This window comes from Leucobacter sp. L43, from assembly GCF_016597785.1.
Taxonomy (GTDB): Bacteria; Actinomycetota; Actinomycetes; order Actinomycetales; family Microbacteriaceae; genus Leucobacter; species Leucobacter alluvii.
Genome location: NZ_JAENJG010000001.1, coordinates 1,029,596 through 1,260,281, shown reverse-complemented (window position 1 = coordinate 1,260,281; position 230,686 = coordinate 1,029,596). Strand labels below are relative to the sequence as shown.

The window sequence follows — 230,686 nt, the reverse complement described above, 5'->3', positions numbered from 1 at the left end:
GTGCGCGTGCAGCGCGGGTGGCGCGTTCCGGTCGCGATGCTCTCGGTGCTGCTCACCATCGTCCCCGCCGCTGGCGCCGCCTGGGCCGGAAACGCCGTCGGAGCCGGCCGCGGGCTCATTGGCGACCTCTTCCGCAGTGCACCGGCGGTCGCGCCGGTCGACGGCCGGTACAACATCCTGCTCCTCGGCACAGACGCCGGATCGGACCGCGAGGGCCTGCGTCCCGACAGCATCTCGCTCGTCAGCATCGACGCCGAGACCGGGCAGTCGATGATCGTCGGACTGCCGCGCGAGCTCAAGGACACCCCGTTCCCCGAGGATTCTCCTCTCGCCCCCGTCTATCCGGAGGGATACTGCGACGAGGTCAACAACTACGAGATCGTGGACGGCGGCGGCTACTACTGCTTCACCACCGGCAACCTCAACTCGCTCGTCACCGAACTCGAGGATTCGGGATCGCCGTCGTACGACGGCATGTACGCCGACGCCGTCTCCCAGGGATCGTCGCCCGGCATCGAGGCGACCAAGGACGCGGTCTCGGGGGCGACGGGACTCGAAGTGCAGTTCTACGTCCTCGTGAACATGGACGCGTTCGAGAGCCTCATCGACGCGCTTGGGGGCATCACCATCAACGTGCAGGAGCGCCTGCCGATCGGAGGCCAGGTCGACGAGATGACGGGCGAGCTGGTCGGCGTCGAAGGCTGGATCGAGCCGGGCGAGCAGCAGATGGACGGGTTCACGGCGCTCTGGTACGCCCGATCGCGGTACGGGTCGGCCGATGGCGACTACGCGCGGATGCAGCGGCAGCGCGAACTCCAATCGGCCATCCTCGCGCAGATGAATCCGCAGAACGTCCTCGCGCGATTCCAGGAGGTGCTCTCGGCGGGTTCGCAGCTCGTCGACACCGACATCCCTGACTCCATGCTCGGCCGATTCGTCGACCTCGCCGCCGACGCCCGCGGGTACGAGCCGGTCAACGTCGAGCTCGTTCCGCCCGCGATCGATCCAGAGGCCCCGGACTGGGCGACGGTGCAGCAGCTCATCGCCGATGGGATCGCCGCCTCGTCTCCGACCGAGGAAGAGGCGGGCTAGACTTGCCGGGTTTGCTCGAAACGCGAAGGAGACCGATCGCATGCGTGTGACCGCCGTGCTGGTGGCCTACAACCGGCGAGAACTGCTGCGGGAATCACTCGCCGCTCTCGCCGCGCAGAGCCGACCCGTCGACCGTCTCGTCGTGGTCGACAATGCGTCGGACGACGGATCGGTCGAGGTCGCCGCCGAGATGCTGGAGGCCTGGGGCGAGCGTGCGCGTCACATCGAGCTCACCGAGAACACGGGCGGCGCGGGAGGGTTCGCAACCGGGATCGCGGCTGCCGTCGTCGAGGACGATACCGACTGGGTCTGGGTCATGGACGACGACACCGTGCCAGGGCCGGATGCGCTCGCGGGAGCCCTCGAGACCTACGAGCGGTACCGCGCGTCCGGGCCGGACGACCTCGCCGTGATGGGCTCACGCGTCGTGTGGACCGACGGGGAAGACCACCCGATGAATACGCCGAAGCCGAAGATCCGCGCATCGGAAGCTGAGCGAATGCGGGCCGCGTCCGTCGACGCCATGGAGATCCGTTCCATCTCGTTCGTCTCGGCATTCCTGCGCGCCGCCCGCGTCCGCGAGCAGGGTCTGCCCATCGCCGACTACTTCCTGTGGAACGACGACTTCGAGTACTCGGCGCGCCTGCTGCGCGGCGCGCGCGGGCTGTATGTTCCGGCCTCGGTGGTCACGCATCGCACGGTGAAGCGGGGGTCGAGCGATCAGGATCCGGGTCCGCGGTTCTTCTACGAGGTGCGCAACAAGCTCTGGGTGTTCCGGCGGAGCCCGGCACTCTTCGGGTGGGAGAAGCTGCTGTACTCCGCCGCGACCGCGCGGCGCTGGTTCCGAACCTTCCGGGCGTCGCGCGATCGCGCGCAGCTGCGCGACTGCCTGCGGCGCGGGTGGAAGGCCGGGTGGCTCACCGCGCCGCGGTCGACGCGCGACGTGCTGCGCAACGCGGGGGTTCCCGTCGACGTGATGTACGAAGTCGAGAAGCTGTCGCGGTTGAACGACCGGTAGGTTTCAGCCGGTCCAGTTCGCGCCGCGTGTCAGAGCACCGTGATGTCGGTCGCGCGCCAACGTTCCCTGCGGTGTTCGAGGCGGATCGCCACGACGGTCGAGCGCGAGTCGGTGTGGAGCACGACGGTCGCCTCGATGATGTGGGGGAGCGGCGTGCTGAGATGCGCTCGGCCCGGCGTCGCCGTGCGCCGTCGACGGTCTCGCGTGAGGGCGTCGCGTTCCGCGCGGAGAGCTCGTCGCGCTTTCAGCGCAGCAGCGACTTCCGGAGTGATCCAGCCACCGAACTGCGCGACCGACCGCACCCCCTCGAGCACCTCGAAGGCGTACACCGCGAGACGCTGCACGAACGCGTCGGGAGGTGGATCGACCGGTGGACCGTCGAGCACCGCGCGATGACCGGGCACCCGTGACGGCGACGGGGAGCGTGCGGGAGGTGCCGCACCGAGCCCGCTCGCACTCGGCACGACATCCGGCACCGCGTGGAGGTGACCGCGCGCGTGGGCGCGCGGCTGCTGCGGAACCGCGCGCAGCGTACGGTCGTGCTGGGGCGTTGGAGCGGAGGCAGGCATGACGGGTCCCTTCGAACGGATCCGCGCGCCGCTCCCGTTGCGACTCACCCTCACTGCACTGCCGGATTCGAGATGATGTGGTCATCACCCTATGCACTGCGCCCTATGGGGTGTCAAGAACTCCCGGATGGCGGGAGACACCGCGCCCGTGCTTTCAGACGCGGATCTCGGAGTTCGCTCCCGGACGCGGTGCTCTAGTCTGGGGTCGTGGCCACACTGCGCAATCTTGCAACGAAGTATTCCTCCCTCGATGAAGAGGAGATCGAATGGCTCGAGCTGCTCACGCTCGATCTGCGCCTGCTCGCGGATCTCGCCCTCGGCGACGTGGTGCTCTGGGTGCCGACGAGTGACGAGAACTACCTCGCGATCGCCCACAGCAGGCCGGCAGGTTCGGTGACGCTCTTCTACCGCGACGTGATCGGCGATCTGCTGCGAGCCGACTGGCGCGAACTCGTGGACGAGGCGATGACCAGTACGAATCCGACGGTCTCCACGTCACCGGCCTGGTATGAAGAGAATCCGATGCGTCTTGCCGCGTACTCCGTGAGTCGCACCGATGCCGACGGAGAGGTGCAGGGTCCGTTCGCGGTCATCACCGTGCACACGAGCGTGGCCGATACGCAACCGGCCTCTCGCATCGGAGCCGCGTTCCGCGAGGTCGCGGCTGACCTGCTCGGCATGATCCAGAAGGGGATGTTCCCCGTTCCCGGGAGTTCCCGCGGAGGGGAGCAGGGCGCGCCGCGCGCGGCCGATGGGCTCGTGCGCATCAATCTCGACGGGGTCGCGACGTTCGCCAGCCCGAACACCCAGACCACGTTCTCGTCCCTCGGGTTCCGGGATGAGATCGAGGGCGAGAACTTCAGCGAAGTGGTCGCCGACATCGTGAAGGGGCAGTTCGACACCAACGAGTCGCTGCCGCTGATCGCGCAGGGCAAGATCGCGAAGCGCGTTGAGATCGACACGCACGGACATACGATCACATTGCGTTCGATACCGGTCTTCCGCGACGGAGCCCGCGTCGGCGGCATCGTGCTGACGCGCGACGTGACCGAGCTGCGCCAGCAGGCGCAGGAGCTCATCACGAAAGACGCGACGATTCGCGAGATCCATCACCGGGTCAAGAACAATCTGCAGACCGTCGCATCATTGCTCCGCGTGCAGGCCCGCCGCGCCAGGAGCGAAGAGGCGAAGCAGGTGCTCGGCCAGGCCATGCGCCGGGTCGCGGCAATCGCCGTCGTGCACGACACGCTGTCGACCGGGCTCTCGCAGATCGTCGACTTCGACAAGGTCTTCGACCGCGTGATCGGGCTCGCCGCAGAGGTGGCCAGCCTGCACAACACGACGGTGCACCCGCACAAGGAAGGGGAGTTCGGCGAGCTGCCCTCGGAGTACGCGACCCCTCTCGCCCTCGCGCTCACCGAGATCGTGACGAACGCCGTGGAGCACGGACTCGCAGGCCGCGAGGGCGAGGTCTTCGTCACCGCCCGGCGTACCGATGAGCAGCTCACGGTCGAAGTGGTCGATACGGGCACCGGGCTTCCCGGCGGCACGGTCGGCGACGGGCTGGGCACGCAGATCGTGCGCACGCTGATCGAAGGCGAACTCGGCGGGAGCATCACCTGGGGCCCGGACGCTGGCGGTGGCACCCGCGTCGCGATCCAGGTCCCGCTGCATTGGATCTCAACGCAGACGCGGGAGATCCCGCGGGTGCCAGCCTGATCCCTACCGCCGACGCCGGGTATCGCGACGGCCGCGGATCAGCACGGCGAAGCCGACACCGAGCAGCAGGACGCCCAGCCCGATAATCGTCGCGGTGATCCAGCCGGCCGCGTCCAGGCCGCCGCCGCCGAGCACCTGCTGCGAGATGTATCCGCAGAAGACCAGGATCAGCGCTCCCCAGACGATGGGCCCCGTCCGCGGGCTCGGCCGCGACGGTGCGCGATCGCCCGCAGCAGTGTTTCCGGCCGCGCGTTCGCCCGTCGGCGCCCCGAATGCGTCAGGCGTTTCGCGTGCGTCCGGTCGAGGTGCGGCGGGTGCGGCGGCTGAGCTCGGTGCGCTCGGTGCACCCGGGCCGGCAGATTCTCCCGGACCGCTCTCCGCGTCGGCGGGAGCCGCTGCGACGCCGCTCGCGGGCGGTGGCGTCAGCGGAATCCTGGCCGTCGTCTCATCATTCGTCCCGGGGCTCGTAGGTTCGACGCTCATGAGTTCATCTCCAGTTCCAGGGCTTCGAGCTCCTGTGCGATATCGGTGCGCTCGTCTTCCAGGCTCCGGCGCTCAGACGGGCTGAGGCCCGGTTCCGCGAGCTTCCAGTCGAGCACGTCGAGCTGGCCGTCGAGGCGGTCGGCCTCCTGCTCCAGACGCCGATCCGCGTCCGTGTCTGCAGGGGTATCGACCCCTGCGCGCTCGTTCTCATCCGCCCTCGCGGCATCCCGCCCGGCCGCACCGCCCGTGACGTCGACGTTGCCGGCGAGCAGCGTCACCGTGACGACTGGTGCCGCGTCCTCGTTGTCGGGCGTGACGTTCGATCGGATCTCCCGCGAGATGAAGGGCCCGCTCGTCACGACCTGGGTCGCTCGAGACGAGTCGAGGTCGTTGCGGCCGGATTCATCGATCCGTCCGGCGAGTACGCGCGCGTGCACGATGACCGGAGACGACGCAGGAAGCTCGATGGTGCTGCGACCCGCGAGCACCCACACCTCGAGATCATCGGCGCCGCCCGCTCTCGTCTCGATATCCCCGAGATCGACCGTGGTGTTGCCCGCGAGCACGACGGCACCGGTCTCCGCTCCGGTCACATGCAGATTGCCGAACGGCTGGAAGCGAATGCCCCAGGGGAGCACGACGGTGATGAGCAACGCCACCACACCGCAGAACGAGAGAAACCCGATCCACCCGGTGTACCGACCGCGTGTTCCGGCGACGATCAACGACAATGCCAGCACGGCGAGCGCCGCGATGAGGCCGGTGATGAGCGCGTCGGGAGCAACGCTCTCGATCGAGAGCGGACCGTGCACTGAGGTCGTCCACAGTGCCGCGAGTCCGCCCGCGAGCAGCGCGAGTGCCAGGGTGATCACCGTGTGAGCGGCTCCCAGCTGATGCGCGTCGTGGTGCTCCGCGTAGCGGGCGCTCCACGCCTCGGTCTGCTCGCCGACCTCTCGCCCCCACTTATCGGCAGCGGCGCCCGCGCGGCGACCCCAGTCAGCGGCGTCCCGTGCGACGCGGTCGGCGCTCTCGCTCGCCCGCGCGGCGAACGATGCAGCGGAATCGGCGGAGTCGTGCGGGGTGCGGGCGTACTCGCGGTCGGCAGCGCGATCCGCGTGATCCGGATCGGCCCCGGCCTCTCCTGACGCCGCGTCGTCGGCACCGGATGCGTGTTCGCCGTATTCTCGGCCGCGCTTGAGCACGATGCTCCGTACCCAGAAGAACCCGAGCACGAGGATCGCGATCCAGGACAGCCAGGCGGCTGTCGCAGTGACCCATCCGGGAATGCCGAGCGACCCCCAGACGCCCCAGCTCCACACGCTGAACAGCGGGTAGGCGTCTCCAGGGCTCACGAGGCCGAGAATGCCCGGAACGATGACGACTGCCGTGAGGATCACGGCGACGACGATCATCCCGGTCTCTGCTCGCCCCCGGATGATCTCCTCCACGTGGATGCGGCCGTTCGCGTCGGGCAGGAGGAGCCAGCCGATGAGGTAGAGCAGAACGCCAGGGCCTCCCAGCAGCGCGAGCACGATGAAGATGCCGCGCACGATGATGGGATCGATCCGAAGGCGATCTGCGATTCCGGCGGCGACGCCGGCGAACCACCGGTCGCTGCTGCGGGTGATGCCGAGACCGCGCAACCAGGTGAAGAAGCCCTGGCCCGCAGGCGGCCCTGCGGGGCCCGGTGTGGGAGGTGTGGTGTCCATGGTTCGAGTCTGGCTGAGACGGGAATGCTCGGCCATGGGGGATCACCCTGATCCTTCCCTGATCCCGAGACCCCGAGACCCCCACGCGTCGTGTGACCTGATTGGATGGGGGCATGGCCGATGCTCCTCTCACCCGCTCGCGCGATGACCGCGTGCTCATGGGCGTCTGCGGGGGACTCGGGGCGCATCTCGGCGTTTCGTCGCAGACGGTGCGCATTGCGATGCTCGTGCTGACCGCGCTGGGCGGAGCCGGGGCCGTGCTCTACCTGTGGCTCTTGGCCACTGTGCCGTGGAACGGCGACGATGCGGGCATCGTGCCGCTTCGACGGGCGCTGACCCCGCCTGCTGCTGCGACGTCCACTGCGTCTGCTGCTCCCGCCGCTGCTGCTGCTCCCGCCTCGGCTCCGGCAGCTGCAGCGACGCCGGCGGCCCCGTCGGCGACAGCGCCATCGGCACCTGCGACGCGCATGCCCGCGGCGCAGGTGCCTCCCATCGAACTCGGGGCGCCCGCAGCCGACACTGCGAACGAGCGCCGACCCCGCTGGCCCATCGCCGAATTGCTGCTCGGCACGTGTCTGTTGCTGGCGGGCGCCGGTCTCGTGCTCGAGCGACTCGGGGTGCAGCTGCGACTCGAGCTGTTGCTCCCCGCACTCGCCGTACTGGTGGGCGTCGGCCTCACCTGGTGGCAGATCGCAGATCGCGACCGCCCGGATCGCCATGCGCTGCCGCGAGCCCTCGGGGCACTCGCGCTCGTCGCCGTCGGTGTCCTCATGTTCTTCGTCACCGCCCGCGAGCCGAACACCTGGACTGTCATCGGTGCGGCACTCGCGGTGCTCGGAGGCGTCGCCCTTGCAGTGGCGCCCTGGCTGCTCCGCATCAATCGCGAGCTGATGAGCGAGCGCGCGGCCCGGGCTCGTGAGGCCGAGCGCTCCGACATCGCCGCGCACTTGCACGACTCGGTGCTGCAGACCCTCGCGCTGATCCAGCAGCGGTCGGAACCGGGCAGCGAGGTCGCCCGATTGGCGCGAGGCCAGGAGCGAGAATTGCGCGAGTGGCTGTTTCGTGCGGCCGATGGAGGCGCCCCGCAGCCTCGCGAGGCCGTCGACACCGAGCTCCGCGCGCACGCCGCAGCGCTCGAAGCCGATCATCCCGTGCGCTTCGAGGTCGTCTCAGTCGGCGCGGGCGAGGGGCTCGTCGCGCCGGCACCCATCGTCGCAGCGGCGCGCGAGGCGATGCTGAACGCCGCGCGTCACGCGGGCGGCGACGTCACCGTCTATCTCGAAGCGACGCAGGATCGGGTGACGATCGACATCACAGACCGCGGAGTCGGGCTCGACCCGAACGACCTTCCCGAGGGGCGAATGGGCGTGCGCGAGTCGATCCTCGGCAGAATGGAACGAGCCGGTGGGCAGGCTCGGATCGTGCGCGGTCCGGGCGGGGGAACCTCGGTACGGCTCGGGATTCCCCGGCAGACGCCGACCGAACCCGCGGGAACGACGCACCATGAGACCGCGCAGAACGAGGAGACCCGATGAATCGCGCACCGCACGAGATCCGCATCGTCATCGTCGACGACCATCAGATCTTCCGCACCGGTCTCCGAGCCGAACTCGGGGACGAGCTCGCGGTGGTCGGCGAAGCCGCGAACGTCGACGAGGCGGTCGCGGTGGTGACGGCGACCGTGCCCGACGTCGTGCTGCTCGACGTGCACCTGCCCGGCGGCGCCGGCGGTGGCGGGGCCGAGGTGCTGCAGCGTCTCGCGGGCAACCCTGCGACGCGCGGCATCCGTGTGCTGGCGCTGAGCGTCTCGGACGCGGCCGACGATGTCGTGCAGGTCATCCGCGCCGGCGCCAGGGGGTACCTGACGAAGACCGCATCCGGCGCCGAGGTGACGGCAGCGGTGGGGCGGGTGCACAGCGGAGACGCCGTGTTCTCGCCGCGGCTCGCGGGGTTCGTGCTCGATGCGTTCGGCACGGGCGGCGGGGAGACCGCGGCGCGAGACGATGAACTGGACCGACTCTCAGCGCGCGAGCAAGAGGTGATGCGCATGATCGCCCGCGGCTACGCCTACAAGGAGGTCGCAGCCGAGCTGTTCCTCTCGGTGAAGACGGTGGAGACGCACGTCTCGAACGTGCTGCGCAAACTCCAGCTCTCGAATCGGCACGAACTCACGGCGTGGGCGCTGTCACGGCGCTTGCTCTGAGGGAGCAGGCGAACTGAGTCCGCCGCCCTGCTACTGCCAGCCGGGCAACCACTGGTGCGCGCGCCAGAACCACTCGGCCATCGGCGCCCCGGACCAGACGGGGAGGAACAGGACGGCGAGAGCGATGCATGCGACCACATACAGGGCGACCGCGATCCGGATTCCGAGCAGAGTCTCGGGAGAGCCCCCGCCGGGGCCCTCGAACTCGCGCCCGTGCTCGCTCGCCGCCGTCACACCGCTCGCCGCCGCATGGCTCGCCGCCGCATGGCTCGCCGCGGCACGGCCGGCCGCGCTCGCCGCCGGATGCGGTTCACCCGCGCTCAGCCGAGGTCGCATGCGCACGCGGCAGAGCAGCGCGAGCCCCATCGCGAGGGCGATCGCCGAGAACGGCGTCAGCACCACGGCGTAGAACTGGAAGACCGCGGAACGCGACACGGTCAGCACCCACGGGAGCCACCCCGAGAGGTACCCGACGACGACGAACGCGCTCGCGGTCACCAGCGGGTCGGGCCCGCGGCGCGCGCGGAAGACGATGACGCAGACGAGTGCGATGAGCGCGATCGTGCCACCCCAGGTCACGAGCGGGTTCGGCAGGGGCGACACGACCGCTGCGCAGGCCGACCACGGGCAACCAGCATCAGAACCCCAGCGGGATTCGTACATCCCGGTCGGGCGAAGCGCGAGCGGCCACGTCAGCGGATGGGAGGCGTAGGGGTGCGGCGCGCTGAGCGACCGGTGCCAGTCGAGCATCTCGGCGTGATACTGCAGCAGCGCCGGCCACCATGCTTCTCCTGCGGTGCGGCTCCACCCGCCGGGATTCAGGATCCAGCCCGCCCAACTGGCGACGTACACGAGCGCGGCAGCGGGGAGGGCGACCAGCCCGGCGACGAAGGCCTGCCACGCAGCGCGCGGCACGGCGTGGCGTTCCCGTGCCCGGAGCCGGACGACGAGATCGCGCACGGTGATGAAGACGAGGAAGGCAGCGAGCGGGTACAGGCCGGACCATTTGATCGATGCCGCAGCGCCGAAGGCTCCCGCGGCCGCGAGCAGCCACGGGCGGCGCCAGAGCACCGGAACGCGGGGCGGCGGTGGACCGGAGCGGTCACGCTGATCCGGCGTCGTCGCCCGTGCCCCGGTCCATTCGATATCGCGCCAGACGCACAGCGCGCCGATCGCGACGGCGAGGGTGAGGAAGCCGTCGAGCAGACCCACTCGCGTGAGTACGACGTGCACTCCGTCGATCGCGAGGAGGAGACCCGCGGTGCATGCGACGACGACGCTCCGGGTGATGCGCCAGCCGAGGCGCATCGTGACCGCCACGGTGAGCACGCCGGCGAGCGCGACCGCACTTCGCCACCCCCAACCGGAACCGGGCCCGAATACGAGCACTCCGAGGCCGATGAGCCACTTGCCGAGCGGAGGGTGCACCGCGTTCGAGGGCTCGTCGGAGAAGCCGAGCGCACGCGACCCGCTCATGTCCGGTTCGTCATCGGGCCAGGTCGTCGGGTATCCGTGCGCGAGCTGGCTGATGGCATCCCGCACGTAGTACAACTCGTCGAAGACGAGCACCCCGGGACGGCCGAGAGCCCAGAACCTCAGCGCACCAGCGATCGCGAGCACCAGTGCCGGTGCGAGCCAGTGCAGCCAGCGGTTTCGCATCACGGCTCCAGCGTACGGCGCACCTCCGACGCGCGGCGCGCGGGCTACGATGGTGAGGTGATTACGCGGCTCAGCTCCTACTTTCTCAAGACCCTCCGAGAAGATCCCTCTGACGCCGAGGTGGCGAGCCACCGGCTGCTCGTGCGCGCGGGCTACATCCGGCGCCAGGCCCCGGGAATCTTCGGGTGGATGCCGCTCGGCTTGCGGGTGAAGGGCAAGCTCGAGCAGATCATCCGCGAGGAGATGGTCGCCGCCGGTGCGCACGAAGTGCATTTCCCCGGACTGCTGCCCCGCGAGCCATACGAAGCCTCCGGTCGGTGGGAGGAGTACGGAGACGCCCTCTTCCGCCTGCAGGATCGCCACGGCGCCGACTACCTGCTCGCACCGACGCACGAAGAGGTCTTCACCAACATGGTGAAGGACATCGTGACGTCGTACAAGGACCTGCCGCTGGCGCTCTTCCAGATTCAGGACAAGTACCGCGATGAGGCTCGGCCCCGCGCCGGCCTGCTGCGCGGCCGCGAGTTCACGATGAAGGACGCCTACTCGTTCGATGCGACCGACGAGGGGTTGCACGCGAGCTACGAGCGCCAGCGCGCCGCCTACGAGCGCATCTTCACCCGTCTCGGCCTCGAATACGCCATCGTCTCCGCCGATGCTGGTGCGATGGGCGGATCGCGCAGCGAAGAATTCCTCCTGCCGACGTCGATCGGCGAGGACACCTTCGTGCGCTCTGCCGGCGGGTACGCGGCGAATGTCGAGGCGTACTCCACCCCCGTTCCCGAGGCCATTCCGTTCGACGATGCGCCGTCGGCCGTCGTCTACGACTCGCCCGACACCCCGACGATCGACACCCTTGTCGCCCACACGAACGCGGTGCTGCCGCGCGAGGACGGGCGCGCATGGACCGCCGCCGACACGCTGAAGAACCTCGTGCTCGCAGTGACGCCCATCGGCGGCGAGCGCGAGATCGTCGTCGTCGGCATCCCCGGAGACCGCGACGCCGACATGAAGCGCGCGGAAGTCGCGTTCCCTGGCGCTGAGGTCGAGCCGGCGACGGCCGCGGATCTCGCCCGCCACCCCGGCCTCGTGAAGGGGTACATCGGGCCGGCGCGCATCGACGACCAGGGCGGGATCACCCCTGTGCTCGGCGCCGAGAGCGCTACGGGCCTGCGGTACCTCGTCGACCCGCGCGTCGTCGCGGGCACGACCTGGGTGACCGGGGCGAACGTCGAAGGCCAGCACGTCGCGCATCTCGTCTTCGGGCGGGATTTCGTTGCAGACGGCACGGTCGAGATCGCCGACGTGCGCGACGGCGACCCCGCTCCCGACGGATCAGGGCCGATCGAGACCGCTCGCGGCATGGAGATCGGTCACATCTTCCAGCTCGGCCGCAAATACGCTGAGGCACTCGGGCTGAAGGTGCTCGACGAGAACGGCAAACTCGTCACGGTGACCATGGGCTCGTACGGCATCGGAGTGACTCGCATCATGGCCATTCTCGCCGAACTGCACCACGACGATCGCGGGCTGATCTGGCCGGAAGCCGTCGCGCCGTTCAACGTGCACGTCGTCGCCACAGGCCGGGATGCGGCCGTATACGAGGTCGCCGAGTCGCTCGTCGAGACGCTCGATGCCGCCGGTGTCGAGGTCATCTTCGACGATCGCCCGAAGGTGTCGCCCGGCGTGAAGTTCGGCGACGCCGAATTGCTCGGGGTTCCTCGCGTGGTGGTCGTGGGCCGAGATGCGGCGGACGGTTTCGCCGAGGTGTGGGATCGGGCCGTCGGAACCAAGGAAAAGGTCGCGCTCTCGGACGTGCCCGGCCTCTTCGGCGTGCGCGTGTGATGTGAGGATCGCGGCCTTTGGTCGCGCAGGTGTGACGGGGCGTCGCTGCTGGTGCAGCGGCGCCCCGTTTTCCATATGGCCGCGCGGAGCCTATCGCCGAATCACCGCATCGCATCTCCGCTCATACCGGAGTGCTCGCCCTCCTATACCGCAGTTATCCACATTCATGCCGAGTGCTGTGCCCTCCCGTCTCGCGACTCCATACGGTGGAAGTCATCTCCCGGACACTTCGGGCGATGACCATCAGCACTGACGCGAGCCGGGGGGGATCGCGCGAGAGAAGGGATCCCCATGGCCAACATCAATGTGACCTACGGCGAGATGGAGCAGGCTGCTTCGCAGCTCGGCACCGGGCGCGACGAAATCACCGAGAAGCTTCGCGCACTGCAGATGCAGATCAACAATCTGGTCACCTCCGGTTTCGTCACCGACCAGGCGTCGGGCAAGTTCAACGCGGCCTACAACGACTACACGACGAGCGCGAACACGGTCGTGCAGAAGCTTTCCGAGATCCAGACCTTCCTCACGCAGACCGCGAACGCGATGCGCGAGATGGACGCCCAGATCGCCGCGAAGATCAACTGACGCCGTTCGGCGCGACTCGCAGCTCCGGTCGTGCTCCGGTTCGGCCGGGGAGCAATGGCACGCTGCGGGTCGCGCCGAGTCTCTGTGAAACGAGGGAATGACTATGCCTGACGGTCTGAAGATCTCCGACGCGGTGCTCGAAGCGGCAGCCTCACATCTCGTCGCTGCATCGCGTGTGATGGTCGACGGAAACCAATCGTTGCCGGCCGGTGCTCCCGCGACGATCACGGGAGCCGGCGAAGAGATAGCGCGATTCATCACCGGACTCTCGACCGGCCGACTCGCCCTCGCTGACGCTGCGAAGACCGCGAGCACCGGGGTCGCCGGCATCATGAGCGACAGCTCTGATCTGGACGCGCGTCTGGCGAGCGCTCTCTACACCGGATTCGCCGTGAGGGGGACCGGGCGGTGACGATCTACGTTCCAGTCGACGGTGCGACGTTGCTCGAGGGCACGCCCGTAGTCGGGTCAGTCGACGAGATCAACGCGATCGGCCGATTCGCGCAGGATGTCGCCTCGGATGCGATGCAGTACGCCGCGGACGTGCAGAACGCTCAGTTCACCCTCGGATCGGAGAAGAGCACTGCCCTGGCCACCCTCAGCACGAAGATCAACGAATTCCTGCTCCCGGGCGCCAACACGGTATTCCGGGCGGCGAGCGATGCGAAGAGCGCGTTCGACGCGTACGCGTCGGAGGTGGACCGGATTCATGACAGCGCAGATCGAACACGGCAGGGTCTGGACGATGCTCTCTCTGAGATTCATCAGTGCACCGTCCAGATCGAGAGCATCGCTGCGGTGATTCGCGTCGAGACGCCGTATGAGTGGTCTGTTGGGGCACCAGGCGTGATGCCCCAACCCCAGCTCGGAAGTCAGGCGCGAGACCTCGACGTCGACCAGCGGGAACTCGCCGTGCAGCACCTCCATTCGATGCACGAGCACGAATGGATGCGCGCCGCATCGATCTGGCAAGCCGCACTCGTGAGCATCCAAGACGCGAGAACAGCGTGGGCCTCCCTCATCGAAGAGCGCCGGAGCGCCGAAGGCCGTCTGATCGATGCGCTCGACCAGACGGCGATCGGGCAGCTCCTGAACGTGAGTTCCGACAGTGCGGAGGCACGCAGGTTCACGATTGCGGTGACGATATCGGGTGAGCTGTGGGGCGTCAGCGAGGACGTTCCGGAGACGAGAAAGTCTCATCCGCTGCTGACGAAGCTCCTCGGCACCGAATCGGGCGAGCGCACATGGGATCACCCGCCCGATCCTGAAACCGTCGCGGCGACTTGGGCGGCACTGGAGCCGGTGGAACGCGAGCGCCTGATCGATGAGGTGCCATGGGTCGTCGGCAATCTTCCCGGTCTCCCCTACGGAGTGCGCGATGCGGCGAACCGCAAGATGGTGGAGTTCTACCAGCAGCACCCGCAGGCGATGACCCCCGAGCAATTGCAGCTGCTGGCCGATATTCGAGACATTCTGAAGCGTGAGGAGCGTGAGATGGCTGGCGCCCCAGACGGAGTAGCGGTCCCCCCTATCCAGGTCGTCTCACTGGATATGACGGGCGAAGTGCCGAGGGCTGCTGTCGGTTACGGAGACCTCGACACTGCGTCGCATACGACCTGGCAGGTCGCGGGCATGAACAGCGACGCGCACCTCGCGCTCGAGGGATGGGACGAGGCGAGCCGCAACCTGAATAGCGCGCAGGACCAGGTATCTGGATTGTCGGGTTCCAATGCTGCGGTGGCGTGGCTCGGGTACGACACCCCGAATTCTCCGGAGACGGGCGACTTGGGCGTGCTCGCCGTGGATGCTGCCAGGGCCGGAGCCCCGCGTTTCGCCGCAGAACTCGAGGGCGCGCAGGCCGCACGGAGTTTGGGTGAATCCGGAATCCCGGCGGTGAACGTGCTCGCGCACTCCTACGGCACCACGCTGGCGACGTTCGCGCTGACGCTGATCAGCGAGGATCATCCGGTCGATTCGCTCACGATGCTCGGCTCCGCAGGTCTCGACACCGAGAAGGTCCCCACGTACGAAGCGTTACGTGTCAAAGAAATCAGGGCGGGGCAACAGGCGATCTTCACGACGCACGCGTCAGGCGATCAGCTGGCGCCGATAGGAGCGGGCCTTCCCGGCCGTGGGCAGCCGAACCCGAATGCGCGCGATCCCCTCCATCTGTACCTGCAGAGCCCCGTGTACGGCGGCGGTCTCTCGTTCTCCTCCGAGGGCGATCCGAGTCAGAACCTGAAGGGAACCGACGGGCACTCCACGGTCGGCGAGGGCGATGTGCGAGGCCTGATAGGGATGTCCGCCTCTGAGGGACACGGGTATCTCGATCTACAAACTCAGTCCTTGGACACCGTCGCGAAGATCACCACCGGGCTCATCGATCCGGGTCTGTGGCAGTCATTCACCCGCACGGAGGAGATGTGCGTCGAGGCCATCAGCGGGATCGACGGCACCGTGACGCCTATCCGAGTGACGTGCGAGGCCGAATGATGAAGCGGAGGAATAGATCACAGTTGTTCATTGTCGTCGCGGCATCCGTCGCCGCGGCCACGATGCTGTCGAGTTGTATGCAGGAGGTGCCGATCGTGTCGAACGAACCCGGGAACCCGACGACGAACATGACGTTGGAGGAGCAGCGGGACTGGGTGGGCGAGCAGTTCGACGCCGCAATCGCCGCGAGCGGGGTCGCGGACGGGTGGTTCAAGTCGCGCCCCACGATTCCATGGTCCAAGGCTGCAATAGACCGCGACGGGGTCTTGAACATGTCGTTCCCTCGCGACTGCGGATTAGGGGGTCGATTGATCGTCTCGTTGAAGAACCTGAGCGCCGACGATCCCATTGCCGCCGCTGCAAAGGTGCGCGCGTTCTGGGAGTCGGAGGGCTGGGCGGTGTCGAATATTCGCTCGTACGAGTCGGATCCGTATTTCCGCGCTGATGGCGAGGACGGGGCGCAGATGGCCTTCCAGGCTTCGCCGGAAGGCATGTCCCTGGAGGTTGTTACCGCCTGCTCGGTGAACAACACGGTGACCAATTGGCAGCTCCATAGCGAGACGGAGCAGGACTCCGAGAAACAACTCGAACACCCGAACAGCGGTGCCGAAGAATGATCGGCTCGCTCGGAGCCGATCACTCGCATGGACTCGCCAAGCCCACCAACACCAGCGGCGGCATGGACGCTGCTGCAGGAAGGACCCTTCACCATGACTGATTCCCAGGACACCGCGCAGAAGCCCACGCCCGCCTTCATCGGCGCATCGTGGTTGGCGCTCATGATCGGAATGCTGACGTACCTGATCGGTCTGTTCAACGCGCGCATGGAGCTCAACGAGAAGGGCTACTACTTCACGGTCCTCGTGTTCGGGCTCTTTGCAGCGGTGTCATTGCAGAAAACCGTTCGGGATCGTGCGGAGAAGCTGCCGGTGACCAATCTGTATTACGGGATCGCGTGGTGCGCCGTGGCGCTCGCCCTCGGCCTGCTCGCGATCGGGCTCTGGAACGCGGGCAGCATGACACTCAGCGAGAAGGGCTTCTACGGAATCGGCTTCGCGATGAGCCTGTTCGCATCCGTCGCCGTGCAGAAGAACGTGCGCGACCTCGCTCGCTTCCGTGGCGAAACGTCAGAACCCGGCGGTGATGAGGATACGGATGCTCCCCTGTACCGCTTCCAGAGCGCGCCCGTGGAGTGAGCGGACGCTGCACGAACAACCCACATGAAGCTGAAACTCACCCTCGCCGTGCCGAACCTCGGTCTTCACGACGTGACGCTCTCATGCGATGTGACGGCAACGGTCGGCGACGCGGCAAGAGCGCTCCTCAGAGCCGGTGTCTCCGGAGACGGACGACTCGCTCGCGCCGCGCAGGCCCGTCGCATACCGGTCACCCTGCGGGGCAGAGCCGGAGCATCCGAACCCGTGCTGCTCCTCGACCCGATGTCACCGCTCGGCGCCTCCGGGCTGCAATCGGGGTGGATCATCGAAGCCGTTCCCGAGTTCGGCAATCGCAGCGCCGAACGACGGCTCATCGACGTCGCCGCATACCTCGAAGTACTGACCGGCGTGCATGCCGGAGCGACCTACAGTTTGATCGCCGGCACGAACGCGGTGGGCCGCGACCCCAGCTCCCGCGTGCACCTCACTGACGCGAGCGTGTCGCGACGGCACGCCCAGGTCGAAATCGTCGCCGGCCGTACGACGAGCATCGTCGTGCACGATCTCGGGTCCGCCAACGGCGTGCTGCTCGGCGGACCCGAAGGAGAGGCGATCACGGAGTGCCGTGTCGATCGACCCCGCGAAATCACCCTCGGAGACGTCACGGTGCGGATCACGCCGGGACCGCCCGTGCCCGACACCCCGGGCTTCTCGCACCGCGTCATGCACGTCCGCGCTCCGCGCGTGGCCGCGGTGTTTCCAGCATCGCAGCGCGAACTCCCCGCCCCGCCGCGCCCCGCGGAACGGAATCGAATCCCGATGCTCGCGATGCTGGCGCCGATGATGATGGGTGGCGCCATGTACCTCGTGACCCAATCACCCATGAGCCTCATGATGGTCGCGTTCTCCCCGCTCATGATGATCGGATCGTGGTTCGACACCCGCGCAGGAAGCAAACGCAAGCAGAAGCGCGATCTCGCGAGGTTCGTGGAATCACTCGCCCTCGATCGCGCTGAACTCACCGATCTGAGAACACGCGAAATCGAGGTTCGCGCCTCCGAGACCCCCACGCTCGCCGAGATCGCTGATGCGGTGCAGTACCGCTCGGGCCTGCTCTGGACGCGCAGACCGGAGCACCGATCCTTCCTCGAGGTTCGTTTCGGCGACGGTGAGCTTCCCAGTCGCACCGAGATCGTACTGCCCGCGCGAGGCGAGACCGACCTCGTGCAGTGGGAGGCGCTTCAGCGCGTCGAAGCGGAGTTCGCTCACGTCGCACCCGTCCCGCTGCTCGAGCGTTTCGAGCGGTGCGGGTCGATCGGCGTGGTGGGAGAACCGATCTGGGCGGAGGGCATCGCCCGGTCTCTCATCATGCAGCTCGCCGGCCTCCACTCTCCGTCCGAACTGGTGCTCGCCTGCTTCGCATCGGCGCATCACGCGGGCGAGTGGGAATGGTTGAAATGGCTTCCGCATATCGACACCGTCACCAGTCCGATCCCCTCCTGGCAGCTGGCCGATGATTCCGCCAGTTCGGCGCGACTCATCACTGCTCTCGAAGGGCAGCTCGAATCCAGGCGGCAGGCGACGAACCGCCGCCGTACCGTGCGGTCGCATCTCGAGGAAGAGACGCGCAACGACGAGGACTCCGGCGTTGCAGTCGGCGACCTTCCGGTAGTTCCAGCAGTGGTCGTGCTCGTGCTCGACGCCGGGCTCATCGATCCCTCCCGCATCATCGCACTCGCGGAAGACGGCCCTGATCACGGAATGCACCTCATCTGGGTGGCCCCCTCCACGGACCGACTCCCCGCAGCATGCCGCACCTTCGTCGAGCTCAGCACCGCCGAAGGCCGGGTCAGCTTCGTGCGAACGGGCACCTCGATCCAGCTCCAACGCCTTGCACCGATGGAATCGCTGCAGGCACTCGAACTGGCGAGGCGCCTCGCTCCGGTAGAAGATGTGAGCGCACGTGCTCTGGATGAAAGCGACCTCCCGAAGACGGTGCAGCTGAGGGACTTGCACGGCACCGACCTGCTGGGCGGGGCAGAGCCAGTGGTGCGCGCATGGCACCAGTCCGGCAGTGTGTCCCGGAACTGGAAAACCGGGGACGAGCGCGAACCGATCTCCCTCGCCGCCGTCATCGGTCATAGCCCCGACGGCCCCGCCGTGATCGACCTGCGCACGCACGGGCCGCACGCGCTCGTCGGAGGAACCACCGGCGCCGGGAAATCGGAGTTCCTGCAAACGTGGATCATGAGCATGGCCGCCACGATCAGCCCGGATCGGCTCACGTTCCTGTTCGTCGATTACAAGGGCGGCGCCGCCTTCGCGGAATGCGTCGACCTTCCGCACACGGTCGGGCTCGTCACCGACCTCAGCCCGCACCTGGTGCGCAGAGCGCTCGCGTCGCTGAAGGCGGAACTCCACCATCGAGAGGAACTGCTCGCCGCGCATGGCGCCAAGGATCTGATCACCATGGAGCGACGTTCGGATCCTGCGGCACCGCCAGTGCTCGTCATCGTGATCGACGAGTTCGCCGCGCTCGCCGCAGACGTTCCCGAATTCGTGGACGGCGTCATAGACGTGGCCCAGCGCGGCCGTTCGCTCGGGCTACACCTCGTGATGGCGACCCAGCGGCCCGCGGGGGTCATCACCGACAATCTGCGCGCCAATACGAATCTGCGCATCGCGCTGCGCATGGCAGACGAATCGGACAGTACCGACGTGCTCGGCGTCTCCGATGCGGCCTTCTTCGCCGCCGAAACTCCCGGCCGCGGCGCATTCAAGGTCGGCCCAGGGCGTATCGCCCACTTCCAGACGGGATACCTCGGAGGGCGAGCCGCACACAGCGCTCCGGGATCCCGTGTCGAGCTTCGATCGCTGGGCTTCACGGAGGGGGATCCGTGGAACATCCCACCGGAACCCCAGCTTGTACCGCGCCGTCGCGCGAAGCCTCCACGGGATATCGAACAGCTCCGCGACGGCATCGTGGCGGCGGCGGTGAAGACCGGGGTGGCCGCGCCGCGCCGCCCGTGGCTCGACGCGCTTCCCGTGTCACTCGGACTCCAGTCAGTCCGACAGCAGGCGAATGATCTGCTCCAAGACATCGACGATGCGCCGATCATCGGCCTGCGCGACGAGCCAGCTTCTCAAGCTCAGCGTCCGGTCGCGATCGACTTCGAAGAGACGGGAAACGTGGCCTTCATCGGCGCGAGCGGCACCGGAAAATCTACAGCGCTCATCACGCTCGCGGCCTCGCTGAGCACCCGTGCCGACGACTTCCCGGTGCAGCTCTACGCCATCGACGCGGGCGGGGGAGCGCTCAAGGCGCTCGACGTGCTGCCCACCGTCGGCGCTGTAGCCCCACTCGCGGACTCGGAGCTCACTGCGCGCATACTGCGACACGTGCTCGGCCTGATCGGAGAGCGCGGCTCCCGCTACGCCTCAGCGCGGGCTGCCGGCCTGCGGGCCTTCCGCCGCACGCCGAACGGGAGAGATGAATCGCGGATCGTGCTTCTGGTCGATGGTGTCGCCGCCTTCCGGCAGGCGACCGAGACTCTCGGAGGGCCCACCTTCCCGATGCAGATGCTGGGCGACATCATGTCCGCTGGACGCTCGGTCGGGGTGCATGTCGTGCTGACCAGCGACCGGCCCGCAGCCATCCCGGCCGCGATGGCGTCCGCGGTGCAGCAGCAGTTCGTGCTCCGCCTCGCGGGTACGCACGATTACCAGCAGCTCGGTGTGAGCGCAGACGCGCTCGAGGGTGCGTCTGCGGGCCGCGCACTGATGGTGCGGTCGGACGACGAGATCCAGATCGCCCGCATCGGAGACGGAGACGGCCTGGGTGCGCAGGCGCACGGGCTCGAACGGCTCGCCGAACAGCTCAGAAGACTCGGGGTGCCGGAGGCCCCGCCGATCCGCAACGCGCCGACGCACATCGCTCTCTCGGCGCTCAGCGAGGACGCCGGTGGGCGACCGGTGTACGGCATCAACACCGATGATTTCGCACCGATCGGGATGCCTGCCACCGGCCTCGGCGTCATCGCAGGGCCTCCGGGCTCCGGCCTTTCGACGGCGGCTCGCGTCTGCGTGCAGGCGCTCCGACGGTGGGCCGACGCGCACGGGGAGGCTGTCGAACGAGTGCTGCTGACCTTCGCTTCAGACGGACTCAGAATACGAGGGAACTGGGAGCAGATCGGGTTCGGTGAAGAGGAGGTGAAGGATCGAGCGCGAGCGCTGACGGTCGCACTCGGAGGAAGACCGGCGGCTCGTAGAGCCGCAGCGGGAGGAATCGGTGCCGGGATCATCGGCGGCACCCTCGGCGATGGGTCGGCCGGTCGGCCCGATCCTGTATTCGAGGAACCCGTGCCGGTCTTCCCGCCGCCGGGAAAGCGCGGAATCATCGTGATCGAACGGCCGGCCGATGCGGAGGGCACCGAAGCGCTCCCCGAACTCATCGCGCTCGCGAAGGCCGCGCGGCGCTCGGACGTGCTCGTGCTGTTCGAGTTCGAGCAGGGCAGCGGGAGTGCGATTTGGGATCTGTTCAGCGCACTCAAGCAGCCGAACTGGGGGCTCGCGCTCCAGCCCGACGGTTCCGAGGGTCAGTCGCCGTTTCGGGAGTCCCTGGGTCGGGTCAAGCGTGCGGACTTTCCTGTGGGCCGAGGGCTGGCGATCGAATCGGGTCGCGTGCAACCGGTGCACGTCGCGTTACCGGATGACTGACGTGCGGCACGCCACCCGAAACGAGGTGAGGCACGTGGGGTATCCTGAGTGGTCCGCCTGCGCGCGGACCATATTTGAATAGACATCTCAATACCACAGGAGGCCACTCGTGAAGATCGAACTCGTCACGCTGCGTCAGATCGAGCGTGAGAAGGAAATCCCCTTCGACGAACTGATCGAGATCATCGAGCAAGCGATTCAGTCGGCATACCTGCGCCATGCGGAGAACCAGAAGCTCCCCGTTCCCCGCGAGAGCGATGTGCGCGTGACCCTCGACCGGAAGAGCGGCGAGATCTCCGTGCTCATCCCCGAACTCGACGACGAGGGCCAGGTCATCGGCGAGTCGTACGTGACCACTGATGAATTCGGCCGAGTCGCCTCGAGCGCTGCCAAGCAGGTCATCAATCAGCGTCTGCGCGACCTCACCGACGACGCAGTGCTCGGCACCTTCAAAGACAAGGAGGGCCAGATCGTCTCCGGTGTCGTGCAGCAGGGACCGAACCCTCGCATGGTGCACATCGACCTGGGCGAACTCGAGGCGATCCTCCCGCCAGAGGAGCAGATCCCCGGTGAGAGCTACGCGCACGGCACACGTCTGCGCGTGTACGTCACCAGCGTTTCGAAGGGCACAAAGGGGCCGCAGGTCATCGTCTCCCGCACCCACCCCGGACTCGTGCGCAAGCTTTTCGAACGGGAAGTGCCCGAGCTCGCCGAGGGGCTCGTCGAGATCGTGTCGCTGGCCCGCGAAGCCGGTCACCGCACCAAGGTGGCAGTCCGCGCGAAGCAGGCAGGAATCAACGCCAAGGGCACGTGCATCGGCGAACTCGGCAGCCGCGTGCGCGCCGTGATGAGCGAGCTCGGAGAAGAGAAGATCGACATCGTCGACTACTCGCCCGCGCTGCCGGCATTCGTCGCCAACGCGCTGTCGCCGGCGAAGGTGACCGACGTGTTCATGCTGAACGAATCGCTGAAGCAGGTGCGTGCGCTCGTTCCCGATTTCCAGCTCTCGCTCGCGATCGGCAAGGAAGGTCAGAACGCCCGCCTCGCCGCGAAGCTGACGGGCGCGAAGATCGACATCCAGCCGGATTCCATCATGAACGACTGAAACGGGATGTCGATCTTCGCGCATTCCGTGGAGTGGCGGAGCCCGACATGGAATGTCTGGATCTCAGACATCCAGTCGGCGCGGATCGCTTGGGCGGAAACGGGTCAGCGTTTCCGCGCGAGCCGCGGCGGGGCACTGCCCCGCATCATGAACGACTGACGCACGCGATTGATCGTGAGCGTCTGAGGCTCCCAGATGCGGCTTCGCCTGAGAGCGGCGCCGCATCTGGGAGAGCAGAAAGTAGGAAGCTGGTAAGATGGTTCCGGTTCGGACCTGTGTCGCGTGTCGCAAACGCGCCCCGCGCACAGAGATGCTGCGGGTGGTGGTGCGCGAAGGTCGACTTCTGGTCGACGATCGCGCGGTGCTTCCGGGGCGAGGAGCGTGGGTGCACCCCGTGTTCCAGTGTCTGGATCGTGCGGTGACGCGAGGAATCCTCCTCCGTGCACTGCGAGTGTCGGGGAAACCCGACGTAAGTCCCTTAGAGAACAGGCTGAAAACACTCATGGACAACTAATGAGCGGCTCACAATGAAGCCCGTCGGCTAATTAATGGTTCTCGCCTGTCTGGCGTGAACCCAGACAGGAGAAAAGTGGCAAACCCACGCGTACACGAGATCGCTGCGGAGATCGGTGTCGATAGCAAGGTCGTTCTGGCCAAGCTCAAAGATATGGGCGAGTTCGTCAAGGCGTCCTCGTCAAGCATTGCGCCCCCGGTGGCGCGCAAGGTCAAGGCTGCCCTCGAGGCAGACGGTGTGACCAAGGCCCAGGGTGACGGCGATGCGGCTGCGAAGCCCGCCGCCAAGAAGGCTGCCGGCGCCCCGAAGCCGGGCCCGAAGCCCGCCCCGAAGCCGGAGCCCGAGGCTCCTGCCCCGGCCGAGGCCGCCCCGGCGCAGCCGGCGGCAGAACCCGCATCCCCGGCTGCAGAAGCGCTGGCCGAGATGAAGCCGGGCGGGCAGAAGCCCGGTGCGGCGAAGTCCGCTGACGGGAAGCCGGGTGCGGCAAAGCCCGCCTCCGGGTCGAAGCCGGGTGGCCCCAAGCCGGGTGGCCCGCGTCCGGGCAACAACCCGTTCGCGTCCAGCCAGGGCATGGGCATCCCCCGTCCCCCGCGCCCGGGCAACAACCCGTTCGCCCCGAATCAGGGCATGGGTCGTCCCGGTGCCGGCGGTGCCGGGCGCCCGAACCCCGGAAACATTCCGCGCCCCGCTCCGCGCCCTCAGGGCGGCGGCGCAGGCGGCCCCGGCGGTCGTGCAGGCGGCCCCGGTCGTCCCGGCGGCGGTCGTCCCGGTGGCGGCGGTGGCGGTTTCAACCGTCCAGGCGGCGGCGGTGGCGCTCCCGGTGCAGGCGGCTTCGGCGCGCCGCGCCCGGCAGGCGGCTTCGCCGGCCGTGGCCGCGGCGGCCGCGGTGCAGGCACCGCTGGTGCGTTCGGCCGTGGCGGCTCCAAGAGCAAGGCGCGCAAGTCGAAGCGGGCGAAGCGGCAAGAGTTCGAGATGCGGGAGGCCCCGTCGCTCGGCGGTGTCAGCGTTCCCCGCGGTAACGGCAACACGCCGGTTCGTCTGCGTCGCGGTGCATCGCTCTCCGACTTCGCGGACAAGATCGACACGAATGCCTCGAACCTCATCACCGTCCTCTTCCACCTGGGAGAGATGGCAACGGCGACGGAGTCGCTCGATGAGGCCACGTTCCAGATCCTCGGTGACGAACTGGGGTACAAGATCCAGATCGTCTCTCCCGAGGACGAGGATCGCGAACTCCTCGAAGGGTTCGACATCGACATCGATGCCGAGCTCGAAGAAGAGGGCGACGACGTGCTGCAGGCTCGTCCGCCGGTCGTCACCGTCATGGGTCACGTCGATCACGGTAAGACCCGCCTGCTCGATGCGATCCGCAAGGCAGACGTCGGTGGCGGCGAGGCCGGTGGCATCACGCAGCACATCGGTGCGTACCAGGTGCACACCGAGCACGATGGCATCGAGCGCGCGCTGACCTTCATCGATACTCCGGGCCACGAGGCGTTCACCGCCATGCGTGCCCGTGGTGCGCAGGTCACCGACATCGCGATCCTCGTGGTCGCAGCTGACGACGGCATCATGCCGCAGACGATCGAGGCGTTGAACCACGCGCAGTCGGCGAACGTGCCGATCGTGGTCGCGGTCAACAAGATCGACAAGGAAGGCGCGAACCCGGAGAAGGTGCGTCAGCAGCTCACCGAGTTCGGTCTGCTCTCCGAAGAGTGGGGCGGCGACGTCATGTTCGTCGACGTGTCGGCGAAGAACAACGTCGGCATCAACGACCTGCTCGATGCGGTACTGCTCACGGCTGACGCAGGTCTGGACCTGCGTGCGAACCCGAACAAGGACGCACGCGGTGTCGCGATCGAGGCGAAGCTCGACAAGGGCCGCGGATCCGTCGCGACCGTGCTCATCCAGTCGGGTACGTTGCGCGTCGGTGACGCGATCGTCGCGGGTACGGCCTACGGCCGTGTTCGTGCGATGAGCGATGAGAACGGCGATCCCGTGCTCGAAGCCGTTCCCTCGCGTCCGGTGCAGGTGCAGGGTCTCTCGAGCGTTCCGCGCGCGGGTGACAACTTCATCGTCACCTCCGAGGATCGCACCGCCCGTCAGATCGCCGAGAAGCGCGAGGCTGCAGAGCGCAACGCGATGCTCGCCAAGGCACGCAAGCGCATCAGCCTCGAAGAGTTCACGAAGGCGCTCGAGGATGGCAAGGTCGAGTCGCTCAACCTCATCATCAAGGGTGACGTGTCGGGTGCCGTCGAGGCGCTCGAGGAATCGCTCATGAAGATCGAGGTCGACGATTCGGTCCAGCTCCGCATCCTGCACCGCGGTGTCGGTGCGATCACCGAGTCGGACGTGGATCTCGCCACGATCGACAACGCGATCGTCATCGGCTTCAACGTGCGCCCCGATGTCAAGGCTCGCGAGCGCGCAGCGCGCGAGGGCATCGACATCCGGTTCTACAACGTCATCTACAACGCGCTCGATGACATCGAGAACTCGCTCACGGGCATGCTCAAGCCGGAGTACGAAGAGGTCCGTTCGGGTGTCGCCGAGATCCGCGAGGTGTTCCGCTCCTCGAAGGTCGGCAACATCGCCGGTGTCATCGTGCGCAGTGGCACCATCACGCGCAACGCGAAGGCTCGCGTCATCCGCGAGGGCGTCGTCATCGCCGATGGCCTGGCCATCGAGTCGCTGCGTCGTTTCAAGGATGACGTCACCGAGGTGAAGACGGACTACGAGGCCGGTATCGGTCTCGGCAAGTTCAACGACATCCAGATCGGTGACGAGATCGAGACGACCGAGATGGTGGAGAAGCCGCGCGGCTAACACGCGGTGCTCGCCTGACAGGGGCGGGGAGGATCAGCTTCGGTTGATCCGCCCCGCCCCTGTTGCGTGCGCAGAACATGTTCTCGGCCCATGGGAGGAGCCCAGGCCGTCATGCTCCTCCTGGGGGCGGAGCGTCGCCGTGCAGGAGATCCGCGCTCGTGCGGGCCGGTTGCTGCAATCGGGCCCGGGGGAGCGCGGATCCCCTGCTCGAGCGATGAGCTACTGCTCGAGCGCGGCTATCCTGCTGAAGCGCGGATCTCCTGCGTGAGCCCGAGTACGGGGCCGCGCGTCAGCGAGCAGGTACGACGAAGGCCCGCGCCGCCGAAGCGGGCGCGGGCCTTCGAGACGGCCGCGAGCAGTTACACGCGGTCGAAGCGCCGACCCAGCGGGCTGGGCGGCAAGACCATGAAGACGAGCACGACCAGGCCGCCGACGTAGGGGATGAAGCTCAAGAAGTAGAACGGGCCGGCGAAGTTCGCATCGTGGAAGCGGCGCCAGCTGATGGCGATGCTCGGCACGAGCAAGGCGAGCCCGATCACGATGAGGAGCCCGAGGCCGACGAAGAGGAGCGTGAGCCCCAGGCCCGCCGCTGGCGCGACGGCGGCCGAACCGTATCCGTCGCCGAAGCCGTCGTCGTACGTGGAGGAATTGTCGCTCGCGACCGCGAGCATCACGACGCCGATGATGTAGAGCGCCAGCGGAATGAGCGTGACCAGGAAGCTGAACAGTGCGACCCACCAGTACTCGCTCCGGGATGCGCGCCCGCTGAAGCCGGCGTAATTCTTGAGGAAGCGGCGGATCGCCTGGCCGAAGGTCGCCCCGTAGAGCGGGCGACTGAGATCTTCAGGGTCGGTCGCGCCGTTGAACGGCTCGCCCGGGCCCGGGACGCCAGTCATGCCGGCTGCGTAGGCCGGAGCCGAGGCGTAGTGCGGCTGGGGCTGATTGGGGTACAGGGAGGCTGCGGGCGGGGCGTAGGGCGCCTGCGGCTGTTCGGGCTGCTGCGGGGCCTGGTACTGCGGTGCTCCGTACTGCGGCTGCTCGGGCTGCTGCGGCTGCTCGTACTGGGGGGCCTGGTACTGCGGAGGCGCGGTGTTCGGGGGTGTCGGCTGGTCGTCGGTCGGCGCGGAGCCCGGCACGGACTTGCCCGTATCGTGGCTCTCGGGCTGTTCCGGGTTCTCGGGGGTGGGCGGGTACGTCATGAAGACGCCTCCTCAACTGTTCGTCGCGTACGTCTGACTGCATCCATCGTAGGGGCATGCGTACGCATCGCCTGAGAGAAATCCGGCGGTAGTCTGGGTGCATGAGCAATCCACGGGCGGGAAAAGTCGCCGAGCGCATCCAGCAGATCATCGCACGGCGCCTCGAGAAGGGGCTCCGTGATCCGCGCCTCGGCTTCGTGACGATCACCGATGTGCGTGTCACGGGCGATCTGCAGCAGGCGAGCGTGTTCTACACGGTGTACGGCGACGAGCAGGAGCAGGTGGACACGGCGGCCGCGTTGAAGGCGGCGACGGGAATGCTGCGCACCGAGGTCGGCAAGCAGCTCGGCACGCGGTTGACCCCGGTGCTCGAGTTCATTCACGACGAACTCCCCGAAAGCGCCCAGCATCTCAACGAGCTTCTCGCGGAGGCCAAGCGACGGGACGATGAAGCCGCGGCGCTCGCAGCTCAGGCGCAGTACGCGGGTGAAGAGGACCCGTATGTGAAGCCGCGCGAGGACGACGACCGCTAGGGGCACTCCCTAGGGCAGGCGCGCCTTCCCGTCGAGCTCGATGACGAGGCCGTCGGCGAGGAGCGAGTCGTACGCGCGACGCGGTTGCTCCGGATCGCGGACGCCTCCCTCGGCTGCAGCGTCGAGCGCGGTCTCGCGGTCGACGGACGTGCTCGAGCGACGCAGCAGCGCCATGATCCGGCCCCGCACCTGGCGGTCGCTTCCGTCGAACTTCGCCTGCCTCGGTCGTTTCTCAGGTGCGTTGTCGGGGTAGCCGGCGCCTCGCCACTCGCACCATGCGGCCACGGGGCACTCGCCGCATCGCGGAGCCCGAGCGGTGCACACCGTTGCGCCGAGCTCCATCGCTGCCGCGTTGAACACGGCGGCCGACTCGCGAGACTCGGGCAGGAGCGCTTCCATATCGATGAGGTCGCCCGGTGCAGGCATGCCGGCGGCTGCACGGCCGTGCACGAGCCGCGCGATCACGCGCCTGGTATTGGTATCGACGACCGGGTGGCGTTCACCGTACGCGAAGGCGGCGACCGCGCGCGCGGTGTACGGGCCGATGCCGGTGAGCGCCAGCAGGTCGTCGACGTTCGACGGCACCGCATCGCCGTGCTGCTCGCTGATCTCGACGGCGGCACGATGCAGCCAGAGCGCGCGCCTGGGATACCCCAGGCGATCCCACGCCCGTACGGCTTCGCCCGGCTCGTCGGCGGCGAGCGCAGAGGGTGTCGGCCAGCGTTCGATCCAGGCGACCCAGCGGGGGAGCACGCGCTCCACCTGGGTCTGCTGCAGCATGAACTCGGAGACGAGGATCGCCCAGGGCGTCACGTCGGCGCCCCGCCAGGGCAGGTCTCGCGCTGCGCGCGCGAACCAGGCGCTCAGCGCCGCCGCGATCTCGGAGGCGACGTCTTCGGTCGGCTTCATCGGCTCCAGTGTAGGCCGCCTCTCGGATGCGGGGCGGCGGGAGGGCGCTGCCGCCGCCGGTAGGCTGAACGGGTGACGAACGACCCAGCCATTCTGCCCGCGCAGGGCGCCATTCTGCTCGTGGACAAGGCGGAGGGCTGGACGAGCCATGACGTCGTCGCGAAGTCTCGGCGTGCGCTCGGCACACGCAAGGTGGGGCACGCCGGCACCCTCGATCCCATGGCGACGGGCCTCCTCGTGCTGGGTGCGGGGCCGTCGACGCGCTTGCTGACGCATCTCGTCGGGCTCGACAAGACCTACCTCACGACGATTCGACTCGGGTACGCGACTGTGACCGATGATCGCGAGGGCGAGCGGATCAGCACCGCGGATGCGGGAGCCATGGGCGAGGTGACGCCCGAGCGCATCAGCGCCGCGGCGGCGGAGCTGACGGGGGACATCCTGCAGGCGCCGAGTGCAGTGAGCGCCATCAAGGTGAACGGGCAGCGCGCCTATGACCGGGTGCGCGCCGGCGAGGCGGTCGAATTGCAGCAGCGACCGGTCACCGTGCACGCCTTCGAACTGGGAGAAGCTCGTCACGGGGTCGACGACACCGGGGCGCCTGTCATCGACATCGACGCGACGGTACGGTGCTCGACCGGCACCTACATCCGAGCCCTCGCGCGGGATCTCGGAAAGGCACTCGGGGTCGGCGGTCATCTGACGATGCTGCGTCGCACGCGCGTCGGCCCGTTCGATGTCGCGGACGCTGTCGGCACGGAGGCGCTCGCGCAGGGCGGCGCACTGCCGCTCCTCGCTCCGACGTCGGTGGCCGCGTCGCTGTTCCCGCGCCTGGATCTCGGTGCTGAGCAGACGATCGACCTCGGCAACGGCAAGAAACTCGAGGTGGATCCCGCCGTCGTCCCCGACGCCTCCATCGCGGCGGCCGTGGGGCCCGATGAGCGTCTCGTGGGTCTGGTGCAGGTGAAGCGCGGTCGAGTGCGCGCCGTCACGAACTTCCCGGTGGAGACGGGAGGCGCTCCATGATCGCCTGGTACGGCGTCGCGGTCATCGTCGTCGCTCTCGCCGCCGCGGTGCTCTGCCTGGTGGAGGCGCTGCGCCGACGCGCGCCGAACGATTTCACGATGGGCGCCACGCTCCTCGTCGCTCTGGCGTTGATCGCGCAGGTCGTCGTGGCGATCGCGGCACCCGCCGCCGGCAACGCGCCCGCGGGGGATCCACTCGAGTTCTGGATGTATCTCATCGTCGCGCTGATGCTTCCGCTGGGGGCAGGATTCTGGGCCCTGGTCGATCGCACGCGCTGGGCGAACCTGGTGCTCGCCGTCGTGCATCTCTCGGTCGGCGTGATGACGTACCGGATGCTGGTGATCTGGGGCTGACCTCGGATGGCGGTTTCGCGTACAGTTGCGACTCGCTGGCGTGTCCTCCACCCTCAATGCGTGATTGAGGGTTTAGAATCCTCAGCTTGACTTGAGGGAATCACAACGGTGTAATTATGTGAGCGCGGTTGCGAGCACGAGCCGCTGAAGTCGAGGAAGGGACGGGATGTTGAGCGACACTTCGCACACGCCGGTACCCGGCAACTGGTTCGTGGACCCGGTCTTCCTCGGCACTCCCGGGATCCGGCGCGATGACGAAGAGGCACTGTCCTGGCAGACGGACGCCCTGTGCGCGCAGACCGACCCCGAGGCGTTCTTCCCCGAGAAAGGCGGATCGACGCGCGAAGCGAAGCGAATCTGCGAGGGCTGCGAAGTCCGGTCGGAGTGCCTCGAGTACGCGCTCGAGAACGACGAGCGCTTCGGCATCTGGGGCGGTCTCTCGGAGCGCGAGCGCCGCAAGCTCCGCCGAGAAGCGATCTGATCAGCGCCCGGCATGGCTCCGGGGCGCGCACATGATCCGCGCCTAGACTTGCCGAGTGATGCGCACCCGAGTAACCGCCATCCTGGTCGCCCAGCGGGGCGGCGATTGGCTCGACCAGACGATAGCCGGCATCGCCGGGCAAACGCTCGCGCCCGCGAACATCATCGCGGTCAACAACGGCGGCTCTGACGACGTTCGAGAGCAGTTGCTTGCGAGCCGCGCGGACCGCGTGGTCGGCCTCCCGTCGCGGCTGCCGTTCGGCGAGGCGGTCGCGCGCGCCGTGGAAGCAATGGCTCCGGCCTCCGATGAGGGCAATGCCGGCGTACGAGCGGACGCCCCCCTCACCCGGCAGGGGGAGGGGCAGCCGAAACTGCTGCCGGGGACGGCTCCGGATGAGTGGATCTGGCTGCTCAGCGAGGATTCGTGCCCCGAACCTGCAGCGCTCGAGCGGATCGTCAGCAGCGTGCAGCGCTCGCCATCGGTGGTCGTCGCCGGGCCGAAGCTGGTCGACTGGGATCATCCCGACCGCATCATCGAACTCGGCCAGAGTCTCACTCGATACGGCTCGCGGTGGACCCTCCGCCGCCAGGAGCTCGACCAGCAGCAGTACGACCACATGCAAGACGTGCTCGGCGTCGGACCCGTCGGCATGCTCGTGCGCCGCGACGTCTGGGACGAGCTCGGCGGCTTCGACCCCGCCCTTCCCGTGTACGACGACGGCCTGGATTTCTGCGTGCGCGCCCGCCTCGCCGGTCATCGCGTCGAGGTGGCCCCCGCGTCGCGCGTGCGATTCGCCCAGAGCGGTGTGGCAGGCCCGCGCATCGATCGCAGGCGCTCCGTGCTCCGTCACGCGCACCGCCAGGCGCGCACCGCGCATCTGCACCGCCGGATCGCCTACGCCTCGCCCGTCGTCGCGTTTCTCACCTGGTTGTGCCTGCCGGTATACGCGCTGCTGCGGGTGCTGTGGGCGTTGATCCGCGAGCAGCCAGGGTACATGGTCGGCGAGTTCGTGGCGGCCTTCGCCGTCTTCTTCCGACCGCACGCGATCCTCGCCTCCCGTCGCCGCATCGCAGCGCACTCGTCGGCAGGCTGGTCGGCCGTGCGGCAGCTGCGCATCGACCCGAAGAGCGTGCGCACCGCGCGCATGATCGACCGTGAAGCGATCCTCGCGTCCTCCGGGCGGCAGCGACGCGAGATGCACTTCATCTCGATGGGCGGGCTCGCAGTCCTCTCCGCGGCGGCGGTCGCCGCCGTCGTGCTGATGTGGTGGGCGTTCCCGCAGACGAGCCTCTTCGGGGGCGGTCTCGCTCCGCTGAGCCCGCTCGACCAGCTCTGGGCGAATACGCGCCCGATCGATGGGATTCCAGCCGATCCGTTCACCTGGGTGCTCGCGCTGATCGGGACGCTGACGTTCTGGAACCCGTCGCACGCGGTCGTGCTGCTGATGATCGTCTCGATCCCGCTCACAGCGCTCGGCGCTTGGATCTGGGCGGCTCAGCTCACCGAGTCGAAAGCGGGGCGAGCCCTCCTGAGTCTCGGGTTCGCGCTGAGCCCCGTGCTCCTGGGATCCATCGAAGCCGGCCGGCTGCAGACCCTCGTCCTCGCCGTCGTGCTCCCGTGGCTGCTGCTCGCGGCCTCCCGCTGCCGGGAGTCGTGGAGCTGGGCCGGAACGGCGTCACTGCTCGCCGCAGCCGCGCTGGCCTCCGCGCCGATCCTCATTCCCGCAGCGGTGATCATGCTGATTCTGGGGCTGTTCACGACCCTGCGCGGCGTCGCCCGCGTGCTGACGACCGCTCTCGTGCCGGCCATCCTCTTCGCGCCGAAGTTCTTCGCGAGCATCGTCTCGGGGCGCCCCCTCGACGTGCTCCTCGATCCGGGCATCAACTCTCCCTTCCAGCCGGGCACGACCTGGCATCTGCTGATCGGCTACCCCGAGTTCGGGCTCGAGGGCTGGGCCGGCATTCTCGACGGCATCGGCCTCGGCGGGCCTCCGGCCACGCTGCTCATCGGAGTACTGATGCTCCCGCTCGCGCTGCTCGCCCTGCTGGGCCTGTTCACCGGGCGCGTCGCCGTGACGCTGCTGCACTCGGCGCTCGGCGCGCTCGGGCTCGCGACGGCCGTCGCGGCAGGGCAGCTGCAGCTCACCGCGGCAGGAGGCTCGAGCATCGCTGTCTGGACGGGCTCCGGGCTCGCGCTGTACTGGATCGCGCTCCTCGGACTCGCAGCGGTCGGCGCGGCCGCACTGCGGCGCGGCGCGACTCCGGTCGTCGCCGTCGCTCTCGCCGCTGCGATCATCGCGGTGCTCCCGGTCTCAGCGCAGCTCGTGCTGAATCGCGTGCCCTTCGCTCCGGCGAGCTCCCAGATGCCGGCGCTGGTGCAGGCCGCGGGGGAGACGGACCCCGGAGTACGCACCCTCGTGATCACCGCGGAGGGCGATCATGCCGTCCGCGCCGAGCTCGTGACCGGGAGCGGCCTGCGTCTCGACGAGATCCGCACCGCGCTGACCACGCCGGAGGAGCGGGAAGCCGACCGCCAGGTCGCCGAACTCGTCGCAGGTCTCGCGAGCGTCGGCGGGCGCGACGTGACCGAAGCGCTGCAATCAGCGGGTGTCGGCTTCGTGCTGCTGCCCGTCGGCGGAGACGACGCGGAGCGCTCGGAGCTGCAGCGGGTGTTCGATCAGCATCAGGCGCTCGCGAACGCCGGACTCACCGATCAAGGACTGCTCTGGCGCGTTCAGCAGGCGCCGGGCCAGGATGCCGAAGTCGGCGACTCCGCAACTCGATTGGGAGGCACCTCGCTGAGCGGCACGACCGTCTGGGCGGTGCAGCTCGCGGTGCTGTTCGGCGTGATCCTGCTCGCGCTTCCCACCGCCGAAGTGACCTGGCGGCCCGAGAAGCGCAGGCGCCCATCGCGCCGGAAGAACCGCGCCACTCGTGCACGTTCGACCGCGGCGACCGAGGCGACCGCGCCCGTCGCGCCTGCCGACTCGCGGGCTGACACGGCCGACGCGCAGACGGACCCTGCGGAGCCCACAGCGGAGCCGACAGCGGAGCCGGCAGTGGACCGGACCGCTGATGCGCCCGGCGAGCGGACGACCGACGAGACGAACGGAGACGGACGATGACCGATCGTTCACGGCTACTGCGCGGCGGCGCCCGGGCGGTCACCGGTCTGCTGGTGACGGCGGCGGCCGTCGGCGGCGTCGTGCTCATGGGCAATGTTCCGCTGCCGTCGGTGGTGCACGAACCGCTCGCACTCACGGTCGATACGACGCAGGACACGGCGCGCACGCTTGCGTGCGCCGGGTCCTTCTCCGAACTCGGCGCCGACCCTGCGCGGCCGGGAGTCGCGATCCCCGTCGGCGAAGCCACGACCGCGGTATCCGGAGAAGCATCGGGCACTGCGACGCTCGCGCGCGGTGAGGGAACTGGCCTTCCGAGTGTCGTCTTCGCGCCGATGTCGCAGCCGCTCGCCGCGGCGCAGTTCCAGGCGATCGACACCGAGAATCTGCGGGGCGCAGCGGCGAGCAGCTGCGCGGAACCGAGCAATGAGCAGTGGATCATGGGCGGCGCTTCGTCGCTCGGCTTCTCGACGACGCTGAGTCTCGGGAACCCGGGCACGGTGCCGGCGACGGTTTCGATCGCCGTGTACGACGAGAACGGCGCAGTCGACTCGGTGCAGACGGCCGGAGTGATCGTCGCTCCAGGCACCCAGCAAACGGTGTCGCTCAACGGGTACGCGCCCGATCGCGAGCGGCTCGCCGTGCGCGTCGTGAGCACGGGAGCTCCGGTCACCGCGCACGTCGGGGTGGCGCAGAGCTCGGGCATCACCCCGTTCGGCGTCTCCGGGGCGACACCGCAGGTCGAACCGTCCACTTCGCTCGTCATCCCGGCGATCGAGAATGCGGACGGAGACGACCGCGGCCCGAACGATTCGGGTGAGGGGGACGCGTTCCCGTTCATCGTCCGCGCGCTCGCCCCGGGGGAGCTCGCCGGCACTGCATCAGTGCGCGTGCTCGACAAGAATGGGAAGAGCACCGAGGTCGGCGAGATCGAACTGGCGCCGAACGCGGTCGGAGAGCTGAGTGTCGGGACGCTGCCGGACGGTGCGAACGCGCTCGTCATCGACGCCGACGTTCCCATCATCGCGGGCGCTGCCGGTTCAGCCGACGATGCTGACACCCGGGAGCACGACTTCGAGTGGTTCGCTCCGGCTCCCGTCATCGCCGCCGACGCCGAGGTCGCCGCGCCCGTCGTGGCCGGTGGGCGTCTGGTCGTCGTGAATCCGGCGGACACTGAAGCAGAGATCACCATCGCGCGCGCGGATGGCAAGGGCAAGGACACGACCGAGACCGTCCGGCCGGGCGCAGCGGTCGTGCTGGATGCTCCGGCGAACGCCATCCTCACGAGTTCGGCCCCCGTCCATGCAGGCGTGCGGTACGTGTCCGATTCCGCGATCGCCGGGTACCCGATCCTCGCACCCGATCCGCGGGACGGCACGCTGACGGTCTACCCGCGCTAGCCGACGTAGACTGTGGGCATGTTCGGTCGTCGTCGTGCTCCTTCTCGGGATGCTCCCGCAATGCCGTCGAGGGCGCGGGCGTCGCGGCACGGGCGGCGTCCGATCCGATCCTCGCTCACGGGCCCGGCGCTCCCCGATCCCGAGGGTCGCTTCCGACGCTTCGAGGCCGATGCCCGCGCTGCCATCGCAGTCGTGCAGGGGTATCTCCCGGATGAGTTGCACGGGGTGCGATTCGGCTTCCAGACCGCGCCTACGAGCGATGGCGAGAGCCAGCTCCCGCTGCTCTACATGATCGACCGGCCGTCGAAGAGCATCGTGCTCTATCGGATGCCCATCCAGCGCGCGAAGACGCTGCACGTCGACGACGCCGAGCACCGGCGCGCGTTCCTCGAGTACTGCGTGTATCGCGCCGTCTGCGAGTATCTCGGCGCGGATCCGTGGGACTTGATTCCCGGTCGTTTCGAGCACTACTGACGTCGCCGCCATCGGTACGCCGAACCTCGCCACGAGGGCGGCCGCGCGATGCTCCGCGTATCCCGATGCTTTGCAGACATAATGGAGACCATGAGCGCGCGTATCTTGGTGGTAGACGACGACAGGGCTCTGGCGGAGATGCTGGGCATGGTGCTGCAGGCCGAAGGGTTCGTCACGGAGCACTCTGCCGACGGGGCCGATGCGGTCGAGAGATTCCGCGAGATGCGCCCCGACCTCGTGCTGCTCGACGTCATGCTGCCCGGACTCGACGGCATCGAAGTCGCGGAGAAGATTCGAGCCGAGTCGGGTACCCCGATCATCATGCTGACCGCTCGCACGGATACGCGGGACGTGGTGCGCGGCCTCGAGGCCGGGGCCGACGACTACGTCGTCAAACCGTTCAACCCGGCCGAACTCATCGCCCGCATCCGAGCCCGCCTGCGCGAGCCGCAGCAGGAGAGCGCGGAGTCGTTGCGGATCGGAGATCTGACGATCGATGTGTCGGCGCACGAGGTGCGCCGAGGATCCCAGTCCATCCCGCTGACGCCGCTCGAGTTCGATCTCCTCGCGATCCTGGCACGCAAGCCGCAGCAGGTGTTCACTCGCGAGGTGCTCCTCGAGAAGGTGTGGGGCTACCAGTACAAGGCCGACACCCGTCTGGTGAACGTCCATGTGCAGCGCCTGCGCGCGAAGATCGAGCAGGATCCCGATCACCCGACCATCGTCACCACTGTGCGGGGCGTCGGGTACCGGGCCGGCACGCCCGTCGAGTAGGAGCGCCATGACGCGCTCCCGCCGTTCCCGCCTCGTCACCGCGCTCCGGCGGATCCGAGTGCGCTGGTTGCGATTCTCCGAGCCGGTGCTCGGAGGATTCCGCGCACGCTGGCGGCGGTCGCTCATGGTGCGCACGATGACGGTGACCGGGCTCGTCACCGGGTTCATCGTGCTGACCGCCGGCCTGTTCATCCTCGGCAGCGTCGCGAGCGACCTCTATTCCTCCCGGCAGGAGCAGGCGCTGCAGGACTCGGCGCGCGCGACGCTCGCGGCGCAGCGCCAGATCGACGCCTCAGATGCGTCTGATCGTGGCGCCCTCTCGACGCTGGCCGCCTCGGTGCGGCGCACCGTGCGAGACACGACCTCGAGCCAGATGGTCTACCTGCGCAGGCAGGCCGGTCAGGAGGTGTTCGCCGACGCACCGCCGCCCTCGTTCACGAGCTCGCTGCTGCCGGAGGCGGTGACCCCGGAGCTCGCGCACGCCGTCGAAGCCGGCACCGCGGCCCAGTACTGGCAGGCCGTCACGTTCATCGAGGAGGATGGCTCGCCGTCGCCCGGCATCGTGGTCGGTTCGAGCGTCACCTTCCCCGCCGGAGCTGGCACCTACGATCTCTTCATCGGATACAACCTCGCCGACACGCAGGACACGCTCTCGTTCGTGCAGCGCACCCTCTTGATCACAGCCGCGGCGATGATGGCCTTCATCGGCATCCTGGTATGGATCATGTCCCGCATCGTCTTCCGGCCGATCCGCTCCGCCGCAGCCGCGAGCCGTCGTCTCGCGTCAGGTGAGAGCGACGCGCGGATGCCGTTGCAGAACGATGAGCACTTCGACGTGCTCTCGGAGGGCTTCAACGAGATGGCCGAGACGCTCCAGATGCGCATCGAGGAGCTCGACCAGCTCTCCGAAATGCAGCAGCGCTTCGTCTCGGACGTCTCCCACGAGCTGCGCACACCGCTGACGACCGTGCGCCTGGCGAGCCAGGTGCTCCAGAGCAGCACGCACGGCCTCGAGCCGGGTCAGCAGCGCGCAGTGGAGGTGCTCGGCGGTCAGATCGACCGGTTCGAGACGCTCCTCGAAGATCTGCTCGAGATCTCCCGCTACGACGCCGGCCGCGTCACACTCGAGACGGAGCCGACGAACCTCGTCACCCTGGCGACCGAGGTGGTCGAGGGGCTGCAGCCGCTGTCGGAGGGCATCATCGAGGTGCGCGCTCTGGGAGGCTATTCGCCGATCGATGTCGACGCCCGACGCATTCGGCGCATCGTCTCGAACCTCGTCGGCAACGCCATCGAGCACGGCGAGGGGCGGAGCATCGTGGTGTCCATCGACTCGAACGCTGCCGCGATCTCGCTGTCGGTGCGCGACTGGGGCATCGGTATGCGGGAGGAGGATCTCGCCCACGTCTTCGACCGCTTCTGGCGCGCCGATCCGTCCCGCAAGCGGACGCTCGGAGGCACGGGCCTGGGGCTCGCGATCGCACAGGAGGATGCCGCGGTGCACGGCGGCATCCTGGAGGCCTGGTCGCAGCTCGGTGTCGGAACGAACTTCAGGCTCACGCTGCCTCGTGGCGACAGCATCACGAGTTTCATGTCGCCGTTGCCGCTCGTCCCCGAAGACGTGACACCGGAGCAGACCGATCCGCAGGCCACGGGCGGTTGGCTCAGGCGCCCGGGCCGCCGCATCCGGAAGGAGGGTCGGAAGTGAGACGATTCCGCATACGGACGAGGGCCCTGGTGCTCGCGGCAGCCGCCGCAGCCTCGCTGGCGCTCACCTCCTGCACCGCCATCCCGAGCTCCGGCCCGGTGCAGGTCGGCGCCCAAGACCTTCAGCAGGCCGAGCAGCCGGTGCAGTTCAACGCGGCCGGGCCGGCTTCGGGATCCTCCCAGGAGGATGTCGTGCGCGGCTTCGTGCTCGCGGCGGTCTCGAGCGCCGACGATTACGGGACCGCGCGAGAGTTCCTCTCGCCGGATTACGCGAAGCAGTGGGATCCGTCGTCGAACGTCCTCGTCGACGATGGGAGCCGGCCGTACACGGAGAACGACGACGGCTCCGGCACGCTCGAGATCTCGGCTCTCGCAACCGTCGATGCCGAGGGCTTCATGCTGCCGGTCGAACCTGGTGCGAACACCGAGCTGCGGTTCGAGCTCGAACGCGTCGGCGGCGAGTGGCGGATCTCGTCGGCTCCGAACGGCATCATCCTCGATACGACGACCTTCACCACGATCTGGGCCCCGCATCAGCTGTACTTCGTCGGGCCGGGAGGCATCATGGTGCCGGAGACGCGCTGGTTCATGACGCGCTCCGCGCTGCCGACCGAGATCGTCAGCGCCCTCCTCGAAGGGCCCGGCGAGCGCATGTCAGGGGTGCTGCACAGCGGATTCCCCTCTGGCACGACGCTCGTGATGAACTCGGTGCCGATCGAGAACGGCAGAGCTCAGGTCGATCTCTCCGGGAACCTGCTCGAAGCCGGAACGACGGCGATGGCCGAGATTCGGCAGCAGCTGCGATTGAGCCTGCAGACGGTGCAGAGCGTCAACGGATACGACTTGTCGGCAGAGGGCACGCAGATCCGGTCGGAGGCCAGGAATGACGCCGTCGAACCGCGCCTGCTGAACGACGTCACCGACCCTGCGGTGCTCGTAGACGAGCAATTCGGGGCCATCGTCGCAGGTCAGTTCGTCGCCGCGCCGGGGTTCGCGACCTCGCTCAGCGACTACGAGCCGAGCGCGATCACGCTCAACCCGGAAGGGGACGCGGCAGCGATTCTCAACGCTCAGGGCGTGACGCGGGTGGACGCACTCGGCGTCGTTCCGATCGATGAGCGCGACGGGCTGCTCGATCCGATGTTCGACGCCTTCGACTTCATCTGGACCGTGCAGGCGTCGGCGCCTCAGACGCTCCGAGCGACGACCCGGGAGGGTTCGGTGATCGAGATCGCCGCTCCGTGGCTCGCCGGACGGACCCCGGTCGCCGTGCGCCTGTCTCCCGATGGCATGCGGATCGCGGCACTCGTGCGTGACGAGCAGGGGAGTCAGGTGCTGGTCGCCGGTGTGGAGCGGGACGCGGAAGGGCTGCCGGTGCGCACCACCGACGAGGCCGACGTTCACCTGTGGACGAGTGGTGCGCCCGTCGACCTCGACTGGGTGGGGCAGACACGGTTCGCGGTGCTCTCGAAGGCCGATTCGACGAGTCGCGTCACCATCGGCGGTATCGGACTCATCTCTGCGGAGCAGGGCGCCGTGCAGGGGGGTGTGCAGCTCGCCGGCGGCTCGGCCCGCTCGCAGTTGCGCGTGCTGAGTTCGAAGGGCGACCTGTATGCGTCGCAGGGGAGCGGATGGCAGCGGGCCGTGACGGGGATCGAGCTGCTCGCGAAGCACGGGTAGGGGAGGGCCGCGCCGCCGTCGCTCACAGATCTCTGGCAGAGCGGCGCGCACCGCGGTTCTCCACTGAATGTCCGTCTTCGCGGCATGCGGGAGACCGTCTCGGAATACTCGACGCATGCCCACTCTCCGCGCTCAGCACCTCCGCGAGCTGGTGCTCGATCTCGCGGCGCTCGTGTGGCCGACCGCCTGTGTGGGGTGCGGCGCAGAGGATCGCGATTGCTGCGACGTCTGTCTCGCAGCGCTGGGCGAGCTGCCCGCCGTGCACGAGCGGGAGCTCGATGGGGTGCCCTGTTTCGCGGGAGGCAGCTACGAAGGGCCGCTGCGCTCGGTGCTCGTGGCGTTCAAGCACGATGGGCGGGTGGGATTTCGCCGAGTACTCGGAGCGGTGCTGCTCGACCCCCTGCTCAGTGCGATCCGGTGCGCGGCTCGCACCGAGGGCGGTGGGCCATCGGCTCCGCTCATCGTCGCGATGCCATCGCGACCGAACGGGGTGCGCAAGCGGGGGTACCGACACCTCGAGATGCTCGTCACTGCAGCGCTTCGGGGCTCGCGCATTCCGTCGCTGCGCCTGCGCGCGCTCCGGACGACGCGGGGCAGGGTCGGGCAGGTCGGTCTCTCGGCCTCGGCACGAGAACGCAACGCGCGGCGCATCGCGGTGCGGCATTCGGCGCGACGCCTCGTTCGCGGGCGCCGCGTCGTGCTCGTCGACGACATCATCACAACCGGGGCGAGCATGCGCGCGGCACGGGAAGCGCTCGAGCACGCGGGCGCGAACGTCGTGGCGATGGTGGCGCTGTGCGTGGCCGGGCGACGCGATGCGCGAGGTGTTCCTGCGAAGTCGCGGGAGAATCCCTGATCCGGTGGAAACGCGTCGCGCGAGTGGAGTAGAGTTCGAGAAAGGCGTAACGGTGCGCCAGATGGCACACCCGCCCGAGTCTCCAGGGAGGTCACCATGGACGTGAACATCCGCGGCAAGAACGTCGGGATTACCGATCGTTTCGAAAGCTATGTCGAAGCGAAAACGGACAAAGTGGAGGGGCTGCTGCCCCGGGCCCAGGCGTTCGAAGTGAGAGTCTCTCGGCAGAGCGACCGGAGCCCTCAACACGGCGATCACGTCGAGATCACCCTCATCGGGCCGGGGCCCGTGATTCGCGCGGAGTCCGCCGGAGGCGACAAGTACTCGGCGTTCGACATCGCGTACGGGCGAGTGCTCGAACGCATCCGTCGCATGAAGGACAAGCGACAGGATCGCCGCGGCCGCGGCCGCACGTCACTGGCGGATGCTGCCGCCAACGACTTCGAGATGATCGATGTCACCCCAGCGCCCCTCGAAGTGCTCGAGGCCGTCGCGACCGGTGAAGTACCGGTCGTCGACTCCGGCGAGCAGGACTATTCGCCGGTGGTCATCCGCACCAAGGAGTTCCCCGCCGAGCGCATGGCCGTCGAAGACGCCGTCGATCGTATGGAGCTCGTCGGCCACGATTTCTTCCTCTTCATCGAGGAGGTCGGCGGCAATCCGAGCGTGGTCTACCGGCGCAAGGGGTGGAACTACGGAGTGATCTCGCTCTCCGAAGTCGAGTAGATCCACCGCGCCGCCAGCCGCCGGCTGGGCGGATGCAGCGCGCCGTTCTCGAACGGCGCGGACGCGTTCCGCTCAGTCGGCGGCGGTGCGTCTGCTTCGCGATCTCCATGACCATCGCACCACGTTGGCGAATGCCTCGAGCACGATGCCGAGCGACATCTTGGAACGGCCATCGACGCGCTCCACGAAGGTGATGGGAATCTCCGTGACGGGGCAGCCCATCCGCTCGAGCGTCCACGCGGTCTCGACCTGGAATCCGTACCCCTGCGAGTCGAGCGCCTCGAGATCGATCCGGCGGAGCCATTCGAGCTGAATGACTCGGAATCCGCTGGTGAGATCGCGCAGTCGCGAACCGAGCAGAGCGCGGGCGAACCATGTGCCGCCGCGGGAGATCCACCTGCGGTAGGCCGGCCAGTTGACGATCCGTCCGCCCTCCATCCAGCGCGTGCCGATCACGAGCCCGCCCCCAGCGCGTGAGGCCGCGACGAGCGCAGGCAGATCCTCCGCCCGATGCGATCCGTCGGCGTCCATCGCGACGACAGCGCGATACCCGTCGGAGAGCGCTGCAGCGAATCCGAGCACGTACGCGGTTCCCAGGCCGGATTTTCCAGCGCGGTGCCGAACGGAGACATGGGAATCGTCAGCAGCGAGCGCGTCGGCGATGGCGCCGGTCCCGTCCGGGCTCCCGTCGTCGACGATGAGGATGTCGGCCTCCGGAAGCGACCGCCGCACGCCGGCGACCACTGCGGCCAGCGAGTCCCGCTCGTTGTAGGTGGGGAGCACGACGAGCAGCTCAACCGCTGCAGGCGGCATGGCGTCCTTTCTCTGGTGATGAGCGACGCGAGCATCCGCACGCGGGGAGGCCGAGACGTATGGTTCCTCCATATTGGCATCTCCTCAGCCGGGAGTGAGCATGCAATTGCTAAGCTGAGGAGTTGTCACAATGTGGCAACGGCGGTGATCCCGAATCATGGGAAACCACACCGCGCCGAACGTACAGGAGAGACAACGTGGCGACAGTTCTCGAGAAGCTTCTTCGCGTCGGCGAAGGGCGCATCCTGAAGAAGCTCGAGCGGCAGGCGAAGCTCGTGGCGAATCTGGAAGGCACCTTCGCGGAGTTGAGCGATGAGGAGCTGCGCGAGGAGACCACGGAGTTCCGCGAGCGGCTCGAAAAGGGCGAGACGCTCGACGACCTGCTCCCCGAAGCATTCGCGGCGGTGCGCGAAGCTGCGAAGCGCACCATCGGTCTGAATCCCTTCCCGGTGCAGATCATGGGTGGAGCGAATCTCCACCACGGCAACATCTCCGAGATGAAGACCGGCGAGGGCAAGACCCTGGTGGCGACGATGCCCGCCTACCTCAACGCCATCGCGGGCAAGGGCGTGCACATCGTCACCGTGAACGACTACCTCGCGACGTACCAGAGCGAACTCATGGGCCGCGTGTTCCGCGCGCTCGGGCTCACGACCGGGTGCATCGTCTCGGGCCAGGACCCGGCGACGCGTCGCGAGCAGTACAACGCCGACGTGACGTACGGCACGAACAACGAATTCGGGTTCGACTACCTGCGCGACAACATGGCATCGGCCTCCTCGGAGCGCGTGCAGCGCGGGCACTTCTTCGCCATCATCGACGAGGTCGACTCGATCCTCATCGACGAGGCGCGCACGCCGCTCATCATCTCCGGTCCCGCCTCGGGCGAGGCCAACCGCTGGTTCGCCGAGTTCGCCCGGATCGCGCGGAAGCTCGAGCCGGGCGTCGACTTCGAGGTCGACGAGAAGAAGCGCACGGTCGGTGTACTCGAACCCGGTATCGAGAAGGTCGAGGATCACCTCGGCATCACGAACCTCTACGAGTCCGTGAACACACCGCTGATCTCGTTCCTGAACAATGCGATCAAGGCGAGTGCGCTGTTCACCCGCGACAAGGACTACGTCGTGCTGAACGGCGAGGTGCTCATCGTCGACGAGCACACCGGGCGCATCCTGGCGGGGCGCCGGTACAACGAGGGCATGCACCAGGCCATCGAGGCCAAAGAAGGCGTTCAGGTCAAGGCCGAGAACCAGATGCTCGCCACGGTGACGCTGCAGAACTACTTCCGTCTGTACGAGAAGCTCTCCGGCATGACCGGTACCGCCGAAACCGAGGCGAGCGAGTTCATGTCGACCTACGGCCTCGGCGTCGTGCCGATCCCGACCAACCGCTCGATGCAGCGCAAGGATCAACCGGACCTCGTCTACAAGAACGAGGAATCGAAGTTCGCGCAGGTCGTCGTCGATATCGCCGAGCGGTACGAGAAGGGCCAGCCGGTGCTCGTCGGCACGACGAGCGTCGAGAAGAGCGAGTACCTGTCGCGCCTCCTCGCGAAGGCCGGCGTGCGCCACGAGGTGCTGAACGCGAAGAACCACGCTCGCGAGGCCGCGATCATCGCCCAGGCGGGTCGCCTCGGGTCGGTGACCGTCGCCACGAACATGGCCGGTCGCGGCACCGACATCATGCTCGGCGGAAACGCCGAGTTCCTCGCAGTCCAGGAGATGGCGGCTCGCGGACTCTCCACCGAAGACGATCCCGATGCCTACGAGGCTGCGTGGGACGACGTGTTCGCAGCGGTCAAGGAGACCGTCAACGGCGAAGCCCAGAAGGTCATCGAGGTGGGAGGCCTGTACGTGCTCGGCACCGAGCGCCACGAGTCGCGCCGTATCGACAACCAGCTGCGCGGCCGCTCCGGCCGTCAGGGCGACCCAGGCGAGAGCCGCTTCTACCTCTCACTGGGCGACGATCTGATGCGGCTGTTCAACTCGGGCGCCGCTGCCGCGCTGATGAACCGCGACAGCTTCCCCGACGACCTCGCCATCGAGTCGAAGGTCGTCTCGCGCGCCATTCAGAGCGCTCAGAGCCAGGTCGAGCAGCGCAATGCGGAGATCCGCAAGAACGTGCTGAAATACGATGACGTGCTCGACCGCCAGCGCAAGGCGATCTACAGCGATCGTCAGCAGATCCTCGACGGCGAAGAGATCGAGCCGCGCATCGACACCTTCCGCCAGCAGACGATCGACGCGATCCTCGACTCGCACGGCCACGACGGCGACTGGGACTTCGACGCGCTCTTCAACGATCTGCGCCAGGTGTATCCGGTAGGACTCACGGTCGATGAGCTCGTCGCCGAGGCCGGAGGCGCCCGCCGCGTCGATCGCGCGTTCCTGCGCCGGGAGATTCTCTCCGACGCCGAGGTCGCGTACGCCAAGCGTGAAGAGACGCTCGGTGCGGAGGCCATGCGCGAGCTCGAACGCCGCGTCGTGCTCGCCACGATCGATCGCCGCTGGCGCGATCACCTCTACGAGATGGAATACCTCAAGGAGGGCATCGGACTGCGCGCGATGGCGCAGCGCGACCCGCTCGTGGAGTACCAGCGTGAAGGCTTCACCCTCTTCGAGGGCATGATGGGGCAGATCAAGGAGGAGTCCATGGGGCTGCTCTACAACCTCGAGGTCAAGGTTCGTCCGGCAGAGGGCCCGCAAGATCACGTCCATCTCGAAGGCGGTGGGCTCGAGGCCGAGCAGGCAACGGATCAGTCGAAGCTCAGCTACAGCGCACCCGACGAAGACGGGGCTCCCGCGGTCAGCGGAGCCGAGCCGCCGAAGAGCGCAGCAGGCAAGCCCGCCCAGCAGGGTCAGGCACGCGGCGCGTTCGGGCAGCAGTCCGGCAACGGGGCGACCAATCGCGCCGACCGCCGTTCCTCGAAGAACAAGTAAGGCGACCGTGCCTACCGATTTGACCCGTGATCCGCTCCGGCGGACCGACTGAGAGAACTTCCATGGCAAACGAGACGAATCCACGTCCCACGAAGAATGAGCGGCGCGCCCAGGCGCGCGTCGAGGCCGCCGCTGCGCGCGAGCAGGAGAAGAAGCGCGAGAAGCGGAACCGCCTCTTCCTGCAGGGCGGTATCGCCGTCGGCGTGATCGCCGTGCTCGCGATCATCGCGCTCGTGCTGACGCAGTCGATCAAACCGGCAGGCCCCGGCCCCGAGAACATGGCGTCGGGCGGCGCCGTCTTCGGCAAGGATCTGAAGGTCGTCACCGGCCCCGCTCTGCAGCCCGGTGACGAACGCGTCGCTCCCGAGGCGAACTTCGATGAGCTCCCGGTCGAGGTCACGGTCTACTCCGACTACATGTGCCCCTTCTGCGGTCAGTTCGAGCAGCAGTACGGCACGATGCTCGAGAACTACGTCGGTGCGGGTGATGTCGAGCTCACGGTGTACCCGCTCAACTTCCTCGACAACGCATCGCTCGGCTCGAAGTACTCCACCCGAGCGGCGAACCTGTTCGCCTGCGTCGTCGACCAGCAGCCCGACCACGCCTTCAAGCTGAACAACGCGCTGCTCAGCGCCGAGGTTCAGCCGGCTGAGAGCACCACCGGCCTCACGGACGCCCAGCTCATCGAGCAGGCGGAAGCCGCCGGTGCGGAAGCGACGACGGAGCTGCGCCAGTGCGTGAAGGATCGCACCTTCGCGAGCTTCATCTCCGCGAACTACAAGCAGGTCAGCGAAGTGGGCATGCAGGGCCTCGCAAAGGGAGCCCAGCTGCTCGGCGCCGACGGCGTCACGCCCCAGAATGCTGACGAGCCGCAACGACTGGTCAGCACGCCGACCGTGATCGTCAACGGTCAGCAGTGGAGTCAGAGTCGCGACGGCGATCTCGAGTCGTACCTGTTGAAGGTGAAGGGCGAGCTCGAGCAGAACGGTTCGTCGAACGACGCATCGGCTGACGACGAGTCGGCCGACTCCGAGTAAGATAGTCGGGGCGGTCGAGCAATCGTCCGCCCCCATGCCGCCTTAGCTCATCTGGTAGAGCAGCGCCCTTGTAAAGCGCAGGTGGTCGGTTCGAGTCCGACAGGCGGCTCCATTCGCTTCGCTCACTGCGCCGCGAGTCGGTTTGCGAACCGACTCCGATGTCGCAGGCTCCATCGGCTCGCCGCACGCAACGCCGACGCGTTGCCGTGGTGTGCGGCGAGCGAGTCCGACAGGCGGCTCCATTCGCTTCGCTCACTGCGCCGCGAGTCGGCTTGCGAACCGACTCCGATGTTGCAGGCTCCGTCGGCTCGATGGGGGTTCGGCGCAGGGGTGGGGATTCCGCGAGCGAGCCGGTCAGCCGGAGTAAGGTTGGGGGAGTGCCGCATTCCAAGTTCCCCATCTGGGCCGCCCTCCTCGGGTCGGGGCTCGCGGGCGTCCTCGTCGCCGTGCAATCGCGCATCAACGGCGGGTTGAGCCAAGAACTCGGCAACGGATACGTCACGGCTGCAGCGTCGTTCGGCTCCGGGCTCATCGTCATGTGCGTCGCGGTGCTCGCAACGCGTCGCGGCCGAACCGGCCTCACCCGGCTGCGCGGCGAGGTGCGCTCGGGCTCGCTCCCCGTGTGGACCCTCTTCGGCGGGGCCGGAGGCGCCTTCTTCGTGCTGGCGCAGGGGCTGATCGCCCCGACGATGGGACTCGCGCTGTTCACCGTTGGCATCGTCGCCGGCCAAGTGCTCGGCGGCCTGGTGCTGGATCGCGCCGGCTTGGGGCCGGGAGGCCGCATCGATCCGACGCCCATGCGGGTCACCGGCACCGTGCTGGCGATCGTCGCGGTCGCTCTGTCCGTCGGGTTCAGCGGGGTGCACGGCGCATGGCTGATCGTGTTCCCGGTGATCATCGGGGTGTGCGTCTCAGCGCAATCCATGGTGAACGGGCTCGTGCGGGCGGCCGCTCAGAGCGCGGTTGCCTCGACATTCGTGAACTTCGTCGTGGGCACGGCGATCCTCGCGATCATCGCGGCGGTGTCGGTAGCCATGAACGGATGGCCGACGAACTGGCCTTCAGCTCCCTACTTCTACCTGGGCGGCATCATCGGAACGCTGTTCATCGCCGTGGCCGCAATGCTCGTGCGCACTGCCGGGGTGCTGCTGCTCAGCATGTCGAACGTCGCGGGGCAACCGCTGGCCTCCGTCGCTTTCGAGGCGGGGGCGCCGCTCGCCGGAGGCCTGACGCAGGGCATGATCGCCGGGTCGGCTGTGGCGCTGCTCGCGGTCGTCGTCGCGGCGCTCCCCTCCCGGAGACGGGGGCTGCCGCACTAGCCCGGGCCGGAGAGGTGCCGCGATAGATCCAGAGGCTTACGGGGCTTCTCACCGCGGTCGCGCTCGGGGATGCCGCCGACGAGGAGCCAGCCGAGCAGATACTCCGGCTTCTGCACGCCGAGGGCCTTGCGCACGGCCTTGCTGCGGGTGTGCGTGCCACTCTTCCAGATGGATCCCCACCCGGACTCATGCAGGAGAAGTCCCAGGAAGTGCGTCACGCCGCTCGCCACAGCCTCCTGCTCCCACAACGGCACCTTGCTCGTGTTGCCGGGGCTGACCACGATGACGAGGACGAGCGGTGCTCGCGTCATCTTGGCGATGTGCTTGCCGCGATCCTCACCCGAAGCCTTCGCCAGACCTTTCGCGAGCTTCTTGCGGTCCTTGCCGCGCAGCTCGATGATGCGCCACGGCCGCATGCGGGAATGATCTGAGACGCTCGCCATGACGGCCACGTACTCCTCGAGCTCCTCACGGCTGGGCGCCGCGTCGGTCACCTTCGAATGGGACCGACGACGTTTGAGTGCGCGGTACGCCGGGCCGCCGTGCGCGGTCATGCGTCAGAGGGGCGTGCGCCGGGTTCGAAGCTCAACGAGAGCGAGTTCATGCAGTAGCGGTCGCCGGTCGGAGTGCCGAAGCCGTCGGGGAACACGTGCCCGAGGTGCGACCCGCACTGGGCGCAGCGCACTTCGGTGCGCACCATGCCGAGACTCGTGTCGTCGAGGAGTTCGACGGCACCGGGCCGTACGCTCTCGTAGAAGCTCGGCCAGCCGCAGCCCGAGTCGAACTTCGTGCCAGCGATGAACAGCTCGTTGCCGCAGGCACGGCACCGGTACAGGCCGTCTCGTTCTTCGTCCAGCAGCTCCCCGGTACCCGCGCGCTCCGTTCCCTGGTTGCGCAGCACGGCGTACTCCTCCGGTGCGAGTCGTTCGCGCCATTCGCTCTCGCTGAGCTGGAACGGGTAGTCGGCCGAATCGATGGGCTTGCTCATGGCGACCTCCGGTGTCGTGGATTGGCTCGCCCAGTGTACGCCGGTGGCGTGAGCAGCCGCAGGGTGCGGCGTTCGCCGGGCGCGAAGCCGCGTCGCGTACGTGTGCGGCACCTGGGAGCGCGCCGAATCAGAGGTGGGAGTTGCAAGGTCAGATGAAAATCGTCAGACTATTGCTGGTGCTGCAGGTTAGGGGAACCTCAGTTCAGTCCGATGAGCGGGCTGCTGCTCGCGCGGCGGCCGAATCCGAAGAGAAAAGGAGTGCAATCTTCATGACTGCACAGATGAAGTGGCGGCGCCTGCTCGCCACGGCGACGACGGGGCTGCTCGTCGCCAGCGGCCTGGCGATTGCGCCTGCCGTGGCCAACGCGGCTGACGAGGTTCCGACCGTGACTGTGTCGAAGACTGCTGACGTGAATCCGGAGGGTGAAACGGTGACGGTTTCGGGCTCGGGCTTCCTGCCGAGTGCGCCGGCCACTTCAGGCACGCGTCCACCGCTCGCGAATAAGTTCACCGGAACTTACGTGGCGTTCGGATATTTCGCGGAGACCTGGCAGCCCTCATTGGGAGCAGCCGGGAGTGCGCGGAAGACCTATGAGACGAAGTGGGCTGTCAACGCTGAGGACATGGAGACGATCGGCGGCGCGGATGCGGGTGCCATCGAGCTCAGGGCCGACGGCACATTCGAAACGCAACTGACGATCAAGCAGGAAGATGTTTCGGCTCTCGCCACCGGAGGCCGGTTCGGTGTGTATACCTACCCGGGCGGCGGCGCGAAGTATGCACCATTTGAAACGTACACGCCCGTTTCGTTTGCAGCTCCGGCCGCTACCCCGGTAGTCACCTCGAGTATTAACGGAGCTTCCGCTGAGACCGGTCTCTCGATTGCGGTCGAAGCGTCGGGGCTTCCGTCCGATGTGACGAGTGCGTACGCCGCCGTGATCGAAAAGGGGACTGCGGCTGCGCTCGAGGACCCGAGTAGCCCGACGATTGCGTTCGCGGTTCCGTTCCCCGCTGTTTCCAACGGAAGCTCGAGCTTTACGTTGAATGCTCCTACTGAGAAGCTCGACCGAAATAAGCAGTACGAAGTACTCGTCTGGAAGTTGCACTCTGCGGCCACTCCGGCGAACATCTACGCGCTCGGCGACATCTCGGTCTCGAGTGATCAGTGGGACGCGGTGTTCCCTGCTCAGCCCGAGGCCGTACCCACGGTGAAAGCGGCAGTCACGAGCGCCACGAAGGAGGGCCTGAAGGTCAAGTTCGACCTCGCCAATGTCGATTCGCCGGTCGGCGCTTACATCTCCGTGTTTGAGAATGGGCAGCTCAGTCAACTTGGTCAGGAGAGCATGGGAGTCGCGGCGGATTGGCTCACTGCATCGAAATTCACGAATAATGCCGCATCGGGTACGTTGACGCTGCCGAAAGCAAAGCTGGATCGGAAGAAGACTTATCAGTTCGCCGCATGGCAGGCTCACACGAATCCGACCGCCGACACCGTGTACGCCATGGGTACGTTGCGAGTGACCTCGGGTCAGTGGGACGCGGTCTTCCCCGTCACCACTCCGCCTACTCCAAAGCCAACACCTACCTTCACTGACGTAAAGAAGGGGGCGAAGTTCTACAAGGAAATCTCGTGGATGGCGTCGGAAGGAATCTCGACAGGCGTACGACAGCCGAACGGTACCTACCAGTACCAGCCGAAGAATAACGTTACCCGAGAGGCGATGGCGGCGTTCCTCTTCCGCCAGTATGGAGATTCGAGCTACAAGGCACCGAAGACCTCGTATTTCTCGGACATCAAGCCGGGTGACAAGTTCTATAAGGAGATCTCGTGGATGTACGCGAGTAAAACCTCGACGGGAGTGAAGCAGGCGAGTGGCAAGCCCGCTTACCTGGCGAAGGCGGGCATCACTCGTGAGGCAATGGCGGCGTTCATGTACCGCCTTGATAAGAACGCGAAGCCTGCGACTCCGAAGGCCTCCCCATTCACTGACGTGAAGGCCGGCGACAAGTTCTACAAGGAGATCGCCTGGATGTCGCAGAGTGGGCTTTCGACGGGTATCAAGCAGCCCAACGGCACGCGTACTTACGCGGCCAAGAGCAATGTGACGCGAGAGGCGATGGCGGCGTTCCTGTATCGCGCGGATCACTAACTCGTACCGGGTAACGAACGGGCGGGCATCGCATTCGCGGTGTCCGCCCGTTCGTGTCCTCCCGAAACTTGCATCATCTGACGTATGCAGGCAGACTGGATTTTGAACTTAGGTCACCCTCACCTCTGTCTGATGCATCCGTTTACACCGGATGCAGACGCCGCCTCCCTCGTCGTTGTTTCGTCCAAAGGATCTTTGTGTCTGCACGCACGCGCCTGCTCCAGGCCTCCACGATCGTGCTCGCTATTGCAGTGGCAATGGGGAGCCCTTTCGCCGCAACAGCTGCATCGGCAGAATCGGACGCGGAAATTCCTCCCGTGTCCGCGTCGGCAACAGGAAGACCCACGACGACCCTTGAGGAAGCAGAAGGCGATGCGGGGCGGCTCGGTTCGAGTGAGACCCCAGATGCCTCGGAGTCGCAAAGCTTGGGCGGTACAGCCAATGCGGAGGTTGGAAGCGAGTCCGATGCCGACGAGCCGGTCGCCGGCGCGTCGGACCCCATCGATGCTTCGTCCGCGGACCGTGACCCGGAGGCCGTCGCCTCTGACTCGGAGCCTGGTGTCGGGCCCGTCGAGGAATCGATGACGTTCGCTTCACTCGTATGGGAATTCGAGGGGGTTTCAGGGGACTTCGGTTGGAGCGCGACGTCCGACGGAAAGGTCGCAGGGTCCGGGAATCCGTCGCGCCTCGTCTGGAACGAGGGAGCTGGCTCTGTCACTGAATCGACAGGAGCATTCGACCTCGCATTCGTCGAGACCCAAGGCGTGCGTCTCGGGCAGCCTGAGCTGGGCTCCGAAGTTGACATTGAGCGCCTCCGAGTTGCATCGGGGGACGGCGCGACTGCGAAGTTGATTGTCGACCTTTCCTCACGTGCAGCATCGCAAGTAAAGGCGCATGACGTGGAGCTCGCAGAGTTTGCGGTGTCGCGCAGCGGTGGCGCAGAGACTAGGCGTTGGACGACGGAGATGGTGACACTGAGTGACGAGGGCGCAGCTGCACTCGGAAGCTCCTGGAGCCCGGGCGAATCACTGGGACGGTTCACTGTAGCCGACGCGCCGGTGCCGGTAGCCGATCCGGCGTCGCCCGTTGTCCCTGACGAAACACCCGCGGCGTCGCCCGAGCAAACCACGTTGGCACTCATGGTTGACCGCAGGTCAGTCGTCGAAGGAAGCTCTATCTCGCTCACCGCGACCTTGGACCCTGCGGAGGCCTTGGGTGACGTGCAGTTCGCGGTCGATGGCAAACCGCATGGTGATCCGCTCAGAATCGACCGGGGGATTGCGAAGCTGTCGACGAAGTTGCCCGTCGGTACGCACTCTGTAGAGGCATCATTCACGGCGACCGACGGTGAGAAATTCACAAATGCTCAGGCTCAAACGGTGCAGATCACTGTAACGCCGAAAATTGTCGACCTCGATATCACTTCTGCGCAACTCACCTGGGGCGTGAAGGCTTCGTTCCGCAACTACATCTATAACTATGGAAGTTTCAAGGGACGCAGCACGCTGCTGGGCGCTACGACGCAGCCCACGGCCAAGGGAGAATTCGTTTGGAACGGAGGCACCGGATCGGTGAAGTCCGACGCCTCTGCCGCAAAGGTCGCTCTTGGCGCGGCGAACGGAGTGCACTTCCAATCGCACCCCATGCCGGGCGGATACGCCCTTGACCTGCGTTTTACGAATCCGCAGATTGAGGTTTCAGAGAACGGCGCAGGCAAGCTCTACCTGGATGTCAAGAGCCGCAAGTTCGATGGCATGGATACGGTCAGCACCCAATTTTTCACACAGAAGAAGGTGCACGTTGCCGACATCCAGTTCCCTGCAGCGACGGTCTCGGGCAAGACGACGACCTGGAAAAATGCGCCAGTCACCCTCACGAAGGTTGGCGCAGCCGACGCATTTGGCGGTTTTTACCAGCCTGGGGACGCAGTGGACCCCGTCACCGTCTCGGTCAACACGGAGTCGGCGGTCACAGGAGTTGAGCCCACAGCGATTTCCCTCACGGCCTCGGACGGCAAGGTGAGCGAGGGTTCAGAAGTGACGCTCACGACACGGATAACGCCGCGCAATGTGGCCGGAGACGTGCGATTCTCATCCGGCGGTGCGCAGATCGGCACCGCAACGCCCGTTCGCGGAGGTGCGGCGTCAGCGCCGGTTCAGTTGCCCGTTGGAATCCACGCGGTGACCGCCACCTTCACGCCGAAGAGCAAGAAATATGGGCGATCGGTTTCTTCGCCATTACAGGTCACCGTGGTCAGTTCACCGAAGACGGCAACCACCCCGGGTGCCCCGGCGCCGACCGACGGCGCCGCGGCCGGATCCCTCTCGTGGAGCGTGTCGAACGCCTTCGCCGCGTACACGACGTGCACCAACAAGGAGGCGTACGGATACGCGCACTGCGCGAAGGGGAGCATCGAGACGAACGGCGTCGGCGCCGGCTACCTCTTCCCGCAGGCGGCGAGCTCGAGCTGGGATCGAGCGAGCCAGACCGGCACGGTGAGCTACAGCGGTTCGGTCGCCTTCACGGGCTACGGCATGACCATGTACAACGTCTCCAACCCCTCGATCACCGTCTCGGGCCCTGCGAGCGCGACTCTCAGCACCGGCAACTCGACGTCGTTCGGCTCCGGCACCTACCAGCTCGATCTCGCGAGCGGCAGCAAGTCGGTCGGTGCAGGCGGAGAGGTCACCTGGAGCAATGTGCCGGTTCTGGGCACGCTGAGCAGCGGGGGCGCCGGGGGCAGTGGCAGCCAGTCGATCGGGCTCGATCCCCTCACTTTCACCGTGGGCGCAGAGTCCCGGGTCAGCTTCGGCGCCACCGCGGCCGGCAGCGAGAAGAAGCAGTACACCGCAGCCGATACGCCCCCGGCGACGACCGGTGTGACCGTGCTCACCGACGCCGAGAAACTCACACCGGGCGGGCGCATCGAGATCGAGGCGTCGGGCTTCGACCCCGACGATGAGGGCGTGCTGGTCGTGCTCTACTCCGATCCGATCGTGCTCGACGATGCCGCGACCGCTGACAAGAACGGCGTCGTGCGCTGGTCGGGCACGCTCCCGAAGGACGTGCGCGGCACGCACACCATCACCATCCAGGGCAGCACGAATGCCGGCGCCGTCATCGACATCGTCGAGCCGAAGAAGAAGAAGTCGGCGCGTTCGGCTGACGTCGAAACCGAGGCGCTCTCCGGCGCAGTCGCCGAGGATCGCGTCACCTCAGCGGCGATCATTCCTGCCGGCGGCATGGCACTCTGGGAGTGGTGGGCGAGTGCGGCCGGGCTCGCAGCGATCGCTGCCTGCATGACGCTCCTCACGATTCGCCAGCGCCGTAACTCGGCCTAGCGATCCTCCCATTCCCGTCCCACCCCACGATCTCCAGGAGGTTCATCAGTGAACGCCCGAATCCGCCGCTCCGGCGCACTGCTCGCAGGCGCTGCGATCATCGGCGGGCTGCTGCTCGCTCCCACTGCGGCGCAGGCGCAGCAACCGGTTCGCGCCGAAGGCGAAGCAGGCGTGTGCGAGATCACGGGCGGCGAGCTGTCGTGGGGCGTCAAAGAGAGCTTCCGCGCGTACATCAGCGGCAGCATTGCGAACGGATCGTGGGAGGCGAGCGACGGTGCGACGTACGAGACGCCCCAGTTCACGTGGGGCGGTGGGACCGGCAGCATCGACACGGAGACGGGCGAGGGAAGCGTCTCATTCACGGGAACCGTGCATTTCACCGGCCATGACGGGGTGCTCGACCTGACCATCGCGAACCCGACCCTCGAATTCGAGGGCGACGGCAAAGCGGCTCTGCTGCTCGACGCGCGGAGCACCGACATGGAGGGCGAGGTCGCGATCGACACCCAGCAGGAGTGGGTCGGCGACGTGATCGTGCCGGATCAGCTGCCCATCTCCGACGACGCGCTCGTCGCTGACGCGCTCTCGACGACCCTCACGAACACGGGCGCCAAAGCGTTCGCGGGCTTCTACGAAGCGGGCGCAGAGCTCGATCCGGTCGATCTCGACCTGCAGTTCGCCGGCTGCGCAGATGCCGGTGCAGCCGGCGCCGACGCGGCTCCCTCCGATTCGGATGGGGCCTCCGAGGAGATCCTCCCCGCCCCCGACGCCGCCGAGACTGCCGCGCCCGCGGCGTCGCCCGCTGCGATCCCGTGGCTCCCGATCATCATCGGAGGCATCGCGATCCTGGTGATCGGAGTGACCGGAGGCATGCTGCTCGCAGGGCGCAAGGGCAAGGCGGCGACGACGCCGGCCCCGGATCCCGCGCAGCCGTCCGAGCCGGCATCCGACACGGGAGCTGACCATCGTCCTTCCGGGGAGACTCGGTGATGCGCCACCGCGTCGCCGCCGGCTTCGCGGCCCTCCTCGCAGGGGCTCTGCTGCTCGCCGGCTGTGCTGCTCCGTCGGATTCGACCGGCACTGATGCGCCCGCCGCGGCGTCGACGACACCGCTCGCCGAGCTCGCGACCCTCGAAGATCCCAAGGCCTACGTCGGCCCGTCGACGGCGGTGCTGCAGCACTCCACCATCGAGCCCGTGGCTGAGAATCCGGTGCAGTCGCTGCCGGCGACCGTACCCTCGTTCGCGACCGACGGCTCCAGCACGGATGTCACGGTCGAACGGGCCGACAAGGTGGTGGCGGCCGATCTCGGCGGCAACATCTCCGTGACGATCGCAGGGCTCGGATTCGCCGACAGCCTCGTCGGCGTCGACCAGTCGACCACGCTCGAGAGTCTGGCCGACCTTCCTCGCGTCACGAGCGGGGGACACACGGTGAACGCCGAGGCGATCATCGACCTGCATCCGGACGTCGTGGTGACCGACGGGTCTGTGGGTCCGCGAGACGTCATCGAGCAATTGCAGGATGTCGGCATCCAGGTCGTCTTCGTCGAGAACGACCCGTCGTTCGAGGGAGCCGAGGAGCTCGCCCGTCAAGTCGCCGCGATCTACGGCAGCCCCGAAGCCGGCGAGCAGCTGGCCGAGCGCATCGCGAGCGAAGTCGAGGCAAAGATCGCGGAGATCGCGGAGATCGCACCCGGCACCCCCGCCGACAAGCTGCGCATCGCATTCGTGTACCTTCGCGGATCGGCGGGCGTCTACTACCTCTTCGGCAAGGAATCAGGGGCCGATCAGCTCATCGAGGCGGTCGGCGGGGTCGACGTCGCCACCGACATGGGCTGGGACGGCATGAAACCGATGACCGACGAGGCGCTCGTAAAAGCGAACCCAGACCTCATTCTCGTCATGTCGCACGGCATCGAATCGGTCGGCGGCGTCGACGGGCTGCTCGAGGAGAAGCCCGCGATCGCCGTGACCACCGCCGGCGAGCACCGCCGCTTCGTCGACATGGAGGACGGCACGGTGCTCTCGTTCGGCCCGCGATCCGCCGAGATTCTCGACGCGCTCGCGCGCGCCATCTACGCGCCGGAAGGTCAGTAGCTGCCGCGCTCCGGCGCGGCGAACGCCGATACAATAGGTGATCGTGCCGGCCCCGGGGCCCCGGGTCGCAGCGGTACTCACCAGCGCAGAGAAAGCATCACGTGACGAACGCCACACCGAGTACCCTCGGCCGCCGCAGTGCAGGCCGCGGTGCCATCGTCATCACCGCTGCCGTGATCCTGGTGATCGTCGGCATCATCCTCTCGGCAGGGCTCGGTCAGCTCTCGATCGGGCCGACAGAGGTCGTCGGGTCGGTGCTGCGACGGATCGGCATCGCCAACTCCTGGGCTCCCACCGACGAGCTGCTGGACCGTACGCTGTGGCAGATCCGCTTCCCGCGCGTCATGATGTCCTTGCTCGTCGGCGCCGCACTGGCGGTCGCCGGCGCCGTCATGCAGGCGATCTTCGGGAACCCGCTCGCCGAGCCCGGTGTGGTCGGCGTCTCGTCAGGTGCGGCGCTCGGCGCATCGGCGTCGATCACGCTCGGCATCACCGCGTTCGGCGGGTGGACGATCGCGATCTTCGCCTTCCTCGGCGGCCTCGCAGCGACGTTCATCGTGTACCTGACGGCACGCGCGCAGGGTCGCACCGAGATCGTCACGCTGCTGCTCACCGGCGTTGCCATCAACGCGTTCGCCGGTGCAGGCCTCGCGCTGTTCACCTTCATCGGAGACACCGCCAGTCGCGAGCAGATCGTCTTCTGGCAGCTCGGCTCGCTCAACGGATCCAGGTGGAACGAAGTCGGTATCGTGGCGGTCGTCGCCGCGGTCGCCGCCTGCATCGCGATCCTGTTCGCCCAGCAATACGATCTCCTCTCGCTCGGGGACCGCACTGCAGCGCACCTCGGGGTGCGTGTCGAGCGACTGCGCATCGTGTCGATCGTGCTCGTCGCGCTGCTGACCGGCGTCGGCGTGGCCTTCGTCGGCGTCATCTCGTTCGTCGGCCTCGTCGTGCCCCACCTCATGCGCATGATCCTCGGTCCCGCGCACCGCCTGCTGCTCATCTGCTCACTGCTGGGCGGAGCCGTGCTGCTGATCTACGCCGATCTCCTGGCACGCACACTGGTCGACGGCGCGGATCTGCCCATCGGCATGCTGACATCGCTCGTCGGCGGTCCGTTCTTCTTCTGGCTCATCCGTCGCAACCGTCGTCGCTCGGGAGGCTGGGCATGAATGTCGAGGAGCCCGCCGTCTCGCAGCAAGCCGGCGCAGTCGCCCAGCAGGTGGACGGCGTGAGCTATCACGTCGGTTCCGTCCCGATCTTGACCGACGTCACGATGGCGGTGCGATACGGCGAAGTGCTCGCCCTCGTCGGCCCGAACGGTGCCGGGAAGTCGACCCTGCTCAGCGTGCTCTCTGGCGACATCGTTCCGTCGAGCGGTTCGGTGGCTCTCGACGGGCGGGGTCTCGGAAGCTGGCCGGCCCGCGACCTCGCACGTGCCCGCGCGGTACTGCTGCAGGCCAATCAGGTCGCGTTCTCGTTCACCGCTCAGCAGGTGATCGACATGGGGCGCGCACCCTGGATCGGGACACCGGACGCAGACGATGACGAACGAGCCATTCGCGATGCGACGACCGCGGCCGACGTCGGGCATCTGACCCAGCGCGGATTTCCGCATCTCTCCGGCGGTGAGAAAGCGCGAGTCTCTCTGGCGCGCGTGCTCGCCCAGGAGACACGGATCGTGCTCCTGGATGAGCCGACCGCAGCCCTCGACCTGAAGCACCAGGAGGCGGTGCTGCAGATCGCACGGGGGCTCGCCGAACGCGGCAGAGCCGTCATCGTCGTGCTGCACGATCTGTCGCTCGCCGGGGCGTACGCCGACGAAGTCGCCATCCTCGCCAATGGCGCGCTCGTCGCCCGCGGCGCCCCGGGGGAGGTGCTCACCGAAGCCCGCATCGCCGAGGTGTACGGGGCCCCCGTGCGCGTACTGCAGGATCCCGACACCGGGAGACCGATCGTCATTCCGCGACGAGAACGCTGATCCTGTCACCGTTCTGGCAGGTCTGCCACGGTAGTGTGGCAGAATCTCGCAGTGCGCAAGTTCTGCTGCATATCGGCGACATCTGAAGGGGTACCGCGTGGCGCGACCGACCGAAGCAGGGACGAAGAGTCCCTCGGCCCGTCAGTCATACCCCGAGGATCGATTCGACCGCGTGCATCACACGGGTCGGATCGGAGCGCACCGCGTCACCGCGCGCCCACGATACGTCTGGCAGTACCTGATCGCCGGTCTGCTCGGGTTCGCCCTGCTCACGACCGCCGGCATCCTCGCCGTGCAGAGCATCGGCGCCACCGGCAAGCTGCCGCTCGCCTCCTCCGGGGACTCCTCCGGTTCAGCGGCGCCGACCGTCAAGGCAGAGCTCGATCCCGAGGCGACGATCGCGATCCTCAATGGAACCCCGACGGAGAATCTCGCGGCGGCGCTCGACGCGATCGTCACGACCGAGCAGTGGGGCAAGATTCAGTTCTCGGGGAGCGCGGAGACGACCGATGTCGCGATCTCCGCCGTGTTCTACTCGAACCCCGACGATGCCGCCGCCGCCGCCGGCCTCGCCGAGAAGCTGGGCGGCGTCTCGACGTACACGTCGACCGAGTACGAATCGTACGGAGTGCGTCTGGTCGTGCTTCTGGGCGCGGACTACAAGGGACCGGGCCTCGAAGAGGCCGCTGAGATCACCGACGGCTCCGCCGATAACGCGACCGATGCCGATGCCGATGCCGACGGTGCACCGGAACCCGAGACGAATCCCGAGACGGGTCTGCAGATCAACCCGACGACGGGTCTCGACATCGACCCGGCGACCGGATGGGACATCGACCCGACGACGGGCTTCCCGATCGATCCGGCGACCGGTCTGCCCACCGACCCGGCGACGATCCCGCCGAGCGACCCCGCAGTGGGCGGCTCGATCTCGGGCTGACCTGCGGGGCGGGGACCATTCCCGCGTTGTTCGCTGCGCGCGAGCAGACACGCTTGCACTCGCCCGGTCAGAGTGCCAAAATGAGTGTTAGCAGTCGATCCGACTGAGTGCTAAACATTCGTGCGACGGCGCTATGCGTCGGCACGATGCTCACCACATCGAAACACCTCCGGAGGGGCAAATACATGGCAAAGATCATTGCGTTTAACGAGGAAGCGCGTCGTGGACTCGAGCGGGGTCTCAACACGCTCGCTGACGCTGTGAAGGTGACGCTCGGCCCCCGCGGCCGCAACGTCGTGCTGGAGAAGAAGTGGGGCGCCCCCACGATCACCAACGACGGCGTCTCCATCGCCAAGGAGATCGAACTCGACGATCCCTACGAGCGCATCGGCGCCGAGCTCGTCAAGGAGGTCGCGAAGAAGACCGACGACGTCGCAGGCGACGGCACGACGACCGCTACCGTGCTCGCACAGGCACTCGTGCGCGAGGGTCTGCGCAACGTCTCGGCCGGCAGCGATCCGATCGCGATCAAGAAGGGCATCGAGAAGGCCGTCGCGGCAGTGTCGGCCAAGCTCCTCGAGAACGCTCAGGAGATCGAGACCACCGACCAGATCGCGGCTACCGCATCGATCTCGGCAGCTGACGAGCAGATCGGTCAGCTCATCGCCGAGGCCATCGACAAGGTGGGCAAGGAAGGCGTCGTCACCGTCGAGGAGTCGAACACCTTCGGCACCGAGCTGGAACTCACCGAGGGCATGCGCTTCGACAAGGGCTACCTGTCTGCGTACTTCGTCACCGACACCGATCGCCAGGAAGCCGTGTTCGAGGATCCCTACATCCTCATCGTGAACAGCAAGGTCTCGAACATCAAGGACCTGCTCCCCGTCGTCGATCCGGTGATCCAGTCGGGCAAGCAGCTGCTCATCCTCGCCGAGGACGTCGAGGGCGAAGCTCTCGCAACCCTCGTGCTCAACAAGATCCGCGGCATCTTCAAGTCGGCGGCCGTCAAGGCTCCGGGCTTCGGCGATCGCCGCAAGGCGATGCTGCAGGACATCGCGATCCTCACCGGCGGCCAGGTCATCTCGGAAGAGGTCGGCCTCAAGCTCGAGAACGCGACCCTCGACATGCTGGGTACCGCTCGCAAGGTCATCATCACCAAGGACGAGACCACCATCGTCCAGGGCGGCGGCGACGACGAAGCCATTCAGGGTCGCGTCACGCAGATCCGTCGCGAGATCGAGAACACCGACAGCGACTACGATCGCGAGAAGCTGCAGGAGCGCCTCGCGAAGCTCGCGGGCGGCGTCGCCGTCATCAAGGCGGGCGCTGCGACCGAGGTCGAGCTCAAGGAGCGCAAGCACCGCATCGAAGACGCAGTGCGCAACGCGAAGGCTGCAGTCGACGAGGGCGTGCTCCCCGGCGGTGGCGTCGCGCTCATCCAGGCCGGCAAGGACGTCTTCGAGGGCCTCGAGCTCTCGGGTGACGAGGCTGTCGGCGCGAAGATCGTGCAGACCGCTATCGAGGCGCCGCTGCGTCAGATCGCGCTCAACGCAGGTCTCGAGCCGGGTGTTGTGGCGGATCGCGTCGCGAACCTGCCGATCGGTCACGGCCTGAACGCCGCAACCGGCGAGTACGGCGACCTGGTGGCCCAGGGCATCCTGGACCCGGCGAAGGTCACCCGCTCGGCACTGCAGAACGCAGCGTCGATCGCAGGGCTCTTCCTCACCACCGAGGCCGTCGTCGCCGACAAGCCGGAGCCGGCATCCGCCGCTCCCGCCGGCGATCCGACCGGTGGCATGGACTTCTAAGTCCTCAGCCTCCAACAGAGATACCCGAACAGGGGTCGCGTCTTCGGACGCGGCCCCTGTTCGCGTGTCGCGGGGGTCCGGTCACCAGCGGACGCATCTTGAAATCGCGCACTGCGCCACACGGAATCCACTGCGCGAGCGCAACAGAGATGTTGGGTGCGGCGATCGCTGCGCCACGGGGTCGGCACCGCGCAGGGCGTCATTCGCTCACAGGTGCTGTGGCTCTCGGTCATTTCGCCGTATTGCTTGCAGACGCGCTCCTCGAACGGGAGACCGATGCAGACAGCGACCACGATGGAGCTATGAGCATACGGACCGAACGTCATCGCGCCGGCGGTCCTGGGCAGAGCGGAGCCGGTACGGAGGATACGCTCCGCACCACTCGGGATCCATTGCTGGACGCGCGGCTGCTCGAGGCGCACGGCCGTAAGAGGCGGGCGACCGCACTAGGCGCACGTGGAAGCACCCGCGGCTGCGAGCGCGGAAGCGGGTCAGGTGAGACGCGGTACCGGGACCGTGTCGTCGGAGGCCTCCGCGCTTGGCAGATCGACCCGGAAGGTCGCCCCGCCGCCGGGCGTCTCATGCACGCTGACCGTGCCGCCGTGCGCGTCGACGATGGACTTCACGATGGCGAGGCCCAGGCCGGAACCGCCGGTCTCACGATTGCGGGAGGTGTCCGCGCGCCAGAAGCGGCCGAAGATCTTGTCCCGGATCTGCTCAGGAACGCCCTCGCCGTGGTCGACGATCTCGAAACGCGTGAACGACTTCGCACCGGGCGCAGGTTCGGGGCTGGAGACGACGAGCTCGATCGGGCCGCCGTCCGGTGTGTGCCGCATGGCATTGCCGAGCAGGTTGGTCATGAGCTGCCGCACCTTGTGCTCGTCACCGATGACCGCGGGCTCCGCGGGATCCGTGATCACGGCGACCTCGCGGTCAGGCGCTTGTGCCCGCGCATCGAGCGCCGCGTCGGTGGCGAGCTTGTTGAGCGGAAGCGTCGCAAGCGCGAGCGGCCGCCGTTCATCGAGGCGGGCGAGCGCCAGCAGATCCTCGACGAGCGAGGTCATGCGGATCGCCTCTTTCTCGATGCGCTCCATCGCCTGGGCGACGTTCTCCTCCTCCTGCAACGCACCCATCCGATAGAGCTCGGCGTACCCGCGCACCGAGACGAGCGGGGTGCGGAGTTCGTGGCTCGCATCCCCGATGAACCGGCGCATGCGCTCGATCGTGCGCGCCTGGTCTTCCAGTGACCCGTCGAGACGATCGAGCATGATGTTCAGCGACTGGCCCAGGTGCCCCACCTCGGTATGGGGACTCGAGATCATGATGCGCTTGGAATAATCGCCGCGTGCGATCTCGAGCGCCGTGCGCTCGACCTCCGCGAGTGGAAGGAAGGTGGCAGTGACGAGCAGTCGGGTGAGTGCGGCGCCGAGCAGGATGACGGCGATGCCGAACCCGGTGAAGATGATGATGTACTGCGCAACCGTCTGGGTGACCGGTGCCGTGGAAGAGGCGATGAGCAGCGTGCCAGCAGCCTGCCCCTCCTGATAGATCGGTTTGACGATCGCGTTCCATTTGACGCCGTCGGCAGCGCGCAGTCCGACGAGTGCGGACTCGTACTGCGACATGACGTCGTCGAGCGTGATGCCCGTGACCTGGGGCAGCGTTTTTCGATCTTGATCTCGCGTGTTGTCGCGAATCACGTTGCCGTCGGCGTCGAGCAACGCGACGTAGTACCCGCTGGGCGCCTGCGTAATGTCTTCGGGCGTCAGTCCGTTGAAGTTCGCGTAGGGGCGCAGCGCCGGCGTCGGATTCTCGCGGAGGCGTTCGAGCGCCTGCGTCTGATTCGCAGTGAGCATGGGGTGGAGCACAGCGAGGGTGCCGACGCCCGCCACGATGAGCCCGAGGAACAGGATGAAGACCGTGACGCCGGTGATCTTCGCCCGCAGCGAGACGTCGGCCCAACGCTCCGACCAGTTGGGCCGAGCCACGCTACTTGACTTCGGTCTTCAGCATGTACCCGAAGCCGCGCTTCGTCTGGATCAGCGACTCTTCGGTCAGCGGATCGAGCTTGCGTCGCAGGTACGAGATGTAGGACTCGACGATGCCGGCATCGCCGTTGAAGTCGTACTCCCAGACGTGGTCGAGGATCTGAGCCTTCGAGAGCACTCGGTTCGCGTTCTGCATGAGGTAGCGGAGCAGCTTGAACTCGGTGGGGGAGAGCTCGACCGACGCGCCCTGCACGGTCACTTCGTGCGTGTCCTGATCCATCGTGATGGGGCCGACGCTGAGCACCGAATCCTCGTCTTCCTGGATCGTGCGGCGCAGCACGGCCTTGATGCGGGCGATGATCTCGTCGAGGCTGAATGGCTTCGTGACGTAGTCGTCGCCGCCGACCGTGAGGCCTTCGACCTTGTCCTCCGTGTCATCCTTTGCGGTGAGGAAGATGATCGGCGCGGTGTAGCCCGCGGATCGCAGGCGCTTGGTCACGCTGAAGCCGTTCATGTCGGGCAGCATCACGTCGAGCACGATGAGGTCGGGTTCCTCCTCGAGCACCGCTGAGATCGTCTGCGCGCCGTTGCCGACCGCGCGAACGCCGAACCCGGCGAAGCGGAGGCTCGTGCTGAGCAGCTCGCGGATGCTGGGCTCGTCATCGACGATGAGAATCCGGGGTCCTTTTGGCTGAGTGTTCATGCACCCAGTCTCTGATGGTTTGCTATGAAGTGGCTGGAAATGTGGCGGGCTCTGCATGCGCCTCGCCTGCGAGTTCGCGCGTCCACGGCGGATTGGCACCAGCGCGAGAGGCGGTGATGCCCGCCGCTCGTGCGGCGAACTGCAGCGCGTGCTCGACGTCGTGCGGTGCGGGCGGATCACCCGCGAGCAGGGAAGCGGCGAGCGGACCGTCGAGCACGGCCGCGAGGAGCGCGGCCATGAACGAATCGCCTGCGCCGACCGTGTCGACCACCGCCACTCGATCCGCGGGGGCAGCGGCGCGGCTGTCGGCGAACCGTGCGATGCAACCGGCCGCACCACGCGTGACGACGGCGAGGGACGCGCCGAGAGCGACCATGCGTGCGAGCACTGCATCGAGGTCCTGCCCGGGGTAGAGCCATTCCGCATCTTCATCACTCATCTTCACGATGTGGCTCCGCGCGGCGAGGCCCTCGACCTGGTCGAGCGTCGCGCCGTGATCCTTCATGAGATCGGGGCGGATGTTCGGGTCGTAGCTGCGCAGCCGCGATCCTGGATCGTCGAATGCGGCCGCGACGGTGGCAGCGCCGGGTGTCAGCACCGCGCCGAGCGAGCCCGTGTGCACGAGGCCGATGCCGTCGAGCGGAGTCGTCGGGAGTTCCGAGTCGAGCACGAAGCGGTACTGCGCCTGCCCGGTGGCGTCGAGCGTCACCTCGGCACGAGAGGTCTCCGCGCCTGGTACGGGCTCGGCGAACGAGACGTCGGAGGCGCGCAGATGATCGGCGATCTGCGCGCCGTGCGCGTCGTCGCCGAACCGGGTGGCCAGCGTCGTGGCAACGCCGAGCCGGCTCAGGCCGACGGCGACGTTCAGAGGCGAACCCCCGGGAAACGCGGCGCCGTCGATGACGTCGACGAGCGCCTCGCCGAAGACGAGCGCGCGCGGCGCCCCGGTCGTCGCGTGCTTCACAGCGCGGTGTATCCGCCGTCGATGACGATCGACTGGGCGGTGAGGTAGGAGGACGCGTCGGATGCGAGGTAGGCGACGAGCCCATGCAGGTCACTGGGGTCGCCCATGCGGCCGATCGGAATGCGCGACGTCCACTCGGCGGCGAGCTCCGGGTTGCTCTCGGTGAACTGCTTCGTCATGTCGGAGAGGAAGTAGCCCGGGGAGATGGCGTTGACGCGAATACCTGCAGCGGCCCACTCCACGGCGAGCGACTTCGTGAGGTGGTCCACGGCGGCCTTCGACGTGTTGTACGCCGTCTGCTGCTGCGGCACGTTGACGATCTTCGCGGACATCGACGAGACGAGGATCGCAGAGCCCGCGAGTCCCTCGGCCAGGACCCGTCGCGCGAACTCCTGGGCCACGAAGAAGGTTCCGTCGACGTTGATCGACTGCACTCGGCGCCACTGTGCCGGGTCGATATCGACGGCGGCTTCGAGCAGGGTGATGCCGGCGGCCGTGAGCAGAATCTGGGGGGTGCCGACGGCAGCGCCGATCCGGTCGAACGCCGCGCTGATCTGCTCGGGGTCGGTGACGTCGGTGTGGATGCCGACTGCCTGCACGCCGAATCGCTCGCCGAGAGCGACAGCCGTCGCGTCGACGTCGGGGAGCACATCGAGCAGTGCGACATTCGCACCCTGCCCCGCGAGCGCCTCCGCGAGCGAGTAGCCGAGGCCGCGTCCGCCGCCGGTGACGACAGCTGTGCGGCCCTGCAGGTCTTCGAACTTCATGAATCGCTCCTTCGGTGCGGGTCGGTACGTGAGGCATCTGCGAGCAGTGCCTGGGCGGTGCTCGCATCGCATGCGAGCGAGTGGATGAGCCCGCTGCGGAGCGCCGCGCGCACCGCAACGAATTTCAGCGGCCCGCCGGCGACGGCGAGCACATGGGGGACGTTGCGGAGCCCCGGGGCGTCGATGCCGACGCTCCGTCCCACAGCATTCTCGACTACCGCACCGTCGATGTCGAGCAGTACGGCGCCGAGGTCGGCGCGCACGCCGGTGTCGAGGAGCGATTCGCGGATCCCGAGCTGCCCCGCGAGCATCGAGACCTGCGAATCCTCCGGATTCCAACTTCCGATGCCGACGACCGCGGTGGTGACCTCTGAGAATCGGGCGAACGTCTCGCGAGCAGCGGGCTCGTCGCGGAGCAGCTCGGCGGTCTCGTCACTGCGTGTCAGGAGCGGAGCGAGCAGCGCGTGCGGGGTGCCGCCGGATACCCTCGCGGCGTGCCGCACGAGTTCGACGCCGCTCTCCTGCAAACCTGCGGCGACGCCCTCCAACTGGACGACATCGACGGGCGGGAGCGACTGGAACGCCATCACCATCTGGCGCAAGGTGCGGCCTGCGGCCAGGCCGAGCACCTCGCCGGGCGTCATCACCTCTTCGACGAGTCGCGCCGCGGCGGTACCGAGACGCCGCTTCAACGTGTCCTCCGCGCCACCGGGTGCGTGTACAACAATTGCGTGTCGAAGTTGGAAGGCTGCGCGCAACTGAGCGGAGAGCCCGAGGTCGAGTTCGTCGGGTGAAGCGATCTCGAATCGCACGATTCCCCGTTCGCGCGCTTGCTCGAGCAGGCGCGCGACGGCAAACCGGGAAATTCCGAGCTCATCTGCGATTTCTATGCGAGACAAGCCATCGAGATAGTGCCGCGTTGCGACGAGGGCCATGCGGCGTTCGACCTCGCTCATGGGGCTCCTCCATCGGATTGGCGCAGTGGGACACAGAGACTGTAGCATCGCTCAAATGTGCGGGCATGTTTCTCAGATGTTACAACTCATGGTAAAAACCTATACGGGCCTCGAACGAAGCGCCCACATGCCGGGACGACGAGGAACCTCCGCTCGCCGTGGAGAGGGGTGAATGCAACATGAGTAACCAGCAGGCACACACGCGCGACTCCGCGCAGCACGTGCCGGCCACCGGGACGCTGCTCGAATGCACGAACATCGTCAAGGGCTTCGGAGGGATCCCCGTGCTCAGGGGAATCTCATTGAGCCTCGAGGCGGGAACCATCACCGCGCTCGCGGGCGAGAACGGCGCAGGCAAGTCCACGCTGATGAAGATCGCATCGGGTCAGTACCGCCCGGACGGCGGCACCGTCGAGGTCCAGGGCACCCCGCTTCCCGCGGGCAACGCTCAAGCGGCGCACCGACTCGGCGTCGCCATCGTGCCGCAGGAGCTCGCGTCGATCCTCGAGCTCACCGTGTACGAGAACCTCTTCATCGGACGCGAGCTGCGCGGACCGCTGGGGCTTCGCCGTGGCGCGATGATCGAGCAGGCCCGCGAGCAGCTCGCGGTCTTCGGGCTCACGATCGATCCGCGCAAGCGCATGGGCGACCTCGCCGTCGGCATCCGTCAGATCATCGAGATCGTCAAAGCCACCAACACCGGCGCGAACGTGATCCTGCTCGACGAGCCGTCGAGCGCGATCTCGGAGCGGGAGGTCGGCCGACTGCTCGAGGTCATGGGGCTGCTGCGCGACCGCGGCGTCGCGCTGCTGTTCACGACGCACAAGATGGAGGAGATTCGGGCCATCGCCGACCGCGTGATCGTGCTCCGCGACGGTGAGCTCGTCGAAGACCAGGCGCTCGCGAACCTGACCGACGACGACATTGTGACGGCGATGATCGGACGAGAGCTCGAAGACCTCTTCCCAGAGCGCGGTGTGCCGAGCGCTGACGTCGTGCTCGAGCTGGACGCGCTGCAGGTCACCGGCGCGAACGCCCCCATCTCGCTGCAGGTGCGCCGCGGCGAGATCGTCGGATTGGCCGGTTTGGTCGGCGCCGGACGCACGGAGCTCATGGAGACCGTGTTCGGCGTCCGCAAGTCGGAGAGCGGCGAGGTCAGGGTCCGCGGATCGCGCGTGAAGCCGGGCGAGCCAGCAGCCGCCATCACAGCGAAGATGGCGCTCGTGCCGGAGGATCGCAAGGGCTCGGGCGCTGTGCTCCCGATGTCGGTGCTCGACAACGGCACTCTGCCGGGCCTCGGCCAATTCTCCATCGCAGGGTTCCTGCGTCAGCGCGCTCGTCGCGAGCGGGTCGGCGAGGTCATGGATTCGGTGCGACTGCGCAGCCGCGATCTCGACCAGTCGCTCGAGACGCTCTCCGGCGGCAATCAGCAGAAGGTGGTGCTGGCCCGCTGGCTCACCGGGGATGTCGACGTGCTGCTGCTCGACGAGCCGACGCGCGGCGTCGACGTCGGAGCGCGAAGCGAGATCTACCGCATCATCGTCGAATTGGCCGCCAGCGGCATGGCCGTGCTCATGGCGTCGAGCGATATGCCCGAGATCCTCAGCCTCTCCCACCGTGCACTCGTGCTGCGAGAGGGTGCGGTGGCCGGTGAGCTCACCGCAGCCGACCTCTCCCGCGCCGAGGTGCAGGACCGAATCTTCCGCCTCGCCAGCGGACTCGAAGCCACGGAAGCGGACGCGGCTGCCGCTGAACCCGCAGACGCTCCTCGAAAGGACGCATGACATGTCGAATCCGACACAGACCGAAGTGATGCGGACGGTGTCCGAGAGCGGCGATCTCCGCCGCTTCTCGGGGCCCTGGTTCCGCGAACTGGCCATCCGCTACGCGATGGTCATCGTGATGCTGCTCATCATCGCCTTCTTCCTGTACCGCAGCGCGCGCTTCGGCACGGTGGACAATGTGACGACGATTCTGGTCGCGGCGGCGCCCTTCGCGCTGATCGCGCTCGGGCAGACGCTGGTGATCCTCACCGGCGGGATCGACCTGTCGGTCGGCAGCGTCATCGCCTTGAGCGCCATGGCCGCCGCCGTCGCGGCGAAGGAGATGCCCGACCAGATCTGGCTCGCGCCGATCGTCGCCGTGGCCGTCGGTTTCGCCGCGGGTTCGGTGAACGGCTTCGTCGTCTCGGTCATGAAGGTGCCGCCGTTCATCGCGACGCTCGGCATGCTCACGCTGGCCAGCGGCCTCGCCTTCGTGCTGGGCGACGGTGCGCCGATCAACGGTCTGCCCACCGAGTACGGTCAGTTCGCGAACACGCGCGTCTTCGGGCTCACCGTTCCCGTGATCCTCATGATCCTCATGATCATCGGATTCGGGCTGATGATGCGCCGCACCAGCTACGGCCTGCGCGTCTACGCAGTGGGCGGCAACCCGCTCGCCGCGCAGATCGCCGGCGTGAAGACCGGCCGGGTGCTCTACAGCGTGTACGCCATCAGCGGCGCGCTCGCCGGCCTCTCCGGCATCATGCTCTCCTCCCGCGTGATCAGCGGGTCGCCCAACCTCGGCCAGGGCTACGAACTCGACGCCATCGCCGCAGTCGTGATCGGCGGGGCGAGCCTCATGGGTGGCCGCGGCACCGTCTGGGGCACCGCGCTCGGCCTGCTGCTCATTCAGACCCTGAACAACGGTCTCGACATTCTGACCGTCCCCGCCTACTGGCAGGACGTGATCAAGGGCGTGCTGATCGTCGCCGCAGTCGCGGTCGACGTGTGGGCCAGCAAACGTCGACGATCTTGACCGTCGCCGCTCCCACGGGCGCGGCGAGATCCCCCAGTGCACGACTCTCCCCTCATCACTCACCATCGAAATGGAGTACCCCATGAAGTTCACCTCCCGAATGAACCGCGGATTCGCGGTTGCCGTGGCCGGCGCGGCAGTGCTGTCGCTCGCGGCTTGCGGTGCCGGCGATCCTGCAGCGCAGCAGGGCGCCGATGACAGCGGCAAGGAACGCGTCACCGTCGGCGTGAGCGTCTACGACATGTCCTCCTTCATCACCGAAGGCAAGGAAGGCATCGACCGCTACGCGGAAGACAACAACATCGAGATCCTGTGGAACGTCGCGAAGATGGACGTCTCGACGCAGGCGACCCAGGTCGATCAGTTCATCCAGGCCGGCGTGGACGCGATCATGGTCGTCCCCGTTCAGGCGGATACGCTGCAGCCGCAGGTGACCGCGGCGAGCGAGGCGGGGATCCCCTTCCTCGACGTCAATGCGACACTGAACAATGACGAGGTCGCCGGGAGCGTGCAGCCCGACGACGTCGCCGCTGGCGCGCAGGAAGCACAGATGATGATGGACGAGCTCGGAGGCAAGGGCAACGTCGTCATCCTGCAGGGCCCGCTGGGCGGCTCGGGCGAGATCAACCGCGGCGCCGGCATCGACCAGGTGCTCGAGGAGAACCCCGATGTGAGCGTGCTCGCGAAGGACACCGCGAACTGGAGCCGCGACGAGGCCGTCAACAAGATGAAGAACTGGATCTCCGCCTTCGGCGATGAGATCGACGGCGTCATCTCGCAGAACGACGACATGGGTCTCGGCGCCAAGCAGGCGCTGCGCGAGGCAGGCATGGACGACATTCCGGTCGTCGGCATCGACGGCATCGAGGATGGTCTCAACGCTGTGAAGAACGGCGACTTCATCGGCACCTCGCTGCAGAACGGCACGGTCCAGCTCGCGACCGGCGTTGCGGTGGCTGCTGCGATCGCACGCGATGAGGATGTCGACAACAACCTCGTCTACACCATGCCCCCCATCACGCAGGACAACGTCGAGGATGCTCTCGATCACGTCGTCAACGATCGCCCGGCCTTCCTCGACGGGCTGAGCGAACTGATCGCCGAGAACCTCAAGACCGGCGATATCGCGTACGAGGGTCTGCCCGGCCAGGAGTAGTCGGCGATCGAGCGGCGGCGGTTTCCTCCCGGGCAGGGGTGGAAGCCGCCGCCGTTCAGGTTGTGCGCGGCCCGGAGAGCAGCGACAGCGCCGAGGCGCGGTCGGTGATGAGGGTCGTCACGAACCCGGCGAGCAGCACGGCCCGGAGCGCGGCGTGCTTCTCGGCTCCACCCGCGACGACGACGATCTCGGGGATCGCGCGCAACTGATCGAAGGGGATCGCAATGGTGCGAGTATCGAGGGCCGAAACCCGGCCGCCCGAACCGTCGAAGAGCGACGCCGCGACGTCGGCGCGCACACCGCTCGCGATCAGACCGCCCGCATCGTCGTCGGAGATCGAATCCGCGAGCTGGGAGACGATGGGGCTCCAGCTGCCGACCGCGAGCACGGCGCGCGTCACCTCTCCCATGCGCGCCAGCGTCTCGGCGACGCCGGGCTGGCGGCAGAGCATGGCTGCGGCTTCGGCGTCGGACGCCACGAGCGGAACGTACAGCGATGCGGGCTCGCCTCCCGATATCGCACTGACGGTGCGCACCAGATCTCCAGCCGTTTCACCTGGAGGGCCCGCGAGCCCGGTCAGCTGGACGACATCGCACTGCGGGAGCGCGCGGAGGTGCTCGGGAATCGCGGCGAGCGTTCGACCGCTCGCGAACCCCAGCACCTCTCCGGCTTGGACCTGCGTCTCGAGGTACTCGGCTGCGGCGCGGCCGAGAGCGGCGCGGAGCGCGCGCGGGTCGGCGTCGGCGTCGGGCATCGTGACGCACCGGACGTCGCGGAGCCCGTACCGTCGGCGCAGTTCGGCGACGTCGTCGCGGCTGAGCGCTTGCGGTGCGCCGACGCTGATGCGCAGCACGCCGAGGTCGCGGGCCTCGGCGATGAGCCGGGCGACGCGGAAGCGGGACATGCCGGTTCGCGCGGCCAGCTCCACCATCGGAACGTCGTTGATGAAGTGCTCTCGGGCGACGTGCGCCATCTCGACCAGCCTGTTGGGACCGGGTTCCATGGTCGTCTCCTCTCGATGGGTCATCATCTCACACCGGATGATTCCGGGGCGCGCACTGCGTCGAGCCGGAAGTCGCTTCGCATCGCGCAAGACGATAGAATAAATGCAACAAATGAGAGATCAGGTCAATCATATGAGCGCAACCGCCGCCGACCTCGTGCATCACGCACGAGAGTCGATTCTTCGCGAGTCTCAAGCACTGGCGAATCTCGCCGAGCAGATCGACGACAGCTTCGCCGACGTGGTCTCGGCCGTGCAGCGCTGCACCGGCAAAGTCGTGACCACGGGCGCCGGCACGTCGGGCATCATGGCCGAGCGCCTCGCTCACCTGCTGTCGGTCTCCGGGACGCCGGCGTTCTACCTCCCCTCGCAAGACGCACTCCACGGAGGCATGGGAGCCGTGACCTCGGACGACCTCGTGATCGCCTTCTCGAAGGGCGGGCAGTCAGTCGAACTCACCCAGCTCGTCGAGCGCCTCGTCGAGCGCGGAACCGACGTCGTCGCGGTGACCGAGCGACCCGACTCGCCCTTCGCCGCGGCCGCGACGCGCGTCGTCCACCTCACCACAGATCCGGTCGACGCCGACGCAGGCGGCCTGATCGCACTCGGCAGCACACTCGTGGCCGGAGCGTGGGGAGACGCCCTCACCGTCACGCTCATGGGCCTGCGCGGCTTCAGCTGGGAAGAGGTCGTGCAGATCCACCCGGCCGGGATCGTCGGCCAGCAGCGCGACCTGCCGGATACGATCGAGGCGCCGACGCGGGGAGGCGCCGCATGATCGCCGTCGTCTGCGGCGTCGATACGTCGACGCAGTCGTGCAAGGTGGAGTTCTTCGCGCTCGACGACGGGCGCCGGATCGCGGGAGCCACTGCCGCGCATCCGCCGGTCGCGCCGCCGCGCAGCGAGCAGAATCCCCATGCCTGGTGGAATGCGTTCGTCGGCGCATTCCGCGCTGCGCTCGCGCAAGCGGGCGACGTGAGCGTTCGCGCGATCTCCGTCGCGGGGCAGTGCCACGGCATGGTGCCGCTCGACGCGCACGGCGAGGTGATTCGCGACGCGAAGCTCTGGAACGACACGACGACCGACGGCGAGCTGCGCCGGCTCACCGAGCGCATCGGTGCGGATCGCCTGATCGCGTCCACCGGATCGCTCCCGACCGCCGCATTCACGCTGAGCAAGATCGCGTGGTTCGCCGATCACGAGCCGGAGAACTTCTCGAGACTCGCGACCATCCTGCTGCCGCACGACTATCTCACGTACCGGCTCACCGGGGCGTTCGCGACCGACCGCTCCGAAGCATCGGGCACCGGGTACTTCGACCCGTCGGCGAACCGCTATCTGCTCGATCACCTCGCGCTCATCGACGAGTCGCGCGACTGGGCGGCGATGCTGCCCGAGGTGCTCCCGCCCGACGGCGTGGCCGGCACCACGACCTCGGCGGCCATGACCGAGCTCGGCATCGCAGAGCCGGCACTCGTCTCCGCCGGCGGCGGCGACCAGCACGCCTCGGCCCTGGGCCTCGGGATCGCGGAGGGAGACGCCGTCTTCGCGTTCGGCACCTCCGGGGTGGTGTTCTCGACCACACCAGAGCCCGTGCGCGATGCGCGAGGATTCGTGAACGGCGTCGCGAACCTCACGGGCGGCTTCCTGCCGCTCGTCTGCACGCTCAACGGAGCGAAGGTGATCGACACGTTCGCGAGACTCATGGGAGCGAACCACGACGAACTCTCCGCCCTCGCATTGCAGGCGGGGAGCGATGGGCCGGTGCTCGCGGCGTTCCTCGATGGGGAGCGCACGCCCAACCGGCCGCTGGCCTCCGGCCTGCTCGCCGACCTCACCACCGAGACGAGCCGTGAGCAACTGGCACGTGCGGCGTACGAAGGCGTGGTGTTCGGTCTCGTCGCCGGGCTATCCCACTTCGAGCGCTGCGAGGTGCGCACCGACGGCGAAGTGATCGCCATCGGCGGCGCCGCCCGTTCCGCCGCGACACGGCAGATCCTCGCCGATGCGCTCGGCAAACCGGTGCATCTCGTCGACGCACCGGAGGCGGTCGCGCGCGGAGCGGCCGTGCAGGCCGCCGCGGTGCTGAGCGAGACGCCCATCATGGAGCTCGCGGAGCACTGGAAGCCGGCCCGGCGGGTCGCGGCCGAGCCCGCCAGAGTCTCGACCGAGCGCTTCGCGCGGTACGCCGAGGTCGCAGCGATCGACACGCTCGACCGGAGCCGCGGATGAGCGCGGTGCAGTTCGCGGAGCCCTCGTCCGCTGCCGCCCCGCCCCATGCTGCATGGATCACCGATGTGCCGGAAGGATCGGTGTACGGCAGCCTGTACGCCGCGCCTGCGCCGGATCGGGAAGCCGTCGCCGACCGATTCGCGGCGATCGGCCTGCCGATTCATCTCGATGTGATTCTCGATCGCGAAGACACCGGGGAGCTGGTGCATCGAGGGATCGTCGCAGCCGAACTGCGAGACCTCGGCGCGCGGCATCCTGATTCGCTGCTCGAGGTCCACCTGATCGTGCTCGCGGGAGCGCGAGGCCGCGCCGTCGACGGGTACGACCCCGAGCTGCGCGACGAGATCGCCGCCGTACTCGAGGCCGCCGCCTCGGTCGGTGCGCAGCGCGCCGCAGTGCCCGCCGGCGTGGCAGCGGACGCCTCCCTGACCGAGGCGTTCCGCGCCGCCGGCGGAGAGGTCTGGACGGTGCTCGAACCGGGGGACGACCCGGCGAGTCTCGACGCCGGCACTGCCGGCGCCCTGATCATGCTCATCGAGCCCGGCACGCGGGAGCCCGCGCGCCCCGAACTGCTCGAACGCATTCCGCAGCTCGCTCCGGCGGTGCAGGTGAGTGTCGACGGAGGCGTCGATGCCGTCATCGCGCTCCGCGCGATCGAGCTCGGAGCCCATCACGTCATCGTCGGCCGCGCCCTGCTCGGCCGCGCACACACCCAAGCAGTACGAGGAGAACAGTCATGACTCACCCTGAGATCCCGGAGCGGATGCGCGCCAGCGTGCTCCTCGGCACGCGAGAGCTCACGATCGAAGAGCGCCCGGTGCCGGTGCCCGCCGCCGACGAGGTACTCGTTCGCGTCGGCGCCGTCGGCGTGTGCGGTTCAGATGTGCACTACTTCCGCGAGGGGCGGATCGGAGACTTTGTCGTCGAGGCTCCGCTCGTGCTCGGGCACGAGGTCGGCGGCGTCGTCGTCGCCGTCGGCGAGAACGTCGATCCGGCCCGCGTCGGCCACCGGGTCGCGATCGAGCCGCAGCGGCCATGCGGGCGCTGCCGCGAATGCCGCATCGGCGCCTACAACCTCTGCCCCGACATGGAGTTCTACGCGACGCCCCCGATCGACGGCGCCTTCGCGGAGTTCGTGACCATCCAGTCGGCCTTCGCGCACGACGTGCCCGACAACGTGACCGACGAGGCGGCCGCCCTGCTCGAGCCGCTGTCGGTCGCGATCACCTCGGTGCGCAAAGCCGGCATCGTCCCCGGCTCGACCGTGCTCATCGCCGGAGCCGGCCCCATCGGCATCATCACCGCTCAGACGGCACGCGCATTCGGCGCCGGCGAAGTGATCGTCTCCGATCTCGTCGAGGCGCGCCGCGACCGCGCACTGCAGTACGGTGCGACCCGCGTCATCGACCCGCGCACGCAGAACCCCGCGGATCTCGATGTGCCGATCGACGCCTTCATCGATGCGAGCGGCGCGGCACCCGCCGTGCAGTCCGGCATCCGCGCCGTGCGTCCTGCCGGGACCGCCGTGCTCGTCGGCCTCGGCAACCCGGAGATGACGCTGCCCGTCGAAGACATCCAGAACCGCGAGATCACCGTCACCGGGATCTTCCGCTACACCGAGACCTGGCCGGTCGCGATCCAGCTCGTCTCGAACGGCCAGGTCGATCTCGACTCGCTCGTCACCGGGCAATTCGGTCTCGACGAGGTCGAGCAGGCACTCGAGAGCGACACCGACCCGGACAGCCTGAAATCGGTCGTCTACCCGGGTCGCTGATCAGCCACCACCTCTCGCGACGATCCGTCGCTTCCTCGCACGACGTACCAACATGAAAAGGACACGAAACATGACTTCGTTCAGCCTCGAGGGCAAAACGGCCCTCGTCACCGGCGGTAACCAGGGTCTCGGCAAGGCATTCGCCTTCGGGCTCGCCGAGGCCGGCGCACGCGTCGCGATCGTCGGCCGCAGCGCCGAGCGAAACGCGCAGGTCGTCGCCGAAGCCGCGGATCGCGGGATCGAGTTCGTCGCCATCACCGCGGACATCACCGACGACGCGCAGATCACCCGTATGGTCGAAGAGGCCAAGTCGGGTCTCGGCCGCATCGACATCCTCGTCAACAACGCTGGCACCTGCTTCCACGGCGAATCGTGGAGCGTCACCGACGAGCAATGGGACGCGGTGTGGGACCTCAACGTGCGCGCCCTCTGGAAAGCGAGCGTCGCGGTCGGCGAGCACATGCGCGAGATCGGTGGCGGATCGCAGGTGAACATCGGCTCGATGTCGGGATTGATCGTCAACCGTCCGCAGTGGCAGCCGGCGTACAACGCCTCGAAGGCTGCAGTGCACCACCTCACCAAGTCGCTCGCCGTCGAGTGGGCTCCCCTGAACATCCGAGTGAACGCGGTTGCGCCCGGCTACGTCAAGACGGAGATGGCTCCCGTCGACAACCCCGAGTTCCAGCGCTACTGGATCGAGGATGCCCCGCAGCAGCGCTTCGCCCTGCCCGAGGAGATCGCGCCGAGCGTGGTCTTCCTCGCGAGCGACGCCGCCTCGTTCATCACCGGCTCGGTCCTCGTGGCCGACGGCGGATACACGGCAGTCTGATGAGCGACGTGCAGGACGCCGTCCGTCGCATCGTCGTCAATGCGGCCGATGACATCCGTGTCGAGCAGATTCCGGCGCCCGCCTCGGGTGCCGGCGAGGTGCTCGTGCGCTCGACCATCGTCGGCATCTGCGGGTCGGACGTGCACGCGGCGCACGGCCGACACCCGTTCATGTCCCTGCCGTTCTGGCCGGGGCACGAGGTGATCGGCGTCGTCGAGGCCGCTGGACCCGAGGCGCCGGCGGATCTCGTGAACCGCCGCGTCGTCATCGAGCCGAACCTCGCCTGCGGGGAGTGCACGCCGTGCCAGCGGGGTCGGTACAACATCTGCGCGACGCTCGACGTCTTCGGCTGCCAGACCCCTGGCGGCATGACGGATCGCTTCACCATCGCCGCAGATCGCGTCATCGCGCTGCCCGACGACCTGAGCGACCGAGAGGCTGCGCTCATCGAGCCGCTCGCGACTCCCGTGCACGCGGTGCGCCGCGCAGGGGATCTCACGGGCGCTCGCGTCGTGGTGCTCGGGGCCGGCCCCATCGGCTTGTTCGTGACGATCGCCGCGCTGCACGCGGGAGCTGAACGCGTCGTCGTCGCCGATCTGCTCGAGTCGAAGCGCGCCCGCGCGGAGCGTCTCGGCGCTTCCGGCAGCTTCGATTCGAGCGCCCCCGATGCCGCCGAAGCCGCGATTCGCGAGCTCGGCGGCAAGGCGGACGTCGTGTTCGACTGCGTCTCGCGGGAGGCCACCGTGCGCCTCGCGATCGAGATGCTCGAGAAGGGCGGCACCATCATGACCGTCGGCGTGCCCTCCGGGCCCACCACGATCGACCTCGAGCTGATCCAGGATCGCGAGATCGCACTGCTCGGGAACCTGATGTACGTGCGGGAGGACGTGGAGGCCGCCATCGCGCTGCTGCGCGAGCGTCGCCTGCCCCTCGACGAGCTCATCACGGGAGTCTTCCCGCTCGACCAGGCGCAGCAGGCGTTCGACGCGTCGAACGATCCCGAGCAGGTGAAGGTGCTGGTGGAGGTGTAGTACGTCGCTCCTCCCTGTGGGTCGGGGTCGGTATGCGGGGTCGTACCTGGATGCCGACCCCGATCCGCGTTGGAGGGCTGGCGGCTCAGCTCGCGTCGCGGGCGCCGGATCGCAGACCGTGCGTCAGGCTGTGCGTCACCGGCAGTCGCGCGAAGAGCGTTGCCTGGAGCGCATGGTAGAGGTCGGGCTTGCCGCTCCACGTGCCGTCCGCTGGCGCCCCATCGGCGTCGAGCTCGTGGATCCAGCTGCCGTCGGCCTCGATGTGGTGGGCCGCCGCGTACTCCCAGAACCGGGCGTACCACTTCGCGTAGGACGCGTCGCCGGTGGCGCGGAAGAGCGCCGCCGACGTGCCGATGGCCTCGGCGATCACCCAGTGGAAGCGGTGGTCGTTCAACACGTTGCCCGCCCAGTCGGTGCTGAACGCGAACCCCCCGCGATCCTCGTCCCAGGCATCGGCGACCGCGCGGCCGAACAGGCTGCGCGATGCATCGATCAACCAGGTGTCGGGCGAACCGGTGGCTTCGCGCTGCGCGGCCTCGAGCGCGATGAGCAGGCGCGCCCACTCGAGCCAGTGGCCGACGGTCGCGCCGTACGGCCTGAAGTGGCTGTCGGGGGAGTCGGCGCCGTACTCGGGATCGGGCGTCCAATCCTCCAGGTAGTGCTCCGGCAGACGCCACTCGTTGCTCGCGGTCACGTCGCCGATGAGGCGTCGCGCGATGGCCGTCGATCGTTCGACATGGCGGGGATCGCCGTCAGCCTCGTACGCGAGCAGGCCAGCTTCGACGAGGTGCATGTTGGGATTGGCGCCGCGGTAGGGGTCGAGCACGGTGAACTCGCGGTTCCACGTGTCCGCGTACATGCGCGCCTCCGGCTCCCACCAGCGCTCGAGTGCTCTGAGCGCGTCGGCGTAGAGATCGTCGGCCTCGAAACCCGCGAGTTTCGCCGAAGCTGCGGCCAGCAGGACGAATGCGTGCCCGTAGCTCTCCTTCGCGTCGGAATTCGTCGCAGGATCGGCCGCGCCGACGGTGACGAACCAGCCGCCGTGCTCGGCGTCGCGCAGCGCGCCGGAGCGGAGAAAGGCGAGCCCGTGCTCGACGCGCTCGGCCTGACCGGGGAACCCGAGCAAGTGCCCGAGTACCGCGCAGTAGGTGTAGCGGCCGGCGATCCAGAGCTGGGCGCCCTGGGACGCGACGGGAGCGCCGGAATCGTCGAGCCAGGAGAAGCCGCCATCCGGGTCGAGCGCGGGCTCTGCGAATGCGAGCAGCCGATCGGTCTGGGCGTCCAGCCACGCCTGGTGGGCGTCGGTGTCGATGGAGAAGCGAGTGTCGGTCATGCGCTGCCTTTCGAAACGGCACTGCGCCGGGGTGCGGAGGAAGATCCTGCCGCATCCCGGCGCAGCTCAGTGCGGGGATATCGCGAGTGCTACTTGTACTCTTCGACGATCTCGAGCAGGTTCGGCACGTTCTGGTACGAATCCGCTGCATTCTCCTGCGTGACGATCACGGGATCGAGCAGGTAGGCGGGCACGACCTTCGAGCCGTTGTCGTACTGGTCGGTGTCGTTCACATCGACCTCTTCGCCCTGCTGCAGCTGACCGATCATCTTGATGGTCTGCTCGACGAGCAGCGCCGTGTCCTTATTGATGGTCGAGTACTGCTTGCCCTCCATGATCGAGCGAACCGACTCGACCTCCGAGTCCTGGCCGGTCACGACGGGCAGTGGCTTGCCCGCCTGCTCGACCGAGGTCAGCACGGCGCGCGCGAGCGTGTCGTTCGGGGAGAGGACGCCGTCGAGGTCGGTGTCGCTGTAGGCGGAGGTCAGGATCGTGTCCATGCGGCTCTGAGCGTTCTCGGCCTTCCACCCGGCGGTCGCGGTCTGCTGGATGTCGGTCTGGCCCGATCCCACGACGAGGGTGCCGTCGTCGATCTTCGGCTGCAGCACGTCCATGGCGCCGTTGAAGAAGACCGCGGAGTTCGCGTCGTCGGTCGATCCGGAGAACAGCTCGACGTTGTACGGAGCATCGTGGTCGGTGCGCTCCTCGAGCCCGTCGAGCAGCGCCTGGCCCTGCAACTGGCCGACCTTGAAGTTGTCGAACGCGACGTAGTAGTCGAGTGCCTCGGTGTTCTCGATGAGGCGGTCGTACGCGATGACCGTTGCGCCTGCGTCCTTCGCGGCCTGCACCTGGGTGGCGAGCTGCTTGCCGTCCTTCGCGCCGATGACGATGACCTTCGCACCGCCCGTGACCATTGCCTGGATCTGGTTCTGCTGCTCGGCGACGGTGTTCGAGGCGGGCGCGTACTGCACGTCGGCCTTGTACCCGGCGTCTTCGAGACCGTCCGTGAAGAGCTTGCCGGCGAGCACCCAGTTCTCGCTGGTCTTGTCGGGAAGCGCGACGCCGATGGTGGCGCCCTCTTCGAACCCGGTTGACGTGGCGCCGGCGTCGGAGCCGCCCGAGCCACCCGCGTCGCCGCCGCGCTCCGAGGAGCATCCGGTGAGCGCCAGGGCGGCCGCGGCCAGCAGAGCGCCCGTGGAGAGGAGGATTCTCTTATTCATGGATTCCATTCACTTTCTGTGATCGTCGAACTCTCGTCAGCGAGAGCCGGGTTCCTTCGTCGCGCTGTCGTCGGCGGCGGGAGGGGTTGGGGAGGAGGAGCTGCGCGGGCCCGGTGCGGGCGGGGCGGCCGGGGGAGCCTCCATGGCGCGGGCGCCGATGGGGGTGGTGTCGATACCTGCGAACTCACCGGGCGGATTGCGCCGTTTTGTGAGGAACCCGAGTACCGATGGGCGGCCCTGCTGCTTGTTGTACGCGTCGATGCCGACGGCGACGAGCAGCACTGCACCCTTCACCATCTGCACGGTGTCGGCGCCGAAGCTGAGCAGTTGCATGCCGTTGTTGAGGAATGCCATCACGAGGCCGCCGATGATCGACCCGATCACGGTGCCGATGCCACCGGAGACCGCCGCCCCGCCGATGAAGACCGCGGCGATCGCGTCGAGCTCCCAACCGTTCCCGTCCTGCGGGCCGGAGGCCTGCGAGCGGGCGACGAAGATCATGCCGGCGACCGCGGCGAGCACCGACATGTTCATCATCACGAAGAAATCGACGCGACGATCCTTCACGCCCGAGAGCTTCGCGGCCTGGCGGTTGCCGCCGACCGCGTAGATGTGGCGGCCGAACACCGTGTGGTTCGTCACGAACGAGTAGAGGATGACGAGCGCCAGCAGGATGATGCCGGAGACCGGGAAGCTCGTGCCGGGCCGACCGCTGCCGAACAGCAGTGCGGCCCCGAGAATCACCGCGCAGAGCAGCACGACCTTCACGACGCTCACCCAAAGCGGTGCGCGCTCAGATCCCATCTTCTTCTGCTGGCGGCGCGTGCGCCACTCGAAGAACACGAGCCATGCGGCGGCCAGCACGCCGAGGATGAGCGTCGGCACGTTGTAGGGGATCGGGATCCCCGCGATCTCGGGCAGGTACCCAGCGCCGATGGTCACGAACTCCTTGGGAACGGGAACCGAGATGGAGTCGCCGATCCATTGGTTCGCGCCGCGGAAGAAGAGCATGCCCGCGAGCGTCACGATGAATGCGGGAACCCCGACGTAGGCGACCCAGAGACCCTGCCATGCACCGACGAGGGCGCCGAGGCCGATGCCGAGAATGATGGCCGCCCACCACGGGAAATTCCATTCCGCCATCGATTTCGCGACGACGATGCCGACGAAGGCCGCGACCGAGCCGACCGACAGATCGATGTGACCCATGATGATCACCATCACCATGCCGATCGCGAGGATCAGGATGTAGGAGTACTGCTGCATCACGTTGATCACGTTGCCGGGCGACAACGTCAACCCATCGGAGAAGATCTGGAAGATGAGGATGATGGCGATCAGGCTGCCGAGGATGCCGAACTGGCGGAGCGTCGATTGCCCGCCGCCGAACATTCCGCGGATGTCTGAGAACCGGAAGCCGTGCTTCTCCGTGGTCTTCGTGTCGGTCGAGGTCATGCGTGCGCCTTCTCGTTCAGCGACGTCATGCTGCGCATGAGCGTCTCGGGTGTGGCCTGGTCGGCCGGGATGCAGTCGGTGATGCGGCCTTCGAACACGGTGTAGATGCGGTCGCAGATGCCGAGCAGCTCGGGGAGCTCGCTCGAGATCACGATCACTCCCTTGCCGGCGTTCGCCAGCTCGTTGATGATCGAGTAGATCTCGTACTTCGCGCCGACATCGATACCGCGCGTCGGCTCGTCGAGGATGAGCAGATCGGGGTCGGTGAACATCCACTTGGCCAGCACCACCTTCTGCTGGTTGCCGCCCGAGAGGCTCGAGACCCCGTTGTTGACGTCGGGCGTCTTGATGCGCAGCGACTTGCGGTACTGCTCCGCGACGGTGCGCTCCTCCCGAGCGTCGACCATGCCGCGATGCGTGATCTTCGAGAGCTTGGCCGAGACCACCGACCGCTTGATCGAGTCGAGGAGGTTGAGGCCGAGCGACTTGCGATCCTCGCTCACGTAGGCGATGCCGTGGCGGATCGCGGCCGGCACATCGGGGACGTCGATCTGGGCGCCGTCTTTCGTGATCGTCCCCGAGAGGAACCTGCCGTAGGAGCGGCCGAAGATGCTCATGGCGAGCTCCGTGCGCCCCGCGCCCATGAGGCCGGCGATGCCGACGACCTCTCCGCGGCGCACGTTGAGGCTCGACCCCTTCACGACGTATCGCTCCGGCACCGTCGGGTGCTGCACGACCCAGTCGCGCACCTCGAAGAAGACGTCACCGGGGTTCGGCGTGCGGTCGGGGTAGCGGTGCTCGAGGGAGCGGCCGACCATGCCGTGGATGATGCGATCCTCATTGATCGTGCCGTGCTGCACGTCGAGCGTCTCGACGACCCGGCCGTCACGGATGATCGTGATGTCATCGGCGATCTGCTCGATCTCATTGAGCTTGTGGCTGATGATGATCGACGCGATGCCGCGATCCCTGAGGCCTCGGATGAGCCCGAGCAGGTGCTCGGAATCGGTGTCGTTGAGGGCTGCGGTCGGCTCGTCGAGAATTAGCAGTCGCACGTTCTTGTTCAGCGCCTTGGCGATCTCGATGAGCTGCTGCTTGCCGACGCCGAGGGCCTTGATGGGCGTATCGGGATCCTCTCGCAGTCCGACGCGTTCGAGCAGCTCGACCGTGCGCGTGCGAGCGGAGCGCCAGTCGATGCCGACCCCGCGGCGAAGTTCGTTGCCGAGGAAGATGTTCTCCGTGATGGAGAGCTCGGGGATCAGGGCGAGCTCCTGATGGATGATGACGATGCCGGCTTCTTCGCTCGCGCGGATGTCGCGGAAGCGCATCTCCCGCCCCTCGACGATGATGTCGCCGGTGTAGGTGCCATGCGGGTAGACGCCGGAGAGCACCTTCATGAGCGTCGACTTGCCGGCGCCGTTCTCGCCGCAGATCGCGTGAATGGTGGCCGGCCGCACCGTGAGCGACACGTCGGAGAGCGCCTTCACGCCCGGAAAGACCTTCGTGATGTCGTGCATCTGCAGCACGGGAGCCGGCTCTGCCTGCGTCGTCGCTGGTTCCACTTGATTGACCTCGCTGTCATCCATCTCGCCACTCGTGTGACCGTTCACATCGTGGAACATGTTACGCCGCGTGTCAAGCCGTTGTCGGCTGATTACAGAATCGTTACCGTCGCATTGCGGGGGAGGTTGTGGATTCCCGCACGATCAATTCAGGGCTCAGCAGTTCGAACTCCGGATCGGGCTGCTGCTCGATGGATGCGAGCAGGTGCATCACGGCCCGGCGGCCGAGTTCCGCGAAGTCCACGCGCACCGTGGAGAGCGTCGGCCAGGTGTGCGCGGCGACGGGGATGTCGTCGAACCCGATCACGCAGACGTCGTCAGGCACGCGCACCCCGGCATCGCGGAATCCGTGCATCAGACCGATCGCCATCAGGTCGTTGGCGGCGAAGATCGCGGTGAAGTCGCGCCTCCCCGACAGTTCGCGACCCGCGAAGTACCCGAAGTCGGCGGTCCAGTCGCCCCGGATCGGCGGCAGCGTCGACAGATCGGCCTCGAACATCGCATCCAAGTACCCGTGCATGCGCGATTCTGCTTCGATCCAGTCCTGCGGGCCGGCGATGTGCAGGATGTCCTGATGCCCGAGCGCGACCAGATGCTGCACCGCCATGCTCGCCCCCAGCCGCTGGTCCGATGCGATGCTCTCGGCCGTGCCGCCCGCTCCCGTGTGCAACGAAGCGACCGGAACCCGCACTCCGAGCCCGCCGATGACGTTGAACACGCGCACCTGGGGGGCGAGTACGATGATGCCGGCCACTTGTTCGTGATCGAACTGGCGCACCGCCTCGCCGATCGCCTCCGGCGAGGCGTCCGGAAGGTTGAGCGTGCTGATCGAGAAGCCGCGCTCCCGAGCGACGCGCTCGATCGCGACGATCGCCGACGTGGTGCCGTACTCGCCGATCGTCGCGGAGAGGATGCCGAGGACATTGGGACGCGACGAGGCGAGCGCCCTCGCGGCCTGGTTCGGGCGGTAGTCGAGGGTCTGGATCGCCGAGAGCACCCGCTGACGCGTGTCGTCCCGGATGCTCGGGTGATCGTTGAGCACCCGAGAGACGGTCTGATAGGAGACGGCGGCGAGGCGCGCGACGTCGCGGATGCTTGCCGGTTTGGCCCTCGCCTCTCCGTCTCCGGACATCAGGGCCTCCGCGGTGAAACTCGAATGTGTACGTTCACATTAGTGTACGCGCGGGCTCGCCCTCACAGCTGATCTGCGTCGAGAATCGTGTACGCGTACCCCTGCTCAGCCAGGAACCGCTGGCGGTTCTGCGCGAAATCCTGATCGACGGTGTCACGGGTGATCAGCGTGTAGAACGACGCCGTGGCCCCGTTCGCCTTGGGGCGCAGCAGACGCCCCAAGCGCTGCGCCTCCTCCTGGCGGGAACCGAACGATCCCGAGATCTGAATCGCGACCGAGGCATCGGGGAGATCCACCGAGAAGTTCGCGACCTTCGACACGACGAGGATCTTCTCCTCCCCGTCGCGGAAGGCCTGGAACAGGCGTGCTCGCTCATCGACGGGAGTCTGCCCGGTGATCAGGGGTGCGCCGAGCGCCTCCGACATCGACTCGAGCTGATCGATGTACTGCCCGATCACGAGCACGCTCTCGCCGGGATGACGGTCGATGATGCGGCGCGCAACGGGCTGCTTGATGAGCGCGCTAGACGCGATGCGGTAGCGATCCTGATCCTCGGCCACCGCGTAGTCCATGCGCTCCGCCTCGCCGAAGTCGACGCGCACCTCGAAGCACTCCGCAGGCGCGATGAACCCCTGCGCCTCGATGTCCTTCCAGGCGGCGTCATACCGCTTGGGGCCGATCAGGCTGAACACATCGCCCTCGCGGCCGTCCTCGCGCACGAGCGTCGCAGTGAGCCCGAGACGGCGGCGCGCTTGCAGATCCGCGGTGAGCTTGAAGACCGGCGCGGGCAGCAGATGCACCTCGTCGTAGACGATGACGCCCCAGTCCTCCGCGTCGAGCAGGGACAGATGCGCGTACTCGCCTTTCCTGCGGCTCGTGAGGATCTGGTACGTCGCGATGGTGACGGGCTTCACCTCTTTCACCTGCCCCGAGTACTCGCCGATCTCATCCTCGGTGAGCGTGGTGCGACGCAGCAGCTCGTCCCGCCACTGCCGCGCCGATACCGCATTCGTGACCAGGATCAGCGTCTTCGCGCCGACCGCCGCCATCGACGCCGCGCCGACGATCGTCTTGCCCGCCCCGCAGGGCAGCACCACGACGCCCGAACCCCCGCGCTGGAAGGCCTCGACCGCCTTCGCCTGGTAGTCGCGCAACTGCCAGCCGTCCTCTGCCAGCGAGATGTTGTAGGGCTCACCGGGGCGGTAGCCGGCGAGATCCTCCGCCGGCCATCCTCGGGCGACCAGCTGCTGCTTCAGCTCTCCGCGCGCCCACGCCTCCACCGGGAACGTGTGCTCGTCGATGCGGTTGCCGAGGAGCGGGGCGATCTTCTTGGCGCTCGCGACCTCGCGGAGCACCATCGGATCCTCCGAACGGAGCACGAGTTGCGCGGGTGCCGCCTCCTCGACGGCAGCCGCTGCCGCATCGCCCGCGGGAGTCTCCGCGGCGTCGCCCGCGACCTTCGCGCGCTCGATCGTGAGTCGCCCATAGCGGCGCATCGTGTCGGCGATCTCGTTGGCGACACCGCTCGGCACCGGGAACTTGGCGTACTGGTTCAGCGTCTCGAGGATCTCGTCGGACGAGTGCCCGGCTGCCCGCGCATTCCACAGCCCGAGCCGGGTGACCCGGTAGGTGTGGATGTGCTCCGGGGCGCGCTCCAGCTCGGCGAAGACCGCGAGCGCGTGCCGCGCGTCTTCGGCATCGGGATGGGCGACTTCGAGGAGTACGGTGTGGTCGCTCTGCACGATGAGGGGGCCGAGAGTCATAACCAGCAAGTCTACCGCGCATCGCTGGGCCGCCGGGGCCGCGGGCGCTGGTCGGGCGGTCGCGCTAGCGGATACCCACGTAGAAGCGGGTCTCGTCACTGCGGTGCAGTGCGCGGTAATGCTCGAAAGGCTCGCCTTCCGCGTCCCAGGCGATCGATTCGATCGACAGCACGGGTTCGCCCGGCGGCAACTGGAGGAGTTCCGCATCGGTGTCATTCGGGACGACGGCGGCGATCCATCGATCAGCGCCGTTCGGGTGTACGCCGAAGTGACGTCGAAGATGGTCGTAGAGTGATTGGTTCTCCAAGTTGGCGCGGGCGAGATTGGGGAAGCGATCCAGGGGCAGCGTGGTGTCGACGAGCAGCCACGGCGTCGTGTCGACCAATCGGATGCGACGCAGTCGGAGCACCCGGTCGCCTTCGGAGATGCGCAGAGCATCGGCCTCGGCGGCGCTCGCCGCAGCGGTTCGGGAATCGATGACTTTGGTGGTGATGAGGCGGCCGGTCGCCTCCAGGTCGGCGGAGGAGCCGGTCATCGAACCGATGAACTTCAGGTCGGGGCGGCGCGGGGCGACGAAGGATCCCCGGGCGCGCACCTTGTAGATGAGCCCTGCGCGCACGAGGTCGGCGAGCGCCTCTCGCACGACCGTGCGCGAGACCAGGTAGCGATCGATGAGCTCGTTCTCAGAGGGAAGCGCCTGATCGGGCAGGAGACGCCCCGACTCGATCTCGTCGCGGAGTCTGCGCGAGAGCTGTTGCCAGAGCGGCGCGTCGGCGGAGCGATCGAGCGCCGTGAAGCGTGGCCGCTGCTGCATGGGACTCCTCTGGATGGTCGGGTTCTTCGAGCGTACCGTCTGGTCTGATCTCGGCGGAGTTGACAGCTTCCGGGCGCCTCCGTAATCTAATCACTACCAACTTGTCATTACGAGTTGGTTACGACCACATTGCGGATGGCGCGAGCCATCCGAGGTGCCGGGAGTCGCGGTAGAACCGACGCGATCGCAACGAAGCGAAACAGGAGACACAGACAATGAAGTTCACAACCAGACGCCGGCACGTCGGTGTATTCACCGCACTCGTCGCCACCGCACTCGCGCTCTCAGGGTGCGCGGGCCCAGGAGCCGCGGAAGATCAGAACGGTGATGGCGCCGAACCTGAAGGACTCAGCGTCGCACTGTCGAACGGGTTCGTCAACGGATGGCGCCTCACGCTCATCGACAAATTCGAATCCGAAGCAGAGAAGCTCAAGACCACCGGTGTGGTGTCGGAGTACTCGGTGGTCAACGCACCCGGCGAGAACAGCGCCACCGAGCAGGCGTCGCAGATTCGCAGCCTCATGCTGCAGAACCCCGACGTGCTCATGGTGATCCCCGCATCGTCGACCGCCTTGGTCCCGGTCATCGAGGAGGCGTGCTCGGCGGGGATCAACGTCGTCATCCTCGACGCCGACATGGACACGAGCTGCGGTGTCGTCGTGCGCAACGACTACGGACAGTGGGGCGAGGACTCGTTGATGCCGGCGCTCGAAGCGATCGACGGAGCAGGCGACATCATCGTCAACCGAGGCGTGATCGGATCGCAGCCAGAAGAGCAGTTCCACGAGCGGCAGATGGAGATCCTCGCGGAGTACCCCGACGTCGAGGTCGCCGCAGAGGTCAACGGATTCTGCGATTCGGCGACCGCGCAGAAGGAGATCGTGGGGATCCTGGGGTCGATGCCGGATATCGCTGCAGTGCCGGGATGCATCGGCGGAATGGGTGTCGTGCAGGCCTTCGAATCAGCCGGACGCGAGGCGCCCGTCGTGGTCTTCGACACCGATGGCAAATCGCTGTCGTTCTGGAAGGAACGGGGCATCGACAACGGATCCTTCGCCGCCCTCACGGATCCCGGTCAGGTCGTCGCCGCGATGTACGTCGCGCTCGCAAAGGAGCGCGGTGAGGAAGTCCCTGAAGACGTCGTGCTGCCGTTGGTGCAGGTGACGCAGGACAACCTCGACTACTGGGTCGACGCCCTCTCCGCCGATGAATACGCGGCGAATGCCTGGGACGAGGAGTCGACCGGTGCGGCGATCACGGCACTGCTGGCCGGAGAACCTGCGGAAGCTCCGGCCCTGCCATGAGCGCCGAAGATCGAGCTGGACGGAGGCGAGACCGGTGACCATGCTCCAGCAGACGGCCAGACCAGTCCCGGCGTACGGGAAGACGCTCGTGAAAGCGACTGGCCTCTCCAAGCGCTACGGCAGCACCCACGCACTCAGCAGCGTCGATGTCTCCGTCGCCGCGGGCGAGATTCTCGGCCTGGTCGGCCACAACGGAGCGGGCAAGAGCACGCTCATGCGCGCCCTCGCCGGGCGTGAGGCCGCCGATGCCGGGCAGATCGACTGGCACGGGGGAGGTCCGTGGAATCAGCGGACTGCGGAGCGCAATGGAGTGCGCATGGTGTACCAAGAACTCGCACTGTGCCCCGACCTCACGATCAGTGAGAACATCGCTCTCTCGAGCCCGACCGCGACGGGCTTGCGCTGGCGTGCCCGAGCGGAGCGCGTGCTCGTCGAGACCCTCGACCACGTGTTCCCCGATCACGGGATCAACATCATGCGGCTCGCCGGCGACCTTCCCATGCCGCAACGCCAGATGGTGGAGATCGCGCGCGCGCTCTGCACGCCCAATCTCACCCTGCTCATCCTCGACGAGCCGACCGAATCACTGAGCCTCGATGCGACCAGGCAGATGTACCGCGCTTTGCGCGAGCTTGCGGCGCGAGGAGTGGGGATGGTGCTCATCTCCCACCGAATGCAGGAGGTTCTGGAGCACACCGATCGCATCGCCGTGATGCGCGACGGCCGCGTCGTCGAGATCGTCGAGACGGGCGACACCAGCGAAGAACGGCTGCTCGTCGCGATGGGCGGCGAGGTACGAGCCGACACGGCGACGATGCACCGGATCGAAGACGCCGACTCCGGTGGTGCTTTCACTCGCCGGGAAGTTGCTGCCACCCAAGCGTTCGAGCTTCCGTTCTCCGTCGCCAGCGGCGAGATCGTCGGTCTCGCCGGTCTCGCCGGGCATGGGCAGGAGCGCCTGCTCCACCGCCTGTGGTCGGGAGGGCGGGGCATCGCCGTCGCAGCGCGCCGCGCCTATGTCCCCGGAGATCGGCAGTCGAGCGGAGTCTTCCCGCTGTGGTCTGTGGCCGAGAACGTGACGATATCGGCCACTCGCGAACTCTCGACATTCGGCGTGATCTCAGCCGCTGAGCGGAAGTCCGTCGCAGAGGACTGGGTGCAGCGGCTGCACGTGAAGGGCGGCTCCCGCGCTTCGATCACCGCGCTGTCCGGCGGCAATCAGCAAAAGGTGCTGGTCGCACGAGCCTTTGCGAGCGATGCACCGCTCGTGCTCCTCGATGACCCGTTCCGCGGAGTCGACGTCAAGACGAAGAACGAGCTCTATGCGCTCATGAGAGTGGAAGCTTCCCGCGGACGCTCGATCGTCTGGTATTCGACGGAGAACGGTGAGATGGCCCACTGCGATCGGGTCTACGTCTTCCGGTCGGGCGCGATCGTCAGCGAGATCACGGACACCGAGATCACCGAGGAACGCATCATCGCCGATTCCTTCGGTGCAGATCCCCGCAGCTCAGAGGAGCAGAGATGACTCAGACGACGGTACTCGTGCCATCGAGCAAGGAACGGCTGCGCGCGGGCGCCAGGAACGGGTCGCCGGCGCTGCTCGCCCTCGTTGCCCTCGTCGGCATCTTCATTCTCACCGTGGTGCTGCAACCCGGCGTACTCAGCGTGCCCGGCCTCACGCTGACGCTCATGTCGTCGGTGCCGCTCGTCTTCGCGGCCCAGGCCCAGATGATCATCATGAGTGTCGGTGACATCGATCTGGGCGTCGGATACCTCGTCGGTCTCGTCACCGTCATCGCCGCGAGATTGCTGACCGAGCATCCGGTGCTCGCGGTGCTCTCGGTGCTCGCCGTCTTCGCGGTCTACGCCGTGATCGCCGCTGTCGTGCAGCGTCGGGGCGTGCCGTCGATCATCGTCACACTCGGCATGTCGTTCGTGTGGCTCGGCATCGGTCTCTCCCTCAGCCCGACGCCGGGCGGCACCACTCCGGGATGGCTCGCCGCGCTCTCCCAGTGGCGGCCGAGCTGGATACCCGCGCCCGTGCTATTCATCGTCGTGGCGACGCTGCTCGGCTGGGTGCTCACCCGGCGCGCGAAGTTCGGAACGCGGATCCGAGCCCTCGGATCCCAGGCGGCGACCCTCGAGAAGGCCGGCGTCTCCCTGGTCGCTACACGCGTGCTCGCCTATGTGCTCGCCGCCGTGATGATGGTGTTCGCCGGCCTGCTGCTCGCCTCGCAAACGTGGTCAGGCGACATCAACGCGGCCAGCGAGTTCACGCTCATGACGATCGCGGCAGTGATTCTGGGCGGGGGATCGTTCTCGGGAGGCCGAGCGCTCCCCATCGGCACCACGCTCGGCGCCATCACCCTCGGAATGATCACCGTGCTGCTCAGTCTGATCAATCTTCCTTCCAGCCTGCAGTCGGCGGCTCAGGGAGCCATCGTGCTCGCCGTGCTCGCCGGCCGCATCATCACGGAGAGGCTCGCCCGATGAATCTGCGCCTGACCCGACGCGTCCCTGCGACCGGCACTGCAACCGCTGGTGAGCGCAAGAGCCCGGTGCTCCGATGGCCCGCCTGGGGATGGTCGCTCATCGGAGTGCTCGTGGTCTGGGGGATCATCATGAGCGTGCGACCGGGAGCGCCGCTCGATCCGATGATGCAGGCGCTCTCCCTCGCCCCGTTCCTCGTGCTCGTGGCGCTCGGGCAGATGCTCGTGATCACGCTCGGACCGGGCAACATCGACGTCTCGGTCGGAACGATCATCTCGATGAGTTCCTACGTGTCCGTGGCGATCGGTGCGACAGCCGGACCGCTCGCGGGAGTCGCGGCCGCCGGTGCTGCCGGGATCGCGGCCGGTGCGGTCAGCGTCATCGCGATCCTACTGCTGCGAGTCCCGCCGATCATCGCGACGCTGGCGACCAGCTTGATCGTGACGAGCGCGACCCTGCTCCTCGCGGACGCGGCCAGGGGCGGCGCCGATGCATCGCTGCGCGCGTTCGTCAACGCGAAGGCGCTCGGAGTGCCGGTACTCGCCATGATCGTCGTCGGCTTCTCCGCATTCATCTGGTTTCTGCTGCGCCGCACACGCCTCGGTCTCTCGGTGATCGCCGTCGGGCAGAGCGCCCGTGCCGCTGAACGCGCCGGGTTGCCCGCGCGTCTCGTCACCGCGGCGGCGTATCTGCTGAGTGCCGGCCTCGCGGGCACCGTCGGCGGACTCCTCGCGGCGTTCATCTCACCGAGCACCGTACTCGGCACCTCGTACATGCTCGACTCGATCGCCGTCGTCGTGATCGGCGGCACGCTCATCGCCGGCGGTCGGCCCGTGGTCATCGGCACCTGGACCGGAGCACTGTTCTTCGTGCTGCTCTCCGGGCTGCTCAACCTCGTCGGCTGGTCCGTCGGTGCCCAGAACGTGCTCAAGGGGGTACTCGTCGTACTGGTCGTCGTGATCGCTTCGACCGCGACAGGAACCGCCCGCTCGACGACACGACGGTTCGCGGCGAGTCTCTCGGGCAACCGATCCGCGGAACCCCTCTCCGTCCCTGCTGATACCACCCATTCCGGCTCCGAGCGCGATCTCGTTGCTGACACGACCGACCATTCACCACAGAAGGAGAAACTCCATGGCTGATCTCGACGACCTCCGCGAAGGCACTGACTACTCGGCGGGCGCTCCGGTCCCGGCGGGCTTCCATCTCAAGGGCCTGGCCGGGCAGGACTGGGGAATGCGGGCCCGCCTCTCCCGGGTGTTCGATCCGAGGGACGGCAAAACCGTCATGCTGGCGTTCGACCACGGGTACTTCCAGGGCCCGACATCGGGTTTGGAACGTCTCGACCGTTCCATCCTGCCTCTCGTGCCGCAGGCCGACGCCCTGATGTGCACGCGCGGAGCCTTGCGGACGACGATCCCGGCGGAGAGCGGAAAGGGCGTGGTGCTCCGCGCTTCGGGCGGCCCGAGCGTGCTCAAAGATCTGTCGGACGAACAGATCGCGGTGTCCATCGATGACGCTGTCAGGCTGGATGCAGCCGCGCTCGCCGTGCAGGTGTTCGTCGGTGGAGAGCACGAGACGCAGTCCATCAAGAATCTCACGACGCTCGTGGACCAGGGACAGGCGACGGGGATACCGGTGCTCGCCGTGACCGCGGTCGGCCGAGACATGGTGCGAGATGCGCGCTACTTCAGACTCTCGACCCGGATCGCCGCCGAACTCGGCGCCGCATTCGTGAAGACCTACTACGTCGAGGAGGGCTTCGAGACGATCACGAGCGCATGCCCGGTTCCCATCGTCATCGCCGGTGGCAAGAAGGTCGAGGAGCAGGAGGCGCTGCGCATCGCCTACCGCGCAATGCAGGAGGGCGCCGCCGGCGTCGACATGGGCCGCAACGTCTTCCAGTCCGAGCATCCCGCCGCGATGCTCTCAGCGGTGCGCGGCGTCGTGCACGACGGGATGACCGACGCCGAGGCATTCGAACTCTTCCAGACACTCGCACACTGACACCGGTTCCCGAGCGCTCAGCGCTGGGAACCGCGAAAGGGAACTCATGCCCGTCCTCCGAAGCTCCGCCGCACCCGCCGCCGCCGATGTCGTCGTCGTCGGAGCCGGTATCAACGGTCTCGCCATCACCCGGGAGATCGCTCGCCGCGGTCTCCGAGTCGTCATGATCGATCAGGACGACATCGCGGCCCGCACGTCCGCGATCTCAACGCGACTCATTCACGGCGGTCTCAAGTATCTCGAGCGACTCGAGATTCCTCTGGTATTCGAATCGATTCGCGAACGGAACATTCTGCTCCGCACCGCCCCGCACCTGGTGCACCCCTACCCGATGCTCATCCCGTTCTCACGGGGGGCATCGCGACCGGGATGGCTGCTGTCGTGCGGCTTGATACTGCACGATGTCCTCTCAGTGGGCAAGCGGCTGCCGCCGAACCGGATCGTCCTCTCCAAGCGAATGCGCCGCGACTGGCCGACAGTCGCGGCAGGCGGTGTGCGGTGGGGCGGACTCTTCCAGGACGCGCATGTGCCCGTCACCGAGCGATTCGCGGTCGAACTCGCGATCGACGCCTACCGGCACGGAGCGGTGATCCTCACCCACACCCCCGTCCTGTCGTTGCTGCACGGGAAAGACGAAATCGCCGGGGTCGTCTATCGAGACCGTGAGACTTCGCAGGAGCGGCAGCTGAGTGCTCCGCTCGTCATCAACTGCGCCGGGCCGTGGGTCGACGATGTGCTGGCGTTGGAGGGGAATCACCAGCGACGCATCGGGCCGACCAAGGGGAGCCACCTCGTGGTGGATCGCTTTCCCGCTGCGCCGCAGACGTGCATCTTCTTCGAGTCACCGGACGACCAGCGGCCCATGTTCGTACTGCCATGGCGCGACGGAAAGTTCATGATCGGCACCACCGACCTGCCGTTCTCCGGCGACCTCGATGACATCGTCGTCGACGACGATGAGATCGATTACCTGCTGCGCGCCGTCAATACGCTGATCCCCGACGCGGAGCTCAGCCCCGCCGACGTGCTCTGGTCGTACTCCGGTGTCCGTCCGCTTCCGTTCTCCGGAGGGACGGCGGACCCGGCCTCGGTCACCCGAGACAGCGACGTCACCGTGCACGACGGTTCGGCGCGAGGGCTGATGAGTGTGATCGGCGGGAAGTACACCACGCATCGGGCGCTCGGGGAGCAGGTGCTGCGCCGCGTCGAATCGGCGTTCGGCATGCGCCACCGTCCGTCCGGCACCAAGACGGCCATGCTCCCCGGAGTCCCTCCGAACGGCGCGGAGCGCCTCCGGGCAGGGCTGACTGCGCGCACCGCGCTCCCCGCGACGGCGATTGCACGCCTCACCGATGTCTACGGGGCAATGGCGTGGGAGGTGGCCGCAATCGCAGAGGCCGATCCGGTACTCGCACGATGCATCGACCCATTGAGCGGCGCCATCGCAGCGGAGGTCGTCTATGCGGTACAGGAGGAAGGCGCATTCACATTGGAGGATGTGCTCCTGCGCCGCACCACGATCGCACTGAATGCGGATGTCGGCATGGGCGCCGCTGGCGCGGCCGCCGAGGTGCTCGTCGAACACGCAGGTTGGGCGCCGGAACGAGCCGCTCGCGAACTGGACGACTATCTTCGGTCAATGCAGCGGTTCTCCCCGCGAGGCAGACGCCTGGGCGCGCCCAGCAGAGAACACGTCGAGTAGGAAGCGGTCGGGTCAATGAAGATCTGCGTAGTGGGTATCGATGTCGGATTGACGACGGCGAAAGCAGCGGCATTCGACGATGCGGGGAATGAGATCTGCACCTTCGCCGCCCCGAACCCCAGGGTCGCCGTGTCGCGCGAGCGCCAGGAGATCGACATGGAGGCGCTATGGGAGGTGGTGTCCGGCGTGCTGCGTCAGTTGAACGCCCACCTCTCGGCAGCGGGGTGGAGCGTCGCGGCGGTCGGCGCGACGGGGCACGGCAATGGCCTGTATCTCGCTGACGACGATCTGCGCCCAGTTCGTGCGGCGATCGCTTCGACCGACAGTCGGGCAGGACGAATCGTCGCCAGCCTCGACTCCGATGAAGTGGAACAGTGTCGTCGCCTCACAGGGTCGATACCCTGGACCGGGCAGCTGGGGGTGCTGGTGCGCTGGTTGCACGAGCACGAACCCGAGTCGCTCGAACGTGCGGCGTGGGCCTTCAGCTGCAAGGACTGGCTCACGGCCTCCCTCACCGGCGCGCCGAGTGCGGACCTGTCTGACGCGTCGGGCTGCGGTTTGGTGAATCTGAGCTCCCGCGTCTACGAGCCCGCAGTGTTCGACATGCTGGGACTACCCGCCTCGCTCTGGCGCCTGCTTCCCGAACCTCGCCCCTCCGACGAGGTCGTCGGAGCGGTCACGGCACGGGCGGCCGAGATCACCGGTCTGCCGGAGGGAATTCCCGTGGTCGCCGGATGCATGGACTGCGTTGCGAGCCCGATCGGAGCCGGCTCATCAGATCCGGGCGACGTCACCGTCATCGTGGGCACCTGGGCGATCAACGCGGTCGTCGTCCCCGCGACGAGCGAGCCACCCGATGTCACGATCAACGCCTTGCTGCCCGATCCTGACTACATGCTCGCCATGGAGGTCGCCCCTACCTCCGCTGCGAGCGTCGAATGGGCCGCGCAGTTGCTGGGCGCGCGGAGTGCTGCGCCGGTGACTCCACGGGAGTTGCTCGACGCAGCGGGAGAGGTGCCTGCGCTCGCCGACGGCATTCTCTTCCTCCCCTTCGTACACGGCGCGCCGGAGCATCTCGGAGCGTCGGGTACCTTGCTCGGGTGCAAAGGAAGCCACGGCTTCCCCCATGTCGCTCGAGCCGTAGCCGAGGGCATCACGCAGTATCACCGCGTGCAGCTCGAGAAGGTCCTCAGGTGCGGGGCCAGCGTCTCCGAGCGGCCGTGGACGCTCGCCGGAGGCGGAGCGAAGAACCCGCGATGGGCTCAGATGTTCGCCGATGTCGTCGGCAGGCCGATGCGCCGTCAGCTCGACACGGAGCTCGGAGCGCGTGGAGTCGCCCAACTCGCAGCGCGCGCGATCGGCGTCGATCCGGATCGCTGGCGAAGCGAGCACGACCATCGCCTCGTCGTGCACCCCGGCGCGGATCGTTCCGCTTACGAGCAGCAGGGCAAGACGTTCGACCGGGTGCTCCGGGCGATGAGTGGGGTCTGGGAGGCCGCAGCATGACAGAGGAACAACGTGATCTCGACGACATCGTCCGTGTGAGCCGAGCATTGGGGAGTGACCCGGCGTTCGTGCTGCACGGGGGAGGGAACACATCCATCAAGACGGTTGGAGCCGATGTCACTGGGGCGATGATCGAGCTGCTGCTGGTCAAGGGCAGCGGTTGGGACCTTGCGACCATCGAGGGGCCGGGCTTTGCACGATTGCGCCGCGATCGCCTGCACCAGCTGCTGCAACTGCCGGTGCTCGATGATGCTTCGATGGTGAATGAGCTGCGCCAGGCCGCACTCGACGCCGATTCCCCGACGGCGTCCATCGAAGCCCTGCTGCACGCCCACCTCCCCGCACGAGTCGTCCTCCATTCGCATGCCGACGCCATCGTCGCGCTCACCGATCGCGACGTCGTGGAGGGGGAGGTCGCCGCCGCACTGGGCCACGGCGTGCTGGTGCTGCCGTACGTCAAGCCGGGGTTCGAGCTCGCCCGTCTCGTCGCCGACAGCGACCTCACCGGAATCGACGCGATCGTGCTGAGCAAGCACGGGCTCTTCACGTTCGCGGACGACTCCGACGCAGCCCTCGAACGCCACCGCTCACTCGTCGCCCGCGCAGCGGCCGCGCTCGGCGTCGACCGCTGGGGCGAACGCGGATCGCGGCGCGGACGCGCAGGCGCGGTCGCCGACGTCGTCTCGCTCCGCAGCGCCATCTCGCGTGCTGCCGGACGCCCGCTGCTCCTGCAGCAGATCGACTCGGAGCGCGCCGCATCATTCTGCAGTCGCCCGGATCTCTTGGAGGCCGCGTCCCGTGGGACTGCGACGCCGGAACACGTCATCTACACGAAGCGCACGCCCCTCGTGGGGCGCGATGTCGCCGCGTACAGTGCTGCGTATCGGGAGTACTTCTCCCGCCATCGGGATCGTGCGGAGCGCTCGGTGACCGAGCTGGACCCCGCCCCCCGCGTCGTCCTCGATCCGGTACTCGGACTGCTGGCCGCCGGTGAGACCGCGCGGGACGTCAGCGTCGTCAGCGATATCGTGCTCCATACGATGGACGTCGTCGATGCGGCCGACGGGCGGGGAGGATTTCAGTCGCTCTCCGAGTCCGAGAGCTTCGACATCGAGTACTGGACGCTCGAGCAGGCGAAGCTCGCGAAGCGACGGCGCCTCCCACTGAGCGGTGAAGTGGCGCTCGTCACCGGTGCTGCCTCCGGAATCGGGCGTGCTGTCGCGAATGCGCTGCTCGCCTCGGGCGCGTCGGTCGTTGGAATCGATATCGCGGAGGAATGGGAGCTCGACGGGTCGCATGAATCCTGGCGGGCCGTGAGCGGTGACGTGCGCGACCCCGAAGTGATCGATTCGGCAGTCGAACTTGCGAGCCGGGATTTCGGAGGCATCGACATCGTGGTCGCCGCAGCAGGCATCTTTCCGCCGAGCGCGCCGATAGCGCAGCTGCAAGACGAGGTGTGGGATCGGGCGCTCGCGATCAACGCCACGGCTGTTGCGCGCCTGTTCCGTGCCGCGCACCCCGCTCTCGCTGCCGCACCTCGGGGCGGTCGCGCAGTACTCATCTCGACCAAGAACGTCGCAGCGCCCGGTCCGGGAGCGGCAGCGTACTCGGCGAGCAAGGCAGCCGCGGCGCAGTTTGCGCGCGTCGCGGCGCTCGAGTGGGCCGAGGACGGCATACGCGTGAATCAGGTCGCTCCAGATGCCGTCTTCGACACGGCGATATGGACGCCGGAACTGCTGCGAGCCCGCGCTGAGCAGTACGGGCTCAGCGAAGCGGAGTACCGCACACGGAATCTCCTCCAGCTGGAGGTGACCAGCGCCATGGTGGCCGACGCGGTCCTGAGCTGCTGCCAGGGAATGAACGCGACGACGGGAGCCGTCATCAGCGTGGACGGGGGAAACGATCGGGTGATCTGAGCAGTCCGTTCGGTCTCAGACAACAGCGCAGGCGAGCATCAGGCCGGGGCGCCGGTTCAGGTCGGTTCGACGGCCGTGATCATGTTCACGGGCAGCGTGCGTTCGACACCCGCTGCTTGATCCGCGGCGCGCAGACGCCCGGCATTGACCGAGACCGGGAGCAACGTGAACGTGCGCACCTCTCCGCGCGCCTCCGCCGTCACGCGCACGGGGCTGCGGTCGCGGATCGCGAGCTCGAGTCGCCTGGTGAAGTCACCCGTGCCCGGCTCGGAGCGCGCAGCGGTGAAGACGCGCTCGACCAGTGCGTCGAACGGGGCCGTCGGTCCCTCGCCAGCACCCGCCCGCCGGCTCGCGGTCGCTCCCGCCGCCTCGGACGCGGTCGCACCAGCCTGGATGGCGCCGACTTCCGCGGGTTCTGCATCTCGCAGTGCTGCCACCTGCGAAGACGCGTGATACCGGGCATCGGCGAGCGCGGCGAGCACATGGTCAGCACTCAGGCGGGAGTACAGCACCGTGTCGGACGCGCGCGAGCGCTGCAGCTGGAGGTGCTGCAGCGCACGATCCACGGAGATCGTGGCGGCGACGTCCGCCCGCGCGAAGGAGAGGCGCGTGCGTCCCTCGTCACCCGCGTACTCGCCGACGACGATGCCGCCGACGCGCTCGCCCAACGAGTCGAGCAGGTACTCGAGGGGTTGAGGGATGCCCGTGAGCGAGATGCGGGTGAACGCCTCCCGTGCGGTGGCCGGCGAGAGGCCCCGCTCGTACGCCTCGGCGATCGACGCCTCGCTGATCCGCCGGGTCGAGGCGACGCCGATGTGCTCGGGGCGAGCGAGCGCTGCGAGCACCGCTTCGTCCTTCGGCGGCAGCGGGCCGGGTACGACCACGCTCAGGTCGGGTTGCACGTAGACGCCCGTCGCCGTCTCTGGCATTGCGCGCGCAATGTCGGAGGTGACGACTTCTCCGACGAGGAGTGCGTCGGCAACCTTCGTGAAGCGCCCTTCGACCGTCAAGCCCAGGTATTCGGCTCCGCGCACGAAATCGTCCACCGCCGTGAGATCGGTCGCGGGTAACAGGGGGTACCGCGTCGGCACCCCTGCCGCGAGCGCGCGCAGATCGATCTCCGCCTGGTCTGCTCGGTTCCATTCGGTGCGCAGCGTCGAGGGCATGCTGCAACCGGCGGCATGCGCGAGGGAGAGCCATCGTTCGACATGCGAGCTGTGCAACCATGCGCTCGAGGCGGCGGCGGTGATCAGCAGGTGGTCGTCGGTGAGCGCGGTGACCAGCCCCGCCCGCATGAGCGCGGCGAGTGCGAGCGACACCTCGTCGGGTTCGACCCCGGTCGATTCCGCCAGCTGCTTGACCGTCGCGACGGCGATGCTCCCCGAGCGGTTCAACTTGCCGGGGCGGTCGCGCAGGGTGCGCAGACACTCCGCGGCCTGCCCGACGGCCGTGAGCGCCGAGGTGAACCAGGCGCTGGTGTCGACGTCGCTGCTGATATCGCCAGGAAAGGGGTCGGATGAGAGCGAGTCGATCACCACGTGCGCTGCGTCGAGCGCGTCGCTGAGTGCAGCGGCGACTTCGGGCAGACTGACGGCGGATCCGCCATCGCGACCGAGCAGGCCCATTCCGGACAGCTCGGAGACGAGTGCGGCATCGGCGCCAGTCGGATCGCGCACCGCTGCGAGGCTCGCGCGATCGAGCGGAGCCAGAGCTCGCGCGATCGACTCCGTCTTCAGGAGATCGGAGGCGAGCCCGATGGGATCGGTGATGCCCGCGGGTGCGTGCGGGCGCCGGCTGCGCACGAGCGCAGCGAGAGTGTCGCGATCCATCTCCGCGAGAGCGGAGGCGAGCGCGAGTGTGCCGCTCATCAGCGCATCCGACCTAACGGCCGGAGAGCCTTCGGGTCTCTGTGCGGCGGCGGCGCTGAGTGAGGATCAGCAGGACGATCAGCAGGACGAAGCCGACAGGCAAGCCGATCATCGAGATGCCGTAGACGATCGGCCACAACCCCTCCGCAAGTGCGAAGCGATTGTTCAGGCCGACGATCAGGGTCGCGAAGAAAGAGAGGAGCGCCAGACCGATGATGGAAAGGGACGCGTAGGCGAGGATCCGCTCGAGGATCGACGGCGTGCTGGGTTCAGTGGACATCCGCTTCATTTTATCGGGTTCCGGCCTCCGCGCGAGGGCAAGATGGCCCGCTAGAATTGGCTGAATGCTCGGGAACCCGCGCTCGCGAACGGGCGTGAGCGGAACGCGGGGCATCTCGACGAGACGGAAAGGAACGAGGCATGCCGAACGGCAAGGTCAGGTTCTACGACGAAGACAAGGGCTTCGGGTTCATCCAGGGGGATGATGGCGCTCAGGTGTACCTGCACGCCTCGGTCGTGCCGGCGGATGCCGAGATCCAGGCGGGCACACGTCTGGAGTACAGCGTCGCCGACGGGCGACGCGGCCCCCAGGCGCTGTCGGTGCATGTCCTCGACACCCCGCGCCTCGCCAAGCGCAGCAGGAAGTCGGCCGACGAGATGGCGGTGATCATCGAAGATCTCGTGAAACTGCTCGATGGTCTCGGCGAACGCCTGAAGCACGGGCAGTACCCGGAGCGCGCACAGTCGCGGAAGGTCGCGACGATGCTGCGACGAGTGGCGGATGATTTCGATGTCTGAGACCGAATCGGAGTCCGGGCTCGCTCCCGATCCGGTGCTCCTCGACGCGCGTGACCAAGCGCGCGCTGCGCTCGCCGAGATCACCGACCCCGCGTCGATCGGCGACGACAACGGTCACGAGGTCGAAGAAGCGCACGTGCTCACGCTGTTCTTCGAGTGCCGACTGGCGGGCTACCCCGGATGGCGGTGGGCGGCGACCCTCGCGCGCACGAGCGAGGACGCGCCGGTGACGGTGCTCGAGGTCGAATTGCTGCCGGGGCCGGATTCGGTGATCGCTCCTGATTGGGTGCCGTGGTCGGAGCGTCTCGCGCAGTATCGCGAGGGGCACGCCAAGCAGGGGGACGATGGCGCCGCAGATGCGGAGAGCGACGAACTCGACGACGCCGGCGACGAGCTGGACGGCGACTTCGAAGACGAGCTCGATGGCGCCGACATCGATGACGACGGTGACTTCGGCGCCGACGACGCGGAGTCGGATGTCGACGACGATTCCGACGACGACGATTCGGATGACGACGACGATTCTGACGACGACGATTCCGATGAGGACATCGACGACGATGCCGATGACACGGCACTGTTCGATGAGGACAGCGATGACGTCGACGACGATGATGATTCCGACGATGACGAAGACGACGACGATGACGATGACGATGATGAGGACGACGACGAGTAGTCGGCCTGAGTGAGCGACGCCCTCGACCCGATACGGGTCGAGGGCGTCGTGCGTTGCGTGCGTCGGTATGCGATCAGGTGGAGATCTTCCCAAAACTACGTAGTTCTCCCGGTTCCGCTCATCTTCCACACTCCCTAGAGTCACTGCCAGAGGGGGAGGAGATCGCGTCAACGCCGACTCGGACGCCCGTGGGAGCTGGGCGGAACGGGGAAGCTATGCGATGCAGCACACACAACGGCGAGCAACTCACAGACCGGGGCGTCCGCGGCCTTCCTCCGCACTGGCGCCCCGCACAAGAAGCGGGTTCGCGGCTGCGAATTCTGCACCGGCTCGGCCGGGGCGATCGTGGCCACCGCTTCCCGTCGGGCCCGGAGACTCCCCCTTGATCCGGGCCCTTCGGTCTGCGAGCGTCAGCTCAGGCGATCGAGCACGTAATCGATCGATGCGACGAGCGCGCGCACATCATCCGGATCGATCGCGGTGAACGTCGCGATGCGCAGCTGGTTGCGCCCCAGCTTGCGGTACGGCTCGGTATCCACCACGCCATTGGCGCGGAGCGCGCTCGAGATCGCTGCGGCATCCACGGTGTCATCGAAGTCGATCGTGACGACGACCTGCGAGCGATGATCCGGATCGGAAACGAAGGGGGTCGCGACTGAGGTGCGGTCGGCCCACTCGTACAGCACCCCGGACGACTCGGCGGTGCGGGCGGCAGCCCACCCGAGACCGCCGTTGGCGTTGATCCAGCGCACTTGCTCGTCCATCATGCCGAGCGTCGCGAGCGCCGGGGTGTTGAGCGTCTGATTCTTCCGCGAGTTCTCGATGGCACCCGCGAGATTGAGGGTCTCCGGAATGTACCGGCCTGACGCCGTGACGCGCTCGATCCGCTCGATCGCGGCGGGGGAGACGAGGGCGAACCAGATTCCTCCATCCGAGGCGAAGTTCTTCTGCGGGGAGAAATAGTAGACATCCAGCTCGTTCGCATCGAAATCGATGCCGCCGGCGCCGCTGGTCGCATCGACCACCGTGAGGGCGCCGGGATCGCCCGCCACTCGCTGCACCGGGGCCATCACGCCCGTCGAGGTCTCGTTGTGCGGGTACGCGTACACGTCGACTCCCGCGACTGCCTCAGCGGTGGATCGCGAACCGGCATCCGCTGCTCGCACGTCGGGCTCCGCCAGGAACGGCGCAGAGCTCGCCGCCTTCGCGAACTTCGCCCCGAACTCGCCGAAGGTCAGGTGCTGGCTGCGGTGCTCGATGAGCGAGTGCACTGCCGAATCCCAGAACGTGGTCGCTCCGCCGTTCGCGAGCAGGATCTCGTACCCATCCGGCGCGCGGAACAGATCGGCGAGGCCAGAGCGGACGCTTCCCACGAGATCTTTCACAGGAGCCTGGCGGTGCGAGGTACCGAGAACTCCGGGCTGCAGCGAACCGAGGAAGGCGAGCTGCTCGTCGCGCACCTTGGACGGGCCGCACCCGAATCGTCCGTCGGCGGGCAGGAGCTCAGTGGGAATCGTGATGTCAGCCATGAGCGCAATTCTATCGAGCGCGTGCTTCGCGGCCCGCTCCGCCAGGTCAGGATGCCCTAAACTGGACGGTGGACCCGAAAGGACGGCGATGACGGACCTGATCGACACGACCGAGATGTATCTCCGCACGATTCTGGAGCTCGAAGAAGAAGGGATCGTCCCCCTGCGCGCGCGCATCTCCGAGCGGCTCGGTCATTCGGGTCCGACCGTCTCGCAGACCGTCGGGCGCATGGAGCGTGACGGCCTCGTCGTCGTCACGGACGATCGCCGTCTCGAACTGACGATCCCGGGTCGGAGCAAAGCCGTGCACGTGATGCGCAAGCATCGTCTTGCAGAGCGACTCCTCGCCGATGTCATCGGGCTCGAGTGGGCGTATGTCCACGAGGAGGCGTGCCGGTGGGAGCACGTGATGAGCGAGCAGGTCGAGCGGAAGCTGCTCGGCATCCTCGGCAATCCCACGGAGTCGCCGTACGGAAACCCGATCCCCGGGCTCGAAGAGCTTGGCGCCGTGCGCGCCGGGTCCTTCCAGACCGGAGTCACGGGGCTGACCGAGCTGCTCATCGATCCCGAGGTGGCCGTCGTCGCGCGCATCAAGCGACTGGCCGAACCCCTCCAGGTCGACCCGGAGCTGCTCGAGCAGCTCGCGGCAGCGGGCGTCCTGCCCGGGAACCGGGCCTCCTTCAGCCGCAGCGGGCACACCGTGCACGTCGAAGTCGAGGGTTCGAGCGAAGCGATCGACCTGCCGACCGAGGTCGCTGCGCACATCTTCGTCTCGATCTGACGACCCCTCATTCCTTCGCCGCAGCAGTGCGGTTCGGCCGGAATGCGGGTGCAATCTGATCTGCCCAGACCGGGCCGATCCACAAGGTGCTGAGACCGAGGAGTCGACATTGACGTTGCTTACCCCTGAAGCCCACCTGCGAGCCGTCGCCGAGACCGTCCGCAGGCGCAGTTCTGTGGAGCCCGAGTTCTTGCAGGCGGTGCGCGAGGTGCTCGAGACGCTCGCGCCGGTACTCGCCGAGCACCCCGAGTACATCGAGGCGGGAATCCTGGAACGGCTCGTCGAGCCCGAACGTCAGCTCATCTTCCGGGTGCCCTGGACCGATGATGCGGGTCGGGTGCACGTCAACCGCGGGTATCGCGTGCAGTTCAACTCCGCGCTCGGCCCCTATAAAGGGGGACTGCGCTTCCACCCGAGCGTGAATCTCTCCGTCGTGAAGTTCCTGGGCTTCGAGCAGATCTTCAAGAACGCCCTCACGTCGCAGCGCATCGGCGGCGGCAAGGGAGGATCGGACTTCGACCCGAGCGACAAGAGCGATGCCGAGGTGATGCGCTTCTGCCAGAGCTTCATGACCGAGCTCGTGCACCACATCGGCGAGCACACCGACATTCCGGCGGGCGACATCGGCGTCGGCGGCCGCGAGATCGGCTACCTCTTCGGGCAGTACCGCCGCATCACGCAGCGCTACGAAGCCGGGGTGCTGACGGGCAAGGGTCTCGGGTGGGGCGGGGCCGAGGTGCGCACCGAGGCCACGGGCTACGGAGCGGTCTTCTTCGCCGAGGAGATGCTGCTGCGCGCTGGTGACGGGATCGAGGGTCGCCGCGCCGTCGTCTCGGGCTCGGGCAATGTCGCGACCTATGCGATCGAGAAGATTCAGCAGCTCGGCGGCACCGCGATCACGGCGTCCGATTCGAGCGGGTACATCGTGGACGAGGCCGGCGTCGACGTCGATCTGCTGAAGCAGGTCAAAGAGGTCGAGCGGTCTCGCATCTCCGTCTACGCGGAACGCCGTCCCGGCGCGCACTTCGTCGCGACCGGTTCGGTCTGGGACGTCAAGGGGGAGCTCGCATTCCCGTGCGCGACTCAGAACGAACTCGACGCCGAGCACGCGCGTTCGCTCATCGCCGGAGGGCTGCGCGCGGTCGCCGAGGGCGCGAACATGCCGGCCACACCGGAGGCCGTGGCCCTGTTCCGCGAAGCCGGCGTGCTCTTCGCGCCGGGCAAGGCGGCCAATGCGGGAGGGGTGGCGACGTCGGCGCTCGAGATGAGCCAGAACGCCGCGCGTTCGCGGTGGGATCGCGACAAGAGCGAGTCGCGTCTGCGCGACATCATGCGGGACGTTCACGCCTCCGCGTACGACGCATCGGTGCGGTACGGGCGCCCAGGCGACTACGTGCTCGGTGCGAATTCCGCCGCGTTCGAAACGGTGGCGCACGCCATGCTGGCGCAGGGTGTGATCTGAGCCGCGATCTCTCGGCGTCGAGCTATTGTGAGTCGCTCATTGGCCCCGACTGCCGCACGTTTCAGCGGTACTTGAAGGTTTCGTGACCTGAGCGTGACATATTCGTGATGTTCGGTTACCCTTAAACGGTCGCGGCCCGCACGGGCTGCACCTGACGCAGACACCAGTTGGCAACAGTAAGGCAGATATACACGTGACTCAGCACTCCAGCACGGACGTCGTGCTTCCGAGCGAGCTCGTCGGACGGACCCCGTCGCGAGCGAAGCGGATCGTACAGATGGCCGGCGCAGCAGCACTGAGCCTGGGCATGGTCGGCACCTTCTCGCTTCCGGCATATGCGACGAGCCCGGCACCCGAGGGGCTCCCCGACGGGTTCCTCGCCGCGCAGACGCTGCAGACGAACAATGCCGAGACCGTCGTAGCCGTGGGCGAGACGCCCGCCGGCAGCGACGAGGCAGCGACCGCCGAAGAGGCAGCCGCAGCCAAGAAGGCTGAAGACGAGGCGAAGGCGAAGCAGGAGGCAGCGGATCGCGCCGCTGCCCAGAACGCCGCAGCCGCCCCCGCGGGTGCCGCAGGAGCTTCGGCTCCGGACCCCTCCGCTCCCCAGGGCGGCGACGTTCCTGCCGGAAGCGGCGCACAGGGCATCGTCGATGCAGCGCTCGCGCAGCTCGGTGTGAACCAGGACTGCACCGCGCTCGTGGAGAAGTCGCTGCGCGCTGTCGGTATCCCTGCTGGTGACCTCGGTACGCAGGTGCACGAGTACACCGCGCTCGGCGGAACGATCGTGGGAAGCGGCAACTACGCCCCCGGCGACATCCTCGTGTTCCCGGGCCAGCACGTCGGCGTCTACATCGGCAACGGCCAGGCCGTGCACGGCGGATGGGGTGGCACCACCCGCATCGGGCCGATCGCTCCTGGCGGCGAGTCGGGCCTGACGGTGGTTCGCTTCGGCTAAGTCGATTCGTTTGTGCAAACGGGCGGGGTTTCGACCTCGCCCGTTTTGCGTGTTCGCGCCCGCCTAGCCGAACGCACCCCTTCCAATCTGCGAGGGGGGTCGATCTTCGTGCGTGTTGCATGGTCGACACGCACGAAGAGTGACCCCGCTCCCAGGTGGGGCGCGGGGGACTCTCAGGGCGTCCGTGCGCTAGAATCGCATGGGCCGCTTTCCGGCCCAGCGCCCCGGTAGCTCAGTGGATAGAGCACTTCTCTCCTAAAGAAGGTGTCGTAGGTTCGATTCCTATCCGGGGCACCCTTTCCCGGCTGCTCAGGGCGCCGGGCCGCCGCTCGTCGGGCAGCCGCCCACCGCGCGGCCGCCCACCGCGCAGCGGCCCGCTGGGCTCAGACGCTCAGAGCAACTCTGCTGCTTCCGCGTCGGTGAGCTCGATCTCCTGGCCGTTGTCGCCCAACCAGTAGTGGCTGCGCTGTCCCGGCTCCGGGTGCTTCCGCGCGATGAGCGTGAACGTCGACCCGTCGAGGGTTTTCACCGGCCCCGCCGCAGTGCGCTTTTTGCGGTTCTCGTCGACGAACATGCCGGCCACAAGGCCGAGTGCGATCCCGACCCCTAACCACAAGGCGAGGTTGTCGAGCGTGATTCCGAGTACGACGCCGAGGCTCACGCCGAGCGACATGCCGATCGCAAGACCGGTGTGCTCGTCTTGCGCTGCGGGTTTCGAGTGGTTCTCGTCCATGTGCCCTCCATTCGTGGTGCTCACGAATCTACGGTGGCGCCGAATAGGGCACATCCCCCGCGAGGGGGAAATGCTGAGGTGCTGGGCGAAGCAGCGGAGCAGTCGAGCAGCGAAGCAGTCGAGCAGCGAAGCAGTCGAGCAGCGGAAGGCGCGCATCGGAACGGGGGAGGCGCCGTGGCAGAAGTACAGCCCCTCCGCGCTGTGAAGCTCGAAGGGGCTGCGCACCGCGGAAGGCGTGGTTAGGCGGCGGTCCGCGAGGGCTTTCCGGCCCGCACGCGGAACCACAGGGCGAGCTCTTTCGCTGCGCGACCGGTGGTGAACTCGTCGGGTGCAGCGGCGATGTCGGCGAATGAGTCCCGGAATCCGGGAAGAGCCGAGGACGACTGGTTCTTCAACGGCTGGTATCCCATCGTCCAGTCGTCGAACTGCCGTTCGAGCGTGAACTCGTCGATGAGCACGCGCACGTTGGTGTGGCGCGCATCCCGCCGGATGCGTTCGGTGAGAGCGTCGACCGCTTCTGGGGGGCCCTCGAGGAACTGGATGAACTGATCGTTCCGGTAGAGCAGGATGCCGGTGATGCCGGCCGCCGCGTTGTGCGCCCGCGCTTCGAGCAGGAGCTGATCGAGGTCGGCCTGGTAGAAGCGGGAGACCGCCTCGCTCGAGTAGACGAGTGAGCGGAGTGCTCCGTCGGGGAGGGGCACGCCGCCGGTGGTGGACTGAGGCTCAAGCAACGGTGATCGCCCCTTCTGGTGAGAGGTGCAGGGCTTCGAGGGCGAGCATGGCTTCTGAGAGCGAGGCGTATTCGCCCACGGGCTGGGAGTACATGTCGCAGACAATATGTTGGGTCTCGGTCTCTACGTCGATGTAGCCGAGGAATTCTCCGCTCCGGCTTCCCACATAGAAGCCGTGCTCCACCTCCGCCCAGATGATGTCGGCGTGTGCGGAACTGATGGTGCTCATGGATCTGAGCCTTTCCGCGACCGTCATGCGCGGCATCAAGCTGATGCCAGGACAGGCACGTCATGTGCCGGGGCCGCCGGGACAGTGTATCCGAGGCGGTCGTGTTCTATTCGGGCGCGCACGGTTTGTTCGGATCAAATTCCGCCGATTCGTGCCTCGTGCTCTCGGCCTGCGTTCCGCCCGCCTCACGCGACGTCTCGTGGGCGATGAGCACTTCCGCCGCCAGGCGAGCCTGTGCTGCGGACGATGGATCCTCTCCGATCGCCGCAGTGCTCTGCGCCCCCTCTGCGAGGATGGAGAGCTGGGCGGCGAGCAGCTCCGAGCCGCCGGCGGTGCGTACGAGCTCGGTCATGCACTGCTGGAACGACGCCTTGTGATCTCGCACGATCGCAGCGACGTGCGATCGGGTGCCGCCGAGTTCGCCGAACGCGTTGATGAACGCGCATCCGCGGAATGCTGGATCGCGAAACCAGCCGTCGAGGTAGTCGAATACGGCGAGCAAGCGCCTCCGGGTGTCGTTCCCGGCCTGCGACACCTGCTCGGCGAGGCCGCGCTCCCACTGCGCGTGTCTGCGCGCGAGCACCTCGGTGATCACGGCGTCTTTCGATGGGAAGAGAGCATAGAGGCGACGAAGAGACACACCGGCGCTCGATCGAATCTCATCCATGCCGACGGCGGAGAAGCCTTTGCGGTAGTAGAGATCCTCCGCTGCTCCGGCAATGCGCTCACGCGCCTCTGCATCATCCATCCCACCAGTGTACTTGACAGAGAACGTACGTTCTCGTACAGTGAAACCAGCGCGAGAACGATCGTTCTCGCCGGGAAGAAGGAGCACATCATGGGTTACATCACCGTCGGCACCGAGAACAGCGCCCCCATCGATCTGTACTACGAAGACCAGGGATCCGGTCAGCCCGTCGTGCTCATTCACGGCTACCCGCTGAACGGGCACAGCTGGGAGCGTCAGACTCGCGAGCTGCTCGCCTCGGGTTACCGCGTCATCACCTATGATCGCCGTGGCTTCGGCGGTTCCTCGAAGGTGCATGCGGGCTACGACTACGACACGTTCGCCGCTGATCTCAACACCGTGCTCGAAACGCTCGATCTGCGCGACGTCGTGCTGATCGGGTTCTCCATGGGAACCGGGGAGCTCGCGCGTTATGTCGGCACCTATGGTCACGAGCGGATCGCGAAGCTCGCGTTCCTCGCTTCGCTCGAGCCCTTCCTCGTGCAGGCGGACGACAACCCGGAGGGCGTCCCCCAGAGCGTCTTCGATGGGATCGCAGCAGCGGCGAAAGACGACCGGTACGCCTGGTACACGCAGTTCTTCTCAGACTTCTACAACCTGGATGACACGCTCGGCTCCCGCATCAGCCAGGAGGCCGTGACGGGCAGCTGGAACGTAGCCACCGGGAGCGCTCCGGTCGCGGCGTACGCCGTGGTGCCGAGCTGGATCGAGGACTTCCGCGGCGACGTCTCGGCCGTACGAGAGAGTGGCAAGCCGACCCTGATTCTCCACGGCACCGCCGACAACATCCTGCCGATCGACGCGACCGCCCGGCGCTTCTCGAAGCTCGTGCCGGATGCCGACTACGTCGAGGTCGAGGGTGCACCGCACGGCCTGCTCTGGACGCATGCCAACGAGGTGAACGCGGCGCTCGCGAGCTTCCTCGCGAAGTAACTACGAGCGGCGCGACCGAGGGGCGATCATCCGCCGCTGAAGGGCGGATTGATCAGCAGGTCCGCGCGTTCGGTGAGAAACGAGCTGAGGGCCGGTGCACCCGAGAGGGGTGCGCCGGCCTTCCATCGCACGCGGATCTCTCCGGAGGCGTAGCCGAGGAGTCCGTCACCCGAAAGCGCCGAATGAGTCGCTGGCGTATCGGCGTCGAGTGGGATGGGCGTCGCGTCGAAGTTGACGGCCTCCCCGACGGCATACCCGCCGCGCAGCGCGGCGGCGGCGATCTCCCGCCGCTCCTCCCGGGAGACCGACTGGTAGCCAGGGCGCCCGCGCTCCGCGGCGCGTGTCGCCTGTCCGAGCCCGTAGAGCGAACCCGAGTCGGCGAGTAGCAACGATCCGATGCGCCAGACCTCGCCGATCGGACGCATCAATCCCGGTTTCATGCGCAAGAAGCCGCGGCGGGGTGGCACGTACTCCGCCAAGAACTCCCGCGGAACCCTCGATGCCGCGAGGCGTTGCGCGGTCGCGCTGCACGCGGCCCGCGCGCGCTCGACCGCGGCGACGAACTCGGGTGGCACGGTTGTCGCTCGCGGCTCGGGTGACTCGGACACCCGCACAGTGTAACGCCGGCGCGATGCGCGATCCATCGGGCGCACCAGCAGCCGGACGACCCGTTCGACGAGGCTCTCCGATCCGTGCGAGAGCGGCGACATAGACTGTAGGAATGAGTCAGAACGCCGGTCAGCAATCGCTCGAAGTCGAGCGCAAGTACGATGTCGCGGCGGATCTCCTGCTGCCTCCCGATGCGGCGTTCGAAGAGGCGGGGCTGCGTGCCGCGGCGCCGATCACCTACGAGCTCTCAGCGATCTATTTCGACACGAGCGATTCAGATCTCGCGAGGCGCGGGCTCGCGCTGCGCGTGCGGCGCGGCGGGTCGGATGCGGGGTGGCACCTGAAGCAACGGGGTGAGGATGGTGTGCGGGAGCTCTTCTGGCCGCTGAGCGACGCCATGCCCGAGGGAGTGCGTTCGGAGCTGCGTGAGCGGATCGGCGGTGCGGCAGACGCGGTCGCGCCGATCGCTGAGCTCAGCACGGAGCGCACCGTCGTCGTGCTCAGCGACGCCGCCGGTGCAGAGCTCGTCGAGCTCGCGGATGATCGAGTCGAGGCGTTCGACCGTGTCGAGGGTGTCGCGCGCGCCTGGCGCGAGTGGGAGGCCGAACTTCTTCCCGGTGCCCCGGCCAGCGCTCTCGACGTCGTCGAACCTGTGCTGCTCGCCGCAGGGGCGGCGCCGTCGCTCAGTCTGGCGAAGATCGCGCGCGCAACGGGCCGCCTCGTCGACGCGGCGCGACGTTCGGGTGCTGGCGCGGATCGGATCGTCGCGCTCGAAGCACTCGACCGGGCGGATCGAGCCGCTGCTGATGCGCGCGCTGATTCCCGAACCGAAGGAGCTGCAGAATGAGGAACACCCCGGATCGAGGCGATCGCGACAGATCGCCATCCGAGCCGCCGTCGCCCGGCGCGCGACGCAAACAGATCATCGTCGGGCTCGTCATGGGGCTGATCATGGGCGTGGTGCTCGGCGCGCTGACGCAGTTCTGGCTCTGGCTTCCGGCCGGTCTCGCGATGGGGCTCGCGACGGGTGCCATCATGAAGCCGCCGGCTGACCGGTCCTGAGCAGGGAGCTGCTGCAAGCGTTTGCTGATTTCGCAGTGATATTGCCATCTCGATTGCGGAATCGAGCGCATTCGGTGAGAATTTGCCGGATCGCGTAGATTCACTTCACGAATGATGGTGTACACCTCAGCCGGAGTGTGCGAGGATCGAGACGGACATCGAGGACGAGGAATCCATGCACCCCACCATTTTTGAAACCCGCACGCCCGACACGAAAGTGATCGACGACTCGCTCGCCGACACGAAGTTCTCCTGCTTCTGGACGGATGACGTGGAGGCGCAGGCTCCGAGGCACCCCGAGCTCAGCGGAGACCAGCAGGTCGACGACGCCGTGGTCGGAGGTGGATTCTCCGGGCTGTGGACGGCGATCAAGCTCAAGACCGAGCACCCGGATCGCCGTGTCGTGCTCATCGAGGCGGTTCGGGTCGGCTGGGCGGCCTCCGGTCGCAACGGCGGGTTCTGCGAGGCGAGCATCACGCACGGCGAGCCCAACGCGGAATCGCGGTGGCCGAACGAGACAGGCACGCTCCGTCGCATCGGCTACGAGAACCTCGACGCGATCGAGCGCTTCGTGAACGAGCACAATCTCGATGTCGACTTCGAGCGCAACGGCGCCCTGTCGGTGGCGAACGAGGCCTACCAGCTCGACTGGCTCGGCGAGAGCGAGGACGAGCACGTCGTCACCCTCGATCAGGAAGCCGTGCAGCGGCGCATCGCCTCGCCGACCTTCCTCGGCGGTGAGTTCTCGCCGAGCGAGAATGCGAACATCCATCCCGCGAAACTCGCGCTCGAACTCGCACGGCACGCCGCCTCGATCGGCGTCGAGATCTACGAGGGCTCCCCGGTGGAGAAGCTCGAGGGTTCTGCCGAAGAGCCGATTCGCCTGACCATCGCGAACGGCAGCGCCGTCGTCGCAGAGCGCGTCGCGCTGTGCACCAACGTGTTCCCGTCACTGTTGAAGCGCTACCGCTTCCACACGATTCCGGTCTACGACTACGTGCTGATGACGGAGCCGCTCACCGACGAGCAGTTGGCATCGATCGGATGGGAGGGGCGAGAGGGGCTCTCAGACCTCGCGAACCAGTTCCACTACTCGAGGCTCACGAAGGACAACCGCATTCTCTGGGGAGGCTACGACGCGGTGTATCACGCGGGCGGCCGCATCAAGCGGGAGTACGAAGACCGCATGGAGAGCCATCGGAAGCTCGCGAGTCACTTCTTCACGACGTTCCCCCAGCTCGCAGGCGTCAAGTTCTCCCATCGGTGGGCCGGAGCGATCGACTCGAGCACCCGGTTCTGCGCGTTCTTCGGGCAGGCGCACGGCGGCAGGGTGCAGTACGTGTCCGGATTCACCGGCCTCGGCGTGGGCGCGACGCACTTCGCGGCGGAAGTCATGGTGGATCGCTTCGAGGGCCGCGTCACTGAGCGCACCGAGCTCGAGATGGTGAAGCAGATGCCGCTGCCCTTCCCGCCGGAGCCGGCGGCGTCGATCGGCGTCAACCTCTTCCGCTGGTCCTTCGACCGCGCCGACCACAACGGCGGCAAGCGGAATCTCTTCCTGAAGACGATGGACGCCGTCGGATTCGGGTTCGACTCGTGAACGCGCTGCTTCCCGACGGCCGCAACGTCTCCGTGCAGGGCGCCCGGGTCGATGTCGCACTCGATCCGGTGGACGCCGAAGACACCGTGGCAGGCAGCCCGAAACAGGGCATCGCGGAGCTCGGGCTCATCGGCGACGCCGAGATCGGCATCTGGGAGCTCCGCGGCGGAACCGTCACCGACACCGAGGTCGACGAGATCTTCGTCGTGCTGAGCGGCGGCGCTTCGATCGAGCTGCTCGAGGTGCCCGGTTCGCCGGAGGAGTCCGGTCGCGTCGTCGAGGTGGCCGCAGGAGACGTCATGCGGCTCGTCGCTGGAACGCGGACGCGTTGGACGGTCGCCGACCACATTCGCAAGGTGTACGTCGCCGCCGGGTCGGACGCGTAGGGGAACCCCGGCCCATGGAAAGCTGAGCGCTCGCTGAGCACTAGGATATGTGCTTGGCTGTGCGCTCGAAGGGGTGGCCGTGCGGCTCTTCGCGATCCGGAACCCCTGAGGAGCCCCGATGGCATTGACCTGGAAGCAGCACGGAGACGGCACGCATGTCGCCCCGGAAGCGATCGTCCTCCCCGAGGAGCGGTTGAGCTGGCTGCGTACCATCGGGTTCGGAGCGCAGCACGTCGTCGCCATGTTCGGCGCCACGTTCCTGGTGCCGCTGCTGACGGGTTTCAGCCCCACCGCCACGCTCTTCTTCTCAGGGCTGGGCACGCTGCTCTTCCTGCTGATCACCGGTAATCGCCTGCCGAGCTACCTCGGCTCCTCGTTCGCGTTCATCGCGCCGATTCTCGCCGCGACCGCCGGCGGCGATCCCGAGAATCCGGATCTCGGCCGGGCATCGTTCGGCATCCTCGCCATCGGCGTGCTCATGGCCATCGTCGGACTGATCGTGCACCGCTTCGGTTCTCGATGGATCAACGCGCTGATGCCGCCGGTGGTGATGGGAGCCATCGTCGCCCTCATCGGCTTCAACCTCGCGCCCGCCGTGAAGAACAACTGGAACGCCACAGAGCTCTCCGGGTGGGTAGCGCTCATCACGATCACCGCGGTGCTGCTCATCACGGTGCTGTTCCGCGGGCTGCTCGGCCGTCTCTCCATCGTGCTCGGCATGGTCGTCGGCTACGTCGCTGCGGCCCTCATGGGGGAGATCGACTTCTCGAAGGTCGGCGATGCCCCGTGGCTCGGTCTGCCGTCGTTCCATGCGGTCGGCAACCCGTTCGCCGATCCGACGCTCTGGGGCCTGCTCCCAGCGTTCCTGCCGGTCGTGCTCGTGCTGATCGCGGAGAACGTCGGCCACGTCAAGAGTGTCGGGCTCATGGTGAAACGGGATCTCGATCCGCTCACCGGGCGCGCGCTGCTCGCCGACGGGGTGTCGACGATGCTGGCCGGGTTCGGGGGAGGATCTGGCACGACCACGTACGGCGAGAACATCGGCGTCATGGCCGCCACGCGCGTCTACTCCACTGCCGCCTACTGGGTCGCCGGGCTCTTCGCGGTGCTGCTGAGCTTCTCTCCGAAGGTCGGAGAGCTCATCTTCTCGGTGCCCTCCGGTGTGCTCGCCGGTGTGACGGTCGCGCTCTACGGCCTCATCGGCCTCATCGGAGTGAAGATCTGGATCGATAACGGCGTCGACTTCTCGAAGCCGATCAATCAGTTCTCGGCCGCAGTGCCCCTCATCGTCGGGATCGCGGACTTCACCCTCCAGGTCGGGTCGGTGCTCTTCAACGGCATCGCGCTCGGAACGATCGCCGCTGTGGCCGTCTACCACCTCATGCGCGGGCTCGCGAAGCTGCGCGGCGGTGAAGTGCAGGTGGCTGATCCTGTCGTGACGGGCGCAACGCGCGACTGAGACGGCGACGCGCCGCGAAACTCCGGGGAATCAGCGCGGATTCCCGGGAGTTCTGCGTAGGGTGGCGGTGTGTGGAGTGTAGATCGGTTACGGCGACCTGAAAAGGGCCGCGGCGCGGAGAGCGCCGAGTCATCTTCCACGCGCGCGAACGGCGTGGACTCGGAAGCGGCGGCGCAGACGCAGAACGTCGCGGAGCAGCCGGTGAACGAGGGCGCGCTCGCCAAGGCGCCTTCCCCGGCGCCCCGTGATGAGCCCGACCTCGCAGCCGAGCTGAGCGGACCGGTATCGCTCGTCGACGTGTACGCCGACGAGCACGCCGACTGGCGGCGCGAGCTCGCCAGCATCGGCGGGAAGAACGCCCTGCTGCACTTCGATGATCGACCGTTCAACCGCATCGAGCTCTCGACGACCCACCCCGGCGGGCTCCCGCAGTTCATTACGGGCAATAAGATCCTCCTCTCCGCGCTCATCCGTGACGATCTCGCCCTGCGGCACGCCCGCAAGGCCGCCGGCCGAGTCACCGACAAGGCGATCGAGATGCGCACCGTCCGTGGGCTCGAGACCGTCAACCTGGGTGTCGGGATCGCGAAGTGGGAATTCGAGGGCGAAGAGTTCTGCGCGCCGGTGCTGCTCCGCCCGCTCGCCATCCGTCGCTACGGTCGTGACTTCGAGCTCAAGCTGAAGCAGTTCCCCGTGGTGAACTCCGAGTTGATCCGCGCGATGCGCGAGCAGTTCGGCATCAGCGTCGATGCGCGCTCCCTCATCGAGCTGTCGCAGTCGGAGGGCGTCTTCAAGCCCCAGCCCGTGATCGATCGGTTGCGGCAGATGGCGGCCGGGGTGCCGGGGTTCGTGGTGCAGCCGCGCCTCGTCGTCTCGTCGTTCCACAATGTAGCCCAGTCGATGGTGGCCGACGCGAAGGACCTGACGTCACCCGTGCTCGCTGCGGTCTGCGGGAACGAACCGGCGAAACGTCAGCTCGCCGCGACCTATCGTCCCGTCTCGGCGACGCCGCCCGATGAGCGGTCGCCCGATACTGATCGGACCCTCTACGACGCTGACGCGGAGCAGGACGATGTGCTCGCGCAGATCGACGCCGGCCATTCGCTCGTCGTGCACACTCTCCCGGGCACCGGCGGCACGCAGACCGTCGTGAACGCGATCGGCAACCTCGTGCGCGCCGGCAAGCGCGTGCTCGTCGTCTCCCCGCGGCGCGCGACGCTCGACGGCATCACGCACCGGTTGGCCCGTGTGGGTCTCGCGGGTCTCTCGGTCAGCCCGCGCCGTCTGCGGCGCAATCTGGTCGAGTCGATCAGCCGGAACGAGAACGCCCGAACTGAGCAACTGCGCGACGTCGATGAAGCACTGGTGCGACTGCGCGGCGTGCTGCTCGACTATCAGACGGCGCTCTCCGCACCCGACGAGCGCTTCGGCGTCTCGCCGCTCGACGCGCTGCGCAGGCTCACCGCCCTGTCGCTCGAGGAGCGGCCGCCGAGTACGACGGTGCGGCTCGACGACCAGGCTCTCGGCCAGCTCACCCTCGATCGATCCTCGGTCGCCGAAGCGCTCACCGAGGTCGCCCGATTGGGGCAGTTCCAGTACGGCCCGGAGGATTCGCCCTGGTACGGCGTCAGCTTCAGCACGACCGAGGAGGCGCGCTCGGCCTACGGTACGGCGGTGGATCTCGCCGAGTCCCAGCTGCCGCGTCTGATCTCGATGTCGAACGAGCTCATCGGCCAGACGTCGATGCGCCCGTACGAGACGATCGCCGAGCTCGGCGTCTATCTCCGGTTGCTCATGGGCATCCGGGAGACCCTCGACCGCTTCACTCCCGAGGTGTACGACCGGTCGCTCACCGAGGTCATCGCCGCGCACGCCCCGCGGGGAGATGACGAGATGTCGGCGGCGAACAAGCGACGGCTCCGCAAGCTCGCCCGCGAGTACGTGCGACCCGGGGTGCACATCTCCGACATGTACTCGCGACTCGTGCAAATCCAGCAGCAGCGCGTGCTCTGGCAGCGATACACGACGGTGGTCGGAGCCCGCCCGGAGGTTCCGCTCGGCATCTCGGATGTCGTCGTCGCCTTCCAGTCGGCGTACCAAGATCTCGACGCGCTCGATCGCGTGCTCGGCACCACGGCGGACGCCGATCGGCTGAAGACGCAGTCGCTCGCCCGGCTCGCGAGCCGCATTTCGGATCTCGCCCGCGAGTCCGAGGTGCTGCAGAACATCCAGGAGCGCACCGCCATCGTCGAGCGCATGCGTTCGGCGCACCTCGAGCCCCTGCTCGACGACCTCTCAGCGCGCCACGTGCCAGCTGAAGACGTCGCCGACGAGCTCGAACTGGCCTGGTGGCAATCCGCGCTCGAACGCATGCTGCAGAGCAATGAGGCGTTGCTGAGCGCGAACACGAGCGTCATCGAACGACTCGAGGCCGACTTCCGCCTCGTCGACGACGCGCACGCGGGAGCGAACGGTGCGCTGCTCGCAGCCTCGCTCGCCGACTCGTGGCGCATCGCGGTGCTTGACTTCAAGCAGGAGGCTCTCGCGATGCGGGAGGCGCTGCGCAGCGGATACGTCTCGCCGCAGTCGCTCGCCCAGCGAGCTCCCAACCTGCTCGGCGTGCTCGCCCCCGTGTGGACGATGTCGCCGTACGAGGTCGCCATGCTGCCCGACTCGATGCGCTTCGACGCCGCGGTGGTGGTCGATGCTGGAGCGACGACGCTCGCCGAGAACCTCGGCGCCATTCGACGCGCGGACCAGGTCATCGCCTTCGGCGACACCATGACGCAGACGCCCTCGCACTTCGACATCGCCGTGGGCGCGTCGGATGAAGAGCGCGAAGCGGTCGACGCCGACGCACTGCACCGCAGCTCGGCATTCGCGCAGCTCGGCGAGGTGCTGCCGACCCTGACGCTCACCCGCAGTTATCGGGCCGGCGGCGAAGACCTCACGAACCTGGTGAACAGCCGCTTCTACGGCGGGGCGATTCAGTCGCTGCCCTGGGCCGGAAGCTTCCTCAACCACTCGAGCCTGACGTACGAGTTCGTGCGCGGCGGCCAGGGGCTCCCCGATCAGCAGACCGGCGCGGTCGAGAGCACCGACGCCGAGGTCGAACGCGTGGTGCAGCTGGTGCTGCAGCACGCGAGCGACCGCTCGGGCGAGTCGCTGATGGTCATCACTGCGAGCGAGCGGCATGCGGTGCGGGTGTATCAGGCCGTGCTGCAGGCTTTCTCGAAGTTCCCGCAGTATCGCGACTTCCTGCTCGGCGAGCGCGCAGAGCCGTTCGCAGTGCTCACGCTCGAGCAGGCGACGGCGCAGAGTCGTGATCGCGTGATCTTCTCCATCGGCTTCGGGCGCACGCCCCACGGGCGCGTGCTGTCGAACTTCGGCGGCCTCGGTCGCCCGGGCGGCGAGCGCCTGCTCGCGGTCGCCATGACCCGCGCGCGTCGTGCGATGACGATCGTCAGCTGCTTCAAGCCGGAGGACCTCGATCGCGCCCGCATCAAGCACGGGGTCGTCGAACTCGCGGAGCTCCTGGCCTTCGAGCATCCGGAGCCGGAGGCGCCGTCACTGCCCGCCGAGCGGGATCCGATGCTCGGGGAACTCGCCGATCGGCTTGCAGCGCTCGGGCTGACCGTCGCGATGGACTACCGCGGAGCCATTCCGCTCGCGGCGTCGCTCGAGGATCGCGCAATCGCGATCGACCTCGACCTCGGTGCCGCCGGCGACTACCGGGGTGACAGCCTTCGCGACACGCTGAGGCTGCGACCTGCGGTGCTCCGTCGTCTGGGCTGGCACTACCACCGCGTGCAGAGCTTCGATCTCTTCGCCGATCCCGACGAGGTCGCGCTGCGCATCGCGCGGATCGTCGGGTACGACGCGGGGGAGGGCGCAGCCGGATCCGATCGCGCATGAGCGCGAACGGAGGGGAGTCGCCGCGTGAGCGCCGCTCTCGTCGCGCCAGTCGTCCAGCTGCGCCCGGCGTCGATCAGCATCCGTCGCAGCACCCGCTTGACGGGCGCGCTGCTGAGGACCTGCCGGAGGGCTGGGGCGAGCCCGGCGCGGCCGGCGCGCGCGGTGCCGGAACACGATCGGCGCGCGACGAGGCGCTCAGCCGAGATCGGCCGCCCCACTGGGGGTAGCCGATCGGCTCAGCTGGACGACGACCCGCCGGACGACCCGCTGGAGGAGGAGCCCGAGCTCGATCCCGAGCCCGACTTCGACCCGGAGTCCGACTTCGACCCTGACGACTTCGAAGCCGATCCTGCGCCGGAGTCCGATGAGCTGCCGGAAGACCGGGAATCGGTGCGATAGAACCCGGAACCGTTGAAGGTCACGCCGAGCGAACCGAACACCTTGCGCAGCGTGCCCCCGCACTCGGGGCACTCGGTCAACGATGCGTCGGAGAACGCCTGATAGATATCGAAGGCGTGGCCGCATTCAGAGCAGCGATAAGCGTACGTAGGCACAAGCACCAATGATACCTCTTCGCGCTCGCGCGAGCGCCGAGCCAGCACGGTTCCGCGGACGCGGGCCTACACCTCTCGCGGGTCGGCGAACCGCAGGATGCGCGTCGGTGTGACCGCACCGGCGACGGGCACGTCGTGGGCATCTCGGGGAAGGGACGGATACACGTCCTCGTCGTCGATGACCGCGTAGACCGGTGGGCGACGATGCAGTGTCGCGAGCATCCGGTCGTAGTACCCGAGCCCCCACCCCAGACGGGTCCCGCTCGCGTCGACCGCGCACGCGGGAACGAGCAGCAGATCGACGTCGCCCGCCGCCTCGGTGCCGAGTCTGGGGCCCTCGGGTTCGAGGATCCCGTGCCGACCCTCGATCCGGGCGCCCGTGTCGATCGCCCACTCGATGCGATGACCTGGCAGCGCCACCGGGAGCAGCACGCGCACGCCCGCGTGCGACGCCCACTCCAAGAACGCGCCGATGTCGGGCTCGCTGCCGAGCGGCACGTAGGCGGTCACCGATCGTGCGCCGAAGTCGGAGACCAGGTCGACGAGCTGCCCGGCGAGCGCGTCGCGCCGCCGCTCGCGTTCGCGTGGAGACGCCGAGGCGCGTCGGGCGCGAACTTCTGCTCGCACCGCGATCTTCTCCGAGCGCACCTGCTGAGACATAGCACTCAGCATAGGTCTGAGGCGAGCCCACCGGCACGACTTTGCCGCCTCGGGCGCGGAGGATAGGCTGACCTCATGACTGACACGCAGGTGAAGCACAGCCGTTCGGTGACGAAGGCCGTTGTGCCGGCCGCAGGGCTCGGCACCCGTTTCCTCCCGGCCACGAAGGCCATGCCGAAGGAGATGCTGCCGATCGTCGACAAGCCGGCGATTCAGTACGTGGTCGAAGAAGCCGCGTCGGCCGGGCTGGGCGATGTGCTGATCATCACGGGTCGGAACAAGGACAACCTGCTCAACCACTTCGACAGCGTTCCCGAGCTCGAGTACTCGCTCGAGCGCAAGGGCGACGAGGGCAAGCTCGACAAGGTGCGCGAGTCGAGCGAGGTCGCTGAGGTGCACTTCCTGCGTCAGGGGCAGCCCCTCGGGCTCGGTCACGCAGTCGGCCGCGCGCGCTGCCACGTCGGCGACGAGTCCTTCGCCGTGCTGCTCGGCGATGACCTCATCGATCCACGCGACCCGCTGCTCGATCGCATGATCGCGGAGCACGACTCCCGCGGCGCCACGGTCATCGCGCTCATGGAGGTGCCGCGCGAGTCAGTGCACCTGTATGGATGCGCAGCGGTCGAGACCACGGATGATCCCGACGTCGTGCGCATCACGGGGCTCATCGAGAAGCCCTCCGCCGAGGAGGCGCCGTCGAACCTCGCCATCATCGGACGGTATGTGCTGCGGCCCGAGATCTTCGACGTCATCGATGAGCTGCCGCCGGGGCGCGGCGGCGAGATCCAGCTCACCGATGCGCTGAACTATCTGGCGAAGGGCAAGGGCGACGGCCCCGTCTACGGTGTGATCTTCCGCGGGCGGCGCTACGACACCGGCGACCGCGCCGATTGGATCAAGGCGAACGTGTTGCTCGGCGTCGACCACGAAGAGCTCGGCGACGAGATCACCGAGTGGGTCATCGGCTTCGCGGACCGCCTCCGCGAGCAGCGCTCCGAGGGCTGACCGAGGTGCCGCTCGGCCGCGAGATCGACGACCCGGGGCTGCTCGCGTCGGGTCGCGTGGCAGTGCGGATCATCCGCTGGGCGGATGCGGAGCCGCTGCGCAGGCTCCTCACCGACAATCGTTCCTGGCTGCAGCGGTGGGAGGCGACGCACCCATCGGGTCGCAGCGTCGTTCCGGGATCCGTGTCGATGCGGCCGATGATCCGCACCCTGCGCAGGCAGTTGCGAGCCGGAAGCGGCATGCCCTTCGTGATCCTCTACGACGGCGTCGTCGTCGGGCAACTCAGCGTGTCCGAGATCAGCGGCGGAGCGCTGCAGTCGTCGCAGCTCGGCTATTGGGTCTCGGAGCACGTTGCCGGTCGGGGCGTCACCACGACGGCTGTGGCGCTCGTGATCGATCATCTCTTCTCCGCTCTCGGCCTGCATCGCGTCGAAGTGTGCATCCGGCCTGAGAACGACCCGTCGCTCCGGGTCGTCGAGAAGCTGGGGCTGCGCCGCGAAGGGCGCAGGGAATCGTACATACACATCGATGGGGCCTGGCGCGATCACGACGTCTTCGTCGCTCTGCGAAGCGATGCGAGCGCTGGCTACGTCGCGAGGGTATCCCGGGACTGAGCGCTCCGGCGCCGCATTCGCGGTGGCATCGCAGCATCGCGGCGCGCCGATGACAGCGCCTCGCGCGGACGCCGTACAGTGATCCCCATGACTGGCGGCGTACTGGGCGGAGGCGTGATCTTCGTGATCGCCGCGCTCCTGTGGGGTGCCGTGCTGGTTCCCAACTGGGCACGACGGCGCGAGTTCCGCGCGGCCGAGAAGAATGCGCTGAGGCTCCAGCGCACCCTTCGCCTGCTGGCGGAGACCTCTGAGGTGCCGCAAGAGGTGCGTCTCGAGGCCACAGCGCGGGAGGCGCTCGCGCATGAACGCATGCTGCGAAGCGCGCAGAAGCGTCAAGATGCCGAGCGACGAGCCGCTCTGGCAGAAGCGGAGGCAGAACAGGTGCGTGCAGAGATTCGAGCCCGACAGATGCAGCGCAAGCAGGCGGCAGCCGAACGTGCGGCGAAGCTGCGGAAACCGGTGGCGCGGCGCGTGCGCGCGACCGCCGCTCTCGGGGCCCTGCTCGGGCTCATCGGGCTGCTCGTCGGCGCCGGCTTCGCGATCGGTGGAAGCGGGCCCTCGATGCTGATCGGTTCGGCCGCACTCTTCGCCGCTTCGAGCGGTGCGCTCGTGCTTCTCGCTCCCGGTCGAGCACGAGTGCAGGCGGTTCCCGCCGAGCAGGTGACCACGGCGATCGCGACCGCAGTGGTGGAATCCGCGCCGCAACTCGTCGAGGCGCCGGACCCCGCGCATGCGGCGGCCGCTGCGACGGCGCACGCGGAAGCTCAGCGCGCGGCCGCGGAGCGCATCGAACTCGCCCGTGCTCGGGCCCGCGCTCGTGCGGAGCGCCCCGCGCCGCAGGAGAACCAGACGGATTCGATGCTGCTGCGCGAAGTGCGCAAGCAGCTCGCTCAGGCCGCAGAGACGCCGGTCGATCCTCGTGCCGCTGCAGCGTCGGCTGCGGCTGAAGAGCAGGCGCGCCAGCAGGCGCAGGCCGCTGAGGACGCGCGCCTGCGGGAGCAGGCCAGGCAGCGCGAACTGCGCGCCCAGCAGCAGGAGGCGAGCCAGCGACTCCGCAACATGGGCGTGGTGGGCGATACTGCCACCGGCATGCCCGATCTCGACGCCGTGCTTCGCCGTCGCCGCAACGCCGGTTGAGACACCCGTCGGCTTGCTCAGTGGTCAGTCGGCAACCTGCACCGAGCTCAGAACTCTGGTCGACTCCCCGTTCGTTCAGGTCGCGTCGAGCGCTTCGCACACGTCCATGAGCAAGCGCGTCTGCTCAGCATGCGCAGCATCGTCGTCGGGCCCGGGCCACGACGAGAGCTTCACGATGACGCTGTCACTCGGCGGATCGAGCCAGAGGTGCTGGCCGTGGATCCCGATCGCGGCGATGTTGCCGCGGGAGTTTCCGGTGCACCACCACTGCCGGGTGTAGCTGCCGCCGGGAAACGCCGCCGTCCATCCACTCGGTGCCATCGCCGTCGCCGATCCGCCGGCGAGCAGCGCGTCCGTCCACTCGCCTGGAACAACGCGGCCTCCTGGAGCGAGACCGCGGTCGAGGATCATGCGACCCACGCGGGCGAGGTCGCGCGCGGTGCACGAGACGCCGGCGTTGGCGTATCCGAAGCCCGTCGCGTCGACGGTGATCGACGCATCGCGATCCGCCCCGATCTTCGCCCAGAGGTACTGGGAGAGGGCCTGCGGATACCTCAGCCCGCTCGCCCGCTCGACGATCCATGCGAGTACATCCGTCGATGCGGAGCAGTACTGGAACTCGCCGACGGCGCCGAGCCCTCGCAGTGTCCTCAGGAAGGCGCGGTCGTGCGCCGGATCGTTCGGCTGCCTGCTGCGCCACCCTGAAGCGCGATCGTGCGTCTGCACCTCTGACCGTGGGTCGAGGTAGTTCTCGGAGTAGTCGATCGATATCTCCATGTCGAGGAGCTGCTGCACGCTGGGCCCGTCGAACACCGAACCGCAGAGCTCGGGCACATACGCGGTGATCGGCGCCGCGGTGTCGATGCGCCCTTCGCCCACGAGCGCGCCGACGACGGTGCTGCACAGCGACTTCGAAACACTCATGAGCAGGTGCGGGGCGTCGACCGAGTGCCCGGAACGGGCGTATTCGGCGGTCGCCTCAGCGCCTCGGAGTACGAGGAACGCGTCGGTGTGCGTCGCATCGAGCCGTGCGCGCAGGCCCGGCACGAGCGCTTCCAGCGCTTCGAGCCCCTGCCCCCGTCCGTGCTCAGGCCGGCGCTCGGCGATGCGGGATACGGGAGCGGTCGGCAGGAGCTCGGACAGGTGCGCGAATGACCAGGGCTGATGCGGTGCATCCTGCCACGTGTCGAGCGTCGGCCGCGCTTCGCACGGGTCGACGGTGCGGCGGCACTCGGCGTCGTCCCCGCTCACGCGTTCGCTCCCCGCTTGATCGAGCGACCGGCGAACACCCAGTAGAGCGCGGCCGACACGAGCATGCCGGCCGGTACCGACAGGTCGAGGTATCCGAGCGCCACCGCTATCGGCCCAGTCCACACGTCAGTCGAGATGCAGAGTGCCGCCGCTGTGCCGCCCGAGACCACAGCCAGGAGCCCGGGCATGCCGAATCCGCCGCGATACCAGAACGGCCCGCCGGGGCGTTCGTCGAAGAGCATCAGGCCGTCGTAGCGGCCTTGCCGCAGCACGATGTCGGCGACGTACACCGCCATGGTCGGGGCGGAGATGACGATCAGGAACTGGAGCATGAGGTTCACGGCACCGAGCAGGGTGGTCGACAGCACGAGCACGATTGTGAGCCCGGTCCCGAGCGCTCCGATGAGGATCGCGGAGGGGATGCGCCGGATCGGCACGCCGATGGATTGGAACGCCATGCTGGCCGTGTAGGTGGTCATCCCGTTCAGCGCGACGGTGTTCACGATGACGCCGAGTACGAAGACCGGTCCCAGCCAACCGGGCAGCAACTCGAAGAGCACGTACTCGATTCCTTCCGAAGCCCCGTCCGGGGAGACTGTGGTGCCGAGCAGCGCGCCCACCGAAACGAAGACGGCGCTCGGCAGGGCGCCGCCGAGCGCCGTCGCGGCGATGATGCGCTTGGGGCTCGTGGTGGCCGGCAGGTAGCGCGCGAGGTCGGCGCTGTTCGAGTACGAGAGCGGTGTGGAGGCGAGGATCGCGAAGCCGATCGTGATGCTCGACCAGAGGGCCAGGCCCGTCAGCGGCTCCGGCTGCGCGTATCCGAAGTCGACCCGCGGCAGGATGCAGGCGGTCACGATGACGAACACGAGCAGGAGGCCGATCGTCACCCAGGTGTAGGAGCGGAGGATCAGTCCGTGGCCGAACACCGCGATGAGCACGGTGCAGGCCGAGACCGCGATGGAGACGAGGATCAGGGCGGCGAGGTGGTCTGGGAACCCCCAGCGCATGAGGAGCTCCGCGCCCATGAACGAGGAGGCGACCCAGTTGAGGGCGAGGAATACTCCCGAGATGAACCAGCCGTAGATCGCGATGACCGCCTTGTTGCCGCGGATCCCGTAGATCGCCCGCTGCACGACGGACCCGGAGGTGCCGGCGGCGGGCCCGCTGATCGCGACGACTCCCGGGAGCACCCAGAGCAGTTGCGCTGCGACGATGACGAGCAGCGCCTGCCAGATCTCGAGTCCCAGTACGAGCGTGAGCGTCGCGCCGATCGTGAAGTTGAGAACGCTGATGTTGGGGGCCGCCCACACCGTGAAGAGGTCGCGCGCCCGTCCGTGTCGCTCGGCGTGCGGCACGAGGTCGATGCCGCGTGTCTCAGGGCGGGAGGCGCGGTCGAGCTGCTGCGGCAGCGATGACGGTGGTGTCGGGGGCGATTTCGGCATTGAAATCCTCTTTCGATAGATGGCGTTCGGCCACTATTGAAGCACACTTCAATAGCGCGTGGGGCACGCATCTCGTAGACTCCGAGGCATGGTGTCACCCGCGCGCGCAACGAGGACCCGTAAAGCGCCGACCGAACGACGTCAGCAGATTCTCGACCGAGCCGCGGAGATCGCGATCGCTCACGGCCTCGAATCGGTGACGCTCCGCGCGGTCGCCGAGCCGCTGGGCGTGCAGCCGAGCCTCGTGCACCACTACTTCTCGTCGTCCGAGGCACTCGTGATTGCGGCGTTCGAGCGAGCGATATCGATCGAGCGCACAACGCTCTTCGCGTCGGAGGGTGCGCCGACCCGACGCCTCGCGACGATGATCCGACGCGTCGAGAGCGGCGACGCCATCGACCTCGCCCGTTTCTGGCTCAACGCCCGCAACCTCTCGCGCTTCCGCCCCGAGCTGGCCAGAGCCGTCGCCGAGCAGGAGCGACTCGATCGGGATGAGCTCGTCGCGATCCTGCAGGCCGGTGTCGCCGCTGAGGAATTCACGTGCCCCGACCCCCTCGTCGCCTGCATCCGCATCTTCATCGCGATCGATGGCGTCGGCGCCTACGCGAACGACCTCGGCGACTTCGCGCATCCCGCCTTCGACCACTTCGTCACCGATGTGGCCGCCTGGGCCATCGGCCTCGCGCCCGACGTCCTCCGCGTGCACGTGGAAGCGGCCGAGTAACGGGCCGGACGCTGCGCTCGGGCTCCGTCCGAGCTGAGTCCTGAGCTCGATCTCGCGACGAGTCGCCGAACGCAGAAGAGTCTCGGCTCCACGAGGAAACCGAGACTCTGACCGGTGGATCTGAGGGGAATCGAACCCCTGACCTTCTCATTGCGAACGAGACGCGCTACCAACTGCGCCACAGACCCTGACAGCGATCAATTCTAGCAGGGGAGCGGGGCCTGGTGAAAATCGCGCGCCCGCGCGCCGTTACACTGTGCTCGTGTCTCTCGCGATCTGGCTCTCCCTGCTGGCGGCCACCGTCGTCATCTGCATCACTCCCGGGGCCGGAGCGATCAACACGATGTCGAACTCACTCGCGGTCGGATGGCGCCGGTCGATCTGGGGAGTGCTCGGGCAAGAGCTCGCGCTGCTCGTGCACATCGTCATCGTCGCCGCCGGGATCGGGGTGCTCGTCGCCAGCACCCCAGCACTCTTCAACGCGATTCGTTACGCGGGCGCTGCCTACCTCGTGTACCTCGGTCTCCGCCTCATCTTCACGAAGCCCCAGCCTCCAGCCGCCGACTCGGAGGGGGCGCGGAAAGCGACGACGCGGATGGCGATGCTGCGCCGGGGATTCTGGGTGAATCTGCTGAATCCCAAAGCGATCGTGTTCTTCTTGGCCTTCATCCCGCAGTTCATCAACACGGACGCACCGATCATGCCGCAGTACCTGATCCTCGTCGCGACCGCCGTCGGCGTCGACGTGATCGTGATGTGGGGCTTCTTCGCGGTGGCGGCCCGGCCCTTTCGCCGCTACACCGCGACCGCTCGGGGCCAGCGGGTGCTCAACGCGGTGTTCGGCAGCCTCTTCGTCGCCGTCGCCGCACTCCTCGTCTTCATCCACTGACGGAACGCGTGCGCTCCCGGCGTGCGCGAAGCTCGTCGCGCCGAGATGAGCCGGCCGCCTCGAATCCGCTAAGCTATTCGGGTTGGCCCCTATAGCTCAGCGGTAGAGCTACGGACTTTTAATCCGCAGGTCGTAGGTTCGATCCCTACTGGGGGCACCACGTGCAAGAATGCTCGACGCGCGTCCGCGACCGTCTCGGCCGGAGCACGCAGAACGGCCCTGCACTCCCGAAGAAGTGCAGGGCCGTTCTCGTCCGCTTCGACTACTTGTCGAAGACGTCCTTTGCAGAATCCTTCGCGTTCGCGCCGGCCTGCTTCATATCGCCCTTGGCCTGATCGAGCTTGCCCTCGGCGACCTTGCTGTCGTCTCCGGTTGCCCGGCCAGCGGCCTCCTTGGCGTTGCCCTTCAGCTTGTCTCCTGCTGCGGAAATCTTGTCAGATGCACTCATGCAGTCCTCCTTCGATGATGGGGCGCATTCCCTGTATCGGGAACATCCACCACGTTGCCATCTCGCCCGGGCGGCGCCCAGGGGGTTGCACTTCCACCGTGAAGTGTGGATCATCGTGAGACCTCAATGGTACTCCCCGGGGTCGAGCGAGGGCTGTGCGTCGTGCTGCGCGAAGCGGCGTAGACTCGCGAAGTCCGCGATGCGCTCGCGCGCTTCCCGTCCCGATTGAACCGTGAAAGAGGCCAATGTCACGCGATCACCAGCGCCCTGTGTTGCAGCCGAGTTTCACCTTCGATTGGATCATCGGGTCCGACGAACCGGAGGCGGCTCGCCGGCTCGCCCAGGAGACCTCGTGGGCGCTGCTCGACCGTGTGCGCAGCGTCGCCGACCCCGATGTCGTCGAGCGAGTCGTCGGGCTCGCTTCGGGGACCGGGCTCGATGACATCGCCGAACTGTGGGCGGGCGAGAGCTCGCACTCGCTGGCGGGTGTGCTGTGGCGGCTGTACCTGCTGCGCCGCGTCGTCGACGCTGATCCCGAAGGATCAGCTGACCTCTTCCGCCGCGGCGCGGCAGCCACGGCGACGATCGATCCGGTGGTCGCTGGTGCAGCCGAGCCGGTGACCCCGGAGTCGATCGCCGGACTCTGCGACACCATCCTCCGCGGTGTCTTCGCCGGAGACCTGGGCGGCGCTCTCGAACGCTCGTCGAGCTACTGCCGCATCATGTCGCTCGGCGCCGCCGATCTCGCCGATACGCGGGATGTGCACGACGACGCGCACGCCTCGGAGCTCACGACCCGTTCACTGCGCTACTCGACGTTCGCGAGCGACCTCCACGCCGGTGCAAGGCGCTGGCGCGACGGCACGCTCTCGTAACGGTGTGGGTGTCGAGAGGTACTCGCGGGCACGAGTGAAACGCGCGAGCACGAGGGCGCATTCGCCGACGATGGGGTCGCTCTCGGTGGGAATCCTCGTGTTCGCGCCGATGAGCAGCAGCAGCGCGTTCGCCCAGCGCAAACGGCACGCCCTCGCGTGGAGCGCACGCTGCGCTAAACTGGTTCGTGCCGGGCCGCAGTAACCCCGGGCTCCAATTTTCGCCGCTTCGAGCGGCCTTCCGCCGAGAGGCGTTTCTGCGGCTCGGTCTTTTCATGCCCTGGCGAGGGCGGCCTGAAGCGCTCGCGTTCTCGATCCCGAGACATCGCTGTTCTCCTGCCCGAAATGCGCGCGTTCTAAGCTCGGGTGCATGAGATCTCAGTACGCGCACGCAGACGGCATCAACTTCTCCACGCGCAAGTGGGTGCGGCCGGAAGACATGAACGCGAACGGTTCGCTCTTCGGGGGGAGCCTGCTGCGTTGGATCGATGAAGAGGCGGCGATCTACGCCATCATTCAGCTCGGCAACCCGCATGTCGTGACGAAGCTGATCTCGGAGATCAACTTCGAGGCGTCTGCGCGTGAGGGCGACCTCATCGAGATGGGACTGGTCGCGACCGAATTCGGCAGGACCTCGCTCACGATGCGCGCCGTGGTGCGAAATATGATCACGCGCAAGACGATCCTGTCGATCGAGCGCATCGTGTTCGTCAACATCGGCCCAGAAGGGGTGCCGGTGCCGCACGGGTACACGGAGATCACCTACGATCGCGACCGCATGCCTCACGCCGATGAGATGCCGAACCGCGACGAGGACTGACCCCGGTCAACGCAGCAGCCCCGGTGCGCGCCGAACACCGGCGCGCACCGGGGCTGGTGCCCCGCCGGCGAGTTACCCGAAACGGCCCGAGACGTAATCCTCGGTCGCCTGGACGGACGGCGTGGAGAAGATCGTCGAGGTGTCGTCGTACTCGATGAGCTTGCCCGGCTTGCCCGTGCCCGCGATGTTGAAGAACGCGGTGCGGTCGGAGACGCGCGAGGCCTGCTGCATGTTGTGGGTCACGATGACGATCGTGTACTCCTGCTTGAGCTGATCGATGAGATCCTCGATGGCGAGGGTCGAGATCGGGTCGAGCGCCGAGCAGGGCTCGTCCATGAGGAGCACCTCGGGTTCGACGGCGATGGCGCGTGCGATGCAGAGTCGCTGCTGCTGCCCGCCCGAGAGCCCTGAGCCCGGCTTGTCGAGGCGATCCTTCACCTCGTTCCAGAGGTTCGCGCCGACCAGCGACTTCTCGACGAGCGCATCGGAGTCGCTCTTCGACATGCGGCGGTCGTTGAGTCGCACGCCGGCGAGCACGTTGTCGCGGATCGACATGGTGGGGAAGGGGTTGGGGCGCTGGAACACCATGCCCACCTGGCGACGCACGAGCACGGGGTCGACGCCGGTGCCGTAGAGGTCCTCTCCGTCGAGCAGGACTTCGCCTTCGACGCGCGCGCCGGGGATGACCTCGTGCATGCGGTTGAGCGTGCGCAGGAAGGTCGACTTGCCGCAACCCGAGGGGCCGATGAACGCGGTGACGCTGCGGGGTTCGATGTTGATCGAGACATCCTCGACCGCCAGGAACTTCGAGTAGTAGACGTTGAGGTCTTTGACCTCGATGCGCTTCGACATGGTGATTCTTTCGTTCGGAGTCAGCGGAAAGGGGAGCGGCTCAGCGGCCGGTCTTAGGGGCGAACCAGCGGGCGATGAGACGGCCGAGCAGGTTGAGCGCCATGACGATGAGGATCAGCGCGAGCGCTGCGGCCCAGGCGCGGTCGATGAAGGCTTCGGCCGGGTTGCCCTGGTTCATGAACTGCGTGTACACGTACACGGGCAGCGACTGCATGCGGTCCGAGAAGAGGTCGTAGTTCATCGAGGCGGTGAACCCGGCGGTGATGAGCAGCGGCGCCGTCTCGCCGATGACGCGAGCGATGGAGAGCATGATGCCGGTGGTGATGCCCGCGATGGAGGTGGGCAGGACGACCTTGGTGATGGTGCGCCACTTCGGCACCCCCAGGGCGTACGAGGCTTCTCGCAGCTCATTGGGAACGAGGCGGAGCATCTCCTCGCTCGAACGGACGACGACCGGGATCATCAGCACTGAGAGGGCTACCGCGCCGACGATGCCCATGCGCACGCCGGGGCCGAGGAAGAGCGCGAAGACCGCGTAGGCGAACAGGCCGGCGACGATCGAGGGGATGCCCGTCATGACGTCGACGAGGAAGGTGATGGTCTTCGCCACCCGCCCGCGTCCGTACTCGACGAGGTAGATCGACGTCATGAGGCCGAGCGGCACCGAGATGACCGAGGCCGCGAGCGTGATCAGCAGCGTGCCGATCATGGCGTGGAGCGCACCGCCGCCCTCGCCCGTGACGTTGCGCATGGAGGAGTTGAAGAACTCGGCGTCGAAGCGTGCGAGGCCGTTCGAGACCACGGTGATCGCGACCGAGACCAGCGGCACCATGGCGAGCAGGAACGCTCCGGAGACGATGGCCGTGATGAAGCGGTCCATGGCCTGGCGACTGCCCTCGACGGCGGCCGACATGATCGTGATCACGAGCACGTAGGCGATCGCACCGATGAGCACCGCGCCCACGATCGAGAACTCGCTGCCGGAAGACGCGGCGAGAAGGCCGAAGAGTGCGAACGCTGCGGCGAGGCAGCCGACGAGCACGAACCACGGCGTCGAGCGCGACAACCGGTTGCCGGCGAGCGAAGAACCTGCGCGGACGGGGCGGACGGTGATGGCCACGGAAGTGGTCCCCTCTTGTTTCGGTTCGGTCTGCTGGAGCATCAGTTGGCCGCCGAGAACTCGGCGCGGCGGCTCACGATCCAGCGAGCGAGCGCGTTCACCAGGAAGGTGACGATGAACAGGATGAGGCCGGTGGCGATGAGCACGTTGATGTTCTCCCCGTAGGCCTCCGGGAACGAGAGGGCGATGTTCGCCGCGATCGTCGAGGGGTTCTCGGAGGTGAGCAGCCGGAACGAGACGAGACCGGTGGCCGAGAGCACCATCGCGACGGCCATCGTCTCACCGAGCGCTCGCCCGAGGCCGAGCATGGCGGCGGAGATGATGCCGGGGCGACCGAAGGGGAGCACCGCCATGCGGATCATCTCCCAGCGGGTCGCGCCGAGCGCCAGCGCGGCCTCCTCGTGCAGCACGGGCGCCTGCAGGAAGATCTCACGGCAGATCGCCGTCATGATCGGGAGGATCATCACGGCGAGCACGAGCGCGGCCGTCAGGATGGTGCGCCCGGTGCCGCTGACCGTGCCGCTGAAGAACGGGATCCACCCGAGGTACGTGTTGAGCCACTCGAAGATCGGGCGTGCCGCGGGCGCGAGCACGCCGATGCCCCACAGGCCGAATACGACGCTCGGCACTGCCGCGAGCAGATCCACGATGTAGCCGAGCACCTGCGCGAGCTGGCGAGGCGCGTAGTGGGAGATGAAGAGGGCGATGCCGATCGCCAGCGGGAGCGCGATCAGGAGGGCGAGAGCAGCGGCCCAGACCGTACCGAAGACGAGCGGACCGACGTACGACCAGAAGTTGCTGGTGAGCAGCGACGCGCTTTCATCGGTGGCGACGAAGGCGGGGACGCTCTGCACGATGAGGAAGATCGCGACGGCAGCGAGGGTGACGAGGATCATGCTGCCCGCGAAGACCGCGGAGCGCGAGAAGACGCGGTCGCCGATGCTGAGCACCGGCTTGGCGGGGGCGGAAGTGACGGTCACTGAGTCTCCGAGGTCTGGGAGGGAACTGCTGGGGGGATCACCTGGCGGCGATCGGAGGTGGGAGGGGCGCGACACGTCCGCGCCCTTCCCACCTCGGAGATCAGCTGATCGAGTCGATCGCGGTCTGCACCTGGCCGCGGAGATCTTCGGAGATCGGCGCGTTGCCGGCCGATTCCTGAGCCGCCGACTGGCCTTCTTCGCTCACGATGTAGCTGAAGTACGACTTCACGAGCTCGGCGTTCGCCGCATCCTCGTACTCGGCGCACCCGATGAGGTAGCTCACGAGCACGATCGGGTAGACGCCGTCCTCGGTCGAGGTGCGATCGAGCGTGATGGCGAGGTCGCCTTCGGTGCGGCCCTCCTCAAGCGACGAAGCGTCGACGATGGCTGCAGCGGCTTCGGGGGAGTACGGCACGTAATCCTCGCCGACCTTGATGTCGACGGTGCCGAGGTCGCCGGCCTGCGAAGCGTCGGCGTAACCGATGGTGCCGCTGCCGTTCTTCACCGCGCTGACGACGCCCGAGGTGCCCTGCGCGCCTTCGCCGCCGAACTCGGTCGGCCAGGTCTCGATGGAACCGGCGGTCCAGTCATCGGCCGCTGCTGCCGCGAGGTACTCGGTGAAGTTGCCCGTGGTGCCGGAGTCGTCGGAGCGGTGCACGGCAGTGATGTTGCCCTCGGGCAGCTCGACGTCGGGGTTCTGGTCGGCGATGGCCGGGTCGTTCCAGCTGGTGATGGCGCCGGAGAAGATCTTCGCAACGGTCGGTGCGTCGAGCTTCAGCGAATCGACGCCCTCGACGTTGAAGATCACTGCGATCGGGGAGATGTAGGCGGGGAACTCGACGATGTCGCCGGTGGCGCAACCGTCGAAGGGGCCCGCCGAGATCTCTTCGGCCTTGAACGCACGGTCGGAGCCCGCGAAGGCGCTCGCGCCCTGCTGGAAGGTCTCGCGGCCGGCGCCCGAGCCGGAGGGCTCGTAGTTCACCGTGACGTCGGGGTTCGCGGTCTGGAAGCCGGCGACCCAGACTTCCTGGGCCGAGCCCTGCGACGAGGCGCCGGCGCCGACGAGTTCGCCGGAGAGGCTCGAGGTTGCAGCCGAGTCATCGCTTCCGGAGGCGCTGCCGCCTTCGTTGGCGGCACAGGAGGTCAGCGTGAGTGCAGCAATACCGCCGATAGCGGCGATCTTGGCGAATGCGGAGAGCTTCACTTGAGATTGATCCAATCTGGAAACGGATGTGAGGTGATGGCCTCAAACGACCACAGCACCACGCTAAGCATCCTGCGTGACGCGGGGTCTGCCAGAGGGTGAACAACAGGTGAACTCACGCCGCCGGCATCCGCAGTCGTCGGACGGCTGCACCTGCTCCGCGGGGCCCTTCCGGCCATCCCGAGGCTTCGGGGTCAGTGCTTCAGCGGGTACGTCTCAACGGAGAGGATGCCCGCCTCGGGGTGCCGCCGCGACAGATGGAACACGGAGAACCCGGCGGTCGGCAGCGTGGTCGCTTCTTCCAGATAGGCGCCGATGCGACCTCCGGTGGCGAGTGCGAGCTCGCGAGCGAGATCCGGCAGCACGGGTCGGTGGCTGCAGAGCAGCACGTTCTTGCCGCGGCTGACGATCGCGGCGATCAGTTCGCGCAGCCCCGCGAGTTCGCCCGCACCCCACGAGTCCTGGCTGATCGCGTCGGTGAGTCGCGCCGGTTTGCGCCGACGCTCGGCGAACGGTCTGACGGTCTCCACGCATCGCACAGCCGTCGACGTGTAGATGCGCCGAGGTCCGAATGCATCGAGGATCGGCACCAGGGCGGCGGCTTGAGCCTTCCCGAAGTCGGTCAACGGGCGGAGATGGTCTGGCTCACCGCTCTGAGCGCGCGGAAGTGCTTTCCCGTGGCGCAGCAGCGTCACGGAGAAGCTGTCGAGGTGATCGTGCTCGGCCAGTTTCAGGAAGACGTCGAAGAGCTCCTGATCGGCGGAATAGGTGAGCCGCCCGCGCACCTCGTCGATGGGCACCCACTCGATCGCATCGACTTCGCCGTTCGGCTGAAACGCGGCTTCGAGCGCACGCTTCCTCGGGACCTGGACGGCCCAGTACTGCACCGTCTTCCGACGGTTGCCGCTGAGTCCGTAGTGGATCGTGCCGAGATGCTGATCGAGCCGCACCTTCAGCCCGGTCTCCTCGCGAGTCTCGCGCACCGCGGCCTGCGGCAGGCTCTCGCCTGGTTCGAGCTTGCCCTTCGGAAACGAGATGTCTCGCCGTTTCGGTCGGTGGATGACGAGCACGAGCACCTGCTCGCTCCCGTCAGCGCGGGCATCGCGGGTCCAGCAGACGGTTCCGGCGGCGAAGACCTCCTCCGTCACCGCGATCTCCGCGCACGGCGCGCCTCGGTGCGATCCTCCATGACCAGATCCTGCAGATCGGGGAGCACTTCGCCGGCCTCGTTCGTCACGCTCCGATGCCAGCTGCCATCCGGCAGCATGCGCCACGACGAGACGTCGTCGCTGAAGGCGAAGTCGAAGAAGCGGGAGATGCGCTCGAGGTGTTCGCGCTCATCGAGGCGCACGAGCACCTCGATGCGACGGTCGAGGTTGCGGTGCATGAGGTCGGCGCTGCCGATGAACACTTCGCGCTCTCCGCCGTTCTCGAACGAGTAGATGCGCGAGTGCTCGAGGTAGCGGCCCAGCACGGACCGGACGCGAATCGTCTCGGAGAGGCCCGGCACTTCGGCGCGGATCGAGCAGATGCCGCGCATCCACACGTCGATGGGCACACCGGCCTGACTCGCGCGGTAGAGCGCGTCGATGATGGTCTCGTCGACCATCGAGTTGCCTTTGAGCCGAATGCCGCTCGGGCGGCCGGCGCGTGCATGCTCCGCCTCGCGCTCGATGCGTTCGAGGAGTCCGCTGCGCAGCTGCAGCGGGGCGACGAGGAGGCGGTCGTAGTCCGTCTCGATGGCATAGCCGGACAGTACGTTGAAGAGCTTCGTGACGTCGCGTCCCACCTCGGGGGACGATGTGAACAGCCCGAAGTCCTCGTAGATGCGACTGGTCTTCGGATTGTAGTTGCCGGTCCCGATATGACAGTAGTGCGCGAGGCGACCGCCTTCTTCGCGGATCACGTGGACGAGCTTGCAGTGCGTCTTCAATCCGACGAGCCCGTATACGACGTGCACCCCGGCCTGCTCGAGCTTGCGGGCCCACGTGATGTTCGCCTCTTCGTCGAACCGCGCCTTCACCTCGACGAGCGCGAGCACCTGCTTGCCGGCTTCCGCGGCCTTGATGAGCGACGCCACGATGGGGCTGTCGCCGGAGGTGCGATACAGCGTCTGCTTGATGGCGAGCACATCGGGATCGGTCGCGGCCTGTTCGACGAACGCCTGCACACTCGTGGCGAACGACTCGTAGGGGTGGTGCACGAGCACCTCGCGCCGAGCGATGGCGGCGAACGTGTCGAGCTTGTCGCTCGGAGCGCCGACGCGGAACTGGGGGTGGGTGACCGGGATGTGCGGCTTGAACTTCAGGTCGGGCCGCGCCACCCGCGTGAGGGCGAACAGGCCGCTGAGATCGAGCGGTGCCGGAAGGGTGTAGACCTGCTGCTCGTCGATGTCGAACTCGCGCACGAGCAGTTCGAGCGTCGCCTCATCCATGTCATCCGAGATCTCCAGGCGGATGGGCGGCCCGAAGCGGCGGCGCAGCAGCTCCTTCTCGAGCGCCTGAATCAGATTCTCGGTCTCGTCCTCTTCGATCTCGACATCTTCATTGCGCGTCACGCGGAAGACGTGGTGGTCGATGACCTCCATGCCGGGGAAGAGGCCGCCCAGCTGATTCGCGATGAGCTCTTCGAGCGGGATGAAGCGCACGTTGTCGACGCTCTCTCGACCGTCGACGCGGACGTAGCGCGGGATCATCTGCGGCACCTTGAGGCGCGCGAACTCGATCTTGTCGGTGTTCGGGTTGCGCACCCGGATCGACAGGTTGAGGGCGCGGCCGGAGATGTAGGGGAATGGGTGCGCCGGGTCGACGGCGAGCGGCATGAGCACGGGGTAGATCCGCTGCTCGTAGTAGTCGGTGAGGATCTCGCGATCCGCGTCATCGAGCTCATCCCAGTCGACGATGTTGATTCCGGACTCGGCGAGCGCGGGCTGCACGTGACCGCGGAAGCACTCGGCGTGCCGCAACTGCAACTCATAGGCGCGTCGGTTGATGTTCGCGAGCACGTCGGTCGGAGCGCGTCCCACGTTCGTCGGAACCGCGAGGCCGGTGATGATGCGCCGTCGCAGGCCGGCGACGCGCACCATGAAGAACTCGTCCAGGTTCGCGGCGAAGATCGCGAGGAAGTTCGCCCGCTCGAGCACCGGCGTCGACGGGTCCTCTGCGAGCTCGAGCACGCGCTGGTTGAAGTCGAGCCAGCTCAGCTCGCGGTCGATGTACCGGTCTGCTGGGAGTTCGACCCGGACATCGGAGGGGTCGCGCGGTTCGTCGTTCATGGATCCATTGTGGCACCAGGGGAGGCCGGTGAGGCCGTTCTCCACTGGCGACTGCGTGAATCGATGGTGAACCCCGCGCGTTCGTACATGCGCACGGCGCGATCGTTGTCGCCGTCGACGTACAGCGAGACCCGCTGCGGCCGGTGCTGCGCCATGCGAGCGAGTGTCGCGTCGAGGAGCAGGCCCCCGAGTCCCTGCCCGGCGAACTCCGGGCGCACTCCGACGGCGTAGAGCTCCGTCTCGACCTCGGGATCACGGAGCGTCTTGATCCACGTCGATCCCGCGGCCTCGCCGGTGCCGTCGATGAGGAGCAGCAGATCTTCCGGGTCGAACCACTCTTCGGCCCGCATCAAGGCGAAGTCCGATTCGGTGACGCGCCCCTGCTCGGGGTGCGTCGCGAAGGCTGCAGCGTTCGCCCGCACCCACCTGCCGGCGTCGTCGGGCCGCTCGGGGTCGAATGGGCGCAGCTCGAACCCGTCTGGCAGGTCGAGTGCGACCGCGTCCGAACTGGGCTGCGGGAGCAGTGCGGGATCGAGGGCCATGCGATAGAGCGAGCGCACCGGGGTGAAACCGGCGCGGCGCAGGAGGGCCTCGGCGGCCGGATTCTCGCCGTGCGCCCACGCGAGCGCCTCGGCGTCGACGCGATGCAGCAGTTCGGCGAGGGCCGCAGTGCCGACTCCGTTCCCACGCGCCTGCGGGAGCACGACGAGATCGACCTCGCCCTGGCCGACGACGCCGACGGCCACGGGATCCGCGTTCGCATCGCCCCGGAACAGGAGCAGCGATCGCTCGCCCTGCGCCGCGGCGAGCAGCGCCTGATCGGAGACGGGCGACGCTCCATCGTGCTGATGCGCCGCGGCGATGATGCGCCGGGCGAGCTCGAAGTCGGACGGGCGGGTTGCGGCGTACGACTCGAGATGCGTCATTCCGTCTCTTCCTCCTCGATACGGGCCCGTGCGAAGCCGTAGCCGACCCCGCGCACCGTACTGATCAGACCCTCGTGTTCGCCCAGCTTCGCACGGAGACGTCGCACGTGCACGTCGACGGTGCGCGTGCCGCCGAAGTAGTCGGTGCCCCACACCTCGCTCAGCAGCTGCTCGCGCGTGAACACGCGACCCGGGTTGCCCGCGAGGAAGTGCAGCAACTCGAACTCCTTGTAAGTGAGGTCGAGCGGACGGCCGAAGAGCCGAGCGGTGAAGTTCGATTCGTCGATGACGACTCCGGCGGCGTGCACGGCGGCCGGCTGCGCGGCAGCCCTGGGGCGCTCGAGCAGTCGCAGCCGGAGCTCGATCTCGACGGGGCTCGCGGTCGGCAGGAGCAGCTCCTGCACGCCCCAATCCGGGGTCAGCGCCGTGAGCGCCACCTCGGGGAGGATGACGACGCGCGGCGTCTCGCTCCCATCGACCATGCTGAGGCACGCGCTGCGTGCACGGCGGGCGTCGAGCGTGCCGTCGATGAGCACGGCATCGAATCGATCCGCCATGGTCTCCGGAACTCGGAGGGAGAGCGGCGAGGTGCGCACATCGTGCGGGAGGAGGTCGAGCCCGGGGAGTGAATCAGCCGGATCGCGATCTGAGAGGCAGAGGAGTTGCATCTACCCGTCCTTCCTCGTCTCGTGGCCTGCACCAAATAGTACTGTGCGGCCTGTTTCGCCCCCGTTTCGCGAGTGTTTCGAGCTCGCCGGGCTGTTTCGCGGCGTGTGGAAGAATGGCGCAATGACCGAGATGCCCCCCGAGACCGCGGAGATGCCCGATGCGCACTCCTGGCACGTACCGCGGCTGATCCTCGCTTGGGCGGCGGCGGCCGTCATGGGCACGCTCGTCACCCTGCTCACCGCGCCAGAAGAACGCTTCTCGTGGCTCGTGCTCGCGGTGGGAGTCTCAGCGCTCGTGACGTTCGCACTGCAGCTCGGCACCGCGCAGCGCGAAGGGTTCATCACGCGTGTCTCGTTCAGCGTGGCGGGTTCGGTGGTCATCATCGCGATCATCGACGTGGTCGGACTCGTCCTCTAACCGAGAAGTCGCGCAGGCGATGTAGACTGTCGTCATGCTTCTCGCGCTCGAACTCTTCTACCTCGGCCTGCTCGGCCTGGCCTCACTCGCGATCGCCTGGGTGTCGGGCACGGTCATCTACAAGCTCTTCAAGGGACAGCGCTGAGCGTTCTCGAGAGCGACGCCGAGGGGCGCGGAGTCGACGTGACGCCGTTCTCCGAGCTGCCGGGGCGCGTTGCATCGGACGAGGGCGTAGCGTCGCACTACGGCGAGCCGCTGCTCGAGCAGCGAGCGCTGGAAGCGGGAGGCGCAATCGTCGACCTCTCGCATCACGGCATCGTCGTCGTATCGGGGGCGGATCGACTGAGTTGGCTGCACTCCATGACGAGTCAGCATCTGCTCGCGCTCCGACCGGGCGAGAGCACCGAGTCGCTTCTGCTCGACCCGAATGGGCGAATCGAGCGCGCCGTGCGCGTCGTCGATGACGGTGAGCGGACGTGGCTGCTGGTCGACGCCGGCTCAGCGGCCCCCCTTGCCGCGTTCCTCACGCGAATGCGCTTCGCATTGCGCGTCGAGGTGGAGGACCGCAGCGAGAAGTACGCGACGGTGCTCGCCTTCGAGGGCGACGCACGCGACGCCCTGCACAGCCTCGGACCTGCGGTCGAGTGGCGAGACCCCTGGTCCGCGGTGGCACGCGGAGGCGTGCAGTACGCCCGGGACGATGCGGAGCACGCGGGTGCGCACTGGTCGGCCACCCACTTCGTCTTCGAACGCGAACGCCTCGCATCCGTGGTCGACCTCGTGACCCGCGGTGCCGTGCGCGCAGCGGGCGTGCTCGCACTCGATGCGCTCGAGGTGCGAGCGTGGCGACCCTCGCAGGCGGGGGACGTCGATGAACGCACGATTCCGCACGAGCTCGATTGGTTGCGCACCGCCGTCCACCTCACGAAGGGCTGCTACCGCGGTCAGGAGACCGTGGCGAAAGTGCACAACCTGGGGCATCCGCCCCGTCGTCTCGCGCTGCTCCACCTCGACGGCACCGGCGGTGAGCTGCCGGTGGCCGGAGCGCTCGTGTTCGCCGGGCCGGGTTCAGCCACGGAGCCGGGGGCACGGCCGGTCGGCCGCGTCACGCGCGCCGCGCTGCACCACGAGTGGGGCGGCATCGCTCTCGCACTGCTCAAGCGATCCGTCGCCGAAGACGTCGCACTCGAAGTCCGCGGCGGCTCGGAGGGCGCCGACCCGCAGGCCGCGCCGGGCGACCCGATCGCCGCAACGCAGGAGGTCATCGTTCCGTCGAGCGCCGGCGCTGCACGCTCGGTGCCGCGGTTGAAACGTCTATGAGCCGCGCGGCGGGGAGCGGTGGTCTCCCCATAGACTGGTGAGCATGACGAATACGTTGATCCTGCTCCGTCACGGGCAGAGCGAGTGGAACCAGAAGAACCTGTTCACCGGCTGGGTCGATGTGCGGCTCACCGACCAGGGGCGCGCCGAGGCGAAGCGCGGAGGCGAGCTGCTCGCCGAGGCAGGTCTGCTCCCCGATGTGCTGCACACCTCGCTGCTGAGCCGCGCGATTCAGACCGCTCACCTCGCACTCGACAGCGCCGATCGGCTCTGGGTCCCGGTTCGTCGTTCGTGGCGTCTCAACGAGCGGCATTACGGCGCCCTGCAGGGCCTCGACAAGGCTGAGACGCTGGAGAAGTACGGCGAGGAGCAGTTCATGGAGTGGCGGCGTTCGTTCGACACCCCGCCCCCCGCGCTCGACGACGCGAGCGAGTGGTCGCAGGCCGACGATCCGCGCTATGCCGACATCGACGGTGAGCGACCGAGGACCGAGTGCCTCGCCGACGTGATCGATCGCATGCTGCCCTACTGGGAGCAGAGCATTCTGCCCGACCTGAATGCCGGCAAGACGGTGCTCGTCACCGCGCACGGCAATTCACTCCGCGCACTCGTGAAGCACCTCGACGGGATCTCGGACACCGACATCGCCGGGGTGAACATCCCGACGGGTATGCCGCTCGTCTACGACATCAACGCGGATGGGACGCCGAACGGCGCGGGACGCTACCTCGACCCGGAAGCCGCTGCAGCCGGAGCGGCAGCCGTCGCCGCGCAGGGCAAGGGCGCCTGATCACCCACTCAAGCTACGAGTAAGGGCCCCTCCTGTCGGAGGGGCCCTTACTCGTCAAGCCGAAGCGCGCTGTGCGAACCGAGAATCAATCCTCGTCGTCATCGTCCGCGTTGTACTTACTGGCATATTCCGCCCAAGGGTCTTCCTCTCGCACTCGAGACGCCTCTGCAGCCTCAGCCGCTGAGAGTTCCTGTTGCAGCGCAGAGTAGTTCGTGTCGGGGCTGAAATACTTCAGCTCCCTGGCGACCTTGGTGTGCTTTGCCTTCTGACGGCCGCGCCCCATGCGTGACCCCCTTACACAGTCGGGCCCCGCGAGATGTGATCCCCGAGGCAGATACCAGTTCATAGACGTATGGTGCAGATTCTAGCATGATGAACCTGCGCGACGAACGCAGCGCGTTAGCATGTGGACATGTCTTCGACGCGCGTCCGCCCCTCCAGAATCGTGCTCGTCGCGCTCCTGATCGTGGCCGCTCTGGTGCTGGTCGCAGTCGTCGCCGTGACCGCGCCCATCCTGCTCCATCGCAGTGCAGGGGGCTCCGGTCAGGAGATTCCCGCGGACATCGTGCCCGAGACGTCCGCGCGTGGCGCGGATGGGCGAGTGAGAACGCTGAGCGCCTTCGACGAGAACGGGCCGGCGAGGCTCGACGCGGTGAAGCCGGGTGAAACGATCCGGATCGAGGGCTCCGGCTTCGATGCCGGTATCGGCATATACGTCGCGGTCTGCGCGATTCCCGAGGTGACCGGTGAGAAACCAGGACCCTGCCTCGGAGGGATACCGGAGGGCGCCGAGACCGGTGACGTGGACGACTCCCAGCTGACGAGCGCATGGGTGACGAACGACTGGGCCTGGCGCAATTTCGCGACGCACCGGTACGCGGATGCAACCGCGGGCGACTTCTCGGTGACGCTCACCATGCCCGAAGCGTCGGGAGAAGGCCTCGACTGCCGGGAGACGCGATGCGCGATTGCGACGCGCGCCGACCACACTGCCGCCGCGGATCGCGTGCAGGACCTCCTGCTCCCGATCGCCTACGAGTGAGGCGATCCCTCCCGCTGCCGGGGAGACCGGGCGTGCGGGGGCGCGTGCGTCGCGTCCGCGATCCGGTCGGCGGCTAGTGGGAGATGCCGGCCAGGGGCGCGATCACGAGGGTCGCCATCGCGTAGATGGCGAGGCCGGCGAGCGAGCCGACCACGGTGCCGTTGATGCGGATGAACTGCAGATCCTTGCCGACCTGGAGCTCGATCTTCTCAGCGGCCTCCCGAGCATCCCACCGCTGCACGGTCTCTGAGATGACGTTGGCGAGGTCGTGCCGGTACGTGCGCACGAGACGCTCGACGACTTCCATCACCCAGACGTCGATCTTGTACTGCAGCGTCGCATCCTCCTGCAGCTTGAGCCCGAAGTCCTGTGCAGCGCGCACCATGCGAGTGCGCAGATCGCTCTCGGCGTCTTCGAGCATCTCGACGATGGCGGCGCGAGCGGTCTGCCACGTGCTCTGCGCGAGCGCCCTGATGCGCGGGCTGTCGAAGACGCCGTGCTTGAACGCTTCGAGCTGCCCCTGCAAGCGCTCCTGCGACTGCAGGTCTCCCGCGAGGTCGGACAGGAACTTGCTCATGGCGATGCGGAAGGGATGATCGCGCTCGACGGCGACGCTCTGCACGAAGCGAACGGCCTCGGTGTGCAGACGGTGGTCGACGAACCGGTCGACGATGCCCGGCATCCACGACGGCAGCCGTGACGACACGACGCGGTCGAACGCGTCCGGATGCTCCACGAGCCACCCTTCGAGGCGCTCGGCGGCGATATCGAGCAGCGCCTCGTGGTGGCCCCCGGCGACGAACGATTCCGCCGCTCGCCCGAGCAGCGGGCTCCATTCGGGATCGATGACGTGGCGACGCACGAGCACCTCGAGAAGCTCCTGCACATCGTCGTCATCGAGCACCGCGAGCGCGCCGAGGCTCGCTGTCGCCACCATGGCGCTCACCCGCTCGGCGTTCTGACGTTCCACGAGCCATTCACCGGCCCGCCGCGCTCCGCTGATCTGGGAGAGCTTGTCGTGCACGACGTCCTCGGCGAGGAAGTTCTCCTCGACGAAGGAGCCGAGCCCCTCGCCGATGTCGTCCTTCTTCTGCGAGATGAGATTGGTGTGCGGGATCTTGATCCCGAGCGGATGCCGGAACAGTGCGGTGACGGCGAACCAATCGGCAAGGGCGCCGACCATTCCTCCTTCGCTCGCGGCGCGGACGAAGCCCCAACCGGGGAAGCGCGACTGCAAGATGAATGAGACCACGAAGAGCACCGCCATCGCGATGAGCAGGCCGACGGCGATGGCCTGCATGCGTCTCAATTCGGCGAGGCGCTGGAAGTCGACGGGGGATACGGCACCGAGCGTTCGGCGGGTGCGGGGCTGCGGCATTCCAGTATTATCTCCCTTCCGGCGCGGGAGAGGCCACACCGGTGCCGCATCGGGAGCGGGTGCTGCATGGGATAATCAAGCCCATGCACCTCCTTACGGCGCTGAGCCTCAAGAACCGCGCGCTGATCGCGCTCGTCACGATCGTCGCAGCCGTGTTCGGGGTGATCGGAGCCGGATCGCTCAAGCAAGAACTCATGCCGTCGGTGCAGTTCCCGACCATCGCGGTGGTGACGAGCTACCCGGGCGCTTCTCCTGAGGTCGTCAACAACGACGTCTCGATGCCGATCGAGACCGCCTTGCGCGGAGTGCCGCAGCTCGAGACCTCTTCGGCGACGTCGAGCACGGGAACGTCGACGGTGCTCGCAGAGTTCACCTATGGCGTCGATCTCGCCTCGACGGAGCAGAAGGTCGAGCGGGCGATCAGCCGCATCTCCCAGGTGCTCCCGGAAGCCGCGGACACGCAAGTGCTCTCCGGCACCATCGATGACTTCCCCGTGATCCAGATCGCGGTGACTCCCGCCGAAGGGGAGGACCTGCAGTCGACCGCGGCACTGGTCGAGCGCACCGCGATCCCCGACCTCTCAGACCTCGACGGCGTTCGCGACGCGCAGCTGAGCGGCGCACGACCCGAGCGGGTCACGATCCAGCCGAATCTCGAAGCCCTCGCGGCACAGGGTCTGAGCCCGCAGTCCATCACCGACACGCTGCAGCAGAGCGGCGTGCTGATCGCTGCAGGATCGGTGACCGAGGGGGATCGAACCCTCGCCGTGCAAGCGGGCACCGAGCTCGAATCGGCCGATGAGATCGCCGCGCTCCCCATCGCGCTGGGCGCCGAGCAGCTGGCTGCGCAGCAGCAGGCTCCGCAATCCCCCGGTCAGCTCGACGGCGAGGCAGCGGCGCCCGCCGCGCCGGCGACGATCGGCGCGGTCGCCGACGTCCGTCTCGAGCCCGGGCCGGAGCAGAGCATCTCGCGAGTGGACGGCGCGCCGGCGCTGACGATCGGCGTCACGAAGACCTCTGCGGCGAATACGGTGGACGTCTCGCACGCCGTGCAGGAGAAGCTCGATGAGCTGCAGGATCAGCTCGGCGGCGCGAAGCTGACCGTGATCTTCGATCAGGCGCCGTACGTCGAGCAGTCGATCGAGACGCTCACCACAGAAGGCCTGCTGGGGCTCGTCTTCGCGGTGCTCGTGATCCTCGTCTTCCTGATGTCGATCCGAGCGACGCTCGTGACGGCGATCTCGATTCCGACCTCGGTGCTGCTCACCTTCGTCGGCCTGAACTTCGCCGATTACACGCTCAACCTGCTCACGCTGGGCGCCTTGACGATCTCGATCGGTCGCGTCGTCGACGATTCGATCGTCGTGATCGAGAACATTAAGCGCCACCTCGCCGATGGAGGGGAGCGGTCGGCGGTGATCATCGGCGCCGTGCGAGAGGTGGCTGGAGCGATCACGGCGTCGACCGTGACGACCGTCGCCGTCTTCCTGCCGATGGCCTTCGTCGCGGGGATGGTGGGCGAGCTCTTCCGGCCGTTCGCATTCACGGTGACGATCGCTCTGGTCGCGTCGTTGCTCGTATCGCTCACGATCGTGCCGGTGCTCGCCTACTGGTTCCTGCGCACGGGCCCGTCGCGGCGTCGACGCGGGTTCGTCACCGCCGGGAGCGGCGTCGACACCGGCGCGGGCGCCGTCGCCGACGAGCAGCCGCGCAGCTCCGGTGCGGAGATCGATGCGCACCCGACGGCGTTGCAGCGCCGGTACCGGCCCATCATCGAGTGGACCCTGCGTCGCCCGGCGATCACGTTGCTCATCGCGGTCGTCGTGTTCGCCGGGACGATCGCCGCGAGCCCGTTCATGAAGACGAGCTTCCTCGGATCCGACGAGCAGAACTCGGTCGGTCTCGTGCAGAACCTCGCGCCAGGCACCAGTCTCGAGGCGCAGCTCGCGCAGGCGGAGGACGTCGAGCAGGCGTTGAACGAGGTCTCCGCGATCGAGAGCGTGCAGGTGACGATCGGCAGCGCAGGCGGAGCCGGAGCGCTGTTCGGCGGCGGCGGCGGCGATGGCGCCGTGAACTACGCGATCACGACTGACCCGGACGCCGACCAGGCTCGCGTGCAAGACGACATCCGCGCCGCCGTGGACCAGCTCGAGGGCGCCGGGGAGTTCTCGCTGGGGCAGTCAGGAGGAGGCGTGACCTCGTCCAGTGCGATCGAGGTCGACGTCACGGCCCCGGATCAGGAGACCCTGGCCGAAGCGAGTGACGCAGTCGTCGCCGCACTGCAGGACGAGAGCAGTCTGCAGCAGGTCGAGAGCGACCTGGGTGCATCGCGCGAGTTCCTCCGCATCGCGGTCGACCGCACGCTCGCGGCGCAGGCCGGCCTCACCGAGGCGGGCGTCGCCGGCCAGGTCGCGCAGCAGATGCAGCCCGCTCAGATCGGTACGATCACGATGGACGCCGACACCGTTTCGGTGTACCTCGCCAACGCTGTGGCGCCGACGGACCCGGCAGGCGTCGCCGCGCTCACGATCCAGACCGCGGCCGGCCCGCAGCCGCTGAGCAGCCTCGCCCTCGTGGAGGTCGCGGACGGGCCGGTGACCGTGCGCACGGAGGACGGCGTGCGATCCGTCACAGTATCGGCGTTGCCGAAGGGCGACGACCTCGGCACGGCGAGCGCCGAGGTCACTGCCGCGCTCGAGACCCTCGAACTTCCCGCGGGTGCGAGCGCGAGCGTCGGAGGCGTGCTCTCGCAGCAGGCCGATGCCTTCGAGCAGCTCGGACTCGCGCTGCTGGCAGCCATCCTCATCGTGTACGTGGTGATGGTCGCGACCTTCCGCAGCCTGCTGCAACCGCTGCTGCTCCTGATCTCCGTACCCTTCGCTGCGACGGGGGCCATCCTGCTGCTCATCGTCACCGGCATCCCGCTGGGCGTCGCGTCGCTGATCGGTGTGCTCATGCTCATCGGCATCGTCGTGACGAACGCGATCGTGCTCATCGACCTCGTGAATCAGTATCGAATGCGCGGAGACGCCCTCCGCGATGCCGTGCTGCACGGATCCCTGCAGCGACTCCGCCCGATCGTGATGACGGCGCTCGCCACGATCCTCGCGCTCACCCCGATGGCGCTCGGCATCACCGGAAAGGGCGGCTTCATCTCCCAGCCGCTCGCGGTCGTAGTGATCGGCGGTCTGCTCTCCTCGACCGTGTTGACGCTCGTCGTGCTCCCGACGCTCTACTACCTCGTGGAACGCCGCCGCGAACGCGGGCCCCGTCGCGGCGGCCCGTCGAATCGCCGTCGAGGCCCGGCGCTCGGCCCCGTCCCGGCTGCGGCGCTCGCTGGTGCGGGTGGAGCGGTCGGTGCCGGTGCGGCGGCCGGTGCGGCTGCGGTGACCGGTGCGGGCGCGGCGACCGGAGGCGTTGCCGCACACACGTCGCATGCCGACCACGGTGAGGGTCGCGTCGAAGACGCCCTCGACGTCGAGCCTGCCGCCGACGACGACGCGACATCGGCGCCGGGCGTCGATCCCGTCATCGCCCCGCCCGAGCCGGTTCCCGCGGTATCGCGCGACAGCGACACCGCGTACCCGGAGCAGGCGCTGGTCGTGCCTGACGAGACCCCCGCCCACGGAATCGCAGAGTCGCCGGGACTCCTGCCCGAGGCAGTGCCCGCCGCCGAACACGCAGCGGGACGCACCGCGGATCTCTCTGAGGAGACCCCGTCGGATTCCGAAGACGCTCCGGTCACCATCGAGCCGGCGACCGTGAACGAGCCGATGGGGCCGTCCACGCAGCAGATGTCGCTCGATCTGGATCGACTCGGCTTCACCGGGGATGACAACCCGCTGACCGATCTCGGAGCGGTCGACGGGGCGGATCACGCGTCCTCCTCGCCCCCCGCGCCCGTCGTTCCCCCCGTGAGCCGGCTCTTCGCGGCCGACGCCGCTCGCGATCCGGCGGTCGAGAGCCTCACCGACGCGTCACCCGTTTCGGACGTAGCGAAAGGCTCCGACGACGAGGTCGAGGCGGAGGCGGAGATCGAGACGGACGTGGAGCCGAGCGAACCGGCGCCCCCGATCACGGGAGAGCTCGACTGGGAGCAGCTCATGTGGCAGGCGACGCAGGAGGTCGACGAAGCGGATCCCTCCATTGACGCCACCGAGACCGACGGTCGGGATCCCCGCCCGCGCACCGACCCGGGGGAGACCCGCTAACCATGGCGCAGAAGCGACGCGGCGGCTTCAAGCCGCCCGCCAACTACGATCCCAACCGGAAACCGAAGGGAGCCGGCGGGCATCGTGGACGCCGGACCGAGCCTGGAGTCGCACCCGTGGAGCGCGCCAAGCGAGCCGAGAAGGACGCGCCCGCGCCGACGAAGGAGCGCGCAGCGTCGTCGCCCGTTCAGCCCAGGCGTGCCGTTCCGGCGCAACGTCTTGACGCTCGACGCACCACAGCAGCCGATGTGGCCGGTCTCGCCTTCGGTGATCTCGGGCTCGGCGGCAATCTCGTCCGGGTCCTCGGCGAGCTCGGGGCGGATCGGCCGTTTCCCATTCAGGCGGCGACGATTCCCGACGCGATCGACGGTCGTGACGTGCTCGGCCGTGCCCGAACCGGGTCGGGCAAGACGATCGCCTTCGGCGCTGCACTGGTCGAGCGTCTTCTGCGGCTGAAAGCTCAGGGCGCCTTCGCGTCGGACCCGAAGCCGTCCGCGGCGAAGAAGCAGCGCGGCGTGCGCGACACGCGTCTCGCCACCAGAAAGCCGAAGGCGCTGATCCTCGCCCCGACGCGCGAGCTCGCGCTCCAGATCGATCGCACGGTGCAGCCGCTCGCGCGTTCCGTCGGCTTCTACACCGCTCAGCTCGTCGGCGGCGTGCCGGTGGACCCGCAGATCCACGCGCTGCAGCGCGGCGTCGACATCGTGATCGGAACCCCGGGTCGGGTGGAGGATCTCGTCACCCGCCGGCGTCTCGACCTGCGGGAGGTGCTCGTCTCGGTCATCGATGAGGCGGACCACATGTGCGACCTCGGCTTCCTGGAGCCCGTGCAGCGCGTTCTGCGTCAGACGGCTCGCGGCGGTCAGCGGCTGCTGTTCTCGGCGACCCTCGACGCCTCGGTGTCGGCGCTCGTCGCCGAGTTCCTCGCCGATCCCGTCGTCCATGAAGCCGAGGAGGCGGCGGCGATGCCGGTGGAGCACCGGGTGTTCGTGGTGCGACGGGCGCACAAGGACGAGGTCATCACCGAACTCGCGTCGGCGCCCGGTCGCACCATCGTCTTCTGCCGCACTCGGGCGTACGCAGAGCAGGTCGCTGAGATGCTCTCCACGGCCGGGCTCAAGGTGACCGCGCTCCACGGCAACCTGAGCCAAGCGCGCCGAGAGCTCAACCTCGCGAAGTTCACGTCGGGCAAGGCGTCCGTGCTCGTCGCCACCGATGTCGCCGCGAGAGGGCTCCACGTCGACGACGTCGATCTCGTGGTGCAGGCCGATCCGCCCGAGGACGCGAAAGTCTATCTGCACCGTGCGGGTCGCACCGCGCGCGCGGGCAAGACGGGGAGCGTCGTGCTCGTGATTCCCCCGACGCGCCAGGCGCGCACGAGAGAGATGCTCGACGAGGTGGATGTCGGGGCGTCGTTCTTCGGAGAGGTGGAACCGGGATTCGGAAAGCGGTTCCTGCGCTGACCGCTCGTTCGCGTCGCGCTGCCCTGCATCACGCCGGACTGCGCTCATCGGCGATTGACGATACCGCCAGCTGAGTTCCGTCGAGTTTGGAGGGTGTGCACAAAGGTTGCGGGGCCGTGGCCCGTCTCAGTTTGTGTGTGCGACCCGCTCCGCTTGGCAGTCTCAGAGGTCGACTTTAGGCTGACAGCATCAACGGGGCTCGCCAAGCAGGGCCGTCCCGCCTGTCATCTCGAAGGAGTTCCGATGGCCGAACGCAGCTCGTCGTCCCACCCCCGAATCGACACCGCAGCCGTGAGCGACGCGCTGCTCGGCAAATGGAAGACGGAGCGACTGGAGTCGCGCAAGCTCGCAGCCGATCCGAGGCTGCACACCGTTCCCGGGCAGTCGATGGACGACCATCGTGAGCGAGCCCTCGAGCAGCTGAGCATCCTCGTCGAGGCCGGAGCCATCCAGCGCGCGTTCCCCACCGCCGTCGGCGGGAGCGATAACCACGGGGGCAACATCGCTGCATTCCAGGAGCTCGTGCTCGCCGATCCTTCGCTGCAGATCAAGAGCGGCGTGCAATGGGGGCTCTTCGGCGCTGCGATCCTGCATCTCGGCACCGCCAAGCATCACGAGCAGTGGCTCCCCGACGTCATCAATCTGCAGACCCCTGGCGCGTTCGCGATGACCGAGATCGGCCACGGATCCGATGTCGCTTCGATCGGCACGACCGCGACCTACGATGCCACGACGGAGGAATTCGAGATCCACACGCCGTTCGCGGGTGCGTGGAAGGACTACCTCGGCAACGCGGCGCTGCACGGACGGGCAGCGGTGGTCTTCGCCCAGCTCATCACCCGCGGGGTGAATCACGGCGTGCACGCGTTCTACGTGCCGATCCGCACCCCCGACGGGGAGATGCTGCCCGGCGTCGGCAGCGAGGACGACGGGGTCAAGGGCGGGCTGAACGGGATCGACAACGGCCGCCTGCACTTCACCCACGTGCGCGTGCCGCGCGAGAACCTCCTCAACCGATACGGCGATGTCGCGCCGGACGGCACCTACTCGTCCGAGATCGAGAGCCCGGGGCGTCGCTTCTTCACGATGATCGGCACGCTCGTGCAGGGCCGCGTCTCGCTCGACGGGTCGGCCGTGCGCGCGATGCAGGCGGCTCTCGGCATCGCCATCCGCTACGGCAGCGAGCGACGGCAGTTCCCCGGCGCCTCCGGGCGTGAGACGGTGCTGCTCGACTACGGTCTGCACCAACGGCGCCTGATTCCTCGCCTCGCGCAGACGTACGCGATGCAGTTCGCTGACGAGCGCCTGCTGACCGTCTTCGACGAGGTCTTCTCAGGAGCGAAAGACACGGATGAGAATCGCGAGGACCTCGAGACGCTCGCGGCTGCGTTCAAGCCGCTGTCGACCTGGGCCGCACTCGACACACTGCAAGAGGCGCGCGAGGCTTGCGGCGGCGCCGGCTTCATCGCGAAGAACCGCATCGTCGGCCTCCGCGCCGATCTCGACATCTACGTGACATTCGAGGGCGACAACAACGTGCTGCTGCAACTGGTCGGCAAGCGATTGCTCAGCGACTACGCCGCCCAGTTCAAGAATGCCGACCGTGCGACGCTCACCCGCGCTGCCGTGAATCAGATCGGTGATCGCGTGAGCCGGTTCGGGCTGCGCCGAGTCGGGCAGAGCATCGCGGATTTCGGGCAGATCGCCCGCTCGATCGAGAGCATGCGCTCGCCGGAAGCGCAGCGAGAGCTGCTCGCTGATCGGGTGCAGACGATGGTCGGCGACATCGCGCTCGCTCTGCGCGACGCGACGAAGGGCATTCCGAAGGAAGACGGCCGAGCCCGAGCCGTCGCCAGCGAGAACGCCTTCAACGCGCAGCAGTACAAGCTCATCGAGGCGGCGCGCGCCCACGGTGAGCTGCTGCAGTGGGAGGCCTTCACCGACGCGCTCGAGAAGATCGCCGACGCGGGATCTCGACAGGTGCTGACATGGCTGCGAGATCTGTTCGGTCTCGGGATCATCGAGCGCAACGCCGCCTGGTACCTCACGGCCGGGCGTATCTCTCCCCACCGCGCAGAATCCGTCACGGCCTACGTGGATCGGCTCATCAGTCGACTGCGCCCGCATGCGCTCGACCTCGTCGAGCCGTTCGGCCTCACCCCCGAACTGCTGCGCGCGGAGATCGCGACGGGGATCGAAGCGGAGCGGCAGCAGGAGGCGCACGACTACGTCGAGGCGCAGCGCGCCGCCGGGACGTGGCCGGTGCACGAGAAGGAGCTGCGGAAGCAGCGGCAGGCCGCCGAGCGCGAGAGCCGGCAGGCGAAAGCCAGCTGACCGAGGCGCCGGAGTCCACTGGAGTCGGGGTGCCGGATGCGACTTCGAGCGCGACCGTTGCTCGTTAGGGTGGGGGTATGACCGAATCGCTGCGCGAACTGTACCCGACCATCGAGCCCTACGCTCACGGCATGCTCGATGTCGGGGACGGGCACTCCGTGTACTGGGAGACCTGCGGGAATCCGGATGGCAAGCCGGTCGTCTTCCTGCACGGAGGGCCCGGCGGAGGGTGCGCTCCGGATCATCGCCGGTACTTCGATCCGGAGCGCTATCGGATCGTGCTGTTCGACCAGCGCGGGTGCGGCCGCAGCGTGCCGCACGCGAGCGCGCCCGACGCCGATCTCTCATCGAACACCACCTGGCATCTCGTCGCCGACATCGAACGGCTGCGGGAGTCGCTCGACATCGAGCAGTGGCAGGTATTCGGCGGATCCTGGGGCTCGACGCTCGCGCTCGCCTACGCCCAGACTCACGCGGAGCGGGTGACCGAACTCGTGCTGCGCGGCATCTTCACGCTGCGGACGAGCGAAATCCGTTGGTTCTACCAGGACGGCGCGTCGCATCTCTTCCCCGACGTGTGGGAGGAGTACCTCTCGGTGATCCCTGAGGCGGAGCGCGGTGATCTGGTTGCGGCATACCACCGGCGCCTGTTCGATGAGGACCCTGCGGTGCACGTGCCGGCCGGCCTCGCCTGGACCGTGTGGGAGAACTCGACCATCCGGCTCATCCCCGACCTCGCGGGCATCGCGAAGGTGCGCGAGGACGCGGCCAGCGCCGTCGCCTTCGCGCGGATCGAGAACCACTACTTCTCGAACGCCGGGTGGCTCGATGAGGGGCAGCTGATCCGAGACGCCGCAGCGAGGCTCGCGAGCATCCCGGGTGTGATCGTGCAGGGCCGCTACGACGCGTGCACCCCGCCGGAGACAGCCTGGGATCTCCACCGCGCGTGGCCCGAAGCGCGGTTCGAGATGATTCCCGACGCGGGTCATGCCGCGAGCGAGCCGGGCATCGTCGACGCGCTCGTGCGCGCCACCGATCGCTTCGCCACGGCCTGAGCGACGCCGATGACGATCGATCTCCAAGAACTCGTCGAGGATGTGCACGAGGCCGTCCGACCGCTCATCGGCTCGGGCAGCGTCGCCGATTACATCCCCCGTCTCGCCGCGGTGAACCCCGATCACTTCGGCATCTCCGTGATGATGACCGATGGCACCCAGGTCTCGTCGGGCGATGCCGACGTCGAGTTCTCCATCCAGAGCATCTCGAAGGTCTTCTCGCTCGCGCTGGTGATGGCGGGAGACGGCGACGAGATCTGGCAGCGGGTGGACCGCGAGCCCTCCGGCGCGGCATTCAACTCGTTGGCGCAGCTCGAGTACAAGCGCGGTATTCCGCGCAACCCCTTCATGAACGCGGGCGCTCTCGTCGTCGCCGATCACCTGCTGTCACTGACGCCGGACGCGGAGGATCCCGTGCTCGATTTCGTGCGCACGGAATCGGGCAACCCCGACATCTCGATCGACGCGCTCACGGCCGCGTCCGAACTCGCGCACGCCGATCGCAACTCCTCGATCTCGCACCTGCTGCGGAGCTTCGGCAACCTGATCAACGATGTGGACGCGGTGCTCGACCGGTACGTGCGTCAGTGCTCGATCGCGATGAGCTGCACGGACCTCGCTGCGGCTGGGGCGTTCCTCGCTCGACGCGGCGAGAGCGCCGATGGCCGTCACCTGCTCAGCGGGAATCAGACGAAGCGCGTGAACGCCGTCATGCTCACCTCGGGGTTCTACGACGCTGCAGGCGAGTTCGCCTATCGCGTCGGGCTTCCCGGGAAATCGGGCGTCGGCGGCGGTATTCTCGCCATCGTTCCCGATGTGTGCTCGATCTGCGTGTGGGGCCCCGGCCTCGACTCCTCCGGCAACTCGCTCATCGGGATGGCGGCGCTCGACGAGCTCACGTCGCGCACCGGCTGGTCGATCTTCTAGGTCGCGGCCTGGAGCGACGCGAGCGCGGGCACGCCGACCCCGCCGTCGGCGCTTGCGCCGACCGAGATGACCAGCAGGTCACCGGTGAACCCGTACCAGAGGAATCGTTGCGAGAGACCCGGCTCGTCTTCCCATACGAACGTGGGCGATCCTGCAGTTTCGGTCTCGACGAACTCGGAGGCGCGGAGTTCCGCCAGGAACGCATCTCGGGCATCAGCAGGCAGTTCGGCGACCATCAGCAGATTCAGGCCATCGGACTGCGGGATGCCCCACGAGCAGAACGACGTCTGCTCGGCCCGCGAGATCGCTTCCTGCGCCGACGGGCCCACTGCTTCAAGCAGCATGTCGCGGAACGGCCCCGAATCCGGCGTGAAGACGAACGCCGGTCCGAGCCTCTCATGCACCACATCGATGGGAACGAGCTGCTCGCATTCCGGAATCACGACGGGAGCCGGCTCGGTCTCAGGCGCGGGCTCCTCCGTCGGCGCGGGCTCCGAACTCGGCTTCTGCGACGGTTCCGACTCGCGAGACGACGAGGGCGACGCGGTGCGCTCGTCTGACGCGCCGCTCTCGGGCGCGCACGATGCAAGACCCAGCATCAGCACCGATGCGGCTGCGAGACTCATCGCCTGTTGCGGTCTCATCGCACTACTCGCCGGTCAGACGTCGGCGCAGCTCACCGGCGGTCACGATGTCGTTCTCCATCGCTCGCACATCCGCCTCCGAAACCGAAGGGTCGTGCTTCGCGCGGTCGATGCGCCGAAAGCTCTCCTCGATTTCAGCATCGAGCCCCGAGGTCACCGATTGCTGTATCGCCTGAGGGAGGCGTCGGAAGTGTGCGTTGTCGGACATGCTTCCCAGGTTAGGGGGAGTGCGCGTGCACATGCTCCCGCTTGCTTCGTCGCGTCCGTTCGAGTAAGCGAGGAGGCGGTGCGGCGCTCGCTCCTGCACCAGGGGAATACAGCTCGCCCGAATCCTCACTAGTATCGGCTACACACCACGATCGGTACTCTCGCGCGAAACGCGCTCGGGAACAGTCCCTCGCATCTCCAGGAGCAGCCTTGACGTTCAACGACAACGTGCGCATCGACAACAGCAAGGTGAGAAAGCGCAGCGGTGCGCGCACCGGTGGCATGGTGGCAGGTGGCGGCATCGGCATCGCCCTCCTGCTCGCGCTCGGCTCGCAGCTGCTCGGGTTCGATCTCACGCCGTTCGCCCCGGCGGTGCAGCAGGCGATCGGAGCCGGCACCACCTCCGAGCAGTCGGAAGCCGTGCTCGACGCCTGCAAGAGCGGCGTCAACGCGAATTCCGATGACGAGTGCCGAATGAATGCCACGGCTGATTCCCTCGATCGCTACTGGGCGAATGAGGTCGGCAACTACCGGTCGCCAGGACCGGTGATCCTGTTCGACGGGCTGACGCAATCCGAGTGCGGGGCCGCCTCAGCATCGACGGGCCCCTTCTACTGCCCGGCGGACGAGACCATCTACATCGACGTCGCCTTCTTCGACACCCTCTCGAACGAATACGGAGCGTCAGAGGGGTCGCTCGCGCAGATGTACGTGCTGGCGCATGAGTGGGGGCACCACGTCTCGAACCTCATCGGTTCGCTGCAGGGCGCCGGCCGCGAGACGGGCCCAACGTCTGGTTCGGTGCGCCTCGAACTGCAGGCCGATTGCTTCGCGGGGGCCTGGGTGCAGGCCGCGTCGACCGTCACCGATGATCAGGGCGTCACCTACCTCAAGCCGGTGACGCAGCAGCAGATCGACGACGCGATGAGCGCCGCCGCTGCGGTGGGGGACGACCACATCATGGAGGCCGCAGGCGTCGAGGTGAACCCCGAGCGGTTCAGCCACGGCACCTCGGAGCAGCGGCAGCGCTGGTTCATGACGGGTTACGAGCAGGGGCCGACGGCCTGCGGCACCTTCGGCGTCAGCGCGGCTGACCTGTAGCGAACGCCGGATCAGCGGCGCTTGCGCCGCTTGGCCTGCCGCGCCTCTGCCTTCTTGCGCTCCGCCTTCTCCTTCGCTGCCTGCAACTGCGCGCCGCGGGAGTTCGGCTTGAGCTTGGGCGCCTGCTTCTTCGGCTGTGCGTGCACTCGGGGGGCTCTGGCGGTGCTCTTCGCCTCTTCCTGGGCCGACTCCCGAGAGCTGTTGGCCGTGCGGCCGCGCAGGATGCCCGCGAGGTGCTGCACCGTCGCGTCGTCGCGGTCCACGTTCCACACCGCCCAGACGACGGGACCGTCGAGCGGACGCTCACCCGGCTCCGGGCGGACCGGGAGCACCGTGTGCTCGCGCTTGTTGATCAGGTGCCGTGCGAGCGGCACGGGCAGGAGCACGGCGCCGGCGCCGGTGGCGACGAGGGAGAGCGCAGCGCGCGGGCCCCTCGGCATCCATTCAGGATCCCCCCACGGCTGCGGCGCAGGCCATGCCGGGAAATGGTCGGGGTGATCGAGCAGTGTGACGAACGCGATCTCGGCAAGACTCACCGATTCCTGCTCCGCGAGCTCGTGGTCAGCGGGCACGACGAGTGCCAGCGATTCTGCGTAGAGCCGGATGGCGCGACGAGGGCTCTCATCGCCCTCGGAGTCCGCCGGTCTGCCATCGGGCGCGGTGCGCTCGATGAGCACGTCGCACGCGGCGGCCGAGGAGGCCGTCTCCTGGTTGCGCGCTGCGAGCGGCGAGCCGAACGCGACCTCCAGCGGCACGAGTTCGAGCTTGCGTCCGGGCGTCGCCGCCTTCCAGCGTCGCGCCCACTTGCTCGGGGCGATGCCGCGGGCGAATCCGAGGCGGAGCGGCCTCGGAGCGGATTCGGCGCCGGTGGGTGAATCGGATTCGTTCGCGGTCGTGTCGCTCACAGCGCCACCTCTCCGTAGATCTCGTGCGTATAGGGGAGGCGAGCCGCCGATAACGCGATCCGGTACTCCCCGGAGCGTGCGGCGCGGTGCGCGACCTCCGCGCTCGCCGCAGCCGCTGCGGTACCGGCGCGCGGCGCTCCGGTACCGCGGATCGGGGTGCCCTCGTCGACATAGTGCGGGAGCGCGAGCACCGCGTGACCCTGCGGCGGGTTGCCGCTCGCGGGCACGACGCGCCACCAGGGCGATCCGTGGCCGTAGAGCGCCATGACTCGGCCGACGGCGCGTGGCGCTTCGGAACCGACCGCGATCCCGACATCGCCGTACGTCATGACACGACCGGGCGGGATGCGCGCGACGACGTCGAGCACCGCTTCGACGAATTCGGCGCTGGGCATGCCTCAAGCCTACGCGCTCGAGCGTGAGTGCGAGGCTGTTCGCCGCGCCTCGCTAGGCGACCGAGACGCCGAGCAACGAGCCGATCGTGTAGGTCGCGGCGACGGCGATGCCGCCGAAGAGCAGCTGGCGGGCAGCGCCCATCAGCCAGTTGCGCTTCGTGAAGCGAGCCGCGAGTCCGCCTGCGATGAGCAATCCGACGCCGCCGAAGGCGAGTCCGAACCCGAGCGTGCCGAACCCGAAGATGAACGGGAGGATCGGGATCAGCGCCCCCACGCCGAACGCCACCAGTGACGAGAACGCCGCGACCCACGGCGACGGCTGCTCCTCCGGGCTGACGCCCAGCTCGGAGAGCAGATGCACGCGCACGGCTTGATCCGCGTTCGCGTGGACCTGCTCCGCAGCGGTCTCCGCGATCCTCGGCTCGACGCCCAGGTTCTCGAGCAGCGCCGTGAGCTCGGCCATCTCCCCCTCGGGGTTGCGCAGGTGCGCTTCTCGTTCGATCCGTACCTCGGCGTCGAGCTGCTCGTTGGCGGTGCGCACCGAGGTGTACTCGCCGAGGGCCATCGAGACCGCGCCTGCGATCAGGCCCGAGATGCCGGTGATCGCGACGATCCCGGGTGCGGCGCCCGCCGCGGCGATGCCGGCGATGAGGCCCAGGTTCGACACGAGGCCGTCCATGGCTCCGAAGACGCTCGCTCGCAGCCAACCCGCGCCGATGTCGGCGTGACGGTGGTCGTAATCGTGCGGGTTCGCGATGTTGTAATCGCTCATGTGTGCTCCCAGTGTTGCGGTGCGCGGTGGCGCACGAGCAGCAACCGTAGCAAGTTTCCGGCGATCGGGAGAAGCCCGGATCAGACCTCGAAACAGGGTGTGTCGGGAGTTCGATGGGGCGAACTTTCTCGGCGGGTGCCGCCGCCGCTTAGGCTGTGCATGCGGGATGCTCGATTCCGCGCACGATGAGCCTGGAGGCCGACATGACCGAAGCAAGCGGACGCGTCGTCGCAACCGAACGCGGACGAGACCTGATCCTGGTGCGTTCGCTGTCGCTCAGCGACGCCGAGGCTTGGGCCCACCTCACCGAATCCGAGCTGACGGAGACCTGGTTCGGTCCGTGGGAGGGTGATCGTCGGGTCGGCGGCACGGTGCGCGTGCGCATGCGGTTCGAAGATCACGAGCCCGAGATCACGATGAAGGTGCTCGCGTGCGAGGCTCCGCGCTTTCTCGCGCTCCTGTCCGATGAGGAGGTCGGCGCGTGGCGGCTCGAGCTGCACCTCGAGGCTGACGGAGACGACTGCTTGCTGACCTTCGTGCACCACCTCACCCCCGACGACGAGGTCGGCGAGATCGGGCCCGGGTGGGAGTACTACCTCGACCTGCTCGTCGCGTCCACCGAGGGCACCGAGCGCCCAGGATTCGACCAGTACTACCCCGAACTGCGGGAGGCCTACCTGGCGATGTGATTCGCGCGGGACCAGGCAGTTCGAGATAGATTGCACAGCATGAGTGTGGATGCTGCAGTCGTTCGGTTCTGGGAGGAACGCCGCGCCGAGGACCCCGCCTTGCCGGAGGACCTCCCGGAGGTCTGGGCGTTCGGGGCGATCCCGGAGCACGCCGACCAGCTGCTCGAACTCGTGCTCGCCGGAACGAAGACGGGCACAGCCTCGTCGCTCTGGGACTATGAAGCGAGCGGCGATCCGGTGCCGGCGGTCGGTGACTTCAGCATCATCCTCGACGGGTCCGGGGCGCCGCGAGCAGTGCTCGAGACGACGCGGATCGAGACCGTACCGTTCTGCGATGTGACCGCCGAGCACGCCCGCTCCGAAGGGGAAGGGGATCGCACGCTCGCCGACTGGCGCGACACCCACGAGCGCTACTGGCGCCGTTATTCCGAGAACGAGCGCGGCTTCGAGCCCGACATGCCGGTGATCTGCGAGCGCTTCAGTGTGCGGTATCCGTGACGGCGACGGGGCGGCGGCGGCGCGTGCTCGCGAGGGCGCACGTTGTGCTCGGCTGTGCGGAATGAAGGTGCCGAAACGCGCTTTCGGCGCTGGGCTCGCCGGCGCGGACAGGCGGAGCGCCGTGCTGCGGGCTGCGCCGTGCCAGAATATGCTGCGGCGATCCTTCTGAGCGCGGCCGAAGAACCTCTGAAAGGCGCATATGCAACGCGAAGCGTATGAGAACCTCGTGCGAGCCGAGCGATCCAGATTGGAGCAGGTGCTCTGCGGGTTCACGGATGCCGAGTGGCAGGCGACATCCCTCTGCGACGGGTGGACGGTCGAGGAGGTCGTCGCCCACCTCACCGCGGCCGCGAGTACGGGAACCGCAGCGTGGCTGCTGAGCATCGTGCGAGCCGGATTCGACGCTGCGAAGCACAACGACCGCATGATCGAGCGCTACCGCGGCTCGGATGCGGTGGGAACACTCGCCCGCTTTCGTGCGGCTGTGCCGAGCCGGATCACCCCGACGCGCGACTACGCGGCCTTTCTCGGGGAGGTCGTCGTGCACAGCCAGGACATCGCGTTCCCTCTCGGGCTGGCGCTCGATCCCGATTCGCGCAGCGTGCTCGAGATCGCCCGCTTCTTCTCGACTCGGGATTTCGCGGTGAACAGCAAGAAGATGGTGCGCGGCCTGACGCTCGAAGCGAGCGACGCCGACTTCCGCTCGGGGCAGGGGCCGTCCGTGCACGGGCCGATCCTCTCGCTCGTCATGGTGATGGCGGGGCGGCGCGCGTTCCTCCCGCACCTGTCGGGGGACGGGGTCGGAGAGCTTGCGGGGCGCCTGAGCGTGTGAGGTCGAACGCGATGAGCTACCCGCGTCGCTCGCGATCGCGTTTCCGCGCAGCGTCCCAGCGGTCCCAGCGCGGCTCGTGGACGCCGTGCACGATGAGGTAGGCGCGGTTGCACGGTGCGCAGTAGCCGCGCGGGGCGATGTGCTCCGGCTTGCAACGGCGGTCGTAGTCGGCGAAGTCGATGCCGTCGTCGAGTACTTCGCCCACGCTGAGCCCGCAGAGCGTGAGCGGGCCGAGGTCGGGCGCTGCGATGTGATACGAGAATCCCGTGCGCGCCTTCACGGTGATGAAGCGGTCGCGGGGCATCGGCTTTCGATCCCACTCTTTCTTGCCCATGCGTGAGAGGCTACCGCGACAGTGAGTCTTCATGAGATCCGCATCCGGAGCCGTCGCGGCTCCCGTTCAGAGTATGATGAGGCCGTTCGATTCAGCCATATGCCGCGGCAGCCATATGCGCTGCGACAGTGGAGAGGGAAGATGACGAACCCCGACTCGTTCCCCCGTCGCGAGGCTGAGAACGGCGAGGCTGAGAACGGCGAGGCCGAGAGCTTCGACAGGATCGCTCGAGACCTCAGAGAGCTCCGTGAAGCGGCCGGCCCGGTTTCATTCGCGGAACTCGTGCGCCGGATCGCCGACCTTCGCATCGGGAGAGGGGTTTCCGCCGCAGCGGCCATTCCCGCTCGATCGACGGTCTACAACGCCTTCCAATCGGGGAGGAGCCGGATGGATCCGGCCCTGCTTCGAGACATCGTCCTCGCCCTCGGGCAGAGCGAAGAGGAAGCGGTGCAGTGGGTGCAGCGCACCCGGCACGCTCGGAGGATCGAGCGTGCATCCGTCGCCGAGCCGTCGGGCAGTGCTCCCCGCCCGGGATCGGATGCTCAGCCAGCACGCCGGCTCCCGGCGCCGCCCGTGCTGCTGCTGCTGCTCCTCGGGCTCGTGGTGTGCAACCACGCCAGCCACTGGTTCCTCGCGGCGCCGCTCGACCTTCCCGTGTATCTGGACATGGTGGGCACCGCCGTAGCTTCGATCGCCCTCGGGCCGTGGTACGGCGTCGCCGTCGCGATCGCCACCGGCCTCACGGGGCCGATGTTCGAGCCGGGCATCATGGCCTTCACGCTCGTCAACGTCACCGGAGCCCTGGTCTGGGGCTATGGCGTGCGCCGCTTCCGGTTCGGGCACGACATTCTGGGCTTCTTCGTTCTCAGCCTGCTGGCGGCGACCGCGTGCAGCCTCGTCGCGACACCGATACTCGTGGCGATCCGAGGAGGCGCGTACGGCGCGATCGGTCGAATCTCGGAATCGCTCCAGGAAGCGGGGATGCCCTTCATCGCGGCGACCTTCACCTCGAATCTCTCGACGTCGATCCTCGACAAGCTGCTGACGGGTTTCATCGCCCTCGCGATCTTCGCAGTGATCCGCAGTCGAATGAGGCTCTCCGCGAAGCACATGCCGCTCATCGAACAGCTCGGGGCGCTGCGGGAAACGCCCGGTCGGAAGGCACGCGTCTCGGTTTTCGCACAAACCTGAACAGCGAGCAGCCCCGAGAGGCGCCCAGACGAAACTACGGTCGAACCCATGGCCTTCATGTTCGCGCGCACCTTCTCGCTCACCCTCACCGCGCTGCTGCTGCTCGGCGCCACCGCATGCGCCGGGAACGCGGAACCGCAATCGGAGGCGCACCTGGAATCTTCGGAAGCACCCTCCGGCTCCGAGGCTGGGACGGACGCATCCGAGACGGCGCCGACGACAGGCAGTCTGGCAGATGCGCAGGGTGACATTCCCTGGCCGACGACCATGACGCTCCCGATTCCCGATGGCGTGAGTTTCGACCAGATCGAGAATCACTACGCCTGCGACGGAACGCTGCTCGCGGTCCTCGTGAGCAGTCCGGACGCAACGGAGCAGAGCACGCGCGAGTATCTCGAGAGCATCCAAGATCTTTTCGCCGTTCCCGAGGATGTGAGGCAGGGGCACGGGCAGGATTCGATCCGTGACAGCGACACCGGAGGCATGAAAGCCGAGGGGCAGATTCAGGATCACCCCAGCGCAATGGATGCGACCAAGATCGTGGGGTGGGAATCCCTTGACGCCGGCGGTTACCGCTTCCATCTCCAGGAGACTGCGAAGCCGGGGATTCCCGTGCACGTGGAGAACACCCCTGCTGAGAGCTGGAGCGATTTCCCGCACCCTGAGGCGGCGACGTTCGAGGAGTGCGACGCCCGCGAGTCGTCGGGCTACCGCGACGGCACCGGGTTCACGCCGGCGTCCACGACGTGGACGCTCACAGGATCTCCGGTGATTCAGCCGGAGGTGCAGACGTGGATGGAGGGGCTCGCGTCAGAGGGGTGGGACGTCGAGGAGAATCCCGCCATGGAGGGCGCGGGGATGCCGGAAGCCGTTCTGACCTCGGACACGCACGCCCTCCACTACGCCATGAGCGGTGACTATCTCACACTGTTCGTGAGCGATCGGAACCTCGACAAGTTTCTCGGGCTCTGAGGGGCGGAACCGCACCGGGCGCACTCACATCGCGTCGCCCTGCACCGGTCCCTCCGTGTTCGGCTTCCACCCGAGCGCGGGCGCGACGTGCTCGGCGAACGCCTGGAGTACGTGCAGGTTGTACTCGGGCCCCAGCTGGTTCGGGATCGTCAGCATGAGCGTGTCTGCCGACATGACGGCCTCGTCCGCCTTGAGCTGCTGGATGAGCCGGTCGGGGGCGTCGGCGTAGGTCTTGCCGAACGTCGACCGGAACCCGTCGATGATGCCGACCTGGTCCATGTTCTCGCGGGAGCGCAGCCCGAAGTACGCTTCGTCTTCGGCCGACACGATCGGGAAGACGCTGCGACTGACGGAGACGCGCGGGCTGCCGGTGTGACCCGCTTCGCGGTACGCCTCCCGGTAGCGGTCGATCTGCTCCCGCTGCAAGACGTGGAACGGCTGACCGGTCGCTTCAGTGAGGAGGGTGGAACTCATGAGGTTCACGCCCTGCCGGCCGACCTGCTCGGCGGAATCGCGCGATCCTGCGCCCCACCAGATGCGGTCGCGCAACCCGGGCGACCGGGGCTCGATGGCGAGCCGTCCCGGGGGAGCCATCTGCGGATCGCTGTCGACGACGGCTTCGCCATCGATCGCGCGGAGGAGCGCGTCGAACTTCTCTCGAGCGAGATCGGCGCCGCGCGGGTCGTCGGATCCGCCGTACCCGAAGGCTTCGTAGCCGCGCAGTGCGGTCTCGGGGGAGCCGCGGCTGATGCCGATCGCGATGCGCTGATCGGCGAGCAGGTCGAGCGCGGCGAGTTCTTCGGCCAGGTAGAGGGGGTTCTCGTAGCGCATGTCGATGACGCCGGTGCCGACTTCGATGCGCTTCGTGCGGGCGGCCATCGCGGTGAGGAGCGGGATCGGCGAGGCCGCTTGCCGTGCGAAGTGGTGCACGCGAACGTACGCGCCGTTCACGCCGATCTCATCGGCGCCCTCGGCGAGTTCGACGGTCTGACGCAGCATGTCGCCCGCCGTGCGGACGCGTGAACCGGGAACGGGGCCGTAGTGCCCGAACGAGAGGAATCCGAATGCTTTCATGCCCGGTACAACTCCGGGCTCCCAACTATATTCCCGCGCATACACTTTCCGTTCGTGCGACGCCTCGCTCTCGAACGCCCGCTGGTACCGGCGGCGAACGGCACCGTAGACCCATCGATGTCGTACTCCGGCACGATCCGTACGAGCGCGCCCCGCTCGTACCTTCGGAGTATGCAGACAAGAACTGGCGGAAGAGAAATGGTCGCGCTCGTCGCCGACCTGGGCAAGTACTACGGCGATGGCGAGCAGCGGGTGCACGCGCTCGACGACGTCTCGATCGGCATCGCGCGCGGGCAGTTCACGGCGATCATGGGCCCGTCGGGGTCGGGGAAGTCGACGCTCATGCAGGTGATGGCCGGCCTCGACACCCCGACGAGCGGGCGGGTGTGGCTCGGCAGCGACGAGATCACGGGGCTCGGCGATGCCGCACTGACCCGGCTGCGACGGCGCAGGATCGGCTTCGTGTTCCAGTCCTTCAACCTCGTGCCCACCCTCGACGTTCGCGGCAACATCCTCCTGCCGTTCCAGCTCGACGGAGTGAAGCCGGGTCGGGAGGAACTCGCCCGCATCGACGCGCTGCTCCACAGCCTCGGTCTCGCCGATCGCGTCACCCATCGACCGCACGAGCTCTCGGGCGGTCAGCAGCAGCGCGTCGCGATCGCTCGAGCTCTCGCCACGCAGCCCGACATCATCTTCGCGGATGAACCGACGGGCGCTCTCGACACGCGCACCGGGCGGGAAGTGCTCAGTCTGCTGCGATCGGCTGTCGATCAGTCCGGGCAGAGCATCGCAATGGTGACGCACGATCCGATCGCGGCGAGCCACGCCGACCGGATCCTCTTCCTCGCCGACGGCCGCATCGTCGCCGACCGCGGCGCCATGTCGCCCGAGCAGATCTCCGAGACGATGCTGGGGCTCGAACGGGGGGCCGCAGCCGGCCTCGGTGAGCGCGCATGAGCGCGGTCGGGACTGCGACGGGACAGCTGCGCGAGCACGTCGCGACAATCGTGGTGGCGGCGCTCAGCACCCTCTTCGCCGTCACCCTGATCCTCGGCACCGGCATCCTCACCGCGGCGCTCGACCCGGCACTGATCGCAGAATCGGGGACCTTCCGGCTCGTGCTGCTGATGGTGAGCGTCATCTTCATCATCATCGCGCTCTACGTGGGCGCCATCGTGACCGCGAACACCTTCGCCACGGTGATCGCGGGTCGCACGCGCATCATTGCGCTCCTCCGGCTCGTCGGCGCCACGGCTCGCTCGGTTCGCTCGCGCGTCGCAGCCGAAGGCCTCATCATGGGAGCTCTCGGGGCCGTCGTCGGCTGGGGGCTCGCGGAGGCGCTCGCATTCGGAGTCACCAGGCTCGGACCGGCATTGGGGTGGTTGCCTGAGGGCCGTGAGTATCCGCTCTTCGATCCGCTCTCGTTCATCGCCGTCGCGGTCGTGGCGCTCACGACGTGGGCGGCCGCCTGGGTCGGATCGCGTCGGGTTGCAGCCGTCTCTCCGATCGCCGCGACCGGCGCGGTCGTGGAGCCCCGGCCCGAGGCGGCGCGCGGTCGCTCCGGGCGGTCGGTGTGGGCGGTCATCCTGATCGTCTCGGGCTGCGCATTGCTCGCCCTCGGCCTGGTGCTCGGGTTCCTCACCCCGCTCGGACTCTTCGTGGCCTTCCTCGGCGGCCTGGCCTCGTTCACGGGGATCGCGCTCGGCGCACACCTGATCATGCCTCCCGTGCTGCGACTGGCCGGTCGCATCGTGGGGCGGGGGCCGACCGGCGCGCTGGCTGCCGCGAACGCGGTGCGCTACCCGGAACGGAGCGCGCGCTCGACGATCGGGCTCGTGATCGGGGTCACGCTCGTGACGCTCTTCGCTGTGGCGCTCGACAGTTACCGATCGATGACGCTGCTCGCGTTCGAGCTCGATCCAGCCATGGCCCGTGCACTGGATCAGACGCTCAGCATCACGACGGGCATCTTCACGGGACTCGTCGGCTTCTCGGCCGTCATCGCGGCGGTCGGCCTCGTGAATACGCTCTCCTTGGGGGTGCTGCAGCGCACGCGGGAGCTCGGGCTGCTGCGCACGCTCGGCTTCACGGGAGCGCAGGTTCGGCGCATGATCATCGCGGAGAGCGCGCAGATGACGATCGCGGCGCTCGGGTTGGGCCTCGTGCTCGGCATCGGATACGGCTGGGTGGCCGCTCAGTCACTCCTCGGGTCACAGGTCGGGCTCGCCCCTCCCACGGTTCCGTGGCCCGTGCTGCTCGGCGTCGTCGTCTTCGGCGCAGTGCTCGCGGTGGGCGCGGCCGCAGTGCCGGCACGACGCGCGATCCGGCTCTCGCCCGTCGCTGCACTCGCAGCGGATTGAGCGCAGCGATGTCTGCGGTCAGGGCTAGTCTGGACGCCATGAGCGTTGTGATTGACCCTGCATTCGATCCCGTCCCCTCCCTCGCCGCCCAGGCCTCGGTACGCGTCGTGACAGGGGGTGAAGGAGACGCGGCTGCTGCCGTCGCCCGCTTCGTATCGAGCGAGGGCGATCTGCCCGAGGGCCTCGGGTCGGTCGACCGCGAAGCGCTCGCCGCAGCAGGCTTCACCGCCGCGAAGAACCAGACCCTCGTGCTCCCGGGAGCGCATCTGCAGGTGCTCGTGGGAACCGGCGACGGCATCGCTTCGACCGCGCAGCTGCGCGATGCCGTTGCCGCATTCACGCGTGCGGCTCGAGAGGTCGCCGACCTCGCAGTCGACCTGCGCGATGTCGTATCCCAGGGCGACGGGCTCTCAGTCGCAGACGCGGCACTCGCCGCCACCGAGGGCGCGATGCTGGCCCGCTACCGCTACGACGCGCTCAAGGGCGAACCGAACACGGTCGCGCTCGCCTCGCTCGAAATCGCAGTCTCCGACTCCGATGCCGAAGCGGCGCGCGACGGCGTGAACCGCGGGCTGATCCTCGCACGGTCGGCGAGCGTCGCCAGGGATCTCGCGAACACCCCGCCGCGTCACCTCAGCGCGGAGAAGTTCGCCGAGGTCATCGAGCGGCTCGCGCCCGAGTTCGGGCTCGAAACGGAGATCTTCGACCGTGCGCAGCTCATCGAGCTCGGCGCGGGTGGGCTGCTCGGCGTCAACGCCGGCAGCGTGGAAGAGCCCCGCATGATCAAGATCTCCTATCGGCCGGCCGATCCGGAGGGCCACCTCGCGCTCATCGGCAAGGGCATCATGTACGACTCGGGCGGCATCAGCCTGAAGCCCTCGAACGCGATGCACGCCGCCATGAAGTTCGACATGATGGGCGCCGGATCGGTGTTCTCGTCGATGATCGCGTTGCGCGACCTCGGCGCGAAGACGGCGGTCACGGGCTGGCTCATGTGCACCGACAACATGCCGTCGGGCAGTGCGACGAAGCTCGGCGACGTGCTCACGATCCGTGGGGGCAAGACGGTGGAGGTCAAGAACACCGACGCCGAGGGTCGACTGGTGATGGCCGACGGCCTCGTGCTCGCGACCGAGGATCGCACGATCGACGAGCGCCGTCCCGACGCGATCGTCGACATCGCCACGCTGACCGGGGCCGCCATGGCCGCGCTCGGCACGCGCACCGCCGCCATGCTGGCGAACGACGACGCCGTGGCGGCGCAGCTCCAGGCCGCCGCCGACGCGACCGATGAGAACATCTGGCGCTTCCCGCTGGACCACCGGTACCGCGAGCAGCTCAAATCAAATGTGGCCGATCTCTCGAACATCGGCGGGCAGTACGCCGGCGTCATTCTCGCCGGGCTGTTCTTGAACGAGTTCGTCGACGGCACTCCCTGGGGCCACCTCGACATTGCAGGAACGATGCAGTCGGAGAGCGACGACCTGTGGCGCTCCGTCGGGTCAACGGGTTTCGGAGCACGACTGCTCGCCGAGTACGCCACGAACTTCACCCCTTCGGCAGCCGCCGGCGAAGGAGCCTGACACCCGTGTCCCGTTCACTGCTGCAGAATCGCGACGCCTACATCGGAGCGTTCGGCGACTTCGTATCGGCGTCGCCCAGTTCGTACCATGCGGCCGGGGCGCTCGGCGAGACCCTCTCGAAGGCGGGATTCGCAGAGCACGATGAGACGGCCGCGTGGGCATCGCTCGAGGCCTCGGGTCGAGGATTCGTGCGCCGCGACGGCGCCGTGATCGCGTGGCGGGCCGGAGCCGACGTCGACGCGACCAGCCCCGTGCGGGTGCTCGGCGCCCACACCGACTCGCCGGGGTTCGTGGTGAAGCCGCGGCCCGACTTCGAGTCGGACGGGTGGGCGCAGGTCGGCGTCGAGATCTACGGCGGCCCGCTGCTCACCTCGTGGCTGGACCGCGATCTCGGGTTCGCCGGTCGCGTCGTCACGAGCGACGGGGCCGAGCACCTGGTCCGCACGGGCGCCGTCGCGCGCATCCCGCAGCTCGCGATCCACCTCGACCGCGACGCCAACAAGAATCTGACCCTCGATCGGCAGCGGCACACGCAGCCCATCATCGGCTTGGCCGGTGAAGAGGTGTCGATACTCGCACTGCTCGTGCGGGAGCTCGGCGGCGGGCGCACGGGATCGGGCCGCGGTCGCGCTGCAGCCCGATCCGCTGCGCGTGCCGCGCTGACGCCCGACGACCTCGCGGGCGTCGACGTGCGCCTGTACGACACGCACGGGCCTCAGCGCATCGGTGCGAATGCCGAACTGTTCGCATCGCCCCGCCTCGACAACCTGAGCTCCACGTACGCCGGCCTCGCGGCGCTCATCGAGACCGAGCCGCATCCCGGCACCATCTCGATGGTTGCGGCGTTCGATCATGAGGAGCTCGGATCGAACACGCGCTCGGGTGCCGCTGGTCCCTTCCTCGCAGACGTGCTCCAGCGACTTCGCGGCGGGCTGCACGCGACCGGAGAAGACGCGGCTCGCGCGCTCGCGGCCTCCTGGTGCCTGTCGGCCGACGCCGGCCACTCGGTGCACCCGAACTACTCCGAGAAGCACGATCCCAGGGTGAGACCGCTCGCGGGTCGCGGGCCCATGCTCAAGATCAATGCGAACCAGCGGTACGCGAGCGACGCTCACGGCGCCGCGCTGTGGAGCCGGCTCGGAACAGCAGCTGAAGTCGAGACCCAGGAGTTCGTCTCGAACAACACGGTGCCCTGCGGTTCGACCATCGGCCCGATCACCGCCACCCGCCTCGGCATCCGCACCGTCGACGTCGGCGTGCCCCTGCTCTCGATGCACTCGGCACGTGAGCTCGCGCACGTCGACGACCTGCACGGGCTCGCGAAGATCACGGGCGCGTTCTTCGCGCACGCGTAGCCGAGCAGATGCAGCGCCGGGATCGGCCGCCCAGCGGCTCTGCGGGCGGCTGATCCCCCCGACGCACGAATCGGTCAACACATCCGCGCCTCATCGGCCGTTTCGGTGCCCGAGACACGCCTGATTCGCTAGGATCGTGCTATGAGTGAGATGGAGCAGGCGGATACCGGCAGCGTCGCCCTGTCGAAGAATAAGCTGATGCCCGTTGTGCAGCGCATCGGGTCGCGCAATATCGAAATCACCTACCTCGGCAAGAACTCCGAGGGGCTTCCCACCTGGATCATGTGGAACGCAGCCGAACCGCACCTGATCGGACTGCTCCGTCAGGGCCGGATGGGCTACCACTTCGAGCAGCGCACGAGCTCCGGAGTCATGCTGCACGAGAACATCTCGCTCAGCCGCGTGCAGCGCGCGCTCGGCGGCTACTGAGCCACGTCAGCCCGGTTCCGCGCTCACTCCCTGACGAGCACTCGGCCGAGCGTTCGCGCGTAGTCCTCTTTGACGATGTCGTAGTGCGTCCACGAGTCGAGCGCACTGACGCCCGGAAGTCCACGCATCGCGTCCATGGCGGGAAGCAGTTGCGAGGAAGACGCTGACACGAGCGTCGCGATGAAGTCGTAGCTTCCGTGGCAACGCACAGCGAAATCGATGTACGGCGATTCCATGACGAACTCCCTGATGGGGTCTGGAGGGCCGTCGATGGTGATGCCGACGCCGATTGCGAGACGGTTGCGCGAGAAGCTCCCGGACTTGATCGCGGCGATGCGGATGACGCCGGCGTCGATGAGCCGCTGCACGCGTGCCCGCGTCGACGAGGGGGAGAGGTGCACGGTGTCGGCGAGCGCTCGGTAGCTCGTGCGCCCGTCCTGCTGCAGCACGGCGATCAGCTCGTAGTCGATCCGATCGAGCACGATGTCGGTCTGCCCGTGCGAGACGAAGAATCCCTTGAGCACTTCGACGTACGTGGAGACCAGCACGCGCCGCACCGTGGGCAGGCGCCGCACATGATCGAGCACGTCGAGCAGCTCGTGGCCGTCGCCGTGCCGGGACTCGAAAACGAGCGGCAGCGGGCCGCTCGTCATGGAGACGAAGACCGCGTCAGGGAGCTGGATGACTTCTTCCGCGATCGGGGCGATCGGGCCGTCGACCTCGACCTTGGCGTGCACGAGCACGTGGTGCCCCACGAACCCGGGGTCGAGTGCCGCGACGACGCGCAGGCCCCCGCCGTGCGTGAGCAAGTGCATGCGCTGGGCGACGAAGTCGCGGCTCGCGCCGAGCTGGATCGCAAGATCGTGAATGCTGGCGCGCCCGTCGGCCTGGAGGGCGCGGATGAGGGCGGCGTCGAACTCGTCGAGATCAGCCGCGCCTTGCGGCGTGCGCGGCGCGTTCGTGCGACGGGTGATCGGCTGCACGGCAACGTCTCCTCTGGGTGTGAGCGGGCGTCGCTTCAGGGCTTCTCGAAATACGCGGATCTGAGTCGAGCGGCCCGCAAGAACGCGGCAAAATTTGGTCTTCTGCAAGCGTAATCGGAATATCGAGGTTTCGCGGCTGCAAATGGGCGGTGAAACACCCGGCATCGACGAACGCTTTCCGTGCACGAGCGCGTCGGCTGGCCTACAGTCGTTCCAGTTGCGCGCATCGCGCTGTCCTCAAGCAAGGGAGCTTCCGTATGTCTACCGCCACCGCCCCGGTGAACACTCACCGTCGAGCGCTCAAATCAGGATTCGCCGCAGCCGTCGGCACCACGATCGAATGGTACGACTTCTACGTCTACGCCACGGCTGCCGCGATCGTCTTCCCCGTCGTGTTCTTCCCGGAGCTCGATCGGGGTCTCGGCACGCTCGCCTCGTTCGGCACGTACGCGGTCGCGTACTTCGCCCGCCCGCTCGGCGGCATCATCTTCGGCCACATCGGCGACAAGCTGGGCCGCAAACCGGCGCTGACGATCACGCTGCTGCTCATGGGCATCGCGACGACGCTCGTCGGCGCACTCCCGACGTACGACACGATCGGCATCTGGGGCCCGATCCTGCTCATCGTGCTCCGCATCGCGCAGGGCCTAGCGGTCGGCGGCGAATGGGGCGGTGCGAGCCTCATGGCGGTCGAGAGCGCACCCCCGAAGTTCAAGACCTTCTACGGCGGCTTCACGCAGATCGGCAACCCGCTCGGCGCGCTCATGTCGACCGGCGCCTTCTGGATCCTCGCCCTCATGGGCGACGACGTGCTCCTCACCTGGGGCTGGCGCATCCCGTTCCTGTTCAGCATCGTGCTCATCGGCGTCGGCTTCTGGGTGCGCTACCGCGTCGAGGAGACGCCGGTCTTCGAGGCGAAGATCGAGGGTCACGAGCAGTCGACGCCGATTCTCTTCGCACTGAAGAACAACTGGTGGCCGATGCTGCTCGGCTTCGGCATCATCGCGATGGCTTCGGGCGGATACGTGCTGGCGACCACATTCGTGCAGAGCTACGCCACGAGCCCCGAGATCGGCCTGGACGCCGACATCATCCTCGGAGCGATGACCGTTGCCGCGTTCGTCGAGACGCTCGTCACGCTGCCGCTCGCCCTGCTCGGTGACAAGATCGGTGCGAAGACGATCATGATCCTCGGCTCCGGACTGTCGCTCGTCACGGTGATTCCGCTCGTGCTCTTCATCGACGCGCACAACGTCGCGATGATCTACCTCTTCGTCTCGGTACTGCGGCTCACGCTCAGCGGCGCCTGGGCTCCCCTCTCGACACTGATGGCTCAGATGTTCCGGCCGCAGGCCCGCTACACGTCGATGTCGCTCTCCTACGGCATCGGCGCCGCAGTCTGGGGCGGTCTGTCGCCCGCGATCGCCACCGGCCTGCTCGTAGCGACTGGCAATTTCTGGTCGGTCATCGCGTTCTTCGGACTGCTTGCACTGCTCGCGATTCTCGGCACGGTGTTCGCGCCGCAGCACTCCGACACGGCTCCGGCGACGGGCTCGCTCAAGGCGCGCCTCGATACCACCGCCGTTTCCACTTCCGGCCGCTCAGCAGCCCGGAAATAACCACCACCTCACTCAAGGAGCAGCACCGTGCGACAGCTCGCCACCTACGACGCCCGCGACTCGATCCCCACGATCGTGACCGCGAAGCGCATCCTCACCGTCGACGCCGAAACCCCGGAGGCCGAGGCGTTCCTCAGCGCCGGCGGGCGAATTCTCGCCGTGGGGAGCGCAGCCGACGTCGAGGCGGCGGCTGTCGCCGCAGGGCTGACGCCCGAGCGGGCGGAGTACCCCGAGGCCACGATCGTTCCCGGATTCATCGATCCGCACGCGCACCCGCTCATGTACGGCCAGATGCTCACCTGGATCGACATCTCGCCGGCTCAGGCCGGATCGATCCCTGAGATCGTCGCCCGCATGCGCGAGGGCGCCGAGAAGCTGCCTGCCGGAACGCCCATCCGCGGCTACGGGTACGAGCAGCGCAATCTCGTGGAGCGCCGCCACCCGACCCGTCAGGAGCTCGACGAGATCGCGACGGATCGCGAGGTGTACATCATGAACGCCTCCGGTCACGGCGGTGTCGTGAACACGTTCACCTTCGAGAAGTTCGGCATCACCCGCGATACTCCGAACCCCGAGGGCGGCGAGTTCTTCCGGGATGCCGATGGCGAGCTCACGGGCGAGCTGTCGGATGCCGCGTGCAACGTGCTGACCGGGCTGCACGGCGTGAAGATCGGGCATCACGGGCCGAACTTCCACCTGGGCGACGAGCCAGCGGAGCACCAGCGCCAGCTCGACCTGGTGCAGCGCGAGTTCTTGCGCGGGGGAGTGACGGCGATCGGCGATGCGCAGGTGTCGAAGCGCGAGTTCGCGGCGTACCTCGAAGCCGCGGATCGCGGTGCGCTCGACATGCGCGTATCGATGTACTTCCTCTCGCACCTGCTCGATCAGGTGCTCGACCTCGGGCTCACCGGCCCGTTCGGCAACCCGTTCCTCTCGGCGACGGGCATCAAGCTCTACGCCGACGGAACGCTGGGCGGGTGGACGGCGTACTTCCCGGAAGGATACGTCGGCGATCCCTGCCGCACCGGTCAGCTCTACCACGAGCCGCGCGAGTACACGGAGCTCGTGAGCAAGGCGCACGCCGCCGGTCTGCAGACTGCGACGCACGCCCAGTCGCCCACCGCGATCAAGCTCGTCGTCGACGCGATCGAGCAGGCGCTCGGCGAGCGCCCCGACGCCGACGCGAGGCACCGCATCGAGCACTGCGGCCTGCCGACGCCGGAGGAGATCACCCGCATGGCCGAGCTCGGCATCCGCCCCGTCAACCAGACCCAGCACTACTACAACTGGGGCGAGGGCGTGGAACAGGCCATCGGCACGCCCGGCGAGCGCTTCAACCCGCTCGGCGAGTTCGTCGCCGCCGGTGTGCCCGTCACCATCTCTTCGGATGCGCCCGTCGCCGAGCCGCGTCCGCTCGAGGCGATCCAAGCCGCGGTGACGCGCATCACGCGTCGTGGCGCGCAGCTCGGACCGGATTCCCTGCGGATCAGCCCGGAGGCCGCCCTCCGCGGCCACACCCTCGAGGGAGCGATCACGCTCGGCCGCGAGAGCGAGCTTGGCTCGATCACCGTCGGCAAGCGCGCTGACTTCGTCGTACTCGGAGCCGATCCGCTCGAGGTCGCGGGGAGCGAGATCGCGGCGATCACGGTGCACGAGACCTGGGTCGACGGCAGCCGCCGCTTCGCGGCAGACGAGGCGCGCTGATGAGCGGCGTCACCACGACCGAGGCCCGCCGCACCACCGGCTGGGTTGTCATCGAAACTCTCCGCGGCTACGGCGTCGACACCGTCTTCGGCATTCCCGGCACGCACAACCTCGAGCTCTACCGGCCGCTCAGCGCGCTCGGGATCCGCCCGGTCACGACCCGCCACGAGCAGGGCGCGGGTTACGCGGCTGACGGCTGGTCGTTGCAGACCGGGTTGCCGGGTGTCGTCATCACGACGAGCGGGCCCGGTCTGCTCAACGCCCTCTCGGCCGCTGGCACCGCCTACTGCGAGTCGCGTCCGATGATCATCGTGTCGCCAGGGCCCGCGCGCGGCGCCGAGTTCGCCGATGTCGGCACGCTCCACGAGACGAAGGATCAGCTCTCCGCCGCCTCCGCCATCGTCGAGTGGGGTCGCCGCGTGCAGTCCGCGGATGAAGCCGTCGCGGCGGTGCACGACGCGTTCGAGCTCTTCGCCACGAAGCGACCTCGGCCGGTGTACATCGAGATCCCGCTCGACCTGCTCGAAGAGGTCGCCGATATCCCAGCCGCAGCCCTCGCGCCGCGCACCTTCTCGCCGGTGAACGCTCCCGATGCGGAGCGCGTCGCCGCTGCCGCGCGGCTGCTCGCCGAGGCAGGTGAGCCGGTGATCCTCGCGGGTGGCGGCTCCCGAGGGGCCTCCGAAGAGCTGAGCGCCCTCGCCGAGCGGCTGTCCGCACCGGTCGTCACGACGTTGAACGCCAAGGGAGTGCTCGACGAGCACCATCCGCTCGCGATCGGGTCGAGTCTGCGGCTCGCTGCGGCCCGTTCGCGCGCGCAGCAGGCTGACGTGCTGCTCGTCGTCGGTTCGAAGCTCGGCGAGGCCGAGCTCTGGGCGGACCGCCTCGAAGCGCAGGGCGCCGTGATCCGCATCGACCTGCTGGATTCTCAGATCGAGAAGAATCAGAGCGCCGAGGTCGGCATCGTCGCGGACGCATCGCAGGCGCTCGCCGCGATCCTCACCGCGCTCGAAGCCCATCCAGTCGATGCGGCTGCCGCGATCGCCCGCCGCGAGCGGGCCGAGGCGTCGGTCGCGGAGACGCGCGAGCTCGTACGCGCCGAATCCGCCGACCTCTCGGCCGAGAACACGGGGCTTGCGGAGAGCATCGCCGAGGCGCTGCCCGAGCGGGCGATCGTGGCCACCGACTCGTCGCAGATCGCCTACTGGGGGCTGCTGAACACGCTGCGCGTCTCCGAGCCGAACTCGACGCCCTACATGGCGACCTACGCGACGCTCGGGTACGGCCTGCCGGCGGCGCTCGGCGCGCGCATCGCTGCGCCGGAACGGCCGGCATTCGTGGTGACCGGTGACGGTGCGCTCATGTTCTCCATGCAGGAGTTCATCACCGTGATCGAGCAGCGCCTCGATGTCACGGTCATCGTCGTCGACAACGGCGGGTACGCGGAGATCAAGCAGAACGAAGCGGACGCTGGCATCGCCCCGGTCGGCGTCGATCTCGTGCAGCCCGACTGGGTGGCGGTGGCCGCGGCCTTCGGCGGCGCCGGGCACCGTGCGACGAACGGCGCGGAGCTCGCGACGGCCGTCGACGCTGCGGTCGCGGGCGGCGGTCTGCAACTGATCCACATCGATCAGGCGACCTTCGCACTCGACGCGGAAGAGGTGCAGCGATGACGACGAACACACGGAGCGCGCGCCCCGTCGCCGTCTACACCGACGCCGACGACTCCGACATCACGCCGGGGGTGAAGCTGCTCGAAGCCGCGGGCTACACCGTCCGAGTGCTCGGCACCCGCGATGCCGCGGAGATCATCGCGGGGGCGCGCGACGCCGAGGTGCTCCTGCCCGGGTACGCGAGCGTCACGCGCGAGATCATCGAGGCGCTGCCGAACCTGCGGGTGATCGCACTCATGTCGATGGGCTTCGACTACGTCGACATCGACGCCGCGACGGAGCGAGGCGTGTGGGTGACGAACGTTCCCGGCGCTGCGACCGAGGAGGTGGCGACGCACGCGCTGGCGATCCTGCTCCACGCCGTTCGCCAACTGCCCTTCTACCTCGACTCCGCCACTCCGCGTGACTGGAACTCTCGCGCCGCGGTCGCGCCGGCACGTCTCAGCGAGACGACGCTGGGGCTCGTGGGGCTCGGAAAGATCGGTCGCGAACTCGCGAGGCTCGCGGGCCCGCTGTTCGGGCGCGTGCTGGGGTACGACCCGTTGCTCCCGGACACCGCCGAGGTGCGTGCCGATCTGGAGCGTCTCGGGGTCACGCGCACCGACCTCGACGAGGTGCGGCGATCCTCGCACGTGCTCTCGCTGCACCTGCCGCTCACACCTGAGACGGAGCGCATGGTCGACGCCGAGTTCATCGGCGAGATGCCGCAGGGCGCTGTACTGGTGAACGTGTCGCGAGGCGGGCTCATCGACGAACCCGCGCTCGCCGTAGCCCTCGACGCCGGGCAGCTCTCGGCAGCGGCGCTCGACGTGCTCTCGGAAGAGCCGCCGAGCGATGGGCACCCGCTCGTCGGGCGCCGCGACGTCGTGCTCACACCGCACATCGCGTACTTCTCGGCGCGCACCGAGATCGAGTATGTCCGCATCCAAGCGCAGAACGGGGCGTCGTTCGCCGAGAACGGGGTACCCGACTCACCCGTCAACCGGCCGGCTGAGCACGCAGTGCGCGCGCTCGCCGCAGCAGAAAGGACACCGCGATCGTGACCGAACTCACCGCAGCGGCCAAGCGCACCGCCCAGGCCTGGATCGATGAGCACCTGCAGCAGCTCACCGAGTGGCACACCCATATCTGGGAGCTCGCGGAGCCCGCATGGCGCGAGTACCGCTCGCAGCAGTGGTACGTCGAACGGCTCCGCGCCGAGGGCTTCACCGTGGAGGACGGCTCGGCAGGCATGCCCACCGCATTCAGCGCCCGCTGGTCGAACGGAGACGGCCCGACGCTCCTCACCTACGCCGAGTACGACGCCGTGCCGGGCAACAGCCAGGCCGCAGCGACGACGGAGGCGCCGCGAGACGGCCTCTCGCGGTTCGCGCCAGGGCACACCGACCCGCACTCCGTGCTCGGCATTTCGACACTCGCAGGAGTGCTCGCGACGCAGCACGCGATGCGTCAGCACGATATCGTCGGCGCCCTGCACTACACGGGTGAGCCCGCGGAGAAGATGCACGGGTCGAAGGTCGTGCACGGATTGCGCGGGTACTACGACGACGCCGACGCGATCGTCTCCTTCCACCCCTTCTACATGCTGCCGCTGTGCAACACGGCTCGCTGGGACACCCAGTGCGGCGCGTACTACAGCAAGGTGTACAGCTTCATCTGCGACCACCCCGAGCAGTGGCAGCTGTCGAGCGCCGATCCGAACTCGCCCATCCCGGCGTCGCACTCGGCCGCACGCGCCCCCGGCGCGAACCTGTCGCTCATGCAGATGTACTCTGCATCGCGGAGCATGCTCGACGCGATGCTGCCCGCGACGGGTGGATGGAGCTTCTCCGATGCGATCCTGACCGATGGCCAGGCCACCGCCGACAACCTGCCCCAGCGCGTCGCTCGCGTGCAGTTCTCGTGGCGCACGCCCGACATCGAGATGGCCGAGCACATTCTGCAGGTGCTCGACCGCAACGCTGCGGCAGCGGCCTCGATGGGGCACTGCGAACTCGAAGAGCGCTGGATCGCGCGCAGCCGCCCCGGCCGCACGAATCACGCGATGGCAACGGTGCTCTTCGACAACCTGTCGGAGGTGGGGGCGCCGAGCTACGGACCGGAAGCGGTCGCTGTGGCGCAGGAGGTGCAGCGTTCGCTCGGGCTGGAGCCGAGCGAACGGCCCTTCCTCGCCGAGACCGAGCAGCTCATCACGCCCCAGGAGGCGGAACGCGGGCTGCGCGAGCACATGCCAGCTTGGCAGCGCAACTGGACGAGCGACGACTACGTCGAGATGAGTCACTACGCGCCGCTCGTGCGCTTCTACGTGTCGCGCCCCGCGCTGCAACCCGTTCCGGGCGCAGGACCGTACCCTTCGTGGGTGATGAACGCACTCGGGGGGATCCCGGAGACGATCGCCCCCACGATCGTGACCGCTGGGAAGACCGTCGCCGGCACCTTCCTCGACTTGCTCACAAAGCCGGAGGTGCTCGCCGAGGCGCGACGGGAATTCGCGGAGCGCACGGCCGCCGATCCGGTGCCGCCGCTCCTGCCTGCGGACTTCGAGCCGCCGATCGACCTGCCCTGGCCCGACTACCGCACCGATCTGTCGGGATCGCACGAGCACCGGCACTGGTAGGGGCGGTGCGGGCGAGCGGTCAGTGAGGTGCATTATTCGCGCCTGAAGTGCACCTTACTGGCCGCTCACGCGTCCTAGCTCCCGCCGCGACACGCCAGAGATACCGCGATCGCGGGCTCGATTTGCGCCGCAGTGGAGAACCCCCGTAAGATTTCATCTCGGTAGCAAGCGAGAAATCGCTTCGGCCCCATCGTTTAGCGGCCTAGGACACCGCCCTTTCACGGCGGCAGCACGGGTTCGAATCCCGTTGGGGTCACTCTTACCGAAATACAATTGAATAGCAACACATTATGGCCCTGTAGCGCAGTTGGTTAGCGCGCCGCCCTGTCACGGCGGAGGTCGCGGGTTCAAGTCCCGTCAGGGTCGCTGGATGAAGAGCCCTTCCTCGGAAGGGCTTCTTCGTCTCCGGCGGTCGCCTAAGGTGAGTGCCTGGCTCTGTAGCTCAGTTGGTAGAGCGTTCGACTGAAAATCGAGAGGTCACGGGATCGACGCCCGTCGGAGCCACTGAACCCTCGCGTGGCTTCTACACGCGGGGGTTCTTTTTTGCGTTCTGCACCGATGCAGAGGTCGCTTGAACTCTGGACGAGTCGCGATCTCCTCGCCCGAGAAAAGGTATCGCCCCTCCCGGCACAGGCATTGGAAGGGGCGATGCGTCGTTTACTCGCAAGTGCATGGGGTACACGGTTTAGCGGGAACGACAGCATCCAGTGTGCGTTCTGCTCGAGAACAGCATCACCCCCTTGATTTTTCAGTGAAGCAGAAGCATCAGTGCAAGCCCGGGCGCGCGGTCGGTCTGGAACCCTACGATGGGCACATGACCGCACTGATCTGGTTCCGCGATGATCTGCGACTTGCCGACCACGCAGCGTTGTCGGCGGGCGCCGCCGATCCGGACGGTGCGGTCGCGCTCTACGTCCTCGATGAGGAATCGGTGGAGACACGGGCCCTCGGCGGTGCCGCGAAGTGGTGGCTGCACGAGTCGCTCTCCCGACTCGCCGAGGCTCTGCAGGGGCACGGAGTGCCGCTCGTGCTGCGGCGCGGGGCTGCGGAGCAGGTGGTGCTCGACGTCGCGGCTGAAACGGGTGCCGATCACGTGTATTGGAATCGGCGCTACGGCGCCGAGCGGCACATCGACGCGCGCATCAAGGAGCGGCTGCGGGATAGCGGTATCGATGCGCACTCGTTCATCGGCGGGCTCCTCTTCGAGCCCTGGACGATCGAGACGCAGACGGGCGGCCACTATCGCGTGTACTCGCCGTTCTGGCGGGCGTGCCTCTCGATGCCCGAACCGTCGAAGCCTCTCCCGATCCCCGAAGAGCTGCGCGGTGCCGATATCTCACTGCCGAGCGACTCACTCGACGACTGGCAGCTGCAGCCGACTCACCCAGATTGGGCTACAGGGATCGCCGAGCGCTGGCAGCCGGGGGAGCAGCAGGCCTTGCAGCAGCTCGAGCGCTTCCTCTCCGGTCCGACGAACGCGTACGCGAGTCGCCGCGATTTCCCGGCGGAGGACGTCTGCTCGGGGCTCTCCCCGTACCTCCGCTGGGGTGAGATCAGCCCGCGTACGGTGTGGCACCGGTCGCTCGCTTCGGGCGCCGACGTCGGAACGTTCCTCTCGGAACTCGGGTGGCGCGAGTTCGCCTGGCACACGACCTTCCACAATCCGCCGCTGCATCTGCACGGGCTCAATCCGCAGTTCGACCGCTTCCCATGGAAGGAGCCGGACGCCGACCAGTTGCAGGCGTGGGAGCAGGGGAAGACAGGATACGGCCTCGTCGATGCGGGAATGCGCGAGCTCTGGCACACCGGCTACATGCACAATCGGGTGCGCATGGTCACCGCGTCGTTCTTGACGAAGAACCTGCTCACGGACTGGAGGATCGGCGAAGCCTGGTTCTGGGACACACTGGTCGATGCCGATACGGCGAGCAACCCGTTCAACTGGCAGTGGGTGGCCGGGTGCGGAGCCGACGCCGCACCCTATTTCCGCATCTTCAACCCGGCGACCCAGCAGAAGAAGTTCGATCCCGACGGACACTATGTCAACCTGTGGGCGAACGACAGTGTGCTGTTCCCCGAGATCGTCGACCTCCGCGCGACCCGCGCGCGTGCCCTCGCCGCGTACGACCGAGCGCGTCACAGTGACGTAGAACCCGACTGAAGGAGCGAACATGTCTGCGCGCACCCCGGCGATGTCGCCGTCCGAGGTTTCGGTCGCTTCCGTGCTCGACCGCGTGACCGGTGCGCGTCGCGGGGAGGCCGATGAGTTGCTCGCCCTGCACCAGGAGGTGAGCGGTGAGACGCCCGTCGTCTGGGCGAATCGCATCATCGGCTTCGGCGAGCAGCGCTACGAGTACGAGAGCGGGCACTCGGGAACGATGCCGGTGCTCGCCTTCGCCTCCGGTGCGACGAAGCACACGCTCTACCTCGTCAGCGACTTCGCCGAACGGTGGCCCGAAGCGCTCGAGGCGCTCGGACCGCATCGGGCGAGCAAGGCGTGCTTGTACATCACCCGACTCTCGAAGGTGGATCGAACGGTGCTGCGCGAGCTGCTCGAGTTGAGCCGCGCCGAGACGCTCGCTTCCTAGCCCCTCGCGATCCTGCATCGGGGCGACGAGGATCGCGCGTCGCTTCTGAGGGGCACCTGGGCGTGCGCTGTGCAGCTCGAGCGTATGCAGCGGATCGCATGCTCAACCCGCTAGCGTGAAGTCAGCGATCGGCAAACGGCCTGTGGCGAAACAAGGGCCAGTATCTGAATGGCTCGGAACGGAACCGGTGCCGACGATGACGACAGCGAATACCCGTACCCTCGAAGGAATGGGTCGACTGCAGCCGACGCGGGCTCGCGCGACCGACTTCCCTCCGATCGCCAAGGCGTATACGCGGGTATCGCAGGTCGTACGCGAATCAGGGCTGCTGCGCCGCGCGCACTGGTTCTACGCCTCCGTGGCGCTGGCCATCACCGTGGCCCTCGGCGGGGCCGTCACCGGGTTCATCCTGCTGGGCGACAGCTGGTTCCAGCTGCTCATCGCGGGCGCTCTCGGCATCATCTTCACGCAGATCGCCTTCCTCGCGCACGAAGCAGCGCACCGCCAGATCCTGGCGTCGGGCCCGGCGAACGATCGGCTCGCACGCTGGCTCGCCGGAGCGATCGGCATGAGCTACTCCTGGTGGGACTCGAAGCACAGCAGGCATCACGCGAACCCGAACAAGGTCGGCAAGGATCCCGACATCGAGGTCGACACGATCTCGTTCATCGAGGAGGATGCCGTGCAGGCGCGCGGGTTCGTCCGGGCGATCACCAAGCGTCAGGGCTGGTTCTTCTTCCCACTGCTGACGCTCGAAGGCTTGAACCTGCACTTCCACAGCTTCAAGTACCTGTTCAGCAAGGAGCCGGTCAACGGGCGCTGGACCGAGCTCGCAATCATCTTCGCGCGCTTCGCCATCGTGCTCGTGCCCGTCTTCCTGATGCTCCCCATCGGCATGGCGTTCGCCTTCCTCGGCGTGCAGCTCGCCGTCTTCGGCGTGTACATGGGAGCCTCGTTCGCGCCCAACCACAAGGGCATGCCGGTCATCGCGCACGATGCGAAGCTCGATTTCTTCTCGAAGCAGGTGCGCACGTCGCGCAACATTCGCGGCGGATGGTGGGCGACCTGGCTCATGGGCGGATTGAACTACCAGGTGGAGCATCACCTCTTCCCGAGCATGGCGCGCCCGCACCTGTCGAAAGCGCGGGCGATCGTGCGCGAGCACTGCCGCACCCTCGACGTGCCGTACACGGAGACGTCGCTGTGGCGCTCGTACGCGATCGTCGTGGACTACCTGAACCGGGTCGGCCTGGCGGCACGCGATCCGTTCGACTGCCCGATCACCGCGCAGTACCGCAAGGCGTAAGGGCTAGCGACCCGCCTGCTCCGCGTCGTAATCCGTGTCGCGCCGTTTGCGCCTCGGAGACGTGGTCGACTTCACGAAGAGTCGCACCAGCGCTTGCTTCTTCTCGAAGTACGCGTGACGGCTGAGCTCGCCCGCCTCGAACTGAGCCTCGAGCTCTCGCAGCGTCTCCTCGGCCGTGGCAGCGTCGAAACGCGAATATCCGTTGGCGAGCGTGTGCTCTTCTCTGATTCCCAATGGGGCCCCCTTCGCTGACATGGATGTTACGCGACGGCTCAGACATTCTTGCCGGGAGCGGGAGCGGGAGCGGGAGCGGGAGATACCACGAATGCGCGCCGAGCCGCACCGGGGTAGCCGGAGGCGAGTGAACCTGGCTAACGTGAGAATCACTTCGGGAAGGAGTAACTCATGAATGCATCACACAACGAGCCACACCACGCGAGCGAGCACGAGGCCTCGAATGGGGAAGGCACCGTCAGTACCCCGCGTGAAGGCGACACCCTGGACCGCCCGGTGCTGGACGGCTCGACCGAGGATTACGGCCAGGAGGGCCAGGAGAAGAACCCTCGGTACGGTCAGGAGAACCCGGAGCTCATTCGGCGCCCCTCCACGGGCGAAGAGACGCCCACCCCCGACGAAGAGGACTGAGGTCTCGTCCCTGAGTTCACGCTGAAGCGGGACAAGGGAGCTCGGAAGAGCAGTACCTACACCGTAGACAGCATCAAGCTCAGCTCAGAGCACGCGCTTGATGCTGTCTGCGGTGTAGTAGCGCACGGCTCCGGTCGTGTCGACGACGCCGTAGACGGTGGCGCCGTTCGTCATCTGCCGCACGTCGCACACGGTACCGCGGGCGCCGGTGAGGGCGATGACGCTTTCGTCCACGTGGAACTCCTCGAGATCAGCCATGGTTCGACCCTAGCGGGGTGGGGCGGCCTCGCACAGGCCCTGTGCGCTCCGATCCGTCATATTCGGCGTGGCTGACCCGGATGCGTTCCGTATTCGGCGCGATAGGCAGCGGAGAAGCGCGAGACGTTGGTGAATCCCCATCGACGCGCGATTTTGCCGACGCTGGCATCGGGGTCGGCAGCAAGATCGTGGTGGGCGCCTGCGAGTCTGGCGCGTCGCAGGTACTCGCTCGGCGTGAAATCGAGCGACCGTCGGAACGCGTACTGCAGTCCCCGGGTGGAGATGTGCACCGCTTTCGCTACGTCGTCGACGGAGATCGGCTCGTGCGCGTGCTCGTCCATGTATGCGAGGGCGCGGCGCACGGTGCCGGGGGCAGCGGAGCGCTGGGGTGAGAAGTCGCGCGTATTCGAGAAGCTCGTCGAGAAACTCGTCAGCACGGTCCACAGGGCGTGGCGGAGGAGGCCCGTCCCGACGATGGTGCTCGGGTCGAGCGTGGCATCACCTGCGAGTACGGAAGCGGCCAGGTAGTTGAACGTGCGCTCCCACTGCGCCGCCTCTCGCTCACCCGAAGCTTCTGGCGTGCGCAGCTGGAGCGTGAGCCCGTCGTCGCCCGACATCTGACGCGCGAGTTGTTCTGCGTAGTCGCGATCGAATACCATGGCGCGCACCACGGCGGTGTCCTCCCATCGCGCGCTGACCGGTGTTCCGTGAGTGGCCCACGGGCTTCCGGCTGGAAGCGGGCGGCGCCCTGCAGTGGTGCCGCCGCGGGGAGCCTGCACGCTGCACGAGAACAACTGGGATTCGGGCGCGATCGAGGACTCGATGTTCGCCGTGAGTTCGTATCGGATGAGCGAGAACCCGTCGACGGTCGCGGAGAACCACTCCAGCTTGCACTGCTCTGGGTCAACGCTGAGCAAACGGGAGGACGGGGCGAATTCGTGCCACGTCTCCGCAACCGTCTCGGAATTCGTCGAGCGAAACCGCCGCATCTCCATGGGTGCCACCGAACCTGACTTTCATTCCGGAGCGCGCGCACGCGTGCTCTTACGACCTGTGCAGTTGTACCCGAGTTCCAGCAGAGCCGGTCTGGATCGCAGACGGTTTCAGACGAGAAGCGACGATTCGGGCCGCGAAACGACGCAAAAGGGTAGCTCGAGCGAACGGGGATTTCGTCTATTGTACGGGTCAGCGTGGCGTGAACGGGAGCGCGGCCGACCGCGCGAATCGGCTGGCAGCATGGGGGCATGGGGTTTTTGATTCACGGGAAAAGCGAGTACGAGTTCGAGGATCGCCTGCTGGCGCACTTGAAGACGGTGATCGGTCAGAAACTGAAGAAGCAGGAGTGCTTCTTCTTGAGCTGGACGAAAACCCCGGAGGAGGGGAGCGGGCGCGTGTCGGTCTGGCTGTCCCCGTACATCGCCGTGGGTTTCCGGTTCTCCGGGAGCCGTCCGCCCGAGTTGAACGTCGCCTGGGTCAGGACGATGAATGCGCTCTCGCACACACCTCGGGGCCTGGTCGTCATCTCAGAGGACGATGCGATCGCGTACGCGAAGAAGAATCCGGATCTCCTGTAAGCCGCCCCGAACGCGCATGAACGTGTCCGCGAACGCGCGATCAACGCCGGGTGAACAGCGCGTGAGCAGGCCGTTTTTCCCGGTCAGCAGACCATACACTCGGTTCGGTGAGCAGGTGCGTTTCCACTCCTCGGTTCGAGTTCCCTGACGCTGGCTTCGAGCCGGAGGTCACCCCTGAGGCTGACCTCCGCAACGAGATCCCGCGGGGCCGTCGAAGCGCCCGCTACCGATTCTTCGAGATGCTGCCGGCGCTCCTCAGCTTCAGCGTGCCCGTGCTGGCGATCCTGCTCTCCTGCATCGATCTCCGTCTCGGCATGCTCTTCGTCATCGCGTTCATCGCGACCACGCTGGTTCGCGCTGCGCGCGGCGGTGTCGACGCGCTTCGCGGGTTTCGGCGTCTGCGCTGCGCCGAACAGATCGACTGGGCCGGCGTTGTGATCGAGACCGAGACCGCGGTCCGGCTTGCGCGCATGCGGCCGACGGGGTCGCTGGAGCGAATCGCCGGGCCAGCGGTTCGACGCCTGCCCGAGCCGTTCGCCGCAGCGCATCGGAGGTTCTTGCGACGGGTGTCGGCTCATCCGGAAGATTTCCCGCTGCCTTCGAGTGTCGTGCATGCGGTCATCGTGGCCGCCTACAACGAGCCGTTCGAGGTGATCGCATCGAGCTTCCGGTCGCTCGCGGCCGCTTCAGGGGCTGAGCGGCTGGTCGTCGTCTTCGCCTATGAAGAGCGGGGCGGTGCTGACGTGCGTGCGAGCGCCATGCGATTGCGCGAGCAGTATGCCGACCGCTTCGCGGGTTTTCTCGCAGTGGAGCATCCAGCCGGCCTCGCTGACGAGATCACGGGCAAGGGGGCGAACATCACGTATGCCGCCAGGCAGCTCCGCATCTGGTTGCACAGGCGCGAGATCCCGGCTGCCGAGGTCGTCGTCACCACGCTCGATTGCGACAACCGCGTGCACCCGAACTACTTCGAGAACGTCACGTACGCGTTCGTGCTCGACCCTGATCGCGCCCGGCGTTCGTATCAGCCGATTTCGACCTTCGTCAACAACCTCTGGCACGCACCGGCGCCCACGCGAGTCGTGGCGGCCGGCAACACGCTCTGGAACCTCATCTCCACCGTCCGACCGCGCACGTTGCGCAACTTCGCGTCGCATTCGCAACCTCTGAGCGCGCTCATCGGGATGGATTACTGGAGCCGACGCACCATCGTCGAGGACGGACACCAGTACTGGCGCAGCTACTTCCACTTCGACGGACGGTACGGGGTGACTCCCATCCACCTGCCCATCATGCAGGACGCGGTGCTCGGCGCGTCGTTCGCCCGCACCCTGCGCGCCCAGTTCACGCAACTGTGCCGGTGGGCGTACGGGGCATCGGATATCGCCTTCGTCGGAACGCGGCTGTTCGCGAAGGATCGCAGGGCGCCGTTCCGAACAACCCTCGTCCGATTCGCGACGCTGCTCGACTCGCACGTGACACTCGCGTGCATCGCGCCGATGGTCGCGTTCGGGGCGTGGATTCCGATCATCGTCGGAAGCATCTCGGGCGGAGCGGGGACGCCCCTCGCGATGGTGCTGCGGGAGGCCGGGAGCGCGAGTGCCAACGGTGCGGCGTGGGCCACGCACGCCCTCGGGATCCCGTTCTCCGCAGCCGTGGAAGCCGTGCGGGGATCAGCGTTCGCCGGCCCGAACCCGTTGCAGCACATCGTGGCGACGCCGCCGTTCTCCGTGGCGCAACTCGCCGCTGAACTCCCGGGAATGATCGGCGCGGTGCAGCGCTTCGCTCTCGTCGGAGTCGCGGTGACGGTCGTGCTGACGCTGCTGCTGACTCCCGAGCGCCCGCCCGGCGTCTCCCGGTTGCGCGGCTTCGGCATGCTCGCCCAGTGGGTGCTGCTCCCCGTCACGCTCCTCTGCTACAACACCGCGAGCGCCCTGGTGGCGCAGTACCGGCTGCTCATCGGCGCGTACCGCGAGGAGTTCGATGTGACCGAGAAGCGCGCTCCGACGGTCGAGCACGCCGCTCGTGCGACGACTCGAGGCAGCACGAACGGCGCACGGCGCGAGGTTCGATCCGAAAGCGACTAGGCTCGTTCAGTTCGAGCTTGTTCGAACTGAACGGGGGAAGCGTGACCGCTCGAGTTGCTGACGCAGGCGATCCACTTCGCCGGAGACGATTCGGCTTCGCGCTGTCGATCACGAGCATCACGGCCATGATGGCCGGAGCGAGTGCGCCGTCTCCCTTCTACCCCGTGCTCGCCGAGACGATCGGGTTCTCAGCGCTCGTCACCACGGCGATCTTCGCGGTGTACGCGCTCGCGCTGCTCTGCACGCTGCTCACTGCCGGCTCCCTCTCCGACCACGTCGGCCGACGTCCGGTTGCGAGCGTCGGCCTGCTCTTGCTCGCGGCGAGCATCGTCGTGTTCTGGCACGCGGAATCCGTGCCGCTCTTGGTCATCGCTCGCGTGCTGCAGGGGATCGCGAGTGGCCTGCTGCTCTCGGCCGTCTCCGCAGCGATCACCGACCTCGAATCCCCGAAGCGTCCGGGCTCTGCGGCCGTGTGGAACGCGGTCGCGCCGATGCTGGGGCTCGGAATCGGCGCTCTGGCAGCAGGAATCGCACTCGACGCCGCCGAGAACGCGATGACCGCGATCTTCGGCCCGCTCTCGGCGATCTACGTCGTGCTGGCAGTGCTCTTCCGGTTCGTGCCCGAGACCGCGCCTCGCTCACCGGGCGCCCTGCGGTCGCTCCAGTTCCGGCTCACCGTGCCGAGCGAGATGCGCGTCGAGTTCATGCAGGGCGCACCGGCGATCTTCGCCGGCTGGGCGACCGGCGGCCTGTTCCTCTCGCTCGGGGCGAGCATCGTGCACGTCGAGCTCGGGGGAGAAGCGCACGTCTGGCAAGGGCTCTCGGTCGGCGTGCTCGCGGGCGCCGGCGCCGTCGCCGCATTCCTGCTCCGGAGGCGCTCGGCTCGGGTGATAGCGGTGTACGGCGCGGCTGCGCTCGCGATCGGCACTGCGTGCTCGTTGGTCGCGCTCGCCGCAGGCTCCCTTCCCGGATACCTCGTTGCGGTGGCCATCACCGGTTCGGGGTTCGGCACCGCGTTCTTCGGCGTGGTGAGTTCGCTCGCGCCGCACATTCCCGCGACCCAGCGCGCTGACGTCTTCGCGGTGATCTTCCTCGTCTCATATCTCGCATTCGGGGTGCCCACCGTGATCGCCGGCTTGCTCGTGCAATTCATCGGGCTCACCCCGGTGGCCTTCGGGTACGGGGCCGTGGTGATCGTGTTCGCCGGTGTCGCCTGCGTCGTGCGGCTTCGCCGGGGGTAGCGGGAATCGCGCGTTCGGGTAGAATTCCTCACATGGATATCGAGGTCGACAGAACTTCATCCGCCGCCGCACGACGCCGTTGAGCGTCGAGCGGATCAGGTGAGATCCCTCTGTTCCCTCCCCGTTTGCGCGCCGCACCGTTCGGCGGTCGCCGGGTTGACCTGAAATGAGTCTGCATGTCCGCATCATCAGCGATTTCGCTGCATCGACTTTCATACCACTGGCCTGACGGCTCCCCGGCGCTCGTCGACGTCTCGGGAACGTTCCCATCGGGTCGCACCGGCCTGACCGGGAGAAACGGCGCCGGCAAGTCGACCCTGCTCAAGTTGATCGCCGGGACGCTCAAGCCCACCTCCGGCTCCATCTCGGCCGTCGGAGATGTCGCCGCCTTGCCGCAGTTGCTCACGCTGCACCGGGGCCAGACGATCGCGGCGCTGCTCGGCATCGAGCGCACACTCGACGGACTTCGCGCCATCGAGTCCGGAGACGTCGACGTGCGCCATTTCGATGCGGTCGGCGACGACTGGGATATCGAATCCCGGGCCGCAGAGGCGCTGGATCGCATCGGCTTCTCGACCACTGATCTGGACCGCAGCGTGGCGACCGTCTCGGGCGGGGAGGCGATGCTCATCGCGATCACGGGCCTGCGACTGCGTCGTGCGCCGATCACCCTGCTCGACGAGCCGACGAACAATCTCGATCGGTCGACGCGCGCACGACTGGGAGAGTTCGTGGACGACTGGCCTGGCACGCTGATCGTCGTCAGCCACGATGTCGAACTGCTCGAACGCATGGAGCACACGGCGGAGATTCACGACGGTGGGCTCAGCACGTTCGGCGGGCCGTTCAGCGCATGGCGCGAGCACCGCGAAGTGGAGCAGGCAGCGGCAGAGCAGGCGGCGCGCGCAGCGCAGCAGGCGCTGAAGGTCGAGAAGCGGCAACGCGTCGAGGCGGAGACGAAGCTGGCGCGCCGTGAACGCGCGGGTCGCAAGACGCAGCTGAGCGGTGACATCCCGAAGATCCTCGCCGGCCGCCGGGCGAACAGCGCACAGGTCGCGGCCGGTTCGATGCGCTCGTCGCTCGATGCGCACGTCCGGGCCGCGCAGGCCGCCGTGGACGACGCCGATGCCCGGGTGCGCCGAGATGAACGCATCTCCGTCGATCTGCCAGACCCCTCGGTGCCCCGGGGGCGTCGACTCATCGAATTCGACGGCGCCGATCATCCGATCGTGGTGCAGGGCCCAGAGCGAGTCGCACTCGTCGGCGCGAATGGCACGGGTAAGTCGACGCTGCTCGAGCGCCTGGTGCGGGGGAGCAGCGGTGCCGGGCCGACCGGGCGGCTCCTGACGAATCGCTTCGGGTATCTACCGCAGCGTCTGGATGGGCTCATCGACACGGCGAGTGCGCTCGAGAACGTGCAGGCTGTCGCGCCCGTTACCCCGCCCGGAGCGATACGCAACGGTCTCGCGCGACTCCTTCTGCGCGGCTCGAGTGCAGATCGGCCGGTCGGCTCGCTCTCAGGCGGTGAACGGTTCCGGGTGTCGCTCGCGCGCCTCCTGCTCGCAGATCCGCCCGCCGAGGTGCTGATCCTCGATGAGCCGACGAACAACCTCGATCTCGCGAGCATCGGTCAGCTCACCGACGCGCTGAACGCGTATCGCGGGGCGATCCTCATCGTGAGTCACGACATCGCGTTCCTCGACACCCTCCGGATCGACACGGTCATCGAGATCGACGCGCACGGGGTGCTCCGAGAGCGCCCTGAACTGCCGGCATGATGATCTCGGGCGAGGAGCGATCGCGCCCGCCCCGGCCGTCGCCGGTAGTCTGAATTCCGACACACACGGGTCACTGACGGATGAAGGTGCAGTCATGGTCGTATTCGGTTTGGTGCTCGCCGCTCTGGCCGCACTGCTGCACGTCTACATCTTCTGGATGGAATCAGTCACCTGGACGAGCGCGAAGACTCGAGCCACCTTCGGATTGACCGCGGAACAAGCGGAAGCGACGAAGGAGATGGCGTTCAACCAGGGGTTCTACAACCTCTTCCTGGCGCTGATCGCACTGGTCGGAGTCGGCCTCGCGCTCCTCGTCGGCGGGCCTGTCGGGTACGCCCTGGCCTTCGCGGGTACGGGGTCGATGCTCGCGGCCGCGGTCGTGCTGTTCGCGACGTCGCCCGACAAGCGCGGAGCAGCGGTGAAGCAGGGAGCGCTCCCGCTGCTCGCGATCCTCGTACTGCTCTTCGCACTCATCCTCTGACCTGCGGTTCCGCGCGTGCCGGAGGCGGTATTATTCCGATGCGGCGATGTCGTCGCGCCCGGCGATCGGGATGATCAGGAGTGACGGCGAACGATGCATGGCGACGATGAGCGCGACGCCCTCGTGCTCTCCCTGATGCGCGCGGTGCGCGGATTCGGCGACTCCCACGATCGGATGTCGGCGGGCATGAAGCAGGGCATGGCGATGAACGCCAGCGACCTCGCCGCGCTGCGCCTCCTCATCATCCGCGAGGAGGAGGGGCGTCCGGTCAGCCCTCGCGATCTCTCAACGCACCTGCGCATCTCGACCGCGTCGACGACGAAGCTGCTGGATCGCCTCAGCGCTTCGGGGCACGTGCGCCGTGCTCCGCATCCGAGCGATCGCCGTGCCAGGGTGATCGAGCTGACGGATGCGGCGCGCCACGAGTTCTTCCGCCGCTTCGCGCCGCAGTTGGTCGCGATGCGGGAGGCGATGACCGGGTTCTCGGTCGAGGAGCTTGCGATCGCGGAGCGCGCCTTTCGGGCGATGGGCGCGGCGATCGACCTCGACGTCTAACGGTCGCAGGTGAGAGCGGCGTCGACGGCCTCTTCGACCGTGCGATGCGTGAACCGGAATCCCGAGCCGAGCAGCACGCCCGGGGTGACGACGGCGTCTGAGAGGAGCAGTGCGTCTGCGGCGTCGCTTCCGAGGGCGAGGCGCAACGCCCACGCCGGGGCGGGCACGACGAACGGGCGGCGCAGTGTTCTCGCGAGCGCGCGCCCGGTGTCGTTGGCCGTGGCGGGTGCGGGGCCCGTCAGGTTCACGGGGCCAGAGACATCGCTGTCGATGAGGTGGCGGATCGCGCGAACCTCGTCGGCGAGCGAGATCCAGGGCCAGTGCTGTCGCCCGCCTCCGAGGGGCCCGCTGATCCCGAGCCGGGTCAGGAGGAGCAGCGGTTTCAGCACCCCGCCCCGGTCGATCAGCGGCGCCGTCCGCAGCAGCACGACGCGGGCCTGTGGCCCGGCTTCGAGCGCCGCACCCTCCCACGCGACGCAGAGCTCGGCGAGGAACGTGCGCCCCGGCGCACTGCGCTCGGTGAGTCGCTCGTGCGGGCGATCGCCGTACAAGCCGACGGCAGAGGCGCTCAGCAGGGTCGGAGCGTCCGGGCCGAGTTCACGGATGGCGCTGGCGATGGTGCGCGTCGGCGCGAGGCGCGATTCGCGCAGCGTCTCCCGATAGCGGCGCGTCCACGGGAGCTTGCCGATGCTGGCCCCGTTCAGGCAGATGACGGCCCGGGCGCCCGCGAGCACTGCGGGATCGAGCGGGGTCTCGCCGGGGCGCCACTCGACCTCCTCCGTGCTGCGCGGAGCACGGCGCACGAGCCGCGTGACGGCGATGCCGTCGGCGCCGAGCGATCGTGCGAGCTCGTCTCCGATCAGCCCGGAGGCGCCGCTGATCACCACCCGCGGTGGGGCGGGTGCGGCCTGGGGTGAGGTGTCGGAGGTCGTCATCGCTCCCCATTCTCCATGCGCGACAGCTTCGAAGGCCACCAGATGGCCTTCCCGATGTCGGTTGCGAGGGCGGGAACGAGCAGCGAGCGCACGATGAAGGTGTCGAGCAGCACGCCGAAGGCGACGATGAATGCGATCTGCACGAGGAACAGAATCGGGATGACCGAGAGTGCGGCGAAGGTCGCGGCGAGCACGAGGCCGGCGGACGTGATGACCCCGCCGGTGATCGTCAGTCCTCTGAGCACTCCCTCTCGAGTGCCGTGCCGTCGGGATTCCTCGCGCACCCGGGTCATCAGGAAGATGTTGTAGTCGATGCCCAGAGCGACGAGGAAGACGAAGCCGTAGAGCGGGACGGCGGGGTCCGCTCCGGGGAATCCGAATCCGTGGTTGAACACCAGTGCCGCGACGCCGAGCGCGGTGCCGAACGAGAGCACCGTGGTGAGGATCAGCAGGACGGGGGCGAGGATCGAGCGGAGCAGCAGCATGAGGATCACGAGGATCACCGCGAGCACCAGCGGGATGATGAGATTCCGGTCGTGGATCGATGCCTGGTTGGTGTCGACCGCGGTCGCCGTGACGCCGCCGATGAGCGCCGATGTTCCATCGAGCTCGGAGCGCAGGCCGGTGATCGTCTCTGCCGCGGCCTCGGAATCGGCCGCGTCTGCGAGGGTCGCCTGCAGCAGCACCTTGCCGTCGCTCACCGTCGCCTCGGGGGCCGGGGTGCCGGGCGGACCGAAGGCCTGGATGCCGTCCTCCGTGACCGTCGCGGTGCCGCTCGGGGAGTCCGCTGCCGTCACTGCGACGCTGTCGACGCCGTTCTGCGCGAGCAGGGTGTCTGCGGTCTCCTGCAGGCGATCCTCATCGACGAGCACGTATGCCGGGCTGCCGGAGCCGCCGGGGAAGTGCTCGCCGAGGACGGCTTGACCGTCGCGAGCCTCGGACTGCCCGACGACGAGGTCGGACTGCGGTATGCCGGTCGCCTGCAGCTGCGTGACTCCGGCTGCGCCCAGTGCGAGCACGACCGTGGTGATGATCCAGATGGGGCGCGGGTGGCGTCGGATCCACTCGGCGAGCCGGCGCCACATGCCCCGCGTCGGCATGCCGTCCTCTGCCGCGACGACCTCCGGCTCGAACTTCGGGCGCCGGGGCCAGTACGCGGTCCGACCGAATGCGAAGAGCAGCGCGGGGAGCAGTGTGAGCGCTGCGAGCATGGCGAACACAATGCCGATCGCGGCCACGGGCCCGAGCGTGCTGTTCGATTTCAGATCGCTCAGCAACAGGCAGAGCAGTCCGACGATCACCGTTCCGCCCGATGCGAGGATCGGCTCGAACGAGCCCTTGATGGCCGCGATCACGGCGGCTCCGCGATCCTGCGCCACACGCAGCTCCTCGCGGAAGCGCGCGACGAGGAGGAGTGAGTAATCGGTCGCGGCGCCGATCACGAGAATGAAGAGAATGCCCTGAGTCTGGCCGCTCAGCAGCAGCACTCCGGCGTCGGCGAGATGCCAGATGACGAAGAGCGCGACGCAGAGCGCGAACAGGCTCGTGCTGAGCACGATGAGCGGGAGGAGGAGCGACCGGTAGACGATGACGAGGATGACGAGCACTGCGAGGAGCGCCACGAGCAGGAGGATGCCGTCGATGCCGGCGAAGCCAGCTGCGAGATCTGCGGTGAAGCCCGCAGGCCCGGTGACGTGCACATCGACGCCGGGCGGAGCGTCGTCGCGCAGCGTCTCGCCGAGCTCGGCGACGACGTCGGTGACTTCCGCGTCGGCATCGATGGGCACGAAGAGCTGAACGGCTTGTCCGTCCTCCGACGGAATCGCGGGAGAGCTCTCATCGCCGATACCGCTGAGGGAGGTCGCGTCGCTGGCCGCCGTGTCGATGGCCTGCAGCTGATCGTCGGTGAGTTCGGTCCCGTCGTTCGAGGAGAACACCACGATGGCGGGGATGGAGTCGTCCCCGAGGAAATCGCCCTGCACATCGCGCACCGCGGTGGCATCGGCTGATGAGGGGAGGTACGTCGTCTGGTCGTTGGACGACACCTCGTCGACTTTTCCGAAGAGCGGACCACCGGCACCGGCGCCGGCGAACCAGAGCACGATGAGTACGGCGGGCAGGAGGATGCGAAGCCACCGGCGTCGAGGCCGAGGTGCTGCCGGCTGCGCGGCGTGAGCGGGTAACGCGTGGTGTTCAGACATTCTTCTACAATCTCCCAAAGAAAGTATCTAGCTAAGCTAGTGAAACTCTAGCGGGTGCGGCGGGCTTTATGAAGTCGAAATTCGGCGTGCCACGTCTCGGCGCCGCTGTCCAGCCCGTTCCTGATGAGCGCCCGCTCCGTAGACTCGCCACATGCCAGAATCGCCTCGCATCCCGGCCCCTGCTGTTTCGACTGATCCGACGCGCGCAGACAGCGCTCGCGGCGCCGAAACGTCGTTCGATCCCTTGCCAAGCGCGGCCGGCGTCACCCTCGAACATGGGTTCGCATCCCGGCTCCCCGAACTATCAGTGCCGTGGAACGCGTTCCGCCCCGAATCGCCGCGTATCGTCGTGTGGAACGAAGCCCTGGCAGAAGAACTCGGCATCGATGCGCACCGCTTCACCGAGAATTCCCTCGTCCGCTTCCTCCTCGGGAATGCGCTGCCAGAAGGAAGCGAGCCCGTCGCGCAGGCGTACGCCGGGCACCAGTTCGGCGGGTACTCGCCCCGCTTGGGCGACGGTCGCGCGCTGCTGCTCGGGGAGATCCGCGATCCGGCGGGGCGGCTGCGCGATCTGCACCTCAAAGGATCGGGACGCACGCCCTTCGCGCGGGCGGACGGATTCGCCGCGCTGGGGCCGATGCTTCGGGAATACCTCATGGGTGAGGCGATGGCGGCGCTCGGCGTGCCGACGACCCGCGCGCTCGGCGTGATCGCCACGGGGAGGAGCGTTCCGCGCGACGGCGAGTTGCTCGAAGGGGCGGTGCTGACGCGTGTGGCGAGCAGCCACCTCAGAGTCGGGAGTTTCCAGTTCGCGCGCGCGCAGGGCGACGCAGCCCTGCTGGCCCGCCTCGCCGACTACGCGATCGAGCGGCACGCGCCGGCGCTCTCGGGGGAGCCCGATCGCTACGCCGGATTGCTGGACGCGGTCGTCGCTGCGCAGGCGCGGCTCGTCGCGCACTGGGTGCTCGTCGGATTCGTGCACGGCGTGATGAACACCGACAACATGACGATCTCCGGCGAGACGATCGATTACGGTCCGTGCGCATTCATCGACGCGTTCGACCCGGCGGCCGCATTCAGCTCGATCGACCACCAGCGTCGGTACGCGTACGGCAATCAGCCGTCGATCGCTCTGTGGAACCTGACGCGCTTCGCCGAGACGCTCCTTCCCCTCCTCGCGCCGGATGCCGAAGCCGCGAAATCGGTCGCCGTCGCATCGCTCGACCGTTTCGGGGCGGCGTACAACGACGCCTGGATGGATGGGATGCGGGCCAAGCTGGGATTGGCGGGTTCCGCCGGGCGCGCGGCCGTCGACGACGGCGCGCTCGCGGAACTGACCGCCGACATGCTCACCGACCTGCAGCGGCATCGCATCGATTACACGAGCTTCTTCCGGGCGCTCGCGCGAGCCGGCTCGGGAGATGCCACCGCGCTCGACGACGTGCTCCCGCGCTCCGAGGGGGCAGGGGGCTGGGTCGATCGCTGGCTCCAGGCCGCACCCGATCCCGCTGCGATGGATCGGGTCAATCCGATCTACATCCCTCGCAACCACCTCGTCGAGGAGGCTCTCGAGGCTGCGTCCGAGGGAGACATGGAGCCCTTCTCCCACCTGCTCTCGGTGCTGGAGCGCCCGTACACCGCGCGAGAGGGCTTCGAGCGGTTCGAGCGTCCGGCGCCGGAGGGCGGCCCGGCGCACGTGACGTTCTGCGGCACCTGATCCTCGCGGCGGGCAACCCTCGCAGGCAACATGCAGCGATGCCGCCCGCGACCGTTGCGCTCCTGGAAGAGCCCGGTGCTGGCGGCATCGCTGTGCGGTGCAGAGCCTGCGGCCTACGCCGTCTGGCCGGGATGCTCGCCCTCGCCGATCTCCTCGACCAGCTTGGCGTTGAAGGCGGGCAGATCATCGGGAGTGCGACTCGTCACGAGTCCCTGATCCACGACGACCTCCTCATCGACCCAGGTCGCTCCTGCGTTCTGGAGGTCGGTGCGCAGGCTCGCGTACGAGGTGACGGTGCGGCCCTTGAGCACATCGGCGTCGGCGAGAATCCATCCGCCGTGGCAGATCGCGCCGACGGGCTTGTGCTGCGCGAAGAAGTCCTTGGTGAAGGCGACCGCATCGGCATCGAGCCGGATCTGGTCGCCGTTCACGACGCCGCCTGGCAGCACGAGCGCATCGAACTCACTCGCGTTCGCGTCGGCCGAGGTCAGCGAGACCTCCTGCTCATGGCCGTTCTTGCCGGTGATCGAACCGGTCTTCGTGGACACCACGATGACCTCCGCGCCGTGCTCCTGCACTGCGGAGATGGGTTCCGTGAGCTCTGAGTCCTCGAAGCCGTCGGTTGCCAGAACCGCTACGCGCTTGCCGGTGAGATGTGACATGAGTAAACCTCCTGGGTTCGGGAGTTCGTCGTCCGTCGAGACCCGGTTTCCGGGCCGACGTGTCGAGCCTCCCGCATCTCGGTCGAGCCCGGCACCCCGTTGCACGCGGCCGAACAGGGCGCTAGACGCGCGCAGACCGTGCGCTTACGGCGGGCGCTGCCACCGGTTCCGCTCCTGGAGAAACCGGGTGCCGGCGAGCGTAGTGTGGGGAGCATGGCAAGCATCATTATTTTCGGCGGACACGGCAAGATCGCGCTTCTGACGGAGCCGCTCCTCGCGGAGCGAGGCGACGCGGTGACGGCGGTGATACGCAATCCGGAGCAGGCGGAGGACGTGCGCGCTGCCGGCGCCGAGCCGCGGGTCGCCGACGTCGAGCACCTCGACGTGGACGCGCTCGTCGACGTCGTCCGGGGCCATGACGCGGTGGTGTGGTCGGCCGGGGCCGGGGGCGGCGACGCCGCGCGCACGATGGCCGTTGACCGGGATGCGGCGATCCGCACCATGGATGCCGCGGCTCGCGCTGGAGTGCCGCGTTACGTGATGGTGTCCTACTTCGGCGCGTCTCGCGACCACGGCGTCGACCCGGAGAACGCCTTCTACACCTACGCGGAGGCGAAGTCCCAGGCTGACGAGCATCTCCGGGAGTCTGAACTGGACTGGACGGTGCTCGGCCCGAGCGGCCTGACGCTCGATCCGCCGGCGGGCGCCATCGACGTCGACGCCGAGAATGGCGAGACGGTGGCGAGAGCCGACGTCGCTGCGACGATCGCTGCGGTGCTGGCCGATGACACGACCATTCGCCGCACGATCCGCTTCAATACCGGCACAACTCCCATCGCCGAGGCCGTTCGAGCCCGTTCCTGACCGCGAACCGCGCGACACGCGACCCTTTATTTGAATAACTCAAAATAAGTGCGTAGGATGATCGGTATGGAGACGAGCACCGAGGAAGCGCTGCGCGGCGTCGGTCTGCGAGCGACCGCAGGCCGCCTGGCCGTGCTCGATGCGCTCGCCTCCATGCCTCACTCGGACGCGGATCATGTGTTCCGAGTGGTCGCGAGTGCGCTGCCGACGACATCGATCCAGTCAGTGCACAACATCCTGGCGGACCTGACCGCGGCGGGGCTGACCCGACGCGTGGAGCCGGCAGGATCCGCGGCGCTCTATGAGCGGCGCGTGAACGACAACCATCATCATGTCGTGTGCTCCCAGTGCGGAGCCATCGCCGACGTCGATTGCGTCGTCGGTCACACGCCGTGCCTCTCCCCGTCGGAGACGGGGGGCTTCACCGTACAGACCGCCGAGGTGACGTTCTGGGGCATCTGCCCCGGCTGCGCCGTCTCGGCCGCATAGTCGAATACGCAGGATCGCCTCGAGTTCGGGGCACCATTCGTCATGCGCGAAACTCCCGAGGAGCAACATGAGTACACCCGACACCACGACCCAAACCGGAACGCCCGTCGCGAGCGACGAGCACTCGCTCGCCGCAGGGCGAGACGGCGCGATCGCTCTGCATGATCGCTACCTCGTCGAGAAGCTCGCGCAGTTCAACCGGGAGCGCATCCCGGAGCGCATCGTGCATGCGAAGGGAGGCGGCGCGTTCGGCGAGTTCGTCGTCACCGGCGACGTCTCGGCCTACACGCGTGCCGCGCTGTTCCAGCCGGGCGCCCGAACGGAGACCGTGCAGCGCTTCTCCTCGGTCGCCGGTGAGCAGGGATCGCCGGATACGTGGCGCGACGTTCGCGGCTTCTCGGTGAAGTTCTACACGTCGGAGGGCAATTACGACATCGTCGGAAACAACACTCCGGTGTTCTTCATCCGCGACGGCATCAAGTTCCCCGACTTCATCCACTCGCAGAAGCGCCTGCCCGGCTCGGGCCTGCGCGACGCCGATATGCAGTGGGACTTCTGGACGCTCTCGCCGGAGTCGGCTCATCAGGTCACCTACCTCATGGGCGACCGCGGTCTGCCTCGCTCCTGGCGCCACATGCCAGGCTTCGGCTCGCACACCTACCAGTGGATCAACGCGGCCGGCGAGCGCTTCTGGGTCAAGTACCACTTCGAGGCGCTGCAGGGCAATGTCGAGATGTCGAGCGAGGAGGCCGAGGCGATCGCCGGCGCAGATGCCGACTACTACCGCAGGGACCTGTTCGACGCGATCGAGCGCGGCGAGTTCCCGTCCTGGAAGGTGTCGGTCCAGGTGATGCCGTACGAGGAAGCGAAGACGTACCGGTTCAACCCGTTCGATCTCACCAAGGTGTGGCCGCACGCGGACTACCCGTTGATCGAGGTCGGCGTGCACACGCTCAACCGCAACCCGGAGAACTTCTTCGCCCAGATCGAGCAGGCCGCCTTCTCGCCGGCGAACACGGTGCCCGGCATCGACATCAGCCCCGATCGCATGCTGCAGGCTCGTGTCTTCTCGTACCCCGACGCGCAGCGGTACCGCGTCGGCACGAACTACAACCAGATCCCGGTCAACGCCCCGATCGCCCCGGTGGCCAACTACTCGCAGGATGGCGCGCAGCGCCACGGCTTCAACTCGCCGAGCACGCCGGTCTACGCCCCCAACTCGAAGGGCGGACCGCGTGCAGATGCGGCTGCTGCTGGCGTCGGATCATGGGAATCTGACGGTGAGCTCGTGCGCACGGCGGCGACGCTGCACGCGGAGGACGACGATTTCGGCCAGGCCGGCACGCTGTACCGCGAGGTGTTCGACGCTGCAGCTCGAGCGCGCTTCCTCGAAACCATCACCGGTGCGGTCGGCGGTGTGCAGAGCCCCGAGATTCGGGAGCGGGCGATCGGATACTGGAGCCAGGTCGACGCCGAGCTCGGCGCTGCCCTGCGTCGCAACTTGGAGGCTGGAGTCGAGGCGGTAGCGGCGACGGTCGACGCCTGATTCTGCGACGGTGACGCGCTGGCGCTCGTAGTCAGCGCGCCTCACGGGCCGGCGAGAGGACTCCTCTCGCCGGCCTTCGTCGTCCTCCCTCCTTGCGCAACGAGGGAGCATTCCCAGTACTTCCCGCGCGGCTTCAGTACTGCATCGGCTGAGCCGGCTACCTATCGACCGGTTGCTTCGCGCGTGAAACATTCCGTCTGACGCTGGAACTCAGCGCTATTGCGCGAGCGCCCGTCTTCGGAACCATAGGCTTCAATTTCGCCTAGGGAACGTAGGGGGAGTCATGCACGCCAGTCGCACGAGACATTCACGGATCACATCGCGATCGTTCCGCTGGCTCGCCCCCGTCCTCGGCATGCACTCGAATTTCAACCTCGATGTTCTCCCTCACGCCGGAGACCGCTCGCGTGTTACCGTTGGCCGCGGACGGTGTGGTCGATGAGGAGAGGGGATCTCCCGGTGAAAGGTCGAGATCGCAGCCTCGCGAAGGCGCAGAGCCTGGTCGAGAACGGCTTGAGCGTGGACATCGTCGGCAGCAGGGGGAGTGGGCGCACGGCGTTCATGGAGGCCCTCGCGACGAGGCTCGAAGACGCCGGATGGACGGTGCATCGCATTCGCGGGGTCGCCTCGCTCAAGCAGAACCCATTTGCGGCGATCGCGCTGTCCGGCATCGCCGAGTTGTCGCCGACGCGACGCATCGATGCGGTCATCGAAGACGTCGGGCGCCAGCTGACCGAGCAGGTCGCGAACGCGCGAAGCGCGTACTTCCTGGACGACTGGGACGACCTCGACGAGGTCTCGTGGGGCGTGATCGAATACGTGCGGCGCACGACCGGGGTGCCCATCGTCATCTCTCGCCTGCAGGGTCTCCGAGCCCGGCACACTCCGAGCGGGCTTCCGGCTTCGACGCTGTCGCCGACGTACGTCATCGACATGCTCCCACTGCGATTCGAAGATCTCGACGCGGTCATGAGTGAATACCTCGGTGCCGACATCGAACCCGGGACCTCGAGACGTCTCTACACGAAGACCGGCGGCAACGTGGGGCTCGCGCTTTCCCTGGTCGACGTGACCGTGCGCGAGAACCGCTTGGTGCAGATCGATGGTCGGCTCTGGACCGCGACCGGTGAGCTGTGGAGCCCAGCGCTCCGCGCCGTCATGGAGATGCACCTGGAGAGCCTCGACGCGGCATCTCGAGATGCTCTGGAGACCATCGCGATGGTGGGTCTTGCCGACGTCGAGACGGTGCGCACGCTCGTGGACTGGTCGACGCTCGAGGTGCTCGAGGAACGGGCGATGATCGCCTTCGCGCAGGGGACGCGGAACAACTACGTCTCCGTCGTGCCGCCGCTGTTCACCAGCTACTTCAGGCATGACCCGCTGTCAGCGCGACGCATCCGGCTGACGGAGAAGATTCTCTCAGCCCTCGGAAGTGCGTCGCTCAATTTCGAGCTCGAGCGCACCTGGAACGACCTGGACGGCGCCGGCGAGAAACAGGACGCCCTTTTCGCCGGAATGCTGCGCGAATCACTCAAGACCCGGCAGCTCGTGGCGGGGTACGAGTGGGAGAAGAACGCAGACGTTCACACCGCGAACGCATACGTCGACATCCTGACGCAGGCCGGAATGGCCGCCTCAGAGCCGAGCATCGCGCGAGTGTTCGCCGAGACCGATGAGAGAAGCGGCGATATCGCGGCCAGGGCCGAGTACTGTTCCCGCCGGGCGGATTGGCTCGCCTACAACCGTGGTCAGATCGATGAAGCCCTCGTGTACCTGGACGCGCACGCCCGCGAACTCGCCAGCTACGGCAGGATGCTCGACGCGAAGCGCATCAGCATCCTCGCCGATTTCCGGTCCGTCCCCGAAGGCTTCGAGATCGTACTCGAAGTCACCGATGACCTGCCGGTGCCGGTGCAGACCGCGCTCCTCGAAACGCAGCTCCGCGTCCTGATCATCGCCGGTCGACTGTCAGACGGAAATCGGGTGTACGACGAACTTCGTCGCCTCGATCCACAGGGTGAACGCGCCGCGGCTCGCTCGGTGCAGGGCATCAGCCTGCTCGCGCAGGGGGCGTACGAAGCCGGAAGTCGAGATCTGAACAACGGGCTCGACGAGGCGCGTGGAAACCTCGACGTGCACTCGTTCCGCACCTTCGCCGGTGCCGTCGCGTTCTCGCATCTGCACAGCGGAGATATGCGGGCGCATGGAGAGCTCCTGGACGTCGCGCTCTCGACGGGTGAGCTCGCTCCGCTGCCGCCGGGAAGCCGCGCCACCGTTCTCATCTCGGCCTGCATCCTCGCGGCGGCGCGCGGCCAGGTGGCGCTCTGCACGAAGTACGCTGATCTCTTGCGGTCGGGGCATACCGAAGATCTTGCGCTGCCGATGCAGAGCGCGGCCTGGGCCGAAGCGCAGGTCAAGATACTCGACGGCGACGCCGAGAGCGCGGCCAATGTGCTGTGGGAAGCGTCGACAGCGCTGCGCGATCGCGGGGCGGTGTTCGCTGCGCAGATCGGCATGCTCGCCTCGCTGGAGATGAAGATGGACGCCGATCGCCTCGCAGAGGCGCTGCACCTGCTCGATCAGCACCCCGAGGCGGTGGTGCTCGCAGCGCAGGGGCGGTATCTCGAGGCAGGCTTGCAGGGCGACGCCGATGCCATGCTCGAAGCCGCACGCGCTCTCGAGCGGTACCGCCGAACCGGCATCGCGCTGGCCGCCTACGGCCGGGCCGCTGAACTGTTCGCCGACGAGCAGCGGCTCGAGCGTCGCGACGAAGCCTTGGGAGACGAACGGAAGCTCCGCGCTCGGTTCAGTGGCCGGGTCTTCAACACCACTCGGTTCGGGGGCATGGGCATGGCCCTCTCGAAGCGGGAGAAAGAAGTTGCGACGCTCGCGGTGAACGGCCTCAGCAACCACGAGATCGCGTCGCGACTGGTGGTCAGCGTCCGCACCGTGGACAGCCACATGTATCGAATCATGCGCAAACTGGGCGTGACGAGCCGAGACTCGCTCGAGGCGAAACTCGGTGCCAGCGCACTCCTGAACTGACGGGTCCCACCGACGCGGCACCGCCGCCCCGTGAGTGCCTACCGATGCTCGCGCAGGTTCCCCGGGTACTGGTTCCCCTCCGCTTCCGCTTCCGCGAGCGAGCCATCCTCCTTGGTCACGAGGAGACCCGTGGTGGCATTGGCGGATTCACCGAGGCGCAGGAGCCAGTCCGTGTTGATTTCGGGAACTCGACTTCCCAAGAACTTGAACGTGATGGAGACGTCCGGCGAGAGCCAGATCGAACTCCGCCCGTCCCCGGCGTTCGCGTTGTCCTTCCACGACATGAGGAAAGACTCTTCGCGCATGAGTTTCTGCACGATGACGATCTGCAGGTGGGAGAGGAGTCGATCCTCGAAGTGGGTCGTGAGTCCGTCGTAGCGTATCGATCCCATACCAGCTCCTGAATTCACCTCAGGTAGCGGAGGAAGGTCCCCTGACAAGAAATGCCCAAGTCGTCTCAGTCAAACGCAGTCGGACATTTTCCAGCACCCCTTGACAACCCAGGGGAGGGCGCGATCGCTGCGTGCTGCGCTTGCATCAGGACGGCGCGGGCCCCGGATCGCCGTCCCTTCCCCGCCCGTTCGCGCGTGGAGCCCGGCCGATTCCCTGCGCCTGCCGCGCAATCGCGATCAGCGGAGGCCCGAGCACCATTCCGAGGACACCGGCGACGGTGCCCCCGACGAGCGTGGCGAGCAGCACCGCTGCGGGGTGGAGCCGCAACGTCGCGCCGAGAGCCCACGAACTCACGATGCTCTGGACAGTGCCGTTGGAGACCATGAGGCTCGCTCCGACGATCAGCGCGGCGAACGCGCCACCCGATCCGAACGCCACCAGCACGGCGAACGCGCCGGTGATCCAGGCTCCGATGTACGGGATGAAGGAGAGTGCAAAGTACAGGATGGTGATGGGTACGAGCAGCGGCACTCTGAGCAGGAGCAACGGCACGATGAGGATCGGGGCGGTGATGAGAGCGGTGACCGCCACGCCCTTGAAATACTGACGGAGCGAACGGCGTGTGATGCCGTCGAGTTCGATCACGATGCGTTCCCGAACGCCCGTCCGCCGTGCAAGCCACGCGGGGAACACGCTGCTGTCGCGCAACGTGAAGAACAGGAAGAACAGGGCGAGGAACGTGCTCACGACGAAGGTGACCAAACCGTAGAACGCGCTCGTGAACGCTCCGAGCAGTCCGAACCCGAGCTGCGGCAAGGAGTGATTCGTCGACTCGCGCACCTGGTTCATCCACGAGACGTCGAGACCGGACGATCTCAGGGTCGCAAGGAGACGACGCCAGCTCTCCCACAGCTGCTGAGAGATCTCGGGCAGCTGCTGGGTGAAGCCGAGGAAGATCACGAAGCCGAGGCCCACAGCGACGGTGACGGCGGCCAGAAGGGTGATGGCAGCGGCCGCAGAAGCCGGGAGCCGAAGACGCCGCAACGCGACCATCATGGGTTCGAAGACTGCGCCGAGGACCACCGCGATCAGCAGCGGCGCCAGAATGCCGCTGAGTGCACTGATTCCGCACGCGATCGCGAGGGCGAGGAGGATCGCGCCGAGGGCCGCCCAACTGAACGTCCCCAGACGCTGCACTCGCTCAGACAGCGTCGCACGAGCGGGGACCGCATCGTCGTTGCCCGAGCCGGATGAGAGCATTCTGCATGATAACCCGCGACACGGACGATGCGCAGGCACGCCAGGCGGATGCTGTCGAAGGACTCGACGAATGCGGAGCCCACCGCTCCGGATACTGCAAAGCAGGCCTGCGCTCCGGGTTGTGCCGGCACTGGCGTCTCATGAGAGCACCGGCGAGCGAGTATTGCAGTGCAGCACATGCTCGCAGGACCACCCACCCCCCCCCTAGCGACTGGGAGCATGCAGCTGCCGAGGTGTCCTGCACCTCGCTGGAGGATTGGCCGCTCGAGAACCTCGGTTCACGCCCGTACGCGAAGACGCGGCCAATCCTCCACTCATTTCAGAGGTTCGTACCTCTCGCCGCCCGCCTGGCCCGCAGAGCTCGGGAAACCGCCTATCCTCGGTAGGAAGAGATCGGCGCTTCACCCCGCGCCGGATCGAGGCCGGCGCGGTACCCCCGCGCATCGCGAAGGTAGAAGAGAGAGAGCTGGATCCATGAGCGACCTTGCAGTGTTCGATCAGTACGAGTCCGAGGTGCGCGGGTACATTCGTTCATTCCCCGTCGTCTTCGAACGCGCGCAGGGTTCGGTGCTCACCGCAGAAGACGGCCGCGAGTACCTCGACTTCTTCAGCGGCGCGGGCGTCGTCAACTACGGGCACAACAATCCGGCGTTCACGCGTGCGCTGGTCGAGTACCTGCAGAGCGGTGGGATCATCCACGGCCTCGATATGGCGACATCCGCCAAACGCGACTTCATCGAAGCGTTCCAGCGTCTGGTGCTCGCACCGCGCGGCCTCGACTACAAGATCCAGTTCACCGGCCCGACGGGGGCGAACGCGGTGGAATCAGCGCTGAAGCTCGCGCGCCAGGCGACCGGGCGACAGAATGTGGTGGCCTTCACCAACGGCTTCCACGGCCTCAGCCTCGGTGCGCTCGCCGCCACCGGGAACGAGAAGTACCGTGCAGCGGGCGGTGTCTCGCTCGGCGACGTCGCACGACTGCCGTACGACGGGTACCTGGGCGGCGGCATCGACACCCTCGACCTGCTCGAGCGCATGCTCGACGATCCGGGGTCGGGTCTCGACCTCCCCGCTGCGGTGATCGTCGAGACCATTCAGGGGGAGGGCGGCATCAACGTCGCACGTGCCGAGTGGTTGCAGCGTCTCCGCGCGATCACCGAGGAGCGCAGCATTCTGCTCATCGTCGACGACATCCAGTCGGGTGTGGGGCGCAGCGGTGCGTTCTTCAGCTTCGAGCAGGCGGGCATCGTGCCCGACCTCGTCACCGTGTCGAAGTCGATCTCGGCGTCGGGCCTGCCGATGGCGATCCTGCTGATGCGGCCGGAGATCGACGTCTGGAAGCCGGGCGCCCACACTGGCACGTTCCGCGGGAACAATCTCGCCTTCGTCTCTGCACGCGTTGCTCTGGAAACGTACTGGGCCGACACCGCCTTCACCGATGCGATCGCCGAGCGCGAGACGCAACTGCGCGCAGCGCTGGAACGCATCGCCGAGGAATTCCCGGCCGCCGAGTTCACCGTGCGCGGCCGCGGGCTGATGTACGGGCTCGCGTCGCCGTCTCGACCTCAGCTCGCCGGTGCCGTCTCCCAGGAGGCGTTCGCTCGGGGCGTGGTCATCGAGACGTCCGGTGCCCGAGACGAGGTGCTCAAGTTCCTGCCGGCGCTCACCATCACCGCGGAGGAGCTCGACCGCGGCATCGCCCGGGTGCGCGAAGCGCTCGTCGCGGCCCTCGCGGTCTGAAGCGGGACGAGCACTGGACTCGCTCCAGGCGCAGGCCGTCGGGGCGCATAACGGAGAGCACGATTCGATCACAAGGGCTTGTACACCTCCACCCCTGGAGGACTAGGGTTTAATCACGGCGCCGCCTTCGGCGCGAGCACCGAGGGGGCCACGTGATCGAGTTCGAACGGGTTTCGAAGGTGTTCCCAGGCGGTGCGACCGCTGTCCACGAGTTCTCGTGCACCGTCCCGTCGCATCGCGCGGTGGTGCTGGTCGGTTCCTCCGGATCGGGCAAGACCACGCTCATGCGCATGGTCAACCGGATGGTCGAACCGACCTCCGGCCGGGTGCTCATCGACGGTGAAGACGTGCGCGATCGCAACGCCGTCGATCTGCGGCGCTCCATCGGGTACGTACTGCAGCAGGGCGGCCTGCTACCGCATCGCACCGTCGCCGACAACGTCGCGACGGTGCCCGTGCTCACCGGGACCTCGCGCCGCGAAGCGCGACGGGCTGCGGGTGCGCTCCTCGAACGAGTCGGGCTGGATCCGGCGCTCGCCGAGCGATACCCGGCGCAGCTCTCCGGCGGCCAGCAGCAGCGCGTCGGCGTCGCCCGCGCACTGGCCTCCGATCCGAATATCCTGCTCATGGACGAGCCGTTCGGGGCTGTCGACCCGATCGTGCGTCGCGAGCTGCAGCAAGAACTGCTGAGACTGCAGGCCGAGCTGGGCAAGACCATCCTCTTCGTCACGCATGATGTGGACGAAGCGTTCTTGCTCGGAGACGAGGTCGTCGTGCTCGAAGCCGGCGGCCGGATCGCGCAGCGCGGCACCCCCGCCGAGATTCTCGGCAGCCCGGCGAACGACTTCGTGCGCGATTTCGTGGGCGCTGACCGCGGCGAGCGCCGCCTGCACATCGTCGAGGACGGCGGCCAGCGCCTCGCCGTCGACGCGACCGGTCGTCCCGTCGGAGTGCTCGAACCGTGAACTGGCCGATTGCGAACTGGGAGTTCGTGCTCGAACTCGCCGTCAAGCACCTCCTGCTGAGTGTTCCGGCGATCCTCATCAGCGTGATCATCGCGGTGCCGATCGGGCGCCTGGCGTTCCGCAAGCCACGGCTCGGCGGCCCGTTGCTCTCGGTCGCCTCCCTCGCGTACGCCATTCCCGCGCTTCCCCTGCTCATCATCATCCCGGCGGTCATCGGCACTTCGCTGCGCTCGTGGCAGACGATGGTCGCCGCTCTGAGCGTGTACGGCGTCGCTCTGCTCGTGCGCACGGCGTGCGACGCATTCGCCTCGGTCGACGGCCAGCTCCGCGACGCTGCGCTGGCGATCGGGTTCGCGCCTCGCGGGCTGTTCTGGCGGGTCGATCTGCCGCTCGCGGTACCCGTGCTGATCTCAGGCATCCGCGTGGTGTCGGTGTCGACGATCAGTCTCGTCACGCTCGGTGCGCTCATCGGGGTGCAGAGCCTGGGCACCCTGCTGACCGACGGGTTTCAGCGCGGCATCTTCGCCGAGATCTGGACGGGCGTCATCGCGACCGTGCTGCTCGCGCTGCTGCTCGACGTCGTGGTGCTCGCGATCGGTCGGGCCTTGACGCCGTGGACCCGCCGGGTATCGCAGCGCTCGGCTGATCGGCACCGTCCGGCTGCCGCGGCAGAGGCGGGGGAGCGCGCGTGAACCTCTTCGCCGACGCCATCGCCTGGCTGACCGACCCCGCGAACTGGAGCGGAAACGGGGGCATCCCCGCGCGACTGCTGCAGCACCTCGCCCTCGCCCTCGGAGCGCTCCTGCTCGCGAGTATCATCGCGCTCCCGCTCGGCGCCGTCATCGGGCACACCCGTCGCGGGGCCGGCGCCGTCGGAGCACTCGCGGGCGCCGCGCGCGCGCTGCCGACGCTCGGCGTGCTCACCCTGTTCGGCCTCGCGCTCGGGATCGGCATCACCGCGCCCGTGCTCGCGCTGATCGTGCTCGCAATCCCGTCCCTGCTGGCCGGGGCGTACGCGGGAGTGAGCGCGATCGAGCCATCGATCCCGTCAGCCGCGAAAGCCGTGGGGTTCAGCCCGGTGCAGGTGCTGCTGCGGGTCGAGCTCCCGCTCGCGCTGCCCGTGATGATCGGCGGCGTGCGCGCCGCGACCCTGCAGGTGGTGTCGACGGCGACGCTCGCCGCGTACACCTCCGACGTCGGCCTCGGCCGGTATCTGTTCTCCGGGCTGAAGTCGCGGGACTACGGGCTCATGCTCGCCGGTGCGCTCCTCGTCATCGCGTTGACGCTCCTGCTCGAGATTCTGCTGGCGCTGTTCCAGCGCATGGCGAGTCGCCGGATCGCACGCGTGCCCGAAGCCACGGGCTGACCCGCCCACGACTCCCCACCCCACCGAACGCACTCCCGACCGAGAGGAACCGACCATGCAACGTCGACCCGCACTGCGCTCCGCCCGATGGGGCGCCGCCTTCGCCGCAGGAGCCATCGCGCTCACCGCGGCACTCACCGGCTGCTCGAGCAGCGACCCGCTCTCCGAGGACGGGGGTGCAGGCGACACCGCTTCCGCCGAGGGCGGCACGATCGTCGTCGGCTCGCAGGACTACTACTCCAATGAGATCATCGCTGAGATCTACGCACAGGCGCTCGAAGCCGACGGGTTCGACGTCGATCGGCAGTTCCGCATCGGGCAGCGCGAGGTCTACCTGCCCGAGATCGAGAGCGGCAAGATCGACCTGTTCCCCGAGTACAGCGGAAACCTGCTCCAGTACTTCGAGGCCGACGCGCCGGAGCGCGTATCGGACGAGGTCTACGACGCGCTGGTGGAAGCCATGCCAGAGGGTCTGCGCGTGCTCGAGCAGTCTCCCGCCACGGATCAGGACACGTACGTCGTGACTCGCGAGTTCGCAGAGAAGTGGGATCTCGAGACGGTCGAGGACCTGGGGAACGTCACCGACCCGCTGACGTTCGGCTCCAACTCGGAGGCCGAGACGCGGCCGTACGGTCCGGCCGGGCTCGCCGAGACCTACGGCATCGAAGGCGTGCAGTTCACGCCGATCGAGGACAGCGGTGGGCCGCTGACGGTGAAGGCCCTCAAGGACGGCGCGATCCAGTTCGCGAACATCTACTCCGCGGATCCGTCGCTCGCCGCGAACGACCTCGTCACCCTCGAAGACACGAAGGGCATCTTCCTCGCCTCGCATGTCGTGCCGATCGCGAGCGAGAAGATCGATGATCAGGCCGAGAGCGTGATCAACGAGGTCGACGCGGCGCTGAGCCCGGAGGACCTCGTCGAGCTCAACGGGCAGAGCGTGAACGATGAGCGTTCGGCTGCCGACATCGCGAAGGAGTGGCTCGACGGCCAGTCCTTCTAAGGTCGATGCTCCGGCGCGGGGCGGCGGCACGGGGCTCACCGGGTCAGCCGTAGGATCTCGGTATGGAGAATTCTGCGGCTGACCTGGCGATCATCGGCTCCGGGTCGGGCAACTCCCTCATTACGCCGTTCTGGGACTCGCGCCGCGTGGTCATCGCAGAAGCGGGCGTCTTCGGCGGGACCTGCCTGAACGTCGGCTGCATCCCGACGAAGATGTTCGTGCGGCCCGCCGCCCTCGCCCGGGTGCCGGAGGAGGCTGCTCGTCTGGGGGTCGTGCAGCGCACGGAGTCCGTCGACTGGCCCGGCATGCGGGACCGGATCTTCGGTCGCATCGACGCGATCTCCGCTGCCGGAGAGCGCTATCGTCGCGACGACCTCGACCATGTCGAGCTGATTTCCCAGCAGGTGCGGCTCACGGGCACGCACAGCTTCGAGAGCTCCGATGGTGCACGCGTCGACGCCGCGCAGTTGGTCATCGCGGCGGGGTCCCGCGCCGTCCTGCCGGAGATCCCCGGCATCGATCTGCCGCACGTGCACACCTCGGACACGGTGATGCGGCTGGCGGAGCTGCCGAAGCGCGTGCTCGTGATCGGCGGCGGATACATCGCCGCCGAGTTCGCGAACGTGTTCTCGGCGTTCGGCTCCGAGGTCGTGCAGGTGCACCGCGGTGCCCAGCTGCTCAAGCGGGCGGATGCGGATATCGCCTCGCGTTTCACCGCGGAAGCGGCGCGGCAGTGGGATCTGAGGCTCGATCGAGATGTCACCGCGATCCGTCATGCCGATGACGGCGGTGTGATCGCGGACCTCGCTCCGAGCGGCTCGCCTGCACTCCACGCAGAGCCCGGCAGTGCAGAGCGCGTCGCTGCCGACATCGTGCTCGTCGCCACGGGCCGCAGGCCGAATTCCGACCGTGTCGGAGCGGCCGAGGCCGGCCTCGATCTGCACCCCGATGGCCGCATCGCCGTCGACTCCTTCCAGCGCGTGCTCTCCGGCGGCAAGCCGGTGCGGGGGCTCTACGCGCTCGGCGACATCAGCTCGGCTGCTCAGCTCAAGCATGTCGCGAATCACGAGGCGCGCGTGGTGGCGCACAATCTCGAGCACCCGGACGATCTCCGCGAGTCGCGGCGAGACGCCGTTCCGTCCGCAGTCTTCACCGACCCGGAGGTTGCGCAGGTCGGACTCACGGAGGCGGAGGCCGTCACCGCTCTCGGAGCGGAGCACGTCACCTCGTATCTGCAGGCGTACGGCGACACGGCCTATGGTTGGGCGCTCGAGGACAGCTCTGGCGTGTTCAAGGTGATCGCCGACCGCAGGGACGGGCGCATTCTCGGAGCCCACGTGATGGGGTACCAGGCGTCCAACCTGATCCAGGTGGTGATCTCGGCGATGAGCTTCGGCATCGATGCGCACACCGCGGCGCGAGGCCAGTACTGGATTCATCCGGCGCTCATGGAGGTCGCCGAGAATGCGCTCCTCGGACTCGACGTCGCGACGCCCTCCAGCGCGCGGTGATCAGTTGCTGCGGAGCCAGAGGGCTCAGGGCGAGCGGGGTGCCGTATCGCCGATCAGCTTCGGAAAGATGACGTCGGTGTTGAGCGGAGCCATGTCGGATCGCCGATCCCGTGGATCGACCCACTCGAGCGCCTCGATCTCGGCGTGAGGTCTCGCTGAGCCTGCTGGGGCTACGAAGGGGTGCTCGAACACCGTCGCCTCGACGACGTGCCCCGGTTCGTTCGCCGCACGTGCTCGGAACACGCCGATCAGACGCAGGGCATCGCGCTCGAGCGAGACACCGAGTTCCTCACCGAACTCCCGCACAGCTGTGTCGATCGCGAGTTCGCCCGGCTCGTGCTTGCCTCCCGGGAGCATGAGCGAGGCGGTGCCGCGCTTGCGCACGTTGAGCACGCGGCCGTCGGCGTCGCGCATGACGACGGCGCTCACCCGGATCGTGCGGGCCTCCGCGCCGTTCACGGGACGTACCCCGGAGCGCTCGGGAGACCGAAGAACTCTTCGAGCGTGGTGACACCGCTCTCGCGCATCTCTGCGGCGAGTTCGGTGCCGACGTACCGGAAGTGCCAGGGCTCCGGCATGAACCCCGTGACGTCTTGCTTGCCATCGGGATAGCGCACGATGAACCCGTGCTCGGCGGCGTGCTCGGCGAGCCAGACGCCAGCCGGCGTATCGCCGAAGCACCCGGCGAGGTAGCACTCCCCGTGATCGTCGAAGTCGACGACCAGACCGGTCTGATGCTCGGAATGCCCGGGGCGTGCGGAATAGGTATCCGCTGCATCCGCCCCGTCGCGCGACACGTATCCGTCGTAGAGCGCGACCTGCGTGGCGTAGTCCCGGTACGCGCTGATGATGCGCACATCGATGCCGGCCGAGGCGGCCGCGGCGACGAGAGACTCCACGGCGCGCGCGGCCGGTTCGCGCAAGGGCTGGGCGAACTCGTTCTCCACCCCCGCAGGCATCACGAGATCGTCGGGCGCGAAATCGATCGGCTGGAGCGGGCGCGTCTTGTTCGTGACGACCCAGATCGAGGCGGGGTCATCGAGCGAGTGCGCGCTCGTATCGAACTCGGATGCGGCGGATTCGGGCGCACCCGATCCGTCGGCACTCGGCTCCCGGGACGCCGTCGGGGCCGGGGAATCACCAGTATCCGTCTGCGGCGACCTCTCCGGCTCGGGTGCGCAACCCGCGAGTGCGATCGCTGCCGCTGAGATGGAGAGCACCGCGAGGACCGTGCTGAACTGTCTCGGGGCCATGCGTTCATGCTACCGGGGCGGGTGCCGCCGACTGCCGCGGCGCATAGCCTTGACTCGTTTCGCCCGGAGCGGCGCGGAGGAGGCCCGGCTCGTCCCGGCTACGCTGGTGCCATGCAGGACGGCAGGGAGAATCAGGCAAGCATGCCGGCGGCATACACCCCGATCGCGGTCACCGGAAAGCGACGCTTCCCCCGTCGCACGCGCCGCATCATCGCCATCTCGGCCGTCGTGGTGGTCGTGCTCGGGCTCGGCGGCACCGCGGCGGCGCTCGTCTGGGGCCCCGATCGCGAACCCGGTGCACCCAGCACCGCCGAGGATGCGTCGCCGACCCCTGACCCGTCACCGACCGTCGAGCCGGAGGAGGCGACCGAACCGGATCCCGCCGCAGGGGAAGAGGAGGACGGGCGTGTGCGTGTGATCGCCATGGGCGACATGCTTCCGCACGATTCCGTCAATGCGAATGCCCTCCAGCCCGATGGCGCATACGACTACGGACAGTTCTTCTCTGGCATCGCCCCGCAGCTGGAAGCCGCAGACGTCGCGTTCTGCAACCAGGAGGTGCCGAGTGCCGGAGCAGATTTCGGCGTCAGCGGCTACCCGACGTTCAACGCGCCCCCGGAGTTCGCCGGAGCACTGCACGGAGTGGCGGGCTGCGACCTCGTGAATCTCGCGACGAACCACAGTGCCGATCTCGGCGCTGCTGGCATCGCCGGCACCCGAGGCGTCTGGGACGGGTTGACGCCCGCCGCCGTCGACGGTGCGAACCGGAGCGCCGAGGAGCAGCGCGTCGTTCCCGTATTCGAACAGGACGGGATGACATTCGCGCTGGTCTCTTTCGCCGAGTACTCGAACGCACCCATCGACGGGGTGTCGCTGAACATGATGAGCGATGACGCCCTCGTGAGTGATCTGATGACGCAGGCGAACGAACTCGCCGATGTCGTGGTCGTGTCGGCTCACTGGGGCACGGAGGATTCGCACGAGGTGAACGATCAGCAAACCGCGTTCGCGCAGCGGGTCGCCGATCTCGGCGCCGACGTCATCATCGGCACCGGACCCCACGTGCTGCAGCCGGTCGCCTGGCTCGACCGGTCCGACGGCGGGCGCGCACTCGTGTGGTACTCGGTCGGCAACATGCTGAACACCCAGCTCGAACTCGCCCAGCGCACCGGTGTGATCGCGGGTTTCGAAGCGGTGCGCGATCCGGCATCGGGGGCGGTCGCCATCGAGAACCCCACGGCGATCCTCACGTACATGCACTACGACTGGAGCGCGGAGCAGGAGGCAGCCGGCGACCTGCTCGCGCGCACGAACCTCTCGATCACGCCGCTCGCCCAATCGGGCGAGCTTCTCGCGACGACGCGTTTCGGGGTGACGGCCGAGCAGCAGATGGAGGCGTCGGCGGCGATCCTCGGTCCCGACGTCGCCATCGTTCCCGAGTAGCGGCGCTCGCGCGCCCCGCGTCAGTTGGAGAGCGCGCGGTAGTCGTCGATGCCGAGTCGATCGTCGATCACCGGGAACTCGGCGCGCACCGTGCCGACCTGCGCAGGGTCGACATCGACGATCAGCACCTCCTCACCGTCGCCGCACTCGGCGACGACGCGCCCTGAGGGGTCGACGACCCGGCTGAATCCTCCGAGCTCCACTCCGGCCTGACTGCCGCACGCGTTCGTGGCGATGACCCAGAGCTGGTGCTCCACGGCTCGCGCCTGGGTGAGGAGCCGCCAGTGCTCGCGTCGCGCGGCGGGCCAAGCCGCTGGAACGATCGCAGTTTCCGCTCCGCGCGTACTGAGCTCCTGCCAGAGCCCGGGGAATCGGAGGTCGTAGCACGTCGTGCTCGCTGTGGCGCCGAGTGCTGCTGCGGTCACGCTCAGCGAGTGCCCCGGCGTGAGCAGCTGAGATTCCTGCGACTGATAGCCGAACACGTGGATCTTGCGATAGGTCTGAACGACACGGCCGCTCGCGTCGACCAGCACGGCCGTGTTGTGCAGGTGCCCGTCGGCGCCCCGCTCGACGATGCTCCCCAGATGAACCTCGCTGCTGAGATGGCGGGCCACCCGCTGCGCCATCCGAACCGTCGGACCATTGAGGGACTCAGCGCGCTCGGCGTACCGGTCGAACGCGAAGTACCCGGCGCTCCACAGCTCGGGCAGCGTGACCAGATCGACGTGCTCCAATCGCCGCAGCAGCTCTTCGACGCGTTCGATGCGTTCCTGCGGCGTCTCGTCGTCGGGGCTCGCGATCTGAGCGATGGCGACGCGTCGGGAGCCGGAGTGCGCGGAGTCGGGGTGCGATTGCATGTCTCACAGCCTAGGCGAGGCGCGCCACGTACGTCAGGAGAGACCGGCGTGGCAGGATGGGACGTGCTCGGTCGCGCCGCGACCCGGGCGGCGACCACGACGGGACGGGTGAAGGAATGACGATCGACACGGCCGAGTTCCCCGACCCCGATGGCCCAGAGGATCGTCCGACGCCGCCGGGCAACCCCGGGTGGCTCAGTGAGGACGAGCTGAGCTTCGTGCGCGGCCGGATGCCGATCATGTACGTTGAGGCGGTGCCGGTGCGGCTCGATGGGCTCGGTCAGGTGGTCGAAGTCGGTCTCCTCCTCCGCAGCACCCCCGAAGGCGTGATGCGGAGATCGCTCGTGTCCGGCAGGGTCCGTTACGGCGAGACGCTGCGCGAAGCGCTCTTCCGCCACCTCGAGAATGATCTCGGGCCGATGGCCTTCCCGCAGATGCCAGCCGCGCTCGTGCCGGCACAGGTGGCGGAGTACTTCCCGATGCCTGGGATCTCGCCCTTCGTCGATGATCGGCAGCACGCTGTCTCGCTCGTCTACGTCGTACCGGTCACCGGCACGTGCAACCCCCGTCAGGATGCGCTCGAGGTGACGTGGATGGCGCCCGAGGAGGCGACGGCTCCGGCGACGCTGGAGGAATTCTCGAACGGCCGCGGCGCGCTGCTGCGTCAGGCGCTGTCTTCGATCAGCTGCTGACTCTGGCTCGCCCCCGATCCTGCGTCGTCAGCTTCAGCGTCTGCGCCAGGTGATGACGTGGCTGGGCGAGAACGATTTCGCGCACTTGCCGCAGGAGTGCACGCGCGTGGGCTTGCGGAATCTGAAGTGCTCGTGCCCCGCTGAGCAGAGCCCCACCCACGGGGCTCGCTCGTGGGCGATCTCGCCGTGATGGGTGACGCCGCCGACGTACCCGATCTCCCGCGCGATCGCCTTCCAGGCGGCGCCGTGGCCAGCCGCGGGCCCCGCGAGCGCGTGCGCGACCTCGTGCAGCAGCACCTGGTGGATTTCGTCGTCGTCGAACTTCTCCGCCAGATACCGCGACACCGTGATGCGCCGCTCCGTGTAATTGCAGAGGCCGGCGCGCCGCTTGGCGTTGTCGAACGCGAAAGACCACCGCTGCTCGGTGCGATCTGCCGACGAGAGGTGCATCCTGATGAGCGCGTCCGCCCACACGCGCACGCGCGCGAGATCCGCCATGCGCTCAGTTCCGCTCGAAGAGCGCCCGCGCCGGCTCGGGGGAGTCGACCGCCGTCTCGTCCGTCACCGGGGACGTGCCGCGTGCAAGGTCGTCGAACTCCCGCCCGACGAGCATGCGCGCGGGATGCGGGCCGCCCGCGAGCAGCCGCGGCAGCCAATCGAGGGATTCGAGGTCGGTGTCGGAGGCGATGAAGACGACGTTGCCGAAGCGGCGGCCCTTCAGCACCTGCGGCTCGGCCACCGCGGCCGTCGACGCGAAGAGGCTCGCGAGCGTCGCCGCTTGCCCGCGCACGAACGGGAGACCGGCGCCGTCGGCGGCGTTGACCACGATGAGGCCGTCGGGAGCGAGAAACGGCCGCAGCAAGGAGTAGAACTCGGTGCTCGAGACGTGCGCCGGAGTGCGTGCGCCGGCGAAGATGTCGACGACGACGAGGTCCATCGCTCCCCGCATCCCGTCTGGCAGCCGACCCAGCACCTCGCGCGCATCACCGCGGCGCACCCGGATGCTCGCTCGTTTCGGCAGCGGGGCCGCCTCGCGAACGAGATCGACGAGCGCGCCTTCGAGCTCGATGACCTGCTGGCGGCTTCCGGGCCGCGTGGCTTCGATGTAGCGGGGCAGGGTGAATGCTCCTCCGCCCAGGTGGAGGGCGGAGACGGGGTTCCCGCCGGGGCGGAACAGGTCGATGACATGGCCGATGCGCCGGATGTACTCGAAGAACAGCTCCGAGGGATCGCCCAGGTTCACATGGGACTGCGGTGTGCCGTCGACGAGCAGCTGCACGGCTCCCGGCACCCAGCGATCCTCCTCGACTTCGGCTCGCAGGCCCGACGACAGGGTTACCGCAGCCGGAAGCTGGGTCACGGCTGCCCGAGCCGGAGCTCGGCGATCTTCTGCAGCATGTCGGCGTTGGACGGCTCGACCTGGTGGCTGCTGTCGGGATAGAGGATGACGGGAATGTTGGTGCGCCCGCTGATATCTCGGGCCACCTCCGCGGCCGCCGGATCCTGCACGAGATCGATGTAGCGATACGGCGCCGACGAGCGATCGAAGATGAGCTTGGCGCGGCGGCAGTCCCCGCACCAGTCGGCTCCGAAGATCACGGTCTCCGTTGCGGATTGCGGGTGGTCGGCCGGCGCGTCGCTCATGCGGTCCAGCCTACGCCCCGTCGGAGGCACCGGCCTCGGCGCCATGTCAACGACGGATCGCTGGAGCGGATGCCGGGCCGAACCAGAGCCGGCGGGCGATGACCGCGGCGGCGATGCCGAGCAGAGCGCCGGCGACGGTGTCGGTGAGCCAGTGCACGTGCAGGGCCGTGCGGCTCCACATCATGGCGACGATCCAGAGCGCCGCCGCGGCGATGATCCAGTTTCGTAGTCGCGCATCGATGCGTTCGGAGCCGATGACGACCAGCACGACCGAGACGGCCAGCGCGGCGGCACCCATGGAGTGCCCGGATGGGTATGAGGCGCCGAAGCTCTCGAAGAGCTGGCCGGTCGGTCTCGTGCGCAGGGTGAGCGCTTTGACGGCCTCCGACGCGATGACGCCGAGTACCGCCGCGGTGAGGATCGCGGCCCCGTCTCTCGGTCTGCGGAGCGCGAAGCAGAGCGCTCCGAGGATCGCGGCGCACGCCGCCGCTCCGATCCCGTCGCCGACCTGTGCGAGGAACACGGCGACCGCGAAGAGGGCCGATCCGCGCTCGATCGACACCGTGTCGGCCCACCAGGTATCGATCGCGAAGACGCTCGTCTGTGCGAAGCGCTGGTAAGCGCCGAGGGCCGCGATCAGGAGCACGGTGGCGATGGACGCCGCCACTGCGGCGGGCGGGGGAGTGCGTCGGGTTGCTGCCGACGGCTGCGGTCGAGGAGCGGGAGCGCTGTCGGAGGGGGCCATTCCGATACGGTAATCGAGACGCCTGTGAGCGCCTCCGCGAACGGCCGACCGAGGCGAATCCGAGGCGTGATCCCCATGACGTCGCGATTCGGAATGTGGCACTGGACATGCGATAACGATGCTGTTACAGTTGACAGTTGCACTACGGACACGAGTGTGCCTGCATATATCGGTAGGCCCCGGGAGCTGGCGCGAAAGCGCAGATGAGCCTCGATTGCGTGATCCTGAAGCAATTCTCGCAAGACCAGGTCAACCGGCCCGACGGGGCCCACGGAGGTAGTTTCCTTGGCTGCTGCGCGCAACGCATCGTCCACCCAGAACCCGAAGAACGGCCGCGATCACCAGCGGCTCTCCTTCGCCAAGATTTCCGACACGCTGTCGGTGCCGAACCTGCTGGCACTGCAGCTCGAGAGCTTCGACTGGCTCGTCGGCAACGACACGTGGAAATCACGTGTCGTCGAGGCGCAAGCTCAGGGGCGCGATGACATCGCGCTCAAGAGCGGCCTCGAGGAGATCTTCGATGAGATCTCGCCGATCGAAGACAACGCCGGAACGATGCAGCTGTCGTTCGAGAACCCGATTCTCGACGAGCAGAAGTTCACCATCGAGGAGTGCAAGGAGCGCGGCAAGACCTACGCCGCGCCGCTGTACGTCGAGGCGGCGTTCTACAACACCGAGACGCAGGTGCTGAAGAGCCAGACGGTCTACATGGGCGATTTCCCCATCATGACCGGCAAGGGCACCTTCATCATCAACGGCACGGAGCGCGTCATCGTGTCGCAGCTCGTCCGCAGCCCCGGAGTGTACTTCGAGCGCGCGCAGGAGAAGACGAGCGATAAGGATGTCTTCACCGCCCGCGTGATCCCGAGCCGCGGTGCGTGGCTCGAGTTCGAGGTCGACAAGCGCGACCAGGTCGGCGTGCGCATCGACCGCAAGCGCAAGCAGTCGGTCACGGTCTTCCTGAAGGCGCTCGGCATGACGAGCGAGGAGATCCTCGAGGAGTTCGCCGGCTACGAGTCGATCGCACTCACCCTGGAGAAGGACGCGATCGTCACGCAGGAAGAGGCGCTCAAGGACATCTACCGCAAGCAGCGTCCGGGCGAGCAGGTGGCCATCGAGGCCGCGCGTGCACTGCTCGACAACAGCTACTTCAACTCGAAGCGCTACGACCTCGCGAAGGTCGGCCGGTACAAGATCAACCGCAAGCTCGGCGTCGATGCGCCGATCACCGATTCGGTGCTGTCGCTCGAAGACATCGTTGCGACGATCAAGTACCTGGTCGGACTGCACGCCGGCACCGAGACCCTCCCCGGCACCCGCGAGGGCAAGCCGGTCGATCTGCGCCTCGAGACCGACGACATCGATCACTTCGGCAACCGTCGCATCCGCGCTGTCGGCGAGCTGATCCAGAACCAGGTGCGCACCGGCCTCAGCCGGATGGAGCGCGTCGTGCGCGAGCGCATGACGACGCAGGACATCGAGGCGATCACGCCGAACACCCTGATCAACACGCGACCCGTGCTGGCCGCGATCAAGGAGTTCTTCGGAACGTCGCAGCTCTCGCAGTTCATGGATCAGAACAACCCGCTCGCGGGCCTGACCAACAAGCGCCGTCTCTCCGCGCTGGGCCCGGGCGGTCTCTCCCGCGACCGCGCAGGCGTCGAGGTGCGAGACGTGCACCCGTCCCACTACGGCCGCATGTGCCCGATCGAGACCCCTGAAGGCCCGAACATCGGCCTGATCGGCGCCCTCGCGACGTTCGCGCGCATCAACGCGTTCGGCTTCATCGAGACGCCCTACCGCCGGGTCGTCGACGGCAAGGTGACCGACCAGGTCGATTACCTCACCGCGCACGAAGAGGACGAGTACCTCATCGCGCAGGCCGGCGCACCGCTCACCCAGGACGGAACGTTCGCCGAGAAGCAGGTGCTCGCGCGCCCCCGCGGCTCAGAGGTCATCATGGTCGACGCCGAGCGCGTGGGCTACATGGATGTCTCGCCCCGTCAGATGGTGTCGGTCGCGACCTCGCTGATCCCCTTCCTCGAGCACGACGACGCGAACCGCGCGCTCATGGGCGCCAACATGCAGCGTCAGGCCGTTCCGCTCGTGCGCAGCGAGTCGCCCGTGGTCGGAACCGGTATGGAGGGCTATGCGGCCATCGACGCCGGTGACGTGATCACCGCGGCCAAGTCCGGCGTCGTCGAGGAGGTCTCTGCGGACTTCGTCACGATCCAGGAGGACGAAGGCGGCTCGAAGAGCTACTTCATGCGCAAGTTCGACCGCTCGAACCAGGGCACGAACTACAACCACCGGGTCATCGTCAAGGCAGGCGAGCGCATCGAGGCCGGCGAGGTCATCGCCGACGGTCCCGCGACGGAGAACGGCGAGCTCGCGCTCGGCAAGAACCTGCTCGTCGCGTTCATGTCGTGGGAGGGTCACAACTTCGAGGACGCGATCATCCTGAGCCAGAACCTGGTGAAGGACGACACGCTCTCGTCGATCCACATCGAGGAGTACGACGTCGATGCCCGCGACACCAAGCTCGGCAAGGAGGAGATCACGCGTGACCTTCCGAACGCCAGCATGGAGGCGCTGAAGGATCTGGACGAGCGCGGCATCATCCGGATCGGCGCCGAGGTCACCCCCGGCGACATCCTCGTCGGCAAGGTCACCCCGAAGGGTGAGACCGAGCTCTCCGCCGAAGAGCGCCTGCTCCGCGCGATCTTCAACGAGAAGAGCCGCGAGGTGCGCGACACGTCGCTCAAGGTGCCGCACGGCGTCTCGGGCACCGTCACCTCCGTCAAGGTGTTCGACGCCGAGAACGACAACGACGACGAGCTCGGCTCCGGCGTGAACCAGCGCGTGGTCGTCTACATCGCTCAGAAGCGCAAGATCACCGAGGGCGACAAGCTGGCCGGTCGTCACGGCAACAAGGGCGTCATCTCGAAGATCCTCCCGGTCGAAGACATGCCGTTCCTCGAAGACGGCACGCCCGTCGACGTGATCCTGAACCCGCTGGGCATCCCGGGCCGCATGAACTTCGGTCAGGTCCTCGAGGTCCACCTCGGCTGGATCGCGAAGCAGGGCTGGAAGGTCGAGGGCACCCCTGAGTGGGCGGCCAAGCTCTCCCAGCAGGCGCTCGAGGCAGCACCGAACACCAAGGTGGCAACGCCGGTGTTCGACGGCGCTTCCGAGGCGGAGATCGCCGGCCTGCTCGATTCGACGCTCGTCACCCGTGACGGCGATCGCCTCATCGACTCCTCCGGCAAGACGCGCCTGTTCGACGGACGCTCCGGCGAGCCGTACCCGTACCCGATCTCGGTCGGCTACATGTACATCCTGAAGCTGCACCACCTCGTCGACGACAAGATCCACGCGCGCTCGACCGGTCCGTACTCGATGATCACCCAGCAGCCCCTGGGCGGCAAGGCGCAGTTCGGCGGACAGCGCTTCGGTGAGATGGAAGTGTGGGCGCTCGAGGCGTACGGCGCCGCATACGCGCTGCAGGAACTGCTCACCGTGAAGTCCGACGACATCCTCGGGCGCGTGAAGGTGTACGAGGCGATCGTGCGCGGGGAGAACATCCCCGAGCCCGGTGTGCCCGAGTCCTTCCGAGTGCTCATGAAGGAGATGCAGTCGCTCTGCCTGAACGTCGAGGTGCTCAACGCTGACGGCAACGCCGTCAACCTGCGCGACAACGACGACGAGGCGCACCGCACCGCGGAAGAGCTCGGCATCAATCTCTCCACCCGCTTCGAATCCTCGTCGATCGACGAGATCTAAGCCGGCGTCACCTTCACTTTTACTGAAATCCCCAAGGAGAACATTTTGCTCGAGGGTACGAGTTTCAACGAGCTGCAGATCCGTCTCGCCACGGCTGAAGACATCCGCAGCTGGTCGTTCGGCGAGGTCAAGAAGCCGGAGACCATCAACTACCGCACGCTGAAGCCCGAGAAGGACGGTCTGTTCGGCGAGCAGATCTTCGGGCCGAGCCGCGACTGGGAGTGCGCGTGCGGCAAGTACAAGCGCGTCCGCTACAAGGGCATCGTCTGCGAGCGCTGCGGCGTCGAGGTGACGAAGTCCAGCGTCCGTCGTGAGCGCATGGGCCACATCGAGCTCGCTGCGCCCGTGACGCACATCTGGTATTTCAAGGGCGTGCCGTCGCGTCTCGGCTACCTGCTCGACATGGCGCCGAAGGACCTCGAGAAGGTCATCTACTTCGCGGCGTACATGATCATCGACATCGATGAAGAGGGCCGTCACGAGGACCTGGGCGAACTGGAAGCCGAGCTGCGTCTCGAGCTGAAGGCGCTCGAGGATCAGCGCGACATCTCGATCGCGCAGCGTCAGCAGCAGGCGGAATCCGACCTCGCAGCGCTCGAAGCCGAAGGGGCGAAGGCCGATCAGCGCCGTCGCGCCGAGGCTTCGGCCGAGAAGGAGATGACCGCCATCCGCAAGGGCTTCGACGACGACATCGCTCGTCTGCAGCGCGTGTGGGAGGACTTCCGCAACCTGAAGGTCGGCGACCTCAAGCCCGAGGACGCGGTGTTCGCGGACCTGCAGGATCGCTACGGCGACTACTTCGAGGCGTACATGGGCGCCGAGGCGATCAAGAAGCGTCTCGAGTCGTTCGACCTCGCCGCCGAATCGGAGACCCTGCACCTGCAGATCGCCGAGGGCAAGGGCCAGAAGAAGATCCGCGCGATCAAGCGCCTCAAGGTGGTCAGCTCCTTCCTGCAGACGGGTGCGAGCCCGGCCGCGATGGTGCTCGACGTGGTTCCCGTGATCCCGCCCGAGCTCCGCCCGATGGTGCAGCTCGACGGCGGCCGCTTCGCGACCTCCGACCTCAACGATCTCTACCGTCGCGTGATCAACCGCAACAACCGCCTGCGCCGCCTGCTCGACCTGGGCGCGCCGGAGATCATCGTGAACAACGAGAAGCGCATGCTGCAGGAGGCCGTCGACGCACTGTTCGACAACGGCCGTCGCGGTCGCCCCGTGACGGGCACCGGCAACCGCGCCCTCAAGTCGTTGAGCGACATGCTCAAGGGCAAGCAGGGTCGCTTCCGTCAGAACCTGCTCGGCAAGCGCGTCGACTACTCGGGGCGTTCGGTCATCGTCGTCGGCCCGCAGCTCAAGCTGCACCAGTGCGGTCTGCCCAAGCAGATGGCGCTCGAGCTGTTCAAGCCGTTCGTCATCAAGCGCCTCATGGATCTGTCGCACGCGCAGAACGTGAAGGCCGCGAAGCGCATGGTCGAGCGCGCGCGCTCCGAGGTGTGGGACGTGCTCGAGGAGATCATCCGCGAGCGCCCCGTGCTGCTCAACCGCGCACCGACGCTCCACCGCCTGGGTATCCAGGCGTTCGAGCCGCAGCTCGTCGAGGGCAAGGCCATCCAGCTGCACCCCCTCGTCTGCGCTGCGTTCAACGCGGACTTCGACGGCGACCAGATGGCAGTCCATCTGCCGCTCTCGGTGGAGGCCCAGGCCGAAGCGCGCGTGCTCATGCTCGCGTCGAACAACATCCTGAAGCCCTCCGACGGGCGCCCGGTCACCCTGCCGTCGCAGGATATGATCATCGGCCTGCACCACCTGACGACGATCAAGCGCGATTCCGTCGGCACCGGCCGTGCGTTCGGATCGATCGCCGAAGCGATTCTCGCGATGGACGAGGGCACCCTCGACCTCGGCGCGCTCGTGAAGATCCGTCTGATCGGGTACACCGACGAGAACGGCGTGACGTCGGAGAAGCCGGTGCTCGTGGAGACGTCGCTCGGACGAGCGATTTTCAATGAGGCGCTGCCGGCCGACTACGCCTACTTCGAGCGCGTCGCAGACAAGGGAACGCTCTCGAGCCTGGTCAACGATCTCGCCGAGCGCTACCCCAAGGTGGAGGTCGCGGCGACGCTCGACCGCATCAAGGACGCGGGCTTCCACTGGGCTTCGCGCTCCGGTGTGACCGTTTCGCTCTCAGACGTCGTGACGCCCTCCAACAAGGGTGAGATCATCGCCGAGCACGAGAAGCGCGCGGCGAAGGTCGAGCGCGACTACGAGCGCGGCATGATCCAGGACAGCGAGCGCAAGAAGGCGCTGACCGAGATCTGGACGGAGGCGACCGATGAGGTGGCCGCCGCCATGCGCGAGCAGTTCCCGGAGGACAACACGATCTTCCGCATGGTGTCTTCCGGTGCTCGTGGTAACTGGCTGCAGATCCGCAACATCGCCGGTATGCGCGGCCTGGTGTCGAACCCGAAGGGTGAGATCATTCCTCGCCCGATCATCAACTCGTACCGCGAGGGCCTGTCGGTCGCCGAGTACTTCATCGCGACCCACGGTGCTCGAAAGGGTCTGGCCGACACCGCGCTCCGCACCGCCGACTCGGGATACCTCACCCGTCGTCTGGTGGACGTGTCGCAGGATGTCATCATCCGCGAAGAGGATTGCGGCACCCGTCGCGGTCTCGATCTCCCGATCGCCGCCCCTGACGCCAACGGCGTGCTGGTGCGCGACGAGAACGTCGAGAACTCGGTCTACGCCCGCACGCTCGCCGCTGACGCGGTGAACGGCGAGGGCGCAGTCGTCGCCCAGGCGGGCGAGGACGTGGGCGATGTGCTCATCGAGAAGCTCGTCGATGGCGGCGTCACCGAGATCAAGGTGCGCTCCGTGCTCACCTGCGAGTCGGCCGTCGGCGTCTGCGCGACCTGCTACGGCCGCTCGCTCGCGACCGGTCAGCGCGTCGATATCGGCGAGGCCGTCGGCATCATCGCGGCGCAGTCGATCGGTGAGCCCGGCACGCAGCTGACGATGCGCACCTTCCACACCGGTGGTTCCGCATCGGCGGACGACATCACGCAGGGTCTGCCCCGTGTGCAGGAGCTCTTCGAGGCTCGTACCCCGAAGGGTGCGTCGCCGATCGCCGAGGCTGCGGGTCGCGTCGTCATCGACGATTCCGAGAAGAGCCGTCGCATTCTCCTCACGCCGGATGACGGCACCGAGGAGAAGGCATACCCGGTGCTGAAGCGCTCGACGCTGCTCGTCGAAGACGGCGATCACGTGGAGCTGGGTCAGCCCTTCCTCGCGGGAACGCTCGACCCGAAGGACATCCTCCAGGTCGGCTCCACCGAGGGCGGCAAGCACATCCCGGGCGAGCGCGCGGTGCAGAAGTACCTCGTCGAAGGCGTGCAGGGCGTCTACCGCTCGCAGGGCGTGCCGATCCACGACAAGCACATCGAGGTCATCGTGCGCCAGATGCTGCGCAAGGTCACCGTCGTCGATCACGGCGAGACGGAGCTGCTCCCGGGCGAGCTCGTCGATCGTGCGCGCTACCAGCGGATCAACCGCGAAGCGCTGCTCGACACGAAGCGTGCGGCAACGGCGCGACCTGAGGTCATGGGTATCACTAAGGCGTCGCTCGCGACCGAGTCGTGGCTCTCCGCAGCCTCCTTCCAGGAGACGACGCGCGTGCTCACCCAGGCTGCGATGGAGGGATCGCGAGATCCGCTCATCGGTCTGAAGGAGAACGTGATCATCGGAAAGCTGATCCCCGCCGGTACCGGCCTCGGCGTCTACCGCGACGTCGACGTGGCTGCGACCGAGGAGGCGAAGGCGGAGCGCTACCCGAATCGCCTCTTCGCGACCGAGGGCACCTTCGACGAGAACGACCTCTCGTTCGTGGACTTCGACAGCTTCACGGCTGACGAGTTCAACCCGGGCAACTACAGCTAGTCGGCTCGGCCAGCGTCACGGGCGTCCGCACCTCCGGGTGCGGGCGCCCGTTTCGCATTCCGCGTCTTCCCGCATCGCGGCGCGGGAAACCCGCATGGGCGCCTCCACCTTGTACTGTTGCCGCACATGATCGTGTCAGGCGCGAAATCTGCGCCGGACATCCCGATCCGCTACGAGAGGTGAAGCGATGAGCGACGAGCGCGAGGGATCCGCGTCGAGGGCGGCGGAAACCCCCGAGACCGCCGGCAATCCGGGGGCCCCGGTTGAAGAGACGGAGGCGAGCCGCACGGAGGTGCTCCGCGCCGTGCAGCGCTCGCGCACCTCGAGCACTGACGAGGGTGCGGGGGAGCAGCACGTGTCCACGCAGACAGACGTCGTCGCGCGCGAAGCCGGGGAGCCTGAGTCGGCTCCGGGAGTCGAGGAGGACGCTGAGCGAGCTCGCCGCGAGCAGGCATCGCTGGTGGACACGCAACTCGACATGGAGCCGCCCACGGAGCGGGCAGCCTCATCGGCGACGCTCACGCGGGAGGAGACCGCGGCGCTGCCGGCACTCGACGACCTCCCCACCGCGGCCGACGAGTCGACGACGCGCGAGCGCGACGGCGAGATCCGGATCAGCTCCGACCATCCCATGGCCGGGCTCTACGTGCAGACGCCGATGCCTCCGGACATCAAGGGGAATCGCGGCGCCGGCGTACTCATCGCGATCCTCGCGACGGTCGGCTTCGCCGCCGTGCTGGCCGGTGTGCTCGCGCTCTGGCTGGCGCCGATGTTCCCGCCCTCGTCGTTCCTCACTGACGGCCTCGTCCCGTGGTTGACCTCGTGGCCGGTCATCGCCGGGGCCGTCGCGTTCTTCGTGGGTCTCGTGCTGCTCGTGCTCATCGCGGGCCGTGCCGGCTGGTGGGCGTACGTGCTGGGCGGATTCTTCGTCGCTGCGCTCGTCTGGGCGGCGGTCACCCTCGGTCTCGCGTACTTCGGAACGCCGTTCGAGAGCCCGAGAGAGATGCTCGGCGGGACGCGCGGGTGGTCGGGCGACCTGCACACCCTCGTCACGCGATTCGGTTTGACCGTTCCCGCCCTCGGTGCGGCACTCGTCGCCCGCGAGGTCACGGTGTGGTTCGGGGCCTGGATCGGCGGTCGCGGCCGTCGGATGAAGCAGCGCAATGCTCGTGAGCTCGCCGACTACGAGGCCTCCCTCGCAGAGTCGAAGGCTTCCGCTCAGGCATGACTCACGAGCCGCGTCGCGGAGTGACCCGCGGCTACGTCGCGGCGCTGATCGGCGCAGCGGTCATCGTCGCGACCGCGCTGCTCGTCGCCGTATGGGGAGGTCTCGCGCTGATGCTCGACCGGGACCCCGTGACCTCGCCCGGCGTCCCGTCCTCCACCGCGCCGCTCACGCTGGTCGGCGGTCTCGCGCTGCTCGCCGTCGGGCTGTGGCGTCACGCGATCACGCTGCTGCGCGGCAGGCGAGAGCCCGCCTGGTCGTCGATCATCGCCGTCGCCGCCGGCATCTATCTCTGGTGGGGGCTGCTCGGCATGCTCGCCGGGATGACGGTGGCGGAGACCTGGCTCAGCCCGTTCGCCGCCGCGCTTCCGGTCATCTGGGCCGCTGCTGCGCTGCTGTTCTGGGCAGTGCTCGCGAGGCGGGTCTACACGGACCGGCCTCCGCCTCGGTGGCCGTGGGAACGCGACGAGGAGACCGACTGATCGTGGCGACGAGCATCGAGAACCGGGTCGACGCCGCCGTCGACTCCTGGCTGCGCTGGGTGCCGCGGTGGAGCCCGGGAACGCACCGCGGTCGTTCACGGGTCTGCCGGCGCTGCACCGGGTCGCCCATGCTCGCCGCTGCGGGGCTCACCGACGACGTCCCGCACCAGGTTGCGCACGCGCTGGTGTCGCGCCTGCAGCGCATCATCGACAAGCGCGTTGAGGAGTTCACCGCGGCGCGGCTCCCCGCCCTGCACGCGGAGCTGGAGGGCGCTGAAATCTGGGAAGCGGGCGGGTACGATCCGGCCGACGGGCTCGAACCGGAGTACGACGGGCTCGATCCCGATCCGGAGCCAGGCGACGATGCGCAGCCGTTCCTCTTCACCCTCGCCGGCCTCGCAGAGGAATCGCGCCCCGCGCCCCCGTTGCCGAGGCCGCCGCTGAATCCGGATGAGAAGCTTCGGCTGCGCCGGGAGATCGAACTCGCCGATGCGCAGGCTGACGCGGTCGGCCAGGAGGTCTGCTTCGCGCTCGTCGCGCATCGCGCACGGATCGAGACGGCGGTGCATCGCTTCGTCGAGCCGCAGGTCCAGAGCATGCTCGACGATCTGAGTCGCAACCTCGAACCGCCGAGTTGAGGTCCCGGCTCTCACTCATTGCCAAAGCAGGATCCTCGGCGTATAGTTGTGTGCTGGTGTGTTCCACCGACTCCGTCGTGCCTGCACGGAGGTTTCGGGGGACTGCGCCACAGGGTCGGACGCTTCGCGAGAAGTGGGCCCCCACGGCATACCTGCACTCGGTTCCGCTCTGCGGAACAGCAGGTCAGCGGTCGCGCAAGCGGTCGCACATGCTCATCCATTGAAGCATTCCTGTCACCGTGCAGGACAAATGAGGAGAACTATTGCCTACCATTCAGCAGTTGGTTCGCAAGGGCCGGTCGCCGAAGGTCACTAAGACCAAAGCGCCCGCTCTGAAGGCGAACCCGCAGCAGGCTGGCGTATGCACGCGTGTGTACACCACCACTCCGAAGAAGCCCAACTCGGCAATGCGCAAGGTTGCCCGTGTGAAGCTCCGCAACGGCACCGAGGTCACCGCCTACATCCCGGGCGAGGGCCACAACCTGCAGGAGCACTCGCTGGTGCTCGTGCGCGGTGGTCGTGTGAAGGACCTCCCCGGTGTTCGTTACAAGATCGTGCGCGGCGCGCTCGACACGCAGGCGGTCAAGGATCGCCAGCAGGCTCGTAGCCGCTACGGTGCAAAGAAGGTGAAGTAATGCCCCGTAAAGGTCCCGCTCCCAAGCGCCCCGTCGTCGCTGATCCCGTCTACGGCTCGCCCGTAGTCAGCCAGCTCGTCAACAAGATCCTCCTCGACGGCAAGAAGGGTCTCGCCGAGCGCATCGTCTACGGTGCACTCGAGACCGTTGCCGAGAAGTCCGGTCAGGATGCCGTGACGGTCCTCAAGAAGGCGCTCGACAACGTGCGCCCGACCCTCGAGGTCCGCTCGCGCCGCGTCGGCGGCAGCACCTACCAGGTGCCCGTCGAGGTCAAGCCTCACCGTGCGAACACGCTCGCCCTCCGCTGGCTCACCAGCTACGCGAAGGCTCGTCGTGAGAACTCGATGACCGACCGCCTCACCAACGAGATCCTCGACGCTTCCAACGGCCTCGGTGCCGCTGTGAAGCGCCGTGAGGACACGCACAAGATGGCCGAGTCGAACCGCGCGTTCGCTCACTACCGCTGGTAGAACCCTCGCGGCGGAGGGATGCGCGTTCGCATCCCTCCGCCGCACCCGGGGCCTCGCCCCGCGACTTGGACGGCGCAGTTCGGCAGCCGAGTCGACATCTCCCGATACTTCACCCCCACCCCGGAGGAGAACCCTGTGGCACAAGACGTGCTCACCGACCTGAGTAAGGTCCGCAACATCGGCATCATGGCGCACATCGATGCCGGCAAGACCACCACCACCGAGCGCATCCTGTTCTACACGGGTGTGAACCACAAGCTGGGTGAGACGCACGACGGCGCCTCGACGACTGACTGGATGGAGCAGGAGAAGGAGCGCGGTATCACCATCACCAGCGCTGCCGTCACGTGCTTCTGGAACAAGAACCAGATCAACATCATCGATACGCCGGGCCACGTCGACTTCACCGTCGAGGTGGAGCGCTCGCTCCGCGTGCTCGACGGCGCGGTTGCCGTGTTCGACGGCAAGGAGGGCGTCGAGCCCCAGTCGGAGACCGTCTGGCGTCAGGCTGACAAGTACGGCGTGCCCCGCATCTGCTTCGTCAACAAGATGGACAAGATGGGCGCCGACTTCTACTTCACGGTCGACACCATCGTCAGCCGACTCGGCGCGAAGCCGCTCGTCATGCAGCTGCCCATCGGCGCCGAGTCCGACTTCATCGGCGTCGTCGATCTCCTCTCGATGAAGGCATTCGTCTGGGAAGGCGACGCCAAGGGCGACGTCTCGCTGGGCGCTGCCTACGAGACGCAGGAGATCCCCGCCGATCTGCAGGCGAAGGCCGAGGAGTACCGCGCTCAGCTCGTCGAGGCAGTCGCCGAAGCTGACGATGCTCTCCTCGAGAAGTACTTCGCGGGTGAAGAGCTCAGCATCGACGAGATCAAGGCGGGAATCCGCAAGCTCGTCGTGAACAACGAGATCTACCCCGTGTACTGTGGCTCGGCGTTCAAGAACCGCGGCATCCAGCCGATGCTCGACGCGGTCGTCGACTTCCTGCCGAACCCGCTCGACGTCGGCTCGATCGAGGCGCACGACCCGCGTGACGAGTCGATCGTCATCGAGCGCAAGCCCTCGGCCAGCGAGCCCTTCTCGGCGCTCGCCTTCAAGATCGCCGTGCACCCGTTCTTCGGTCGTCTGACCTACGTCCGCGTGTACTCCGGCAACGTTCCCTCTGGCACCCAGGTCGTCAACTCGACCAAGGGCAAGAAGGAGCGCATCGGCAAGATCTTCCAGATGCACGCCAACAAGGAGATCCCGGTCGACGAGCTCACCGCCGGAAACATCTACGCGGTGATCGGTCTCAAGGACACCACGACGGGCGATACGCTGTCGGACTCCGCGAACCAGGTCGTCCTCGAGTCGATGACGTTCCCCGAGCCCGTCATCGAGGTCGCGATCGAGCCGAAGACGAAGAGCGACCAGGAGAAGCTCGGCGTCGCCATCCAGAAGCTCGCCGAAGAGGATCCCACGTTCCGCGTGAGCCTCAACGCCGAGACCGGCCAGACCGTCATCGCGGGCATGGGCGAACTCCACCTCGACATCCTCGTCGATCGCATGAAGCGCGAGTTCAACGTCGAGGCGAACGTCGGCAAGCCGCAGGTCGCGTACCGCGAGACGATCCGTCGCGAGGTGCCGAAGTACGACTACACCCACAAGAAGCAGACCGGTGGTTCGGGTCAGTTCGCCAAGGTGCAGATCTCGCTCGCTCCGCTCGAGAACGAAGACGACAAGGTGTACCTCTTCGAGGACAAGGTGACCGGTGGTCGCGTTCCTCGCGAGTACATCCCGTCGGTCGACGCGGGCATCCAGGACGCGATGCAGTACGGCATCCTGGCCGGCTTCCCGGTCGTGAACGTGCGCGCGCAGCTGCTCGACGGCCAGTACCACGACGTCGACTCCTCGGAGATGGCGTTCAAGATCGCCGGTTCGATGGCGTTCAAGGAGGCCGCGCGTCTCGCGCAGCCCGTCCTGCTGGAACCGCTCATGGCGGTCGAGGTGCGTACTCCCGAGGAGTACATGGGCGACGTCATCGGCGATCTGAACTCGCGTCGCGGTCAGATCCAGTCGATGGAGGATGCGAGCGGCGTCAAGGTCGTGCGCGCCCTCGTCCCGCTTTCCGAGATGTTCGGGTACATCGGCGACCTCCGGTCGAAGACCAGTGGTCGTGCGGTGTTCTCGATGACCTTCGACTCGTACGCCGAGGTTCCGAAGGCCGTCTCCGAAGAGATCATCCAGAAGGCCAAGGGCGAGTAATTTCGCCCGCCGGTCGGCGGAGGTGCCTCGCATCACCGCCGGCCGGCCCGCTCAGGTCGCGATCACAGCGCTGAGCTTGTAACATAGTGACACCAACCCCGTATTCGTGTCCTCCGAAACCGTCGGAGGAAAACGGTACTCGACGTCCTGAGGAGGACCATAGTGGCGAAGGCCAAGTTCGAGCGGACCAAGCCGCACGTAAACATCGGAACGATCGGTCACGTCGACCACGGTAAGACGACTCTTACTGCGGCGATCTCGAAGACCCTCGCCGACAAGTTCCCGTCAGACGTGAACGTGCAGCGCGACTTCGACACGATCGACTCGGCTCCCGAGGAGCGCCAGCGCGGCATCACCATCAACATCTCGCACGTTGAGTACGAGACCGACAAGCGTCACTACGCTCACGTCGATGCACCCGGTCACGCTGACTACATCAAGAACATGATCACCGGTGCCGCCCAGATGGACGGCGCGATCCTGGTGGTTGCAGCGACCGACGGCATGATGGCTCAGACCAAGGAGCACATCCTGCTCGCCAAGCAGGTCGGCGTTCCCTACCTGCTCGTCGCCCTCAACAAGAGCGACATGGTCGACGACGAGGAGATCCTCGAGCTCGTCGAGATGGAGGTCCGCGAGGAGCTCTCCAAGCAGGGCTACCCGGGAGACGACGTCCCCGTCGTCCGCGTGTCGGGCTACGAGGCGCTTCAGGGCACCGAGAAGTGGGTCAACTCGATCGTCGAGCTCATGGAAGCCGTCGATGAGAGCATCCCGGATCCCGTGCGCGACAAGGACAAGCCGTTCCTGATGCCCGTCGAGGACGTCTTCACGATCACCGGTCGTGGCACCGTCGTCACGGGTCGCGCCGAGCGCGGCACGCTGAAGATCAACTCCGAGGTCGAGATCGTGGGTCTGCGCCCGACGCAGAAGACCACGGTCACCGGCATCGAGATGTTCCACAAGCAGCTCGACGAGGCATGGGCCGGCGAGAACTGTGGCCTGCTGCTCCGCGGCACGAAGCGCGAAGATGTCGAGCGCGGCCAGGTCGTCGTGGCCCCGGGCTCGATCACCCCGCACACTAAGTTCGAGGGCACCGCCTACATCCTCAAGAAGGATGAGGGTGGCCGCCACAACCCGTTCGAGACGAACTACCGTCCGCAGTTCTACTTCCGTACCACGGACGTGACGGGTGTCATCACCCTTCCCGAGGACAAGCCGATGGTCATGCCCGGTGACACCACCGACATGTCGGTCGAGCTGATCCAGCCGATCGCTATGGAAGAGGGCCTCGGCTTCGCGATCCGTGAGGGTGGCCGCACCGTCGGCGCCGGCACGGTGACCAAGGTCGTCGAGTAAGTCTCGTAGCACTACCCGTACCCATGGTCTGACCGTGGAGTACCAGAACCCCCGGGGATCCGTCCTCGGGGGTTCTGCCGTTCCCGCCCGCCCGCGCGGCCTCCGCTTCTGCGCAGGTGCCGCGCGGTATTCTCGAAGCTGATCCACGCCCGATGTCACCGGATTCGGGCGGAACGAAGGGAGCCCACGTGCCGCAGTCCGCCGCGGGCCGAATCGGCCACTTCGCCCGGCAGTACGGCGTCCTGTTCCTCGCCGACGCCGGAGCGTGGGGTGTCGGAATCCTTGCAGCGCTCGTGCTGCGGTTCGATTTCAACCTGATGAGGATCCACTGGGGGTGGACGCTCGTCGTCATCGGCGTCACGGTGCTGCTCCAGCTCGTGGTCGGCTGGCTCTCCTGGTTGTACCGCAACCGATACCAGATCGGCAGCTTCGACGAGGTGCGGGTGCTCGTGCTCGATATCACCGCGGTGATGGTCGTCGCATGGCTGTTCGCGTACCTGGTCGGGTACGGAAACGGCATTCCACGCAGCACGCTCTTCATCGCGGCGCCGATCACCTTCAGCCTGATGGGGGTCGCGCGATACGTGATGCGCCTGTACCAGGAGCGCCAGATGCTGCCCGGCTCGGAGGCGGAGCGCACACTGCTGTACGGCGCGGGATATCTCGGTGTGCAGACCGCGAAGCGCCTGCTCACGGACGCGAAGGGCTCGGCGCTCCCGGTGGGCTTCATCGACGACGACCCGAAGAAGCGCCGGCAGGAAGTGCGCGGCGTGCGGGTACTTGGCGGCTTCGACGACCTGGCGGAGGTCGCTCGGCTCACGCGTGCCACGAAGCTCATCATCTGCATCGGCGACGCCGACGCGGGACTGATGCGCCGCGTCGATGAGGCCGCGAACCGCGCGGGGATGACGGCGATGGTGCTGCCGCCGCTCGACCAGATCCTCCGAAACAACTCGGTGATCTCCGACGTGCGGCAGCTCTCCATCGAGGATCTCATCGGCCGGCACCCGGTACGGCTCGAGACCGAGTCGATCGCCTCGTACCTCCAGGATCGGCGGGTGCTGGTCACAGGGGCCGGCGGGTCGATCGGGTCCGAGCTCTGCCGGCAGCTCGCTCGATTCGCGCCGCGGGAACTCATCATGCTCGACCGAGACGAGACGGCGCTGCAGGAGACGCAGCTGTCGATCAGCGGTCACGGTCTGCTCGATACCCAGGACGTGGTGCTCGCCGACATCCGAGACGCCGGAGCCCTCGAGCGCCTGTTCCGCGAACGGCGACCGGAGGTGGTCTTCCACGCCGCGGCCCTCAAGCATCTGCCGATGCTCGAACAGTACCCGGATGAGGCGTGGAAGACGAACGTGCTCGGAACGCTGAACGTGTTGCGCGCGGCGCAGGCGGCAGAGGTCGGGACGTTCGTCAACATCTCGACGGACAAGGCCGCGAATCCGACGAGCGTGCTCGGACACTCGAAGCGCGTGGCGGAGAAGCTGACCGCCTGGATGGCGGAGCACACGGGTCA

Annotated in this window: 200 protein-coding genes, 7 tRNA genes and 1 pseudogene (2 of these 208 cut by a window edge); 139 read left to right on the top strand and 69 right to left on the bottom strand. The window is 67.6% G+C overall.

The window, feature by feature from the left end:
• On the top strand, positions 1-1,092 hold the 3' portion of the coding sequence (locus JE033_RS05905) for an LCP family protein (protein ID WP_200330067.1). The gene continues 339 nt to the left of window position 1, outside the view; 1,092 of the gene's 1,431 nt are visible here — the last part of the coding sequence; its start codon lies off the left edge, out of view; it ends in the stop codon at positions 1,090-1,092.
• Between the two features lie 40 nt (positions 1,093-1,132).
• Entirely contained in the window at positions 1,133-2,110 is a 978-nt protein-coding gene (locus JE033_RS05900; RefSeq protein WP_200330065.1) for a glycosyltransferase, read from the top strand.
• 29 nt (positions 2,111-2,139) lie between these two features.
• Here JE033_RS05900 and JE033_RS05895 read toward each other — a convergent pair whose 3' ends face one another.
• Positions 2,140-2,679: an Rv3235 family protein gene (locus JE033_RS05895; RefSeq protein WP_200330063.1), complete on the bottom strand. Its 540-nt coding sequence runs from the start codon at positions 2,677-2,679 to the stop codon at positions 2,140-2,142.
• Positions 2,680-2,886: 207 nt separating this feature from the next.
• Between JE033_RS05895 and JE033_RS05890 the strand changes: the two genes are divergently transcribed.
• The gene (locus tag JE033_RS05890) at positions 2,887-4,398 is read left to right on the top strand and encodes a histidine kinase N-terminal domain-containing protein (protein ID WP_090146722.1); all 1,512 of its coding nucleotides are present in this window, start codon (positions 2,887-2,889) and stop codon (positions 4,396-4,398) included.
• 3 nt (positions 4,399-4,401) lie between these two features.
• Here the strand turns inward: JE033_RS05890 and JE033_RS05885 are convergent, their stop codons facing one another.
• Both JE033_RS05885 and JE033_RS05880 read right to left on the bottom strand, forming a co-directional pair.
• Entirely contained in the window at positions 4,402-4,881 is a 480-nt protein-coding gene (locus JE033_RS05885) for a hypothetical protein (protein ID WP_200330061.1), read from the bottom strand.
• The gene (locus tag JE033_RS05880) at positions 4,878-6,590 is read right to left on the bottom strand and encodes a PspC domain-containing protein (protein WP_200330058.1); all 1,713 of its coding nucleotides are present in this window, start codon (positions 6,588-6,590) and stop codon (positions 4,878-4,880) included. Before JE033_RS05880 ends, JE033_RS05885 begins: the two co-directional genes overlap by 4 nt.
• Before the next feature lie 113 nt (positions 6,591-6,703).
• Here JE033_RS05880 and JE033_RS05875 point away from each other — a divergent pair, with 113 nt between their 5' ends.
• Together JE033_RS05875 and JE033_RS05870 are read left to right on the top strand one after the other, a co-directional pair.
• Positions 6,704-8,125 carry an ATP-binding protein gene (locus tag JE033_RS05875; protein ID WP_200330057.1) on the top strand — a complete coding sequence of 474 codons (1,422 nt, stop codon included), beginning with the start codon at positions 6,704-6,706 and terminating at the stop codon, positions 8,123-8,125.
• Positions 8,122-8,793 carry a response regulator transcription factor gene (locus JE033_RS05870; protein ID WP_090146729.1) on the top strand — a complete coding sequence of 224 codons (672 nt, stop codon included), beginning with the start codon at positions 8,122-8,124 and terminating at the stop codon, positions 8,791-8,793. The genes JE033_RS05875 and JE033_RS05870 overlap by 4 nt, the downstream gene beginning before the upstream one ends.
• Positions 8,794-8,823: 30 nt before the next feature.
• Here the strand turns inward: JE033_RS05870 and JE033_RS05865 are convergent, their stop codons facing one another.
• Entirely contained in the window at positions 8,824-10,452 is a 1,629-nt protein-coding gene (locus JE033_RS05865) for a dolichyl-phosphate-mannose--protein mannosyltransferase (RefSeq protein WP_200331061.1), read from the bottom strand.
• 57 nt (positions 10,453-10,509) lie between these two features.
• Between JE033_RS05865 and JE033_RS05860 the strand changes: the two genes are divergently transcribed.
• From JE033_RS05860 to infB, 10 genes are all read left to right on the top strand, one after another.
• Positions 10,510-12,297, top strand: a complete 1,788-nt coding sequence (locus tag JE033_RS05860) for a proline--tRNA ligase (RefSeq protein WP_200330055.1) — start codon at positions 10,510-10,512, stop codon at positions 12,295-12,297.
• A 291-nt stretch (positions 12,298-12,588) separates the two neighbouring features.
• Positions 12,589-12,882: a WXG100 family type VII secretion target gene (locus JE033_RS05855; protein ID WP_090146735.1), complete on the top strand. Its 294-nt coding sequence runs from the start codon at positions 12,589-12,591 to the stop codon at positions 12,880-12,882.
• Positions 12,883-12,985: 103 nt separating this feature from the next.
• Positions 12,986-13,294 (top strand): hypothetical protein, encoded by a 309-nt coding sequence (locus tag JE033_RS05850; RefSeq protein ID WP_200330053.1) that lies wholly within the window; start codon positions 12,986-12,988, stop codon positions 13,292-13,294.
• Entirely contained in the window at positions 13,291-15,375 is a 2,085-nt protein-coding gene (locus JE033_RS14900; protein ID WP_200330051.1) for an alpha/beta hydrolase, read from the top strand. The genes JE033_RS05850 and JE033_RS14900 overlap by 4 nt, the downstream gene beginning before the upstream one ends.
• 95 nt (positions 15,376-15,470) lie before the next feature.
• Positions 15,471-15,992, top strand: coding sequence for a hypothetical protein (locus tag JE033_RS05840; protein WP_200330049.1), 522 nt, complete (start codon positions 15,471-15,473; stop codon positions 15,990-15,992).
• Between the two features lie 93 nt (positions 15,993-16,085).
• A complete protein-coding gene (gene yiaA, locus JE033_RS05835; protein ID WP_200330047.1) occupies positions 16,086-16,571 on the top strand; it encodes an inner membrane protein YiaA in 486 nt (161 codons plus the stop codon).
• 24 nt (positions 16,572-16,595) lie between these two features.
• Complete coding sequence (locus JE033_RS05830) at positions 16,596-21,248, top strand: FtsK/SpoIIIE domain-containing protein (protein ID WP_200330045.1); 4,653 nt, start codon at positions 16,596-16,598, stop codon at positions 21,246-21,248.
• A 109-nt stretch (positions 21,249-21,357) separates the two neighbouring features.
• The gene (nusA, locus tag JE033_RS05825; protein ID WP_090146748.1) at positions 21,358-22,353 is read left to right on the top strand and encodes a transcription termination factor NusA; all 996 of its coding nucleotides are present in this window, start codon (positions 21,358-21,360) and stop codon (positions 22,351-22,353) included.
• A 256-nt stretch (positions 22,354-22,609) separates the two neighbouring features.
• Complete coding sequence (locus JE033_RS05820; RefSeq protein WP_090146750.1) at positions 22,610-22,867, top strand: YlxR family protein; 258 nt, start codon at positions 22,610-22,612, stop codon at positions 22,865-22,867.
• Between the two features lie 75 nt (positions 22,868-22,942).
• Positions 22,943-25,693: a translation initiation factor IF-2 gene (gene infB, locus JE033_RS05815; RefSeq protein WP_090146751.1), complete on the top strand. Its 2,751-nt coding sequence runs from the start codon at positions 22,943-22,945 to the stop codon at positions 25,691-25,693.
• Between the two features lie 359 nt (positions 25,694-26,052).
• On the opposite strand, the gene JE033_RS05810 is transcribed toward infB, so the two are convergent.
• Positions 26,053-26,892 (bottom strand): DUF805 domain-containing protein, encoded by an 840-nt coding sequence (locus tag JE033_RS05810; protein ID WP_200330043.1) that lies wholly within the window; start codon positions 26,890-26,892, stop codon positions 26,053-26,055.
• Positions 26,893-26,993: 101 nt separating this feature from the next.
• Between JE033_RS05810 and rbfA the strand changes: the two genes are divergently transcribed.
• Complete coding sequence (gene rbfA, locus JE033_RS05805; protein WP_200330041.1) at positions 26,994-27,425, top strand: 30S ribosome-binding factor RbfA; 432 nt, start codon at positions 26,994-26,996, stop codon at positions 27,423-27,425.
• Positions 27,426-27,434: 9 nt separating this feature from the next.
• Here the strand turns inward: rbfA and JE033_RS05800 are convergent, their stop codons facing one another.
• Positions 27,435-28,334 (bottom strand): A/G-specific adenine glycosylase, encoded by a 900-nt coding sequence (locus tag JE033_RS05800; protein ID WP_200330039.1) that lies wholly within the window; start codon positions 28,332-28,334, stop codon positions 27,435-27,437.
• Between the two features lie 72 nt (positions 28,335-28,406).
• On the opposite strand from JE033_RS05800, the gene truB reads away from it, so the two are divergent.
• From truB to hpf, 11 genes are all read left to right on the top strand, one after another.
• On the top strand, positions 28,407-29,360 hold the full coding sequence (gene truB / locus JE033_RS05795; protein WP_200330037.1) for a tRNA pseudouridine(55) synthase TruB: 954 nt from the start codon (positions 28,407-28,409) through the stop codon (positions 29,358-29,360).
• Positions 29,357-29,713 carry a hypothetical protein gene (locus tag JE033_RS05790; RefSeq protein ID WP_090146761.1) on the top strand — a complete coding sequence of 119 codons (357 nt, stop codon included), beginning with the start codon at positions 29,357-29,359 and terminating at the stop codon, positions 29,711-29,713. The genes truB and JE033_RS05790 overlap by 4 nt, the downstream gene beginning before the upstream one ends.
• Positions 29,714-29,879: 166 nt before the next feature.
• On the top strand, positions 29,880-30,194 hold the full coding sequence (locus JE033_RS05785; protein WP_090146764.1) for a WhiB family transcriptional regulator: 315 nt from the start codon (positions 29,880-29,882) through the stop codon (positions 30,192-30,194).
• 58 nt (positions 30,195-30,252) lie between these two features.
• On the top strand, positions 30,253-33,318 hold the full coding sequence (locus JE033_RS05780) for a glycosyltransferase (protein WP_234037321.1): 3,066 nt from the start codon (positions 30,253-30,255) through the stop codon (positions 33,316-33,318).
• Positions 33,315-34,715 (top strand): DUF5719 family protein, encoded by a 1,401-nt coding sequence (locus tag JE033_RS05775; RefSeq protein WP_200330035.1) that lies wholly within the window; start codon positions 33,315-33,317, stop codon positions 34,713-34,715. Before JE033_RS05780 ends, JE033_RS05775 begins: the two co-directional genes overlap by 4 nt.
• A gap of 18 nt (positions 34,716-34,733) precedes the next feature.
• The gene (locus JE033_RS05770; RefSeq protein WP_200330033.1) at positions 34,734-35,189 is read left to right on the top strand and encodes a metallopeptidase family protein; all 456 of its coding nucleotides are present in this window, start codon (positions 34,734-34,736) and stop codon (positions 35,187-35,189) included.
• Between the two features lie 90 nt (positions 35,190-35,279).
• Entirely contained in the window at positions 35,280-35,963 is a 684-nt protein-coding gene (gene mtrA / locus JE033_RS05765; protein WP_090146770.1) for an MtrAB system response regulator MtrA, read from the top strand.
• Positions 35,964-35,970: 7 nt separating this feature from the next.
• Positions 35,971-37,671 (top strand): MtrAB system histidine kinase MtrB, encoded by a 1,701-nt coding sequence (gene mtrB, locus JE033_RS05760; RefSeq protein WP_090146773.1) that lies wholly within the window; start codon positions 35,971-35,973, stop codon positions 37,669-37,671.
• Positions 37,668-39,350: an LpqB family beta-propeller domain-containing protein gene (locus tag JE033_RS05755; protein ID WP_090146775.1), complete on the top strand. Its 1,683-nt coding sequence runs from the start codon at positions 37,668-37,670 to the stop codon at positions 39,348-39,350. Before mtrB ends, JE033_RS05755 begins: the two co-directional genes overlap by 4 nt.
• 115 nt (positions 39,351-39,465) lie before the next feature.
• The gene (locus JE033_RS05750; RefSeq protein WP_200330031.1) at positions 39,466-40,206 is read left to right on the top strand and encodes a ComF family protein; all 741 of its coding nucleotides are present in this window, start codon (positions 39,466-39,468) and stop codon (positions 40,204-40,206) included.
• 96 nt (positions 40,207-40,302) lie between these two features.
• A complete protein-coding gene (gene hpf, locus JE033_RS05745) occupies positions 40,303-40,932 on the top strand; it encodes a ribosome hibernation-promoting factor, HPF/YfiA family (RefSeq protein WP_090146780.1) in 630 nt (209 codons plus the stop codon).
• Between the two features lie 72 nt (positions 40,933-41,004).
• Here the strand turns inward: hpf and JE033_RS05740 are convergent, their stop codons facing one another.
• The gene (locus JE033_RS05740) at positions 41,005-41,817 is read right to left on the bottom strand and encodes a polyprenol monophosphomannose synthase (protein WP_370567905.1); all 813 of its coding nucleotides are present in this window, start codon (positions 41,815-41,817) and stop codon (positions 41,005-41,007) included.
• 125 nt (positions 41,818-41,942) lie between these two features.
• Here JE033_RS05740 and secA point away from each other — a divergent pair, with 125 nt between their 5' ends.
• From secA to JE033_RS05720, 4 genes are all read left to right on the top strand, one after another.
• Entirely contained in the window at positions 41,943-44,684 is a 2,742-nt protein-coding gene (gene secA / locus JE033_RS05735; RefSeq protein WP_200330029.1) for a preprotein translocase subunit SecA, read from the top strand.
• Between the two features lie 62 nt (positions 44,685-44,746).
• On the top strand, positions 44,747-45,721 hold the full coding sequence (locus JE033_RS05730; RefSeq protein WP_200330027.1) for a thioredoxin domain-containing protein: 975 nt from the start codon (positions 44,747-44,749) through the stop codon (positions 45,719-45,721).
• A 36-nt stretch (positions 45,722-45,757) separates the two neighbouring features.
• A tRNA-Thr gene (locus tag JE033_RS05725) sits at positions 45,758-45,833 on the top strand.
• Between the two features lie 265 nt (positions 45,834-46,098).
• On the top strand, positions 46,099-47,040 hold the full coding sequence (locus JE033_RS05720) for a DMT family transporter (RefSeq protein WP_200330025.1): 942 nt from the start codon (positions 46,099-46,101) through the stop codon (positions 47,038-47,040).
• Here JE033_RS05720 and JE033_RS05715 read toward each other — a convergent pair.
• Positions 47,037-47,594: a nitroreductase family protein gene (locus JE033_RS05715; RefSeq protein WP_090146788.1), complete on the bottom strand. Its 558-nt coding sequence runs from the start codon at positions 47,592-47,594 to the stop codon at positions 47,037-47,039. The two genes, JE033_RS05720 and JE033_RS05715, sit on opposite strands and share 4 nt — an antisense overlap.
• Positions 47,591-48,028 (bottom strand): peptide-methionine (R)-S-oxide reductase MsrB, encoded by a 438-nt coding sequence (gene msrB, locus JE033_RS05710; RefSeq protein WP_200330023.1) that lies wholly within the window; start codon positions 48,026-48,028, stop codon positions 47,591-47,593. Before msrB ends, JE033_RS05715 begins: the two co-directional genes overlap by 4 nt.
• A gap of 269 nt (positions 48,029-48,297) precedes the next feature.
• Between msrB and JE033_RS05705 the strand changes: the two genes are divergently transcribed.
• The 8 genes from JE033_RS05705 to groL all read left to right on the top strand — a co-directional run bounded on the left by JE033_RS05705 (position 48,298) and on the right by groL (position 60,347).
• A complete protein-coding gene (locus JE033_RS05705) occupies positions 48,298-50,178 on the top strand; it encodes an S-layer homology domain-containing protein (protein WP_200330021.1) in 1,881 nt (626 codons plus the stop codon).
• A gap of 68 nt (positions 50,179-50,246) precedes the next feature.
• Positions 50,247-53,519: an HtaA domain-containing protein gene (locus JE033_RS05700; RefSeq protein ID WP_200330019.1), complete on the top strand. Its 3,273-nt coding sequence runs from the start codon at positions 50,247-50,249 to the stop codon at positions 53,517-53,519.
• A gap of 48 nt (positions 53,520-53,567) precedes the next feature.
• Complete coding sequence (locus JE033_RS05695; protein WP_200330017.1) at positions 53,568-54,509, top strand: HtaA domain-containing protein; 942 nt, start codon at positions 53,568-53,570, stop codon at positions 54,507-54,509.
• Positions 54,509-55,618, top strand: coding sequence for a hemin ABC transporter substrate-binding protein (locus JE033_RS05690; protein ID WP_200331058.1), 1,110 nt, complete (start codon positions 54,509-54,511; stop codon positions 55,616-55,618). Before JE033_RS05695 ends, JE033_RS05690 begins: the two co-directional genes overlap by 1 nt.
• A 101-nt stretch (positions 55,619-55,719) precedes the next feature.
• On the top strand, positions 55,720-56,790 hold the full coding sequence (locus JE033_RS05685; RefSeq protein ID WP_200330015.1) for an iron ABC transporter permease: 1,071 nt from the start codon (positions 55,720-55,722) through the stop codon (positions 56,788-56,790).
• On the top strand, positions 56,787-57,599 hold the full coding sequence (locus JE033_RS05680; RefSeq protein WP_200330013.1) for a heme ABC transporter ATP-binding protein: 813 nt from the start codon (positions 56,787-56,789) through the stop codon (positions 57,597-57,599). The genes JE033_RS05685 and JE033_RS05680 overlap by 4 nt, the downstream gene beginning before the upstream one ends.
• Before the next feature lie 97 nt (positions 57,600-57,696).
• Positions 57,697-58,539, top strand: a complete 843-nt coding sequence (locus JE033_RS05675; protein WP_200330011.1) for a LytR C-terminal domain-containing protein — start codon at positions 57,697-57,699, stop codon at positions 58,537-58,539.
• A gap of 185 nt (positions 58,540-58,724) precedes the next feature.
• Entirely contained in the window at positions 58,725-60,347 is a 1,623-nt protein-coding gene (gene groL / locus JE033_RS05670) for a chaperonin GroEL (protein WP_090146809.1), read from the top strand.
• 491 nt (positions 60,348-60,838) lie between these two features.
• On the opposite strand, the gene JE033_RS05665 is transcribed toward groL, so the two are convergent.
• Genes JE033_RS05665 through JE033_RS05645 form a run of 5 tightly spaced genes read right to left on the bottom strand, consistent with a single transcriptional unit; the run spans position 60,839 to position 65,725 of the window.
• Positions 60,839-62,335 carry a HAMP domain-containing sensor histidine kinase gene (locus tag JE033_RS05665; protein ID WP_090146813.1) on the bottom strand — a complete coding sequence of 499 codons (1,497 nt, stop codon included), beginning with the start codon at positions 62,333-62,335 and terminating at the stop codon, positions 60,839-60,841.
• A 1-nt stretch (position 62,336) separates the two neighbouring features.
• Positions 62,337-63,038, bottom strand: a complete 702-nt coding sequence (locus JE033_RS05660) for a response regulator transcription factor (protein ID WP_010156155.1) — start codon at positions 63,036-63,038, stop codon at positions 62,337-62,339.
• 22 nt (positions 63,039-63,060) lie between these two features.
• Entirely contained in the window at positions 63,061-64,002 is a 942-nt protein-coding gene (locus tag JE033_RS05655) for a carbohydrate kinase (RefSeq protein WP_370567904.1), read from the bottom strand.
• Positions 63,999-64,769: an SDR family oxidoreductase gene (locus JE033_RS05650; protein ID WP_200330009.1), complete on the bottom strand. Its 771-nt coding sequence runs from the start codon at positions 64,767-64,769 to the stop codon at positions 63,999-64,001. The genes JE033_RS05655 and JE033_RS05650 overlap by 4 nt, the downstream gene beginning before the upstream one ends.
• On the bottom strand, positions 64,766-65,725 hold the full coding sequence (locus JE033_RS05645) for a sugar-binding transcriptional regulator (protein ID WP_200330007.1): 960 nt from the start codon (positions 65,723-65,725) through the stop codon (positions 64,766-64,768). Before JE033_RS05645 ends, JE033_RS05650 begins: the two co-directional genes overlap by 4 nt.
• A gap of 179 nt (positions 65,726-65,904) precedes the next feature.
• Between JE033_RS05645 and JE033_RS05640 the strand changes: the two genes are divergently transcribed.
• From JE033_RS05640 to JE033_RS05630, 3 genes are all read left to right on the top strand, one after another.
• The gene (locus JE033_RS05640) at positions 65,905-67,509 is read left to right on the top strand and encodes a sugar ABC transporter ATP-binding protein (protein ID WP_090146822.1); all 1,605 of its coding nucleotides are present in this window, start codon (positions 65,905-65,907) and stop codon (positions 67,507-67,509) included.
• Between the two features lies 1 nt (position 67,510).
• Positions 67,511-68,524 carry an ABC transporter permease gene (locus JE033_RS05635; protein ID WP_090146824.1) on the top strand — a complete coding sequence of 338 codons (1,014 nt, stop codon included), beginning with the start codon at positions 67,511-67,513 and terminating at the stop codon, positions 68,522-68,524.
• An 82-nt stretch (positions 68,525-68,606) separates the two neighbouring features.
• Entirely contained in the window at positions 68,607-69,680 is a 1,074-nt protein-coding gene (locus JE033_RS05630; protein WP_090146826.1) for a substrate-binding domain-containing protein, read from the top strand.
• 55 nt (positions 69,681-69,735) lie between these two features.
• Here the strand turns inward: JE033_RS05630 and JE033_RS05625 are convergent, their stop codons facing one another.
• Positions 69,736-70,683: a sugar-binding transcriptional regulator gene (locus JE033_RS05625; RefSeq protein WP_200330004.1), complete on the bottom strand. Its 948-nt coding sequence runs from the start codon at positions 70,681-70,683 to the stop codon at positions 69,736-69,738.
• 133 nt (positions 70,684-70,816) lie between these two features.
• On the opposite strand from JE033_RS05625, the gene JE033_RS05620 reads away from it, so the two are divergent.
• The 6 genes from JE033_RS05620 (at position 70,817) to JE033_RS05595 (ending at position 76,549) form a co-directional block, all read left to right on the top strand.
• The gene (locus JE033_RS05620) at positions 70,817-71,461 is read left to right on the top strand and encodes an SIS domain-containing protein (RefSeq protein ID WP_090146830.1); all 645 of its coding nucleotides are present in this window, start codon (positions 70,817-70,819) and stop codon (positions 71,459-71,461) included.
• The gene (xylB, locus tag JE033_RS05615; protein ID WP_200330002.1) at positions 71,458-72,915 is read left to right on the top strand and encodes a xylulokinase; all 1,458 of its coding nucleotides are present in this window, start codon (positions 71,458-71,460) and stop codon (positions 72,913-72,915) included. Before JE033_RS05620 ends, xylB begins: the two co-directional genes overlap by 4 nt.
• The gene (locus JE033_RS05610; protein WP_200330000.1) at positions 72,912-73,655 is read left to right on the top strand and encodes a hypothetical protein; all 744 of its coding nucleotides are present in this window, start codon (positions 72,912-72,914) and stop codon (positions 73,653-73,655) included. The genes xylB and JE033_RS05610 overlap by 4 nt, the downstream gene beginning before the upstream one ends.
• The gene (locus tag JE033_RS05605) at positions 73,652-74,689 is read left to right on the top strand and encodes an NAD(P)-dependent alcohol dehydrogenase (RefSeq protein WP_200329998.1); all 1,038 of its coding nucleotides are present in this window, start codon (positions 73,652-73,654) and stop codon (positions 74,687-74,689) included. Before JE033_RS05610 ends, JE033_RS05605 begins: the two co-directional genes overlap by 4 nt.
• A 70-nt stretch (positions 74,690-74,759) precedes the next feature.
• Positions 74,760-75,518: an SDR family NAD(P)-dependent oxidoreductase gene (locus JE033_RS05600; RefSeq protein WP_090146838.1), complete on the top strand. Its 759-nt coding sequence runs from the start codon at positions 74,760-74,762 to the stop codon at positions 75,516-75,518.
• Positions 75,518-76,549: a zinc-binding dehydrogenase gene (locus JE033_RS05595; protein ID WP_200329995.1), complete on the top strand. Its 1,032-nt coding sequence runs from the start codon at positions 75,518-75,520 to the stop codon at positions 76,547-76,549. The genes JE033_RS05600 and JE033_RS05595 overlap by 1 nt, the downstream gene beginning before the upstream one ends.
• A gap of 85 nt (positions 76,550-76,634) precedes the next feature.
• On the opposite strand, the gene JE033_RS05590 is transcribed toward JE033_RS05595, so the two are convergent.
• The 7 genes from JE033_RS05590 to JE033_RS05560 all read right to left on the bottom strand — a co-directional run bounded on the left by JE033_RS05590 (position 76,635) and on the right by JE033_RS05560 (position 85,828).
• On the bottom strand, positions 76,635-77,882 hold the full coding sequence (locus tag JE033_RS05590; protein ID WP_200329993.1) for an AGE family epimerase/isomerase: 1,248 nt from the start codon (positions 77,880-77,882) through the stop codon (positions 76,635-76,637).
• A gap of 89 nt (positions 77,883-77,971) precedes the next feature.
• Positions 77,972-79,102 carry a sugar-binding protein gene (locus JE033_RS05585; RefSeq protein WP_200329991.1) on the bottom strand — a complete coding sequence of 377 codons (1,131 nt, stop codon included), beginning with the start codon at positions 79,100-79,102 and terminating at the stop codon, positions 77,972-77,974.
• Between the two features lie 36 nt (positions 79,103-79,138).
• Positions 79,139-80,557: a multiple monosaccharide ABC transporter permease gene (gene mmsB, locus JE033_RS05580; protein WP_090146846.1), complete on the bottom strand. Its 1,419-nt coding sequence runs from the start codon at positions 80,555-80,557 to the stop codon at positions 79,139-79,141.
• Entirely contained in the window at positions 80,554-82,143 is a 1,590-nt protein-coding gene (gene mmsA / locus JE033_RS05575; RefSeq protein WP_200331056.1) for a multiple monosaccharide ABC transporter ATP-binding protein, read from the bottom strand. Before mmsA ends, mmsB begins: the two co-directional genes overlap by 4 nt.
• A gap of 79 nt (positions 82,144-82,222) precedes the next feature.
• Entirely contained in the window at positions 82,223-83,251 is a 1,029-nt protein-coding gene (locus JE033_RS05570) for a LacI family DNA-binding transcriptional regulator (RefSeq protein WP_200329989.1), read from the bottom strand.
• A 62-nt stretch (positions 83,252-83,313) separates the two neighbouring features.
• Positions 83,314-85,014, bottom strand: a complete 1,701-nt coding sequence (locus JE033_RS05565) for a DNA repair helicase XPB (RefSeq protein ID WP_200329987.1) — start codon at positions 85,012-85,014, stop codon at positions 83,314-83,316.
• Between the two features lie 64 nt (positions 85,015-85,078).
• Positions 85,079-85,828, bottom strand: coding sequence for a GntR family transcriptional regulator (locus JE033_RS05560; RefSeq protein ID WP_090146854.1), 750 nt, complete (start codon positions 85,826-85,828; stop codon positions 85,079-85,081).
• A gap of 215 nt (positions 85,829-86,043) precedes the next feature.
• Here JE033_RS05560 and JE033_RS05555 point away from each other — a divergent pair, with 215 nt between their 5' ends.
• Genes JE033_RS05555 through JE033_RS05520 form a run of 8 tightly spaced genes read left to right on the top strand, consistent with a single transcriptional unit; the run spans position 86,044 to position 96,756 of the window.
• Positions 86,044-87,132: a substrate-binding domain-containing protein gene (locus JE033_RS05555; protein WP_200329985.1), complete on the top strand. Its 1,089-nt coding sequence runs from the start codon at positions 86,044-86,046 to the stop codon at positions 87,130-87,132.
• A gap of 40 nt (positions 87,133-87,172) precedes the next feature.
• Positions 87,173-88,660 carry a sugar ABC transporter ATP-binding protein gene (locus JE033_RS05550; RefSeq protein WP_200329982.1) on the top strand — a complete coding sequence of 496 codons (1,488 nt, stop codon included), beginning with the start codon at positions 87,173-87,175 and terminating at the stop codon, positions 88,658-88,660.
• Positions 88,657-89,628 carry an ABC transporter permease gene (locus JE033_RS05545; RefSeq protein WP_090146860.1) on the top strand — a complete coding sequence of 324 codons (972 nt, stop codon included), beginning with the start codon at positions 88,657-88,659 and terminating at the stop codon, positions 89,626-89,628. Before JE033_RS05550 ends, JE033_RS05545 begins: the two co-directional genes overlap by 4 nt.
• Positions 89,625-90,767, top strand: a complete 1,143-nt coding sequence (locus JE033_RS05540; protein ID WP_200329980.1) for an ABC transporter permease — start codon at positions 89,625-89,627, stop codon at positions 90,765-90,767. Before JE033_RS05545 ends, JE033_RS05540 begins: the two co-directional genes overlap by 4 nt.
• A complete protein-coding gene (gene lsrF / locus JE033_RS05535) occupies positions 90,760-91,632 on the top strand; it encodes a 3-hydroxy-5-phosphonooxypentane-2,4-dione thiolase (protein ID WP_090146864.1) in 873 nt (290 codons plus the stop codon). The genes JE033_RS05540 and lsrF overlap by 8 nt, the downstream gene beginning before the upstream one ends.
• Before the next feature lie 46 nt (positions 91,633-91,678).
• Complete coding sequence (locus tag JE033_RS05530) at positions 91,679-93,334, top strand: glycerol-3-phosphate dehydrogenase/oxidase (RefSeq protein ID WP_200329978.1); 1,656 nt, start codon at positions 91,679-91,681, stop codon at positions 93,332-93,334.
• 15 nt (positions 93,335-93,349) lie between these two features.
• Positions 93,350-94,840 (top strand): FGGY-family carbohydrate kinase, encoded by a 1,491-nt coding sequence (locus JE033_RS05525; protein ID WP_200329975.1) that lies wholly within the window; start codon positions 93,350-93,352, stop codon positions 94,838-94,840.
• Positions 94,837-96,756 (top strand): SDR family NAD(P)-dependent oxidoreductase, encoded by a 1,920-nt coding sequence (locus tag JE033_RS05520; RefSeq protein ID WP_200329973.1) that lies wholly within the window; start codon positions 94,837-94,839, stop codon positions 96,754-96,756. Before JE033_RS05525 ends, JE033_RS05520 begins: the two co-directional genes overlap by 4 nt.
• Before the next feature lie 56 nt (positions 96,757-96,812).
• Here JE033_RS05520 and JE033_RS05515 read toward each other — a convergent pair whose 3' ends face one another.
• Positions 96,813-98,624, bottom strand: coding sequence for a helicase-associated domain-containing protein (locus JE033_RS05515; RefSeq protein ID WP_200329971.1), 1,812 nt, complete (start codon positions 98,622-98,624; stop codon positions 96,813-96,815).
• A gap of 13 nt (positions 98,625-98,637) precedes the next feature.
• The gene (locus JE033_RS05510) at positions 98,638-98,904 is read right to left on the bottom strand and encodes a hypothetical protein (RefSeq protein WP_090146874.1); all 267 of its coding nucleotides are present in this window, start codon (positions 98,902-98,904) and stop codon (positions 98,638-98,640) included.
• A gap of 140 nt (positions 98,905-99,044) precedes the next feature.
• Here JE033_RS05510 and JE033_RS05505 point away from each other — a divergent pair, with 140 nt between their 5' ends.
• Together JE033_RS05505 and JE033_RS05500 are read left to right on the top strand one after the other, a co-directional pair.
• Positions 99,045-99,422 (top strand): cold-shock protein, encoded by a 378-nt coding sequence (locus tag JE033_RS05505; RefSeq protein WP_090146876.1) that lies wholly within the window; start codon positions 99,045-99,047, stop codon positions 99,420-99,422.
• Positions 99,415-100,101 (top strand): DUF3027 domain-containing protein, encoded by a 687-nt coding sequence (locus JE033_RS05500; RefSeq protein ID WP_200329969.1) that lies wholly within the window; start codon positions 99,415-99,417, stop codon positions 100,099-100,101. Before JE033_RS05505 ends, JE033_RS05500 begins: the two co-directional genes overlap by 8 nt.
• Positions 100,102-100,511: 410 nt before the next feature.
• Here the strand turns inward: JE033_RS05500 and serC are convergent, their stop codons facing one another.
• Entirely contained in the window at positions 100,512-101,630 is a 1,119-nt protein-coding gene (gene serC, locus JE033_RS05495) for a phosphoserine transaminase (RefSeq protein WP_200329967.1), read from the bottom strand.
• A gap of 88 nt (positions 101,631-101,718) precedes the next feature.
• On the opposite strand from serC, the gene JE033_RS05490 reads away from it, so the two are divergent.
• The 4 genes from JE033_RS05490 to JE033_RS05475 all read left to right on the top strand — a co-directional run bounded on the left by JE033_RS05490 (position 101,719) and on the right by JE033_RS05475 (position 105,122).
• Positions 101,719-102,411 carry a metal-dependent transcriptional regulator gene (locus JE033_RS05490; protein WP_200329964.1) on the top strand — a complete coding sequence of 231 codons (693 nt, stop codon included), beginning with the start codon at positions 101,719-101,721 and terminating at the stop codon, positions 102,409-102,411.
• Between the two features lie 109 nt (positions 102,412-102,520).
• The gene (gene gdhA / locus JE033_RS05485; RefSeq protein WP_200329962.1) at positions 102,521-103,873 is read left to right on the top strand and encodes an NADP-specific glutamate dehydrogenase; all 1,353 of its coding nucleotides are present in this window, start codon (positions 102,521-102,523) and stop codon (positions 103,871-103,873) included.
• Positions 103,874-104,066: 193 nt separating this feature from the next.
• Positions 104,067-104,828 carry an NlpC/P60 family protein gene (locus tag JE033_RS05480; RefSeq protein ID WP_336661270.1) on the top strand — a complete coding sequence of 254 codons (762 nt, stop codon included), beginning with the start codon at positions 104,067-104,069 and terminating at the stop codon, positions 104,826-104,828.
• A 221-nt stretch (positions 104,829-105,049) separates the two neighbouring features.
• A tRNA-Arg gene (locus tag JE033_RS05475) sits at positions 105,050-105,122 on the top strand.
• A gap of 97 nt (positions 105,123-105,219) precedes the next feature.
• On the opposite strand, the gene JE033_RS05470 is transcribed toward JE033_RS05475, so the two are convergent.
• The 4 genes from JE033_RS05470 to JE033_RS05455 form a co-directional block, all read right to left on the bottom strand.
• Positions 105,220-105,561: a hypothetical protein gene (locus JE033_RS05470; protein WP_200329960.1), complete on the bottom strand. Its 342-nt coding sequence runs from the start codon at positions 105,559-105,561 to the stop codon at positions 105,220-105,222.
• 239 nt (positions 105,562-105,800) lie between these two features.
• On the bottom strand, positions 105,801-106,292 hold the full coding sequence (locus JE033_RS05465; RefSeq protein ID WP_234037102.1) for a BLUF domain-containing protein: 492 nt from the start codon (positions 106,290-106,292) through the stop codon (positions 105,801-105,803).
• Complete coding sequence (locus JE033_RS05460; RefSeq protein ID WP_200329958.1) at positions 106,285-106,521, bottom strand: hypothetical protein; 237 nt, start codon at positions 106,519-106,521, stop codon at positions 106,285-106,287. The genes JE033_RS05465 and JE033_RS05460 overlap by 8 nt, the downstream gene beginning before the upstream one ends.
• Positions 106,522-106,627: 106 nt before the next feature.
• Complete coding sequence (locus JE033_RS05455; protein WP_200329956.1) at positions 106,628-107,269, bottom strand: TetR/AcrR family transcriptional regulator; 642 nt, start codon at positions 107,267-107,269, stop codon at positions 106,628-106,630.
• Positions 107,270-107,359: 90 nt separating this feature from the next.
• On the opposite strand from JE033_RS05455, the gene JE033_RS05450 reads away from it, so the two are divergent.
• Entirely contained in the window at positions 107,360-108,202 is an 843-nt protein-coding gene (locus tag JE033_RS05450) for an alpha/beta fold hydrolase (RefSeq protein ID WP_200329954.1), read from the top strand.
• 26 nt (positions 108,203-108,228) lie between these two features.
• On the opposite strand, the gene JE033_RS05445 is transcribed toward JE033_RS05450, so the two are convergent.
• Entirely contained in the window at positions 108,229-108,810 is a 582-nt protein-coding gene (locus JE033_RS05445) for a hypothetical protein (RefSeq protein WP_234037101.1), read from the bottom strand.
• A gap of 113 nt (positions 108,811-108,923) precedes the next feature.
• Here JE033_RS05445 and JE033_RS05440 point away from each other — a divergent pair, with 113 nt between their 5' ends.
• The 7 genes from JE033_RS05440 (at position 108,924) to JE033_RS14895 (ending at position 117,632) form a co-directional block, all read left to right on the top strand.
• Entirely contained in the window at positions 108,924-109,658 is a 735-nt protein-coding gene (locus JE033_RS05440; protein WP_200329952.1) for a CYTH domain-containing protein, read from the top strand.
• Positions 109,655-109,873, top strand: coding sequence for an HPP family protein (locus JE033_RS05435; protein WP_200329950.1), 219 nt, complete (start codon positions 109,655-109,657; stop codon positions 109,871-109,873). The genes JE033_RS05440 and JE033_RS05435 overlap by 4 nt, the downstream gene beginning before the upstream one ends.
• A gap of 175 nt (positions 109,874-110,048) precedes the next feature.
• A complete protein-coding gene (locus JE033_RS05430; protein ID WP_200329948.1) occupies positions 110,049-111,473 on the top strand; it encodes an FAD-binding oxidoreductase in 1,425 nt (474 codons plus the stop codon).
• A complete protein-coding gene (locus JE033_RS05425; protein WP_200329945.1) occupies positions 111,470-111,859 on the top strand; it encodes a cupin domain-containing protein in 390 nt (129 codons plus the stop codon). Before JE033_RS05430 ends, JE033_RS05425 begins: the two co-directional genes overlap by 4 nt.
• Positions 111,860-111,977: 118 nt before the next feature.
• Positions 111,978-113,318 carry a uracil-xanthine permease family protein gene (locus tag JE033_RS05420; RefSeq protein WP_090146907.1) on the top strand — a complete coding sequence of 447 codons (1,341 nt, stop codon included), beginning with the start codon at positions 111,978-111,980 and terminating at the stop codon, positions 113,316-113,318.
• Positions 113,319-113,471: 153 nt separating this feature from the next.
• The gene (locus JE033_RS05415; protein WP_200329943.1) at positions 113,472-117,233 is read left to right on the top strand and encodes an AAA family ATPase; all 3,762 of its coding nucleotides are present in this window, start codon (positions 113,472-113,474) and stop codon (positions 117,231-117,233) included.
• A 24-nt stretch (positions 117,234-117,257) separates the two neighbouring features.
• Positions 117,258-117,632 (top strand): hypothetical protein, encoded by a 375-nt coding sequence (locus JE033_RS14895; protein ID WP_370567938.1) that lies wholly within the window; start codon positions 117,258-117,260, stop codon positions 117,630-117,632.
• A 62-nt stretch (positions 117,633-117,694) separates the two neighbouring features.
• Here the strand turns inward: JE033_RS14895 and JE033_RS14890 are convergent.
• Both JE033_RS14890 and JE033_RS05405 read right to left on the bottom strand, forming a co-directional pair.
• Positions 117,695-117,787, bottom strand: a pseudogene (locus JE033_RS14890) (FmdB family zinc ribbon protein); the annotation flags it as partial.
• A 66-nt stretch (positions 117,788-117,853) separates the two neighbouring features.
• Entirely contained in the window at positions 117,854-118,447 is a 594-nt protein-coding gene (locus JE033_RS05405; RefSeq protein ID WP_200329939.1) for a 5-formyltetrahydrofolate cyclo-ligase, read from the bottom strand.
• A 75-nt stretch (positions 118,448-118,522) separates the two neighbouring features.
• Here JE033_RS05405 and galU point away from each other — a divergent pair, with 75 nt between their 5' ends.
• From galU to JE033_RS05390, 3 genes are all read left to right on the top strand, one after another.
• Positions 118,523-119,452, top strand: coding sequence for a UTP--glucose-1-phosphate uridylyltransferase GalU (gene galU / locus JE033_RS05400; RefSeq protein WP_200329937.1), 930 nt, complete (start codon positions 118,523-118,525; stop codon positions 119,450-119,452).
• A gap of 5 nt (positions 119,453-119,457) precedes the next feature.
• On the top strand, positions 119,458-120,066 hold the full coding sequence (locus tag JE033_RS05395; RefSeq protein ID WP_090147447.1) for a GNAT family N-acetyltransferase: 609 nt from the start codon (positions 119,458-119,460) through the stop codon (positions 120,064-120,066).
• Between the two features lie 87 nt (positions 120,067-120,153).
• Positions 120,154-121,203 (top strand): hypothetical protein, encoded by a 1,050-nt coding sequence (locus JE033_RS05390; RefSeq protein WP_200329935.1) that lies wholly within the window; start codon positions 120,154-120,156, stop codon positions 121,201-121,203.
• 75 nt (positions 121,204-121,278) lie between these two features.
• On the opposite strand, the gene JE033_RS05385 is transcribed toward JE033_RS05390, so the two are convergent.
• Positions 121,279-122,454: a serine hydrolase gene (locus JE033_RS05385; RefSeq protein ID WP_200329933.1), complete on the bottom strand. Its 1,176-nt coding sequence runs from the start codon at positions 122,452-122,454 to the stop codon at positions 121,279-121,281.
• Entirely contained in the window at positions 122,451-123,896 is a 1,446-nt protein-coding gene (locus JE033_RS05380; protein WP_200329931.1) for a cytosine permease, read from the bottom strand. The genes JE033_RS05385 and JE033_RS05380 overlap by 4 nt, the downstream gene beginning before the upstream one ends.
• An 88-nt stretch (positions 123,897-123,984) precedes the next feature.
• On the opposite strand from JE033_RS05380, the gene JE033_RS05375 reads away from it, so the two are divergent.
• Positions 123,985-124,620: a TetR/AcrR family transcriptional regulator gene (locus tag JE033_RS05375; RefSeq protein WP_090146925.1), complete on the top strand. Its 636-nt coding sequence runs from the start codon at positions 123,985-123,987 to the stop codon at positions 124,618-124,620.
• 115 nt (positions 124,621-124,735) lie between these two features.
• On the opposite strand, the gene JE033_RS05370 is transcribed toward JE033_RS05375, so the two are convergent.
• Positions 124,736-124,808, bottom strand: a tRNA-Ala gene (locus JE033_RS05370).
• Positions 124,809-124,882: 74 nt separating this feature from the next.
• Between JE033_RS05370 and JE033_RS05365 the strand changes: the two genes are divergently transcribed.
• Both JE033_RS05365 and JE033_RS05360 read left to right on the top strand, forming a co-directional pair.
• The gene (locus tag JE033_RS05365; RefSeq protein WP_200329929.1) at positions 124,883-125,509 is read left to right on the top strand and encodes a LysE family transporter; all 627 of its coding nucleotides are present in this window, start codon (positions 124,883-124,885) and stop codon (positions 125,507-125,509) included.
• A gap of 85 nt (positions 125,510-125,594) precedes the next feature.
• Positions 125,595-125,669 (top strand) — tRNA-Lys (locus JE033_RS05360).
• A gap of 102 nt (positions 125,670-125,771) precedes the next feature.
• Here JE033_RS05360 and JE033_RS05355 read toward each other — a convergent pair.
• Positions 125,772-125,957 (bottom strand): CsbD family protein, encoded by a 186-nt coding sequence (locus JE033_RS05355; RefSeq protein WP_090146928.1) that lies wholly within the window; start codon positions 125,955-125,957, stop codon positions 125,772-125,774.
• Positions 125,958-126,202: 245 nt separating this feature from the next.
• Between JE033_RS05355 and JE033_RS05350 the strand changes: the two genes are divergently transcribed.
• Both JE033_RS05350 and JE033_RS05345 read left to right on the top strand, forming a co-directional pair.
• Positions 126,203-126,832, top strand: a complete 630-nt coding sequence (locus JE033_RS05350; protein ID WP_090146930.1) for a hypothetical protein — start codon at positions 126,203-126,205, stop codon at positions 126,830-126,832.
• A 367-nt stretch (positions 126,833-127,199) separates the two neighbouring features.
• Positions 127,200-127,649, top strand: a complete 450-nt coding sequence (locus JE033_RS05345; RefSeq protein ID WP_090146932.1) for an acyl-CoA thioesterase — start codon at positions 127,200-127,202, stop codon at positions 127,647-127,649.
• A 72-nt stretch (positions 127,650-127,721) separates the two neighbouring features.
• Here the strand turns inward: JE033_RS05345 and pstB are convergent, their stop codons facing one another.
• The 8 genes from pstB to JE033_RS05305 form a co-directional block, all read right to left on the bottom strand.
• Positions 127,722-128,501 (bottom strand): phosphate ABC transporter ATP-binding protein PstB, encoded by a 780-nt coding sequence (gene pstB, locus JE033_RS05340; protein ID WP_200329926.1) that lies wholly within the window; start codon positions 128,499-128,501, stop codon positions 127,722-127,724.
• A 40-nt stretch (positions 128,502-128,541) separates the two neighbouring features.
• Positions 128,542-129,663 (bottom strand): phosphate ABC transporter permease PstA, encoded by a 1,122-nt coding sequence (gene pstA / locus JE033_RS05335; RefSeq protein WP_090146937.1) that lies wholly within the window; start codon positions 129,661-129,663, stop codon positions 128,542-128,544.
• The gene (pstC, locus tag JE033_RS05330; RefSeq protein ID WP_090146939.1) at positions 129,663-130,601 is read right to left on the bottom strand and encodes a phosphate ABC transporter permease subunit PstC; all 939 of its coding nucleotides are present in this window, start codon (positions 130,599-130,601) and stop codon (positions 129,663-129,665) included. The genes pstA and pstC overlap by 1 nt, the downstream gene beginning before the upstream one ends.
• Before the next feature lie 100 nt (positions 130,602-130,701).
• The gene (gene pstS / locus JE033_RS05325; protein WP_090146941.1) at positions 130,702-131,805 is read right to left on the bottom strand and encodes a phosphate ABC transporter substrate-binding protein PstS; all 1,104 of its coding nucleotides are present in this window, start codon (positions 131,803-131,805) and stop codon (positions 130,702-130,704) included.
• 194 nt (positions 131,806-131,999) lie between these two features.
• The gene (locus JE033_RS05320; RefSeq protein WP_200329924.1) at positions 132,000-132,953 is read right to left on the bottom strand and encodes an NUDIX domain-containing protein; all 954 of its coding nucleotides are present in this window, start codon (positions 132,951-132,953) and stop codon (positions 132,000-132,002) included.
• Positions 132,950-135,079, bottom strand: coding sequence for an RNA degradosome polyphosphate kinase (locus JE033_RS05315; RefSeq protein WP_090146946.1), 2,130 nt, complete (start codon positions 135,077-135,079; stop codon positions 132,950-132,952). Before JE033_RS05315 ends, JE033_RS05320 begins: the two co-directional genes overlap by 4 nt.
• Positions 135,076-136,005 carry a mycothiol synthase gene (gene mshD / locus JE033_RS05310; RefSeq protein WP_200329922.1) on the bottom strand — a complete coding sequence of 310 codons (930 nt, stop codon included), beginning with the start codon at positions 136,003-136,005 and terminating at the stop codon, positions 135,076-135,078. The genes JE033_RS05315 and mshD overlap by 4 nt, the downstream gene beginning before the upstream one ends.
• Positions 136,002-136,673 carry a winged helix-turn-helix domain-containing protein gene (locus tag JE033_RS05305; protein WP_090146950.1) on the bottom strand — a complete coding sequence of 224 codons (672 nt, stop codon included), beginning with the start codon at positions 136,671-136,673 and terminating at the stop codon, positions 136,002-136,004. Before JE033_RS05305 ends, mshD begins: the two co-directional genes overlap by 4 nt.
• Positions 136,674-136,794: 121 nt before the next feature.
• Here JE033_RS05305 and JE033_RS05300 point away from each other — a divergent pair, with 121 nt between their 5' ends.
• From JE033_RS05300 to JE033_RS05290, 3 genes are all read left to right on the top strand, one after another.
• On the top strand, positions 136,795-137,091 hold the full coding sequence (locus JE033_RS05300; protein WP_090146952.1) for a hypothetical protein: 297 nt from the start codon (positions 136,795-136,797) through the stop codon (positions 137,089-137,091).
• Positions 137,092-137,274: 183 nt separating this feature from the next.
• A complete protein-coding gene (locus JE033_RS05295; protein WP_200329920.1) occupies positions 137,275-138,411 on the top strand; it encodes a folate-binding protein YgfZ in 1,137 nt (378 codons plus the stop codon).
• A gap of 43 nt (positions 138,412-138,454) precedes the next feature.
• Positions 138,455-139,201, top strand: coding sequence for a phosphoglyceromutase (locus JE033_RS05290; RefSeq protein ID WP_234037098.1), 747 nt, complete (start codon positions 138,455-138,457; stop codon positions 139,199-139,201).
• Between the two features lie 85 nt (positions 139,202-139,286).
• On the opposite strand, the gene JE033_RS05285 is transcribed toward JE033_RS05290, so the two are convergent.
• On the bottom strand, positions 139,287-139,484 hold the full coding sequence (locus JE033_RS05285) for a DUF3073 domain-containing protein (RefSeq protein WP_090146959.1): 198 nt from the start codon (positions 139,482-139,484) through the stop codon (positions 139,287-139,289).
• A 129-nt stretch (positions 139,485-139,613) separates the two neighbouring features.
• Here JE033_RS05285 and JE033_RS05280 point away from each other — a divergent pair, with 129 nt between their 5' ends.
• Complete coding sequence (locus JE033_RS05280; protein WP_200329918.1) at positions 139,614-140,243, top strand: hypothetical protein; 630 nt, start codon at positions 139,614-139,616, stop codon at positions 140,241-140,243.
• Between the two features lie 73 nt (positions 140,244-140,316).
• Here JE033_RS05280 and JE033_RS05275 read toward each other — a convergent pair whose 3' ends face one another.
• The gene (locus tag JE033_RS05275) at positions 140,317-141,621 is read right to left on the bottom strand and encodes a DUF445 domain-containing protein (RefSeq protein ID WP_090146964.1); all 1,305 of its coding nucleotides are present in this window, start codon (positions 141,619-141,621) and stop codon (positions 140,317-140,319) included.
• 83 nt (positions 141,622-141,704) lie between these two features.
• Here JE033_RS05275 and JE033_RS05270 point away from each other — a divergent pair, with 83 nt between their 5' ends.
• From JE033_RS05270 to JE033_RS05250, 5 genes are all read left to right on the top strand, one after another.
• Positions 141,705-145,832 (top strand): efflux RND transporter permease subunit, encoded by a 4,128-nt coding sequence (locus JE033_RS05270; RefSeq protein ID WP_200329916.1) that lies wholly within the window; start codon positions 141,705-141,707, stop codon positions 145,830-145,832.
• A gap of 2 nt (positions 145,833-145,834) precedes the next feature.
• Complete coding sequence (locus JE033_RS05265; RefSeq protein ID WP_200329914.1) at positions 145,835-147,295, top strand: DEAD/DEAH box helicase; 1,461 nt, start codon at positions 145,835-145,837, stop codon at positions 147,293-147,295.
• Between the two features lie 243 nt (positions 147,296-147,538).
• The gene (locus JE033_RS05260; RefSeq protein ID WP_200329912.1) at positions 147,539-149,629 is read left to right on the top strand and encodes an acyl-CoA dehydrogenase; all 2,091 of its coding nucleotides are present in this window, start codon (positions 147,539-147,541) and stop codon (positions 149,627-149,629) included.
• Positions 149,630-149,706: 77 nt separating this feature from the next.
• Positions 149,707-150,684: a prolyl aminopeptidase gene (gene pip, locus JE033_RS05255; protein WP_200329910.1), complete on the top strand. Its 978-nt coding sequence runs from the start codon at positions 149,707-149,709 to the stop codon at positions 150,682-150,684.
• 9 nt (positions 150,685-150,693) lie between these two features.
• The gene (locus JE033_RS05250) at positions 150,694-151,611 is read left to right on the top strand and encodes a glutaminase (protein ID WP_200329907.1); all 918 of its coding nucleotides are present in this window, start codon (positions 150,694-150,696) and stop codon (positions 151,609-151,611) included.
• Here JE033_RS05250 and JE033_RS05245 read toward each other — a convergent pair.
• Positions 151,608-152,255 carry a hypothetical protein gene (locus JE033_RS05245; protein ID WP_200329905.1) on the bottom strand — a complete coding sequence of 216 codons (648 nt, stop codon included), beginning with the start codon at positions 152,253-152,255 and terminating at the stop codon, positions 151,608-151,610. The genes JE033_RS05250 and JE033_RS05245 overlap by 4 nt on opposite strands.
• A gap of 4 nt (positions 152,256-152,259) precedes the next feature.
• Positions 152,260-152,463 carry a hypothetical protein gene (locus JE033_RS05240; protein WP_200329903.1) on the bottom strand — a complete coding sequence of 68 codons (204 nt, stop codon included), beginning with the start codon at positions 152,461-152,463 and terminating at the stop codon, positions 152,260-152,262.
• Positions 152,464-152,672: 209 nt separating this feature from the next.
• On the opposite strand from JE033_RS05240, the gene JE033_RS05235 reads away from it, so the two are divergent.
• On the top strand, positions 152,673-153,563 hold the full coding sequence (locus JE033_RS05235) for a neutral zinc metallopeptidase (protein WP_200329901.1): 891 nt from the start codon (positions 152,673-152,675) through the stop codon (positions 153,561-153,563).
• A gap of 11 nt (positions 153,564-153,574) precedes the next feature.
• On the opposite strand, the gene JE033_RS14635 is transcribed toward JE033_RS05235, so the two are convergent.
• The 3 genes from JE033_RS14635 to JE033_RS05220 are packed head-to-tail and all read right to left on the bottom strand — an operon-like array spanning position 153,575 to position 155,635.
• Entirely contained in the window at positions 153,575-154,468 is an 894-nt protein-coding gene (locus JE033_RS14635; RefSeq protein ID WP_090146987.1) for a LysR substrate-binding domain-containing protein, read from the bottom strand.
• Positions 154,465-154,863 (bottom strand): MGMT family protein, encoded by a 399-nt coding sequence (locus tag JE033_RS05225; protein ID WP_200329899.1) that lies wholly within the window; start codon positions 154,861-154,863, stop codon positions 154,465-154,467. Before JE033_RS05225 ends, JE033_RS14635 begins: the two co-directional genes overlap by 4 nt.
• 52 nt (positions 154,864-154,915) lie before the next feature.
• The gene (locus JE033_RS05220) at positions 154,916-155,635 is read right to left on the bottom strand and encodes a VIT1/CCC1 transporter family protein (protein WP_200329897.1); all 720 of its coding nucleotides are present in this window, start codon (positions 155,633-155,635) and stop codon (positions 154,916-154,918) included.
• A gap of 203 nt (positions 155,636-155,838) precedes the next feature.
• Between JE033_RS05220 and JE033_RS05215 the strand changes: the two genes are divergently transcribed.
• From JE033_RS05215 to JE033_RS05205, 3 genes are all read left to right on the top strand, one after another.
• A complete protein-coding gene (locus tag JE033_RS05215; RefSeq protein ID WP_200329895.1) occupies positions 155,839-156,324 on the top strand; it encodes an SRPBCC family protein in 486 nt (161 codons plus the stop codon).
• A 39-nt stretch (positions 156,325-156,363) separates the two neighbouring features.
• The gene (locus JE033_RS05210; protein ID WP_090146994.1) at positions 156,364-156,822 is read left to right on the top strand and encodes an ASCH domain-containing protein; all 459 of its coding nucleotides are present in this window, start codon (positions 156,364-156,366) and stop codon (positions 156,820-156,822) included.
• A gap of 199 nt (positions 156,823-157,021) precedes the next feature.
• Positions 157,022-157,654: a maleylpyruvate isomerase family mycothiol-dependent enzyme gene (locus tag JE033_RS05205; RefSeq protein WP_200329893.1), complete on the top strand. Its 633-nt coding sequence runs from the start codon at positions 157,022-157,024 to the stop codon at positions 157,652-157,654.
• Positions 157,655-157,670: 16 nt separating this feature from the next.
• Here the strand turns inward: JE033_RS05205 and JE033_RS05200 are convergent, their stop codons facing one another.
• Positions 157,671-157,988 carry a hypothetical protein gene (locus tag JE033_RS05200; RefSeq protein WP_090146996.1) on the bottom strand — a complete coding sequence of 106 codons (318 nt, stop codon included), beginning with the start codon at positions 157,986-157,988 and terminating at the stop codon, positions 157,671-157,673.
• Between the two features lie 141 nt (positions 157,989-158,129).
• Here JE033_RS05200 and JE033_RS05195 point away from each other — a divergent pair, with 141 nt between their 5' ends.
• Both JE033_RS05195 and JE033_RS05190 read left to right on the top strand, forming a co-directional pair.
• Positions 158,130-159,179, top strand: a complete 1,050-nt coding sequence (locus JE033_RS05195) for an ECF transporter S component (RefSeq protein WP_200329891.1) — start codon at positions 158,130-158,132, stop codon at positions 159,177-159,179.
• Positions 159,180-159,227: 48 nt separating this feature from the next.
• On the top strand, positions 159,228-160,151 hold the full coding sequence (locus JE033_RS05190; RefSeq protein WP_200329889.1) for a hypothetical protein: 924 nt from the start codon (positions 159,228-159,230) through the stop codon (positions 160,149-160,151).
• A 24-nt stretch (positions 160,152-160,175) separates the two neighbouring features.
• On the opposite strand, the gene JE033_RS05185 is transcribed toward JE033_RS05190, so the two are convergent.
• Entirely contained in the window at positions 160,176-161,225 is a 1,050-nt protein-coding gene (locus JE033_RS05185; protein ID WP_200329887.1) for an LLM class flavin-dependent oxidoreductase, read from the bottom strand.
• A gap of 198 nt (positions 161,226-161,423) precedes the next feature.
• On the opposite strand from JE033_RS05185, the gene JE033_RS05180 reads away from it, so the two are divergent.
• The 5 genes from JE033_RS05180 (at position 161,424) to JE033_RS05160 (ending at position 166,952) form a co-directional block, all read left to right on the top strand.
• Complete coding sequence (locus JE033_RS05180; RefSeq protein ID WP_200329884.1) at positions 161,424-162,182, top strand: ABC transporter ATP-binding protein; 759 nt, start codon at positions 161,424-161,426, stop codon at positions 162,180-162,182.
• Positions 162,179-163,585 (top strand): ABC transporter permease, encoded by a 1,407-nt coding sequence (locus JE033_RS05175; protein WP_200329882.1) that lies wholly within the window; start codon positions 162,179-162,181, stop codon positions 163,583-163,585. The genes JE033_RS05180 and JE033_RS05175 overlap by 4 nt, the downstream gene beginning before the upstream one ends.
• Before the next feature lie 38 nt (positions 163,586-163,623).
• The gene (locus JE033_RS05170) at positions 163,624-165,168 is read left to right on the top strand and encodes a M17 family metallopeptidase (RefSeq protein ID WP_200329880.1); all 1,545 of its coding nucleotides are present in this window, start codon (positions 163,624-163,626) and stop codon (positions 165,166-165,168) included.
• A 5-nt stretch (positions 165,169-165,173) separates the two neighbouring features.
• Complete coding sequence (locus tag JE033_RS05165; protein WP_370567903.1) at positions 165,174-166,523, top strand: M18 family aminopeptidase; 1,350 nt, start codon at positions 165,174-165,176, stop codon at positions 166,521-166,523.
• Between the two features lie 141 nt (positions 166,524-166,664).
• The gene (locus tag JE033_RS05160) at positions 166,665-166,952 is read left to right on the top strand and encodes a hypothetical protein (RefSeq protein ID WP_090147002.1); all 288 of its coding nucleotides are present in this window, start codon (positions 166,665-166,667) and stop codon (positions 166,950-166,952) included.
• Positions 166,953-166,975: 23 nt separating this feature from the next.
• On the opposite strand, the gene JE033_RS05155 is transcribed toward JE033_RS05160, so the two are convergent.
• On the bottom strand, positions 166,976-167,935 hold the full coding sequence (locus tag JE033_RS05155) for an Lrp/AsnC family transcriptional regulator (protein ID WP_090147004.1): 960 nt from the start codon (positions 167,933-167,935) through the stop codon (positions 166,976-166,978).
• A gap of 257 nt (positions 167,936-168,192) precedes the next feature.
• On the opposite strand from JE033_RS05155, the gene JE033_RS05150 reads away from it, so the two are divergent.
• The 11 genes from JE033_RS05150 (at position 168,193) to JE033_RS05100 (ending at position 179,439) form a co-directional block, all read left to right on the top strand.
• Complete coding sequence (locus tag JE033_RS05150; protein ID WP_200329878.1) at positions 168,193-169,554, top strand: MFS transporter; 1,362 nt, start codon at positions 168,193-168,195, stop codon at positions 169,552-169,554.
• Positions 169,555-169,581: 27 nt separating this feature from the next.
• Complete coding sequence (locus JE033_RS05145; protein ID WP_200329876.1) at positions 169,582-171,258, top strand: amidohydrolase; 1,677 nt, start codon at positions 169,582-169,584, stop codon at positions 171,256-171,258.
• Positions 171,258-172,928 carry a thiamine pyrophosphate-dependent enzyme gene (locus tag JE033_RS05140; RefSeq protein WP_200329874.1) on the top strand — a complete coding sequence of 557 codons (1,671 nt, stop codon included), beginning with the start codon at positions 171,258-171,260 and terminating at the stop codon, positions 172,926-172,928. Before JE033_RS05145 ends, JE033_RS05140 begins: the two co-directional genes overlap by 1 nt.
• A complete protein-coding gene (locus JE033_RS05135) occupies positions 172,925-173,971 on the top strand; it encodes a C-terminal binding protein (RefSeq protein ID WP_200329872.1) in 1,047 nt (348 codons plus the stop codon). The genes JE033_RS05140 and JE033_RS05135 overlap by 4 nt, the downstream gene beginning before the upstream one ends.
• A complete protein-coding gene (locus tag JE033_RS05130) occupies positions 173,968-175,545 on the top strand; it encodes an amidohydrolase (protein WP_200329870.1) in 1,578 nt (525 codons plus the stop codon). The genes JE033_RS05135 and JE033_RS05130 overlap by 4 nt, the downstream gene beginning before the upstream one ends.
• Positions 175,546-175,728: 183 nt before the next feature.
• Positions 175,729-175,801 (top strand) — tRNA-Glu (locus JE033_RS05125).
• A 36-nt stretch (positions 175,802-175,837) separates the two neighbouring features.
• Positions 175,838-175,911, top strand: a tRNA-Asp gene (locus tag JE033_RS05120).
• A 65-nt stretch (positions 175,912-175,976) separates the two neighbouring features.
• Positions 175,977-176,049, top strand: a tRNA-Phe gene (locus JE033_RS05115).
• Positions 176,050-176,359: 310 nt separating this feature from the next.
• The gene (locus JE033_RS05110; RefSeq protein WP_090147017.1) at positions 176,360-177,706 is read left to right on the top strand and encodes a deoxyribodipyrimidine photo-lyase; all 1,347 of its coding nucleotides are present in this window, start codon (positions 176,360-176,362) and stop codon (positions 177,704-177,706) included.
• Positions 177,707-177,716: 10 nt separating this feature from the next.
• Entirely contained in the window at positions 177,717-178,133 is a 417-nt protein-coding gene (locus tag JE033_RS05105; RefSeq protein ID WP_200329868.1) for a DUF1801 domain-containing protein, read from the top strand.
• A 229-nt stretch (positions 178,134-178,362) separates the two neighbouring features.
• On the top strand, positions 178,363-179,439 hold the full coding sequence (locus JE033_RS05100) for an acyl-CoA desaturase (protein WP_211650490.1): 1,077 nt from the start codon (positions 178,363-178,365) through the stop codon (positions 179,437-179,439).
• Between the two features lie 3 nt (positions 179,440-179,442).
• Here JE033_RS05100 and JE033_RS05095 read toward each other — a convergent pair whose 3' ends face one another.
• Positions 179,443-179,673, bottom strand: coding sequence for a hypothetical protein (locus tag JE033_RS05095; RefSeq protein WP_090147025.1), 231 nt, complete (start codon positions 179,671-179,673; stop codon positions 179,443-179,445).
• Between the two features lie 171 nt (positions 179,674-179,844).
• Between JE033_RS05095 and JE033_RS05090 the strand changes: the two genes are divergently transcribed.
• Positions 179,845-180,084, top strand: a complete 240-nt coding sequence (locus JE033_RS05090) for a hypothetical protein (RefSeq protein WP_090147027.1) — start codon at positions 179,845-179,847, stop codon at positions 180,082-180,084.
• Positions 180,085-180,168: 84 nt separating this feature from the next.
• Here the strand turns inward: JE033_RS05090 and JE033_RS05085 are convergent, their stop codons facing one another.
• Both JE033_RS05085 and JE033_RS05080 read right to left on the bottom strand, forming a co-directional pair.
• Positions 180,169-180,342 carry a hypothetical protein gene (locus JE033_RS05085; protein ID WP_176698282.1) on the bottom strand — a complete coding sequence of 58 codons (174 nt, stop codon included), beginning with the start codon at positions 180,340-180,342 and terminating at the stop codon, positions 180,169-180,171.
• A gap of 56 nt (positions 180,343-180,398) precedes the next feature.
• Positions 180,399-181,337 carry an AraC family transcriptional regulator gene (locus tag JE033_RS05080; protein ID WP_234037304.1) on the bottom strand — a complete coding sequence of 313 codons (939 nt, stop codon included), beginning with the start codon at positions 181,335-181,337 and terminating at the stop codon, positions 180,399-180,401.
• Positions 181,338-181,586: 249 nt separating this feature from the next.
• Between JE033_RS05080 and JE033_RS05075 the strand changes: the two genes are divergently transcribed.
• From JE033_RS05075 to JE033_RS05050, 6 genes are all read left to right on the top strand, one after another.
• Positions 181,587-181,916, top strand: a complete 330-nt coding sequence (locus JE033_RS05075; RefSeq protein WP_200329864.1) for a hypothetical protein — start codon at positions 181,587-181,589, stop codon at positions 181,914-181,916.
• A gap of 107 nt (positions 181,917-182,023) precedes the next feature.
• Positions 182,024-184,003, top strand: coding sequence for a glycosyltransferase family 2 protein (locus JE033_RS05070; protein WP_200329862.1), 1,980 nt, complete (start codon positions 182,024-182,026; stop codon positions 184,001-184,003).
• A 41-nt stretch (positions 184,004-184,044) separates the two neighbouring features.
• Positions 184,045-185,244: an MFS transporter gene (locus JE033_RS05065; protein ID WP_370567902.1), complete on the top strand. Its 1,200-nt coding sequence runs from the start codon at positions 184,045-184,047 to the stop codon at positions 185,242-185,244.
• 176 nt (positions 185,245-185,420) lie between these two features.
• Positions 185,421-187,022, top strand: coding sequence for an ABC-F family ATP-binding cassette domain-containing protein (locus JE033_RS05060; protein WP_200329860.1), 1,602 nt, complete (start codon positions 185,421-185,423; stop codon positions 187,020-187,022).
• A gap of 94 nt (positions 187,023-187,116) precedes the next feature.
• The gene (locus tag JE033_RS05055) at positions 187,117-187,503 is read left to right on the top strand and encodes a DUF1304 domain-containing protein (RefSeq protein ID WP_200329858.1); all 387 of its coding nucleotides are present in this window, start codon (positions 187,117-187,119) and stop codon (positions 187,501-187,503) included.
• Between the two features lie 93 nt (positions 187,504-187,596).
• Positions 187,597-188,058 carry a MarR family winged helix-turn-helix transcriptional regulator gene (locus JE033_RS05050; RefSeq protein ID WP_090147035.1) on the top strand — a complete coding sequence of 154 codons (462 nt, stop codon included), beginning with the start codon at positions 187,597-187,599 and terminating at the stop codon, positions 188,056-188,058.
• On the opposite strand, the gene JE033_RS05045 is transcribed toward JE033_RS05050, so the two are convergent.
• A complete protein-coding gene (locus JE033_RS05045) occupies positions 188,055-188,993 on the bottom strand; it encodes a TIGR01777 family oxidoreductase (RefSeq protein WP_200329856.1) in 939 nt (312 codons plus the stop codon). The two genes, JE033_RS05050 and JE033_RS05045, sit on opposite strands and share 4 nt — an antisense overlap.
• A complete protein-coding gene (locus JE033_RS05040) occupies positions 188,990-191,194 on the bottom strand; it encodes an efflux RND transporter permease subunit (RefSeq protein ID WP_200329854.1) in 2,205 nt (734 codons plus the stop codon). The genes JE033_RS05045 and JE033_RS05040 overlap by 4 nt, the downstream gene beginning before the upstream one ends.
• A 151-nt stretch (positions 191,195-191,345) precedes the next feature.
• On the opposite strand from JE033_RS05040, the gene JE033_RS05035 reads away from it, so the two are divergent.
• Positions 191,346-192,911: a YdiU family protein gene (locus tag JE033_RS05035; RefSeq protein ID WP_200329852.1), complete on the top strand. Its 1,566-nt coding sequence runs from the start codon at positions 191,346-191,348 to the stop codon at positions 192,909-192,911.
• 113 nt (positions 192,912-193,024) lie between these two features.
• Here JE033_RS05035 and JE033_RS05030 read toward each other — a convergent pair whose 3' ends face one another.
• Positions 193,025-193,573, bottom strand: coding sequence for a type 1 glutamine amidotransferase domain-containing protein (locus JE033_RS05030; protein ID WP_200329850.1), 549 nt, complete (start codon positions 193,571-193,573; stop codon positions 193,025-193,027).
• Between the two features lie 213 nt (positions 193,574-193,786).
• Here JE033_RS05030 and JE033_RS05025 point away from each other — a divergent pair, with 213 nt between their 5' ends.
• The 4 genes from JE033_RS05025 to JE033_RS14885 all read left to right on the top strand — a co-directional run bounded on the left by JE033_RS05025 (position 193,787) and on the right by JE033_RS14885 (position 199,517).
• Positions 193,787-194,437 carry an SDR family oxidoreductase gene (locus JE033_RS05025; RefSeq protein ID WP_200329848.1) on the top strand — a complete coding sequence of 217 codons (651 nt, stop codon included), beginning with the start codon at positions 193,787-193,789 and terminating at the stop codon, positions 194,435-194,437.
• 66 nt (positions 194,438-194,503) lie between these two features.
• Positions 194,504-194,926: a Fur family transcriptional regulator gene (locus tag JE033_RS05020; protein ID WP_200329846.1), complete on the top strand. Its 423-nt coding sequence runs from the start codon at positions 194,504-194,506 to the stop codon at positions 194,924-194,926.
• Positions 194,927-194,993: 67 nt separating this feature from the next.
• Complete coding sequence (locus JE033_RS05015; protein ID WP_090147047.1) at positions 194,994-196,472, top strand: catalase; 1,479 nt, start codon at positions 194,994-194,996, stop codon at positions 196,470-196,472.
• 459 nt (positions 196,473-196,931) lie between these two features.
• Entirely contained in the window at positions 196,932-199,517 is a 2,586-nt protein-coding gene (locus JE033_RS14885) for a helix-turn-helix transcriptional regulator (protein ID WP_200329844.1), read from the top strand.
• Positions 199,518-199,555: 38 nt separating this feature from the next.
• Here JE033_RS14885 and JE033_RS05005 read toward each other — a convergent pair whose 3' ends face one another.
• The gene (locus JE033_RS05005) at positions 199,556-199,909 is read right to left on the bottom strand and encodes an ATP-dependent DNA ligase (protein ID WP_200329842.1); all 354 of its coding nucleotides are present in this window, start codon (positions 199,907-199,909) and stop codon (positions 199,556-199,558) included.
• Positions 199,910-200,054: 145 nt separating this feature from the next.
• Positions 200,055-201,170, bottom strand: coding sequence for an AI-2E family transporter (locus JE033_RS05000; RefSeq protein WP_200329840.1), 1,116 nt, complete (start codon positions 201,168-201,170; stop codon positions 200,055-200,057).
• A 474-nt stretch (positions 201,171-201,644) separates the two neighbouring features.
• On the opposite strand from JE033_RS05000, the gene ectB reads away from it, so the two are divergent.
• From ectB to JE033_RS04970, 6 genes are all read left to right on the top strand, one after another.
• Positions 201,645-202,910: a diaminobutyrate--2-oxoglutarate transaminase gene (gene ectB / locus JE033_RS04995; protein ID WP_200329838.1), complete on the top strand. Its 1,266-nt coding sequence runs from the start codon at positions 201,645-201,647 to the stop codon at positions 202,908-202,910.
• Positions 202,911-203,062: 152 nt separating this feature from the next.
• Positions 203,063-203,875, top strand: coding sequence for an ATP-binding cassette domain-containing protein (locus JE033_RS04990; RefSeq protein ID WP_090147058.1), 813 nt, complete (start codon positions 203,063-203,065; stop codon positions 203,873-203,875).
• Positions 203,872-204,567 carry an ABC transporter permease subunit gene (locus JE033_RS04985; protein ID WP_200329836.1) on the top strand — a complete coding sequence of 232 codons (696 nt, stop codon included), beginning with the start codon at positions 203,872-203,874 and terminating at the stop codon, positions 204,565-204,567. Before JE033_RS04990 ends, JE033_RS04985 begins: the two co-directional genes overlap by 4 nt.
• Positions 204,564-205,241, top strand: coding sequence for an ABC transporter permease subunit (locus tag JE033_RS04980; RefSeq protein ID WP_090147062.1), 678 nt, complete (start codon positions 204,564-204,566; stop codon positions 205,239-205,241). The genes JE033_RS04985 and JE033_RS04980 overlap by 4 nt, the downstream gene beginning before the upstream one ends.
• Before the next feature lie 55 nt (positions 205,242-205,296).
• Complete coding sequence (locus JE033_RS04975) at positions 205,297-206,244, top strand: ABC transporter substrate-binding protein (protein WP_090147064.1); 948 nt, start codon at positions 205,297-205,299, stop codon at positions 206,242-206,244.
• Positions 206,245-206,306: 62 nt separating this feature from the next.
• Positions 206,307-207,755 carry a mycothione reductase gene (locus JE033_RS04970; RefSeq protein ID WP_090147066.1) on the top strand — a complete coding sequence of 483 codons (1,449 nt, stop codon included), beginning with the start codon at positions 206,307-206,309 and terminating at the stop codon, positions 207,753-207,755.
• 24 nt (positions 207,756-207,779) lie between these two features.
• Here JE033_RS04970 and JE033_RS04965 read toward each other — a convergent pair whose 3' ends face one another.
• Both JE033_RS04965 and JE033_RS04960 read right to left on the bottom strand, forming a co-directional pair.
• A complete protein-coding gene (locus tag JE033_RS04965) occupies positions 207,780-208,214 on the bottom strand; it encodes an NUDIX domain-containing protein (protein ID WP_090147068.1) in 435 nt (144 codons plus the stop codon).
• Entirely contained in the window at positions 208,211-209,008 is a 798-nt protein-coding gene (locus JE033_RS04960) for a M15 family metallopeptidase (protein WP_200329834.1), read from the bottom strand. The genes JE033_RS04965 and JE033_RS04960 overlap by 4 nt, the downstream gene beginning before the upstream one ends.
• A 111-nt stretch (positions 209,009-209,119) precedes the next feature.
• Between JE033_RS04960 and JE033_RS04955 the strand changes: the two genes are divergently transcribed.
• Positions 209,120-210,451, top strand: coding sequence for a CapA family protein (locus JE033_RS04955; protein WP_200329832.1), 1,332 nt, complete (start codon positions 209,120-209,122; stop codon positions 210,449-210,451).
• Positions 210,452-210,471: 20 nt separating this feature from the next.
• On the opposite strand, the gene JE033_RS04950 is transcribed toward JE033_RS04955, so the two are convergent.
• On the bottom strand, positions 210,472-211,308 hold the full coding sequence (locus JE033_RS04950; RefSeq protein WP_200329830.1) for a carbon-nitrogen family hydrolase: 837 nt from the start codon (positions 211,306-211,308) through the stop codon (positions 210,472-210,474).
• A 116-nt stretch (positions 211,309-211,424) separates the two neighbouring features.
• Here JE033_RS04950 and JE033_RS04945 point away from each other — a divergent pair, with 116 nt between their 5' ends.
• A complete protein-coding gene (locus tag JE033_RS04945; RefSeq protein ID WP_090147474.1) occupies positions 211,425-212,000 on the top strand; it encodes an NUDIX hydrolase family protein in 576 nt (191 codons plus the stop codon).
• 33 nt (positions 212,001-212,033) lie between these two features.
• Here JE033_RS04945 and JE033_RS04940 read toward each other — a convergent pair whose 3' ends face one another.
• The 4 genes from JE033_RS04940 to JE033_RS04925 are packed head-to-tail and all read right to left on the bottom strand — an operon-like array spanning position 212,034 to position 214,389.
• Positions 212,034-212,498, bottom strand: coding sequence for a SprT-like domain-containing protein (locus JE033_RS04940; protein ID WP_090147076.1), 465 nt, complete (start codon positions 212,496-212,498; stop codon positions 212,034-212,036).
• 4 nt (positions 212,499-212,502) lie between these two features.
• Positions 212,503-213,360, bottom strand: coding sequence for a fused MFS/spermidine synthase (locus tag JE033_RS04935; protein ID WP_200329828.1), 858 nt, complete (start codon positions 213,358-213,360; stop codon positions 212,503-212,505).
• The gene (locus tag JE033_RS04930; RefSeq protein ID WP_200329821.1) at positions 213,357-213,644 is read right to left on the bottom strand and encodes a glutaredoxin domain-containing protein; all 288 of its coding nucleotides are present in this window, start codon (positions 213,642-213,644) and stop codon (positions 213,357-213,359) included. Before JE033_RS04930 ends, JE033_RS04935 begins: the two co-directional genes overlap by 4 nt.
• A 46-nt stretch (positions 213,645-213,690) precedes the next feature.
• Positions 213,691-214,389, bottom strand: a complete 699-nt coding sequence (locus JE033_RS04925) for a phosphatase PAP2 family protein (protein WP_200329819.1) — start codon at positions 214,387-214,389, stop codon at positions 213,691-213,693.
• Positions 214,390-214,674: 285 nt separating this feature from the next.
• Between JE033_RS04925 and JE033_RS04920 the strand changes: the two genes are divergently transcribed.
• The 10 genes from JE033_RS04920 to JE033_RS04875 all read left to right on the top strand — a co-directional run.
• A complete protein-coding gene (locus JE033_RS04920) occupies positions 214,675-218,172 on the top strand; it encodes a DNA-directed RNA polymerase subunit beta (protein ID WP_200329817.1) in 3,498 nt (1,165 codons plus the stop codon).
• A 45-nt stretch (positions 218,173-218,217) separates the two neighbouring features.
• The gene (gene rpoC, locus JE033_RS04915) at positions 218,218-222,111 is read left to right on the top strand and encodes a DNA-directed RNA polymerase subunit beta' (protein WP_090147087.1); all 3,894 of its coding nucleotides are present in this window, start codon (positions 218,218-218,220) and stop codon (positions 222,109-222,111) included.
• 187 nt (positions 222,112-222,298) lie between these two features.
• Positions 222,299-223,339 carry a hypothetical protein gene (locus JE033_RS04910; protein ID WP_200329815.1) on the top strand — a complete coding sequence of 347 codons (1,041 nt, stop codon included), beginning with the start codon at positions 222,299-222,301 and terminating at the stop codon, positions 223,337-223,339.
• Positions 223,336-223,818, top strand: coding sequence for a hypothetical protein (locus JE033_RS04905; RefSeq protein ID WP_200329813.1), 483 nt, complete (start codon positions 223,336-223,338; stop codon positions 223,816-223,818). Before JE033_RS04910 ends, JE033_RS04905 begins: the two co-directional genes overlap by 4 nt.
• Before the next feature lie 2 nt (positions 223,819-223,820).
• Positions 223,821-224,456: a spermidine/putrescine ABC transporter substrate-binding protein gene (locus JE033_RS04900; RefSeq protein ID WP_090147094.1), complete on the top strand. Its 636-nt coding sequence runs from the start codon at positions 223,821-223,823 to the stop codon at positions 224,454-224,456.
• A gap of 263 nt (positions 224,457-224,719) precedes the next feature.
• Positions 224,720-225,091, top strand: coding sequence for a 30S ribosomal protein S12 (gene rpsL, locus JE033_RS04895; protein ID WP_010156385.1), 372 nt, complete (start codon positions 224,720-224,722; stop codon positions 225,089-225,091).
• A complete protein-coding gene (gene rpsG, locus JE033_RS04890; protein ID WP_010156386.1) occupies positions 225,091-225,561 on the top strand; it encodes a 30S ribosomal protein S7 in 471 nt (156 codons plus the stop codon). Before rpsL ends, rpsG begins: the two co-directional genes overlap by 1 nt.
• A 135-nt stretch (positions 225,562-225,696) precedes the next feature.
• The gene (fusA, locus tag JE033_RS04885) at positions 225,697-227,811 is read left to right on the top strand and encodes an elongation factor G (protein WP_090147097.1); all 2,115 of its coding nucleotides are present in this window, start codon (positions 225,697-225,699) and stop codon (positions 227,809-227,811) included.
• Between the two features lie 162 nt (positions 227,812-227,973).
• A complete protein-coding gene (tuf, locus tag JE033_RS04880; RefSeq protein ID WP_090147100.1) occupies positions 227,974-229,167 on the top strand; it encodes an elongation factor Tu in 1,194 nt (397 codons plus the stop codon).
• 188 nt (positions 229,168-229,355) lie between these two features.
• On the top strand, positions 229,356-230,686 hold the 5' portion of the coding sequence (locus tag JE033_RS04875; RefSeq protein WP_090147476.1) for a nucleoside-diphosphate sugar epimerase/dehydratase. 469 nt of this gene lie beyond the right edge of the window; 1,331 of the gene's 1,800 nt are visible here — the first part of the coding sequence; it begins with the start codon at positions 229,356-229,358; the stop codon falls past the right edge of the window.

Excerpts from the sequence above, each read along its gene's own strand:
- JE033_RS05570 (WP_200329989.1), bottom strand. The coding sequence starts at position 83,251 with ATGTCCGGAGACGGAGAGGCGAGGGCCAAACCGGCAAGCATCCGCGAC.
- JE033_RS04910 (WP_200329815.1), top strand. The coding sequence starts at position 222,299 with ATGAGCGACGAGCGCGAGGGATCCGCGTCGAGGGCGGCGGAAACCCCC.
- JE033_RS05030 (WP_200329850.1), bottom strand. The coding sequence starts at position 193,573 with ATGTCACATCTCACCGGCAAGCGCGTAGCGGTTCTGGCAACCGACGGC.
- JE033_RS05750 (WP_200330031.1), top strand. The coding sequence starts at position 39,466 with ATGCCCACTCTCCGCGCTCAGCACCTCCGCGAGCTGGTGCTCGATCTC.
- JE033_RS05060 (WP_200329860.1), top strand. The coding sequence starts at position 185,421 with ATGTCCGCATCATCAGCGATTTCGCTGCATCGACTTTCATACCACTGG.
- JE033_RS05085 (WP_176698282.1), bottom strand. The coding sequence starts at position 180,342 with ATGGCTGATCTCGAGGAGTTCCACGTGGACGAAAGCGTCATCGCCCTC.
- JE033_RS05390 (WP_200329935.1), top strand. The coding sequence starts at position 120,154 with ATGACTGGCGGCGTACTGGGCGGAGGCGTGATCTTCGTGATCGCCGCG.
- JE033_RS05830 (WP_200330045.1), top strand. The coding sequence starts at position 16,596 with ATGAAGCTGAAACTCACCCTCGCCGTGCCGAACCTCGGTCTTCACGAC.
- JE033_RS05020 (WP_200329846.1), top strand. The coding sequence starts at position 194,504 with ATGGAGACGAGCACCGAGGAAGCGCTGCGCGGCGTCGGTCTGCGAGCG.
- JE033_RS04955 (WP_200329832.1), top strand. The coding sequence starts at position 209,120 with ATGCAGGACGGCAGGGAGAATCAGGCAAGCATGCCGGCGGCATACACC.
- JE033_RS05290 (WP_234037098.1), top strand. The coding sequence starts at position 138,455 with ATGACGAATACGTTGATCCTGCTCCGTCACGGGCAGAGCGAGTGGAAC.
- mshD (WP_200329922.1), bottom strand. The coding sequence starts at position 136,005 with ATGACGCATCTCGAGTCGTACGCCGCAACCCGCCCGTCCGACTTCGAG.
- JE033_RS05775 (WP_200330035.1), top strand. The coding sequence starts at position 33,315 with ATGACCGATCGTTCACGGCTACTGCGCGGCGGCGCCCGGGCGGTCACC.
- mmsA (WP_200331056.1), bottom strand. The coding sequence starts at position 82,143 with ATGGATGACAGCGAGGTCAATCAAGTGGAACCAGCGACGACGCAGGCA.
- JE033_RS05195 (WP_200329891.1), top strand. The coding sequence starts at position 158,130 with ATGACGAACCCCGACTCGTTCCCCCGTCGCGAGGCTGAGAACGGCGAG.
- JE033_RS05585 (WP_200329991.1), bottom strand. The coding sequence starts at position 79,102 with ATGAATAAGAGAATCCTCCTCTCCACGGGCGCTCTGCTGGCCGCGGCC.
- JE033_RS05605 (WP_200329998.1), top strand. The coding sequence starts at position 73,652 with ATGACTCACCCTGAGATCCCGGAGCGGATGCGCGCCAGCGTGCTCCTC.
- JE033_RS05490 (WP_200329964.1), top strand. The coding sequence starts at position 101,719 with ATGACGGACCTGATCGACACGACCGAGATGTATCTCCGCACGATTCTG.
- JE033_RS05000 (WP_200329840.1), bottom strand. The coding sequence starts at position 201,170 with ATGCTCTCATCCGGCTCGGGCAACGACGATGCGGTCCCCGCTCGTGCG.
- pstB (WP_200329926.1), bottom strand. The coding sequence starts at position 128,501 with ATGTCGAAGCGCATCGAGGTCAAAGACCTCAACGTCTACTACTCGAAG.
- JE033_RS05405 (WP_200329939.1), bottom strand. The coding sequence starts at position 118,447 with ATGTCTCAGCAGGTGCGCTCGGAGAAGATCGCGGTGCGAGCAGAAGTT.
- rpsG (WP_010156386.1), top strand. The coding sequence starts at position 225,091 with ATGCCCCGTAAAGGTCCCGCTCCCAAGCGCCCCGTCGTCGCTGATCCC.
- JE033_RS05785 (WP_090146764.1), top strand. The coding sequence starts at position 29,880 with ATGTTGAGCGACACTTCGCACACGCCGGTACCCGGCAACTGGTTCGTG.
- JE033_RS05810 (WP_200330043.1), bottom strand. The coding sequence starts at position 26,892 with ATGACGTACCCGCCCACCCCCGAGAACCCGGAACAGCCCGAGAGCCAC.
- JE033_RS05440 (WP_200329952.1), top strand. The coding sequence starts at position 108,924 with ATGAGTCAGAACGCCGGTCAGCAATCGCTCGAAGTCGAGCGCAAGTAC.
- JE033_RS05450 (WP_200329954.1), top strand. The coding sequence starts at position 107,360 with ATGGGTTACATCACCGTCGGCACCGAGAACAGCGCCCCCATCGATCTG.
- JE033_RS05435 (WP_200329950.1), top strand. The coding sequence starts at position 109,655 with ATGAGGAACACCCCGGATCGAGGCGATCGCGACAGATCGCCATCCGAG.
- JE033_RS05245 (WP_200329905.1), bottom strand. The coding sequence starts at position 152,255 with ATGAGACCGCAACAGGCGATGAGTCTCGCAGCCGCATCGGTGCTGATG.
- JE033_RS04925 (WP_200329819.1), bottom strand. The coding sequence starts at position 214,389 with ATGGCCCCCTCCGACAGCGCTCCCGCTCCTCGACCGCAGCCGTCGGCA.
- JE033_RS05875 (WP_200330057.1), top strand. The coding sequence starts at position 6,704 with ATGGCCGATGCTCCTCTCACCCGCTCGCGCGATGACCGCGTGCTCATG.
- JE033_RS05075 (WP_200329864.1), top strand. The coding sequence starts at position 181,587 with ATGGGGTTTTTGATTCACGGGAAAAGCGAGTACGAGTTCGAGGATCGC.
- yiaA (WP_200330047.1), top strand. The coding sequence starts at position 16,086 with ATGACTGATTCCCAGGACACCGCGCAGAAGCCCACGCCCGCCTTCATC.
- JE033_RS05635 (WP_090146824.1), top strand. The coding sequence starts at position 67,511 with ATGTCGAATCCGACACAGACCGAAGTGATGCGGACGGTGTCCGAGAGC.
- JE033_RS05090 (WP_090147027.1), top strand. The coding sequence starts at position 179,845 with ATGAATGCATCACACAACGAGCCACACCACGCGAGCGAGCACGAGGCC.
- JE033_RS05625 (WP_200330004.1), bottom strand. The coding sequence starts at position 70,683 with ATGGAACCCGGTCCCAACAGGCTGGTCGAGATGGCGCACGTCGCCCGA.
- JE033_RS05285 (WP_090146959.1), bottom strand. The coding sequence starts at position 139,484 with ATGGGGCGCGGCCGTCAGAAGGCAAAGCACACCAAGGTCGCCAGGGAG.
- JE033_RS05640 (WP_090146822.1), top strand. The coding sequence starts at position 65,905 with ATGAGTAACCAGCAGGCACACACGCGCGACTCCGCGCAGCACGTGCCG.
- JE033_RS05680 (WP_200330013.1), top strand. The coding sequence starts at position 56,787 with ATGAATGTCGAGGAGCCCGCCGTCTCGCAGCAAGCCGGCGCAGTCGCC.
- JE033_RS05885 (WP_200330061.1), bottom strand. The coding sequence starts at position 4,881 with ATGAGCGTCGAACCTACGAGCCCCGGGACGAATGATGAGACGACGGCC.
- JE033_RS05820 (WP_090146750.1), top strand. The coding sequence starts at position 22,610 with ATGGTTCCGGTTCGGACCTGTGTCGCGTGTCGCAAACGCGCCCCGCGC.
- JE033_RS05525 (WP_200329975.1), top strand. The coding sequence starts at position 93,350 with ATGAAGATCTGCGTAGTGGGTATCGATGTCGGATTGACGACGGCGAAA.
- JE033_RS05240 (WP_200329903.1), bottom strand. The coding sequence starts at position 152,463 with ATGTCCGACAACGCACACTTCCGACGCCTCCCTCAGGCGATACAGCAA.
- JE033_RS05150 (WP_200329878.1), top strand. The coding sequence starts at position 168,193 with ATGTCTACCGCCACCGCCCCGGTGAACACTCACCGTCGAGCGCTCAAA.
- groL (WP_090146809.1), top strand. The coding sequence starts at position 58,725 with ATGGCAAAGATCATTGCGTTTAACGAGGAAGCGCGTCGTGGACTCGAG.
- JE033_RS05305 (WP_090146950.1), bottom strand. The coding sequence starts at position 136,673 with ATGCAACTCCTCTGCCTCTCAGATCGCGATCCGGCTGATTCACTCCCC.
- JE033_RS05430 (WP_200329948.1), top strand. The coding sequence starts at position 110,049 with ATGCACCCCACCATTTTTGAAACCCGCACGCCCGACACGAAAGTGATC.
- JE033_RS05630 (WP_090146826.1), top strand. The coding sequence starts at position 68,607 with ATGAAGTTCACCTCCCGAATGAACCGCGGATTCGCGGTTGCCGTGGCC.
- JE033_RS05800 (WP_200330039.1), bottom strand. The coding sequence starts at position 28,334 with ATGAAGCCGACCGAAGACGTCGCCTCCGAGATCGCGGCGGCGCTGAGC.
- JE033_RS04975 (WP_090147064.1), top strand. The coding sequence starts at position 205,297 with ATGCAACGTCGACCCGCACTGCGCTCCGCCCGATGGGGCGCCGCCTTC.
- JE033_RS05180 (WP_200329884.1), top strand. The coding sequence starts at position 161,424 with ATGGTCGCGCTCGTCGCCGACCTGGGCAAGTACTACGGCGATGGCGAG.
- hpf (WP_090146780.1), top strand. The coding sequence starts at position 40,303 with ATGGACGTGAACATCCGCGGCAAGAACGTCGGGATTACCGATCGTTTC.
- JE033_RS05220 (WP_200329897.1), bottom strand. The coding sequence starts at position 155,635 with ATGAGCGATTACAACATCGCGAACCCGCACGATTACGACCACCGTCAC.
- JE033_RS05870 (WP_090146729.1), top strand. The coding sequence starts at position 8,122 with ATGAATCGCGCACCGCACGAGATCCGCATCGTCATCGTCGACGACCAT.
- JE033_RS05590 (WP_200329993.1), bottom strand. The coding sequence starts at position 77,882 with ATGACCGACACTCGCTTCTCCATCGACACCGACGCCCACCAGGCGTGG.
- JE033_RS05270 (WP_200329916.1), top strand. The coding sequence starts at position 141,705 with ATGCACCTCCTTACGGCGCTGAGCCTCAAGAACCGCGCGCTGATCGCG.
- JE033_RS05300 (WP_090146952.1), top strand. The coding sequence starts at position 136,795 with ATGACCGAGATGCCCCCCGAGACCGCGGAGATGCCCGATGCGCACTCC.
- JE033_RS05705 (WP_200330021.1), top strand. The coding sequence starts at position 48,298 with ATGACTGCACAGATGAAGTGGCGGCGCCTGCTCGCCACGGCGACGACG.
- JE033_RS05135 (WP_200329872.1), top strand. The coding sequence starts at position 172,925 with ATGACGACGAACACACGGAGCGCGCGCCCCGTCGCCGTCTACACCGAC.
- JE033_RS05790 (WP_090146761.1), top strand. The coding sequence starts at position 29,357 with ATGATCGCCTGGTACGGCGTCGCGGTCATCGTCGTCGCTCTCGCCGCC.
- JE033_RS04905 (WP_200329813.1), top strand. The coding sequence starts at position 223,336 with ATGACTCACGAGCCGCGTCGCGGAGTGACCCGCGGCTACGTCGCGGCG.
- msrB (WP_200330023.1), bottom strand. The coding sequence starts at position 48,028 with ATGAGCAAGCCCATCGATTCGGCCGACTACCCGTTCCAGCTCAGCGAG.
- mtrB (WP_090146773.1), top strand. The coding sequence starts at position 35,971 with ATGACGCGCTCCCGCCGTTCCCGCCTCGTCACCGCGCTCCGGCGGATC.
- JE033_RS05160 (WP_090147002.1), top strand. The coding sequence starts at position 166,665 with ATGAGTGAGATGGAGCAGGCGGATACCGGCAGCGTCGCCCTGTCGAAG.
- JE033_RS05110 (WP_090147017.1), top strand. The coding sequence starts at position 176,360 with ATGACCGCACTGATCTGGTTCCGCGATGATCTGCGACTTGCCGACCAC.
- JE033_RS05855 (WP_090146735.1), top strand. The coding sequence starts at position 12,589 with ATGGCCAACATCAATGTGACCTACGGCGAGATGGAGCAGGCTGCTTCG.
- JE033_RS04950 (WP_200329830.1), bottom strand. The coding sequence starts at position 211,308 with ATGCAATCGCACCCCGACTCCGCGCACTCCGGCTCCCGACGCGTCGCC.
- JE033_RS05880 (WP_200330058.1), bottom strand. The coding sequence starts at position 6,590 with ATGGACACCACACCTCCCACACCGGGCCCCGCAGGGCCGCCTGCGGGC.
- JE033_RS05550 (WP_200329982.1), top strand. The coding sequence starts at position 87,173 with ATGCTCCAGCAGACGGCCAGACCAGTCCCGGCGTACGGGAAGACGCTC.
- JE033_RS05530 (WP_200329978.1), top strand. The coding sequence starts at position 91,679 with ATGCCCGTCCTCCGAAGCTCCGCCGCACCCGCCGCCGCCGATGTCGTC.
- JE033_RS05865 (WP_200331061.1), bottom strand. The coding sequence starts at position 10,452 with ATGCGAAACCGCTGGCTGCACTGGCTCGCACCGGCACTGGTGCTCGCG.
- JE033_RS05565 (WP_200329987.1), bottom strand. The coding sequence starts at position 85,014 with ATGACTCTCGGCCCCCTCATCGTGCAGAGCGACCACACCGTACTCCTC.
- pstA (WP_090146937.1), bottom strand. The coding sequence starts at position 129,663 with ATGCTCCAGCAGACCGAACCGAAACAAGAGGGGACCACTTCCGTGGCC.
- JE033_RS05500 (WP_200329969.1), top strand. The coding sequence starts at position 99,415 with ATGTCTGAGACCGAATCGGAGTCCGGGCTCGCTCCCGATCCGGTGCTC.
- JE033_RS05545 (WP_090146860.1), top strand. The coding sequence starts at position 88,657 with ATGACTCAGACGACGGTACTCGTGCCATCGAGCAAGGAACGGCTGCGC.
- JE033_RS05080 (WP_234037304.1), bottom strand. The coding sequence starts at position 181,337 with ATGGAGATGCGGCGGTTTCGCTCGACGAATTCCGAGACGGTTGCGGAG.
- JE033_RS05210 (WP_090146994.1), top strand. The coding sequence starts at position 156,364 with ATGAGTGTGGATGCTGCAGTCGTTCGGTTCTGGGAGGAACGCCGCGCC.
- JE033_RS05350 (WP_090146930.1), top strand. The coding sequence starts at position 126,203 with ATGTCACGCGATCACCAGCGCCCTGTGTTGCAGCCGAGTTTCACCTTC.
- JE033_RS04940 (WP_090147076.1), bottom strand. The coding sequence starts at position 212,498 with ATGGCGGATCTCGCGCGCGTGCGCGTGTGGGCGGACGCGCTCATCAGG.
- JE033_RS05280 (WP_200329918.1), top strand. The coding sequence starts at position 139,614 with ATGTCTTCGACGCGCGTCCGCCCCTCCAGAATCGTGCTCGTCGCGCTC.
- JE033_RS05045 (WP_200329856.1), bottom strand. The coding sequence starts at position 188,993 with ATGACGACCTCCGACACCTCACCCCAGGCCGCACCCGCCCCACCGCGG.
- JE033_RS05250 (WP_200329907.1), top strand. The coding sequence starts at position 150,694 with ATGACGATCGATCTCCAAGAACTCGTCGAGGATGTGCACGAGGCCGTC.
- JE033_RS04960 (WP_200329834.1), bottom strand. The coding sequence starts at position 209,008 with ATGGCCCCGAGACAGTTCAGCACGGTCCTCGCGGTGCTCTCCATCTCA.
- JE033_RS05215 (WP_200329895.1), top strand. The coding sequence starts at position 155,839 with ATGACCGAAGCAAGCGGACGCGTCGTCGCAACCGAACGCGGACGAGAC.
- JE033_RS05555 (WP_200329985.1), top strand. The coding sequence starts at position 86,044 with ATGAAGTTCACAACCAGACGCCGGCACGTCGGTGTATTCACCGCACTC.
- JE033_RS05600 (WP_090146838.1), top strand. The coding sequence starts at position 74,760 with ATGACTTCGTTCAGCCTCGAGGGCAAAACGGCCCTCGTCACCGGCGGT.
- JE033_RS05650 (WP_200330009.1), bottom strand. The coding sequence starts at position 64,769 with ATGAAGTTCGAAGACCTGCAGGGCCGCACAGCTGTCGTCACCGGCGGC.
- xylB (WP_200330002.1), top strand. The coding sequence starts at position 71,458 with ATGATCGCCGTCGTCTGCGGCGTCGATACGTCGACGCAGTCGTGCAAG.
- JE033_RS05505 (WP_090146876.1), top strand. The coding sequence starts at position 99,045 with ATGCCGAACGGCAAGGTCAGGTTCTACGACGAAGACAAGGGCTTCGGG.
- JE033_RS05520 (WP_200329973.1), top strand. The coding sequence starts at position 94,837 with ATGACAGAGGAACAACGTGATCTCGACGACATCGTCCGTGTGAGCCGA.
- JE033_RS05730 (WP_200330027.1), top strand. The coding sequence starts at position 44,747 with ATGGCAAACGAGACGAATCCACGTCCCACGAAGAATGAGCGGCGCGCC.
- JE033_RS05515 (WP_200329971.1), bottom strand. The coding sequence starts at position 98,624 with ATGAGCGGCACACTCGCGCTCGCCTCCGCTCTCGCGGAGATGGATCGC.
- JE033_RS05455 (WP_200329956.1), bottom strand. The coding sequence starts at position 107,269 with ATGGATGATGCAGAGGCGCGTGAGCGCATTGCCGGAGCAGCGGAGGAT.
- mmsB (WP_090146846.1), bottom strand. The coding sequence starts at position 80,557 with ATGACCTCGACCGACACGAAGACCACGGAGAAGCACGGCTTCCGGTTC.
- JE033_RS05510 (WP_090146874.1), bottom strand. The coding sequence starts at position 98,904 with ATGTCCACTGAACCCAGCACGCCGTCGATCCTCGAGCGGATCCTCGCC.
- JE033_RS05690 (WP_200331058.1), top strand. The coding sequence starts at position 54,509 with ATGCGCCACCGCGTCGCCGCCGGCTTCGCGGCCCTCCTCGCAGGGGCT.
- JE033_RS05205 (WP_200329893.1), top strand. The coding sequence starts at position 157,022 with ATGCAACGCGAAGCGTATGAGAACCTCGTGCGAGCCGAGCGATCCAGA.
- JE033_RS05375 (WP_090146925.1), top strand. The coding sequence starts at position 123,985 with ATGGTGTCACCCGCGCGCGCAACGAGGACCCGTAAAGCGCCGACCGAA.
- JE033_RS05225 (WP_200329899.1), bottom strand. The coding sequence starts at position 154,863 with ATGCCCAGCGCCGAATTCGTCGAAGCGGTGCTCGACGTCGTCGCGCGC.
- JE033_RS05200 (WP_090146996.1), bottom strand. The coding sequence starts at position 157,988 with ATGGGCAAGAAAGAGTGGGATCGAAAGCCGATGCCCCGCGACCGCTTC.
- JE033_RS05460 (WP_200329958.1), bottom strand. The coding sequence starts at position 106,521 with ATGAGCACCATCAGTTCCGCACACGCCGACATCATCTGGGCGGAGGTG.
- JE033_RS04970 (WP_090147066.1), top strand. The coding sequence starts at position 206,307 with ATGGAGAATTCTGCGGCTGACCTGGCGATCATCGGCTCCGGGTCGGGC.
- JE033_RS05560 (WP_090146854.1), bottom strand. The coding sequence starts at position 85,828 with ATGCAGCAGCGGCCACGCTTCACGGCGCTCGATCGCTCCGCCGACGCG.
- JE033_RS05100 (WP_211650490.1), top strand. The coding sequence starts at position 178,363 with ATGGGTCGACTGCAGCCGACGCGGGCTCGCGCGACCGACTTCCCTCCG.
- rbfA (WP_200330041.1), top strand. The coding sequence starts at position 26,994 with ATGAGCAATCCACGGGCGGGAAAAGTCGCCGAGCGCATCCAGCAGATC.
- JE033_RS05380 (WP_200329931.1), bottom strand. The coding sequence starts at position 123,896 with ATGCCGAAATCGCCCCCGACACCACCGTCATCGCTGCCGCAGCAGCTC.
- JE033_RS04930 (WP_200329821.1), bottom strand. The coding sequence starts at position 213,644 with ATGAGCGACGCGCCGGCCGACCACCCGCAATCCGCAACGGAGACCGTG.
- JE033_RS05035 (WP_200329852.1), top strand. The coding sequence starts at position 191,346 with ATGCCAGAATCGCCTCGCATCCCGGCCCCTGCTGTTTCGACTGATCCG.
- JE033_RS05645 (WP_200330007.1), bottom strand. The coding sequence starts at position 65,725 with ATGAGCGAGGTCGAACGCCGCATGGCCCTCGTCGCAACGCGGCACTAT.
- JE033_RS05260 (WP_200329912.1), top strand. The coding sequence starts at position 147,539 with ATGGCCGAACGCAGCTCGTCGTCCCACCCCCGAATCGACACCGCAGCC.
- JE033_RS05595 (WP_200329995.1), top strand. The coding sequence starts at position 75,518 with ATGAGCGACGTGCAGGACGCCGTCCGTCGCATCGTCGTCAATGCGGCC.
- lsrF (WP_090146864.1), top strand. The coding sequence starts at position 90,760 with ATGGCTGATCTCGACGACCTCCGCGAAGGCACTGACTACTCGGCGGGC.
- JE033_RS05005 (WP_200329842.1), bottom strand. The coding sequence starts at position 199,909 with ATGGGATCGATACGCTACGACGGACTCACGACCCACTTCGAGGATCGA.
- JE033_RS04945 (WP_090147474.1), top strand. The coding sequence starts at position 211,425 with ATGACGATCGACACGGCCGAGTTCCCCGACCCCGATGGCCCAGAGGAT.
- JE033_RS05175 (WP_200329882.1), top strand. The coding sequence starts at position 162,179 with ATGAGCGCGGTCGGGACTGCGACGGGACAGCTGCGCGAGCACGTCGCG.
- JE033_RS05740 (WP_370567905.1), bottom strand. The coding sequence starts at position 41,817 with ATGGAGGAACCATACGTCTCGGCCTCCCCGCGTGCGGATGCTCGCGTC.
- JE033_RS05850 (WP_200330053.1), top strand. The coding sequence starts at position 12,986 with ATGCCTGACGGTCTGAAGATCTCCGACGCGGTGCTCGAAGCGGCAGCC.
- JE033_RS05895 (WP_200330063.1), bottom strand. The coding sequence starts at position 2,679 with ATGCCTGCCTCCGCTCCAACGCCCCAGCACGACCGTACGCTGCGCGCG.
- JE033_RS05770 (WP_200330033.1), top strand. The coding sequence starts at position 34,734 with ATGTTCGGTCGTCGTCGTGCTCCTTCTCGGGATGCTCCCGCAATGCCG.
- JE033_RS05540 (WP_200329980.1), top strand. The coding sequence starts at position 89,625 with ATGAATCTGCGCCTGACCCGACGCGTCCCTGCGACCGGCACTGCAACC.
- JE033_RS05610 (WP_200330000.1), top strand. The coding sequence starts at position 72,912 with ATGAGCGCGGTGCAGTTCGCGGAGCCCTCGTCCGCTGCCGCCCCGCCC.
- JE033_RS05470 (WP_200329960.1), bottom strand. The coding sequence starts at position 105,561 with ATGGACGAGAACCACTCGAAACCCGCAGCGCAAGACGAGCACACCGGT.
- galU (WP_200329937.1), top strand. The coding sequence starts at position 118,523 with ATGACTGACACGCAGGTGAAGCACAGCCGTTCGGTGACGAAGGCCGTT.
- JE033_RS05780 (WP_234037321.1), top strand. The coding sequence starts at position 30,253 with ATGCGCACCCGAGTAACCGCCATCCTGGTCGCCCAGCGGGGCGGCGAT.
- JE033_RS05050 (WP_090147035.1), top strand. The coding sequence starts at position 187,597 with ATGCATGGCGACGATGAGCGCGACGCCCTCGTGCTCTCCCTGATGCGC.
- JE033_RS05660 (WP_010156155.1), bottom strand. The coding sequence starts at position 63,038 with ATGAACACTCAGCCAAAAGGACCCCGGATTCTCATCGTCGATGACGAG.
- JE033_RS05420 (WP_090146907.1), top strand. The coding sequence starts at position 111,978 with ATGGCATTGACCTGGAAGCAGCACGGAGACGGCACGCATGTCGCCCCG.
- JE033_RS05140 (WP_200329874.1), top strand. The coding sequence starts at position 171,258 with ATGAGCGGCGTCACCACGACCGAGGCCCGCCGCACCACCGGCTGGGTT.
- JE033_RS05265 (WP_200329914.1), top strand. The coding sequence starts at position 145,835 with ATGGCGCAGAAGCGACGCGGCGGCTTCAAGCCGCCCGCCAACTACGAT.
- JE033_RS05025 (WP_200329848.1), top strand. The coding sequence starts at position 193,787 with ATGGCAAGCATCATTATTTTCGGCGGACACGGCAAGATCGCGCTTCTG.
- JE033_RS05105 (WP_200329868.1), top strand. The coding sequence starts at position 177,717 with ATGTCTGCGCGCACCCCGGCGATGTCGCCGTCCGAGGTTTCGGTCGCT.
- JE033_RS05015 (WP_090147047.1), top strand. The coding sequence starts at position 194,994 with ATGAGTACACCCGACACCACGACCCAAACCGGAACGCCCGTCGCGAGC.
- serC (WP_200329967.1), bottom strand. The coding sequence starts at position 101,630 with ATGGCTGACATCACGATTCCCACTGAGCTCCTGCCCGCCGACGGACGA.
- JE033_RS05055 (WP_200329858.1), top strand. The coding sequence starts at position 187,117 with ATGGTCGTATTCGGTTTGGTGCTCGCCGCTCTGGCCGCACTGCTGCAC.
- JE033_RS05040 (WP_200329854.1), bottom strand. The coding sequence starts at position 191,194 with ATGTCTGAACACCACGCGTTACCCGCTCACGCCGCGCAGCCGGCAGCA.
- mtrA (WP_090146770.1), top strand. The coding sequence starts at position 35,280 with ATGAGCGCGCGTATCTTGGTGGTAGACGACGACAGGGCTCTGGCGGAG.
- JE033_RS05190 (WP_200329889.1), top strand. The coding sequence starts at position 159,228 with ATGGCCTTCATGTTCGCGCGCACCTTCTCGCTCACCCTCACCGCGCTG.
- JE033_RS05185 (WP_200329887.1), bottom strand. The coding sequence starts at position 161,225 with ATGAAAGCATTCGGATTCCTCTCGTTCGGGCACTACGGCCCCGTTCCC.
- JE033_RS05620 (WP_090146830.1), top strand. The coding sequence starts at position 70,817 with ATGAGCGCAACCGCCGCCGACCTCGTGCATCACGCACGAGAGTCGATT.
- JE033_RS05275 (WP_090146964.1), bottom strand. The coding sequence starts at position 141,621 with ATGCCGCAGCCCCGCACCCGCCGAACGCTCGGTGCCGTATCCCCCGTC.
- JE033_RS05315 (WP_090146946.1), bottom strand. The coding sequence starts at position 135,079 with ATGAACGACGAACCGCGCGACCCCTCCGATGTCCGGGTCGAACTCCCA.
- JE033_RS05900 (WP_200330065.1), top strand. The coding sequence starts at position 1,133 with ATGCGTGTGACCGCCGTGCTGGTGGCCTACAACCGGCGAGAACTGCTG.
- JE033_RS05715 (WP_090146788.1), bottom strand. The coding sequence starts at position 47,594 with ATGACCGCGCACGGCGGCCCGGCGTACCGCGCACTCAAACGTCGTCGG.
- pip (WP_200329910.1), top strand. The coding sequence starts at position 149,707 with ATGACCGAATCGCTGCGCGAACTGTACCCGACCATCGAGCCCTACGCT.
- JE033_RS05345 (WP_090146932.1), top strand. The coding sequence starts at position 127,200 with ATGAGATCTCAGTACGCGCACGCAGACGGCATCAACTTCTCCACGCGC.
- JE033_RS05355 (WP_090146928.1), bottom strand. The coding sequence starts at position 125,957 with ATGAGTGCATCTGACAAGATTTCCGCAGCAGGAGACAAGCTGAAGGGC.
- ectB (WP_200329838.1), top strand. The coding sequence starts at position 201,645 with ATGAGCGACCTTGCAGTGTTCGATCAGTACGAGTCCGAGGTGCGCGGG.
- JE033_RS05170 (WP_200329880.1), top strand. The coding sequence starts at position 163,624 with ATGAGCGTTGTGATTGACCCTGCATTCGATCCCGTCCCCTCCCTCGCC.